Annotated in this window: 175 protein-coding genes, 3 tRNA genes and 14 pseudogenes (1 of these 192 cut by a window edge); 81 read left to right on the top strand and 111 right to left on the bottom strand. The window is 61.2% G+C overall.

Annotated features, from left to right (window positions below):
• The 3 genes and pseudogenes from RS887_RS11170 to RS887_RS11160 all read right to left on the bottom strand — a co-directional run.
• Positions 1 to 283, bottom strand: a pseudogene (locus RS887_RS11170) (acetaldehyde dehydrogenase (acetylating)) (its annotated part extends 617 nt beyond the left edge of the window); the annotation flags it as partial.
• 25 nt (positions 284 to 308) lie between these two features.
• Positions 309 to 1,100 (bottom strand): fumarylacetoacetate hydrolase family protein, encoded by a 792-nt coding sequence (locus RS887_RS11165; RefSeq protein ID WP_322615432.1) that lies wholly within the window; start codon positions 1,098 to 1,100, stop codon positions 309 to 311.
• On the bottom strand, positions 1,097 to 1,939 hold the full coding sequence (locus tag RS887_RS11160; RefSeq protein ID WP_322615431.1) for an alpha/beta fold hydrolase: 843 nt from the start codon (positions 1,937 to 1,939) through the stop codon (positions 1,097 to 1,099). The genes RS887_RS11165 and RS887_RS11160 overlap by 4 nt, the downstream gene beginning before the upstream one ends.
• 274 nt (positions 1,940 to 2,213) lie before the next feature.
• Here RS887_RS11160 and RS887_RS11155 point away from each other — a divergent pair, with 274 nt between their 5' ends.
• Entirely contained in the window at positions 2,214 to 2,984 is a 771-nt protein-coding gene (locus RS887_RS11155) for an SDR family oxidoreductase (RefSeq protein WP_322615430.1), read from the top strand.
• A gap of 106 nt (positions 2,985 to 3,090) precedes the next feature.
• On the top strand, positions 3,091 to 3,570 hold the full coding sequence (locus RS887_RS11150) for an SRPBCC family protein (protein WP_322615429.1): 480 nt from the start codon (positions 3,091 to 3,093) through the stop codon (positions 3,568 to 3,570).
• 303 nt (positions 3,571 to 3,873) lie between these two features.
• On the opposite strand, the gene RS887_RS11145 is transcribed toward RS887_RS11150, so the two are convergent.
• The 10 genes and pseudogenes from RS887_RS11145 to RS887_RS11100 all read right to left on the bottom strand — a co-directional run bounded on the left by RS887_RS11145 (position 3,874) and on the right by RS887_RS11100 (position 12,125).
• Positions 3,874 to 4,308, bottom strand: a complete 435-nt coding sequence (locus RS887_RS11145) for a nuclear transport factor 2 family protein (RefSeq protein ID WP_322615428.1) — start codon at positions 4,306 to 4,308, stop codon at positions 3,874 to 3,876.
• Complete coding sequence (locus RS887_RS11140; RefSeq protein ID WP_322615427.1) at positions 4,305 to 4,694, bottom strand: steroid Delta-isomerase; 390 nt, start codon at positions 4,692 to 4,694, stop codon at positions 4,305 to 4,307. The genes RS887_RS11145 and RS887_RS11140 overlap by 4 nt, the downstream gene beginning before the upstream one ends.
• A complete protein-coding gene (locus tag RS887_RS11135; RefSeq protein ID WP_322615426.1) occupies positions 4,695 to 5,897 on the bottom strand; it encodes an acetyl-CoA C-acyltransferase in 1,203 nt (400 codons plus the stop codon).
• 30 nt (positions 5,898 to 5,927) lie between these two features.
• Positions 5,928 to 6,386, bottom strand: coding sequence for a MaoC family dehydratase (locus tag RS887_RS11130; protein WP_322615425.1), 459 nt, complete (start codon positions 6,384 to 6,386; stop codon positions 5,928 to 5,930).
• Between the two features lie 2 nt (positions 6,387 to 6,388).
• Positions 6,389 to 7,171: an SDR family oxidoreductase gene (locus RS887_RS11125; RefSeq protein ID WP_322615424.1), complete on the bottom strand. Its 783-nt coding sequence runs from the start codon at positions 7,169 to 7,171 to the stop codon at positions 6,389 to 6,391.
• Between the two features lie 13 nt (positions 7,172 to 7,184).
• Positions 7,185 to 8,378 carry an acyl-CoA dehydrogenase family protein gene (locus RS887_RS11120; protein ID WP_322615423.1) on the bottom strand — a complete coding sequence of 398 codons (1,194 nt, stop codon included), beginning with the start codon at positions 8,376 to 8,378 and terminating at the stop codon, positions 7,185 to 7,187.
• Complete coding sequence (locus tag RS887_RS11115) at positions 8,375 to 9,547, bottom strand: acyl-CoA dehydrogenase family protein (protein ID WP_322615422.1); 1,173 nt, start codon at positions 9,545 to 9,547, stop codon at positions 8,375 to 8,377. The genes RS887_RS11120 and RS887_RS11115 overlap by 4 nt, the downstream gene beginning before the upstream one ends.
• A gap of 150 nt (positions 9,548 to 9,697) precedes the next feature.
• Positions 9,698 to 11,107, bottom strand: a complete 1,410-nt coding sequence (locus RS887_RS11110; protein WP_322615421.1) for a glycosyltransferase family 39 protein — start codon at positions 11,105 to 11,107, stop codon at positions 9,698 to 9,700.
• 3 nt (positions 11,108 to 11,110) lie between these two features.
• Positions 11,111 to 11,389 carry a lipid-A-disaccharide synthase N-terminal domain-containing protein gene (locus RS887_RS11105; RefSeq protein WP_322615420.1) on the bottom strand — a complete coding sequence of 93 codons (279 nt, stop codon included), beginning with the start codon at positions 11,387 to 11,389 and terminating at the stop codon, positions 11,111 to 11,113.
• A pseudogene (locus RS887_RS11100) lies at positions 11,386 to 12,125 on the bottom strand (glycosyltransferase family 2 protein). The gene RS887_RS11105 and the pseudogene RS887_RS11100 overlap by 4 nt, the downstream one beginning before the upstream one ends.
• Before the next feature lie 305 nt (positions 12,126 to 12,430).
• On the opposite strand from RS887_RS11100, the gene RS887_RS11095 reads away from it, so the two are divergent.
• Positions 12,431 to 13,075 (top strand): YceH family protein, encoded by a 645-nt coding sequence (locus tag RS887_RS11095; protein ID WP_322615419.1) that lies wholly within the window; start codon positions 12,431 to 12,433, stop codon positions 13,073 to 13,075.
• 460 nt (positions 13,076 to 13,535) lie between these two features.
• On the opposite strand, the gene RS887_RS11090 is transcribed toward RS887_RS11095, so the two are convergent.
• Both RS887_RS11090 and RS887_RS11085 read right to left on the bottom strand, forming a co-directional pair.
• Complete coding sequence (locus RS887_RS11090; RefSeq protein WP_322615418.1) at positions 13,536 to 14,054, bottom strand: cupin domain-containing protein; 519 nt, start codon at positions 14,052 to 14,054, stop codon at positions 13,536 to 13,538.
• An 8-nt stretch (positions 14,055 to 14,062) separates the two neighbouring features.
• Positions 14,063 to 14,881 carry a shikimate 5-dehydrogenase gene (locus RS887_RS11085; RefSeq protein ID WP_322615417.1) on the bottom strand — a complete coding sequence of 273 codons (819 nt, stop codon included), beginning with the start codon at positions 14,879 to 14,881 and terminating at the stop codon, positions 14,063 to 14,065.
• A 245-nt stretch (positions 14,882 to 15,126) separates the two neighbouring features.
• Between RS887_RS11085 and RS887_RS11080 the strand changes: the two genes are divergently transcribed.
• The 3 genes from RS887_RS11080 to RS887_RS11070 all read left to right on the top strand — a co-directional run bounded on the left by RS887_RS11080 (position 15,127) and on the right by RS887_RS11070 (position 16,228).
• Positions 15,127 to 15,492, top strand: a complete 366-nt coding sequence (locus tag RS887_RS11080; protein WP_008022243.1) for a hypothetical protein — start codon at positions 15,127 to 15,129, stop codon at positions 15,490 to 15,492.
• Between the two features lie 234 nt (positions 15,493 to 15,726).
• Positions 15,727 to 15,921, top strand: a complete 195-nt coding sequence (locus RS887_RS11075) for a hypothetical protein (RefSeq protein WP_085718913.1) — start codon at positions 15,727 to 15,729, stop codon at positions 15,919 to 15,921.
• 115 nt (positions 15,922 to 16,036) lie between these two features.
• A complete protein-coding gene (locus RS887_RS11070) occupies positions 16,037 to 16,228 on the top strand; it encodes a hypothetical protein (RefSeq protein ID WP_322615416.1) in 192 nt (63 codons plus the stop codon).
• Here the strand turns inward: RS887_RS11070 and RS887_RS11065 are convergent.
• On the bottom strand, positions 16,225 to 17,286 hold the full coding sequence (locus RS887_RS11065; protein ID WP_322615415.1) for an AI-2E family transporter: 1,062 nt from the start codon (positions 17,284 to 17,286) through the stop codon (positions 16,225 to 16,227). The two genes, RS887_RS11070 and RS887_RS11065, sit on opposite strands and share 4 nt — an antisense overlap.
• A gap of 159 nt (positions 17,287 to 17,445) precedes the next feature.
• Between RS887_RS11065 and yegQ the strand changes: the two genes are divergently transcribed.
• On the top strand, positions 17,446 to 18,771 hold the full coding sequence (yegQ, locus tag RS887_RS11060; protein WP_322615414.1) for a tRNA 5-hydroxyuridine modification protein YegQ: 1,326 nt from the start codon (positions 17,446 to 17,448) through the stop codon (positions 18,769 to 18,771).
• 104 nt (positions 18,772 to 18,875) lie between these two features.
• Here yegQ and RS887_RS11055 read toward each other — a convergent pair whose 3' ends face one another.
• The gene (locus tag RS887_RS11055) at positions 18,876 to 19,739 is read right to left on the bottom strand and encodes a LysR family transcriptional regulator (RefSeq protein ID WP_322615413.1); all 864 of its coding nucleotides are present in this window, start codon (positions 19,737 to 19,739) and stop codon (positions 18,876 to 18,878) included.
• 96 nt (positions 19,740 to 19,835) lie between these two features.
• Between RS887_RS11055 and RS887_RS11050 the strand changes: the two genes are divergently transcribed.
• The gene (locus tag RS887_RS11050; RefSeq protein WP_322615412.1) at positions 19,836 to 20,747 is read left to right on the top strand and encodes a DMT family transporter; all 912 of its coding nucleotides are present in this window, start codon (positions 19,836 to 19,838) and stop codon (positions 20,745 to 20,747) included.
• Positions 20,748 to 20,909: 162 nt separating this feature from the next.
• On the opposite strand, the gene RS887_RS11045 is transcribed toward RS887_RS11050, so the two are convergent.
• A complete protein-coding gene (locus RS887_RS11045) occupies positions 20,910 to 21,620 on the bottom strand; it encodes a FadR/GntR family transcriptional regulator (protein WP_322615411.1) in 711 nt (236 codons plus the stop codon).
• Between the two features lie 280 nt (positions 21,621 to 21,900).
• Between RS887_RS11045 and RS887_RS11040 the strand changes: the two genes are divergently transcribed.
• From RS887_RS11040 to ampC, 3 genes are all read left to right on the top strand, one after another.
• The gene (locus RS887_RS11040; RefSeq protein WP_322615410.1) at positions 21,901 to 23,247 is read left to right on the top strand and encodes an MFS transporter; all 1,347 of its coding nucleotides are present in this window, start codon (positions 21,901 to 21,903) and stop codon (positions 23,245 to 23,247) included.
• 24 nt (positions 23,248 to 23,271) lie between these two features.
• A complete protein-coding gene (gene gudD, locus RS887_RS11035; RefSeq protein WP_322615409.1) occupies positions 23,272 to 24,615 on the top strand; it encodes a glucarate dehydratase in 1,344 nt (447 codons plus the stop codon).
• A gap of 143 nt (positions 24,616 to 24,758) precedes the next feature.
• Complete coding sequence (gene ampC / locus RS887_RS11030; RefSeq protein WP_416339964.1) at positions 24,759 to 25,868, top strand: class C beta-lactamase; 1,110 nt, start codon at positions 24,759 to 24,761, stop codon at positions 25,866 to 25,868.
• Between the two features lie 40 nt (positions 25,869 to 25,908).
• Here ampC and RS887_RS11025 read toward each other — a convergent pair whose 3' ends face one another.
• Entirely contained in the window at positions 25,909 to 26,460 is a 552-nt protein-coding gene (locus tag RS887_RS11025) for a DUF4174 domain-containing protein (protein ID WP_322615407.1), read from the bottom strand.
• A 172-nt stretch (positions 26,461 to 26,632) separates the two neighbouring features.
• Between RS887_RS11025 and RS887_RS11020 the strand changes: the two genes are divergently transcribed.
• Positions 26,633 to 27,001 carry a VOC family protein gene (locus tag RS887_RS11020; RefSeq protein WP_322615913.1) on the top strand — a complete coding sequence of 123 codons (369 nt, stop codon included), beginning with the start codon at positions 26,633 to 26,635 and terminating at the stop codon, positions 26,999 to 27,001.
• A 20-nt stretch (positions 27,002 to 27,021) separates the two neighbouring features.
• Here the strand turns inward: RS887_RS11020 and RS887_RS11015 are convergent, their stop codons facing one another.
• Complete coding sequence (locus tag RS887_RS11015) at positions 27,022 to 27,807, bottom strand: sulfite exporter TauE/SafE family protein (protein WP_056722471.1); 786 nt, start codon at positions 27,805 to 27,807, stop codon at positions 27,022 to 27,024.
• 216 nt (positions 27,808 to 28,023) lie between these two features.
• On the opposite strand from RS887_RS11015, the gene RS887_RS11010 reads away from it, so the two are divergent.
• On the top strand, positions 28,024 to 28,845 hold the full coding sequence (locus RS887_RS11010; RefSeq protein WP_322615406.1) for an aldo/keto reductase: 822 nt from the start codon (positions 28,024 to 28,026) through the stop codon (positions 28,843 to 28,845).
• Positions 28,846 to 28,874: 29 nt separating this feature from the next.
• Entirely contained in the window at positions 28,875 to 29,345 is a 471-nt protein-coding gene (locus tag RS887_RS11005; RefSeq protein ID WP_322615405.1) for a DUF1810 domain-containing protein, read from the top strand.
• Here RS887_RS11005 and RS887_RS11000 read toward each other — a convergent pair.
• Positions 29,310 to 31,670, bottom strand: coding sequence for a DNA polymerase II (locus tag RS887_RS11000; protein WP_322615404.1), 2,361 nt, complete (start codon positions 31,668 to 31,670; stop codon positions 29,310 to 29,312). The genes RS887_RS11005 and RS887_RS11000 overlap by 36 nt on opposite strands.
• Before the next feature lie 349 nt (positions 31,671 to 32,019).
• Between RS887_RS11000 and RS887_RS10995 the strand changes: the two genes are divergently transcribed.
• The gene (locus tag RS887_RS10995) at positions 32,020 to 33,366 is read left to right on the top strand and encodes a hypothetical protein (RefSeq protein ID WP_322615403.1); all 1,347 of its coding nucleotides are present in this window, start codon (positions 32,020 to 32,022) and stop codon (positions 33,364 to 33,366) included.
• A 66-nt stretch (positions 33,367 to 33,432) separates the two neighbouring features.
• Complete coding sequence (locus RS887_RS10990) at positions 33,433 to 34,740, top strand: RHS repeat-associated core domain-containing protein (RefSeq protein ID WP_322615402.1); 1,308 nt, start codon at positions 33,433 to 33,435, stop codon at positions 34,738 to 34,740.
• Between the two features lie 66 nt (positions 34,741 to 34,806).
• Here RS887_RS10990 and RS887_RS10985 read toward each other — a convergent pair whose 3' ends face one another.
• Positions 34,807 to 35,229, bottom strand: a complete 423-nt coding sequence (locus tag RS887_RS10985; RefSeq protein WP_322615401.1) for an NEL-type E3 ubiquitin ligase domain-containing protein — start codon at positions 35,227 to 35,229, stop codon at positions 34,807 to 34,809.
• A gap of 541 nt (positions 35,230 to 35,770) precedes the next feature.
• Between RS887_RS10985 and RS887_RS10980 the strand changes: the two genes are divergently transcribed.
• The gene (locus RS887_RS10980; protein WP_111285825.1) at positions 35,771 to 36,211 is read left to right on the top strand and encodes a CBS domain-containing protein; all 441 of its coding nucleotides are present in this window, start codon (positions 35,771 to 35,773) and stop codon (positions 36,209 to 36,211) included.
• Between the two features lie 73 nt (positions 36,212 to 36,284).
• On the opposite strand, the gene RS887_RS10975 is transcribed toward RS887_RS10980, so the two are convergent.
• Positions 36,285 to 36,908, bottom strand: coding sequence for a glutathione S-transferase (locus RS887_RS10975; RefSeq protein ID WP_322615400.1), 624 nt, complete (start codon positions 36,906 to 36,908; stop codon positions 36,285 to 36,287).
• A 261-nt stretch (positions 36,909 to 37,169) separates the two neighbouring features.
• On the opposite strand from RS887_RS10975, the gene RS887_RS10970 reads away from it, so the two are divergent.
• Positions 37,170 to 37,610: a phage infection protein gene (locus tag RS887_RS10970; RefSeq protein ID WP_322615399.1), complete on the top strand. Its 441-nt coding sequence runs from the start codon at positions 37,170 to 37,172 to the stop codon at positions 37,608 to 37,610.
• A 75-nt stretch (positions 37,611 to 37,685) separates the two neighbouring features.
• Here RS887_RS10970 and RS887_RS10965 read toward each other — a convergent pair whose 3' ends face one another.
• The gene (locus RS887_RS10965; RefSeq protein ID WP_322615398.1) at positions 37,686 to 38,780 is read right to left on the bottom strand and encodes a DUF1615 domain-containing protein; all 1,095 of its coding nucleotides are present in this window, start codon (positions 38,778 to 38,780) and stop codon (positions 37,686 to 37,688) included.
• A gap of 137 nt (positions 38,781 to 38,917) precedes the next feature.
• On the opposite strand from RS887_RS10965, the gene RS887_RS10960 reads away from it, so the two are divergent.
• Positions 38,918 to 40,453: an FAD-dependent oxidoreductase gene (locus RS887_RS10960; protein ID WP_322615397.1), complete on the top strand. Its 1,536-nt coding sequence runs from the start codon at positions 38,918 to 38,920 to the stop codon at positions 40,451 to 40,453.
• Positions 40,454 to 40,597: 144 nt separating this feature from the next.
• On the opposite strand, the gene hemB is transcribed toward RS887_RS10960, so the two are convergent.
• Both hemB and RS887_RS10950 read right to left on the bottom strand, forming a co-directional pair.
• Entirely contained in the window at positions 40,598 to 41,572 is a 975-nt protein-coding gene (hemB, locus tag RS887_RS10955) for a porphobilinogen synthase (RefSeq protein ID WP_008021700.1), read from the bottom strand.
• 138 nt (positions 41,573 to 41,710) lie between these two features.
• A complete protein-coding gene (locus RS887_RS10950; RefSeq protein ID WP_322615396.1) occupies positions 41,711 to 42,421 on the bottom strand; it encodes a glutathione S-transferase family protein in 711 nt (236 codons plus the stop codon).
• Between the two features lie 368 nt (positions 42,422 to 42,789).
• On the opposite strand from RS887_RS10950, the gene RS887_RS10945 reads away from it, so the two are divergent.
• A complete protein-coding gene (locus RS887_RS10945; protein ID WP_322615395.1) occupies positions 42,790 to 43,461 on the top strand; it encodes a histidine phosphatase family protein in 672 nt (223 codons plus the stop codon).
• A gap of 138 nt (positions 43,462 to 43,599) precedes the next feature.
• On the opposite strand, the gene mnmH is transcribed toward RS887_RS10945, so the two are convergent.
• The 5 genes from mnmH to RS887_RS10920 form a co-directional block, all read right to left on the bottom strand.
• Positions 43,600 to 44,703, bottom strand: coding sequence for a tRNA 2-selenouridine(34) synthase MnmH (mnmH, locus tag RS887_RS10940; RefSeq protein WP_322615394.1), 1,104 nt, complete (start codon positions 44,701 to 44,703; stop codon positions 43,600 to 43,602).
• A complete protein-coding gene (gene selD / locus RS887_RS10935; RefSeq protein WP_322615393.1) occupies positions 44,703 to 45,737 on the bottom strand; it encodes a selenide, water dikinase SelD in 1,035 nt (344 codons plus the stop codon). The genes mnmH and selD overlap by 1 nt, the downstream gene beginning before the upstream one ends.
• A 197-nt stretch (positions 45,738 to 45,934) precedes the next feature.
• The gene (locus RS887_RS10930; RefSeq protein WP_322615392.1) at positions 45,935 to 46,891 is read right to left on the bottom strand and encodes a zinc-binding alcohol dehydrogenase family protein; all 957 of its coding nucleotides are present in this window, start codon (positions 46,889 to 46,891) and stop codon (positions 45,935 to 45,937) included.
• A gap of 27 nt (positions 46,892 to 46,918) precedes the next feature.
• Complete coding sequence (locus tag RS887_RS10925; protein ID WP_322615391.1) at positions 46,919 to 47,092, bottom strand: DUF1427 family protein; 174 nt, start codon at positions 47,090 to 47,092, stop codon at positions 46,919 to 46,921.
• 104 nt (positions 47,093 to 47,196) lie between these two features.
• Positions 47,197 to 47,976, bottom strand: a complete 780-nt coding sequence (locus RS887_RS10920) for a helix-turn-helix transcriptional regulator (protein ID WP_322615390.1) — start codon at positions 47,974 to 47,976, stop codon at positions 47,197 to 47,199.
• A gap of 146 nt (positions 47,977 to 48,122) precedes the next feature.
• Between RS887_RS10920 and RS887_RS10915 the strand changes: the two genes are divergently transcribed.
• Positions 48,123 to 48,350: a DUF6555 family protein gene (locus RS887_RS10915; protein WP_057714008.1), complete on the top strand. Its 228-nt coding sequence runs from the start codon at positions 48,123 to 48,125 to the stop codon at positions 48,348 to 48,350.
• A gap of 33 nt (positions 48,351 to 48,383) precedes the next feature.
• Complete coding sequence (locus RS887_RS10910) at positions 48,384 to 48,662, top strand: hypothetical protein (protein ID WP_322615389.1); 279 nt, start codon at positions 48,384 to 48,386, stop codon at positions 48,660 to 48,662.
• Positions 48,663 to 48,689: 27 nt separating this feature from the next.
• Here RS887_RS10910 and RS887_RS10905 read toward each other — a convergent pair whose 3' ends face one another.
• The 4 genes and pseudogenes from RS887_RS10905 to RS887_RS10890 form a co-directional block, all read right to left on the bottom strand.
• Complete coding sequence (locus RS887_RS10905) at positions 48,690 to 48,845, bottom strand: metallothionein (RefSeq protein ID WP_150814244.1); 156 nt, start codon at positions 48,843 to 48,845, stop codon at positions 48,690 to 48,692.
• A 161-nt stretch (positions 48,846 to 49,006) separates the two neighbouring features.
• Positions 49,007 to 49,952, bottom strand: a pseudogene (locus RS887_RS10900) (IS110 family transposase).
• 305 nt (positions 49,953 to 50,257) lie between these two features.
• Complete coding sequence (locus tag RS887_RS10895) at positions 50,258 to 51,940, bottom strand: methyl-accepting chemotaxis protein (protein WP_322615388.1); 1,683 nt, start codon at positions 51,938 to 51,940, stop codon at positions 50,258 to 50,260.
• A gap of 179 nt (positions 51,941 to 52,119) precedes the next feature.
• The gene (locus tag RS887_RS10890) at positions 52,120 to 53,436 is read right to left on the bottom strand and encodes a Na+/H+ antiporter family protein (RefSeq protein WP_322615387.1); all 1,317 of its coding nucleotides are present in this window, start codon (positions 53,434 to 53,436) and stop codon (positions 52,120 to 52,122) included.
• A gap of 393 nt (positions 53,437 to 53,829) precedes the next feature.
• Between RS887_RS10890 and RS887_RS30550 the strand changes: the two are divergent.
• The 3 genes and pseudogenes from RS887_RS30550 to RS887_RS10880 all read left to right on the top strand — a co-directional run.
• Positions 53,830 to 55,119, top strand: a pseudogene (locus tag RS887_RS30550) (HAMP domain-containing protein); the annotation flags it as partial.
• A 102-nt stretch (positions 55,120 to 55,221) separates the two neighbouring features.
• A complete protein-coding gene (locus RS887_RS30545) occupies positions 55,222 to 55,977 on the top strand; it encodes a methyl-accepting chemotaxis protein (protein ID WP_416339963.1) in 756 nt (251 codons plus the stop codon).
• Between the two features lie 304 nt (positions 55,978 to 56,281).
• Entirely contained in the window at positions 56,282 to 57,958 is a 1,677-nt protein-coding gene (locus tag RS887_RS10880) for an MFS transporter (RefSeq protein ID WP_111285851.1), read from the top strand.
• 123 nt (positions 57,959 to 58,081) lie between these two features.
• Here RS887_RS10880 and RS887_RS10875 read toward each other — a convergent pair whose 3' ends face one another.
• The 4 genes and pseudogenes from RS887_RS10875 to RS887_RS10860 all read right to left on the bottom strand — a co-directional run.
• On the bottom strand, positions 58,082 to 59,398 hold the full coding sequence (locus tag RS887_RS10875) for a sensor histidine kinase (protein ID WP_322615385.1): 1,317 nt from the start codon (positions 59,396 to 59,398) through the stop codon (positions 58,082 to 58,084).
• Positions 59,395 to 60,063, bottom strand: coding sequence for a response regulator transcription factor (locus tag RS887_RS10870; RefSeq protein ID WP_322615384.1), 669 nt, complete (start codon positions 60,061 to 60,063; stop codon positions 59,395 to 59,397). Before RS887_RS10870 ends, RS887_RS10875 begins: the two co-directional genes overlap by 4 nt.
• 3 nt (positions 60,064 to 60,066) lie before the next feature.
• On the bottom strand, positions 60,067 to 60,387 hold the full coding sequence (locus RS887_RS10865) for a PepSY domain-containing protein (RefSeq protein WP_322615383.1): 321 nt from the start codon (positions 60,385 to 60,387) through the stop codon (positions 60,067 to 60,069).
• Positions 60,387 to 60,578: pseudogene (locus RS887_RS10860) on the bottom strand (peptidase); the annotation flags it as partial. The gene RS887_RS10865 and the pseudogene RS887_RS10860, both read right to left, overlap by 1 nt.
• A 197-nt stretch (positions 60,579 to 60,775) precedes the next feature.
• Here RS887_RS10860 and RS887_RS10855 point away from each other — a divergent pair.
• The 5 genes from RS887_RS10855 to codA all read left to right on the top strand — a co-directional run bounded on the left by RS887_RS10855 (position 60,776) and on the right by codA (position 66,203).
• Positions 60,776 to 61,855, top strand: a complete 1,080-nt coding sequence (locus RS887_RS10855; protein WP_322615382.1) for a patatin-like phospholipase family protein — start codon at positions 60,776 to 60,778, stop codon at positions 61,853 to 61,855.
• A gap of 75 nt (positions 61,856 to 61,930) precedes the next feature.
• Complete coding sequence (queD, locus tag RS887_RS10850; protein ID WP_046042818.1) at positions 61,931 to 62,287, top strand: 6-carboxytetrahydropterin synthase QueD; 357 nt, start codon at positions 61,931 to 61,933, stop codon at positions 62,285 to 62,287.
• Between the two features lie 233 nt (positions 62,288 to 62,520).
• Positions 62,521 to 63,852 carry an IS4 family transposase gene (locus RS887_RS10845; protein ID WP_322614248.1) on the top strand — a complete coding sequence of 444 codons (1,332 nt, stop codon included), beginning with the start codon at positions 62,521 to 62,523 and terminating at the stop codon, positions 63,850 to 63,852.
• A gap of 76 nt (positions 63,853 to 63,928) precedes the next feature.
• Positions 63,929 to 64,759, top strand: a complete 831-nt coding sequence (locus RS887_RS10840) for an alpha/beta hydrolase (RefSeq protein ID WP_322615381.1) — start codon at positions 63,929 to 63,931, stop codon at positions 64,757 to 64,759.
• 199 nt (positions 64,760 to 64,958) lie between these two features.
• Complete coding sequence (codA, locus tag RS887_RS10835) at positions 64,959 to 66,203, top strand: cytosine deaminase (RefSeq protein ID WP_111285863.1); 1,245 nt, start codon at positions 64,959 to 64,961, stop codon at positions 66,201 to 66,203.
• Between the two features lie 131 nt (positions 66,204 to 66,334).
• Here codA and RS887_RS10830 read toward each other — a convergent pair whose 3' ends face one another.
• On the bottom strand, positions 66,335 to 67,327 hold the full coding sequence (locus RS887_RS10830) for a diaminopimelate epimerase (protein WP_322615380.1): 993 nt from the start codon (positions 67,325 to 67,327) through the stop codon (positions 66,335 to 66,337).
• A gap of 164 nt (positions 67,328 to 67,491) precedes the next feature.
• Between RS887_RS10830 and RS887_RS10825 the strand changes: the two genes are divergently transcribed.
• Positions 67,492 to 68,643: an MFS transporter gene (locus RS887_RS10825; protein ID WP_322615379.1), complete on the top strand. Its 1,152-nt coding sequence runs from the start codon at positions 67,492 to 67,494 to the stop codon at positions 68,641 to 68,643.
• Positions 68,644 to 68,787: 144 nt separating this feature from the next.
• Here RS887_RS10825 and RS887_RS10820 read toward each other — a convergent pair whose 3' ends face one another.
• From RS887_RS10820 to RS887_RS10810, 3 genes and pseudogenes are all read right to left on the bottom strand, one after another.
• Positions 68,788 to 71,211: a TonB-dependent siderophore receptor gene (locus tag RS887_RS10820; RefSeq protein ID WP_322615378.1), complete on the bottom strand. Its 2,424-nt coding sequence runs from the start codon at positions 71,209 to 71,211 to the stop codon at positions 68,788 to 68,790.
• Positions 71,212 to 71,310: 99 nt separating this feature from the next.
• Entirely contained in the window at positions 71,311 to 72,294 is a 984-nt protein-coding gene (locus tag RS887_RS10815; RefSeq protein ID WP_322615377.1) for a FecR family protein, read from the bottom strand.
• 157 nt (positions 72,295 to 72,451) lie between these two features.
• A pseudogene (locus RS887_RS10810) lies at positions 72,452 to 72,951 on the bottom strand (sigma-70 family RNA polymerase sigma factor).
• Positions 72,952 to 73,184: 233 nt separating this feature from the next.
• Here RS887_RS10810 and tynA point away from each other — a divergent pair.
• Positions 73,185 to 75,473 (top strand): primary-amine oxidase, encoded by a 2,289-nt coding sequence (gene tynA / locus RS887_RS10805; protein WP_322615376.1) that lies wholly within the window; start codon positions 73,185 to 73,187, stop codon positions 75,471 to 75,473.
• A gap of 131 nt (positions 75,474 to 75,604) precedes the next feature.
• Here the strand turns inward: tynA and feaR are convergent, their stop codons facing one another.
• From feaR to paaY, 3 genes are all read right to left on the bottom strand, one after another.
• Complete coding sequence (gene feaR, locus RS887_RS10800) at positions 75,605 to 76,519, bottom strand: transcriptional regulator FeaR (RefSeq protein ID WP_322615375.1); 915 nt, start codon at positions 76,517 to 76,519, stop codon at positions 75,605 to 75,607.
• A gap of 101 nt (positions 76,520 to 76,620) precedes the next feature.
• Complete coding sequence (gene paaX / locus RS887_RS10795; protein ID WP_008003007.1) at positions 76,621 to 77,544, bottom strand: phenylacetic acid degradation operon negative regulatory protein PaaX; 924 nt, start codon at positions 77,542 to 77,544, stop codon at positions 76,621 to 76,623.
• A gap of 176 nt (positions 77,545 to 77,720) precedes the next feature.
• Entirely contained in the window at positions 77,721 to 78,317 is a 597-nt protein-coding gene (gene paaY, locus RS887_RS10790; protein ID WP_057396097.1) for a phenylacetic acid degradation protein PaaY, read from the bottom strand.
• Between the two features lie 348 nt (positions 78,318 to 78,665).
• On the opposite strand from paaY, the gene paaF reads away from it, so the two are divergent.
• The 12 genes from paaF (at position 78,666) to paaZ (ending at position 91,524) form a co-directional block, all read left to right on the top strand.
• The gene (paaF, locus tag RS887_RS10785) at positions 78,666 to 79,439 is read left to right on the top strand and encodes a 2,3-dehydroadipyl-CoA hydratase PaaF (RefSeq protein ID WP_322615374.1); all 774 of its coding nucleotides are present in this window, start codon (positions 78,666 to 78,668) and stop codon (positions 79,437 to 79,439) included.
• Between the two features lie 51 nt (positions 79,440 to 79,490).
• Positions 79,491 to 80,282, top strand: coding sequence for a 2-(1,2-epoxy-1,2-dihydrophenyl)acetyl-CoA isomerase PaaG (gene paaG / locus RS887_RS10780; protein ID WP_322615373.1), 792 nt, complete (start codon positions 79,491 to 79,493; stop codon positions 80,280 to 80,282).
• Between the two features lie 3 nt (positions 80,283 to 80,285).
• On the top strand, positions 80,286 to 81,803 hold the full coding sequence (paaH, locus tag RS887_RS10775) for a 3-hydroxyacyl-CoA dehydrogenase PaaH (protein ID WP_322615372.1): 1,518 nt from the start codon (positions 80,286 to 80,288) through the stop codon (positions 81,801 to 81,803).
• Positions 81,796 to 82,245, top strand: a complete 450-nt coding sequence (gene paaI, locus RS887_RS10770; RefSeq protein ID WP_322615371.1) for a hydroxyphenylacetyl-CoA thioesterase PaaI — start codon at positions 81,796 to 81,798, stop codon at positions 82,243 to 82,245. The genes paaH and paaI overlap by 8 nt, the downstream gene beginning before the upstream one ends.
• Positions 82,238 to 83,449 carry a 3-oxoadipyl-CoA thiolase gene (pcaF, locus tag RS887_RS10765; RefSeq protein ID WP_322615370.1) on the top strand — a complete coding sequence of 404 codons (1,212 nt, stop codon included), beginning with the start codon at positions 82,238 to 82,240 and terminating at the stop codon, positions 83,447 to 83,449. Before paaI ends, pcaF begins: the two co-directional genes overlap by 8 nt.
• Before the next feature lie 99 nt (positions 83,450 to 83,548).
• A complete protein-coding gene (gene paaK, locus RS887_RS10760; RefSeq protein ID WP_322615369.1) occupies positions 83,549 to 84,874 on the top strand; it encodes a phenylacetate--CoA ligase PaaK in 1,326 nt (441 codons plus the stop codon).
• A 729-nt stretch (positions 84,875 to 85,603) separates the two neighbouring features.
• Positions 85,604 to 86,593: a 1,2-phenylacetyl-CoA epoxidase subunit PaaA gene (gene paaA, locus RS887_RS10755; RefSeq protein WP_085718506.1), complete on the top strand. Its 990-nt coding sequence runs from the start codon at positions 85,604 to 85,606 to the stop codon at positions 86,591 to 86,593.
• A gap of 28 nt (positions 86,594 to 86,621) precedes the next feature.
• Positions 86,622 to 86,903 carry a 1,2-phenylacetyl-CoA epoxidase subunit PaaB gene (gene paaB, locus RS887_RS10750; protein ID WP_007943393.1) on the top strand — a complete coding sequence of 94 codons (282 nt, stop codon included), beginning with the start codon at positions 86,622 to 86,624 and terminating at the stop codon, positions 86,901 to 86,903.
• Between the two features lie 8 nt (positions 86,904 to 86,911).
• On the top strand, positions 86,912 to 87,673 hold the full coding sequence (gene paaC, locus RS887_RS10745) for a 1,2-phenylacetyl-CoA epoxidase subunit PaaC (RefSeq protein ID WP_322615368.1): 762 nt from the start codon (positions 86,912 to 86,914) through the stop codon (positions 87,671 to 87,673).
• Complete coding sequence (paaD, locus tag RS887_RS10740) at positions 87,660 to 88,193, top strand: 1,2-phenylacetyl-CoA epoxidase subunit PaaD (RefSeq protein WP_322615367.1); 534 nt, start codon at positions 87,660 to 87,662, stop codon at positions 88,191 to 88,193. Before paaC ends, paaD begins: the two co-directional genes overlap by 14 nt.
• A 34-nt stretch (positions 88,194 to 88,227) precedes the next feature.
• A complete protein-coding gene (paaE, locus tag RS887_RS10735; protein ID WP_322615366.1) occupies positions 88,228 to 89,304 on the top strand; it encodes a 1,2-phenylacetyl-CoA epoxidase subunit PaaE in 1,077 nt (358 codons plus the stop codon).
• Between the two features lie 165 nt (positions 89,305 to 89,469).
• Complete coding sequence (gene paaZ / locus RS887_RS10730) at positions 89,470 to 91,524, top strand: phenylacetic acid degradation bifunctional protein PaaZ (RefSeq protein WP_322615365.1); 2,055 nt, start codon at positions 89,470 to 89,472, stop codon at positions 91,522 to 91,524.
• Positions 91,525 to 91,754: 230 nt separating this feature from the next.
• Here paaZ and RS887_RS10725 read toward each other — a convergent pair whose 3' ends face one another.
• Genes RS887_RS10725 through RS887_RS10715 form a run of 3 tightly spaced genes read right to left on the bottom strand, consistent with a single transcriptional unit; the run spans position 91,755 to position 95,224 of the window.
• Complete coding sequence (locus RS887_RS10725) at positions 91,755 to 92,663, bottom strand: helix-turn-helix domain-containing protein (RefSeq protein WP_322615364.1); 909 nt, start codon at positions 92,661 to 92,663, stop codon at positions 91,755 to 91,757.
• Complete coding sequence (locus tag RS887_RS10720; protein WP_322615363.1) at positions 92,660 to 94,078, bottom strand: aminotransferase; 1,419 nt, start codon at positions 94,076 to 94,078, stop codon at positions 92,660 to 92,662. The genes RS887_RS10725 and RS887_RS10720 overlap by 4 nt, the downstream gene beginning before the upstream one ends.
• Before the next feature lie 39 nt (positions 94,079 to 94,117).
• Positions 94,118 to 95,224: a polyamine ABC transporter substrate-binding protein gene (locus RS887_RS10715; RefSeq protein ID WP_322615362.1), complete on the bottom strand. Its 1,107-nt coding sequence runs from the start codon at positions 95,222 to 95,224 to the stop codon at positions 94,118 to 94,120.
• A 214-nt stretch (positions 95,225 to 95,438) separates the two neighbouring features.
• Between RS887_RS10715 and RS887_RS10710 the strand changes: the two are divergent.
• Both RS887_RS10710 and RS887_RS10705 read left to right on the top strand, forming a co-directional pair.
• Positions 95,439 to 96,220, top strand: a pseudogene (locus RS887_RS10710) (enoyl-CoA hydratase-related protein).
• Positions 96,217 to 97,418, top strand: a pseudogene (locus RS887_RS10705) (acetyl-CoA C-acyltransferase family protein). Before RS887_RS10710 ends, RS887_RS10705 begins: the two co-directional pseudogenes overlap by 4 nt.
• Positions 97,419 to 98,279: 861 nt before the next feature.
• Here the strand turns inward: RS887_RS10705 and RS887_RS10700 are convergent.
• Complete coding sequence (locus RS887_RS10700) at positions 98,280 to 98,630, bottom strand: hypothetical protein (protein WP_322615361.1); 351 nt, start codon at positions 98,628 to 98,630, stop codon at positions 98,280 to 98,282.
• A gap of 419 nt (positions 98,631 to 99,049) precedes the next feature.
• On the opposite strand from RS887_RS10700, the gene RS887_RS10695 reads away from it, so the two are divergent.
• Positions 99,050 to 100,171 carry an HlyD family secretion protein gene (locus RS887_RS10695; protein WP_322615360.1) on the top strand — a complete coding sequence of 374 codons (1,122 nt, stop codon included), beginning with the start codon at positions 99,050 to 99,052 and terminating at the stop codon, positions 100,169 to 100,171.
• Positions 100,168 to 101,760, top strand: a complete 1,593-nt coding sequence (locus tag RS887_RS10690) for a DHA2 family efflux MFS transporter permease subunit (RefSeq protein ID WP_322615359.1) — start codon at positions 100,168 to 100,170, stop codon at positions 101,758 to 101,760. The genes RS887_RS10695 and RS887_RS10690 overlap by 4 nt, the downstream gene beginning before the upstream one ends.
• A gap of 12 nt (positions 101,761 to 101,772) precedes the next feature.
• Here the strand turns inward: RS887_RS10690 and RS887_RS10685 are convergent, their stop codons facing one another.
• The 5 genes and pseudogenes from RS887_RS10685 to RS887_RS10665 form a co-directional block, all read right to left on the bottom strand.
• The gene (locus RS887_RS10685; protein WP_322615358.1) at positions 101,773 to 102,213 is read right to left on the bottom strand and encodes a carboxymuconolactone decarboxylase family protein; all 441 of its coding nucleotides are present in this window, start codon (positions 102,211 to 102,213) and stop codon (positions 101,773 to 101,775) included.
• Positions 102,214 to 102,463: 250 nt separating this feature from the next.
• Positions 102,464 to 103,906: a mechanosensitive ion channel domain-containing protein gene (locus RS887_RS10680; RefSeq protein WP_322615357.1), complete on the bottom strand. Its 1,443-nt coding sequence runs from the start codon at positions 103,904 to 103,906 to the stop codon at positions 102,464 to 102,466.
• Positions 103,907 to 104,126: 220 nt separating this feature from the next.
• Positions 104,127 to 104,210, bottom strand: a pseudogene (locus tag RS887_RS10675) (hydrolase); the annotation flags it as partial.
• A gap of 2 nt (positions 104,211 to 104,212) precedes the next feature.
• A complete protein-coding gene (locus tag RS887_RS10670; protein WP_322615356.1) occupies positions 104,213 to 104,896 on the bottom strand; it encodes an isochorismatase family protein in 684 nt (227 codons plus the stop codon).
• A gap of 93 nt (positions 104,897 to 104,989) precedes the next feature.
• A complete protein-coding gene (locus RS887_RS10665; protein WP_322615355.1) occupies positions 104,990 to 105,856 on the bottom strand; it encodes a pirin family protein in 867 nt (288 codons plus the stop codon).
• Between the two features lie 104 nt (positions 105,857 to 105,960).
• On the opposite strand from RS887_RS10665, the gene RS887_RS10660 reads away from it, so the two are divergent.
• Together RS887_RS10660 and dkgB are read left to right on the top strand one after the other, a co-directional pair.
• The gene (locus RS887_RS10660; RefSeq protein WP_322615354.1) at positions 105,961 to 106,869 is read left to right on the top strand and encodes a LysR family transcriptional regulator; all 909 of its coding nucleotides are present in this window, start codon (positions 105,961 to 105,963) and stop codon (positions 106,867 to 106,869) included.
• A gap of 247 nt (positions 106,870 to 107,116) precedes the next feature.
• Entirely contained in the window at positions 107,117 to 107,920 is an 804-nt protein-coding gene (dkgB, locus tag RS887_RS10655) for a 2,5-didehydrogluconate reductase DkgB (protein WP_322615353.1), read from the top strand.
• A gap of 3 nt (positions 107,921 to 107,923) precedes the next feature.
• Here dkgB and RS887_RS10650 read toward each other — a convergent pair whose 3' ends face one another.
• From RS887_RS10650 to RS887_RS10620, 7 genes are all read right to left on the bottom strand, one after another.
• Positions 107,924 to 111,151, bottom strand: coding sequence for a transporter substrate-binding domain-containing protein (locus RS887_RS10650; protein ID WP_322615352.1), 3,228 nt, complete (start codon positions 111,149 to 111,151; stop codon positions 107,924 to 107,926).
• The gene (locus RS887_RS10645) at positions 111,152 to 111,778 is read right to left on the bottom strand and encodes a response regulator transcription factor (protein WP_322615351.1); all 627 of its coding nucleotides are present in this window, start codon (positions 111,776 to 111,778) and stop codon (positions 111,152 to 111,154) included. It lies immediately after the preceding gene.
• Positions 111,779 to 111,886: 108 nt separating this feature from the next.
• The gene (locus tag RS887_RS10640) at positions 111,887 to 112,288 is read right to left on the bottom strand and encodes a chemotaxis protein CheY (protein ID WP_322615350.1); all 402 of its coding nucleotides are present in this window, start codon (positions 112,286 to 112,288) and stop codon (positions 111,887 to 111,889) included.
• 151 nt (positions 112,289 to 112,439) lie between these two features.
• Complete coding sequence (locus tag RS887_RS10635; protein ID WP_322615349.1) at positions 112,440 to 113,156, bottom strand: MgtC/SapB family protein; 717 nt, start codon at positions 113,154 to 113,156, stop codon at positions 112,440 to 112,442.
• A gap of 140 nt (positions 113,157 to 113,296) precedes the next feature.
• Entirely contained in the window at positions 113,297 to 116,011 is a 2,715-nt protein-coding gene (mgtA, locus tag RS887_RS10630; RefSeq protein WP_322615348.1) for a magnesium-translocating P-type ATPase, read from the bottom strand.
• 588 nt (positions 116,012 to 116,599) lie between these two features.
• Positions 116,600 to 117,934 (bottom strand): lysine N(6)-hydroxylase/L-ornithine N(5)-oxygenase family protein, encoded by a 1,335-nt coding sequence (locus RS887_RS10625; RefSeq protein WP_322615347.1) that lies wholly within the window; start codon positions 117,932 to 117,934, stop codon positions 116,600 to 116,602.
• 146 nt (positions 117,935 to 118,080) lie between these two features.
• The gene (locus RS887_RS10620; protein ID WP_322615346.1) at positions 118,081 to 118,563 is read right to left on the bottom strand and encodes a sigma-70 family RNA polymerase sigma factor; all 483 of its coding nucleotides are present in this window, start codon (positions 118,561 to 118,563) and stop codon (positions 118,081 to 118,083) included.
• Between the two features lie 406 nt (positions 118,564 to 118,969).
• On the opposite strand from RS887_RS10620, the gene RS887_RS10615 reads away from it, so the two are divergent.
• The 3 genes from RS887_RS10615 to RS887_RS10605 are packed head-to-tail and all read left to right on the top strand — an operon-like array spanning position 118,970 to position 123,518.
• A complete protein-coding gene (locus tag RS887_RS10615; protein WP_322615345.1) occupies positions 118,970 to 120,142 on the top strand; it encodes an efflux RND transporter periplasmic adaptor subunit in 1,173 nt (390 codons plus the stop codon).
• The gene (locus RS887_RS10610; protein WP_322615344.1) at positions 120,143 to 122,116 is read left to right on the top strand and encodes a MacB family efflux pump subunit; all 1,974 of its coding nucleotides are present in this window, start codon (positions 120,143 to 120,145) and stop codon (positions 122,114 to 122,116) included.
• A 7-nt stretch (positions 122,117 to 122,123) separates the two neighbouring features.
• Positions 122,124 to 123,518, top strand: a complete 1,395-nt coding sequence (locus RS887_RS10605) for an efflux transporter outer membrane subunit (protein WP_322615343.1) — start codon at positions 122,124 to 122,126, stop codon at positions 123,516 to 123,518.
• 123 nt (positions 123,519 to 123,641) lie between these two features.
• Here the strand turns inward: RS887_RS10605 and RS887_RS10600 are convergent, their stop codons facing one another.
• Complete coding sequence (locus tag RS887_RS10600) at positions 123,642 to 125,261, bottom strand: PvdJ/PvdD/PvdP-like protein (RefSeq protein WP_322615342.1); 1,620 nt, start codon at positions 125,259 to 125,261, stop codon at positions 123,642 to 123,644.
• Positions 125,262 to 125,503: 242 nt separating this feature from the next.
• Between RS887_RS10600 and pvdM the strand changes: the two genes are divergently transcribed.
• The 5 genes from pvdM to RS887_RS10575 all read left to right on the top strand — a co-directional run bounded on the left by pvdM (position 125,504) and on the right by RS887_RS10575 (position 133,433).
• On the top strand, positions 125,504 to 126,853 hold the full coding sequence (gene pvdM, locus RS887_RS10595) for a pyoverdine-tailoring dipeptidase-like protein PvdM (RefSeq protein WP_322615341.1): 1,350 nt from the start codon (positions 125,504 to 125,506) through the stop codon (positions 126,851 to 126,853).
• A 30-nt stretch (positions 126,854 to 126,883) separates the two neighbouring features.
• Positions 126,884 to 128,164: an aminotransferase class V-fold PLP-dependent enzyme gene (locus RS887_RS10590; protein ID WP_322615340.1), complete on the top strand. Its 1,281-nt coding sequence runs from the start codon at positions 126,884 to 126,886 to the stop codon at positions 128,162 to 128,164.
• Positions 128,165 to 128,193: 29 nt separating this feature from the next.
• Positions 128,194 to 129,093, top strand: a complete 900-nt coding sequence (locus RS887_RS10585; protein WP_322615339.1) for a formylglycine-generating enzyme family protein — start codon at positions 128,194 to 128,196, stop codon at positions 129,091 to 129,093.
• A 146-nt stretch (positions 129,094 to 129,239) separates the two neighbouring features.
• Entirely contained in the window at positions 129,240 to 130,889 is a 1,650-nt protein-coding gene (locus tag RS887_RS10580; RefSeq protein WP_322615338.1) for a cyclic peptide export ABC transporter, read from the top strand.
• Between the two features lie 126 nt (positions 130,890 to 131,015).
• The gene (locus RS887_RS10575; protein WP_322615337.1) at positions 131,016 to 133,433 is read left to right on the top strand and encodes a TonB-dependent siderophore receptor; all 2,418 of its coding nucleotides are present in this window, start codon (positions 131,016 to 131,018) and stop codon (positions 133,431 to 133,433) included.
• 113 nt (positions 133,434 to 133,546) lie between these two features.
• Here the strand turns inward: RS887_RS10575 and RS887_RS10570 are convergent, their stop codons facing one another.
• The 5 genes from RS887_RS10570 to RS887_RS10550 form a co-directional block, all read right to left on the bottom strand.
• Positions 133,547 to 134,059, bottom strand: coding sequence for a PaaI family thioesterase (locus RS887_RS10570; protein ID WP_322615336.1), 513 nt, complete (start codon positions 134,057 to 134,059; stop codon positions 133,547 to 133,549).
• A 78-nt stretch (positions 134,060 to 134,137) separates the two neighbouring features.
• On the bottom strand, positions 134,138 to 134,674 hold the full coding sequence (locus tag RS887_RS10565) for a glyoxalase superfamily protein (RefSeq protein ID WP_322615335.1): 537 nt from the start codon (positions 134,672 to 134,674) through the stop codon (positions 134,138 to 134,140).
• A gap of 164 nt (positions 134,675 to 134,838) precedes the next feature.
• Positions 134,839 to 135,291 (bottom strand): GNAT family N-acetyltransferase, encoded by a 453-nt coding sequence (locus tag RS887_RS10560; RefSeq protein ID WP_322615912.1) that lies wholly within the window; start codon positions 135,289 to 135,291, stop codon positions 134,839 to 134,841.
• Between the two features lie 50 nt (positions 135,292 to 135,341).
• Entirely contained in the window at positions 135,342 to 135,749 is a 408-nt protein-coding gene (locus RS887_RS10555; RefSeq protein ID WP_322615334.1) for a VOC family protein, read from the bottom strand.
• A gap of 105 nt (positions 135,750 to 135,854) precedes the next feature.
• A complete protein-coding gene (locus RS887_RS10550; protein WP_322615911.1) occupies positions 135,855 to 136,049 on the bottom strand; it encodes an antitoxin in 195 nt (64 codons plus the stop codon).
• On the opposite strand from RS887_RS10550, the pseudogene RS887_RS10545 reads away from it, so the two are divergent.
• Positions 136,010 to 136,198: pseudogene (locus tag RS887_RS10545) on the top strand (DUF6124 family protein); the annotation flags it as partial. The gene RS887_RS10550 and the pseudogene RS887_RS10545 sit on opposite strands and share 40 nt — an antisense overlap.
• A 209-nt stretch (positions 136,199 to 136,407) precedes the next feature.
• Here the strand turns inward: RS887_RS10545 and RS887_RS10540 are convergent.
• The 6 genes from RS887_RS10540 to RS887_RS10515 form a co-directional block, all read right to left on the bottom strand.
• Positions 136,408 to 137,373: an alpha/beta hydrolase gene (locus RS887_RS10540; RefSeq protein ID WP_322615333.1), complete on the bottom strand. Its 966-nt coding sequence runs from the start codon at positions 137,371 to 137,373 to the stop codon at positions 136,408 to 136,410.
• Between the two features lie 239 nt (positions 137,374 to 137,612).
• Positions 137,613 to 149,420: a non-ribosomal peptide synthetase gene (locus tag RS887_RS10535; protein WP_322615332.1), complete on the bottom strand. Its 11,808-nt coding sequence runs from the start codon at positions 149,418 to 149,420 to the stop codon at positions 137,613 to 137,615.
• Positions 149,417 to 152,515 carry an amino acid adenylation domain-containing protein gene (locus tag RS887_RS10530; protein ID WP_322615331.1) on the bottom strand — a complete coding sequence of 1,033 codons (3,099 nt, stop codon included), beginning with the start codon at positions 152,513 to 152,515 and terminating at the stop codon, positions 149,417 to 149,419. Before RS887_RS10530 ends, RS887_RS10535 begins: the two co-directional genes overlap by 4 nt.
• 11 nt (positions 152,516 to 152,526) lie before the next feature.
• Positions 152,527 to 153,585 carry a TauD/TfdA family dioxygenase gene (locus tag RS887_RS10525; RefSeq protein ID WP_322615330.1) on the bottom strand — a complete coding sequence of 353 codons (1,059 nt, stop codon included), beginning with the start codon at positions 153,583 to 153,585 and terminating at the stop codon, positions 152,527 to 152,529.
• Positions 153,586 to 153,637: 52 nt separating this feature from the next.
• A complete protein-coding gene (locus RS887_RS10520) occupies positions 153,638 to 162,871 on the bottom strand; it encodes a non-ribosomal peptide synthetase (protein ID WP_322615329.1) in 9,234 nt (3,077 codons plus the stop codon).
• A gap of 271 nt (positions 162,872 to 163,142) precedes the next feature.
• Positions 163,143 to 163,877, bottom strand: coding sequence for a thioesterase II family protein (locus tag RS887_RS10515; protein WP_322615328.1), 735 nt, complete (start codon positions 163,875 to 163,877; stop codon positions 163,143 to 163,145).
• A 189-nt stretch (positions 163,878 to 164,066) separates the two neighbouring features.
• On the opposite strand from RS887_RS10515, the gene RS887_RS10510 reads away from it, so the two are divergent.
• Together RS887_RS10510 and RS887_RS10505 are read left to right on the top strand one after the other, a co-directional pair.
• Positions 164,067 to 164,456: a hypothetical protein gene (locus tag RS887_RS10510; protein WP_322615327.1), complete on the top strand. Its 390-nt coding sequence runs from the start codon at positions 164,067 to 164,069 to the stop codon at positions 164,454 to 164,456.
• Positions 164,457 to 164,467: 11 nt separating this feature from the next.
• Positions 164,468 to 165,100 (top strand): BRCT domain-containing protein, encoded by a 633-nt coding sequence (locus RS887_RS10505; RefSeq protein WP_322615326.1) that lies wholly within the window; start codon positions 164,468 to 164,470, stop codon positions 165,098 to 165,100.
• 38 nt (positions 165,101 to 165,138) lie between these two features.
• Here the strand turns inward: RS887_RS10505 and RS887_RS10500 are convergent, their stop codons facing one another.
• Entirely contained in the window at positions 165,139 to 166,122 is a 984-nt protein-coding gene (locus tag RS887_RS10500; protein WP_322615325.1) for a GlxA family transcriptional regulator, read from the bottom strand.
• Between the two features lie 88 nt (positions 166,123 to 166,210).
• Here RS887_RS10500 and inhA point away from each other — a divergent pair, with 88 nt between their 5' ends.
• Positions 166,211 to 166,897 carry an isonitrile hydratase gene (gene inhA, locus RS887_RS10495; RefSeq protein ID WP_322615324.1) on the top strand — a complete coding sequence of 229 codons (687 nt, stop codon included), beginning with the start codon at positions 166,211 to 166,213 and terminating at the stop codon, positions 166,895 to 166,897.
• Positions 166,898 to 167,235: 338 nt separating this feature from the next.
• Here the strand turns inward: inhA and RS887_RS10490 are convergent, their stop codons facing one another.
• Entirely contained in the window at positions 167,236 to 167,724 is a 489-nt protein-coding gene (locus RS887_RS10490) for an SRPBCC family protein (protein ID WP_008016085.1), read from the bottom strand.
• 161 nt (positions 167,725 to 167,885) lie between these two features.
• On the opposite strand from RS887_RS10490, the gene RS887_RS10485 reads away from it, so the two are divergent.
• The gene (locus RS887_RS10485) at positions 167,886 to 168,290 is read left to right on the top strand and encodes a lysozyme inhibitor LprI family protein (RefSeq protein ID WP_322615323.1); all 405 of its coding nucleotides are present in this window, start codon (positions 167,886 to 167,888) and stop codon (positions 168,288 to 168,290) included.
• Between the two features lie 140 nt (positions 168,291 to 168,430).
• Here RS887_RS10485 and peaD read toward each other — a convergent pair whose 3' ends face one another.
• From peaD to RS887_RS10420, 13 genes are all read right to left on the bottom strand, one after another.
• The gene (peaD, locus tag RS887_RS10480) at positions 168,431 to 169,549 is read right to left on the bottom strand and encodes a quinohemoprotein amine dehydrogenase subunit beta (protein WP_322615322.1); all 1,119 of its coding nucleotides are present in this window, start codon (positions 169,547 to 169,549) and stop codon (positions 168,431 to 168,433) included.
• A 38-nt stretch (positions 169,550 to 169,587) separates the two neighbouring features.
• Positions 169,588 to 169,911 (bottom strand): quinohemoprotein amine dehydrogenase subunit gamma, encoded by a 324-nt coding sequence (qhpC, locus tag RS887_RS10475; protein ID WP_008016081.1) that lies wholly within the window; start codon positions 169,909 to 169,911, stop codon positions 169,588 to 169,590.
• Between the two features lies 1 nt (position 169,912).
• Positions 169,913 to 171,343, bottom strand: coding sequence for a quinohemoprotein amine dehydrogenase maturation protein (gene peaB, locus RS887_RS10470; protein WP_008016080.1), 1,431 nt, complete (start codon positions 171,341 to 171,343; stop codon positions 169,913 to 169,915).
• 92 nt (positions 171,344 to 171,435) lie between these two features.
• Positions 171,436 to 173,016, bottom strand: a complete 1,581-nt coding sequence (gene peaA / locus RS887_RS10465) for a quinohemoprotein amine dehydrogenase subunit alpha (protein WP_322615321.1) — start codon at positions 173,014 to 173,016, stop codon at positions 171,436 to 171,438.
• 531 nt (positions 173,017 to 173,547) lie between these two features.
• Positions 173,548 to 174,720, bottom strand: coding sequence for an aminotransferase class I/II-fold pyridoxal phosphate-dependent enzyme (locus tag RS887_RS10460; protein ID WP_322615320.1), 1,173 nt, complete (start codon positions 174,718 to 174,720; stop codon positions 173,548 to 173,550).
• Complete coding sequence (locus RS887_RS10455; RefSeq protein WP_322615319.1) at positions 174,695 to 176,575, bottom strand: hypothetical protein; 1,881 nt, start codon at positions 176,573 to 176,575, stop codon at positions 174,695 to 174,697. Before RS887_RS10455 ends, RS887_RS10460 begins: the two co-directional genes overlap by 26 nt.
• A 90-nt stretch (positions 176,576 to 176,665) precedes the next feature.
• The gene (locus RS887_RS10450) at positions 176,666 to 178,048 is read right to left on the bottom strand and encodes an MATE family efflux transporter (protein ID WP_322615318.1); all 1,383 of its coding nucleotides are present in this window, start codon (positions 178,046 to 178,048) and stop codon (positions 176,666 to 176,668) included.
• 107 nt (positions 178,049 to 178,155) lie between these two features.
• Positions 178,156 to 178,228: transfer RNA gene (locus RS887_RS10445), tRNA-Lys, on the bottom strand.
• A gap of 55 nt (positions 178,229 to 178,283) precedes the next feature.
• Positions 178,284 to 178,356 (bottom strand) — tRNA-Lys (locus RS887_RS10440).
• A gap of 55 nt (positions 178,357 to 178,411) precedes the next feature.
• Positions 178,412 to 178,484, bottom strand: a tRNA-Lys gene (locus RS887_RS10435).
• Between the two features lie 32 nt (positions 178,485 to 178,516).
• The gene (locus RS887_RS10430; RefSeq protein ID WP_322615317.1) at positions 178,517 to 179,902 is read right to left on the bottom strand and encodes an FAD-dependent oxidoreductase; all 1,386 of its coding nucleotides are present in this window, start codon (positions 179,900 to 179,902) and stop codon (positions 178,517 to 178,519) included.
• A 6-nt stretch (positions 179,903 to 179,908) separates the two neighbouring features.
• Positions 179,909 to 180,982, bottom strand: coding sequence for a D-isomer specific 2-hydroxyacid dehydrogenase family protein (locus RS887_RS10425; protein WP_322615316.1), 1,074 nt, complete (start codon positions 180,980 to 180,982; stop codon positions 179,909 to 179,911).
• A 950-nt stretch (positions 180,983 to 181,932) separates the two neighbouring features.
• The gene (locus tag RS887_RS10420; RefSeq protein WP_322615315.1) at positions 181,933 to 182,322 is read right to left on the bottom strand and encodes an MliC family protein; all 390 of its coding nucleotides are present in this window, start codon (positions 182,320 to 182,322) and stop codon (positions 181,933 to 181,935) included.
• Between the two features lie 232 nt (positions 182,323 to 182,554).
• On the opposite strand from RS887_RS10420, the gene RS887_RS10415 reads away from it, so the two are divergent.
• Complete coding sequence (locus tag RS887_RS10415; protein WP_322615314.1) at positions 182,555 to 184,045, top strand: aldehyde dehydrogenase family protein; 1,491 nt, start codon at positions 182,555 to 182,557, stop codon at positions 184,043 to 184,045.
• A gap of 46 nt (positions 184,046 to 184,091) precedes the next feature.
• Here RS887_RS10415 and RS887_RS10410 read toward each other — a convergent pair whose 3' ends face one another.
• From RS887_RS10410 to RS887_RS10375, 8 genes are all read right to left on the bottom strand, one after another.
• Positions 184,092 to 185,090 (bottom strand): acyltransferase, encoded by a 999-nt coding sequence (locus RS887_RS10410; protein ID WP_322615313.1) that lies wholly within the window; start codon positions 185,088 to 185,090, stop codon positions 184,092 to 184,094.
• Between the two features lie 95 nt (positions 185,091 to 185,185).
• A complete protein-coding gene (locus RS887_RS10405) occupies positions 185,186 to 186,484 on the bottom strand; it encodes an NAD(P)/FAD-dependent oxidoreductase (protein WP_322615312.1) in 1,299 nt (432 codons plus the stop codon).
• On the bottom strand, positions 186,481 to 187,158 hold the full coding sequence (locus tag RS887_RS10400) for a S8 family serine peptidase (protein ID WP_322615311.1): 678 nt from the start codon (positions 187,156 to 187,158) through the stop codon (positions 186,481 to 186,483). Before RS887_RS10400 ends, RS887_RS10405 begins: the two co-directional genes overlap by 4 nt.
• A complete protein-coding gene (locus RS887_RS10395; RefSeq protein ID WP_322615310.1) occupies positions 187,148 to 188,866 on the bottom strand; it encodes an ABC transporter ATP-binding protein in 1,719 nt (572 codons plus the stop codon). Before RS887_RS10395 ends, RS887_RS10400 begins: the two co-directional genes overlap by 11 nt.
• A complete protein-coding gene (locus RS887_RS10390) occupies positions 188,866 to 190,770 on the bottom strand; it encodes a sigma-54-dependent Fis family transcriptional regulator (protein ID WP_322615309.1) in 1,905 nt (634 codons plus the stop codon). Before RS887_RS10390 ends, RS887_RS10395 begins: the two co-directional genes overlap by 1 nt.
• A 244-nt stretch (positions 190,771 to 191,014) precedes the next feature.
• A complete protein-coding gene (locus RS887_RS10385; protein ID WP_322615308.1) occupies positions 191,015 to 192,040 on the bottom strand; it encodes a histone deacetylase family protein in 1,026 nt (341 codons plus the stop codon).
• Between the two features lie 151 nt (positions 192,041 to 192,191).
• Positions 192,192 to 193,421: a Zn-dependent hydrolase gene (locus tag RS887_RS10380; RefSeq protein WP_322615307.1), complete on the bottom strand. Its 1,230-nt coding sequence runs from the start codon at positions 193,419 to 193,421 to the stop codon at positions 192,192 to 192,194.
• 23 nt (positions 193,422 to 193,444) lie between these two features.
• The gene (locus tag RS887_RS10375) at positions 193,445 to 194,755 is read right to left on the bottom strand and encodes an MFS transporter (protein WP_322615306.1); all 1,311 of its coding nucleotides are present in this window, start codon (positions 194,753 to 194,755) and stop codon (positions 193,445 to 193,447) included.
• 741 nt (positions 194,756 to 195,496) lie between these two features.
• On the opposite strand from RS887_RS10375, the gene phaR reads away from it, so the two are divergent.
• On the top strand, positions 195,497 to 196,030 hold the full coding sequence (gene phaR, locus RS887_RS10370; RefSeq protein WP_322615305.1) for a polyhydroxyalkanoate synthesis repressor PhaR: 534 nt from the start codon (positions 195,497 to 195,499) through the stop codon (positions 196,028 to 196,030).
• A 35-nt stretch (positions 196,031 to 196,065) separates the two neighbouring features.
• Here the strand turns inward: phaR and phaP are convergent, their stop codons facing one another.
• Positions 196,066 to 196,629 (bottom strand): TIGR01841 family phasin, encoded by a 564-nt coding sequence (phaP, locus tag RS887_RS10365; protein ID WP_111286048.1) that lies wholly within the window; start codon positions 196,627 to 196,629, stop codon positions 196,066 to 196,068.
• Positions 196,630 to 196,880: 251 nt separating this feature from the next.
• Here phaP and RS887_RS10360 point away from each other — a divergent pair.
• A pseudogene (locus tag RS887_RS10360) lies at positions 196,881 to 199,318 on the top strand (DUF3141 domain-containing protein).
• A gap of 14 nt (positions 199,319 to 199,332) precedes the next feature.
• On the opposite strand, the gene RS887_RS10355 reads toward RS887_RS10360, so the two are convergent.
• Positions 199,333 to 200,448 carry an AraC family transcriptional regulator gene (locus RS887_RS10355; protein ID WP_322615304.1) on the bottom strand — a complete coding sequence of 372 codons (1,116 nt, stop codon included), beginning with the start codon at positions 200,446 to 200,448 and terminating at the stop codon, positions 199,333 to 199,335.
• Positions 200,449 to 200,715: 267 nt separating this feature from the next.
• Between RS887_RS10355 and phbB the strand changes: the two genes are divergently transcribed.
• The 5 genes and pseudogenes from phbB (at position 200,716) to RS887_RS10330 (ending at position 205,454) form a co-directional block, all read left to right on the top strand.
• Positions 200,716 to 201,462, top strand: a complete 747-nt coding sequence (gene phbB / locus RS887_RS10350) for an acetoacetyl-CoA reductase (RefSeq protein WP_111286054.1) — start codon at positions 200,716 to 200,718, stop codon at positions 201,460 to 201,462.
• A 64-nt stretch (positions 201,463 to 201,526) separates the two neighbouring features.
• Positions 201,527 to 202,705, top strand: a complete 1,179-nt coding sequence (locus RS887_RS10345) for an acetyl-CoA C-acetyltransferase (RefSeq protein WP_322615303.1) — start codon at positions 201,527 to 201,529, stop codon at positions 202,703 to 202,705.
• A 171-nt stretch (positions 202,706 to 202,876) separates the two neighbouring features.
• Positions 202,877 to 204,580, top strand: a complete 1,704-nt coding sequence (gene phaC, locus RS887_RS10340; protein ID WP_322615302.1) for a class I poly(R)-hydroxyalkanoic acid synthase — start codon at positions 202,877 to 202,879, stop codon at positions 204,578 to 204,580.
• Positions 204,581 to 204,687: 107 nt separating this feature from the next.
• Positions 204,688 to 204,807 (top strand): annotated as a pseudogene (locus RS887_RS10335) (AAA family ATPase); the annotation flags it as partial.
• 380 nt (positions 204,808 to 205,187) lie between these two features.
• The gene (locus tag RS887_RS10330; RefSeq protein WP_322615301.1) at positions 205,188 to 205,454 is read left to right on the top strand and encodes a hypothetical protein; all 267 of its coding nucleotides are present in this window, start codon (positions 205,188 to 205,190) and stop codon (positions 205,452 to 205,454) included.
• Positions 205,455 to 205,826: 372 nt separating this feature from the next.
• Here RS887_RS10330 and RS887_RS10325 read toward each other — a convergent pair whose 3' ends face one another.
• The 5 genes from RS887_RS10325 to RS887_RS10305 are packed head-to-tail and all read right to left on the bottom strand — an operon-like array spanning position 205,827 to position 211,555.
• Positions 205,827 to 206,660: a class I SAM-dependent methyltransferase gene (locus RS887_RS10325; RefSeq protein WP_322615300.1), complete on the bottom strand. Its 834-nt coding sequence runs from the start codon at positions 206,658 to 206,660 to the stop codon at positions 205,827 to 205,829.
• Positions 206,654 to 207,811, bottom strand: a complete 1,158-nt coding sequence (locus tag RS887_RS10320; RefSeq protein ID WP_322615299.1) for an acyltransferase — start codon at positions 207,809 to 207,811, stop codon at positions 206,654 to 206,656. The genes RS887_RS10325 and RS887_RS10320 overlap by 7 nt, the downstream gene beginning before the upstream one ends.
• On the bottom strand, positions 207,808 to 208,692 hold the full coding sequence (locus tag RS887_RS10315; RefSeq protein WP_322615298.1) for a class I SAM-dependent methyltransferase: 885 nt from the start codon (positions 208,690 to 208,692) through the stop codon (positions 207,808 to 207,810). The genes RS887_RS10320 and RS887_RS10315 overlap by 4 nt, the downstream gene beginning before the upstream one ends.
• Entirely contained in the window at positions 208,689 to 209,984 is a 1,296-nt protein-coding gene (locus RS887_RS10310; RefSeq protein WP_322615297.1) for a glycosyltransferase, read from the bottom strand. Before RS887_RS10310 ends, RS887_RS10315 begins: the two co-directional genes overlap by 4 nt.
• A complete protein-coding gene (locus RS887_RS10305) occupies positions 209,978 to 211,555 on the bottom strand; it encodes a glycosyltransferase (protein ID WP_322615296.1) in 1,578 nt (525 codons plus the stop codon). The genes RS887_RS10310 and RS887_RS10305 overlap by 7 nt, the downstream gene beginning before the upstream one ends.
• A 423-nt stretch (positions 211,556 to 211,978) precedes the next feature.
• On the opposite strand from RS887_RS10305, the gene RS887_RS10300 reads away from it, so the two are divergent.
• From RS887_RS10300 to RS887_RS10260, 9 genes and pseudogenes are all read left to right on the top strand, one after another.
• A complete protein-coding gene (locus RS887_RS10300; RefSeq protein ID WP_322615295.1) occupies positions 211,979 to 212,893 on the top strand; it encodes a GDP-mannose 4,6-dehydratase in 915 nt (304 codons plus the stop codon).
• Entirely contained in the window at positions 212,890 to 213,861 is a 972-nt protein-coding gene (gmd, locus tag RS887_RS10295) for a GDP-mannose 4,6-dehydratase (protein ID WP_015094126.1), read from the top strand. The genes RS887_RS10300 and gmd overlap by 4 nt, the downstream gene beginning before the upstream one ends.
• A gap of 3 nt (positions 213,862 to 213,864) precedes the next feature.
• The gene (locus RS887_RS10290; protein ID WP_322615294.1) at positions 213,865 to 215,307 is read left to right on the top strand and encodes a mannose-1-phosphate guanylyltransferase/mannose-6-phosphate isomerase; all 1,443 of its coding nucleotides are present in this window, start codon (positions 213,865 to 213,867) and stop codon (positions 215,305 to 215,307) included.
• Complete coding sequence (locus RS887_RS10285) at positions 215,308 to 216,105, top strand: ABC transporter permease (RefSeq protein ID WP_322615293.1); 798 nt, start codon at positions 215,308 to 215,310, stop codon at positions 216,103 to 216,105.
• A complete protein-coding gene (locus RS887_RS10280) occupies positions 216,105 to 217,358 on the top strand; it encodes an ABC transporter ATP-binding protein (protein WP_322615292.1) in 1,254 nt (417 codons plus the stop codon). The genes RS887_RS10285 and RS887_RS10280 overlap by 1 nt, the downstream gene beginning before the upstream one ends.
• Complete coding sequence (locus RS887_RS10275; RefSeq protein WP_322615291.1) at positions 217,355 to 218,722, top strand: glycosyltransferase family 1 protein; 1,368 nt, start codon at positions 217,355 to 217,357, stop codon at positions 218,720 to 218,722. The genes RS887_RS10280 and RS887_RS10275 overlap by 4 nt, the downstream gene beginning before the upstream one ends.
• A pseudogene (locus RS887_RS10270) lies at positions 218,706 to 219,836 on the top strand (glycosyltransferase family 4 protein). Before RS887_RS10275 ends, RS887_RS10270 begins: the two are co-directional and overlap by 17 nt.
• On the top strand, positions 219,837 to 220,967 hold the full coding sequence (locus tag RS887_RS10265) for a glycosyltransferase family 4 protein (protein WP_322615290.1): 1,131 nt from the start codon (positions 219,837 to 219,839) through the stop codon (positions 220,965 to 220,967).
• A 146-nt stretch (positions 220,968 to 221,113) separates the two neighbouring features.
• A pseudogene (locus tag RS887_RS10260) lies at positions 221,114 to 222,030 on the top strand (LysR family transcriptional regulator).
• Here RS887_RS10260 and RS887_RS10255 read toward each other — a convergent pair.
• The 6 genes from RS887_RS10255 to RS887_RS10230 form a co-directional block, all read right to left on the bottom strand.
• Positions 222,027 to 222,638, bottom strand: coding sequence for an RraA family protein (locus RS887_RS10255; protein WP_322615289.1), 612 nt, complete (start codon positions 222,636 to 222,638; stop codon positions 222,027 to 222,029). The pseudogene RS887_RS10260 and the gene RS887_RS10255 sit on opposite strands and share 4 nt — an antisense overlap.
• Entirely contained in the window at positions 222,631 to 223,023 is a 393-nt protein-coding gene (locus RS887_RS10250; protein ID WP_322615288.1) for a RidA family protein, read from the bottom strand. Before RS887_RS10250 ends, RS887_RS10255 begins: the two co-directional genes overlap by 8 nt.
• 18 nt (positions 223,024 to 223,041) lie before the next feature.
• Positions 223,042 to 224,421, bottom strand: a complete 1,380-nt coding sequence (locus RS887_RS10245; protein ID WP_322615287.1) for an MFS transporter — start codon at positions 224,419 to 224,421, stop codon at positions 223,042 to 223,044.
• A gap of 219 nt (positions 224,422 to 224,640) precedes the next feature.
• A complete protein-coding gene (locus RS887_RS10240; RefSeq protein WP_322615286.1) occupies positions 224,641 to 225,582 on the bottom strand; it encodes a glyoxylate/hydroxypyruvate reductase A in 942 nt (313 codons plus the stop codon).
• Positions 225,579 to 226,334 (bottom strand): class II aldolase/adducin family protein, encoded by a 756-nt coding sequence (locus RS887_RS10235; protein WP_007988289.1) that lies wholly within the window; start codon positions 226,332 to 226,334, stop codon positions 225,579 to 225,581. The genes RS887_RS10240 and RS887_RS10235 overlap by 4 nt, the downstream gene beginning before the upstream one ends.
• Entirely contained in the window at positions 226,331 to 227,632 is a 1,302-nt protein-coding gene (locus tag RS887_RS10230) for an MFS transporter (protein ID WP_322615285.1), read from the bottom strand. The genes RS887_RS10235 and RS887_RS10230 overlap by 4 nt, the downstream gene beginning before the upstream one ends.
• A gap of 154 nt (positions 227,633 to 227,786) precedes the next feature.
• On the opposite strand from RS887_RS10230, the gene RS887_RS10225 reads away from it, so the two are divergent.
• The gene (locus RS887_RS10225; protein WP_322615284.1) at positions 227,787 to 228,746 is read left to right on the top strand and encodes a LysR family transcriptional regulator; all 960 of its coding nucleotides are present in this window, start codon (positions 227,787 to 227,789) and stop codon (positions 228,744 to 228,746) included.
• A 12-nt stretch (positions 228,747 to 228,758) separates the two neighbouring features.
• Here RS887_RS10225 and mrdA read toward each other — a convergent pair whose 3' ends face one another.
• A complete protein-coding gene (mrdA, locus tag RS887_RS10220) occupies positions 228,759 to 230,651 on the bottom strand; it encodes a penicillin-binding protein 2 (RefSeq protein WP_322615910.1) in 1,893 nt (630 codons plus the stop codon).
• Positions 230,652 to 230,686 lie beyond the last annotated feature (35 nt).

Raw genomic sequence — 230,686 nt, 5'->3', positions numbered from 1 at the left:
TCATGATCACCCCGAGCGCGTTGAGCTTGCGGCTGTTTTCCGCGTGCACATAAGCCGAAGTGGCATCGAAGGCAATACGAATGTCGTCGTCGAGGACGTGGGGCAGCAGCCCGTCGACGCCATCAGCGGTGGTCTTCACGCCCATTTCGCGAGCGCGCTTGAGGCCCTCCGATTGCGGGTCGACGCCGACCATCCATACGGGCTCGATCCATTCCGACCGGCACATTTTCATCAGCAGATCAGTGCCAATATTGCCCGGGCCGATAATGGCCGCTCTGAGTTTTGCTCATTCGGTCAAACTCCAAAAGTCAGGCGCAGAAAGACACCCGGGCACTGCCCAGGCCGTCGATGGTCAATTCAAAACGGTCGCCGGCACGGGCCGGTTCCAGCGGTACCAGGGAGCCGGACAGGATGATTTCCCCGGCCTTGAACGGAATGCCGAAGGCGCCCAGGGTGTTGGCCAGCCAGGCCACGGCGGTCAGCGGATTGCCCTGCACCGCCGAACCCAGGCCTTCGCTCAGGGGTTGGCCATTCTTGAACACGCGCATGCGCAAGTTGGGCATGTCCAGCTCACGCGGATCGACCTTGCTGTCGCCCAGCACAAAAACGCCGCAGGAGGCGTTGTCGGCCACGGTGTCCTGTATGCGGATGCGCCAGTCGTGAATCCGCGAGTCGACGATCTCGAAGCACGGCATCACGTATTCGGTGGCGGCCAGCACGTCGGCTTCGGTGATGCCGGGGCCGACCAGATCATGTTTGAGCCTGAAGGCGATCTCGCCCTCGGCGCGGGGCTGGATCAGCTTGTTGGCGGCCAGGGAAATCTGCGCGTCATCATCGAACGCCATCTGCCGTGTGATGAAGCCGAAATCCGGCTGATGCACGTTAAGCATCTGCTGCACTGCCGCCGAGGTCACGCCGATCTTCTTGCCGACGATCTGGTCACCGGCCGCCACCCGACGCTCAATGGCGTACAGGGAAATGTGATAGGCGTCTTCAATGCTGATCGACGGCCAGCGCTCGGTCAGCGGCGCCAGGGTGGAGCCGCTGAGCAGCGCCTGATAAAGCTCTTCGCCGAACTCACGGCGCAATTGCACGCTCATCCGCGGGCCTCCTGAAGAAATGCCAGGCACTGGCGGTTGAACAGATCACGATGCTCGACCTGGACCCAATGCCCGCACTCGCTGAGCATCACGAAACGGATTTTGCTGCAGTGTTCAAGCATGGTCCGGGCACCGGAGGATGGGCAGAACTTATCGTTCATGCCCCAGAAACCGAGGATCGGGCACTGCAACTCGCCCAGGCGCGCGGTCATGTTCGGCACCTGCATGGTCGACAGCACACACACCGGTTGCTGTTGCACCACTGCCACCCGCTCGTTGACCGTCTCGTCGCTGATCAGGGTTTCATCGAACAGTTGCAGGGCCAACAGGCGACGCATGCCCGCCGCATCGTTGAGCTCACCCTTGGCGAAGGCCGCGCCCATTTTCTGGATGCCTTCCATTTGCAGGTAATACTGTTCCTTTTCCATCAGGCCACCGGGGGCCATCAGCACCAGACGGCTGACACGCTGCGGTTGGTCGAGGGCCAGTTTGATCGAGATCGCGCCGCCCAGGGAGTTGCCGACCAGCATGCAACGCTGGATATCCAGGGCGTCGAGCAGACCGCTCAGCGCGGCAACGAAGAAGTCCAGGGTGTAGAGGGCGTCAGGTTTGTCCGAAGCGCCGTAGCCCGGCAAATCCGGGACGATCACCCGATAGCCTGCTTCGGCGAACACAGGGTAGTTCTGCTTGAAGTTGCTGTGACCGCTGGCGCCCGGCCCGCTGCCATGAATGAAAATCACGGGTTCGCCGTTGCCGGTGTCTTGCCCGCTCATGTCTAGATAGTGCAGCTGCAAACCATCCGGCAGCGTAACGAAGTGCCCTTGCGCTGAAGCGCCCATAAGGTGTCCTCCCGGCCTGTTGTTGTCGCCGGATTATTCCGAGGGCCCGGGCGATCAACATCGTCCGACAGGACTACGCGCCTGTACTGTAGGAGCGAGCTCGCTCGCGATGGACGCCAACGATGACGCTGGATGCCTGACACCCCGCGGTGTTCTCAGGTCCATCGCGAGCAGGCTCGCTCCTACAGACAATCTCTAGTCTCATTGGACGTTGGCCAACGGGGACGGCAGACCTAGCATCGACAGTATTACCGACCCACAAAACGAGGCCCCCATGCTTGATCCAATGGACTTTCGCGGCAAAGTGGTACTGGTCACCGGCGGCGGCAAAGGCGTCGGGCGCGGCATCAGCCAGCGCTTCCTCGACTGTGGCGCCGATGTGGTGATCTGCGGTCGCGAAGCCCCGCAATCCTTGCCCACCAGCGCCGGGCGCGAGGCGTTGTTCGTGACCTGTGACCTGCGCGACGTCGAGCAATCCGCAGACCTGATCGCGCAGATCGTCGAGCGCTTCGGCCGCCTCGATGTGCTGGTCAACAACGCCGGCGGCTCGCCGAATGCCGATGCCGCAACGGCCTCGCCGCGTTTCAGCGAAGCGATCATCCGCCTGAATCTGATCGCGCCACTGAACCTGTGCCAGCAAGCCAACCAGGTGATGCAGGCCCAGGCCGACGGCGGTGCGATCATCAATATTTGCAGCGTCAGCGCCACCCGCCCTTCCCCCGGCACCGCGGCGTATGGCGCGGCCAAGGCCGGCCTGCTGAACCTGACCACCTCGCTGGCGGTGGAATGGGCGCCGAAGGTGCGGGTCAATGCCGTGACCGCCGGGCTGATTCTCACCGAGCAGGCGGCCATGCATTATGGTGACGACGCGGGCATTGCCCGGGTGGCGGCGACCATTCCGCTGCAACGCCTGGCAAACCCTGAAGATATTGGCGATGCCTGTTTGTACCTGGCATCAAAGCTGGCCCGCTATGTCAGCGGCGCGGACATAGCGGTGCATGGCGCGGGGGAACGTCCGGCGTTTCTCGATGCGGCACAATCCTGAAAGATCGCAGCCTGCGGCAGCTCCTACACAAGGTAAACGCCGTACCTGTAGGAGCTGCCGAAGGCTGCGATCTTTTAACCATTCCATTGAACAAGAGAAATTCGAGATGCCTGCAATCGCCAGCCACAGCGTCCCGCTCGACCTCACGCCACAAGCCGCATGGGCCAAACTGCGTGACCTGAGCCTCGCTCCGCACTATGTGCCGGGGCTCACCGGTTGCCAGTTTCATCCCGGCCCACGGGAAGGCCTAGGCGCCAGTCGCCGGGTATTACGCAAGGGCTGTCAGTATCTGGATGAAAGCGTGGTGCAGTGGCAGGAAGGCACGGGGTTCGTGCTGCGGTTGCACAAGGGCGGCAATGACTCGCCCTTTCCGTTTCGCGAGGCGAGTTTCAGCTATGCCTTGCAAGCCGAAGGCGACGCGACCCGCATCACCCTGCAAATGCGTTACAGCCTGCGCGGTGGCAGGCTGTTTGATGGGTTGCTGGCCAAGGCTTTCAACAAGGTGGTGAAACAGATTGCCGAGAATCTCAAGGCCTACTACGAAACCGGCCGGACGCAGAATACCGATATGGTTCCAGGCAAGTAACCCATCCTTTTTGCAGGCTCTGGTTGGCCCACGATGACGGCTGCACATCCCGCATCAATGTCGTCTGACATGCCGCTTTCGCGAGCAAGCCCGCTCCCACGGAGATTGGGGATACTCGCGATGTCGGCGTCACCACAAAAAACTGTGGGAGCGGGCTTGCTCGCGATGTCGGCGTCACCACAAAAACTGTGGGAGCGAGCTTGCTCGCGATGAGGCCGGCACATTCAACATTGATGTTGCCTGACATGCCGCCATCGCGAGCAGGCTCGCTCCCACTGGGGCCACCTCTGGAGTGAGCTGCCTTCAGGAACGCGCTACCTCCGAGTGGGCGGTAAAACAGGTGGCGACGATCTTCCATTGTCCGGCGATTCGCTGGTATCGGTCCTGATAAAAACCGCCCAACTGCCGCGTCGCCCCGCTCTCGCCATCCAGATTGAAATACCACAGGGCCCAACGGCCCTGGGCTTCATCTTCGCTTAGCACCTCGATTTCCGGGTTGGCGCCGTGATGCAGGTCGATCACCCGATCGTGGCAGGCCAGTTCGCGGTACAGCGCGACAAAACTGTCGCGCTCGCGAAAGATCCCCAAAGGACCGTAATCGATCAGCACTTCACCTTCGGCAAAACAGTCGGCAATCACCCCCACCTGCTTGAGATCGCAGGCATTGAGGTAGCGATGCTTGAGCTGGTGGATGTCCTCCAGCGCTTCCAGGCGGGCGATCCGCTGCTCCAGGCTCACGCGGCACCTCGCGGGGTCACGTTGGCCTCACTCCAGAAGGCTTTCATCGAGCGAATCTTGCCGTCGGCATCGAACTCCATCACGTCGATCACATGCAGCGAGCACGGTTGCCCGCCCCATACCATATCAACCCGGAACGGCATCGCTCCGCAGCCATTGAGGGTCGCCCGGACCGGGCCGGTCAACGTGGCCGAGACTTTCATCGCCCCCAGTCCTTCACGGTAAAAACGCGCGATGGCGTCGATGCCCTGCAACGGCGCCTGGCCTACCGGGTCTTCAACGCTGGCGTCTTTGGCGTAGAGCGCGAGGATGCCATCGATATCGCCGACATCCACCAGCTCCACATAACGCGCCATTGTCACTTGGATTTGTTGTGCGCTGATCATTCAGACCACCTCGAACAAGGCTGCGGCGCCCATGCCGCCACCGATGCACATGCTCACCACCACATAACGCAAACCGCGACGCTGGCCTTCGACCAACGCGTGGCCAACCATCCGCGCCCCGGACATGCCGAACGGGTGGCCGATGGAAATCGCCCCACCGTTGACATTCAACCGCTCGGCGGGAATGCCCAGGGTGTCGCGGCAGTACAGCACCTGACAGGCGAACGCTTCGTTCAACTCCCAGAGGCCGATGTGGTCCATGGTCAGGCCGTGGCGCTTGAGCAGCTTGGGAATGGCGTAGATCGGGCCAATGCCCATCTCGTCGGAATTGCAGCCGGCGACGGCCATGCCGCGATAGATCCCCAGCGGTTCCAGACCGCGCTTCTCGGCCATTTTTGCGCTCATCAGTACCGAAGCCGATGCGCCGTCGGACAGCTGCGAGGCATTGCCAGCGGTAATGAAACGACCCTTTTCACTCCACTGACCACCCGGCCACACCGGCTCCAGCGCTTTCAGGCTTTGCAGGGTGGTGTCGATGCGGTTGCACTCGTCGCGCAGCAAGGTGACGGATTCATGGCGGGTTTCGCCCGTGGCCTTGTCGACGATCATCTGGCGGCTGGTCAGCGGCGCCAGTTCGCGGTCGAATCGCCCGGCGCTCTGCGCCTGGGCGGTACGCAGCTGGCTCTGGTAGCTGTATTCGTCCTGCTCGTCGCGGGAGATGCCATAGCGTGCGGAGACGATCTCGGCGGTTTCGATCATCGGGATGTAGGCGTGCGGATCCAGCTCGATCACCGAACCCGACTGGTTGCGATACAGGTTCTTGTGCTTGTTCTGCACCAGGGAAATCGACTCCAGGCCGCCGGCCACGGCGATGTCGATTTCGTCGCACATGATGCCTTTGGCGGCCATGGCGATACTCATCAGGCCCGACGAGCACTGGCGCTCGACGGCCATCCCGGCAACCGATGCCGGCAAGCCGCCGGCAATCGCGCACAGGCGCCCCAGGTTATAGGACTGCGTACCCTGCTGCGCCGCGGAGCCGATGATCACGTCGTCCACTTCACCCGGCTCTATGCCGGCACGGCGCACGGCTTCGCGCACCACGTGGCCGCCCAGATGCGGCGCTTCGGTGTCATTGAACGCACCGCGAAAGGCTTTGCCGATCGGAGTACGGGCGGTCGAAACGATGACGGCTTCTTTCATGTTCATTTCCTCGAAATTCTGCTGGCCGGTTTACGCCGGGTAATAGCGGCTGATGGTGTCGACCACGCAGCCGGGACGCTCCTCGCCGTCGATCTCGACGCTGACGCGGATGGTCGCCTGTACGCCGCCCTTCACTTCCTCGACCGCGATCAGTTGCGCACTGCCGCGCACCCGCGAGCCGACGCGCACCACCGAGGGGAAACGCACCCGCTCACAGCCGTAATTGACGCCCATGGCCAGGCCACGGACTTCGACGATCTGCGGCAAGAACAGATTGACCAGTGACAGGCTCAGGTAGCCATGGGCAATACAGGCGCCAAACGGGCCGCTGGCGGCCTTGACCGGATCGACGTGAATCCACTGATGATCGCCGGTGGCATCGGCGAACCGGTCGATGCGGTCCTGTTCCAGCAACAGCCAGTCGCTGGCGCCAAGCGATTCGCCCACGGCGTCGAACAAGGCCATCGGCGTGTCGAAAATACGTGGCATGGTCACGCCCTCTGGCTGGACACCGACAACACTTCGCCGGTCATGTAGGAGCTGTAGTCGCTGGCCAGGAACATCATCACGTTGGCCACTTCCCAGACTTCGGCAGCGCGGCCGAAGGCTTCGTTGGCAGCGAGTTGATCGAGCACCGCCTGAGGCGCGGATCTGCGCAGGAAATCGTGCAGGGCAATGCTCGGGCTGACCGCGTTGATGCGGATGCCGTAGTCAGCCGCCTCGACGGCTGCGCAGCGGGTCAATGCCATGACGCCGGCCTTGGCGGCGGCGTAGTGCGACTGTTCTTTCTGCGCGCGCCAGCCCAGCACCGAGGCGTTGTTGACGATGACCCCGGCACGCCGCTCCATCATTTTCGGCAGCATGGCACGGGTCATGCGCATGGTGCCGGTGAGCGTCACATCCAGCACCCGGTTCCACTCCTCGTCGCCCATCTCTACCAGCAAGCGCGAGCCGCCAAGACCGGCATTGTTGATCAACACGTCGACGCCTTGCAGGTCACGTTCGGCGCAGGCAATCAGTTGTTGCACCTGGGCTTCGTCGGCGACGTTGCAGACCTGGCCGAAGACCTGTTGCAACCCGGTGGTTTCACGGATTTTCAGCACCGCCTCGGCCAACCGGCCTTCATGGATATCGCTGATCATCAGCGCGCGGCAACCTTCTTCGGCAGCACGCACAGCGGCGGAAAAACCGATCCCGGCACCCGCCGCCGCGGTGATCAGCACCGACTTGCCGCGCAGCAGGCCGCGACCTTCAACATATTGAGGTACAGACATGAACTCTCTCCTTTCAGGCGCGCGGACGCGGCTCTTTAGGCATGCCCAGGGCACGCTCGGCGATGATGTTGCGCTGGATTTCGTTGCTGCCGCCGTAGAGGGTGTCGGCGCGGCTGAACAGGTACAGCGACTGCAAACGGGTCAGTTGGTAAGGCGCGGCTTCGAGCAATTCCGCCTCGGCGCCGAGGACGTCCATCGCCAACTTGCCGAGGCTGGCGTGCCAGGTCGACCAGAACAGCTTGTAGATGGTCGCCTCTTTGCGCAGCGAGCCGTCCTGGCTGCCCGAGAGCATGCGCAGCGAGTTGTAGCGCATGATCCGCAGCCCGCTCCAGGCCTCGGCCAGGCGCTGACGCAGGATCGGATCGCGGTCTGCGCCATTGGACTTGGCGATGGCGATGATCTCGTTGAGTTCGTTCTGAAACTGCATCTGCTGGCCGAGGGTCGAGACACCCCGCTCGAAGCCGAGCAGCGCCATGGCGATCTTCCAGCCTTCGCCCGGCGCGCCGATGATGTTGGCGGCGTCAGTGCGGGCATCGTCGAAGAACACTTCGTTGAATTCCGAGGTGCCGGTCAGTTGTTCGATGGGCCGTACGGTGATTTCCGCCTGGGCCATCGGTACTAGCAGGAACGACAGGCCACGATGGCCGACGCTGCCCGGTTCGGTGCGGGCGATGACAAAGCACCAATCCGATTCGTGGGCCAGGGAGGTCCAGACTTTTTGCCCGTTGATCAGCCATTGGCCGGTCGCCTCATCCAGCGTTGCGCGGGTCTTGACGTTGGCCAGGTCGGAACCGGCACCCGGCTCTGAATAGCCCTGACACCAGAACGACGTACCGCTGACGATCCCCGGCAAAAAGCGCTGTTGCTGGTCGAGCGTGCCGAACGCGGCAATGGTCGGCCCCGCTAGCCCTTCGCCGATATGGCCCATGCGGCCGGGGCCGCCGGCGCGGGCATATTCCTCGTGGAAAATCACTTGCTGGGTGATCGAAAGGCCACGCCCACCATGCTCCGGCGCCCAGCCGACGCAGGTCCAGCCACCCTCGGCGAGTTTGCGTTCCCAAGCTTTGCGCTCCTCGGGAAACATGTGCTCGTCGCCCGGACCACCGCGAAAACGCAGGGCCTCGAACTCACCGCAAAGGTTGGCGTTCATCCAGTCGGCGACTTCCCGGCGGAAGCGTTCGTCCTGCTCGCTGAAACTGATTTTCATGGCTGCTCTCCCAGAATCACCGAAGCAATGCGCTCGCGATGCCAGGCCGGTAGCCCGAGGAAACTCTCGCTGGCGCGGGCGCGCTTGAAGTAGAGGTGCGGGTCGTATTCCCAGGTGAAACCAACGCCGCCGTGCAACTGGATCGACTCCGATGCGCAGGAGAAATAGGTTTCAGAGCACTGCGCCTTGGCCAGCGCTGCTGCCAGCGGCAATTCTGCCGCGACTTGGGGATCACCCTGGGGATCGAGAACTTCCTGGGCCACGCACGCGGCGTAATAACTGGCCGAACGGGCGCATTCGACTTGCAGCATCATGTCGGCGGCACGGTGTTTGAGGGCCTGGAAACTGGCGATCGGGCGACCGAACTGCTGGCGTTCCTGCATGTAGGCCACGCTGAGATCGAGCACCTGCTGCGCGCCGCCGGTCTGCTCGGCAGCCAAGCCGATGCAGGCCAGTTGCAGGACTCGCTCAAGGTGCGACCAGCCGTTACCGAATTCACCCAGCAGCGCATCAGCCTCAAGGTACAGGCCCTTGAGCTGGACCCGCGCCTGGCGCCGGGTCTGGTCCATGGTCGGCAGCATTTGCCGCTCGATGCCGGCCCGCTCGGCGTTCACGGCAAACAGGCTGATGCCCGCCTCGCCGGTCGAACCGGGTTGTCGTGCGGCAATGACCAGAAGGTCAGCGCCGTGCCCGTCGAGCACATGCTTGAGGGTGCCGTCGAGAACGAACCCATCGCCTTCGGCCACTACCGTGGCCTGGACATCGTCGGCCGACCAGCCGTTGGCACTGCTGAACGCCAGGGTCGCGGTCACGCTGCCGTCGGCAATCGACGGCAACCAGCGCTGCTTCTGTTCATCATTGGCGGCCAGCAACAGCGCAGGCGTGGCCATGCAGGCGGTGGCGAAAAACGGTGAGCACAGCAAACGCCGGCCCATCTGTTCCAGCAGGATCGCCAGTTCGACAAAGCCGAGGCCGAGGCCACCATAGGTTTCGGGGATATGAATGGCTGGCCAGTACATGTCCTGGCACAGACGCTGCCAGAGGGTCTCGTCAAAACCCCGTTCGCTGGCCATTGCCACGCGCACGGCGGCAGAATCCGAGACATCGGCGAGGAAGCCCTCGGCCGATGCGCGGATCATTTCCTGTTCGTCGCTGAATGCAAACTCCATCGCGGCGCCTTCTGCTCGTTTGGCGGGGCGCGCGTTGCGCAACACCCCTTTGAGCCTGAAGTTTGGCGCCGGCCGGACGCGGCAGAATCGTTAGCCCTGCCTAGTCCGAACGGGTGATGTGCTGGCGTGTGTGTTCGGCCGGGAAGCCGATCAGCGGCAGTCGCCCCCCATACGCAGGAGCAGAGCCGAACGGCGCGGGTTCAGGTACGGGCTGATTTCTCCGACCTGGCATGACGCCAGGTTCTGCAATTCCGGTGCGAGGGGTGCCTGCACAAACAGCAGCCCCGCCGGACGGGACTCGGACTGCAACTGCGCCACCGTCAGCGGTGCCACCGGCCGGCCCATGTAATAGACCAGGCGGATATCCGGCTCACCGAGGGTATAGGCCTTCTGACCCGGCTGCCCGCCGGCCAGGGTGGCAACCTGCTCAAGACCGTCGACCCGGTGCGACAACACCCGCGCCTCGACGAACATGTAGAACACCACAAACCCGGCCAGCATCACGTAGGGCACAACGGCCAGGACCGTACGCCAGCGCCCCTTCAGCTCATCGAGCATCGCCGTCCAGTGCATCGCCAGCAGCAGCGCCATCGACGGATAAACCGGCAACAGGTACTTGCCATGCTTTTCGGTGAACAGGGAGAACACCACCAGTGGCAACAGGCTGCAGCACAGCAGCATGCCGGCCTCGCGGCGCGCGCGGATCATTGCCCAGAACTTGCGCGGCTGTACGAACACGATCAGCCAGAACGGAAAGAAATCACCGGCAAGGTACAACAGGTACGCGTACCAGGCTTCGGCGCCCTGCCCGTCGATCTTTCTCACGATGTCTTCGCTGATGATCGACGCCCAGATCCCCCAGCCCTGATTCACCGACACTGCCACGTACCAGGAACCGCCCAGCACAACGGCAATCAGCCAGCCCCAGCCGTCGCACAGATAAGCCTTGGCCCGGGCATCGCGGTAGATCAAGGCATAGGCCAGGATCGGAGCCGTCACCCACAACAGGCACACCGGCCCTTTGGTCAGCAGCGCGCAACCCAGCAGCACGTAACTCAACCGACTCCAGAAAACCCGACCTTGCTGGAAGATGAGCTGCCAGGCCGCCAGCAGTGCGCCGAAGCACAGCAGGGTCAACAGCATCTCGATTTCCGAACGCCGTGCGAACAGGCTGAAGGCACCGTTTGCGGCCAGGAACACCACGGCGAACAAACCGACCTGCCGCCCCGCCTGCCGAACGCCGTACAGATAGGTGCCAACACAGCACAAGGCAGCGGCCAGCGCCGAAGGCAGACGCACGCTCCACTCGGACAAACTGCCCAGCACCGCCGTTGAAACCAGGCCGGCCCAATAGAAAAACGGCGGCTTGGACAAGTACAAGTCGCCGTTCATATAAGGCAGCAGCCAGCTGCCTGCCTCGCGCATTTCGCGCACGGTAACGGCGCGGCGGGCCTCGTTGACACTAAGGAACGGCACGCTGCCCAGCCCCCAGAAAAACAGCAACGCCATCGCGATAGCCACGAGCAACGTAATATTTCGGGTCGATAACGATCCGCGCATGACCTACTCCTTCAGGCTTCTGCTTTTGGCAATCAATTGCAGGTTGCGAAAATAGACGAGGGAGCCAAAGGCTTGCCCGGCGATGAACACCGGATCCTCACGGTAAATGGCATAGGCGAGCAGCAGGGTGCTGCCGACGATGCTCAGGTACCAGAAGCTCACCGGGATCACGCTGCGCTTCTTGCACTCGCTGTACAGCCACTGTAGGACAAAGCGCCCGGTAAAGGCGATCTGGCCGACAAAACCGACGATCAGCCACAAGGCTTCGCGGGAGAGATTCATCCTTCTATCTCCTGGGCAACGGTGTTCAGCCGTGTGCGCTTGATCAGCCACCAGACCCCGAACAAATCGAGAATGCCGACCAACGCGCGGTCGATGTTGCCGTATTTCGACACCCCGGCCGTGCGCGCCGGTGGTTGACCGGGTGCACGATCATACGTCCGTTATGGCGCTGGATCAGCGCCGGAATATAGCGATGCATGTGGTCGAAGTACGGCAGGCGCAGGAACGCCGCGCGCTCGATCAGCTTCAGGCCGCAACCGGTGTCCGGGGTGGCATCCTTGAGCAGGCGCCGACGCAGGTTGTTGGCGAAACGCGAGGCGTAGCGTTTGCTCGCGGTGTCGCGGCGATTGACCCGGTGCCCGGCAACCAGCTGCACATCGACCTGGCCCGGTTCGCCGCGCACCAGCGCCAGCATGCCGGGAATGTCCGCCGGGTCGTTCTGGCCGTCGCCATCGAGGGTCGCCAGCCACTGCCCGCGCGCCTCCCGTGCCGCGTGGTACAGCGAGGTGCTCTGCCCCAGCGACCGCTCGTGATGGAGGATGCGCAAGGTGTCCAGGCCGTCGTGGCGCATTTGCCGCAACTCCTGCAGGGTCGAGTCGGTGCTGCCATCGTCGACCACGATGATTTCATAAGCCTCATCGGCCAGTGCCACGCGGATTTCCTCAAGCAATGGCTTGAGGTTGTTCGCTTCGTTTTTGGCGGGAATCAGTACGGATACAAAAATGTCTTGGCTCATGGAGTCACTCTCGCCTTTATTGAATTTCTTTTATCAGAGGCGAATGAAGGTGTAGTACACCGGCCGACTCGATGCAGGATTCAGCTATTCAGGGCGATGACGCCAACAATACCCCGCCCTATGGACGCGCTCGCGCGCGACCCCGCATACGGTGCCCGGCCAATTGTAAAAATGGCGTTAATATTTCATACACTTTTTGTCATCTTTGCTCTGATGACGCAATGAATTCTGTTGCGCTTGGCGCCTGCCCATCTAAAGTGCACCCACGCAAGTGAAAAACATGAATCGGGTAAGGACGCAGAACCATGAGCGCTGAGCAAGAGACGACTTTCGATGAGCCACGGCTCAATACCACGGAAATCCGCATCCTGGGCTCGTTGATCGAGAAACAGGCCACCAGCCCGGAAACCTATCCCCTGACCCTCAATGCCCTGGTGATTGCCTGCAACCAGAAAACCAGCCGCGAGCCGGTGATGAACCTCACACAAGGCCAGGTCGGCCAGAGCCTGCGCGTCCTCGAAGGACGCGGCTTCGCCAGACTAGTGATGGGCAGCCGCGCCGACCGCTGGGAGCACAAGGTCGACAAGGCTCTGGAACTGGTGCCGGCGCAGGTCATCCTGACCGGGCTGATGTTCCTGCGCGGCCCGCAGACCGTCAATGAACTGCTGACCCGCAGCGGCCGCATGCATGAATTCGAAGATGCCGAACAGGTTCTGCATCAACTCGAACGCCTGATTGCCCGGGGCCTGGCCGTGCTGATTCCGCGTCAGGCCGGCCAGCGCGAAGACCGCTATACCCACGCCTTGGGCGACCCGGCGGATATCGAGGCGATCCTGGCGGCACGGAACAACCCGGCCGAGCGTGGCAGTGGCGGGGTTTCGGTTGAACGGATCGAAGAACTGGAAGCGCGGATTGCGGAGCTGGAAGAGCGTTTGGCGCGGCTCGAATAGCCGGGATGATTGCCTGTACAAAACCTGTAGGAGCAGCCGGTCGACGCTCGACTGCTCGCGATGGACGTCCAGACGACGCGCTCATTCAGACAGCACGCGTTATCGTTGAAGTCCATCGCGAGCAAGCTCGCTCCCACAGTGGGTCGTGAACTGATCGGCATTTGTGATTGACACAAAACCTGTGGGAGCGGGCTTGCTCCGGGCGGCATTCCGACGAAGGCGGACTGCCAGTCACACCAACTCTGGATGTGCCGACGCTTTCGCGGGCAAGCCCGCTCCCACAGTGGGTCGTGGACTGACTGGCATTTGTGATTGGCACGAAACCTGTGGGAGCGAGCTTGCTCGCGAAAAACGTCCAGACGACGCGCTCATTCAGACAGCACGCGTTATCGTTGACGTCCATCGTCGGAACGCCGCCCGGAGCAAGCTCGCTCCTACAGGGATATGACGGTGCCTGAGCCTACTCGCCGTCCCAGTAATCCACCCCATCGATCTGCCGGGCCACCGCAACAAATCCCGAGGCATTACCCTCGGCATCCACCTTGAAGTCATCCATCACGGCATATTTGCCGGAATCGGGGTATTCACAGATCTCCGGCGATTGCTGGGTGCTGACAGCCAGGTAGCGCAACTCGCCGTTGCTGGTATTGATGATCTGGTGCGCCTTTTCAGGCCCGCCCGGTGGGCAGGCGATCACATCACCGGCGCGGATTGGAAAGCGTTCGGCTCCCAGGCGGACTTCCCCTTGCCCGGCGACGACGTAGAACATTTCCTCATTGACCCGATGACTGTGAAACGGGCTGCCGCGCATGCCCGGCTCCAGCACATACAAACGGTAACCCAGCTTTTGCGCCCCCAGTTGCTGACCGACACGGGCCAGGCGCTGTTGATAGCGACCGGCGGTTTCACCCGTCGGCGCAAACGCTTCGGGCAGCGGTTCAAGCTCGACCGAATCCAGATTGAGAATGGGGGGATGCATGGAACCTCCTAGCTGCGGGCAAACGCTACTGCCTTGTGGAATTGCTCGTCTGTCGGCCGTACGCCGGTATAGAGCACAAATTGCTCCAGTGCCTGGATCGCGATCACTTCCAGACCGGTGATGACCCGCTTGCCTTCGGCACGCGCACGCACGATCAACGGTGTTTCCGAGGGAATCGCCACCACATCGAACACAGTTTCCGCTTTTTCGATCACGTCAGGTTCAAAGGCCAGTTGATCGGCCTCCGGTCCTCCCGCCATGCCGATCGGGGTGACGTTGACCAGCATCTGCGGGCGACGATTGCCCAGCTCGGCTTGCCACTCATACCCCAACGACTGCGCCAGCGCCTGCCCGGCGCGCTCGTTGCGGGCCACGATCAGGCCGTGTTCATACCCGCCATCGCGCAAGGCGCTCGCCACGGCCTTGGCCATACCGCCGCTGCCGCGCAAGGCAAAGGTCGAGTCCTTGGGCACCTGGTGTTTTTCCAGCAACTGGGCAACGGCGATGTAATCGGTGTTGTAAGCCTTGAGATGACCGTCGGTGTTGACGATGGTGTTGATCGATTGAATGGCGGCGGCAGATGCGTCGAGTTCATCCACCAGGGCAATGCAAGCTTCCTTGAACGGCATCGACACACCACAGCCACGAATCCGCAGGGCGCGAATGCCGGCAACGGCACCCGAAAGGTCCTGGCTGGCAAAGGCCTTGTAGTAAAAATTCAGGTCCAGCTGCTCATACAGATGATTATGAAAACGCAGACCAAAGTTCCCGGGACGTCCTGAAAGGGACATGCATAGCTGGGTGTCTTTGTTGGGGTTCATCTGCATGGGGAAGCTCCTTCAAATGCACTTTTCGGATGGACGGGATTAGCCCCCATCGGGTTCTGATCGATCATATAAGCCTGTGCGCAAGGGCTTGAACAGGTCGGTAAAAAAGTCGGTACAGACCTTACACAAAATTTACCCAACGGCCGTGCTGTTTTTCAGAAAAACGCTGTCTTAGAAGTATCCCCGCGACAATCCTTGGGTCTATTGCAGACACAAGCGCCGGGCTGAAGAACCGAGGAGCTATCATGATCCGTAAAGTCCCCACAGTAGCCTTGCTGATCGGCGCCCTTGCTATCGCAGGACAGGCGCAAGCCCATGGTGGTGGTAATTACTGGCAAGGCCCGGCGGTGTTTGGCGCGATTGTCGGTACTGCCATTGTCGGTTCGGCCCTGATCAACGCGAACCGACCGGTCTATGTCGCACCGCAACCGGTCTACTACCAGCCCGCGCCGGCTTATTACGCACCACCGCCTCCGGTTTACTACCAGCCGGCTCCGGTCTACGTGCAGCAACCGATCTACTACGGCCCTGCTCCGGTTTATTACGGCCCACCCCGTGGCTACTACGGCCCTCCTCGTGGCTACTACGGCCATCACTACGGCCGCTGGTAACGGACTCGTCAAGCCCCGCTGAAACAGCGGGGCTTTTTTATGCCCGTTTGTCGGTGCAAGTCTGGAAAAATCTCGCCAAGGTCGCTATCGGGACAGTGCGCGTGGTGGAAATTGGCAAGATGGACCGACCCGTTTTCTGCCGTGCGGCGAAAAACGGTCATATTTTTATCATGACAGTTCCGCAAGCTCGGGGCTGTCCGTCGATAACAGGTTGATAACAACAAGGACGACCACATGCCAACGCAAAACCCGCACCGCATCGTCGGTCTGTGCACCTCCAGCAAGGTCTACAACGCACTGACCGAACTCAAGCACCTGGAAGGTCATCGCAGCGCCAAGTTTCTCTCGCTGCTGACGCAAAACCTGGTGCGCAAGGGCCTGCTCAACGAGCAGGAAGTGGTTCATATGCTCGATCAGGTGGTCAACTGACCGACCGACGGTCGTTTGCCCCCGCTGGCATCAATGACCACTATCGAAAGCGTTGATTACCCCTCGAGGCACCCGGACCTTAAAGTAACTCCACAGATTGATGGAGGTACTTATCATGTCCAAGGTTCAGATCATGTCCGTTATCGGCAGCGCCGTCCCCGCACAGCTCAGAGAGCTGGGCATGCTCGCCTGCTGGTATCTGGTGCAGGACGGCGTGCAGATCAGCGGCCCGCTCACTTCGCTGCCCGCCGCCCAGGAGCTGTCACAACGCATCGGCAGCGGCCAGTCCGGCAGGCTCAGCGCCTAAGGCAACTGCACCCGCGGTTTGGTCTCGATGAAAATGTCCCAGCTCGACATGAACAGGGCCGCAATCAACGGGCCGATGACAAAGCCGTTCAGCCCGAAAATCGCCAGGCCGCCGAGGGTCGAGATCAGGACCATGTAATCCGGCATCCTGGTGTCCTTGCCCACCAGAATCGGTCGAAGCACGTTATCCACCAGCCCGATCACGAAGATCCCGAACAGCCCCAGCACCACGCCCTGCCAGATCGCCCCGGTGAGCAGGAAAAACGCCGCCACCGGCGCCCAGACTATTCCCGCCCCCACCGCCGGCAGCAGTGACAGAAACGCCATCAACACTGCCCAGAGCAATACGCTGGGAATATCCAGAAACCAGAAAATCAGACCGCCCAGTGCGCCTTGCGTGATGGCCACCAACAGGTTGCCCTTCACCGTGGCCCGCACCACACGATTGAACTTGAGCTGCAAACGGCGTTTCTGCTGTTCCTGCAATGGCACCGCCGCACGCACTTTGCGCGCCAGTTCCGCACCGTCGCGCAGGAAGAAGAACAGTAGATACAGCATGATGAAAAAACTGACGACGAACTCGAACGTGCCCTGGCCGAAATTGAACACCTGAGAGGCCAGCACCTGCCCGCCGGTCATCGCGCTCTTGACGATTTTCTCTCGCAGCCCGTTCAACTCGCCCACGCCGAAACGATCCAGCAGATGCTGGAAATACGGCGGCAGGCTGTGCTTGAACTGCAATACGTGCCCGGCAATGTCGAGTTCGCCGCTCTCGACGCTTTTGTAGAGTGACGCCCCCTCCTGAACCAGCAAGGCGCTGGTGATGATCACCGGCAGAATCGCAATCACCAGGCAAATGCTCAATGTGCACAGCGCCGTGAGGTTGCGTTGCCAGCCGAACTTCAGTTGCAGCCGCCGCTGCAGAGGAGCAAAGACGATGCCGAGGATCACCGCCCAGAACACCGCCCCGTAAAACGGCAGCAGGATCCAGATGAAGGCAGCGCTCACCAGCACCAGCAAAACCGTCAGCGATTTGTCTTGCGGGGTTGTTTCGTTCATGTCCGTTCCGTGCCAGCCAGGACGAAAAACTTCCGCCCTGATGTTTAGTCCGCTGCGGCTCGCGCGAGTGCCGTCGTTTTGTTGAGCAAGCATAGATCCAGGTCAATAAACCCCTGGCACGGTGCATTTACCCTAGCCGGCTTTGCGACCGACACCGCCATGAACCTCACTGCGCCAGAACTGCTCGCCCCCGCCGGCACCCTGAAAAACATGCGTTACGCCTTCGCTTACGGCGCCGATGCCGTGTACGCCGGCCAACCGCGCTACAGCCTGCGGGTGCGTAACAACGAATTCGACCACGCCAACCTGGCCCTTGGCATTCGCGAAGCACAGGCTCAGGGCAAGCGCTTCTACGTGGTGGTGAACATCGCGCCGCACAACGCCAAGCTCAAGACCTTCCTCAAGGACCTTGAACCGGTGATCGCCATGGCCCCGGATGCGCTGATCATGTCCGACCCCGGCCTGATCATGCTGGTGCGCCGGCACTATCCGCTGATGCCGATCCACCTTTCGGTGCAGGCCAATACGGTGAACTGGGCCAGTGTCGAGTTCTGGCAGCAGCAAGGCTTGAGCCGGATCATCCTGTCGCGGGAGCTGTCGCTGGAGGAAATCGCCGAGATTCGCCAGCAAGTACCTGCCATGGAACTGGAAGTGTTCGTGCACGGTGCATTGTGCATGGCCTATTCCGGGCGTTGCCTGCTGTCGGGCTACATGAACCGGCGCGATGCCAATCAGGGCACCTGCACCAACGCCTGTCGCTGGAAATACTCGGCGCAGCCGGCCACGGAAAACCAGCTCGGCGAGATCGTCCAGACATTCGAACCCGCACCGACCCTGGGCATCGGCGCGCCCACCGATCAGGTGTTCCTGCTGCAGGAAGCCAATCGTCCCGGCGAACAGATGCCCGCCTTCGAGGACGAGCACGGCACTTACATCATGAACGCCAAGGACCTGCGCGCCGTGCAGCACGTCGAACGCCTGACGCACATGGGCGTGCATTCCCTGAAAATCGAAGGCCGGACCAAATCCCACTTTTACTGCGCGCGCACCACCCAGGTTTATCGCCGGGCCATCGACGATGCGGTGGCAGGCCGGGTCTTCGACCGAGGCCTGATGACCGACCTGGAATCCCTCGCCCAGCGCGGCTACACCGAAGGTTTTCTGCGCCGACACGTGCATGACGAGTACCAGAACTACCAGAACGGCAGTTCAGTGTCGGAGCGGCAGCAGTTTGTCGGTGAATTGACCGGGCGACGGCAGGATCGACTGGCCGAGGTCAAGGTGAAGAACCGCTTCGGCCTGGGCGACCACATGGAACTGATGACGCCCAAAGGCAACTTCCACTTCGATCTGCATCAGTTGCAAAACGCCAGGGGTGAAGCGATCGACGTTGCACCGGGCGACGGGCACACGGTGTATTTGCCGATACCGGATGCGGTGGATTTGAATTTTGGCCTGCTAATGAGAGATATCAGCATGCCGTAATCCCTGTGGGAGCGTGCTTGCTCGCGAAGGCGGTGTGTCAGGCAACATTGACTTTGAATGTGCCGCCCCCCTTCGCGACCAAGCCCGCTCCCACAGGTACCGCGTTACGCGAACTCCTCGCGGAGCATCGCCACAAACGCCTCACGCGCCGGGTGAACCCCGGCGTTTTCATGCCAGTAAAACAGGCTCTCGATTGCCGTCAATTCGGGAAACTCAAACGCCACGCACCCGGCGCCCTTGGCGTATTGATCGAATACCCCCTTTGTCACCAGCGCCACACCAGCACCGGCGCTGACACAACCGACAATCGCGCCATAGCTGGCCAGGCTGACAATCGGCAACGACAACCCGTTGCGCAATAACCAATGCTCCATCGCCGCCCGGTACGGACAACCCTGGGGCCAAAGGAACATGGTCTTGTCATGCAGGTCCGTCACGTCGCGCAGCGGCCCCAGGGATGTCGAGGCGATCAGCAGCAAATCTTCGCGGTACATCGGTGTGCGTTTGAGGTGCGAACGCTCGACATCCACCGCCACGATTGCGCCGTCGAGCTTGTGATTGAGCGTGTCGTCGAGCAACTGGGCCCAAGTGCCGGTGGTCAGCTCCAGCGCTACCTGCGGGAAACGCTTGTGAAATTTCGCCAGCAGACGCGGCAGACGCCCGGTGGCCGACGACTCGATGGCCCCGATGCGCAACGGTCCAGAGGGTTCGGCCGAAGGGTCGACCGCGCGTTTGGCCTCGGCGGTGAGGGCGAGAATTTTCAGGGCGTAGGCCAGGAAGGTCTGCCCCGATGGGCTGATGCGCAGCCCTCGCCCCTCGCGCAGAAACAGCGCGACACCCAGTTCGGCCTCAAGGGCCTTGATCCGTGCCGTGATGTTCGACGGCACGCAATGCAACAGCTCGGCTGCACGGGCGATGCTGCCGACCTCGGCCACGGTCTTGAACATGCGAATCTGTGCCAGCTCCATACATCACCAAAAGTGAACGGTTTGCGCAGTATAAGTCAGTTGTGGCGAACGATGCGCTTTCTGATACTCGGTGCATCCGCCAACAGGTGCACGACCATGACGCCGCTCAAACCCTCCCCCGTTTCACCCTGGAAAATCATCCTGGCCATGGCGTTTGTCGTGGCGTGCTGGGGCTACTCCCCGACCGGCATTCATATCGGCTTGCAAGCCTACGACCCCGTGCACCTGGCGCTCCTGCGTTTCCTGCTGGCCTCCGTATTCATGGCCGTGGTCGCGATCTTCAAGGGCATCCGCCTGCCCAGCCTGCGAGACCTGCCGCTGATGTTCGGCCTGGGATTCTTTGCCGTGAGCCTGCACCACGTGGCGATCAACTTCGGGCAACAGGGTGTCAGCGCTGGCGCTTCGAGCGTCCTGGCCCAGACCACGCCGCTGTTCAGCACGCTGATCGCGCGCTTCGTGTTCAAGGATCAGGTAAGCCTGTGGCGCTGGGGCTGTGTGCTGCTCGGGTTGTTGGGCGTGGTGATTGTGGTGACGGGCGATCATGGCCTGGGCAGCCTCGATGCCCACGGCTTGCTGATCCTGCTGGCGGCGGTGTCCTGGAGCCTCTACTTTGCCCTGCAAAAACATCACACCGGGCGTTACGACGGGCTGACGCTGGTGTGTTACACGGTGTGGTCCGGGACGGTGCTGTTGTTGATCTATCTGCCCGGTCTTGTGGATCAGATCGCCTCGGCGCCGCTGCACGTGCAGTTCGCCGTGTTCACCCTGGGGATTTTCCCCAGTGCCCTGGCGTACCTGGCCTGGGCCTATGTACTGGCGCATGTCGATTTGAGTCGGGCGACGATGACGCTGTATCTGACGCCGCCGACGGCAATGGTGATTGCGTCCTATGCGCTTGGAGAACGACCGACGCTGATGATCGTGGTTGGCGGGTTGGTGGTGTTGGCGAGTGTGCTGGCGTTGAATCTGGAGCGGCGGCCTGTCGCTGTTCAGGTTGCTCGGGTCTGATCATGCTTTTTGCTGTCTGGGCCGGCGCCTTCGCGAGCAAGCCCGCTCCCACAGGTTCTGAGGTGTACTCAAGAACTGCGGCAAAACTAAAACCCTGTGGGAGCGGGCTTGCTCGCGAAGAACGATGACTGGGTGTCACTGAAAAAAACACCCAAATAGCAGTCAGCTGGGCGAAAACCGGTCGCGACTGTTGGTCAGGTGCAGCCACATGGCCGCCCGCGCCGCGTCCGGGTCCTGGCGTTTGATGGCATTGAGGATCGCCTCGTGCTCAAGGTTGGCCAACTCGCCGAGCTTGCTCAAGTCCACCGCACCACGCTCGGCGGCATTGACCCGGGTGCGCGGGATCATGGCACTGCCCAGGTGCTGCATGATTTCGGTGAAGCACAGGTTGCCGGTGGCTTCGGCGATCAGTAGATGAAAACGCCGGTCCGCTTCGACACAACTGTCGTTGTTGGCCAGCAGGTTTTGATAGTCATCCAGCGCTTCACGCATCTGCGCCAGTTGCAGATCGGTACGGCGAGTCGCCGCCAGTGCGGCCGCCTGGGTTTCCAGGCCCATGCGCAACTCCAGGATGCTGCGCACCCCCAACGCCGTATCGACATTCAGCCGCAGCCCCTGCTCCGGTGCGCGCTCGATCACAAAGGTGCCAATGCCGTGCCGGGTTTCCACCAGCCCCGAGGCCTGCAACTTGGAGATCGCCTCACGCACCACCGTACGACTGACCCCGTGTTCCTGAACGATGGTGTTCTCCGATGGCAACTTGTCGCCGGGCAACATCTGGCCGAGCAGGATGCGCTGGGTCAGTTTCTCCACCAGGTCATGGGCCAGGTTGTGGCTGCGTTTGCGGGCGGGTACTTCGAGGTCTTCTTGCATGAGGGCGTCCGGAAATCAGGGCTATCGAATCGTAGCACCGCGCCGGGCGGGAATCCTGAGAAATCTCGCTCAACTTGTATGACAACACTCAACACAAAGCCCGTATTGAGAGACTTCAAAGGCAAACCAGCACCGCCAATGGAATAACAACCCTCCAACGCGGCGCTATTTCATTGAATAAACAGGGTTGCACGAAGAAAAAATCTAGTTGTATGATGTCTAGCAACATCGCAGCACCCAGCCCTACCCCGCATAAAAATAACGAGTGGGAGAAAACGCAGTGAATACATCCATCTCCGGGATGCACGACGACGCCAATTCAGTGCTGAAGTCCGCCATCGCCAAAGTCAAACGTCACGTCTTGCCGCTGTTCGTCATCATGTTCATCGTCAATTACATTGACCGCGTGAACATCGGCTTCGTCCGCGCCCACATGGAACACGACCTGGGCATTGGCGCTGCCGCCTATGGCCTCGGTGCCGGCCTGTTCTTCATCGGTTATGCGCTGTTCGAAGTGCCCTCCAACATCCTTCTGCAAAAAGTCGGCGCGCGTATCTGGCTGACCCGCATCATGCTGACCTGGGGCCTGGTCGCCGCGGGCATGGCGTTCATCCAGAACGAAACCCACTTCTACATCCTGCGTTTTCTGCTGGGCGTGGCCGAAGCCGGGTTCTTTCCCGGGGTGATCTACTACTTCACCCGCTGGTTGCCCGGCGCGGAGCGTGGCAAGGCGATTGCCATTTTCCTCAGTGGCTCGGCGGTCGCCTCGCTGATCTCCGGCCCGCTGTCCGGTTTGCTCCTGCAAATCGAAGGACTGGGCCTGCACGGTTGGCAATGGATGTATTTCATCGAAGGCATGTTCTCGGTGGGGTTGTGCGTATTCGTCTGGTTCTGGCTGGACTCCAAACCTCACGATGCCAAATGGCTGAGCCGTGAGGAGCAGGACGCGCTGGTCAAGGCCATCGACGACGAACAGCTGGCCCGCGAAGCCGCTACGCCGATCAAGCCGTCACTGGGCAAATTACTCAAAGATCGCCAGATCATCCTGTTCTGCCTGATCTACTTCTTTATCCAGCTGACCATCTACGCCGCGACCTTCTGGCTGCCGAGCATCATCAAGAAAATGGGCGACCTGAGCGACATCCAGGTCGGACTGTTCAACTCGATTCCGTGGCTGCTGTCGATTGTCGGCATGTACGCCTTCGCTTCGCTGTCGGCCAAATGGAAACACCAGCAAGCCTGGGTCGCCGTTGCCCTGCTGATCGCCGCTGCCGGGATGTTCATGTCCACCACCGGCGGGCCGATCTTCGCTTTCGTGGCAATCTGCTTTGCCGCCCTGGGTTTCAAATCGGCGTCATCGTGTTTCTGGCCGATTCCCCAGGCCTACCTGGATGCGCGTATCGCCGCTGGCGTCATCGCGCTGATCAACTCGGTGGGCAACCTCGGTGGCTTCGTTGCGCCGACCACCTTCGGCCTGCTCGAAGAGCACACCGGCTCCATCCAGGGCGGGCTGTACGGCCTGGCCGCGACCTCGATCATCGCCGCCATCATCGTGTTTGCTGCCCGTAACACACCGAAATCCGCACCTGCCGTGACGCTGAGCAAACCCACGCCCAACCACGCCTGAATTCTGCTTTTCAAGGACTGCAAAATGAACGCACAAGACACCGCAAAAGCCCCGGTCATCACCAGCATGCAAGTGGTTCCGGTGGCCGGCCATGATGGCATGCTGCTCAACCTGAGCGGCGCCCACGGCCCGTTTTTCACCCGCAATATCGTGATCCTCAAGGACAATGCCGGCCACACCGGCGTCGGCGAAGTGCCGGGGGGCGAGCGCATTCGCCAGACCCTCGAAGACGCGCGCAGCCTGGTGGTCGGCAGCCCGATCGGCACCTGGCAGAAGATTCTCAATCAGGTACGCCAGACTTTCGCCGACCGCGATGCCGGTGGCCGTGGTCTACAGACCTTCGACCTGCGCATCACCATCCATGCGGTCACCGGCCTGGAAGCCGCACTGCTCGATCTGCTCGGTCAGCACCTTGACGTGCCGGTGGCCGCCCTGCTTGGCGAAGGTCAACAGCGCGATGAAGTGAAGATGCTGGGCTATCTGTTTTATGTCGGTGATCGTAACGAAACGGACCTCGCCTACCGCAGCGAGCCAGACGCCGACAACGACTGGTTCCGCGTGCGTCACGAAAAAGCCATGACCGCCGATGCCGTGGTGCGGCTGGCCGAAGCGGCCCATGCCCGTTACGGCTTCAAGGATTTCAAACTCAAGGGCGGCGTACTCGGCGGCGATGCCGAAATCGAAGCGGTCACGGCCCTCGCTGAACGCTTCCCCGAGGCGCGTATCACCCTTGATCCAAATGGTGCCTGGTCACTGAAAGAAGCCATCCGCCTGTGCCGCGATCAGCATCGCGTTCTGGCCTATGCCGAAGACCCGTGCGGGACGGAAAACGGTTACTCGGGACGCGAAGTCATGGCGGAATTCCGCCGGGCCACCGGCCTGAAAACCGCGACCAACATGATCGCCACCGACTGGCGGGAGATGGGCCACGCGATCCAGTTGCAGTCAGTCGACATTCCCCTGGCCGACCCGCACTTCTGGACCATGCAAGGTTCGGTGCGCGTGGCGCAGATGTGCCACGAATGGGGCCTGACCTGGGGTTCGCACTCTAACAACCACTTCGACATTTCCTTGGCGATGTTCACTCATGTCGCGGCGGCCGCGCCGGGCGAGATCACCGCCATTGACACTCACTGGATCTGGCAAGACGGTCAGCGTCTGACCAAGGCCCCGCTGCAAATCGTCGACGGCTGCGTGCAGGTACCGCAGAAACCGGGGCTGGGGGTCGAACTGGACATGGATCAGGTCGCCAAGGCTCACGAGCTGTACAAAGGCATGGGCCTGGGCGCCCGGGATGACAGCGTGGCGATGCAGTTCCTGATTCCCGGCTGGAAGTTCGACAACAAGCGGCCGTGCCTGGTGCGTTGAAACGGCAGTTGCGCGTGGCCGCCTGTTGGCGGTTGGTTTAAAAAAGCGCTCGGAGCATAGCGCTTAACCCCCTAAAATGGCGCGCAACTGAATCAACGACGGATGAAACCAACATGGACAGGCTGAAAACGATCGCGGCTTGCATGGTACTGCTCGCCTCGGGCCAGTGCGCTGCACAGGATCAAATCGAGACGGTGGTGAACGCGGCTGTACAACCGGTGATGCAAACCGAGGGTATTCAGGGCATGGCCGTGGCGGTCACCGTCAACGGCCAGGCGCATTACTTCAACTATGGCGTCGCCTCGAAAGAAACCGGCACCCCCGTCACGCGAGACACCCTGTTCGAAATCGGCTCCGTCAGCAAAACCTTCACCGCCACCCTCGCCGCTTACGCCCAGGCCACGGGCAAGCTGTCGCTGTCGGACAAGGCCAGCCAGATCCTGCCAGCCCTGCGCGGCAGTGCGTTCGACCACATCAGCGTGCTGCAACTGGGTACCTACAGCGCTGGTGGCTTGCCGCTGCAATTTCCTGCTGAATCTGATTCGGCCGACAAGATGCTCGACTACTACAAACAATGGAAACCGCTCTACGCCCCCGGCAGCCACCGACTGTATTCGAACCCCAGCCTGGGCCTGTTCGGCTACCTCGCCGCCCACAGCATGGGCCAGCCGTTTGATGAGCTGATGGAGAAAACCCTGCTGCCGAAACTCGGCTTGCAGCACACCTATGTGCATGTGCCGCAGGATCAGATGGCGCTATACGCCCAGGGCTACAACAAGGACGGCAAGCCTGTGCGGGTCAGTCCGGGCGCGCTGGATTCCGAGGCGTATGGGGTCAAAACCAGCGCCGCAGACTTGCTGGCCTATGTTGGCGCCAACATGAAACCGGCGTCTCTGGAAAAGCCATTGCAGCAAGCCATCGCCTTGACTCACAGCGGTTACTACACCGTAGGCAATATGACCCAGGGACTGGCTTGGGAGATGTATCGCTACCCGATCACACTGGATGGTTTGCTGAAAGGCAACTCCACACCGATGGCCATGGAGGCGCATACAGTCCAGTGGCTGAATCCGCCACAAACGCAGCCGGAGAACGTGCTGATCAACAAGACAGGTTCAACCGGCGGCTTCGGGGCTTATGTGGCGTTCGTGCCATCGAAGGACATCGGCATTGTGATTCTGGCCAACAAGAATTATCCCAATGCAGAGCGGGTCAGGATCGCGCATCGGATATTGAGCGCCCTTCCCCAATAGGTCCTGATCCGTCTGCTCACCACCAGCATTCAGTGCCGGATCAATCATCCGGCATTTCAGGCGGTTTGGCGGGCTTCGCCGGTTTGCTGTTTTTCCCGGCCTTGGTGCCTTTGGCCGGCGGCTCGGCTTCAGCGACGGGAGCGGCCACGGTCGCGGTAAATTCTTTCTCGGCCGCCGGCAACTGATCGACGGCGCTGAAGATTTCATCCAGCTTGATGGCGTCCGATTGTTCAAGTTTCTTTTCGCCGTCCTTGCCGACCAGAATGACCCTGGTCCTGGCGCCGACACCCAGCTTGAGCGAGCGAATCAGCGCCGCCGTGTCTTGTGACCCGAGGTCTTTGCCGTCGCGCTGGCCCATCAGGTTGAGCACGGTGTAGAGCACCAGGTTGCGGTCGGTGAATCCCTTGCGATTGGCCGGCTCATCCAGCGACTTTTTCAGGCTGACCCAGGTCGGATCAACAGTGCTCGGAGCAATGACAATCAGTGGCCGGGCCCTGCCCTTGTCCATGTCCAGCGGTGAGTCGCCATCGGTGGCGAACAAGGGGCCGGCAATCGCCAGCAAAGTAGCCAGGGTCAGTGACCTGATGAGCATGCGCATCTCCTTTTTGATATCCACGCTCTAATGATTGCGCATTGCGGCGATCGACGTACCGCAAATGTTTTTCGCCATGTCCCAAGCTTAGGTCAGGGCGGTCATAGCGCAACAGGCTGAGCTAATCTGAAGACTCATGACAACCCGCCTGATCCGTCGTGAGGACCTGCCCATGAGCGCCCAGTTGAACCACACCATCGTCTGGTGCCGGGACAAGCAGGTTTCGGCGAATTTCCTGACTGGCCTCCTTGGCCTGCCCGCCCCGCAGCCCTTCGGGCCGATGCTGATCGTCAAATTCGATAACGGCGTGTCACTGGACTTCTACGACAACGACCCGCCGATAACGTCACAGCACTACGCATTCCTGATTGGCGACGAGGATTTCGATGCGGCCTTCGCACGCCTGCAAGCCAAGGGTCAGCCATGGTGGGCCGACCCGTGCAAGCAGCGACTGAGGGAGATCAATGATTACGCGGGAGGGCGGCGGGTGTATTTCGATGACCCGGACGGGCATCTGCTGGAAATATTCACCCGCGAATGAAACTGGCGTGGCGGCTTGAATCAGAACGCCAGTTTGTAACCGATCAACAACAGCATGGTCGCCAGGCAAGGGCGCAGCAGTTCGTCGGAGATGCGCCCGGTCAGGTGGCTGCCCAGGTAAATCCCCGGCAACGACCCCACCAGCAAGTAACCCAGGACGTGCCAATCCATGTTGCCCATGCTGGCGTGGCCAAGGCCCGCGACCAGGGTCAGCGGCACGGCGTGAGCGATTTCAGTCCCCACCAGGCGGCGGGTTGGTAGCATCGGATAGAGAATGAACAGCGCCACGGTGCCCAGCGCACCGGCGCCGATGGACGTCAGCGCGACCATGGTGCCGAGGACCAGCCCGGTGATGACCGTCATCACATTGAGGCGCAATCCGCTGGGGTTGTAGTTGCCGCCCGCACGTTTGTGGGCGAAGTCGAGCAGGCGCTTCTTGAACAGGATCGCCAGTGCCGTGGCGAACAACACAAAACCGAGGGCCTGCTTGATGATCGCGTTCATCGCCTCGGGGGCGCTGTGCAGGGTGCTGAGAAACCACAGGGTCAACGCCACCGCAGGCACGCTGCCCAGGGTCAGCCAGCCGGTAATCGCCCAGTCGATGTTGTTGTTCTTTCGGTGAACCAGCACACCGCTGGATTTGGTGATGGCGGCGTACAGCAGATCGGTACCGACCGCAGTCGCCGGATTGATGCCGAACCATAGCAGGATCGGCGTCATGAGCGACCCGCCACCCACGCCCGTCATGCCGACGATGAAGCCGACGACCAGCCCGGCGACGACCAACCCGATGTTCACTAAATCCATGAATACTTCCACAAAGATCGCAAGGGAAATCTGGTCCGCAGCATAGCGATATTTCTTATAACCAGTTATATCGATGCGATCTATCTTTATGCCCTGAACTCAATTTCCCGTAGGAGCTGCCGCAGGCTGCGATCTTTGATCTTGAACAATCAAAATCAAAGATCGCAGCCTGCGGCAGCTCCTACAATATTCACCGAACACACACAGGAGGTTTGCATGCGCACGCTTGAACTGGCTGGCGCCAGGGTCCCGGTTATCGGCCAGGGGACCTGGCAGTTGGGCGAAGATCGCTCACGGCACAAGGAAGAGGTAGCGGCACTGCGCCTGGGCATCGAACTGGGCATGACCCTGATCGACACCGCTGAAATGTACGCCGAAGGCGGCGCCGAGGAAGTGGTCCGCGATGCCATCGCCGGCCGGCGCGATAGCGTCTTTCTGGTCAGCAAGGTGTACCCGCACAACGCCAGCCGCCAGGGCATTCCCCAAGCGTGCGAGCGAAGCCTGCGCAGGCTCGGCACCGACTGCATCGATCTGTATTTGTTGCATTGGCGCGGTCAGTATCCGCTGGAGGAAACGGTCGAAGCCTTCGAGCGCCTGCGCAAAGCTGGCAAGATCGGTCGTTGGGGCGTGTCCAATTTCGACCTCGATGACATGCGGGAACTGGACGCCCCAGCCTGTGCCACCAATCAGGTGCTCTACAATCTGGAACAGCGTGGCATAGAATTTGACTTGTTACCCTGGAGCCAGCAGCAGCGGCTGCCGGTCATGGCTTATTGCCCGATCGGTCAGGGTGGAAAAATGCTCGCCAACGCCACCCTCAAACAGGTGGCAGCCCGACACGAAATGACGCCAGCACAAGTGGCGCTGGCATGGATTCTGCGTCAGGACGACGTGATCGCCATCCCCAAAGCGGTCCGCCCCGAGCATGTGCAGCTCAATGCCCAAGCCGCCCGATTGCAGCTTGAACCCGGGGATCTGGAGGCGCTGGACCAAGCGTTTCACGCGCCACAACGCAAACAGCGGCTGGCCATGGTCTGAACCACCGCAGTCAGTCAGAGAGCTTCACCATGAGAAGCACCGACCACCTGGACCCGTTCAATCTGCAACGCTTTCTCCAGGCTCAGGACCCGGTATTCGACCGGGTTCAAACCGAGCTGAACAACGGGCACAAGCGCAGTCACTGGATGTGGTTCATCTTTCCGCAGTTTGCCGGGCTCGGCGACAGCGAGATGTCGCGCCGCTATGCCATCCGCTCGCAGGAGGAAGCACTGGCCTACCTTGAGCATCCGTTGCTGGGCGCCCGGCTACGCACCTGCACCCAGGAAGTGCTGAACATCCGGGAGCGTTCGGTGGCCGGGATTTTCGGTCATCCCGACGACCTGAAGTTTCATTCCTCGATGACCCTGTTTGCCCAGGTCGCCGCCGACGACAGCCTTTTCCAGCAAGCCTTGAATCAGTACTTCCACGGCATCCTGGATGACTGGACCTTGTCGCTGATGGACTCAAAACAGGCCCAGTTGCCCCCCCACCAGGGTTGAGAAGTCGTCATCGACAAACGGCAGTATCGCATCCGCCACCGGTTGCAGTTGCCGGGTGATGTAGTGATCGTAATCGATGGGCGCGCTGCGCACTTCCAGCGGTTCAGGGCCGGCGACGGTGATCACGTAGCTGATCCAGCCGCCGTTCTGGTATTGCCGCGGGCGACCCTGCCGGTCGTTGTACTCGTCGGCCAGGCGCGCCGCGCGCACATGGGGCGGTACGTTACGCTGATAGTCGTCGAGGCTGCGGCGCAGGCGTTTGCGGTAGATCAGCCGGTCATCGAAATCACCGGCCAAGGTCTTGCGCACGTAGTCACGCACATAATCCTGATAGGGCTTGCGCAGGAAGATCAGCGAATAGAGCTCTTGCTGGAACTGCCGGGCCAGCAGCGACCAGTCGGTGCGCACGGTTTCCAGGCCTTTGTAGACCATTTCGTCGCTGCCATCGGCACGGGTCACCAGTCCGGCGTAGCGCTTTTTACTGCCTTCTTCGGCGCCGCGGATGGTCGGCATCAGGAAACGCTTGTAGTGGGTTTCGAACTGCAGTTCGAGAACGCTTTGCAAGCCGTACTCCTGCTGCACATGCTCGCGCCACCACTGATTGACGTGCGTCACCAGCGCCTGGCCGATCTGCGCCGCCTCCTGCTGGCCATGGGCGCGACGCAGCCAGACGAACGTCGAATCGGTGTCGCCGTAAATCACAGCATGCCCCTGGGCCTCGATCAACTGGCGGGTGCGCAGCATGATCTCGTGCCCGCGCAAGGTGATGGACGAAGCCAGGCGCGTGTCGAAGAAGCGACAACCGCTGGAGCCGAGCACGCCGTAGAAGGCGTTCATGATGATTTTCAGCGCCTGGGACAGCGGTGCGTTGTGTTCGCGCTTGGCGGTTTCCCGACCTTCGGCCACCCGGGCGACGATGGATGGCAGGCAATGCCGGGTGCGAGAAAAGCGTGCACCACGAAAACCCGGCACCGACTCGCTATCGTCCGGGTGTTTGAGCCCATCAATCAGCCCCACGGGGTCAATCAGGAAGGTTCGGATGATCGACGGATAAAGGCTTTTGTAGTCGAGCACCAACACCGATTCGTACAGCCCCGGTTGCGAATCCATGACAAAACCGCCAGGGCTGGCTTCGGGAGGCTTGCCACCGAGGTTCGGCGCAACGAACCCCTGACGGTGCATCAAGGGCATATACAGGTGAGTGAACGCCGCCACCGAACCGCCCATGCGATCGGCCGGCAAACCGGTGACGCTGGCCCGCTCCAGCAGGAAGGTCAGCAACTCGGTCCTGGCGAAAATCCGCGTGACCAGTTCGCAATCCTTGAGGTTGTATTTGGCCAGCGCCGGTTTGTCCTCGGCGAACATGCGATTGATTTCGTCCATGCGCTGGTACGGGTTGTCGATGGACTTGCCCTCGCCGAGCAAGGTTTGCGCGACGTTTTCCAGGCTGAACGAGGGGAAACTCCAGGTCGCCGAACGCAGGGCCTCGATACCGTCGATGATCAGGCGGCCAGCCGCAGAGGCGAAGTAGTGATTGCCGCTGCCGTGTTCGCGCCACTGCATTTCCTCGCCGCCACGCCCCAGTTTCAACGGCACCGCCAGGCGCCGGGCGTGTTCGTGAAGCACCCGCAGGTCGAACTGCACGACGTTCCAGCCGATGATCGCGTCGGGGTCGAACCGGGCAAACCATTCGTTGAGTTTTTTCAGCAACAGGGTCCGCGAATCGCAGTATTCGAGCTGGAAGTCCACCTGACTATCGTCGCCATTGGGCGGACCGAGCATGTACACCTGACGCTCGCCGCAACCTTCCAGGGCGATGGAATACAACTCGCCCTGGGCCGTGGTCTCGATATCCAGGGACACCAGTTTGAGGCTCGGCCGGTAGCCGGGATCAGGTTTCATCTGTGCGTCGAGCAGCAGGCCCTCGGCATCCGGTGTGCCACTGAAGAGCACCGGCGCGGTGATGAAGCGCTCCATCATGTAGCGCTCGGGCGGGCGCACGTCGGCTTCGAACACCTCGACACCGGCCCGGCGCAGCGCGGTTTCCAGGCGGATCAACTGGCCATGTTGCTGGCAGTAAAGTCCGAGGACCGGGCGATGTTCGAAATCCTGCAGGGCCAGGGGCCTGAGTTCGACGTTCTTCTCGTCATGCAAAACGCTTTCGGCTGGCTGACGCTGCTCGGCAGGGATGAACGCCACCGACGGTTGATGCGGCAGGCGGATACGCCGGGGACCGCTATCGGTCGCCAGCCAGAACTCGACTTCCGTACCGGCCGGGGTATCGCGCCAATGCCGGGTCAGGACAAAGCCCTGCTGTAGATCCACCACTGCAACCTCAAAATTGATACAGAGGCGCAATTCTACGCGCCATTGGGCAACCGTGCGGATGCGCTGAGACAGGTACGGCCCCACCCCGCCAAACCTCTAATATATGACAGGTAACCCGCCTCCCGCATCTAGATAACTTTGAGACTTAGAGAAGCTCAAAATTGATACATAGGCGTAATTCTACACACCATTTTGCAACCGTTTGGATGCGCTGTGACAGGTACTGCCCCACCACGCCTCACCACTCATATATGACAGGTTACATGCCTCTCGTACGTAGATAGCTTCGATGCCTGGAGAAACACCTTTGCCATGACCCATGCAATGCATCGAAGGAGGTTGAGATATGGATCTCACCGTACACCGGAACACCCCATCAGTGACTGCCTATGAAGGCCGCGGCCTGACGGTTCGCCAGGTAGCCTGCCTGCGCAAGAGCACTGGCGCGCCCCTGGAAACAGTCATCACCCGACAGCGTCATGACGTCGCAGGCAGAGCAGTGGAGCACTGGGATCCACGCCTGTACGGCTCGAGGCCTAACCTGACGACGGTCCATGGGCTGGCCGGTCAAGCGCTGAAGGTCGACAGCGTCGATTCCGGCTGGCGTCTGAGCCTGTTCGGAGTGGCCGGCGAAGCCCTCTGTCGCTGGGATGAACGCGGTAATCAATGGCGAAATACCTACGACAATCAATTGCGCATGTTGGCGATTGACGTCAATGCTCAACCGAACGTCGAGGTCTTGACCTATGGGCAGGCCGATGCGGATCCAGGGCGAAACCTGCGTGGTCAGTTGATCAGGAAAGTCGATCCTTCGGGCTCGATGGCATTCGGTTCCTTTAGCCTGCATGCCTTGCCTTTTGAAGAAACCCGCACCTTATTCGATGGCCACGCCTACACCACAGGATGGCGCTACGGTGCAGACGGCAAGGCGCTGAGCCAGACGGATGCCGGCAACCATCAGCAACACTCACGCCATGATATTGCCGGGCAACTCCGGCAGGTAACGCTGCAAATCAATGCCAGCAATACCACTCAGGACATCCTCAAGGACGCTCAGTACAACGCCGACGGCCAGGTCATCGAACAACGACTCGGCAACGGCGTGAGCAAAATCTGGATCTACGACCAGGCGGATGGTCGGTTGACACGCATGAATGCCGGTGTGCCTGGCCAGGTCCTGCGGCAAGATCTGGAATATGGCTATGACAACGTCGGTAATGTGCTGTGCATTGAAGATCACACCTTCAATCCGGTGTTCTTCGCCAACCAGTACATTGATGGAACCCGTCTATTCACCTATGACTCGCTGTACCGGTTGGTCAGCGCCACCGGCCATGACACCACTCCGCCCTCCAGCATGCCGGGGCGTCCGTTGCCGAACGACCCCAACAATGTCCTGAACTACACACAAACCTACGAGTACGACACGGGTGGCAATCTGATCAAGTTGACTCATGGCCGTGCGGTGGGCGGCTACACCCATAACATGTACATTGACCCATCCAGTAACCGTGGCGTGCGCTGGAAAGAGGGAGACCCTGTACCCGATTTTCCCAAGCTGTTTGACCGTCATGGCAATCTCCAGGCCTTGCAACCGGGCCAGGCGTTGCAATGGAACAGCCGTGATGAGCTGGCCTCCGTCACACTGATCAAGCGCGAGACAGGTCTCGACGATAAAGAAAGCTATCACTAAGGCAAAGGCGAACGTGTCTATAAACGCCACGAAACCCATACGTCATCGACCAGCCATTTTCACGAAGTGCGCTACCTTCCCGGCCTTGAAATACGCACCCGTGAAACGGGTGAGGAGTTGCATGTCATCACCTTGCCGGGCGTGATCGGCAACGTACGTTGCCTGCATTGGCTCAGCGGTCAGCCGGGTGACATCGATGCCGACCAGGTGCGCTACTGCCTCGACGACAGCCTGGGTTCCAGCCTTATCGAACTCGATCAAAGGGCCCGTCTGATCAGTCACGAGGTCTATTATCCCTTCGGCGGCACGGCCTCGCTGACAGCGGATTCGGTGCGGGAAGTCAGTTATAAAACCATCCGTTATTCGGGCAAGGAGATGGATGACAGCGGACTTTACTACTATGGACGGCGTTATTACGCCCCCTGGTTGCAACGCTGGATCAGTGCCGACCCGGCGGGGGCTGTGGACGGGTGGAATCTGTATGCGATGGTGGGTAATAATCCGATGAGTATTGTCGATAGGTTTGGGCTTAATGGAGAAAGACTCAATCAGTTGGTAGGTGATCGAACTACCAAAATGATGACGGCGGGCAAGAATCCGCCAACAGGTTCAACTGCAAAACAAAAAAAACGACTCCAAGAAGAACCGGATTCGCGGTTTTCAAAAGCATTCAGAAACAAGGTTGTTGTCGCGCACGCGGGCGCTTCGATTCCAGGTGAAACATCCGAAAAAACCCTTTATCTCACCGACTTTTTCAACATCCCCCTGGAAGAAAATTTAACGCTTACAGCAACCAAACATGGTATAGAACAGTTTAGAGCAGCTGATGACAGTCTCGGCAAGGACCATCTGGCCTCAGGTGGAGTCTACAGGGTCACCGACTTTGGTAAACTGCGAGAATATATGAAGGAACGATACATTTCGCGGTTAGCAGATAAAAGTCTTGCTGTAAAAATCTACCAAGGGTCATCGTCAGAAGTTAAAGACCTGTCCGGAATGCAGTACGAAGTACCAGCTATGCACGAGCAGATACAGGAACGTATGTTTCTTCATATAAATGAAAGCGGCAATTACTTGCCTCAAAGCCGTGGCCTTCCTGCCGCGCATGCAGAAGTTCAAGCGGCCAGTGCTGCACTTTACATTCAGCAAGCATTAACAGGATCAACCGCCCCGAATACAATTGAGCTCGTGACGCAACGACTTCAAAACATCGAATCTGCGCAAGCATTTGAAGCCTGTTTCAGCTGCACCGGTCATTTGGTTGCAACTTACGATAACGCCGTTAAGCCTTTCGGGGTCTTGACGGGCTCTACGAACGTGACTCATGAACACTGGAGGGAAATGCTTCAGCCATTCATACCTCGCCAGCAATAAGCAGCATTGAAAACCTGAAAACTGGCCTGTTCGCAAGAACAGGCCGGCCACTTGTTTCAGCGCAAGCTATTGCACCTTTTTCAACGCCTCCAGCGTCAAGGCCTTCAACAACACCTTACGCCCCTCGGCCAACTCAAGAAGTTCGCGCTCATACACCCGCTGTGAAACAGCACCCACCAAATGCCGATTGAGCAGCTCTTCCGAGCGAGTATTAAACACCGTCGAATTCTGCGCGAACGCCTGGGCATGACGCCCCTTCAGGTACTTGCGCCAGAACCGCTGTTCAATGATCCGGTTCAGCCCCCTCTCACCCGCCTCGAGCGTCAAAACCGATTCATACGCCTGGTCTATCCACGCATCACTGACCTCGGCCATCTCCCGGAACAACATCCCCCGCGATTGCCATGGCAGAACAAGCCGATCCGCCAAACCGGCCTGAAACGCCAGATACACTTCCACTTCGTCGATGTGTCGTTTTGTGATACCCAACTGTCCTCAAACGCCCTATTCATCTCACCACGTAATTGCGCCGAGCCAGGGCATGGCAGGCCCGACAATCTGTTTTAAAGCGGAGCGATTTTCTGCACGGGTGTTCAATAGCCCGTCTGGAATAGACTTGGCAATAAAAGGTGTGTGCGGACTCTGAGTCATAGACTCAGGAAGTGAACGCTGCGTAGATTTAGCAGCCGTTAGAGCATCAAACATAATGACGAGTCATCCGTGACTTATTGGAGGTGCGAGCCTACCCGAGCTTCTTTATTCGATTCCCCTCTCTCTATTTCAGGGTATTGACCAAAAAATCCATCATCCCCCATTACCTGGGCTCCCGGATCGACACGCGATAAAACTGAACGCCCTCCAGGCCTCAGTCTATCCGGCCAACAGACGCTCTCTCTCGACGGATCGGGAGGTTTACGAAAGAAAAACCGCCAAATGACGTTTTTTGCGTGTTATCTGCCGCTTTCGCCCTTGCCCTGAACGCTTGCGTCTACGATTCTTCAAGAACAACGACAACACCCGAGTAACCACCATGAAAACCGTCGCCCAACTGCTCAAGCTCAAAGATCAGAAGAATCAGGAAGTGCACCAGATCAAACCCGATCACATGGTGCTTGAAGCGCTGATGAAGATGGCCGAGAAAAACGTCGGCGCCTTGCTGGTGGTGGACAATGATGAAGTGCTGGGCATCATCAGCGAACGGGACTATGCGCGCAAACTGGTACTGCACGGCCGCTCTTCGGTGGGCACGCCGGTACGCGACATCATGGTGTCGCCGGTGATTACCGTCGACACCCATCAAACCGTGGATACCTGCCTGGGCATCATGTCCGATAGGCGCCTGCGTCACTTGCCGGTGGTGGAAAATGGCAAATTGATCGGCCTGCTGTCGATTGGTGACCTGGTGAAGGAAGCCATTGCCGAACAGGCTGAACTGATTCGCCAGCTGGAACAGTACATTCGCGGGGAGTGAGACCCAGACACAACATTCACCCAAAAAACCTGTGGGAGCGAGCTTGCTCGCTCCCACAGGGTAAGTGGTGTTCTCAGGCCGGCCAATGCCGGGCGAACACCGGTGCCAGTGCCGGGTGGCGGTCGATGCGTTCCAGCCAGGCGAAAAAACCCGGTCGGGCATTGCGCAAATGCTCCCGAGTGCCCGCCCATCGCGAGATCACCGCCGCCAGCACATCCAGGGCCCCTGGCTTCTCGCTGCCCAGATACAACTCGCCCGAGAACTGATCGGCAAACACCTCCCAACTCCAGTGCAGGCGCCGGCGAGCCCCCTCTATGAGGTTCTGCCTGGACGACTCATCCGCCTCGGCCAGCCAGCGTTCGGGGTAATCAATGATGCCGATGGCCGCGTAGCAATTGCTGACGATGTAGGTCAGGCCACGAATGGCCTGGTCCCGCTCGGCCGGGTCTTGCGGCAATAATCCCGACGCGGGGAAAGTCAGCCCGAGGTGGATCAGGATCGCCGCGCTCTCGGTCAGGACACAGCCATCGGGTAGCAGCAAGGTCGGAATCTGTTTGAGCGGATTGAGTTTCTCCAGCGCTTGGGCCGCCTCTGCGGACGTCTCGACATCGATGAAGCGATAAGGTACATCACAGAGTTCAAGGGCGGCCTCGATGGCCGCCGCCCCGGAGTTCCGATAACCGTAGAGCTGGTACATGAACGTCTCCTTGTACACCGCGATCTCTGTGGCGCCACATCAACCGTCCCGGCAAACGAACACGCCAGCTATCCAGTGTAGAAGCCACCACCCGCCACACAGCGACCGTCCGACGATCGCACCATCACGCTCACAAGAGGTATGGCGTCGCACCTATCATTGCCGTCGATGTTCACCATCACCTCAATGAAGTTCTCATAAATAATCCACGGCGTAACATCTGCTCCATACCAACCCATCAGCACCCCGGAGCACACCATCATGAAACGCCAAACCCTTCTCAGCATCGCTTTCTCGGTTTTCGCAGTTAACGCTTTCGCCGCAAACCCTGCTCAACCTGTGGTCGCTGAAGGCGGTTCGGATCGTCTGATTGAAAGCCGAGTGGCCGAGGGTGGTTCCGATCGCCTGATCGAGAATCGTGTGGCTGAAGGTGGTTCGGATCGTCTGCTGGAAAAACGTGTTGCCGAAGGCGGTTCCGACAAGCTCCTGCAAAACCGTGTCGTTGAAGGCGGCTCCGACAAACTGCTGCAAAACCGCGTCGCCGAAGGCGGTTCCGACAAGCTGCTGCAAAACCGCGTCGCTGAAGGCGGATCCGACAAACTGCTGCAGAACCGTGTCGCCGAAGGCGGTTCCGACAAGCTGCTGCAGAACCGCGTCGCCGAAGGCGGTTCGGATCGTCTGATCGAAAGCCGCGCTGTCTGAATGCAGTGCTTTACCGCAGGACTCAAAGAAAACCCGGCCTCACCCGCCGGGTTTTTTATGTTTTTTACGCCGCGATTACTTCCCTGCCCGCGCCATGCAGCGCTGGTAACGCTCATCGACCCGCTTGGCGAACCACGCGGTGGTGAGTTTGCGGGTGATTTTCGGGCTTTGCAGCACGATCCCGGGCAACACTTCACGGGGTAACGGCCGCCCCTCGGCCCGTTCCGCCAGCTCGAAAACCCGCCGATAGAGTTTGCTGTCTTCGAACGCCAGGGTTTTCCCCTCTTCCAGTTGCTCCCGGATCGTCGGATTGCGTATGTCCAATTGCTTGCCAAGGGTACGCACGGCCAGTTCCGTGGTGCCGGGCATGATCGAACCGTAGTTCACCAGATCGCCATCCAGCGCCAACGGGATACCGGACGCCCGGCTCACTGCGTTCTGAAACGCGGCGTTGCGGCTGGCGTACCAACCCGCGTTGAAGTCCGCAAAACGGTACAGTGGCTGTGGATAGCTCACCGGATAGCCAAGCAGATGCGCGATGCCGAAATACATGCCGCCGCGCCGGGTAAACACTTCATGGCGAATCGAGCCCTTCACCGGGTACGGATAGCCCTTGGCCTGCTGCTCGGCAAAATCAATCGCGACCTGCATCGGCCCGCCGGTATGCACTGGGTTGAAGCCACCGAACAGTTTTTTGCCCATCGGTACCATGCCGATGAAGTCGTCAAAAATGGCGCTCAGCTCCTTTTCGCTGCGCGCGGCATTCAGGCGGTCGCTGTAGCTTTTGCCAGTGGGCGAATCGAGCTTTAACGCTCCGCTCACCAGCAGGCCTGGAATGTGCGCCTTGGCGGCGCGGCGGTCGATCTCGTCGCGGGCGATCTTGCCCAGCCCCGGTACGCTCGGATCGACCTGAAAAGTCGACTCCTGTTCGGTCACGGCCAGTACCGAGCACAGGTTTTGCGTGGTCGGCGAGATGTCTTGCGCGGTAAACGCCACCTGGATATCCGTGGCCCACCCCTGGGGATCGGCAGCTTTCGCCGGCAGCAAACGCACAATCTCAGCCTTCACTTCGGCCGGACTGCGCGTCGCCGGCTCCTGGGTTCGCTGGCTGCCGCAACCGGCCAGTACCAGCAAGGCGGCGATGCTTGAGATCAATCGATTGGCTTGCATGTCGTTCCATCTAATCCGTTGGTCGGGGCCAACCATACGACCAATGGCATGCCAGCGGCTACGGCCGCGGTAGTCCGATGGTTGCCGCCCTCCCCGACTGGACCATACTTTATCCACGTAGCGAGGAGGACAGGCTCATGCACCGCAGCGACGTGTTGATCATTGGCGCCGGCCCGACCGGGCTGGTCCTGGCGTTGTGGCTGAGCAAACTGGGCGTGCGCGTGCGGATTGTCGACAAAACCTCCGCCCCCGGCACCACGTCCCGGGCGCTGGCCGTCCAGGCACGGACGCTGGAGTTGTACCGCCAGCTCGGACTGGACGACGCCGTGGTGCAAAACGGCCATCAAGTAACGGCAGGCAACTTCTGGGTCAAGGGTGAGCCCGTGGCGCGCCTGCCCCTGTCTCAGATTGGTGAGGGCCTGACCCCCTACTCGTTTCTCGAGATTTTCCCGCAGGACGAACACGAACGGATGCTGATCGAGCGCCTGGAAGTCTTCGGCATCGTGGTGGAACGCAACACCGAACTGGCAGGCTTCGAGCAAACCGCAGACGGCATCACGGCCACGCTGCACCTGCCCGACGGTCAGCAGGAAATCTGCCAGGCCTGTTACCTGGCCGGATGCGACGGGGCGCGGTCGATTGTGCGCAAGACCCTGGACACCGGGTTTCCCGGCGGCACTTACCAGCAGATTTTCTACGTCGCCGACGTGCAGGCCAGCGGCCCGACATTCAACGGCGAACTGCATGTGGACCTCGACGAGGCGGACTTCCTCGCCGTGTTCCCACTGGGAGACAGTGGTCGTGCCCGTCTGATCGGCACGGTGCGCGACGAGCGCGCCGAACACGCCGAGACCCTGCGCTTCGAGGATGTCAGCAGCCGGGCCATCGAGAATATGAAGGTGAAGATCGAGCAACTGAACTGGTTTTCGACCTACCGTGTGCATCATCGGGTGGCGGATCACTTCCGCAAAGACCGGGCGTTTTTGCTGGGGGATGCCGCCCATGTGCACAGTCCGGCGGGCGGCCAGGGCATGAACACCGGGATTGGTGATGCCATCAACCTGGCCTGGAAACTGGCGGCCGTGTTGAGCGGTGGTGCCGAGGCCAGATTGCTCGACACCTATGAAACAGAGCGTATCGCCTTCGCCCGCAGACTGGTGGCCACCACTGACCGGGTATTCAACTTCATCACCGCCGAGGGGCGGATGGCCGATTTGCTGCGCACACGCCTGGCACCGCTTTTGATACCGAAAATAACCTCGTTCGAAACCTCCCGCGAGTTCCTGTTCCGCACGGTGTCGCAGATCACCCTGAGTTATCGGGGCATGCCATTGAGTGCAGGCGTTGCCGGGCACGTGCATGGCGGTGATCGCCTGCCCTGGGCCCATGACGGTGAGGGGGATAATTTCGAGTCGCTCAAGTGCCTGACCTGGCAGGTGCATGTCTATGGCGACACCAGCGACGAAATGATTGCCTGGTGTCACGAGCACCATCTGCCGCTGCACGTGTTCGACTGGCGACCGGCGTTCGAAGCGGCGGGACTGGGGCGCAACGGGTTTTATCTGTTACGGCCCGATACCTACGTGGCGATCGCCGAAACGTGCTCGGACCCGAAAGTGATCGAACGGTACTTCCGGGATCACGGGATCCGGCCGTTTTTTGGCGCGCCCTGAGAACACCACACCACCCCTTGTAGGAGCGAGCTTGCTCGCGATGGTCGTTAACGGTGACGCGTGTTTACTGACTAAACGCGGCGCTCTTGAGTCCATCGCGAGCAAGCTCGCTCCTACAGGTACAGGGAGGATATGCGCTGGTGCCTAGATCCCGGCCAGCGCCAGATCCATCGCAAAGTAAGTAAAGATCAGGTCGGCCCCGGCACGCTTGATCGCCCCCAGGCTCTCGCGCACCACGCGGTCTTCATCGATGGCCCCGGCCTGGGCGGCAAACTTGATCATCGCGTACTCACCACTCACCTGATACGCCGACAGCGGCAGGCGCGAGGCTTCGCGAATGTCGCGGATGATGTCCAGGTACGCACCGGCCGGCTTGACCATCAATGCATCGGCGCCTTCCTGTTCGTCGAGCAACGATTCGCGCACCGCTTCGCGGCGGTTCATGGGGTTCATCTGGTAGCTTTTACGGTCGCCCTTGAGCGCACTGCCACCCGCCTCGCGGAACGGACCATAGAGTGCCGAGGCGAATTTGGTCGAATAGGCCATGATTGCCGTCTGGGTAAAACCGGCGTCATCGAGGGCCCGGCGAATCGCCTGGACCTGCCCGTCCATCGCCGCCGAGGGGGCGATCACATCGGCACCGGCACGGGCCGCCGCCACCGCTTGCCTGCCGAGGTTGATCAGGGTCTGGTCATTGTCGACCTCATGGTTGTGCAACACGCCACAATGGCCATGGTCGGTGTATTCGCAAAAACAGGTGTCGGACATCACGATCATTTCCGGCACCGCGTCCTTGGCAATGCGCGACATGCGCGAGACCAGGCCGTCATCGCGCCAGGTGTCGCTGCCGCTGCTGTCCAAGTGATGGGACACGCCGAAGGTCATCACCGACTTGATCCCGGCACGGGCGTAGCGCTCGATCTCGCCGGCCAGTTTCGACTCGGGAATGCGCATCACGCCGGGCATGCTCTTGATCGGCACGAAGTCGTCGATTTCTTCTTCGACGAAAATCGGCAACACCAGATCGTTCAGGCTGAACTCGGTTTCCTGGAACAGACTGCGCAGGCTCGCATTGCGGCGCAGACGGCGTGGGCGTGCTTCGGGGAACTGACTGGACATGGGTATTCCTGAATTTCAGAGGACGAGATGTAGGAGCAAGCTTGCTTGCGATGGTCGTAAACGATAACGCGCATTGTCTGAATGATCGCGTTGCCCCTACGATTTTCGCGAGCAAGCTCGCTCCTACAGGCAAGAGGTTTAAATCGAGACGGGTTTCGGGATTTCCAACCCGCGCACCACCGCCGGCCGCGCCAGGAAGCGTTCCAGCACCCGCGTGACGTTAGGGAAGTTCTGGATGCCCACCAGGTCGCCAGCCTCATAGAAACCGATGAGGTTGCGCACCCACGGAAAGGTCGCGATGTCAGCAATGGTGTAGCGTTCGCCCATGATCCAGTCGCGCCCTTCAAGGCGGCCATTGAGCACACTGAGCAGGCGTTTGCTTTCCTCGACGTAGCGGTCACGGGGACGCTTGTCTTCGTAGTCCTTGCCGGCGAATTTGTTGAAAAACCCGAGTTGGCCGAACATCGGACCAATGCCGCCCATCTGGAACATCAGCCACTGAATCGTCTCGTAGCGCGCTGCCGATTCCTGGGCCAGCAGTTGTCCGCTCTTGTCGGCCAGGTAGATCAGGATCGCTCCCGACTCGAACAGCGCCAGTGGTTTGTCGTCCGGACCGTGGGGGTCGAGGATCGCCGGGATCTTGTTGTTGGGATTGAGGGAAAGAAATTCCGGGGACATCTGGTCGTTGGTGTCGAAGCCTACCCGGTGAGGTTCATACGGCAGGCCGATCTCTTCGAGCATGATCGAGACCTTGACGCCGTTGGGGGTCGGCAAGGAGTACAGCTGAATCCACTCCGGGTATTGGGCAGGCCATTTGCGGGTGATGGGGAATGCGGACAAATCGGTCATGGGCGGGATCCACGAAGACATTGAGAGCGACGATCATAATGGAGATAGCGGCTCAGTGAGCCCTTACAGCCATTAATCTCGCTGATAGAAGAGATCAAAAGAGATCACGACTGTTTCAACGCCATCAGGTGTAGCGTGTCCGTAACTCTGCAACATCCTGTCGATAACCATCACTGCAAACCGTTGAAGGTGACCGGTACATCGCTGCGCGCTCGGCCGGAATCGAACCAAACGGGTTCAGGGGACTCTGAGCACCACCCCTTTGAAAACGGACCGGTTTCAATGACATGGAAAACACTCGACGCAGGAAAATCATTGTGTAAAGGTTTGTCAGCCTTAACCGAATTGCGCTGAAGATCCCTTTATTCATGAACCTGTTCAATATTGCCAACCGCTTCAAACATCGCGCCTACCTGCTGCTGCCCATTTTGTTGGCGGTCGGCGCGGTGTTTCTGTCGCTGGAGGCCAGCCAAAGCCGCGCCCAACCGATGGATGGCACCCAGACGCTGGTTTTCCTGCGCCACGGGGAAAAACCCGCCGCAGGCCTGGGCCAACTCAATTGCCAAGGGCTGAACCGCGCCATCGACCTGGCCACGCTGCTGCCGGAAAAGTTTGGCAAGGCCAACTATGTGTTTGCGGCGAACCCGACCCGTAACGTCGAGGAAGGCGAGTTCGACAATTCCTACAGTTACATCCGTCCCCTGATGACCATCAGCCCCAGCGCCATCAAGCTCGGCCTGCCGGTGAACATCAATTTTTCCGCGAATGACACCAGTGACCTGGCCGAAGAACTGCTCCACGACAAGTATCACAACTCGGTCATCTACACCGCCTGGTCACACGGCTATCTGCCGGAGCTGATCAACACGGTGGCCGGCGAAGCCACCGGCAAGAAAATGACCCTCACGCAAGACTGGGAATCCAGCGATTATGACTCGCTGTATGTGCTCACCCTGACCTGGCACAACGGCAAGGCCAGTGTGCAGAGTAATGTCTACAAGCAAGGCCTGAACAATGGCTCGGAGACTTGCCCGACCTGAGGTTACTCATTGCTTGGTCGGGCCTCTTCGCGAGCAAGCCCGCTCCCACACTCGATCTCCAGCGAATACAAACTTTGTGACCGCTGCTGATTAAATGTGGGAGCGGGCTTGCTCGCGAAGGGGCCAGTAAAACCGACATCACTTTCGTTGATTCACTCGCTCGCGCAGATACTCGAGCACCACCCCCCGCTCCCCGGCAAACTCGATCCGCGCGTCTTTCTTCTCCCGCTGAAACGCATACATCGGATCGTAATACTCGCGCAGCAACCCTTCGATCCAGCCGCGGTGCAGATCCACCGCGCCACTACGAGCCTGCTCCGCCAGCGCCTCCTCCATCAAAACCAGCATGCGCCAATGACGTTCGCCGCCCAGGCGTTTCTGCACATTGTTCAGGCTCGCCAACAACCGTTCGGAAAACAGCGCAAAGCCCTCCTCGCCATGCACGTCGATGAATTCTGCGCATAAATCCACCACGTAATCGCGCAGGATCCGCTCGACCCGACCTTCCAGGCTGTCTTCCAGCCACACCATCGGAAACTGCTGCATGCCCTGGTACAGCGGCAATGGCAACGCACAACTGCCGACTGCGCGGCTTTCGTCTTCCAATACGAACTGCTCGATGCCTTTGGCGCGTTTTTTCAGCACATCCACGGCCAAACGGTTTTCGAAGTCGATATTCGATGGCTGACCCGTGGCGCGCTTGCCGAAACTGGAGCCGCGATGGTTGGCATGACCTTCAAGGTCCACGCTGTTGCCCAATTGCTTGAGCACCTCGGTCTTGCCAGTGCCGGTCATGCCGCCCAACAGGACGAAATCGCACTGGGTCACGGCTTGATCGAGGGTGTCCAGCAAGAAGGTACGCATGGCCTTGTAGCCACCGCCCACCCGTGGGTAGTCGATGCCCGCTTCGTCCTTGAGCCATTGCTGGACTATCTGCGAGCGCAGGCCACCGCGAAAGCAGTACAGCAGGCCATCGGGATGCGCCCGGGCAAAATCGGCCCAGGCCTGGATGCGTTCGGCCTTGACCGCGCCCGACACCAGTTGATGCCCCAGCACGATGGCCGCTTGCTGGCCATGCTGCTTGTAGCACGTGCCGACCCGCTGGCGTTCAAGGTCATTCATCAACGGCAGGTTGATCACACCGGGAAATGCGCCCTTGTTGAATTCGACCGGCGCGCGGGTGTCCATCATGGGCCGGTCGTTGAGGAAAATGTCGCGGTAATCGGTGCAGTCGACAGACATCAAATCACCTCGACCGAGTTGCTCTGTCGCTCGACCAGTTCACCGATCGGCTCCAGGCTCAGGCCCAGTTCGGCGGCCACCGAGAGAAACTGCTCGTTGCCTTGCGGCGTTACGGCAATCAGCAGGCCACCGCTGGTCTGCGGATCGCAGAGCACACGCTTGTGCAGTTCCTGGAGCCGCCCGAGCTTGTTGGCGTAGCTGTCGAAATTGCGCAGCGTACCGCCCGGTACGCAGCCCTGTTCGAGGTAATACTCGACACCCGGCAAGCGCGGTACGCGGTCATATTCGATACGCGCCGTGAGCTGGCTGCCGTCGGCCATTTCCACCAGGTGCCCGAGCAGGCCGAAACCGGTGACATCGCTCATCGCGGTTACACCGTCGAGCTTGCCGAAACGGCTGCCGGGTTTGTTCAGGGTGCACATCCAGTCCCGGGCCAGGCCGATGTCGGCATGGCGCAACTTGCCCTTTTTCTCGGCCGTCGTAAGGATGCCGATGCCCAGGGGCTTGGTGAGATAGAGCAGGCAACCGGCCGTGGCGGTGTCGTTGCGCTTCATGTGGCGCTTTTCCACCAGACCGGTGACGGCCAGGCCAAAGATCGGTTCTGGCGCGTCGATGGAGTGCCCACCTGCCAGCGGTATGCCCGCCTCGTCACACACCGAACGGCCGCCGCGTATCACTTCCCGGGCAATTTCCGGGGCCAGCACGTTCACCGGCCAGCCCAGAATCGCAATCGCCATCAACGGATCGCCGCCCATCGCATAGATGTCGCTGATGGCATTAGTGGCGGCAATTCGACCGAAATCGAAGGGATCGTCGACGATCGGCATGAAAAAATCCGTGGTCGAGACCACTCCGCGCTCTTCGTCGATGGCATACACCGCCGCATCGTCGCGTGAGGCGTTACCGACCCAGAGTTTCGGGTCGAGGTTCTGCGCCCCGCTGCCGGCCAGGATCACTTCCAGTACCTGGGGGGAAATCTTGCAACCGCATCCAGCGCCGTGGCTGTATTGGGTCAGGCGAATCGGCTCGCTCATGGGGGTACCTCATTGGGTCAATGAGGCCGATTCTAGCAGAGCGAGGCATGGGCAAGGCGTTGCGCGGCCCCTAATGAAATGGCTCCCCTCCACACCCTGTGGGAGCGAGCCTGCTCGCGAAGAGGCCGTCACAGCCAACACCCCTGCCGCCTGACACTCCGCCTTCGCGAGCAAGCCCGCTCCCACATTGATCGCGGTTATGGCAACAGGATCACCTTGTCACCGCTGCCCTGATTCACTTCGGCATAACGCTCCAGGCCTTCGGCCAATGGCGACTCGAACAGGCCCTGTGGCAACGGCAACAGGTCCTGATCGAAGAACCTGCCAAACTGGTCGAGCATCGCCGCACACGCCTGTACCCCGTACAGCAACGAGTTGATTCCCACCACTGAACCGCCCTTGCGATACAACGCCAGGGACGGCAACTGCACGTGACCGTCCACGGGTGCGGCAATGATCGCGATGCGGCCGAACGCGGCCAGGGCTGGCACCGAGGCCGGCAGCCAGAATCCGGTGGTGTCGAAAATCACGTCGGCGCCACCGACATAGACCGCGTTGACCTGGGCCCCGAGGTCTTCGGGTTTATCCAGTTGCAGGGTCTGGTAGCCCTGGTCCTGCAAGTCCTTGACCTGCTCGGGACGCCGCGCGGCCGCCAGCACCCGGGCACCGCGCACCTTGGCCAAGGCCAGCGCGGCACTGCCGACCGCCCCGCCACCGATGACCAGCAATCGGGTTTCGGCGGTCACCAGGCTGCGCTCCAGCGCATCCCACGCCGTGGTGTACGGCACGCCGAGGCTGGCGGCCTGGGCGAAACTCAGGTGCGTGGGTTTGAGCGCCACGCCATTGGCCGGCAGCTTGACGAACTGGGCGTGGGAACCGTCAGCGAAAAAGCCCAGTTCCCGGCCCGTGCCCCAGACTTCCTGACCGATCAGCGCCTGTGGGCCGGCCACGACCACACCGGCAAAATCACGACCGGGAATCCGCGGCAGGGTGGTGTAGGGAAAACGCCCCAGCACGTTCTTCACATCGCTGGGGTTGAGACCCGCAGCCTTGATCTCGACCAGCACTTCGTCGGGGCCGGGAACGGGGGTAGGCACCTCGACGTAGCACAGGGCCGAGAGATCACCGGTTTTATCGAATTGCAGGGCTTTCATGGGCGTATCCATCAAGTCAAAGAGGGTTCAGGAAATCCAGCCAGCCACCAGCTCTCGCCCAATCGGCCAAAGCTTTTCGCCGGCCAGCATGCCGAGCAGGCCTACCAGCGCGATGGCCGGGGGTGCGGGGGAACGAAAATCCAGGGCGCCGTAGAGCAGACCGACGCCCAGACCGATGGCCAGTGACATGAGGTAGTTCACGGCAGACTCCGGGGCAATTGAGGTAGGCGCTGAGTCTAGAGGGCGACGCCTTTGATCATCGGCCAAGTGCTTCTGAATTTCGGCCAAAGCATGGCCCGGCGAATTCAGCCCTGGTGTTGCGCCGCCGGGAACTGTGAAGGGGCAACACCCAGTTCACGACGAAACATGTCACTGAAGCTGCTCGGCGAATAGCCCAGCTCCCGGGCAATCGCGCTGACCGGTACGCCCTGGATCAACCCGGCCACCGCCGTCGCCAGTTGCACCTGACGCCGCCATTCGGCGAAGCCCATGCCCAAACCGTCCTTGAACAGCCGCGCCAGGGTTCGCACGCTGGCACCGGCGGTTGCCGCATGCTGTTCGAACGGAATATCCAGCGAAGGCGCGGACATGACCGCCTGGCACAGGTTCATCAGCCGTCGATCGGAATCGTCCGGCAGCGGGATTTTCAGCAGCGAACGCCTGGCGCGCTTGAGTTCCAGCAACGCCAGGCCCACCAGCGCGTCGTAATACTCGGGCGGCCCGTCGTTGCCCTGCTCCACCAGGCCGACGATCAGCTCGCGCAGCAAGCCGCCGACTTCAATGACCTGCACGCTGTCATCCAGGGTCGCCGCCAGGGACGGGCGCAAGTAGATATTGCGCATTTGCAGGTCGGACACCACGCGAATCCCGTGGGGCACGCCGGGCGGCAACCACACCGCCCGCTGCGGCGGCACTACCAGCGCCTCGTGCGGCGTCTCGACCCACATCACCCCGCTCATCGCATACAGCAACTGGCCCCAGACGTGCTCATGGGGCTCGATGTACAAACCGCGCGGATAGGTGCGAGCCAGCGGCTGCACGGGCACATCGGTGTCACTCAGGTCAGGTGGTGCGGCGAGGGCCATGGTCTATGTTCATTAGGGTACGGGAAAGCTCCATGGTAACGAGGCGCCGGACGTGTCGCCAGCAACCGCCGGCGTCCGACAATCCGAATGAATTTTCCTGACGGAGCGCGATCCCTTTATGTACAACAGGGAGGAACCGGGGCTATATGAACAGTGCAAAATTATTCGTCATCGAATACACCCTCCATGGTGCTCCAAAATCTTTCATTATCCGACTGGAAAAAATGGATAACGCAGAAGCCTGGCATTGGGCGAGCTGTGACGCGGGGGTGGGGCGAATCCCCCGGTTTGGACGCGAGAAGGTGCAAAAGACCAGCAAGCCGATGGCTGAAAAATTCGGCGTGGAAAACGTCAAGTGGCGGCCGGCGAACTGATCTCCGGCAACCATCAGGTTCGGGGGAAGGGACATGAGCGCAACACCCATCTACAGCCCTGCACAGCTGGACTACGGTCTGGATACCTCGTTCGGCCGCATCACCAGGAGCGCCGAGTGCCGGATCGGACTGGAACAGGTCGAAAATGACGCCTTTTGCTTCGCCATACGCATTCCGGCACCACTGCCGGAAGATCTGGAGCAAGCCAGGACCCTGGTGCTGCGAGTCGAAGGGCGGCGCTTGCAGGGCACCGTCCGCCACAGCGAACGCCTCGAAGATGACAGCCTCAGGCTGGAAGTGGAGCCGGACTAGGCTCCACTTTTGCGTGTACCGTGGTTTTCAGTGGGCGCACTTGCAGCCTTGGGAAGCGCACTCCTCGCCATGCTCGTGATGCTTGGCGCAGGCTTCGCAGCAATAGTGCTTGCCGTGACGCACGATCGGATGTTCACCGAGCTTGCAGGAACACTTCGGACAATCGCATTTACGGTCGGTCATGGATTTGACTCCTTCGGTGCTGATCTTCGGGGAGATTGAGGTACAACCCGTGTTGTCAGTGTAGGAGTTGGCCTGAAAGGTGCGGAAAATCCGGCCAGACGGGTCGCCTGGCCGACTCCAGCCACAATCCCTGTGGGAGATTCTATGGTTGAGGGAAGCCCTCAACCGACTTTTAACTGGTATTCGCTTTGCCCCTTGAGCAAGGCGAATACGACCCGAGCAAGTTTGCGAGCCAGTATCACCAGTGCCTGAGTGGTGCTGAACCCTCGAGCTCTTTGTGCCGCGTAAAAATCTTTCCAGGCTGGTGTACGACTGGCCGACATGGCTGCGTTGTGCAGAAGTCGGCGAGCTTCCGGATCACCTCGTTTGGTCAAGCTTCGGCGACCGTCTTTTGTCCTGACTTCGCCACCCGCAAATCCATTCCCAGAAAGGCGATGAAGGCATCTGCGTTTCTGAAATCGCCTCGCTGGAATGCTGCGATCAAGCGGGCTCCGGTCAAAAATCCGATGCCTTCAACTTTCAGACAGCGCTTCAACTGACCGAGCAAACCGGCTTCTTTCAGATAATCCTTAATCGTCTTTTCGACCAGCGCCTCAAGCTGTTGCATGGATTTCACTTGCTCGGCGAAAGCGGTCTTCAACAGCGGTTCATTCGCCCAGCTTTGCACCAGGCCCACTCGTGCCTGAACCAGAGCCGCCCGGCGGCGAAAAAGGCTCAAGAGCTGACGGTACAGCGGTGATGGCGGGGTCAGGGATGAAGATCGTCACCTTCGTTCTTCAGGTAGCGAGCGAGCAGCCTGGCATCCAGCGCGTCGGTTTTGGCGCGGACACTCACCCCTTTGCGGTAATGGCTCAGCTCATAGCCACCCACCATGTAAATCACGCAGCCGGCCTCGTAGGCCAGATCGGCGAACTCCAGGTGATAGATATTGGTCGACTCAATGGCGATGGCCACTGTCCTCGGCAAGTCCTTCAGCCACTGCTTGATGGCTGCCTTGTTGTTGGGAATCGTTTCAAGCAGGTCAAGTTCGGCGTGATAAATCACCAGTTCATTCTTGGCGACATCCACGCCTGCGATCGGCTTTGAGACAGAAACCGGCATTGCCATTAAATTTCCTCCGGGATATGGTTTTGAGCACTTGAAGGGCTCACCCAGAGGCGCAGGCTTGTTCCTATCGTCGGTCTAGCCAGATGCATTCTTTATCGGCGCTTGGGTGAAAGGAGGAGGGCGAAATCTCCCACGGATCTGTACTGCGTCAACAGTCAGAATCGGGCTTTGTCCCTCCTCCTCCCTTCAAGTCCTACCATACAAGCGGGCTTGCCCGCGAAAGCAGCGTGTCAGACAACATGAATGTTGAATGTGCCGCCGTCTTCGCGGGCAAGCCCGCTCCCACAGGTCTTGTCTCTGTTCCGTCAGATACGGAACTGCCCGACCAGAGTGCCCAGGCGCTGCCCCAGGTCGGCCAGGCTACGGGAGGTTTGCGCGCCGAGCTGGGTTTCGTCGGCGACGTTATCCACCGCCACGGCAATCTGGTGCACGCTGCGATTGATCTCTTCTGCCACGGCGGTCTGTTCTTCGGCGGCACTGGCGATCTGCGCGTTCATCGAATTGATGGTCGCGATCAGCTGGGCCATGGTGTCCAGCGAAGCCCCCGCTTCGTTGGCCTGGGCCGAGGTGCCGTCGCCAGCCTCGCTGGAGCGACGCATCGCCTCCACCGCCGACCGGGTGCCGGCCTGCAAGCGGTCGATCATGCCCTGGATTTCCTGGGTGCTGATTTGCGTGCGGCTGGCCAGCGCCCGCACTTCATCGGCCACCACCGCAAAACCGCGCCCGGCCTCGCCGGCACGGGCGGCTTCGATGGCCGCGTTGAGTGCCAGCAGGTTGGTCTGCTCGGCGATCGAGCGGATCACCCCGAGCACGCTGACAATCGACGACACGTCTTTTTGCAGGCTGTCGAGGGACACGCCGCTGGTACGGATGTCGTCCACCAGCGCATGGATCTTCTCGATGCTGCCAGCCACCACCCGCTTGGCCGCCTGCCCTTCTTCGTCGGTCTGCTGGGCTGCCACGGCGGCGTTCTGCGCGCTCTTGGCCACTTCCTGGGCCGCCGCCGACATTTCATTGATCGCCGTGGCCACCTGATCGGTCTCATGGCGCTGACGCTCCATGGCCTGGTCCGAGCGATGGGCCTGGTCGGACACCTGACTCACCAGCCCGGTCAGTTGCGAGGTCATTTCGGTGATCTGCCGTACCAGCCCATGAATCTTGTCGACGAAACGGTTGAACGAGCCGGCCAGCTCGCCGAGCTCATCCTGACTGGTGAGCGTCAGGCGACGGGTCAGATCGCCCTCGCCTGCGGCGATGTCGTCGAGGTTGGCTTTCATCAGATGCAGCGGACGCAGAATGGTGTTGGCCAGCAACATCCCGGCAACGGCAATCACCAGCAGCACCACGACCGCCACGCCGACGATGCTCAGCACCATGCCTTGCATGCGCTCCTGGACCTTGGCTTCGACCACCGCCACTTGCGCTTCTATGCCGTCGAGGTTGACCGAGGTACCGACCGCCATGTCCCACTTCGGCAGGTATTCGGTGTAACCGAGCTTGGGCACCAGCACCTGGGTGTTGCCGGGTAATGGCGAGCTGTATTGCAGGTAGTGCGTACCGTCCCTGGCGACTTTCACCAGGTCGCGGTTGACGTAGACACCGTTCGGATCGCGGTTGTCCTTGAAGCTCTGGCCCACGCCTTCGGGGCTGCCGGCCTTGAACAGGCGCACGGTGTTGGAGTCGTAGCCGAAGAAGTAGCCGTCCTTGCCATAGGTGATACTCGACAGCAGCTTGATCACCTGGGCCCGCGCCGCCTGATCGCCGGGGGCGGCCGCGTCGTAAAGCGGTTTGATCGTGGTCATGGCCACGGCTACGTAGCTTTGCAAGGTCGCCTTGGCATCGCTGAGCAGGCGTTCGCGGGTCTGCTCGACTTCCTTGCGGGCCTGATCCTGAAGAATGAACAGCGTGGTCAGGCTGATGACCAGCGCAAACAGCAACACCGGGAGGACGGCAAGGGACAGGACTTTTGCCTTGAGGCTCATGCGCATGACGTTCACTCTTTTGATTTTGTTGGCGTGGTTAACAGCTTTAACGGCACGCCCGGTCAAAAGTTGAACGCGATCAATGTGGGAGCGGGCTTGCTCGCGAAGGCGGTGTGTCAGACACATCGATGCTGGATGTGCCGCCGTCTTCGCGGGCAAGCCCGCTCCCACAGGGTTATTGGTGTTTAAAGGACCATCGCGGCCACCCAGCCGAACGCCAGCAGCGGCAGGTTGTAGTGCAGGAAGGTCGGGACCACGGTGTCCCAGATGTGATGGTGCTGGCCGTCGATGTTCAGGCCGGAGGTCGGGCCGAGGGTCGAGTCCGAAGCCGGCGAACCGGCGTCGCCCAAGGCACCGGCCGTGCCGACAATGCACACGATCGCCAGCGGGCTGAAGCCCAGTTGCACGCACAGTGGCACGAAGATCGCCGCCAGAATCGGCACGGTGGAGAACGACGAGCCGATGCCCATGGTCACCAGCAGCCCCACCAGCAGCATCAGCAAGGCACCGATGCCCTTGCTGTGATCGATGTACGACGCCGACGACTCGACCAGCGTCTGCACCTCACCGGTGGCCTTCATCACTTCGGCAAACCCCGAGGCGGCGATCATGATGAAACCGATCATCGCCATCATTTTCATGCCTTCGGTGAACAGGTCATCGGTGTCGCGCCATTTGACGATGCCCGACACCGAGAAAATCAGGAAGCCGACCAGTGCCCCGATAATCATAGAATCGAGCAACAACTGAATGATGAACGCCGCCGCGATCGCCACGCCGGCCACCATCAGGCTCAGCGGGTTGTATTGCACCGCCACTTGCTCGACTTGCTCGATCTTTGCCAGGTCGTAGACACGCTTCCTGCGATAGCTGACAAACGCTATCAGCAGGCCCGCCACCATGCCCAGGGCCGGAATGCCCATGGCGTGGGTGACATTGATGCCACTGATGTCCACACCGCTGCGGGCGACGTTGGCCAGCAGGATTTCATTGAGGAAGATGTTGCCGAAGCCCACCGGCAGGAACATGTAGGGTGTGATCAAACCGAAGGTCATGACACAGGCGATCAGTCGACGGTCCAGTTGCAGCCTGGTCAGCACATACAGAAGCGGCGGCACCAGCAACGGAATGAACGCGATATGGATCGGCAGGATGTTCTGCGAGGCGATGGCCACGACCCAGAGCAGGCCGATCAGCAGCCATTTGACCTGGCCACCGCCGCTGGCGTGCTGGCGATCGACCAGCGCCAGCGCCTTGTCGGCCAGCGCATGGGCCATGCCGGACTTGGCAATGGCCACGGCGAAAGCACCCAGCAAGGCGTAGGACAATGCCACCGTCGCCCCACCGCCGAGGCCACTGTTGAAGGCCTTGAGTGTCGCCTCGATCCCCAGGCCACCGGTCAGGCCACCGACCAGCGCACCGACGATCAGGGCGATCACCACATGCACGCGGGACAGGCTGAGTACCAGCATGATGCCGACCGCGGCAATGACTGCATTCATTTCTTTACCTCGAGACAAACGAAAAGACTCCGTCCGGCAGTCTGCGAAGAGCCGCCAGCGGATGAAGGAATGGGTTTTATTAGAGGGCGCGCACTTTGCCGCAGCGTCACCTCCTTGTCAAAGCACCTCGGCGCTGTCGATATGTAACGGCATGTGATGACCTGTGGCGAGGGAGCTTGCTCCCGATTGATTGCGCAGCAATCGCAGACCCAACCTACGTGCTGATTCTGACGGACCGCATCCATAGGGTTGGGGGTGCTTCGTTCCCCAGCGGGAGCAAGCTCCCTCGCCACAAAAGCCATTCATCCAAAATCCGGCTTACGGCATAAAGAAAGCCGGATCGCGGCCGCTACAGTGCAAAGTCTCAGATATTTATCGAATAAGGACGTCTCCATGTCGCTCAGACAACTTTCCATTCAATGGAAAATCACCCTGCTGGCCGGGCTGTGCCTGGCGGGCATCGTGACCCTGCTGGTGGGTCTTTCCCTGTACCGCATGGAGCACAGCTCCGGGATGGTGAAAGCCTCGAGCATGGAGATGCTGACCGAAGCGGCCCAGGCCCGGATCGAGTCCCAGGGCGAAAACCAGGCGCTGGGGATTCGCCAGCAGTTCATGGACGCCTATCAATACGGCCACGGCTTCTCCCGGCAGGTACTGTTCCTGCGGGAGCAGGCCGAAAAGCGCTTTCTCGATGCCTTCGACCTGCGCGAAGACCTGACCCGCCAGGTCAAGTCGGCCCTGCAGGCCAACCCGGACCTGCTCGGCCTGTCCCTGGTGTTCGAACCCAACGGGCTGGATGGCAAGGACGACCTGTTCACCGGTCAAGCCGAACTGGGCAGCAACGACAAGGGCCGTTTCGCCCTCTACTGGTCGCAGCCGACGCCGGGCAAGGTGACGTCCATGGCCTTGCCGGAAAAGGACATGGCCGACACCAGCACCGGCCCCAGCGGCGAAGCGGCGAACGCCTGGTTCACCTGCCCGCGCACCACGCTCAAGCCGTGCGTGATCGAACCCTACTTCTATGAGATCGACGGCCAGAACGTGCTGATGACCAGCATCGTTTTCCCGCTGATGGTCAACGGCAAGGTCATCGCCTCGCTGTCAGTGGACATCAACCTCAACAGCCTGCAAGCGGTCAGCCTGGGCGCAAGCAAGAAGCTCTACGACGGCCAGACCAGTGTCAGCATCATCAGCCCGGCCGGCCTGCTCGCCGGCTACAGCCCGGACGCCAGCAAACTCAGCCAGCGCCTGGAGGCCGTGGACAAGGCCAGCGGTGCCGAACTGCTGCGCATGCTTGCCGCCAGCAGCAAGACCGGCAGCCTGCACAGCAATCAGCAACTGAAAGTGCTGGCACCGTTCCAGCCGATTCCCGACGGTAAATCCTGGGGCGTGCTGCTCGACGTGCCGGAGAAAGTCCTGGTCGGCCCCGCCGAAGCCCTGAAAAAGCAACTGGACGACAGCAACACCGCCGGTACGCTGGTCGAGCTCGGCCTGGGGGTACTCGCCGCGCTGCTGGGCCTGGTGCTGGTGTGGCTGATGGCCCGCAGCGTCACCAAACCGATCCTCGGCGTGGCGCACATGCTCGAAGACATCGCCAGCGGCGAAGGTGACCTGACCCGTCGACTGGCTTACGACAAGCAGGATGAGCTGGGCCAACTGGCCGGCTGGTTCAACCGTTTCCTCGACAAGCTGCAACCGATCATCGCCGAAGTGAAACGCTCGGTGCAGGACGCCCGCAGCACCGCAGACCAGTCGTCCGCCATCGCTACCCAAACCAGCGCCGGTATGGAACAGCAATACCGTCAGGTGGATCAGGTGGCGACGGCGTCCCATGAAATGAGCGCCACCGCCCAGGATGTCGCCCGCAGCGCCGCGCAAGCGGCACACGCCGCCCGCGATGCCGATCAGGCGACCCGTCAGGGCTTGACCGTGATCGACCGTACCACCGCCAGCATTGACAACCTCGCCGCCGACATGAGCGCGGCCATGGTTCAGGTCGAAGGCCTGGCAGCCAACAGCGAGAAGATCGGCACGGTACTGGAAGTGATCCGTGCGATCGCCGAGCAGACCAACCTGCTGGCCCTCAACGCCGCCATCGAAGCGGCCCGTGCCGGTGAGGCCGGACGCGGTTTTGCCGTGGTCGCCGATGAGGTGCGCAACCTGGCGCGACGGACCCAGGAGTCTGTGGAAGAAACCCGCCTGGTGATCGAACAACTGCAAAGCGGCACCCAGGATGTAGTGAGTTCGATGAACAACAGCCATCGTCAGGCCCAGGGCAGCGTCGAGCAGGTTGGCCAGGCCGTGACGGCGCTGCGCCAGATCGGCGATGCGGTGACCGTGATCAACGACATGAACATGCAGATCGCCAGCGCCGCCGAAGAGCAAAGCGCGGTGGCCGAGGAGATCAACAATAACGTGGCGACCATTCGCGACGTGACCGAATCGCTGTCGGGCCAGGCCAATGAATCGGCAAGGGTCAGCCAGTCGCTCAACAGCCTGGCGAACCAGCAGCAGAGCCTGATGGATCAGTTCCGCGTCTAAACCTTGCACCATCCCCTGTGGGAGCGGGCTTGCTCGCGAAAGCGGTATATCAGACACATTGATGTTGAATGTGTCGCCGCATTCGCGAGCAAGCCCGCTCCCACATTTGTTTCTGCGCGCGGCTCAATCAAATGATGGCGAGTGGATATCTGCCGCAAGGTGATTATGCTTCAAGGATCCTTGCAGCACTTTCAGGCATCAACCTGAATGCAAGACTCGTAATCCAAAGATCAGCCCCAGGGCCTGGGTAGGGTAAATGTTGGTGGGAACTCCGGCCTAAACAAGTGCAAGACGGAGAATACTCATGGCAGTAATCGACAGCACATCCACGGACCATACACCCCATCACGGAATCACCCGGGAGGAGCGCAAGGTCATCTTCGCGTCGTCCCTGGGCACCGTGTTCGAATGGTATGACTTCTACCTGTACGGCTCCCTCGCGGCGATCATCGCCAAGCACTTCTTCGCCGGTGTCAACGAAACGACTTCCTTCATCTTCGCCCTGCTCGCCTTCGCCGCCGGCTTCGCCGTCCGGCCCTTCGGCGCCATCGTGTTCGGCCGACTGGGTGACATGATCGGACGCAAACACACCTTTCTCATCACCATCGTGATCATGGGTGTCTCCACGGCCGTGGTGGGTCTACTGCCTGGCTACGCAACCATCGGCGTAGCCGCGCCGATCATCCTGATAAGCCTGCGCCTGCTGCAGGGCCTGGCGCTGGGTGGAGAGTACGGCGGCGCAGCCACCTACGTGGCCGAACATGCCCCCAAGGGCAAACGCGGCTACTTCACCTCGTGGATTCAGACCACGGCCACCCTCGGCCTGTTTCTTTCGCTGCTGGTGATCCTCGCCTGCCGCACCGTCCTGGGCACGGAAGCCTTCGAGGCCTGGGGCTGGCGGATTCCGTTCCTGCTGTCGATCCTGTTGTTGATTGTCTCGGTGTACATCCGCCTGCAGCTCAGCGAGTCACCGGTGTTCATGAAAATGAAGGCTGAAGGCAAGTCCTCCAAGGCACCGTTGACCGAATCCTTCGCCCGTTGGGACAACCTCAAGATCGTGATCATGGCCCTGCTCGGTGGCACCGCCGGCCAGGCCGTGGTCTGGTACACCGGGCAGTTCTATGCGCTGTTCTTCCTGTTGCAGACGCTGAAGATCGACCCGCAGACCGCCAACTTGCTGATTGCCGGCTCGCTGCTGATCGGCACACCGTTCTTCGTCATATTCGGCAGCCTGTCCGACCGCATCGGCCGCAAGGGCATCATCATGGCCGGCTGCATCATCGCGGCACTGACTTACTTCCCGATCTTCCATGCGTTGACCCAATACGGTAACCCCGACGTGTTCGTCGCCCAGGAGAAGAATCCGGTCACGGTCATCGCCAATCCCGACCAGTGCTCGTTCCAGTTCGACCCGGTGGGCAAGGCCAAATTCACCAGTTCCTGCGACCTGGCCAAGACCGTACTGGCAAAACGGGCCATCCCCTATGCGAACGTGAAGGCCGAGCCGGGCGCCGTTGCGCAGGTGCGCATTGGCGAGAAAGTGATCGAGAGCTTCGAGGGCACCGGCATGCCGGGCGCCGACTTCAAGGCCAAAAACGACGCCTTTACCGCCACCCTCGCCACCGCCCTCAAGGACGCCGGTTACCCCGAGAAAGCCGACCCGGCCAAGACCAATTACCCAATGGTGCTGCTGCTCCTGACCATCCTGGTGATCTACGTGACCATGGTCTACGGGCCGATTGCCGCCTGGCTGGTGGAACTGTTCCCGGCGCGTATCCGCTACACCTCGATGTCGCTGCCCTATCACATCGGCAATGGCTGGTTCGGTGGCTTCCTGCCGACGGTGGCGTTCGCCATGGTGGCGGCCACGGGGGATATCTACTACGGGCTGTGGTATCCGATCGTCATCGCGGTGATGACGGCGGTGCTGGGTATTTTCTTCATGCCGGAAACCAAGGATCGGGAGATTCGTCACACCTGAACCTGGTGCGCCACTCACTTGTGGGAGCGGGCTTGCTCGCGAATGCGGTGGGTCAGTCAATGAACATGTTGTCTGGCACACCGCATTCGCGAGCAAGCCCGCTCCCACAGGTTCCCGGTCTGTTCAGACGTGTCCGGGCAACTCGATCAGCACCTTCAGCCCGCCCCACTCGCTTTGCAGTAACGACAGTTTCCCGCCCCAGCTATCGACAATGTCGCGCACGATGCCCAGCCCCAGGCCATGTCCATGGGTTTGCTCATCCAGCCGCGTACCTCGGCCAAACACATGACCGCGACGTTCTTCGGGGATGCCCGGACCGTCATCTTCGACACTGAGTTCAAACCCGCCCGCCGTCTCGGCCACACTCACACGAACCTCTGCATCTGCCCATTTACAGGCGTTATCCAGCAGGTTGCCCAACAGCTCCAGCAGGTCTTCACGATCCCATGGCAATTGCAGGTCGGGCAGTGCGCGGTAGCTCAGCGCCAGGTGTTCGCCATGGATCTTGTTCAGGGTTGCCAGCAATACGGGGAGTTCAGCAGCGCAATCAAACAATGCGCCCGGCAACGCATCGCCGGACAACCGCGCACGATTGAGCTCCCGATTGAGCCGTTGCTCGACCTGTTGCAGTTGTTCCTTGAGGGTCTTGCGCAGTTGCGGGTGCGCATCGAGCTGTTCGCTCGAGGCCAGGCTCAACAACACCGCCAGCGGCGTTTTCAGCGCGTGACCGAGGTTGCCCAAGGCATTGCGTGAGCGCTTGAGGCTGTCCTCGGTGTGGGCCAGCAAGTGGTTGATCTGCGCCACCAGCGGCTCCAGCTCCACCGGCACCTGATCATCGAGTTGCGAGCGCTGACCCTGTTGCAACTGCGCAATCTGCTCGCGCGCCTGCTCCAGCGGTCGCAAGGCGCGGCGCACGGTCATCCGTTGCAGCAGCAGAATCAGCAGCAGCCCTGTCAAACCGAGGCCCAGCCCGAGCTGTTGCATGCGCCGGAAGCTTTCGCGTATTGGCGTGTAATCCTCGGCGACGCTGATGGAGATCGGCACTCCCGAACGTCGATAGTCCGTACGCAGCACCAGCAACTGCTGTCCTTCCGGCCCCAGTTGCAGGTTGTCGTGCAGGCCGGGTTGATCGAGTCCCGGCAGTTCCTGATCCCATAAAGAACGGGAACGCCAATGGCCCTCGGCGAAATCGATGCGGAAATAATGCCCGGAAAACGGCCGCTGATAGGCCGGTGACAGACGTCGTTCATCCAGTTGCAAGCCTTGCGGCCCTCGCACGAGGGCTGCCAGCAGGTTCTCGCTGTCATTGCGCAACCCGGCTTCGAGATAGCGCTGCAAACCCATTTCGAACAGCCACAGGCTGGTTTGCGCCAGCACCAGGCCAACGACCACCATCACGCTGATCAGGCCCAGGCTCAAGCGGCGCTGGATCGATCTCACCGGGCTTGCCCGCCGAGCAGATACCCCTGGCCGCGACGGGTTTCAATCACGCTTTTGCCGAGCTTGCGGCGCAAATGGTTGACGTGAACCTCCAGCACATTGGAATCGCGCTCGGTTTCACCGTCGTAGAGATGTTCGGCGAGGTGGCTTTTGGAGAGGATCTGCTCGGGGTGCAGCATGAAATAGCGCAACAGGCGAAACTCCGCGGCCGTCAGTTGAATGTCCGCACCGTCGCGGACAACGCACTGGCGACTTTCGTCCAGATGCAGCCCGGCAGCCTGGAGCGCTGGCTGGTTGACCTGGCCATGGGAGCGGCGCAATAACGCCTGGATGCGCAAGAATAGCTCTTCGGGATGAAAGGGTTTGGTCAGGTAATCGTCGGCGCCAGCCTTGAGGCCTTCGATGCGCTCGGCCCAGGAATCACGGGCCGTCAGGATCAGCACCGGCGTGGTCAGCCCCGCCCTGCGCCATTGCGCCAGCACCTCAAGCCCCGGTACGCCCGGTAAACCGAGGTCGAGGATGATCAGGTCGTAAGGTTCGGTACTGCCCTGATGCACCGCGTCGCGACCATCGGCCAGCCAGTCCACCGCATAACCCTGGCGGTTGAGACCGGCCAGCAGTTCGTCGGCCAGGGGCACATGGTCTTCCACCAGAAGCAAACGCATGGATCAGTCTTCCTTGTCTTTCAATAAGCGGCCAGTGGTGGCATCGATGCCCAGTTCGCGGACCACGCCCGCAGGGGTCAGCAGCTCGACTTCATAAATGTAGACGTCATGTTTTTCTTCGAGCTCGGCTTCCAGCAGTTTCGCGCCGGGGTAGCGATCCATTGCCTGCTGCAGCAGTTGCTCCAGCGGCAGGATCACGCCCTGTTGACGCAGGCGCAGGGCTTCATCCTGATCCAGGTCGCGGGCCATCACCGCCGAGCAAAATGCCAGAAGCAGCAGCGCCATCCGGCTGCCGGTGCATCGATTGAAGAAAAACAGCTTCATTACCAATCCTGATGATCCTTGAGAACCTGCCCGCTGACAGCGTCTAATTCCAGATCCCGGTCGATACCCGGCAGCCGATCACCGGGATACCTGGCCGGCGCGAGTGGTGTGAGCTTCTCGAAAGCCACAATGGTACCAGCGTCGCGCAATCTCAGCGCTTGATCCGGGCCAGGTTCCCGGGCATGGGCGACACCTTAGCCGGATGAACTTAATTGAAGCTGAATGGCCACTATTGGATGCAGCAATTCAAATCCTGTGGGAGCGGGCTTGCTCGCGAAGGCGGTATCTCCGGCGACATCGATGCTGACTGATGCACCGCCTTCGCGAGCAAGCCCACTCCCACAGTGTTCGTGTTTATAATTTCTGCTTGCCACACATCGAGACCGTAATGACCGCCATCCACATCAAGTTCCCTTCCCTGACCCTCAAGGCCGGTCCGCGCGCTTTTGCGCACATTCGCGCCAACGGCCTGAACGCGGCCGACGTCGGCACCTTGCCCGGCGCGGCCGGCGGTCCGAAGGCGCTGGGGATTCAGGGGCTGGACCTGGCGCTGTTCGGCCAGTGGCTACCGGCGGCACCGCGGGAACGCTCGCTGATTGGCGCATCGGTGGGTTCCTGGCGCTTCGCCAGCGCCTGTCTGCCGGACGCCGCCGAAGGCATCCGGCGTCTCGGGCAGCTGTACACCGAGCAGAATTTCGCCAAGGGCGTGACCATGGCGCAGATCAGCCAGAGCTCGCAGCGCATGCTCAATGACCTGCTCGACGGCCGCGATGCCTCGATCCTCAACAACAGCGATTACCGCCTGAACATCATGGTGGTCAAAAGCCACGGCCTGCTCGCCGACGATCATCGCGGTCGCCTCGGGCTGGGCCTGTCGTCGGTGATCGCCGACAACCTGCGCGGCCGGGCGCGGCTGGCCCGGCACTTCGAGCGCCTGATCATCCATGACCCGCGCCTGGCGCCGCCGGTCGACGCCTTGAACGACTTCCCGTCGCGCTTCGTCGCCCTCAACTCCGGCAATTTGCGCCAGGCCCTGCTGGCTTCGGGCTCGATCCCGATGGTGATGGAAGGTGTGCGCGACCTGCCGGGCGCTGGCATCGGCACCTTCCGCGACGGCGGCTTGCTGGACTACCACCTGGACCTGCCTTACAGCGGCAACGACATCGTGCTCTACCCGCATTTCACCGACCGGGTGATTCCCGGCTGGTTCGACAAGACCCTGCCGTGGCGCCGCGCCTGCCCGGCTCGTTTGCAAAACGTGTTGTTGCTGGCGCCGTCGAAGGACTACCTGGCGCGACTGCCCTACGGCAAACTGCCAGACCGTAACGACTTCAAGCGCTTCATGGGCGACGCCTCGAGCCGGCAGAAATACTGGCGCGCGACCATGGATGAAAGCCGCCGCATGGGCGACGAATTCCTCGAACTGGCCGCCAACGGTCGCCTGGGCGAGCGCTTGCTGACCCTTTAGTCAGGACAAACTGGTAAACTCGCCACCTGCCCGAATCGCTGCGGCGAACGCCACCTGAACAGAGCTGAAGATACTGTGGAAATTTTCAAAGAATTTACCTTCGAATCCGCCCACCGCCTGCCCCACGTACCGGACGGCCACAAGTGCGGCCGCCTGCACGGTCACTCGTTCAAAGTGGCAATCCACCTGAGCGGCGACCTGGACCCGCACACCGGCTGGATCCGCGATTTCTCGGAAATCAAGGCGATCTTCAAGCCGCTGTACGAGCGTCTGGACCACAACTACCTGAACGATATTCCTGGCTTGGAAAACCCGACCAGCGAAGTGTTGGCCAAGTTTATCTGGCAGGAATTGAAGCCTCTGCTGCCGGAACTCAGCGCGATCCGCATCCACGAAACCTGCACCAGCGGTTGCATCTATCGCGGCGAATAAAAATACAACCCCCTGTAGGAGCGAGCTCGCTCGCGATGGACGCCTGAGCCCCGCGGGCTGCCAGATGCCCCGCGTTATCGTTGACGCCCATCGCGAGCAAGCTCGCTCCTACAGTTAGTCAGAGAAATAAAGAACAGCCTTCATCGGCTAATGCCGATCAGTTAAGCCTCGTCGCTTGACCTTTGGCCGCAAGAAATCAAAATCCGATGCCTGAATAGGCATCGGATTTTTTTATGCGTCTGGCTCGGGCACTGGAACTAACCCACAACTTCGTCTCGACTCCCAATTCCATTGAGGGATTGGACTCGTTGCTTGATCCCTCTCTGGTCGAGCAAGCGTTGGAACAGGCCGGCGTAGCCACCCTTCGCAAGCGGCGTCTGCCCTTGGAAATGATGCTCTGGTGCGTCATCTCCATGGCGTTTTTCCGGCGCATGTCGGCGTGGGATGTGGTCAGTCGCATGAACATCATGCTGCCCGGGCAACGCCCACTGGTCGCACCCAGCGCCGTAGTCCAGGCCCGTCAACGATTGGGTAGCGAGGCCGTACGACAAGTCTTCGATCTGACGCAGAAAAGCTGGCATGAAGCGGCCGGCCATCCGACCTGGGCCGGATTGCGTTTACTGGGGGTCGACGGTGTCGTCTGGCGAACGCCCGATACACCCGAAAACCGTGCGCGTTACGACTCCGCCAGCAACCAGCATGGCGATACCGGTTTTCCTCAGGTGCGCATGGTTTGCCAAATGGAGTTGACCAGCCATTTGCTGATCGGCAGTGCTTTTGATGGCTATCGCAGTAACGAAATGAAACTGGCAGAGCAACTGATCGACACCACGCCAGATCACTCGCTGACGCTGTTTGATCGCGGTTTCTACTCCTTGGGGTTGCTGCACCAATGGCAGCAGGCCGGCACTGAGCGGCATTGGCTGATGCCGCTGCGTAAAGGTGCGCAGTACGAAGTGATTCAGCGCTTGGGGCGTCAGGATGCGGTGGTCTCGCTCAGCACTTCGCCGCAGGCCCGCAAGCAGTGGCCAGGCTTGCCAGAGCGCCTAACCGCAAGGCTCCTAAGCAAGACCGTAAAGGGCAAGGTCTGTCAGATTTTGACGTCGATGGTCGATCCGCTGCGTTTCCCATCCGATGAAATCGTCGACCTATACAGCCATCGCTGGGAAATCGAATTAGGATTCAGGGAAATGAAACAGACACTGCTCAACAGCAGCTACACGTTGCGTAGCAAGACGCCCGAGATGATCGAGCAAGAGTTGTGGGGCGTGTTGCTGGGCTACAACCTGTTGCGTTATCAGATGGTGGAAATGAGCCGCCATTGTCCGGGCATCCATCCGTGCGAGCTAAGCTTCACCGCGTGTACTTGGGCGATCCTGGGTTTTATCAATGGCGTTTCTGCGGATCGCTCAGGGAACATCCCCAAATACCTCGCCGAATTGCATGCCTCGGCCCCGCACTATGTACTGCCGCATCGCCGGGAAGAGCGGGTTTATCCGCGAGCTATCAGGCTGAAATCCCCGAAGTATCCGATCAAAAATAAAAATGCCAGTCAGCTTAACTGACTGGCATTAGCCTTCATCGGCTGTTTTTTTATGCCTATGCTTTTTGCCTCGCCCCCCCTGCCAAGAGGACAAGCCCATGACTGACTGGCCGCTGGATCAGGTCTTCGACTTCGAAGGACATCAGGTGCGCTACGCCATACAGGGCGACGGCCCGCCGCTGGTGTTCGTGCATGGCACACCCTTTTCTTCTTATGTCTGGCACCGGATTGCACCGTATTTCATTACCACGCACCGGGTGCATTACTTCGATCTGTTGGGTTACGGCCAGTCCGCGCAACCCGACGCCGATGTCTCGCTCGGCGTGCAAAACCGGCTGTTGGCGCAACTGCTGGAGCATTGGGGCGTGGATCGCCCCGACGTAGTGGCCCACGACTTCGGCGGCGCCACCGCCCTGCGCACGCATCTGCTCAACGGCAAGGATTACCGCAGCCTGACGCTCATCGATCCAGTGGCGCTGACGCCCTGGGGTTCACCGTTCGTGCAGCATGTACGACAGCATGAAGCGGCATTCAGCGGACTGCCCGATTACATTCAGCGCGCCATCGTGCCGGCCTATATTCGCGGGGCCATCCAGCGCGACATTCCCGACGCCGAACTCGCCCCCTACGTACAGCCATGGCTGGGAGAGCCGGGGCAAGCGGCGTTTTATCGGCAGATCGCGCAGATGGACGAGCGTTACACCCTCGAGGCCCAGGGGTTGTACCCGACGATTCGCTGCCCGGTGCAGATTCTCTGGGGTGAGGACGATCAGTGGATTCCCGTCGAACGCGGGCGGGCCTTGCACCAGATGATTTCAGGGTCGCAGTTTTATCCTGTCCCCGATGCGGGTCACCTGGTTCAGGAGGACGCGCCTGAAGCCATTGTCGCTGCGCTGCTGCGTTTTTTGTCTCTGCAACCATCTTCCTGAACAAACCCAATCCCCTGTGGGAGCGAGCCTGCTCGCGAAGACGACGTCACATCCGACATCGAGTGGGCTGGCACACCGCCTTCGCAAGCAGGCTCGCTCCCACATTGGATCTACAGTGATCAATGTCACTGGCGGGGACCGCCGCTGGCGAGCTAACGTAGGGAAATCGTCTACACGGTTTTCTACAAGGATCCGCCCAATGCACATCATCAATGCCCGTCTGCGCAACCAGGAAGGCCTGCATGAGTTGTACCTGGAAAATGGCCGGATCAGCAGCATCTCCCGCCAGACCGAAGCCCCGACCCTGGGCCCTGACGATCTGGATGCCGGCGGCAATCTGGTGGTGCCGCCCTTTGTCGAGCCGCACATCCACCTCGACGCGACCCTGACCGCCGGCGAGCCGCGCTGGAACATGAGCGGCACGCTGTTCGAAGGCATCGAGTGCTGGGGCGAGCGCAAAGCGACCATCACCCTGGAAGACACCAGGACCCGTGCCCGGAAAACCATCCAGGCCCTCGCCGCCCACGGCATCCAGCATGTGCGTACCCACGTCGACGTCACCGACCCGCAACTGACTGCGCTCAAGGCGATGCTCGAAGTGCGCGAGGAGAGCCGGCACCTGGTCGACCTGCAAATCGTCGCGTTCCCCCAGGAAGGCATCGAGTCCTACCGCAATGGCCGCGAGCTGATGGAAGAAGCCATCCGCATGGGTGCGGATGTGGTGGGTGGCATTCCGCATTTCGAATACACCCGCGATCAGGGCGTCAGTTCGGTGAAGTTCCTCATGGACCTGGCCGAGCGCACGGGTTGCCTGGTGGACGTGCACTGCGACGAAACCGACGACCCGCATTCACGCTTTCTCGAAGTGCTCGCCGAAGAAGCCCGCAGCCGCGACATGGGCTCGCGGGTCACGGCCAGCCACACCACGGCCATGGGCTCCTACGACAACGCCTACTGCGCCAAGCTGTTTCGCTTGCTCGGGCATTCGGGGATCAGCTTTGTCTCCTGCCCCACTGAAAGCATCCACCTGCAAGGCCGCTTCGATAACTTCCCGAAACGCCGGGGCGTGACCCGGGTCAACGAGTTGCTGGAAGCGGGCATGAACGTGTGCTTCGGCCAGGACTCCATCGTCGATCCGTGGTATCCGCTGGGCAATGGCAACATTTTGCGGGTGCTCGAAGCCGGTCTGCACATCTGCCACATGCTCGGCTATCGCAACCTGCAAAGTGCGCTGGACCTGGTGACGGACAATAGCGCCAGAGCCATGAACCTCGGCGAGCGCTATGGCCTGGAGCGCGGACGACCGGCGAATCTGCTGATCCTGTCGGCGGAGAGTGACTACGAGGTGATCCGCAGCCAGGGCTTGCCACTGTACTCGGTGCGCGAGGGCAAGGTGTTGATGAAGCGGACGATGCCGGTGGTGGAGTTCAGTGGGCTGAGCTGAAATTTGCATTGCCTGGGCTGGCCCCATCGCGAGCAAGCTCGCTCCCACAGTGGATCTTTGTCGTACACAGACTCTGTGTTCACTGAAGATCAACTGTGGGAGCGGGCTTGTTCGCGAAGGCGATCTAACAATCAATCGATCATTCGAGCCGTACCAAACAGGCTGACCCGACTCAACTCCCCCTGCTCTTCCTCCAGCAAGATCGGCGCCGTGCCACCCGGCATCGTCACCTTGACCTCCCCGGCACTGACCCAACCCACGCGCCACGCCGCACAGGCCACTGCACTGGCGCTGGTCCCCGACGACGCCGTCGGCCCCTCTCCCCGCTCGAACACCCGTGCAGCGATGTGCCCTGCGGACAAGCGCATCGCCCATTGCAGATTGATCCCCGCCGGGCAGGGCTTGCCCGCGCCGCTCGGCATGGCATAGGCGATTCGCGTCAGCCCTTCGCCCAACGCCGGTTCGCGCATCTGCTCGTTGCTCGGCAAGGCATCGGCGCTATCGACCAACGTCACGCAATGCGGATTACCGACCCGCACAAACTGGCTGCGCGACCATGCATCATTGAGTGCTGACAGCTGTCTGACGTGGCTGAGTTCGCGGCCATTCAACAGCGCCCTTTCAACGCCCACTGCACTGACCGCAGACGGCCCGAATCCAGGCTGGCCAAGGTCAAGCCAGAAACCCTTCACGCCCTCGACTTGAGCGGTTTTCACCGAAGTCTGCCCCGGTGAAGGCGTGTCGGTTTTATCGTGATGCACCCTGAGCTCACAGGTTTGGCCCTGGGCAAAAAGCCCCTGGTCGCTCAGCGCCTGAGCAAAGATCGTCAGTCCGTTGCCGCTGCGCTCGGCCAGCGTGCCATCGGTGTTGACGATCAGCAGATCGAAGGGAGACGACGACTGAAAGGGTCCGACCAGCAATCCGTCGCTGCGATGATCCTTGCCGCCGACCGGCTGCGTGCCGGGTGCCCAGCTACAGCAAGCCTCGATGGCCGCCCCGGCCCATGCCTGACGGGTTTGTGCGGCGTGCTCGGCGTGATGGGGCAAGTCGATACCCTGGCGGCGCAGTTCTTCGGGCGCTATCACGATGTAAATATTGCCCCGTGCATCGTACCTCTGCGCCATGGCGCCCTCCGTGTGTCATTGGAATGCCTCAACATATCGCGAAACACACCGGCGCTGTGCAACGATGTCGCCCTGTTTGACCGCAAACTTTCCGGGCACTGATCGAACCCTCGCCGGCCGATCACTGTCCGTTGAGGACGTGACGTTTTTTGCCAGGGATTGATATGACCAGCCTCAACCACCAAACCACCTTCGTTCCCGGCCGCCTGGAACAGATGTCCACGCGCATCGCTTTTTTCATCGCCGGGTTCGGCATCGCCGCGTGGGCGCCACTGGTGCCCTATGCCAAGGCCCGGGCCGGGCTGGATGAAGGCACACTGGGCCTGTTGCTGCTGAGCCTGGGCGTGGGTTCGATTCTGGCGATGCCGCTGGCCGGGATGCTCGCCTCGCGTTTTGGCTGTCGCAAGGTGGCGACCGGCGGCACCTTGCTGATCTGCCTGGCCTTGCCCCTGCTGGCGACGGTGACGTCGATTCCGGCCCTGATCGCTGCCTTGTTCATGTTCGGCGCGGGTCTGGGCACGGTGGATTCGACGGTCAACCTGCAGGCGGTGATCGTCGAGCGCGCCAGCGGCAAGCACATGATGTCGGGGTTCCATGGGTTGTTCAGCCTCGGCGGGATTGTCGGCGCGGCAGGCGTCAGTGCGTTGCTGGGTCTCGGACTTTCACCGCTGGGCGCGATGCTTGCAGTGATCGTGGTGCTGCTGATCGCCTTGGCCAGGGCCGTACCGCACATGCTGCCTTATGGAAGCGAAAGCACGGGGCCGGCGTTTGCCGTTCCCCATGGCATCGTCCTGTTCATCGGCAGCATGTGCTTCATCGTGTTCCTCGCCGAAGGCGCGGCGCTGGACTGGAGCGCGGTGTTCCTGGCGCAGGAACGTGGCATTGACACGGCGTATGCGGGCCTCGGGTATGCGGCGTTTGCCTTGACCATGACCGTGGGACGCCTGACCGGTGACAAAATCGTACGGCGGCTGGGCGCGACACGGGTGATTGTGTTCGGCGGGCTGACAGCCGCCGCAGGCTTGTTGCTGGCGACATTCGCGCCGGGTTGGGAAGCGGCACTGGTGGGTTACGCAATGCTGGGCGCCGGTTGCTCAAACATTGTGCCGGTGTTGTACACCGCCGTGGGCAAACAGACGGTCATGCCCGAAAGCATCGCCGTGCCGGCCATTACCACCCTGGGTTACGCGGGCATCCTCGCGGGGCCGGCCGTGATCGGCTTCATCGCCCATGGCAGCAGCCTGAGTTTTGCCTTTGCCCTGATGGCGTTGTTGCTGGTGGCGGTGGCCGTTGGCGGGAAGGTGTTGAGGGTTTGAAAAATTCCATCGGTAAGCCCCCGAACCCAATGTGGGAGCGGGCTTGCTCGCGAAGGCATAGTGTCAGCCAACATCAATGCTGAATGACACACCGCTTTCGCGAGCAAGCCCGCTCCCACAGGGTTCCTGGGACACCTCGGTCTATCAGAAGCCGACACTGGCCTGCACAAAGAACGTGCGCGGCGCGCCGACGTACATGCCCGAGTTGTTGTCGCTTGAGCGGGTGAAGTACTGCTTGTCGAAGATGTTTTTCACCCCTGCCCCCAGTTTCAGGTTCGACACCTGCGGCCCGAAGTCATAGCCGCCACGCATGTTCCAGGTCACATAACCCGGAATGTCACCGAACTGGCCGTCGGCGGTGCCCTCGGTGATGTAGTTGCCGTTGAAGCTGCCGTCGGCATTCACGCCAGTGCCCGGCGAGCGTTGTTTGGATTGGGCGAACGCGTCGAGGTTCCAGGTCCAGCGGTTGATGTCGTAACGCAGGCCGGCAGTGGCCACCTGACGGGAGTAGAACGGCAAGTCACGGCCCTTGAAGCCCGGGATGTCACCTTCGCTGGTGGCGCGGGTGTAGGTGAAACCGGCGTTGGCGGTCAGGCCGTCGAGGCGTGGGTCCAGCGCGGCCAGATCGTAATGCACCGACGTTTCGATGCCCTGGTGCCTGGTCGCACCGAGGTTGGTCCAGCCCACATCGTTGCTGATGTATTGCAGTTCGTCGTCGAAGTCGATGTAGAACAGCGTCACCTCGCCGCCCCACACGTCATCGTTGTAGCGCGTACCGATTTCGTAGGTCTTGGCCTTTTCCGGCTCCAGGCCGTTGGCGGTGTTGTCGCCGATACCGCCCTGACCCAGCTGGAGGTACTGCAGCGCGCCGAACGAGGTTTCATAGTTGGCGAACAGTTTCCAGGCATCGGACACGTGATACATCACGCTCAGGGCCGGCAGCGGCTCGTTGCTTTCGATGCTGCGGTTTTTCTCCGGCACCCGTTTACCGGCGTTATCGAGCACCGGGCGGTCGTGCCAGTCGGTGCTGATGTGCTCGAAGCGAATACCGGGGGTGACGGTCCAGTTGCCAACGTCGATCTTGTTGTCGACGTAGACCGAATTGGCCTCGGTTCCACCGGTGCGGTCCTGATAGACATGGCCGTCCGCCCCGGGACGTACGACCGGCTCGTTGTTGACCAGCGCCACGCGGCTGGCCTCTTCGTGCATGGCTTCTTTCAGGTAACGATAACCGACGCTGACTTCCTGGGTGGTCGGGCCGACATCGAAGACGTGGGACACCCGTGGTTCGATACCGAAGGTGTAGTAGCTGCGCGGATAGGAGTTGAGTGTGCTCAGGTCACGGGAGGCGATGGTGCTGCCACGAAAACTGTCGGTGTAGTAGGTCAGCACTTCGGCCTGGGTGCGATCGTCGATCTGCCGCACCCACTTGAACGACACATCCTTGCGGCGGCCGCTGAAGTTGTCGTGGTCGCGCACGGACTGGAACGGGTCGGCGTCGTACTGCGCCTGGTTCAGGCCGCCGGGCATGTCGGCCTTGGCGTCGTAGTAATGGAAGTTGAGGCTGAAATCGTCGACATCGGTCGGCGCCCAATGGGTCTTGAGGATCACGTCGTCGATGTCGTTGCCGTTGTTGCTTTCACGGTAACCGTTGCCGTTCACCCCGGAGTACAACAGCGCCACGCCCATGCCGTTGTCGGCGGTGCCGCCCATGAACGCGGTGTCGATGTGCTTCCAGCCACCGTGCTGCGAGGTTTCCAGGGTGGTGCCGATTTCAGCCGAGGCATTTTCCGGGATCGCGCGGGTCACGAAGTTGATCACACCGCCCACGTTTTGTGGTCCGTAGCGCACGGAGCCAGCACCGCGCACCACATCGATGCTGTCGAGGTTGCCAGAGGAAATCGGCGCCATGGACAGTTGCGGCTGACCGTAAGGTGCGAACGCCGCCGGGATGCCGTCGATCAGCACCGTGGAGCGTGGCGACAGGCGCGAAGTCAGGCCGCGCACGCCGACGTTGAGGGAAATATCGCTGCCACCGGTGCCGTTGGCATCCTGCACTTGCACACCAGGAACGCGCTTCAACACGTCGCCGACGTTCATCGCGCCCTGCTCGACCATGGCTTCGCGACGGATCACGGTTCGTGCGCCGGGGTGGTTCTGCACCACGGCGGCATCGGCATCGCCGAGCCAGTCACCGACGACCTTGATGTCAGTCACGCCCAGTTCCAGTGGACCGCTGGCCGCCGACGCTGGCGCCGGCATCAGCGTCACCGAGCCTTCATCGATCTGGTATTGCAGGCCGCTGCCTTGCAGCAACTGGCGCAGCGCGTCTTCCGGGGAAAGGTTGCCATCCACCGCCGGAGCCTGCTTGCCGGCGACCAGTTCAGGGCTGAAGAACACCTGAAGCGAGGTTTGCTGGCCCAACTGGCTCAGGGCTTGTCCCAAAGGTTGCGCCGGGATGTGGATGCCGTCGGCCGCAAAGGCCTGGGGCAGCGCAACGTTGACCGCCAGCGCGAGGGCCAGCGGCAACCAGGGGAGTTTGTTGTTTTTAGCGGTGGAGATTTTCACGTCGAACGTAGTCCTGTGGATCGCAAGAGTGTGCGCATTGTTAATGCAAACCAGTTGCAGTTGAACAGGAAGACGATGAACTCGAAAAAAACCTGAATTTTATTTTGAAATTATTTCCTGGCTGCCGTCGCCAAGGGTGCGCACGGCCACCGGCAGGATGCTCGGCAAGGCCTTGAGCAGCGCGTCGGTGTTGTCGGACTTGAACACGCTGGTCAGGCGCAGATTGCCCACCGCCGCGTTGCCGACCTTCAGCGGTTTCTCCCGATAACGCGAGACCTGCTCGGCGACGTCGGCCAGGCTGGCGTTGTTGAACACCAGTTTGCCGCTGCGCCAGGCGGTCATTTCCGCCGGGTTGACCGCATAGGCGGCGGCAACCTTACCCCGGGCATCGATGTGGGTACCAAGCCCTGCCGTCAGATTGATGAACTCGCTGTCGGCGGCGTCGCGCCCTTGAACCTTGACAGTGCCCTGCTCCACCACCACCCGGGTTTCGCTGGCGCCGCGACGCACATCGAAACGGGTGCCGGTGACCGTGACCTTGCCGCTGCCCGCCGCGACCACGAAAGGCCGGCGGGTGTCATGCTCGACGCTGAACATCGCTTCGCCTTCGGTCAGCTCAATGTTGCGTTGCCCTTTTTCAAAGCGCACTTGAATCCGGCTGCGGCTGTCCAGATCGACCACCGAGCCATCCGGCAGCGCCACATGGCGTCGCTCATTCAGGGCCGTTGAAAACTCGGCGGTGTAAGCCGCCGGATGATTCAGGCCGTTGAACAGGCCCAGGCCGAGCGCTACCGCCAGCACGCTGGCGGCCACCGCGTAACGCAGCACGGGGCGACGTTTCTTCAGGGTTGGCGGGGTTTCACACAAGGCACGCAAACGCGCCGCCGGCACCAGGTCGGCGGCGCTCCACAAACCCTGGAGCACTTCGAATTCGTTGCGGTGTTGGGAGTGTTCGTCCAGCCAGGCCTGAAACCGGCGACGCTCTTCGACATCGACGACAGGCTCCTGTAAACGCACAAACCACTGCGCCGCGTCATCGCGAACCGTTGTTTGCCCGCACGCACAATCACGAGTATCCATCATGGAAGTTCCTGTTTGGCCGGGGATAAAAAGGTGCGGAAAATCTGCCTCATGCAGGAGCTGCCGAAGGCTGCGATCGTTTGATCCTCTGCAACTCCAAGGCCGCCAAAAGATCGCAGCCTGCGGCAACTCCTACAGGTATTTTCATGGCCACCGCACATCATGACTGCAACCCGTCCAGGCGATCACGCAGGTGCCGAAGCGTGCGGATCATATACTTTTCACCATGTTCCTGGACAGGCCCAGGCGTTCGGCGATTTCGGCCTGGGTCAGGCCCTCGATTTTCTGCCAGACAAACACCTTGCGGCAGTTGACCGGCAGCTCGGTGAGCGCCCGCTCGATGGAATCCGCCAACTGGATCGCGTGCATGAAATGCTCCGGGTCGCCGGTCGGCGACTCACTGAGATCAATCGCCTCTGACTCCATGGCCCCCCGCCGGTCCTCACGCCGATAACCATCCACGGCGATGTTGCGCGCGGTCTGGTGCAAATACGCCCGGGGCTGTTCCACCGCCGCCGAATCGGACTCAAGCACCCGCACGAAGGTATCGTGGGCCAGGTCCTCGGCCAGCTGACGGTTTCTCAGGCGACGGGTCCAGGTGCCAACCAACTCTTCGTAATGCTCGAAAAAGCCGTGTCTGCGGGGCAGCTTGAGGGTCATTGCGGTGTGCTGTGGAGACGGGACGTGAATAGTAATGCTTCCTATTAACTCGAAGCAATGCTTTGCGGCCCCCACACCGGGCACTTTGTCCGCTTGCCAGGGTGCATTTCGTCAGGAAAGCTGGATGGCGGCACGGAACCAAAGAAATCTGGCAGGCATTCAAATGCAACCGTTGACGGGTTGTAACACAGTGCAGAAATGCCCGTACCCGGCTTTTCCCCAGGAATTCACACATGTTCAGCCCCAAAGCATTGCCTAAAAGAACACCGCTTGCCCGCCTGGCCCTGGCCATCACCCTGAGCACCCTCGGCCTGCCTTTCTGGGCGAACACTGCCCAGGCTCACGGCGGACATGCCGACATGGTGCCGCTGCAAGCGGGTCTGGAGGCCTTTGGTGCCACGGTGAAATGGGACGATTACGCCAACCTGTTCACCATTGCCAAGGACGGGGTCTATCTCAAGGTCAAGCCCGACAGCAAAGTGGCCATGCTCAACGGCAAGCGCATCGAACTGACAGTGCCAGTGGTGTTCAAGGACCATACGGCGTTCATGTCCACGGACTTCATCAACCAGGTGTTCCAGTCCGGACTGGACAAGACCTTCGTCGTCGAGACCCGCCCCAACCCGCTCAATCCCCTGAGCGCAGCCGAAATCACCACGGCCGTGGACATCCTCAAGAAATCGGAAAACTACAAACCCGGTTTCCGCTTTACCGAAGTCTCGGTCAAGGAGCCGCCCAAGGATCAGGTGTGGAACTTCGCTCTGACCGGGCAGAACGTCGCCCAGCCGCGCCAGGCCTCAATCGTGGTGCTCGACGGCAAGCACGTGATCGAGGCGCTGGTCGATCTCGACACTAAAGAACTCAAGTCCTGGAAGCCGATCGAAGGCGCCCACGGCATGGTGCTGCTGGACGATTTCGCAACGGTGCAATCGGCCGTCGAGACCAGCCCGGAATACGCCCAGGCCTTGGCCAAGCGCGGCATCAACGATGTGAAAAAGGTCGTGGCCACGCCGCTGACCGTCGGTTACTTCGATGGCAAGGACGGCCTGGCGCAGGACAAGCGCCTGCTGAAAATCGTCAGCTACCTCAACACCGATGACGGCAACTACTGGGCGCACCCGATTGAAGGCCTGGTGGCGATTGTCGATCTGGAACAGAAGAAGCTGATCAAGATCGAAGACGAAGCGCTGATCCCGGTGCCGATGAAGCCGACGCCCTATGACGGGCGCGGACGCAAAGGCGTTGAAGTCAAACCGCTGGAAATCACCGAGCCCGAGGGCAAGAACTACACCATCAGCGGCAACAGCATTCACTGGCAGAACTGGGACTTCCACGTTCGTCTCGATTCGCGGGTCGGCCCGATCCTGTCCACCGTCACCTACGACGACAAGGGCAAGAAACGCAAAATCATGTACGAGGGCTCGCTGGGCGGCATGATCGTGCCTTACGGCGACCCGGATGTCGGCTGGTACTTCAAGGCCTACCTCGACTCCGGCGACTACGGCATGGGCACCCTGACTTCACCGATTGCCCGTGGCAAAGACGCCCCGGAAAACGCCGTGCTGCTGGACGCCACCATCGCCGACTACACCGGCGCACCGACCGCGATCCCGCGCGCCATGGCGGTGTTCGAGCGCTACGCCGGCCCGGAGTACAAACACCAGGAAATGGGCCAGCCCAACCTCAGTACCGAGCGTCGTGAACTGGTGGTGCGCTGGATCAGCACCGTGGGCAACTACGACTACATCTTCGACTGGGTCTTCCAGCAGAACGGCACCCTCGGCATCGACGCCGGCGCCACCGGTATCGAAGCGGTCAAGGGCGTGAAATCGAAAACCATGCACGAAGACACCGCCAGGGAAGACACCCGCTACGGCACTCTGCTCGATCACAACATCGTCGGCACCACGCACCAGCACCTCTACAACTTCCGCCTCGACATGGACGTGGACGGCGAGCAGAACTCACTGGTGGAAGTGAACCCGGTGGTGCTGCCGAACGACCGTGGCGGCCCACGCACCAGCACCATGCAGACCGAAACCAGAGTAGTCGGCAACGAGCAGCAGGCGGCGCAGAAATTCGACCCGTCGACCGTGCGCCTGCTGACCAACTTCAGCAAGGAAAACAAGGTCGGCAACCCGGTTTCCTATCAGTTGATTCCGTACGCCGGCGGCACACACCCGGTGGCCAAGGGTGCCAACTTCGGCAAGGACGAGTGGCTGTACCACCGCCTGAGCTTCATGGACAAGCAGCTGTGGGTGACGCAATACAACCCCGAGGAAAAATACCCGGAAGGCAAGTACCCGAACCGCTCGGACAAGGATTCGGGCCTGGGGCAATTCACCCAGGACAACCACGCCATCGAGAACACCGATGATGTGGTCTGGCTGACCACCGGCACCACCCACATCGCCCGCGCCGAAGAATGGCCGATCATGCCGACCGAATGGGTGCATGTGCTGTTGAAACCGTGGAACTTCTTCGATGAAACGCCGACCCTGAACCTCAACTCACCGAAGTAAGGCACACACAAAACCCTGTAGGAGCGAGCTTGCTCGCGAAAAACGTCAGGACAACGCGGGTAATCAGACAGCCCGCGTCATCGTTGACGTTCATCGCGAGCAAGCTCGCTCCTACAGGTACAGACAAAATATCAAGCATGCCGCTTGCGATACTCCCCCGGCGCAATGCCGAAGCGCGATTTGAACGCAGTGGAGAAGTAGCTCGAATCGGAAAAGCCCCACGAGTACCCCAGCACCGACAACTTCTGTTCCTTGCCCGATTGGCGCAGGGATTCGGCGCACAGGTCCAGGCGACGGTTCTTGATGTAGCGCGCCACCACCAGGCCTTTCTTGGCAAACATCCGGTACAGGCCACGGGTGGACATGCCGACTTCCCGCGCCAGCCATTCCGGGCACAGGTCTTCGGAGCGAATGTTTTCGTCAATGCAGGTGAGCGTCTTGCGGAAGATCCGTTCATGGGCATCGGTGCAGTCGTCGGCCTGGCTGATCGCCGGGCGCAGCAGGCTGACAATCGCCTCCAGGGTCGCTTCGCTTTCCTGCCGGGTCAGGTGCTGCTGGCGGGTCGCATCGAGGATCAACCGGTGCGACAGCATCGCGATGGGCGAGGTGGCGGCAATCCGGTGGCCGCACCTGACCTGATTGAAGCGCAGGGTTTGCTCGACCAGTTGATACGGCAGGATCAATGACAACTGCCGGGAGTTTTCGCTGTAGGTGAAGTCGCTGGGCCGCGAGGCATCGATCAGCGTGATGTCACCGGGGGACAGCAGGACCTTGTCTTCGCCCTGGGCCATGCCCGCCGTGCCGTCGAGCTGGAACACCGCAAAATACTTGCCGCCCTCGCCCGCCGCGACCTCCTGGGGCGTACGGTACAAACGCGCCTGGCACACGTCGACGAAACTGAGTTTGAGCGCATCGCTCTGGTATTCACGGATGCGCCCGGCAAACTCGCTGCCCAGGGGTTGTGCGTTGAAGGCGCCACAGATCTGGTTGATCTGATGGATCCACTGGTCGAACCCATCATGGCGCTGTGCTGTTGTAGAAATCATGTCAGGCCTCACGCAGGCTTATTTTTATTGTCTACGTCAATCCACACGACATCGGATGCTTCAAGTCTCCTGAACAGCACCACTCCCTGAACAATGACGTGCTATTTCAGTCCGCCAAAACGCCGATAGAAGCTTTCACCCACATCCGGCAACGGGCCGTCGGCCGTTTCCAGTGCAGCGTTCAGCCATTCTTCGGCCTTGGCGTAGATCAAACGGTAAATGTTGCGGCACAACTGCCGGGCGGCGCGGCCTTCCCAATCGCCGGGCAACAACTCGTCCGGCAGTTGCGGGTCGCGCAGCAGCAGCTTGCGGTACTCGTGGATCAACAGGACCCGCGCCAGGAAGCAGTCGGCCGGTTGCAGGTTTTCCTGCTCGCGCAGCGCTTGCCACAGCGGTCGGAACAACTGGATGAACTCGCTGTAGTGCGCGGCCAGCTCCTCGATGTTCCAGCTCTCGCGCACTTGCAGGCGCAGCGCCTTGGAGGCCAGTACATCCTGGGCGGTGGTTTCGAAGACGATGGTGTCCTCCTGCACGCCGAGGTCGAGCAGGGTCGCGTTGACGTCGGAACGGTCACTGCGCGGACAGGCCAGCACCACCGGCGAAATCGCACCGAAGCCTTGCCACTCCAGCTCCTCGCGCACCTGTTTGCGTTTGTCCTGGGTCAGTTGCGAGAGCATCACCAGGCACCAGGAACCATCCCAGGCCGGCATCGTGGTGCTGTAGACGCGCTTGAAGGCCTTGTCGAAACGCCGGCGACCGGTGCCGGTCAGGCTGTAATAGCTACGACGACCGACTTTCTCGGCGGTCAGCCAGCCTTCCTTGGTCAGGCGAAAAATCGACGTACGGATCAGCCGCTCATTGATGCCGATGGGCTCGAGCAATTGAATCAGGCTGCCCAGCCACACGGTGCCGCCATGGGGTTCGATGGCATCCCCATACAACGTGATGATCAAGGAACTGGCGCGGATCGGCGTCTGCTCCTGGAAGCGTGTAATCAGATGGTTCAAGGGGGTCAGGGACGACATGGGCGTTCCGTGTAAAAAAAGAAAAGGAATATACCGAAAACCTGCCTGTTAATCGCACCCACCTGTAGGAGCGAGCTTGCTCGCGAAAAACGCCCGGGCAATACGTGTGTTCAGACAGCCCGCGTCATCGTTGACGTCCATCGCGAGCAAGCTCGCTCCTACAGGGGGGACCGTGTTCACAAAGTACTGCCTTTCGGCCGCAACCCCCTGTCGCTGATGCGCGGGCGATCAGCCTCCGGCTCGCTCAGAGGTTCGCACACCTGCATCTGCGTGAGGCAGCGCTTGGCCAATTCCTGGTACTCGCGTGTGCCCGCCTGTTTCCACGCCACTTCCTGATCGCTGAGGGTGCGCTTGATGCTGGCCGGTGCGCCCATGACCAGCGACTGCTCCGGGCATTCGAAGCCGGCCTTGACGAACGCCGCCGCCGAAACGAATGAACGCGGGCCGATCCGGGCGTTGTCCATCACCACCGCATTCATGCCCACCAAGGCGTCGGCGCCGATCCGGCAACCGTGCAGCACCGCGCCGTGGCCAATGTGGCCGTTGCGCTCGACCACGGTGTCGCTGTCGGGGAAACCGTGCATCACGCAGGTGTCCTGCAGGTTGGCGCCCTCCTCCAGCACGATCCGCCCGAAGTCCCCGCGCAGGCTGGCCAGCGGACCGACATAGCAATGCGGGCCGATGATCACGTCACCGATCAATACGGCGGACGGGTGCACATAAGCGCTCGGGTCAACCACCGGGGTCAGGCCATCAAGGCTGTAGCAGGTCATGAAAGCGTCCTTCACAAAGCGATGCAAATAATAGCTTATTTTGTATCACATCACTTTTACAAGCACAAAGACTAAAAAGCGTATCACTTGAAATACCGCTTTCCGACGAATGCGAGCAGGCCGTTTAAATCGGCCTTAACCCCAATATATTCAGGGCTAAACCCGCCGCCAGCGTCCCTGCCCCTGCAAGAAAACCAATCGAAACTCTCACCAATAAGACACATTAAATATATTTTCGTATTGCATTTACGTATCATGTTATAGCTATACTTGGGCAAAACCGGCCCCCGCGGCCGATCCAACAACAAGCCGGCACCACGCCGAGCGTGCACCGTGAGGGCATCCGCCATGCCTCTAACCCTTGCCGTCGAACTGATCGAGCCTGGCGTCCGCCTGATTACCCTGCAGCGCCCGCAAGCCCTGAACGCCTTGACCACCGAGTTGCTGGGCGAACTGGCCGATGAACTGAATGCCGCGCAAGCCGACCCCGACACCCGCGCCGTGGTCCTCACCGGCAGCCGCAAGGCCTTCGCCGCCGGTGCCGACATCAAGGAAATGGCCGAGCGCAACCTGGTCGGCATCCTCGACGACCCGCGCCAGGCGTCGTGGCAAACCATCACCCGCTTCAGCAAACCGCTGATCGCCGCAGTCAACGGCTTCGCCCTCGGCGGTGGCTGCGAACTGGCCATGCATGCCGACATCATCATTGCCGGCGAAGACGCCCGCTTCGGCCAACCGGAAATCAACCTCGGGATCATGCCCGGCGCCGGTGGCACCCAACGCTTGCTGCGTGCCGTCGGCAAATCCATGGCCATGCAGATGGTGCTGACCGGCGAACCGATTGACGCCCGCCAGGCCCAGCGCGCCGGCCTGGTCAGTGAAGTGACCCAGCCGGAGTTCACCGTCGACCGCGCCCTGCACATCGCCCGCAGCATTGCGGCCAAGGCACCACTGGCCGTGCGCATGGCCAAGGAAGCGCTGCTCAAGGCCATGGACACCGACCTGGCCAGCGGCCTGCGCTTCGAGCGCCACGCCTTCACCGTGCTGGCCGGCACCCGCGACCGTGATGAAGGCATTGCCGCCTTCCAGGAAAAGCGCAGCCCGACTTTCATCGGGCAATAAAGCGGCCACAAAAATCCGAACTCGAATGACCTCCAAGAGAGCGCCAAGACCATGAACTTCGAACACATCCTGTTTTCCATCGAGGCCGGCGTCGCCCTGCTCAGCCTCAACCGGCCGGATCAGCTCAACAGCTTCAACACCCAGATGCATGGCGAAGTGAAGGAAGCACTCAAGCAAGTGCGGCAGAACCCGGACGTGCGCGTACTGCTGCTGACCGGCGAAGGTCGCGGCTTCTGCGCAGGGCAAGACCTGAGCGACCGTAATGTCGCGCCGGGCAGTGCCGTGCCGGACTTGGGCGAGTCCATCGAGAAGTTCTACAACCCGCTGATCCGCCAGTTGCGCGACCTGCCGCTGCCGGTCATCTGCGCGGTCAACGGCGTGGCGGCCGGTGCCGGCGCCAACATCCCGCTGGCCTGCGACCTGGTATTGGCCGCGCGTTCGACCAGTTTCATCCAGGCGTTCTGCAAGATCGGCCTGATCCCCGATTCCGGTGGCACCTGGACCCTGCCGCGCCTGGTCGGCATGGCCCGCGCCAAGGCCCTGGCCTTGCTCGGCAATCGCCTGAGCGCTGAACAGGCCGAGCAATGGGGCCTGATCTACCGCTGCGTGGAAGATGCCGAGCTGCGCGACGAAGCGCTGAAACTGGCCCGCCACCTCGCCACGCAACCGACCTACGGTCTGGCGCTGATCAAACGCAGCCTGAACGCCAGCCTGAGCAACAGCTTTGACGAACAGTTGGACCTGGAACGTGACCTGCAGCGCCTGGCCGGGCGCAGCGAGGATTACCGCGAAGGCGTCGGCGCCTTCATGGAAAAACGCACCCCAAGCTTCAAGGGACGCTGAGACATGACCGCACTGAATACGACTGCACGCGTTGCGGTGATCGGCGCCGGGGCCATGGGCGCCGGTATCGCCCAGGTCGCGGCCCAGGCCGGTCATCCGGTATTGCTGCTGGACAACCGCCCCGGCGCGGCGGCGCAGGCCATCGAAAACATCGACCGGCAACTGGGCAAACGGGTCGAAAGCGGCAAGCTGTCCGCCGAAGCGCGCAGCGCCACCCTCACCCGCCTGCAAGCGGTGGAAGCCATCGAAGCCCTGGCCGACTGCGACCTGATCATCGAAGCCATCGTCGAGAACCTTGAGGTCAAGCGCGCACTGTTTCGCCAGCTCGAAGGCATCTGCGGCGAGCACTGCATCCTGGCCAGCAACACCTCATCGCTGTCGATCACCAGCATCGCCGCGCAGCTTGAGCGTCCAGAACGCCTGCTCGGCCTGCACTTCTTCAACCCGGCGCCAGTCATGGCACTGGTGGAAATCGTCTCCGGCCTGGCCAGCGATCCGGCACTCGCCGAATGCCTGTACGACACCGCCAAGGCCTGGGGCAAGAAACCGGTGCACACCCGCTCCACGCCGGGCTTCATCGTCAACCGCGTGGCCCGGCCGTTCTACGCCGAGAGCCTGCGAATGCTTCAGGAAGGCGCTGCCGATTGCCCGACGCTGGATGCACTGATGCGCGAAGCCGGCGGGTTTGCCATGGGCGCGTTCGAACTGACTGACCTGATCGGCCACGACGTCAACTACGCCGTGACCTGTTCGGTGTTCGACGCCTATTACCAGGACACCCGCTTCCTGCCATCGCTGATCCAGAAAGAACTGGTGGACGGCGGACGTCTGGGGCGCAAAAGCGGTCAGGGTTTCTACAGCTACGCCCAAGGCGCCGAGCGTCCGCAAGCCGCTGAAATCAGCGGCAGCGCGAGCGTCGAAACTTGTATCGCCGAAGGTGACCTTGGCATCGCCCAGGGTTTGCTGGCGCGCTTGAGCGAGCAAGGCATTAAAGTTATCCGGCGCGATGGTCGCGGCTTACTGCGGGTCGGCGACGCGGTGCTGGCCCTGAGTGACGGCCGCATGGCCTGCCAGCGCGCCCGGGAAGACGGGCTGCGTAACCTGATTCTGCTGGATCTGGCCCACGATTATGCCAAGGCCCAGCGCATCGCCATCAGCTACTCGAACGGCATTGATCCACTGGCACTCGAACAGGGCGTGGCCCTGCTGCAACGCGCCGACCTCAAGGTCAGCCTGCTCAGCGACAGCCCGGCCCTCGCCGTCCTGCGCACTGTCGCCATGCTCGCCAACGAAGCCGCCGACGCCCTGCTGCAAGGCGTGGCCTCGGCCGCCGACATCGATCTGGCCATGCGCGCCGGGGTCAATTATCCCCAGGGCCCGCTGGCCTGGGCCGACACCATCGGCCTTCCCCACATCCTGACCGTGCTGGACAACCTGCAAGCCACCTACGGCGAAGAACGCTACCGGCCATCGCTGTTGTTGCGCCGCCGGGTCGCCGAAGGGAGAACCTTCCATGACTAACCACGAAGCGATGAACCTGGCCAGCGACTGCGCGCAAGCGTTGTTCCAGCGCGACACCGCCAGCCAGGCCATGGGCATGCGTTTGCTGTCCGCCGGCCCCGGTTGCGCCCGGGTCGGCATGACCGTGCGGGCCGACATGGTCCAGGGCCACGGCACGTGCCACGGCGGCTACCTGTTCGCTCTCGCCGACTCGGCGTTTGCCTTTGCCTGCAACAGCTACAACGAGGCCACGGTGGCCATCGGTTGCAGCATCGACTACATCGCCCCGGCACGCCTGGGCGACACGCTGAATGCCGACTGCATCGAGCAAAGCCGCTCCGGCCGCACCGGCAACTACGACGTACGTATCGAAAACCAGCAGGGCCAGTTGATCGCCCTGTTCCATGGCAAATCCTACAAAGTGCGCGGCCCGGTGCTGACGCAGGAGACCCCGAATGAATGACGCCCTGATCATCGACGCGGTACGCACCCCCATCGGCCGTTACGCTGGCGTCCTGAGCAGCGTGCGCGCCGACGACCTCGGCGCGGTGCCGTTGCGCGAACTGCTGCGCCGCCACCCGCAAGTCGACTGGAGCACGGTCGACGACGTGATCTACGGCTGCGCCAACCAGGCCGGCGAAGACAACCGCAACGTCGCGCGCATGTCGGCGTTGCTGGCCGGCTTGCCGGTCAGCGTGCCGGGCACCACCCTCAATCGCCTGTGCGGCTCCGGGCTCGATGCCATCGGCACCGCCGCCCGGGCGATTCGCAGCGGCGAAACCGGGTTGATGCTGGTCGGCGGCGTTGAATCCATGTCCCGCGCGCCACTGGTGATGGGCAAGGCCGAGCAGGCGTTTTCCCGTGCGGCCGAAATCTTCGATACCACCATCGGCTGGCGCTTCGTCAATCCGTTGATGAAAAAGGCCTACGGAATCGACTCCATGCCGGAAACGGCAGAGAACGTCGCCGAACAGTTCAACATCTCCCGGGCCGACCAGGACGCCTTCGCCCTGCGCAGCCAGCAACGCGCTGCCGCAGCCCAGGCCAGCGGACGCCTGGCCAAGGAAATCGTTGCGGTGCAAATCCCCCAGCGCAAAGGCCCGGCCAAGGTGGTCGAGCACGACGAACACCCACGCGGCGACACCACCCTTGAACAGCTCGCCAAACTGGGTACGCCGTTCCGCGAAGGCGGCAGCATCACCGCCGGTAACGCCTCCGGGGTCAACGACGGTGCCTGCGCCCTGTTGCTGGCCAGCCCGGAAGTCGCCAAACGCCACGGCCTGACCGCCCGTGGCCGGGTCGTGGCCATGGCCACTGCCGGCGTCGAACCCCGGATCATGGGCATCGGCCCGGTGCCGGCGACGCGTAAGGTGCTGGAACTGGCCAACCTGAGCCTGGCGGACATGGACGTGATCGAGCTCAACGAAGCCTTCGCCGCACAAGGTCTGGCGGTGTTGCGCGAACTGGGCTTGAGCGACACCGATCCGCGGGTCAACCCCAACGGCGGCGCCATCGCCCTTGGCCATCCGCTGGGCATGAGCGGCGCACGACTGGTCACCACCGCCCTGCATGAGCTGGAAGAAAGTAACGGCCGCTACGCCCTGTGCACCATGTGCATCGGCGTCGGCCAGGGGATCGCGCTGATCATCGAGCGTCTATCCCACTAAAGAATCGCGATTCCCGAGGAGCCGAGAGGTATCCTTGGGGCATGCACTCAAAGCCCCTGCGCGCAGGGGCTGGAACACAAAAACAATTCGAGTGAACACATGAACATGCCAATTGCCCAAGCCGTGCTGAATCCTGTGCTGGACCCGCTGGAAACCGCCAGCATCGACGAGCTGCGCCAGCATCAGCTGGAGCGCCTGCGCTGGAGCCTGAACCACGCCTACAACAACGTGCCGCTGTACCGTCAGCGCTTCGATGCGCTGGGCGTGCACCCCGACGACCTCAAGTCCCTCGACGACCTGGCGAAATTCCCTTTCACCACCAAGTCCGACCTGCGGGACAACTACCCCTACGGCATGTTTGCCGTGCCGATGAGCGACGTGGTGCGCCTGCATGCGTCCAGCGGCACCACCGGCAAACCGACCGTGGTCGGCTACACCCAGAACGACATCGACACCTGGGCCAATGTGGTGGCCCGCTCGATCCGCGCCGCTGGCGGCCATCGTGGCGACAAAGTGCACATCTCCTATGGCTACGGCCTGTTCACCGGCGGCCTCGGCGCGCATTACGGTGCCGAACGCCTGGGCTGCACGGTGATCCCGATGTCCGGCGGCCAGACCGAAAAACAAGTGCAACTGATCAAGGATTTCCAGCCGGACATCATCATGGTCACGCCGTCCTACATGCTCAACATCGCCGACGAAATCGAGCGCCAGGGCATCGACCCGCACAAACTGGCCCTGCGCCTGGGCATCTTCGGTGCCGAGCCGTGGACCGCCGAACTGCGCAGCGCCATCGAGGCCCGCATGGGCATCACCGCCCTGGACATCTACGGCCTGTCGGAAATCATGGGCCCGGGCGTGGCCATGGAATGCGCCGAAACCAAGGACGGCCCGACCATCTGGGAAGACCACTTCTACCCGGAAATCATCGACCCGGTCACCGGCGAAGTACTGCCGGACGGGCAGATGGGCGAACTGGTGTTCACCTCCCTGAGCAAAGAAGCCCTGCCGATGATCCGCTACCGCACCCGCGACCTGACGCGCCTGCTGCCGGGCACCGCACGGCCGATGCGACGCATCGACAAGATCACTGGGCGCAGCGATGACATGCTGATCATCCGCGGGGTCAACGTGTTTCCGACGCAAATCGAGGAGCAGGTCCTCAAAGTCAAACAGCTTGCCGAGTGCTACGAGATCCATCTGTATCGCAATGGCAACCTGGACAGCGTTGACGTGCACGTCGAACTCAAGGCCGAGCATCAGCACCTGAGCGACGAACAGCAGAAGGCTGTTTGTGGCGAATTGAGCAAGCACATCAAGACGTATATCGGAATCAGTTCGCGGATCGTTTTGCAGCCGTTCCATTCGATCAAGCGATCGGAGGGCAAAGCTTGCCACGTGGTGGATAAACGCCCTAAAGCATGACTGCTGCACCCCTTTGAGCCCCGCTGATGCGGGGCTTTTTTTTGCCCACTTCACCGCCCTGCCTGCCCTGTGGGAGCGAGCCTGCTCGCGATGGATGTCAACCATGACACGGGCTGCCTGATACCCAGCGGCGATCTCAGGCTCATCGCGAGCAGGCTCGCTCCCACATTTGGATTGGGTACATCCGCGCAAATCAGGTCGGCTGTTAGGCCGCCATCGCTGGCAAGCCAGCTCCCACAGGTACGCGCGTTCGCAGGGGACGGCGTACACCCTGCAAACAGGTCGAGTGTCAGCTCGCCTCGGCTGTTTTTGATCTGCCCGCCCCTTCGGGAGGCTGAGTGGAGGCGTTCATCCGGGGAATGGCGCGCAGCGCCGTTCGACGCAGTCGAACACATTGCATGTAGGTGCAGCGAAGCCAACCGGAGGGCAATGCCCCCGGATGAATGCCGGAGCGAAGGAACGCCGAGCCTTAGCGAGGGACCGGACGCTCGGGGCGAGCCTTTTTTTGCTTACTTTTTTTTGGCGCTTGAAAAAAAAGTGAGTCGCCGTAAGGGCGAAACCGCCAGTGGCCGTTACCGAAGAAATGGATATGTACGCCGACCTCCCCCCATTCATCCCAAAGCGATACAAAAAACAAATACGACACGTCATTTTTTGTTTGATATTAATTTATGTATCGCTTATAAAGTTCTCCATGCCTCAGAACAGATTCAAGGCGGGAGACCAAAAATGTACGCACAGCTCGTAGAAACCGGCGTCAAGCGCATAAAAGACCTCTCGGAAATGTCCGAAGAGGAACGCGCCTTCCAGGAAAAAATCGATTCAGAAATCAAGATCGAAGCGAAGAACTGGATGCCAGATGCCTACCGCCAGACCCTGATCCGGCAGATTTCCCAGCACGCCCACTCCGAAATCGTCGGCATGCTGCCCGAAGGCAACTGGGTCACCCGCGCCCCGTCGCTCAAACGCAAACTGCAACTGATGGCCAAGATCCAGGACGAAGCCGGCCACGGCCTCTACCTGTACAGCGCCATGGAAACCCTGGGCGCCGACCGCGATGAAGAAATCGCCAAGCTGCACAGCGGCAAGGCCAAGTACTCGAGCATCTTCAACTACCCGACGCTGAACTGGGCCGACATGGGTGCAGTGGGCTGGCTGGTGGATGGTGCGGCGATCGTCAACCAGGTGGTGCTGCAGCGCACCTCCTACGGCCCGTATTCGCGGGCGATGATCCGCATCTGCAAGGAAGAGAGCTTCCACCAGCGCCAGGGCTACGAAATCCTCCTGACCATGATGCGTCACGGTACCCAGGCGCAAAAAGACATGGTCCAGGACGCGATCAACCGCCTGTGGTGGCCGTCGCTGATGATGTTTGGCCCGAGCGACGAACACTCGCCGAACAGCGCCCAGTCCATGGCCTGGAAAATCAAGCGTCAGAGCAACGACGAGCTGCGCCAGCGCTTCATCGACCAGACCATCCCGCAGCTGGAGTTGCTGGGCTGCACCTGCCCCGACCCGGACCTGAAGTGGAACGCCGAGCGCGGCCACTACGACTTCGGCGAAATCCAGTGGAACGAATTCTACGAAGTGCTCAAGGGCAACGGCCCATGCAACCAGGAACGCGTCGCCACCCGCCGCAAGGCGATTGAAGACGGTGCCTGGGTTCGTGAAGCCGCCGTCGCCCACGCCCGCAAAAAACAAAACAAGAACGCCGCCTGATCCGGCCACCAGATGTGGAGTAACTGAAATGTCCGAGTGGACCCTCTTCGAAGTCTTCGTGCGCAGCAAGCACGGCCTCAACCACAAGCACGTCGGCAGCGTGCATGCCGCCGACACCACCATGGCCATCGAAAACGCGCGAGAGCTCTATACCCGTCGCAGCGAAGGCGTGAGCCTGTGGGTGGTGCCTTCGGCATTGATCACCGCTTCGTCGCCGGATGAAAAGGACCCGCTGTTCGATCCGTCGGACGACAAGGTCTACCGCCACGCCAGCTTCTACGAGCTGCCGGCCGAAGTCGGACACATGTGAGGTCGACCATGGACAACAAGACTGATCTGATCGAATACCTGCTGCGTCTCGGCGACAGCGCCCTGATCCAGGGCCAGCGCCTGTGCCAGTGGTGCGGCAAGGCACCGGCACTGGAAGAAGAGCTGGCGCTGATGAACGTCGGCCTCGACCTGGTGGGCCAGGCGCGCAACTGGCTGGAGTACGCCGCCGAACTGCTGGACGACGGCCGCGATGCCGATCACCTGGCGTTCCGACGCGACGAACGTGCCTATCGCAATCTGCTGCTGGTGGAACAACCCAACGGCGATTACGCGGTGACCATCCTCAAGCAGTTCCTGTATGACGCCTGGCACCTGCCGGTGTTGCAGGGCCTGAGCCAGTCCAGCGATGAACGCATCGCCGGGATCGCCGCCAAAGCGCTGAAGGAAGTGACCTATCACCTGCGCCGCTCCGGCGAGTGGGTCGAGCGCCTGGGGGACGGCACCGAGGAAAGCCACAAGCGCATGCTCGCGGCCATTCCCGAGGTCTGGCGTTTCACCGTGGAACTGATCGCCGCCGATGACAGCGAACAGCGCCTGTGCGCAGCCGGCATCACTCCGGACATCGCCAGCGTCGCCGCGCAGTGGCAAGCCAAAGTCGAGCAGATCTTCACCAGCGCTACCCTGCCCGTGCCCGCCGCACCGAGCTATTTCTACCTGAATGCGCGCAAGGGCCTGCACACCGAACACCTGGGGATTCTGCTGGCCGAAATGCAGTTCCTGCCACGAGCGTACCCCGATGCAACCTGGTGAGCTGATCGCCAGTGACCTCGGTGCCCGGCCGGCTCAACCGACCGACCTGGCCGCCGCGTGGGCGACCCTGGCGCAGGTCATGGACCCGGAAGTGCCGGTGGTCAGCGTGGTCGACCTGGGGATTGTCCGCGATCTGGACTGGCAGGCCGGTCACTTGCACGTGGTGGTCACGCCGACTTACTCCGGTTGCCCCGCCACCGAAGTGATCGAGAGCGATATCCGCGATGCGCTGGAACTCGCCGGATTCAAGGCGCCGCAATTGGAGCGCAAGTTGACCCCGGCCTGGACCACCGACTGGATCAGCGACAGCGGCCGCGAACGCCTGCGCGCCTACGGCATCGCGCCGCCCGAGGGCAGCACCAGCAAGCGCAGCCTGCTCGGCGAAAGCCCGCAGGTTGTGTGCCCGCAATGCGGCAGCGCCCACACCGAGGTGCTCAGCGAGTTCGGTTCCACTGCCTGCAAGGCCCTGTACCGCTGCGTCGATTGCCGGGAACCGTTCGACTATTTCAAGTGCATCTGAGCGGCGAATCGGCCGTCCCAGCTGGAGAACAACAATGAGCAAATTTCACAGCCTGACCATCAAGGACGTGCGCGCCGAGACCCGTGACGCGGTGTCCATCGCCTTCGAGATTCCCCAGGACCTGCAAGACAGCTTCCACTTCACCCAGGGCCAGCACCTGGTGATGCGCACCCAACTGGACGGCGAAGAAGTACGCCGCTCGTACTCGATCTGCACCGGGGTCAACGACGGTGAGCTGCGCGTGGCGATCAAGCGCGTGGCCGGCGGGCGTTTTTCTGCCTTCGCCAACGAGCAATTAAAGGCCGGGCACAGCCTGGAAGTCATGCCGCCCGCCGGGCATTTCTGCGTCGAACTCGACCCGACGCGCCATGGCAACTACCTGGCGGTTGCGGCGGGCAGCGGGATCACACCGATCCTGTCGATCATCAAGACCACCCTGGAAACCGAGCCCCACAGCCGCGTGACCCTGCTGTATGGCAACCGCTCCAGCTCCGGAGCGCTGTTCCGCGAACAGCTTGAGGACTTGAAGAACCGCTACCTGCAACGCCTGAATCTGATCTTCGTGTTCAGCCGCGAGCAGCAGGATGTCGACCTGTACAACGGCCGGATCAACGCCGAGAAATGCGAGCAGCTGTTCAGCCGCTGGCTCGACGTCAAGGCCCTCGACGCCGCGTTCATCTGCGGCCCGCAGGAAATGACCGAGACCGTGCGCGACAGCCTCAAGGCCAAGGGCATGCAGCCTGAGCGCATCCATTTCGAACTGTTCGCCGCCGCCGGCAGCGAGCAAAAGCGTGCCGCCCGCGAAGCCGCCCGCCAGGTCGATGCGGCGGTCAGCCAGATCACCGTGATCAGCGACGGCCGCGCCCTCGCCTTCGACCTGCCGCGCAACAGCCAGAGCATCCTCGATGCGGGTAACGAGCAAGGTGCGGAGCTGCCCTACTCGTGCAAGGCCGGCGTGTGCTCGACCTGCAAGTGCAAGGTCATCGAAGGCGAAGTGGAAATGGACAGCAACCACGCCCTGGAAGACTACGAAGTGGCCGCCGGCTATGTGCTGTCGTGCCAGGCCTTCCCGATCAGCGACAAGGTGGTGCTGGATTTCGACCAGCTCTGAAACACCGCTCCCGCAGAAATTTGCATCGATCCCTGTGGGAGCGGGCTTGCCCGCGATGAGGCCATCAAATTCACCATTGATGTCGCCTGAAATTAAGCCTTCGCGGGCAAGCCCGCTCCCACAGGGTCCTGCGGCGACCCAACCCTTTTGATTCCAGGAGCCAACATGTCCCACGCCCCTACCCTGCAAAGCTTCATCGCCGGTCGCTGGATCGGCCAACACGGTGCGCAAATCCTGCGCAGCGCCATCGACGGCCATGAAATCGCCCGTACCCACGAAGAACGCCCGGACTTCGCCGAGGCCATCGAACACGGTCGCCGCCAAGGTATCAGCGGCCTGATGGCCCTGGACTTCCAGCAACGCGCCCAGCGTCTCAAGGCCCTGGCTCTGTACCTGAGCGAGCGCAAGGAACAGCTCTACGCGATCTCCCATCACAGCGGTGCAACCCGTGCCGACAGCTGGATCGATATCGAAGGCGGCAACAGCACGCTGTTCACCTACGCCAGCCTCGGCTCGCGGGAACTGCCATCGGGCAACGTCGTCCACGAAGGCCCGGCGCTGCAATTGAGCAAGCTCGGCACCTTCGCCGGCACCCACATCCTGGTGCCTCGTGGTGGCGTGGCGGTGCACATCAACGCGTTCAACTTCCCGATCTGGGGCATGCTGGAAAAGTTCGCGCCGAGCTTCCTCGCCGGCATGCCGTGCATCGTCAAGCCAGCCAGCGCCACCAGCTACCTGACCGAAGCGGTGGTGCGCCTGATGGACGAATCCGGCCTGCTGCCAGCGGGCAGCCTGCAACTGATCATCGGCGGCACCGGCGACCTGCTCGACCGTCTGCAAGGCCAGGACGTGGTGACCTTCACCGGTTCCGCCGACACCGCAGCCAAGCTGCGGGTCAACCCGAACCTGATCCGCAACTCGGTACCGTTCACCGCCGAAGCCGACTCGCTGAACTGCGCGATCCTCGCCCCGGACGTGACCCCGGACGACGAAGAATTCGAGCTATTCATCAAGGAAATCGCCCGGGAAATGACCACCAAGGCCGGGCAGAAATGCACCGCCATCCGCCGCGCCATCGTGCCGGCCAAACACATCGATGCAGTGGCCACGCGCCTGCGTGATCGCCTGGCCAAAGTGGTGGTTGGCGACCCGTCGGTGGAAGGCGTACGCATGGGTGCGCTGGCGTCCCACGACCAGCAGAAGGACGTGGCCGAGCGTCTGGAAAGCCTGTTGCAGAGCAGCGACATGTTGTTCGGTGCTCGCGATGGTTTCGAACCACGGGGCGAAAATGTCAGCCAGGGCGCGTTCTTCGCCCCGACCCTGTTGCAGGCCCGGGACCCGCACGCTGAAGGTGGTGCACACGACATCGAAGCGTTCGGCCCGGTCAGCACCTTGATGGCCTACGACGATCTCGACGAAGCATTGGCCCTGGCCGCTCGCGGCAAAGGCAGCCTGGTGGCCAGCCTGGTAACCAAGGATCCGCAGATTGCCGCCAAAGCCATTCCGGTGGCCGCTGCATTGCACGGTCGCCTGCTGGTGCTGGACCGCAACTGCGCCGGCGAATCCACCGGCCACGGTTCGCCGCTGCCACAACTCAAGCACGGCGGCCCGGGTCGTGCCGGTGGTGGTGAAGAACTCGGTGGCCTGCGCGCAGTGAAACACTACCTGCAACGCGCGGCGGTGCAAGGTTCGCCGACCATGCTGGCAGCGGTCACCGGCGAGTACGTGCGCGGCGCCAAGGTCATCGAAACCGACGTGCATCCGTTCCGTCGCTACTTCCAGGACCTGCAGATCGGCGAGTCGTTGCTGACCCACCGTCGCACCGTCACCGAAGCCGACTTGGTGAACTTCGGCTGCCTGTCGGGCGACCACTTCTACATGCACTTCGACGAGATCGCGGCCAAGGAATCGCAATTCGGCAAGCGTATCGCCCACGGTTACTTCGTGCTGTCGGCGGCGGCCGGCCTGTTCGTGTCGCCGGCTCCTGGCCCGGTACTGGCCAACTATGGCCTGGACACCTTGCGCTTCATCAACCCGGTGGGCATCGGCGACACCATCCAGGCGCGCCTGACCTGCAAGCGCAAGATCGACCAGGGCAAGAAGAGCCCGCAAGGCATCCCGCAAGGGGTGGTGGCGTGGGATGTGGAAGTCACCAACCAGCTGGGTGAGCTGGTGGCCAGTTATGACATTTTGACCTTGGTGGTCAAACGCGAGGATTGATTCTCGTCCGGAATCTCTGTGGGCTGTGTTGGCCTCTTCGCGGGCAAGTCGAATCGTCGCACCGCCGCTCCCACAGGGTTCTCGGTTGAGTACAAAATCTGCGGCATCCACTAATCACTGTGGGAGCGGGCTTGCCCGCGATAGCGGTTTGTCAGTCAACATCAATGGCGTCTGACACTCCGCCATCGCGAGCAAGCTCGCTCCCACAGGTTATTGGTAAACCTGAAAAGTCAGTGCTTGCGCAACCACTCGATAAACAACGCAAACAACTCCGACTGCGACCCCACTTCCAGCTTCAGGTACAGATTCTTGCGGTGCATGCGCACGGTTTCCGGCGAGATGTTCATCTGGCTGGCGGTGGACTTCACCGAATGCCCGCGCAGGACCATGTGCGCCACTTCCCGCTCACGCTCGGTGAGCACCTCGCTGCCGAAATGCTCGAAAGCCGACTGCACCCGGTGCTTGAGATCATCGCGCAGGCCCTGGTCTTTATCGCACTGGATCCGGCAACTGCGCAGCATTCCGCGTTGACTGAATTCGCTGATGAATTCACGCACCAGCGGTTCGACGGCGCGCAGCAGGTTCAGTTGTTCCGCGCACAGGCACTCACCGCCAAAACCTTGAAAGAGGCTGACCGAAATCTTCGTGTCATTAGCGGTATCGACGATGTAGTAGCTGTCTTCCGAACAGCCTGCATTCAGGTAATAGGTCTTGTAGTAGTCACTGTCGAAGAAGTTGTCCGGCGCAATCTCCTCCAGGTGATAGAACCCTTGCGCCAACCCCTGCTCCACCGCCAGGCAAAACGGGTCGAGCAGATAGCCCCCGGAAAAATAGCGTTCAAGAATCGAGACCTGATACTCCTGCGCAATCCCGCGCTGATGCAGCAACTGTGGCGCGCGGTCCTTGCGCTCCAGGCTGATCATCATCGACTCGACGGACACCAGCTGCGCCAACGCTGACGCCAGGTATTGCAGGGCGTCAGGCTCATCGATATGGGCGAATGCCTCGCGCATGCCCCCATGCCATTTGTGCAATGCCCCAAAGGGCATTGCGATCAGCGTATCGTCGTTTGGTTTGCTCATGCCCCGCAGTCTAGCGGGTGAGCATGCCCTTGGTAACAGTCTGACGGATGAAATCATTGGCCGAAATACTGGCCGCTCTGCTCAAGCTCGGCCGCCACTTCAAGGATGCACACCCGCAAGGTCTCGACGATTTCATCGACCTGGGCAAACGTCAGGATCAACGGTGGCGACATCACGTTGAGGTGCATGATCGGCCGCACCAGCAAGCCCCGGGCCTGGGCCCGCGAGTGGATTTTCTCGCCGATGTTGATCTCGTCAGGGAACAGCGCCTTGGTGCGTTTATCGGCGACGAATTCCACGCAGGCCATGAGTTTCTGGCAGCGCACATCGCCCACCAGCGGCAAGTCGCGCAGGGTTGCCAGGCGCTCCTCCAGATACGCCCCCACCGTGTCGACATGGGCCAGCAGGTTTTCCCGCTCGATGATTTCGATGTTCTTCAGCGCCGCCGTGCAGCACACCGGGTGGCCGCTGTAGGTGAAGCCGTGGGTGAAACAGCGGCCCTTGCCCGGCTCGGCGATGACTTTCCAGATGCGCTCGGAAAAGATGCACGCGCCCAGCGGCAGGTAAGCCGATGTCAGGCCCTTGGCGGTGGTGATGATGTCCGGCTGCACGTCAAACACATCATGGGAGGCGAAGAACTTGCCCAGCCGCCCGAACGAGGTCACTACTTCATCGGCCACGAACAGGATGTCGTAGCGCTGGCAGACGTTCCACATGCGCTTGAGATAGCCCCGGGGCGGAATGATCACCCCACCCGAGCCCATGATCGGCTCGGCGAAGAACGCAGCCACTTTGTCCGCACCAATCGACAGGATCCTGTCTTCAAACTCCTTGACCAGGAACTCGAGGAACTGCGCCTCGTCCATGCCGTCGGGCGCGCGGTACGGGTTCGGGTTGGAAACGTGGTGGATCAGCGGGTTGGCGTAATCGAACTCCGGCACGCGGTCGGCGGCCTTGTTGCCGATCGACATGGTCAGGGTGGTGGAGCCGTGATAGGCGTTGAACCGGGCGATGACGTGCTTCTTCTCGGGTTTGCCCCGGCAGTTCTGGTAGTACTGGATCAGCCGGTACGCGGTGTCCACGGCGGTGGAGCCGCCGGTGGTCAGGAACACATGGTCGAGGTCGCCGGGAGCCAGGCTGGCGAGCTTTTCGCACAACTGGATGGCGACGTTGTTCGACATGTCGGAAAACGGGTTCGAATAGGCCAGTTGGCGCACCTGGTCGGCGATGGCCTCGGCCATTTCCTCGCGACCCAGGCCGATATTGGTGCACCACATGCCACCCACCGCATCGAGGAAGCGGTTGCCCTGGGTGTCGTAGATGTAGGCCCCGTCGCCTGCGACGATGTTCAACGAACCTTGTTCGGCGTGCTCGTCGAACATGTGGTAGCCGTGCATGTGATGGGCCTTGTCGGCCTTGACCAGTCTGGACTCATCCGCCGGCGAAAGTACGGTGCGTGTTGGAGTCGCCATAAGTAAACCTCTAACCGAATTGACTAACGATCGAACAAATCAGATGCCGCTTTTCACGGTGCTCCAGACCCGGGTAATCGCCCGCATGTCCTTGGCGTCCTGGGTCTTCTGCGGGAACAGACGCTCGCGGGTCTGCGCATCGGGGTAGATGGCCGGGTTGTTGCGCACCTCGGCGCTCAACAACGGCGTGGCCGCGGCGTTACTGTTGGCGTAATTGATGAAATCGCTCACATCCGCCATGACCTGCGGCTGCATCAGGTACTCAAGAAACTTGTGGGCATTGGCGACGTGGGGCGCGTCCGCCGGGATGTACAGGTTGTCGAACCAGATCAGCGAGCCTTCCTTGGGGATGAAGTACGCCAGGTCGATCTTCTTCTTGGCTTCTGCGGCGCGGGCCATGGCCGTGGCGTAGTCGCCGGACCAGGTCATAGCCATGCACACATCGCCGTTGGGCAGGCTGGTCAGGTAATTGACCGAGTCGAATTTGCGGATGTACGGCCGCACCGACAGCAGCAAGTCCTGCGCGGCTTTCAGATCCTCCGGTGCGGCGCTGCGTGGATCACGTCCCAGGTACTTCAAGGCCATGGGGATGACTTCGGTCGGGGCGTCGAGCAGGGTCACGCCGCAATCGGCGAAGCGCGAGACGATCTTCGGATCAAAGATCATTGCCAGCGAACCGATCGGCGCGTCCGGCATGCGTTCCCTGATCTTGTCGACGTTGTAGGTAACGCCATTGCTGCCCCAGGTGTAGGGCGCCGAGTAGGTGGTGCCCGGATCGTACCCCTGAAGGTCCTGCAAGACTTTCGGGTCGAGATTGTTCCAGCTCGGCAGCAGCTTTTTATCCAGCGGCTGGAACACCCTGGCCTTGATCAGCGGTGGCGCGAGGGACGCGTTCAACACGATCAGGTCGTAACCGGAGTGGCCGGTGAGCAATTTGGCCTGCACCGTTTCGTAGGCATCGAAGGTGTCGTAGATGACTTTGATGCCGGTGGCCTTTTCGAAGTCGGCCACGGTTTTTTCACCGATGTAATCCGCCCAGTTGTACAACCGCAGCGTATTGCTGTCGTCCACTTGAGCGGCGTAGGCATTCAATGCCAGCGGTACAACAAACAGACTGGAAATCACCTTAAGCAGCGTCTTGCCCATAGCAAATGCACCTTATAGCGAGTTCGGCTCTGGATGAGCGGATGCCCTCACTATTGGCGGATTCGCCGGGCGGAACCATACCCCGAATGGGTGTGTGTCGTTTTGGCTCACCGGCATGGCAAAAAGCGGCAGCGCAGTTGACCCGTTTTGCCATAGATCCGGGGTTTGTCCGGCGCTTAAAGTGGCAGCCTGAACCGACCCTGCGGAGCCTGGGATGACCCATCTGATCAAACACGAGCAACGCGACGGCGTGTTGACGCTGACCATCGACCGCCCGGACAAGCTCAACGCGCTGAATAACGCCATGTACACGCAACTGGCCGACCTGTTGCTGGCTGCAGACGAAGACGCGCAGACCGGCGTGATCATCCTCACCGGCGGCCCGGCCTGCTTTACCAGCGGCAATGACCTGGTGGATTTCCTCCAGCATCCGCCGACGCATCTGGACGCCCCGGCGTTCCGCCTGATGAAAGTCGTCACGCGCCTGCAAAAGCCGCTGATTGCGGCAGTCTGCGGGCCGCCATCGGCATCGGCACCACGTTGCTGTTGCATTGCGACCAGGTGCTGGTCACCCGCAACGCCAAGTTGCGCATGCCGTTCGTCAACATCGGCCTGTGCCCCGAATTTGGCGCCAGCCTGTTGCTGCCACGCCGGCTCGGCCATGCCCGTGCCGCGAGCCTGCTCCTGTTGGGCAATGGCCTGGACGGCAATGAAGCGGTGGCCTGGGGCCTGGCCAACGAAGCCTTCGATGACGGCGAACAATGCCTGGCGGCGGCCACAACAATCGCCCGGCGCTTTCTGGCCATGCCCCAGCAAGCCTTGCGCCAATCGCGGCAACTGATGAAACAGGCTTCCCTGGCCGAACTGGAAGCCACCCTGCGCGAAGAAAACACCCTGTTCATTCAGCGCTTGAACACCGACGAGGCGAAAACCGCCTTGAACGCCCTGCTCAATCGCAGTACAGATAAGAATCCACCGAAAGGAAACCAGCCATGAACACTCCGGAAATCTACGTCGTCAGTGCCGCCCGTACCGCCATCGGTACCTTCGGCGGTTCGCTCAAGGACGTGCCACTGGCCGACCTGGCGACCACGGCCGTAAAAGCGGCCCTGCAACGGGCCGCCGTGGACCCGGCGCTCGTTGGCCATCTGGTGATGGGCAACGTGATCCCGACCGAAACCCGCGACGCCTACATCTCCCGCGTCGCGGCGATGAATGCCGGCATCCCCAAGGAAACCCCTGCCTACAACGTCAACCGCCTGTGCGGTTCGGGCCTGCAAGCCATCATCAACGCTGCGCAGACACTGCTGCTGGGCGATGCTGAAATCGTCGTGGTGCCGGTGCCGAATCCATGAGCCGCGGTCCCTACCTGATGCCTTCGGCCCGTTGGGGTTCGCGCATGGGCAACGCCCAGGTCATCGACTACATGCTCGGGATCCTGCATGACCCCTTCCATGGCATCCACATGGGCATCACCGCCGAGAACGTCGCCGAGCGCAATGGCATCACCCGCCAGATGCAGGACGCCCTGGCCCTGGAAGACCAGAAACGCGCCGCCCATGCGATTGCCAACGGCTACTTCGGCGAGCAGATCGCGACCGTGGAAATCCAGGATCGCAAGGGCACCAAACTGTTCAGCGTCGACGAGCATCCGCGCGCCACGTCCCTGGAACAGCTGGCGGCGATGAAGCCGGCGTTCAAGAAGGACGGCTCGGTCACCGCCGGCAACGCCTCGGGCCTCAACGACGGCGCCGCCGCACTGGTCATGGCCACCGGCAACGCGGTCCAGGCCAATAACCTGAAACCCCTTGCCCGCCTGGTCAGCTACGCCCATGCCGGCGTCGAACCGGAATTCATGGGCCTGGGCCCGATCCCGGCCACGCGCCTGGCGCTCAAGCGCGCCGGCCTGACCATCGCCGACCTGGACGTGATCGAAGCCAACATCGCCTTCGCCGCCCAGGCCTGCGCCGTCAGCCAGGAACTGGACCTCGACCCAGCCAAGGTCAACCCGAACGGTTCCGGCATCGCCCTGGGCCACCCGGTAGGCGCAACCGGCGCAATCATCGCCACCAAGGCCATCCACGAACTGCACCGCACCGGTGGCCGTTACGCGCTGGTGACCATGTGCATTGGTGGTGGTCAGGGGATTGCGGCGATTTTGAGCGGGTTTGAAAGGGCTGACTTGGGGCTTTAACCGCGTACATATCCATTGCTGCGGTTACGGCCACTTATGGTTTCGCCCTCTTACGGCGAGTTACTTTGGAAAAGCGCCAAAGTAACCAAAACGCTTTGCCCCTGACGTTCGGTGCCTCGCTTAGGCTCGGCATGCCCTCCTTCCGGTCCTGCTCCGTGGGCCCGCCGCCATCGGCCATCCATGGCCGGCGGCGGCTAAACCGGCATCCATGCCGGTTTGCCCACTGCGCAGAACCTCCACTCGGCCTCTCGAGGGGCAAGAAGATCAAAAGCCAAAGCCAAAGCGAGGCGGCCTGACAGCCGACCTGGCTTTGGCTGGCGTCCCCGATTCCCTGTAGGGCGAGCCTGCTCGCGATGGACGTCAACGATGACGCGGGGTGTCTGGATGAACACGTTGTCTGGGCATTTTTCGCGAGCAAGCTCGCTCCTACAGAAAATTGAGTACAGCCACGATAGCCAGGTCGGCCCGCAGCAGGCCGCCTCGCTTTTGCTTTTGCTTTTGCTTTTGCTTTTGATCTGCCCTGCCCCGTCGAGAGGCCGAGCGCAGGTTCTGCGCAGTGGGCAACCCGGCATGGATGCCGGGTTAGCCGCGTACGGCCATGGATGGCCGATCGCGGCGGGCCCACGGAGCAGGACGAGCGAGGGAACCCTGAGCCTAAGCGAAGGGCCGTACGTCAGGGGATAAAGCGCTTGGTTACTTGGCGCTCTTCCAAGTAACCCGCCGTCAGGGCGGAACCATCAGTGGCCGTTACCGAAGAAATGGATATGTACACATTCGCTGCCCCCATAAAAAAACGGGCAGACGAGGTGCGGCTCGTCTGCCCGCCAAAACGGGAACCCCCTGAAAAGGTGGTGTGAGGCGTCAGCTGCCCTGCGGCACCAGACGCAGCCCCTTGCGTGCCACCTGCTGACCCGGTTCGAAGCGGGCATTGGGTGAGCGTACGGTGCTGATTTCGCCTCGGGCGTCCTTCACTTCATACGCGGTTTCCGTGAGACCAGCGGCTTGCTGAATCGAACCGCCGGCAAAGAATCCGGCGCCAGCACCGACCAATGCGCCAACAGGCCCACCCACTGCGCCCACCATCAATCCGGTCAGGGCACCATAACCTTTGCCGGCGGTGGTATCGGGCACTTCGCGCACGACCTGATCGGCCATGCACGGGGGGGAAAGCAACAGGCAGAGCGTGAATCCGAGGGGAATGGAGTGAGACATGGCAAATTCCTTCTTCGAGTCAATGCCATATCAAAATCACAAAGCATGCCATTTAAAGAATCGTTTTATATCAATAAGTTAATTTTACGAGCGTCATACTGACCACAGAAAAATAGAGTCAGTATGACTACGTCGAGTTCACAATGACTTGCTCCAGGTCAAAAGATTGCAGCCTCGGAGTGCCTTGATGTTTTCCCCCGTAACTGGTCGCCTTCCATCAATCCACCCGCCTCTCTGCCCCCTGGTCAAGACACAAGCGGGCTTGCCCGCGAAAGCGGACTGTCCTGCAACGCTTCGCCATCTGATCCTCCCGGAACAAACCACCTGACGACCGGCAGCAAAAACCATTTGCCACAAAATATTACATACGTCATATTACAGCCATCATAATTATCCACCGCTCCAACAGGTAATCCTCCATGACCAGCATGCCCACCGTTGAACCCGACCTGGCTGCCCCGGTGACTGCCGCCAAACCTCCCCTGCTCAAACGCCTGCTGTTGCCCACCATGGGAATCGCTGCGTTGGTGTTGGCCGGTGTGTATGGCGCGCATTGGTGGAGCGCCGGGCGTTTCATCGAGGAAACCGACGACGCTTACATCGGCGGCGACGTAACGGTGATCGGACCGAAAGTGGCGGGTTATATCGACGAAGTGCTGGTGACCGACAATCAGAAGGTCAAGGCAGGCGATGTGCTGATCCGTCTCGATTCGCGCGACTACCGCGCCAACCTGGCCAAGGCCGAAGGCGCAGTGGCCGCCCAGGAAGCCTTGCTGGCCAACCTCGACGCCACCGAACAACTGCAGCAGGCCGTCATCGGCCAGGCCCGCGCCGGCATCGACGCCGCCGGTGCCGAAGCCGCCCGTTCGCGGGATGACGATGCCCGCTACAAAAAACTGGTGATCACCAACGCCGTCTCGGTGGAAAGCGCCCAGCGCGCCAATACCACGTTCAAGACGGCCCAGGCCCAAAGCAACCGCGCCCAGGCTGAATTGCTGGCCGCACAACGCCAGTTGAATGTGATCGATACCCAGAAACAACAGGCCCGGGCCGCCCTGATCCAGGCCAAGGCCGAGCGCGATCTGGCGCAATTGAATGTCGGCTACACCGAACTGAAGGCACCGGTTGACGGTGTGATCGGCAATCGTCGGGCACGGGTTGGCGCCTATGCCCAGGCCGGCTCGCAATTGCTCTCGGTGGTGCCGACCAGCGGTCTGTGGGTCGATGCCAACTTCAAGGAAGACCAACTGGCACGCATGGTGCCGGGGCAACGGGTGGTGATTCATGCCGACGTGCTTTCCGGGCAGGAATTTCATGGTCACCTGGACAGCCTCGCACCGGCCAGCGGCTCGCAATTCAGTGTGTTGCCGCCGGAAAACGCCACCGGCAACTTCACCAAGATCGTGCAGCGAGTGCCGGTGCGGATTCACCTCGATCCGGCTGACAGTGTGCTCGGTCACCTGCGTCCGGGGTTGTCGGTCACCGCCGAAGTCGACACGCGCAAGGAGCCTGAAGCGCCAACCGTGGCCAGCGCGCCATGAGCCGCGCCCTCACCGCCCCGGCGCAGCCATTCAATGCCGCGAACATGGCAACGGCGACCAAGGTCTTCGCCTTTGCCAGCATGTGCATCGGCATGTTCATTGCGCTGCTGGATATCCAGATTGTCTCGGCTTCGTTGCGTGACATCGGCGGCGGGCTCTCCGCCGGCACCGATGAAACCGCGTGGGTACAGACCAGTTACCTGATCGCCGAAATCATCGTGATCCCGCTGTCGGGCTGGCTCTCCCGGGTGTTTTCCACGCGCTGGCTGTTTTGTGCGTCGGCGGTGGGTTTCACCCTGACCAGCCTGCTGTGCGGCGTGGCCTGGAACATCCAGAGCATGATCGCCTTCCGCGCCCTGCAAGGCTTTCTGGGCGGTTCGATGATCCCGATGGTGTTCACCACGGCCTTCGTATTCTTCAGCGGCAAGCAACGGGTCATCGCCGCCGCGACCATCGGCGCGGTGGCCTCATTGGCACCGACCCTGGGACCGGTGATCGGGGGCTGGATCACCGACATCTCGTCCTGGCACTGGCTGTTCTACATCAACCTGGTCCCCGGCATCTTTGTCGCCGTGGCCGTACCGATGCTGGTGAAAATCGACCAGCCGGAACTGTCGCTGCTCAAGGGCGCGGATTATCTGAGCATGGTGTTTCTGGCGCTGTTCCTCGGCTGCCTGGAATACACCCTCGAAGAAGGCCCGCGCTGGAACTGGTTCAGCGACCGCACGATCCTGACCACGGCGTGGATCAGCGGCCTTGCCGGGCTGGCTTTTATCGGCCGCACCTTGCATGTGGCCAATCCGATTGTCGATTTGCGCGCCTTGAAGGATCGCAACTTTGCCCTCGGCTGTTTCTTCTCGTTTGTCACCGGCATCGGCCTGTTCGCCACGATTTACCTGACGCCACTGTTCCTCGGCCGGGTGCGTGGCTACGGTGCGCTGGACATTGGTCTGGCGGTTTTCTCCACCGGGGTGTTCCAGATCATGGCGATTCCGCTGTACGCCTTTCTCGCCAACCGCGTCGACCTGCGCTGGATCATGATGACCGGCCTGGGGCTGTTCGCCTTGTCGATGTGGGATTTCAGCCCGATCACCCATGACTGGGGGGCCAAGGAATTGATGCTGCCGCAAGCCTTTCGCGGAATTGCCCAGCAACTGGCGGTACCGCCCGCGGTGACTTTGACCCTCGGCGGCCTGGCGCCGGCAAGGCTTAAGCATGCGTCGGGGTTGTTTAATCTGATGCGCAACCTGGGTGGGGCTATCGGCATCGCCGCGTGCGCGACCATTCTCAATGATCGCACCAACCTGCATTTCACCCGGTTGGCGGAGAACCTCAACAGCACCAACGAGGCGCTCAACCAATGGCTGTCCCAGGTCGGCAACAACTTCGCCGCCCTCGGCCAGAGCGGTGACGCCGGGGTCACCGCCAGCCTGCATCAGCTATGGTTGTTGACCTACCGCGAAGCCCAGACCCAAACCTACGGCGACGCGTTCTTGATGATCATGGTCTGTTTCATCATCGCCACGGCGATGGTGCCCTTGATGCGCAAGGTGCAACCACCGGCCGCGCCGAGTGCCGATGCGCATTGATGCTTGTGCCGGTCAGGCCTGAGGCATTTTGCGGAAGCCTACGGCCAGACGGTTCCAGCTGTTGATGGTGCTGATGGCCACTGTCAGGTCGACCATTTCCTTGGGCGAGAACTGGGCACTGACTACTTCGTAGTCTTCATCAGGAGCGTGGGTCAGGCTGAGCTGGGTCAGGGATTCGGTCCAGAGCAGCGCAGCGCGTTCGCGCTCGGTGAAGAACGGTGCTTCGCGCCAGGCTGTCACGGCGAACAGGCGGCGCGGGGTTTCACCGCCCTTGATCGCATCGGCGGTGTGCATGTCGATGCAGAAGGCGCAGCCGTTGATTTGCGAGGCACGCAGCTTGACCAGTTCGACCAGGTTTTTTTCCAGCGGCAATTTCGAAACCGCTGTTTCCAACGCGATCATCGCTTTGAGGGCGTCAGGCGAAGCGGTATAGAAATCGATACGGGGTTTCATGGCGTGCTCCAGGGCAAGTGGGTGTGTGACTACGTTAGTCCCGCGCCCGGTTTACACAAATAGCCAATTTTTCAAAAGTCGAGGAGGCCATTGGCGGTGCCTTCCTGGTTGTCGGTGGAGGCGCGGGTGTGATGGGTTTCACTCTTCACTTTTGGTGAGTTCACTGCCGTCATCGCGAGCAGGCTCGCTCCCACATTTGATCGCATTCCCCTGTGGGAGCGAGCCTGCTCGCGATCCGCGCAGCGGCCATTCACACCCGATTGCGCAACCATCGCAGGAAGCCCTTTTTCTCCGCCACCACCGGCAGGTCCTGGGTCAGGATTTTCGCTTTTTGCAGCCGGTAATCGAGCAAGGCTTTCATTGCTTCGTTGATATCGTGACGGGCATCCAGGCACGGTTTGAGGTATGACTTTTCGATGCGGTACAGGCCACAGAATGTCTTGGCGGTAAACTGCGCAGGCAGCGCGCTGTCGGTGAGAATACCCGCCTCGCCGAACACCTCCCCCGGCCCCATGCGTCCGGATTCGTATGGCGCTCCGTGACGCATCAAGGTCACCGAGATCACGCCGGATTCGATAATGAACAAGTGATCGCTGACCTCCCCCGCTTCCAGGATCATCTCCCCGGCGCGAAAGGTTTGCAGGGTCATGTTCTGGCTGAACGTGTCTTTCTCTTCCTGGCGCAGGGTGGAGAAAATCGGCGAGCTATCCAGCAACGCCCGTTTCCGAGTCGAGTTGATCGGCGGGCTGGGCTCCACGCTCGACAACAAATTGACCCCGGATGCCTGCAAGTGCCGATAGGCCAGGTCGTACAGCTGGTTGCGCACTGAACGTTTCTCGTCCATCGACGCGACAAAGCCGCTGATTTCGTAGACCGCGCCGGTGTTGCTGGCGGTTTTCAGGCCGACACTTGGCGACGGTGTATCGAGCAATGCACGACAACCTTGAATGGCCCGTTCCAGAGCATCGATCACCGTGTTCGGCCTCGCGTGGGGACTCACTTCCAGCGAGACGGAAATGCCGAACATATCGCTCGGCCGACTGAAATTGATGATCTTGGCCTTGGCTGCCAGGGAGTTTGGTATGACCGCCATGCAACCCTGGGAGGTCTGCAGGCGCGTGGCACGCCAGTCGATGTCGGTCACCTTGCCCTCCATGCCATCGATGGAGATGTAGTCATCCAGTTGGTAGGGTTTGGTGGTATTGAGGACGATCCCGGAAAACACGTCACTGAGGGTACTTTGCAAGGCCAGACCGACAATGATCGCCAACGCACCGGACGTCGCCAGCACGCCCTTGACCGGCAGATCGAGTACATAGGCCAGGGCGGCAATGATCGCGATCAGGAAAATCACCGCGCCGAGCAAATCCTGGAGCAACCGCCCGGTATGCCCGACCCGCTGCATCATCACCGCGCCGATCAGCACGGTCAGGGTCCGCGCGCCGAACAACCACCAGCCGATCTGCAAACCGGTGGCCGCCAGGTGCAAGGGTACGTTGTCGGCCCAGGGCGGCGGCTCCATCGGGTTCAGGCCTTCGTTGAACAGCAGGAGGCTGAACAGCGAAAAAATCACCACCCGCACCAACAGTTTCCAGGCACTGCCAACGGCGCTGAGCAAGTACCACAACCCAAGATCGATCAGGATCAGCGCCATTGCGCAGATCAGCGGGTGTTCAGTGAGCAATGACAGCATCAAGCAACTCCAGCCAGGGTCAATAACGCGAAGATCGCATGGATTGGCCTCAGTGTAGGAGCATTTGATTTGGCGGGATGAACACCCTCCCAAAAACACCACAAAACCAATGTGAGAGCGAGCTTGCTCGCGATAGCGGCCTGACAGTCAGTACATCAGTGACTGTTTTGCCGCCATCACGAGCAAGCTCGCTCCCACAGGGGTATGAGTGATGCCGAAGTTATTTGCTGTTGGCCAGCGTGCTGTAGCTGGCCATCAGGTTACGGTAATCCGGAATATGGTTGGAGAACAGTGTGGGGTAACCGCTTAGCGCCGGGAGTCCAGCACTTCGTGTTCGTTCGCCACTTGCTGGGCCTTGAGGTAACTCTCGATCAGCAATTGATAATGCGGCATGGCCTGGGCGTAGACAGCGGCCCACTGCTCGGCATCCGGGCGGTTCCACGAGCCTTGCAGCTCGGAGAGCGTAGCCATGATGTCGATCGGCACCACCCCGGCCTGGGCCAAACGGGCAACGGTCAGCTCTGTGGCCAGTTTCGAGTGGTTGCCCGAAGCATCGACCACCGCAAACACCTTGTAGCCTTCATGCACGGCGGCGATGGACGGAAACGCCAGGCATACGCTGGTCAAAGTGCCGGCGATCACCAGGGTTTTCTTGCCGGTGGCTTTGACCGCCGCGTGAAACTCCGGGTTGTCCCAGGCGTTGATTTCACCTTTGCGCGCCACGTATTGCGCATGGGGCGCGGCCTCGTGGATTTCCGGAATCAACGGCCCGTTCGGCCCTTGTGGAACGGAAGCCGTGGTGATCACCGGCATCTTCAGCAGTGTCGCGGCCTTGGCCAGGGCAATGGCGTTGGCGCGCAGTTGTGGCACGTCCATGTCCTTGACGATCTGGAACAGTCCGCTCTGGTGGTCGATCAACAACATGGCGGCATCGTTGGGGTCGATGGTGGGTTTCTGGCCATTGAAATTGGCCGCATTGACGGTGTTCATGAGCGTTTCCTCTTTTCGATAGGCAACAGCCATCCCTGGCCCTGAAACCGGCCTACGCGTCCCGTGTAGAGCGGATTGTTGAAACGAAGCGGGTTAAGCGTGCATCCGGCCGAAGCGACCGGACTGAAAGTCGGCGAAGGCCTGGTGAATTTCCTGCTCGGTGTTCATCACGAACGGCCCGTGACCGACGATCGGTTCATCGATCGGCTCGCCGCTGAGCAACAGCACCACCGCGTCTTCGCTGGCTTCGAGGGTCATCTGATTGCCCTTGCGATCGAACAGGGCCAACTGCCCCTGGCGAACCGACTCCAGGCCATTGACCTGAACCGTGCCACGCAAAACCACCAGTGCGGTGTTGCGCCCTTCGTGCAGATCCAGGGTGAGCAATTTGCCGGCATTCAAACGAATGTCCCACACGTCGACCGGAGTGAAGGTGTGCGCCGGGCCTTGGTGACCGTCGAACTCACCGGCGATCAGGCGCAGGCTGCCGGCGTTGTCCTGCAAGGCGATGCTCGGGATGTCGCGGTCGAGGATCGTCTGGTAGCCGGGGTCGGCCATTTTGTCCCTGGCCGGCAGGTTGACCCACAGTTGCACCATCTCCAGGGTGCCACCGCTCCTGGCGAATCCTTCTGAGTGGAATTCTTCATGCAGGATGCCCGAGGCGGCGGTCATCCATTGCACATCGCCGGGGCCGATCTTGCCGCCACTGCCGGTGGAGTCCCGATGCTCCAGTTCGCCCTTGTAAACGATAGTCACGGTTTCGAAGCCACGATGAGGATGCTGACCAACGCCACGCCGTTCGGTGGTCGGGGTGAATTCAGCGGGGCCGGCGTGATCCAGCATCAGGAACGGGCTGATGTGTTTGCCCAGGTTGTCGTAGGAAAACAGCGTGCGAACCGGAAAACCGTCGCCAACCCAATGGGTCCGTGGGCTGGTGTAGATACCGATGATGTTTTTCATGGTGCCTCCTGATGAGGTGAGTGAAGCCATGGACAAAGCTTAAAAGCGTGACCTTTGCTGCGCTAGACTGCAAAAATCGGCTTTAGCGTTCTATTTGGAGAACGATGGTGGAAGACCTCAACACCCTCTACTACTTCACCCAGGTGGTGGAACATCAGGGTTTCGCGGCGGCGGGCCGGGCACTGGACATGCCCAAGTCCAAGCTCAGCCGACGCATTGCCGAACTCGAAGAGCGACTGGGTGTGCGCCTGCTGCATCGCACCAGCCGGCATTGCTCTTTGACGGAAATCGGCCAGGCCTACTACCAGCGCTGTCTGGCCATGCGGGTTGAGGCGGAAAGCGCCGCCGAACTGATCGAGCGCAACCGCTCCGAGCCTCAGGGCCTGGTGCGTGTCAGTTGCCCGACGGCGCTGCTCAACTCCTGGGTCGGGCCGATGCTGACCCGCTACATGCTCAAATACCCGCTGGTGGAGTTGTTCATCGAGAGCACCAACCGCCGGGTCGACCTGATTCACGAGGGCTTCGATATTGCGTTGCGGGTACGCTTTCCGCCGCTGGAAAACACCGACATGGTGATGAAGGTACTGGGCAACAGCACCCAGAGCGTGGTTGGCAGTCCGGCCTTTTTATCGCGCCTGTCGACACCGGCCTCCCCGGCCGACCTCAGCGGTTTGCCGAGCCTGCACTGGGGCGCTGCGCAGCGCGAATATCAGTGGGAACTGTTCGGCGCCGATGGCAGCACGGCGATGATTCGTCACGCACCGAGAATGGTTACCGATGATCTGTTGGCCTTGCGCCATGCGGCAGTTTCCGGGATCGGCATCGTGCACCTGCCCAGCGTGGTGGTGCGCGACGAAATTGCCGCCGGTCAGCTGGTGGAACTGGTACCGGGCTGGGCACCGAAAAGCGGTGTCATCCATGCGATCTTTCCCTCACGTCGGGGGTTGCTGCCATCGGTGCGCACGTTGATCGATTTTCTTGGGGAAGAATTCAGCCGCAGTGATATTGCATAGGGGCCGGGGGTAAGGCTTTAGGCCGAGTCGCCGCCTTCGCGAGCAAGCCCGCTCCCACATTTGGAATGCATTGCCCCTGTGGGAGCGGGCTTGCTCGCGAAGGGGCCGGCACAAACATCATCAATGCCGAATACTGCAGGTGATTCTTGATTTGCGGTAAACATTGCTTTGCCGCTCCAGCGGTTTTTCTCACGGATGCAGGCGCGGATACTGCCGCCCATTCCCACTGCAACCTCTGGAGTCATCAATGTCTGTTCCTGCCTTCGGCCTGGGTACGTTTCGCTTGCAAGGCCAGGTGGTCATCGATTCGGTGAGCACCGGCCTGGCGCTCGGCTACCGGGTGATCGATACCGCACAAATCTACGAGAACGAAGCCGACGTCGGCGAGGCTATCGCTGCCAGCGGCATCGCCCGTGAAGAACTGTTCATCACCAGCAAGATCTGGGTCGCCAACCTGGCCGGTGATCGTCTGATCGACAGCCTGAAGGAAAGCCTGCGCAAACTGCAGACCGACTACCTGGACCTGACCCTGATCCACTGGCCGTCGCCGGAAGATCAAGTGCCGGTCGACGTGTTCATGGGCGCCCTGCTCGAAGCCAAGCGCCTGGGCCTGACCCGACAGATCGGCGTGTCCAACTTCACCATCGACCTGATGCAGCAAGCGATAGCGGCCATCGGTGCCGAGCACATCGCTACCAACCAGATCGAACTGCACCCGTACCTGCAAAACCGCAACGTCGTCGCGTTCGCGCAGAGCCAGGGCATCGGCATCACGTCATACATGACCCTGGCCTACGGTGAAGCCCTCGACGACCCGCTCATCCAGCAGATCGCCGAACGCCTGCAAGCGACGCCGGCTCAGGTCACCCTGGCCTGGGCCATGCAATCGGGTTACGCAGTGATCCCCTCTTCCACGCGTCGGGCCAACCTCGAAAGCAACTTGAAGGCGCGCGAGCTGGCCTTGAGCGAGGCCGACATGGCGTTGATCGCAACGCTGGATCGCGGCCACCGGTTGACCAGCCCCAAAGGCATCGCACCGAACTGGGATTGAGCCTCAACCCTGCCCGAGACGCTGGTCCAGGCGGGTCATGGCTTGCTGCAACTGGTCGACGGCTTCGTCGACCAGTGCCGCACGGCCGTCATGACACGCCTGCTCCAGTCGTTCGCAACACTCGACCAGGCCAAGCGCTCGCACCATCAGCGCCCCACCCTTGATCCGGTGTGCCAGTTCCTGCAATCCGGGACGATTGCCGCCGGTGTGCAATGCCAGCAAATGCACGCGGTCCTCGCGATTGGTCAGCGCCAGATCGTGCATCAGTTGATCGATCAGCTCACGGTCCGAATCGGCATAGCGCTCCAGCCCACTCAAGTCGAACTCGGCAAAGCCATGGTCGTCAGTTGCCGCTGAGGGTGCGCTGGAAAACCGCTGGGCCAGCCACGCCTGCAAATCCACCAGGCGAATGGGTTTGAACAGGCAATCATCCATGCCCGCCGCCTGACACCGGGCCTTCTCCTCGGCCTGCGCATTGGCGGTAAAGCCCAGTATCAGCGTCGACGCCAGCCCCTGCACCTGCTCTTGTTCACGTATCGCGCCCGCCAATTCATAACCACTGAGCACCGGCATGTTGCAGTCGGTAATGACCAGATCGAACCCAACTGTGCGCCACTGTTCAAGCCCTTGGGCCCCGTCCTCGGCCAACACCACATGATGGCCCAGGTAGCTCAGCTGCCGCGAGAGCAGCAGGCGATTGGCCGGATAATCGTCGACCACCAGGATCGACAACGCCCGGGTCGTGAGCTGCGCCGGATCCTGGGGCATCCCCGCCGCGGGTAATGCTTGCAGGGCGGGCAGCACCAGGCTGATGTCCACCCGCGTCCCGCGCCCAGGCTCACTGTCGAGCTGCAACTGGCCACCCATGGTTTCGCACAGGGTGCGACTGATCACCAGGCCCAGGCCGGAACCCTGCCGGGCGGTCTGCTGACTGTTGCCCGCCTGCACGAAAGGGCTGAACAGGCGTTGCTGGTCGAAAGCGCTGATACCGATGCCGCTGTCCTCGATCTGTACACTGACGGCGAGATGCGCCGGGGCTTGAGGCTGCACGCGCAGTACCAGGCTCACCTGGCCTTCACGGGTGAACTTGATCGCATTGCTCAGCAGATTGGACAGCACTTGTTTGAAGCGCGTGGGATCGAGCATCACGTCGCGGTCACTGTGTTCGTCGAGTTCGACTCGCCACTGCAGATTCTTCTGCATCGCCAACCCTTCGAAAACCCGGCAGACCGACATCACCAGCGCATGCAGATTGACCCGCTCCGGCGCCAGCGACAAATGCCCGGATTCGATCCGGGCGACGTCCAGAATGTCGCCGATCAAATCCAGCAATTGCTGCCCGGCGTTGGACGCGACCTCGATGGCGGCGCGGTCGGTCACCCCTTCATCGGCCCGTTTCAACGCCAGTTCGAGCATGCCGATCAACGCGTTCATCGGCGTACGGATTTCATGGCTCATGGTGGCCAGGAACGTGGTCTTGGCACGGTTGGCGTCGTCCGCCGCGTCCTTGGCTTCCTGCAATTGCCCGAGCAATTGCTGACGCTGGCGGATCTGACGCCGCTGCCAGACGATCCCGGCCAACGCGAGCAACAGCAAGACACCCGCCACCGCAAACGCCTGCACGATCGCCTGCCGGTGTCGCAGCCAGTAGCTCTGTTCGACCATCGAGTCATAGCGCCAGGGTTGGGTCAGCTCGTCGATTTCTTCGGGAGGGATGCTCAACAGCGCCTTGTCCAGAATCGAATGCAGTTCGGTGGCCTCGCGACTGGTTGCCAGGGTGCTTCGGGCGGGGTGGGTGCCCACGGTGCTGGTCACTTGCAGGCGATCGCGATACTGCCGGGAAATCAGGTAACGGGCGCTGATCAGCGAGTTGATGCCGCCCTGGACCTTGCCCTGGGCGACCATTTCCATGGCTTCCGTCGACAGTGGTGCATCCACCTGCCGGATCAGCGGGTAATGCTGGCGAATGTACTCGCCGACAACGTTGCCCCGGGTCAGCGCCAGGTTTTTTCCCGCCATGTCATCCAGTGTCCTGGGGCTGCCCGCGGCTGCGCGGGTCACCAGCACCGAAGGGCTGCTCAGAAACGCCCGGGTGAACAGCAGTTCGTCGTCACGCAGGGAACTGAGGCCGATACCGGCCAGCACATCGATCTGTCCGCTGGAAATGCCGGCCATCATTTCGGCCACCGACTTCACGCCCTGGATGTCAAATTGCAGCCCGGTACGCGAACTGATTTTCGTCAGCACATCGACGCCAATACCGCGAAATTTGCCTTCGCTGTCGATGAATGTAATGGGTGGAATGTTTTCGTTGATCGCCACCTTCACCCGCGGGTGGCGTTCGAGCCAATTCTGCTCGGCCACGCTCAATTGCAATGACTCGGTGCCCGGGATAGATACCCCGTTTGCCCCCCAACGACGCAGGATATTCATTTGTTCATGGGTGGTGATGGCCTCCAGTGCCTTATTGACGATGCGCAATAGCGAAACGTTGTCGCCGGCCATCGCAAAGGCAAAACGCCCGGATTCCATGGGCGAGAAGTCCGTCAGGCGCACGTTGTTCAGGTTGTTCCTGCTGATCAGATAATGGGCATTGATCGCATCGCCCAGATAGATATCGGCCTGGCCGAATGCCACGGCGCCCATCGCCGCCAGCGTCGAAGGAAAAAGCTGGACCTGCGCCTTGGAATAGAACTGTTGCACGCTGTATTCGGGCAAGTAGTGATACTGCATCGCCAGCCGCTTGCCGGCCAGTGTCGGGTCGAGCACCGGAGGGAAATCGGTACGCGTGACCAGCACCGGCTGATCGACCGCGTAGGCGCTGGACAACTGCAACTGTGGATCTTCGGCTTCAAATCGATTGGCCGTTCCCAGCAGGTCTGCCCGCCCCTCCTTGATGGCCTGCACGGCGTCGGCCCGCGACGGATAACATTCGACCTCAATGACGACGTTCAACATTTGTTCGAGCAACCCGGCGTAATCGGCTGTCACGCCTTCGAACACCTTGCCCGCCGTATTGAACTCGAAAGGGGGATAGTCCGGCGCCGAGACAGCCAGCACCAATCGACCTTTTTGCTGTAGCCAGCGCAACTCGGCGTCCGACAACCTGACGCTCAGACCTTCGGCACTCGAGCGTCCCAACAGGGTCAACGACTGTTGCGCACAGGCTGTCGATGCCCATAAAAGAAGGCCAGTCAGTACCCAACCTGCCAGTCGCCCTGGAACGTTCATTCAGATCAAATGATTGCGCAAGGCGAAATCCCTCAAGTGCACCGACGAACTCACATTGAGCTTGAGAATGAGTCGGGTCTTGTAGGTACTGACGGTCTTGTAGCTCAGGTGCATGATCTCGGCGATTTCCAGGTTTTTCGAGCCCCGGGCCAGGTACTGAAGAATGGTCAACTCACGATTGGAGAGTTTGTCGATCAACTGTTTTTCACTGCGTTGCAAATCCCCTATCAACACGGAACTCGAAGAGATCTGGGCGAAATAGGTGTAGCCGGCCATCACCGAATTCACCGCAGCCCTCAAGTCGTCCAGGTCCTTGCTCTTGGAAACATAGGCAACAGCCCCGGCCCGAATGCAGCGCTCCTGATAAAACTCGGCCTCCAGCGAGGTGAACACCACGACGCGACATCGCGTGTTCTCGGCCTTGATACGGTCCATCACCTCAAGCCCCGCCACGCCAGGAAGGCCCAGATCAAGCAACAGGACATCCGGTTGATGCGCCCGGATCAACGACAGGACCTCATCGCCCCGGGAGGCCTCGTAAATCTGCGTGAATCCTTCACCCTTGAGTACGAGTTTGATCATGGAGCGTACCACCGGATGATCTTCCACAATCAGTGCTGACTTCATGACAACTCCCGTGCAAAACAACACGATCGGGCAAGAAATGCCCTCCAGGCACCGCTGCGGTTGGGCACAACGCTGCGCATAGACTCTGGCATGGTGGGCTGGAAGGGACTACCTGACAGAAATGACAGTTCCGACGAACGGTCGCGTACGATCGATGGCGCTCATCAACTGCGTGATTGACGCCAGGTCAGGCAGAGCAGCCTGGCTGACCTGGACTTTGCCTGAGACTGGCGGCAATGGCACCTGCTGTTCATTGAAGATAAACCCGCGATGAACCTGCGGGTTGTCGGCAAGGAAATTGAACAGGTCCAGCACTCCGTTGGCCATCGCCCCATTGACGAGCACCAGATCCAGAGGCGCGCAACCGTACTCCACCAGTGGAAGGAGCTCGTCGAGGCTCTGCACCGGCGCCACCCGGAAGTAACCGAGCTGATTGAACAGCCGCTCGATCCGCAGGCGGTTGAAGTGCTGCGCATCGGCAATCAGGATGCGCAAGGATTTGTTCGCCAAGGTGACCTCCAAAAGGATGTCGGTTTCAAGAGGTCGCAAAGCCTACGGAAGACCTCCCTAGGTTTATGTAGGAATATTCCTAAATCCATGTGGGTTAATCTGACTCTTGCTTGGGAAACGCAAGCGCGCCTCGCCCCGGAAACCTTGGCCTTTACTCCGTGGTACTCGGACTCCAGAACGCCTGCACCACCAGGGTCGACATCGAAATCCGCGCTACGAGCGCATCCAGTTCATCACCATCGACCGAGGTGGTCGCCAGGGTGGCTTCGATTTCAATTTCATCCGTGCCAAAGGCATGCACATCGACATCGCTGGCCGGATAGTTGCTGCGCTCCAGTTCGGCTTCGAGCAAGGCCAGCACGGTTTTTTGCTGCGTGCGCCGGGCGATGACATAGACGATGTTGGTGACTTCCGCCGAAATCACATCCAGCGGCTGACGGTTGATGTTGTTGACGATCGGCCGCAGCAAGGTATTGGCCGCGAGCACGAACAGCGTGCCGAGCAACGCTTCGGCCAGCAGGTCGGCACCGGCGCAGGCACCGACTGCCGCCGAGGTCCAGAGGGTCGCGGCGGTATTGAGGCCGCGCACATTGCCCTCTTCACGCATGATCACCCCGGCACCGAGAAAGCCGATACCGGAGACCACATACGCCACGACCCGCACAGCGCCTTCAGCCCCGCCGAGACGGTTGGCCATGTCGACGAAAATCGCCGCGCCCACCGCCACCAGCACGTTGGTGCGCAGGCCGGCGGTGCGCTGCCGGTACTGACGCTCGAAACCGATCAGGCCACCGAGGATGAAGGCCGCGCTAAGGCTGACCAGGGTGTCGATCAGCGAAGTCAGGTTGAGGTTGTTGATGGCTTGCATTTAAAGCTCCTTGAAAAACACACGACCCCCTGTAGGAGCGAGCTTGCTCGCGATGGACTCAAGAGCGCCGCGTTTAGCCAGTAAACACGCGTTATCGTTAACGACCATCGCGAGCAGGCTCGCTCCTACATCTGGCAGCCTTATTGCCAGCCAAACCGCCGGATGTAGAACCCTTTCACCGCCTGGGTGAGCGCCATGTACGCCAGCAGGATCACCGGCAGGAACACGAAATACAGTGACGGCAATGCCTGCAACTTGAAGTAATGCGCCAGCGGTCCCATCGGCAGGAAAATCCCCACGGCCATGATCAGTCCGGTCATCACCAGCAACGGCATGGCTGCGCGGCTCTGCAGGAACGGGACCTTCGGCGTGCGGATCATGTGCACGATCAGTGTCTGGGTCAGCAGCCCGACCACGAACCAGCCAGACTGGAACAGGGTCTGGTGATCCGGCGTATTGGCATCGAACACGTACCACATCAAGGCGAACGTCGTGATGTCGAAGATCGAACTGATCGGCCCGAAAAACAGCATGAAGCGCCCGACATCCGCCGGCTGCCAGCGCTGCGGTTGCTTGAGCATTTCGTCATCGACGTTATCGAACGGGATGGCGATCTGCGAAATGTCATAGAGCAGGTTCTGCACCAGCAGGTGCATCGGCAGCATCGGCAGGAATGGAATGAACGCACTGGCCACCAGCACCGAGAACACGTTGCCGAAGTTCGAGCTGGCGGTCATCTTGATGTACTTGAGCATGTTGGCGAAGGTCCGGCGGCCTTCCAGCACGCCCTCCTCCAGCACCATCAGGCTTTTTTCCAGGAGGATGATGTCGGCTGCTTCCTTGGCGATATCCACGGCACTGTCCACGGAAATACCGATGTCGGCGGTGCGCAGGGCCGGGGCATCGTTGATGCCGTCGCCCATGAAACCGACCACATGGCCGTTTCCCTTGAGCAGACGGACGATGCGTTCCTTGTGCGATGGCGTCAGTTTGGCGAAGACGTTGGTGGTCTCCACGGCTTTCGCCAGTTCGGCATCCGTCATGCGTTCGATGTCGTTGCCCATCAGCAGGCCTTGCTGCTCCAGGCCGACTTCGCGGCAGATCTTCGCCGTCACCAGTTCGTTGTCGCCGGTCAGCACTTTCACCGCCACGCCGTGGGCTGCCAACGCCTTGAGTGCCGGCGCAGTGCTTTCCTTGGGCGGGTCGAGGAACGCCACGTAACCGATCAGCGTCAGTGCCTGCTCATCGGCCAGGCTGTAGGTGTCGCGTCCTTCGCTCATCGGCCGTGCCGCTACCGCCACGACACGCAAGCCCTCGGCATTGAACGTGGCCGTGACCTGACGAATGCGTGCCAGCAATTGTTCGGTCAGGGCTTCATCGACTTCGCCGTGACGCACCCGCGAGCAGACCGCCAGCACCTCTTCCACCGCCCCCTTGCAGATCAGCAAGTGCGGTTGATCGCGCTCGGCGACCACCACCGACATGCGCCGACGGGTGAAGTCGAACGGAATCTCGTCGACCTTGCGAAACGCCGTGCCGACTTTCAATTGACGATGGATTTCGACGTGTTCGAGCACCGCCACATCCAGCAGATTTTTCAGGCCGGTCTGGTAGTAGCTGTTGAGGTAGGCCATCTCCAGCACGTCATCGGAGTCATGGCCCCAGACATCGACGTTGCGCGCCAGGAAGATCCTGTCCTGGGTCAGGGTGCCGGTCTTGTCGGTGCACAACACATCCATGGCGCCGAAGTTCTGGATGGCGTCGAGGCGTTTGACGATGACTTTTTTGCGTGACAGGAATACAGCGCCCTTGGCCAGGGTCGAGGTGACGATCATCGGCAGCATTTCCGGGGTCAGGCCCACGGCAATCGACAGCGCGAACAGCAGCGCTTCGGTCCAGTCGCCCTTGGTGAATCCGTTGATGAACAACACCAGCGGCGCCATCACGAACATGAAGCGGATCAGCAGCCAGCTGACTTTGTTGACCCCGGTCTGGAACGAGGTCGGTGCCCGGTCAGTGGCGCCGACCCGCTGGGCCAGAGCGCCGAAATAGGTGCTGTTACCGGTGGTGAGAATCACCGCCATGGCCGTGCCGGACACCACGTTGGTGCCCATGAACAGGATGTTGTCCAGGTCCAGGGGGTTGAGTGTGTCGCGGTCCTGTTGACGGGGAAATTTTTCCACCGGCATCGATTCACCGGTCATCGCCGCCTGGCTGACGAACAGGTCCTTGGCGCTGAGCACCCGGCAATCGGCGGGAATCATGTCACCGGCAGACAGCACGATCAGATCGCCCGGCACCAGTTGCCTGATCGGCAATTCGATGCGCTGCGCGCTGCGGTCCTCGAGGTCCCGGCGCATCACAGTGGCAGTGTTGCTGACCATGGCCTTGAGGGCATCGGCGGCCTGGTTGGATTTGGTTTCCTGCCAGAAGCGCAGCAAGGTCGAGAGCACCACCATGGAGAAAATCACGATGGCGGCTTTCATGTCTTCGGTCAGCCACGAGATGACCGCCAGCAGGGTCAGCAGCAGGTTGAACGGGTTTTTGTAGCAGTGCCACAGGTGCGTCCACCAGGGCAGCGGTTGTTCGTGCTCGACTTCATTGAGGCCGAATTGCTCGCGCAGGGTATCGGCTTCAAGCTCGCTCAAGCCATCGGTGTGACTGCCAAGATTGTTGAGCAGTTGACCCGTATCACTACCGGCAGCGACCACCAGGGTTTGCGCCAGGGTCGGTGGGACTTCACGGCTGACCGTGGTGTCGGTGAAGGTTTCCAGCAACGCCAGGCGACGGAAGTGCCGGGCGATGTGGCGGTTACGCAGGAAACCTGCGAAGAATTCCTTGAGGGTAAGTTTCATGGCTGGTGCCCCTTTGGTCAGCCGGGAAACCGTCGAGCAGGCAAGTCCACGCCTGTGCCGCCGGAACAACCGGCAAAGCAAGGCCTGGCGCGCCGGTCACAAATGACAGGCGTGTCGATAGGGCGGCGGCCACGACAAAAAAGTCGAAACCACGCTCTGTTCAGCGTCGATGAGAAGGGACGTCGGGACACGGCCAGGACTGGCCATGATCAGGATGCCGCTGCTCGCTTGTCGGCGAGACAACGGCACAGGAGACTGCGCGTTATCTTGCCGAGAAAATGCCGGTTACCGAGACCGGCCGACAACTGTCACTCGAACAAGTACCCACTGTGGGTCTCCGTAATGGATGAAAACGCGCGAAGCTTACGCCCCGATGTTTGGAGAGTAAACCCGTTACAAAAGCTTGCCGGGGGAAATGCGGGGTTCTTCAGGAAGGGTTCAGGATTCGGCATTTGTGGTGCCTGATAGGCCGTCATCGCGGGCAAGCCCGCTCCCACAGGTATCGCACCGTACACAAGATTTGTGGCAGACGCGGTCATTGTGGGAGCGGGCTTGCCCGCGATGACGACCTATCAGTCGCCGAATATTTTAGCTGGCAGTCGCCAACAACAAATCCGCCATCGAACGATGCCCACGGTGCTTGCCATGGTCATACAACGACCCGGCAATCTCATCGGCGCGAATCGGCAGGATCGACAGCAAGGTGTCGCTCAAGCCGTGACTGGCCTGACAGAAGCCCTGCATGTAGAGGCCAGCCTTGCAGCGTTCGTCGGTGATCAGTTTGTAGTTGCGATCGACCTCGAAATCGCCCAGGTACTCTGCCAGCGGTGCCAGCAGTTTGCGGTGCATCTGCCGCTCGTAACCGGTGGCCAGGACCACGGCGTCGTAGTGACGCACCGCGACTTCACCGGTGGCGTTGTTGCGCAGCACCAGATCGATGCCACGTTCGTTGGCTGTGGCTATTTCGATAGTGGTCAGGGTATGGAACGCATGGCGGGCGATGCCCGAGACTTTCTGCCGGTAGAAAATGCCGTAGATGCGCTCGATCAGATCGATGTCCACCACCGAGTAGTTGGTGTTGTGGTACTCGTTCACCAAACGCTCGCGTTCGCTGTCGGGCTGCTGGAACACCAGGTCAGTGAACTGCGGCGAGAACACTTCGTTGACGAAGGGGCTGTCGTCGGCCGGCTTCAATGCCGAGCCGCGCAGGATCATGTCCACCTGCACCGACGGGAAGCTGTCGTTCAAATCGATGAAGGCCTCTGCCGCGCTCTGCCCGCCACCGATGATTGCGATGCTCATCGGCCGGTTGTCCACGCACGGCTGCTTGGCCATCTGCGCCAGGTACTGGGAATGGTGGAACACCCGGCCGTCATCCTTGAGCGCCTTGAACACCTCGGGAATACGCGGCGTGCCACCGGCGCTGATCACCACCGAACGGGTGGTGCGTACCTGCTGATGCCCGGTCGCATCGCGGGAGATCACCTGCAACGCCTCGACCTGATGGTTGTGCAGCACCGGCTCGATGGCCAGCACTTCTTCGCCGTAACGGCTTTGCGCAGTGAACTGCCCGGCGACCCAGCGCAGGTAGTCGTTGTACTCCATACGGCACGGATAGAAGGTGCCCAGGTTGATGAAGTCCACCAGACGCCCGTGGGCCTTGAGGTAATTGACGAACGAGTAAGGGCTGGTCGGATTGCGCAGGGTCACCAGGTCCTTGAGGAAGGAAATCTGCAATTCGCTCTGGGTCACCAGGGTGTTGCCATGCCAGCGGTAGTCAGCCTGCTTGTCGAGAAACAGCACATCCAGGTCGCCCTGGCTCGCCCCGCGCTCTTGCAGCGCGATGGCCAGTGCCAGGTTCGACGGGCCGAATCCGACGCCGATCAGGTCGTGAACGAGGGGCGATGCAATTGCCTGTGTCATTTCCAGTGTCCTCTGGATGTTCCCCGCAAAAGCGCGGCATTGAACCTGAGTGACCTGACCGGCCTTGGGCAGGACGACAGGTCGTCTGTTGAGTAGGAACGAGGACAATGAAACAAAATTTAACGAGGCTCGATGAACCCGGGGGATCAGAGGCCTTCCCACTGGCGCATCCGCACACGGCAATGCTTCATGGCATTGACGATGTGCTTTTCAACCAGTGCACGGGAAATGCCCAGTTGCTCGGCGATCTGCGGATGGGACAGACCCTCGATCTTGCGCAACAGAAAGCTCTCGCGGCACAGTCGTGGCAACTCCGCCAAGGCTCGCTGGAGCATCTCCAGGCGCTGGCCGTGATCGAGGACCTTGTGCGGTGAAGGCGTGAAGTAGCGTTCTTCGCTGTCGAGCACGTCCAGCGGCTCGGCGCGACGCAAGGCGTTACGGCGGTGGTCATCGATGACCAGGTTCAATGCGGTGCGATAAAGGAAGGCGCGGGGTTGCTCGATCGGCGCGTCGCTGGTCCGTTCCAGCACGCGCAGATAAGCGTCATGAACCACATCTTCGGCCACCTGGCGGTTGCCCAGCCTGGCGTTCAGGAAACACACCAGCTCGCGATAGTAGTTTTCCAACATGACTCCCGTCCGCACGGGCGTGCGGTTTCATTCCTTGAGCCCTTTGTACAACCGCTGAAACAAGCAGTGGCACGATAGTGGCAGTTCGAGTCGCGTAATTTATAGTAATTCTCATATAGATTTAAAGTACTGGTTCAATTTGCCCGTCATTTAGTCACGCCCCCTGTAGGAGCGAGCTTGCTCGCGATGGACTCAAGCGCAACGCGTTTATCCAGACAGCACGCGTTATCGTTGACGTCCATCGCGAGCAAGCTCGCTCCTACAAGGGTTTGTGTCACCGCCTAAATTCCCCGGCGCTTTCTACGTTAACAGGACAGCTCCCCGTCCCTGTCCGGCCCTGCCGGCAGCGTTCAGCCATCGACCCGCCGCTGAACGACGGGCCGATTTTCCCAGGCCGGAACCCTGCATGAAACGTCCCCGACAGACCCGACACGCCCTGCTTGCCGCACTTTGTCTGATCCCCGTAGTTGCCGTCGCCGCCTGGCAGTTCATCCCGCCGGGCCGCGACCGGTTCGCCACCGTCCAGGTCAGCCGCGCCGACATCGAAAGCAGCGTCACGGCATTGGGCACCCTGCAACCGCGGCGCTATGTCGACGTCGGCGCCCAGGCTTCCGGGCAAATCCACAAGATCCACGTGGAAGTCGGCGACCTGGTCAAGGAAGGCCAGTTGCTGGTGGAAATCGACCCGTCCACGCAACAGGCCAAACTCGACGCCGGGCGGTTCTCCATCGAAAACCTCAAGGCGCAGCTGCAGGAACAACGGGCGCAACACGAACTGGCCCGGCAGAAATACCAGCGCCAACAGAACCTCGCCGCCGCCGGGGCCACCCGTGAAGAAGACGTGCAGACCGCCCAGGCCGAATTGCGCGTGACCCAGGCGCGCATCGACATGTTCCAGGCGCAGATCCGCCAGGCCGAAGCCAGCCTGCGCAGCGATCAGGCGGAGCTCGGCTACACGCGGATTTATGCGCCGATGGCCGGCACCGTGGTGGCGCTGGATGCCCGGGTCGGCCAGACCCTCAACGCCCAGCAGCAGACGCCGCTGATCCTGCGCATCGCCAAACTGTCGCCGATGACCGTGTGGGCAGAGGTCTCGGAGGCCGACATCGGTCGCGTCAAACCCGGCATGCACGCCTGGTTCACCACCCTGAGCGGTGGCACCCGGCGCTGGACCAGCACCGTGCGGCAAATCCTCCCCGTCCCGCCCAAACCACTGGACCAGACCAGCCAGGGTGGCGGCAGCCCCGCCAGCACCAGTAAAAGCGGGAGTGCCCGCGTGGTGCTGTACACCGTGTTGCTGGACGTCGACAACGCCGACAACGCCTTGATGGCGGAAATGACCACCCAGGTATTTTTCGTCGCCAATCAGGCGCAGAACGTACTCACCGCGCCCATCGCCGCCCTGCAAGCCGGCGCGCAGGCAGACCTGCAGACCGCACAAGTGGTCGCCAGCAATGGCCGTATCGAGCAGCGCAACGTGCGTACTGGCATCAGTGACCGCCTGCGGGTGCAGATCCTCGATGGCCTGCAGGAAGGTGATCACCTGTTGATCGGCCCGGTCGACGGGAGTGGCGGCTGAATGCACACGCCCCTGATCGAGCTGCACGACATCCGTAAAGCCTACGGCGGTGGCGATGCCCCTGAAGTTCACGTATTGCGCGGCATTGACCTGTCGATCCATGCCGGTGAGTTCGTGGCGATTGTCGGCGCCTCCGGTTCCGGCAAGTCGACGCTGATGAACATCCTTGGCTGCCTCGACCGCCCGACCTCGGGCGAATACCGCTTCGCCGGGGATAACGTCGCGGCCCTGGACAGTGACGAACTGGCTTGGCTGCGTCGTGAAGCCTTCGGTTTCGTGTTCCAGGGCTACCACCTGATTGCGTCCGGTTCGGCCCAGGAAAACGTCGAGATGCCGGCCATCTATGCAGGCACCCCGGCCGCCGAACGCCACGCCCGCGCCGCCGCCCTGCTCGACCGCCTCGGCCTGGCTTCGCGCACCGGCAACCGTCCGCACCAACTCTCCGGCGGTCAGCAGCAACGGGTGTCGATTGCCCGCGCCCTGATGAACGGCGGCCACATCATCCTTGCCGACGAACCCACCGGCGCCCTCGACAGCCACAGCGGCGCCGAGGTCATGACCCTGCTCGACGAGCTGGCCAGCCAGGGTCACGTGGTCATCCTCATCACCCACGATCGCGAAGTGGCAGCCCGGGCCAAACGCATCATCGAGATCCGCGACGGCCTGATCATCAGCGACAGCGCCGACGAAAATCCGACCGCACAAAATTCCGCCACACCCGGTGCCCTGCAAGCCATCGACCTGCGCAAGCGCCTGAGCGAAGGCGCCGAAGCCACCGGCGCCTGGAAAGGCGAATTGGTCGATGCCGTGCATGCGGCATGGCGGGTGATGTGGATCAACAGGTTTCGCACCGCGCTGACCTTGCTCGGGATCATTATCGGCGTCGCCTCGGTGGTGGTGATGCTGGCCGTGGGCGAAGGCAGCAAGCGCCAGGTGATGGCGCAGATGGGCGCCTTCGGTTCCAACATCATTTTCCTCAGCGGCTCGGCACCCAACCCGCGCACGCCGATGGGCATCGTCACCCTCGATGAAGTCGCGGCGATTGCCAGCCTGCCCCAGGTGATGCGGATCATGCCCGTCAACGGCCAGGAGGCCGGGGTGCGCTTTGGCAACCTTGATCACTTGAGCTACGTCGGTGGCAACGACACCAACTTCCCGGCCATTTTCAACTGGCCGGTGGTCGAAGGCAGCTACTTTACCCACGCCGATGAGCAGAACGCCGCCGCCGTCGCGGTGATCGGGCACAAGGTGCGGACCAAACTGCTCAAGGACGTGGCCAACCCGATCGGCCAGTACATCCTGATCGAAAACGTACCCTTCCAGGTGGTCGGCGTGCTCGCGGAAAAAGGCGCCAGCTCCGGCGACTCCGACAGCGACGACCGCATCGCCATCCCCTACTCCGCCGCGAGCGTACGCCTGTTCGGCAGCCACAATCCCGAGTACATCGCCATTGCCGCCGCCGACGCGCGCAAGGTCAAGGAGACTGAAAAAGCCATCGAGCAACTGATGCTGCGCCTGCACGACGGCAAGCACGATTTCGAGCTGACCAACAACGCAGCGATGATCCAGGCCGAGGCACGCACGCAAAACACCCTGTCGCTGATGCTCGGATCGATTGCGGCGATTTCGCTGCTGGTGGGCGGGATCGGTGTGATGAACATCATGCTCATGACCGTGCGCGAGCGTACCCGGGAGATCGGTATCCGCATGGCCACCGGTGCCCGCCAGCGCGACATCCTGCGCCAGTTCCTCACCGAAGCGGTGATGCTCTCGGTGGTGGGCGGCCTCACCGGGATTGCCCTGGCGCTGATCGTCGGTGGCGTGCTGATTTTCAGCGAAGTCGCTGTCGCCTTTTCCCTGATAGCGGTGCTGGGTGCCTTCGGCTGCGCCCTGGTCACCGGTGTTGTCTTCGGCTACATGCCGGCCCGCAAAGCCGCCCGACTCGACCCGGTCACGGCCCTTACCAGTGAATGATCGATTTATGAAGCCGCCACTCAGTGTGTTAACCCTGTGCCTGTTGCTCGGCGCCTGCAGCAGCCCGGCCCAGCGCTCCGAGAGCGGCATCCAGCCTCCGGCCACCTGGCAATCGCCGCACACCGCAGGCGTTACCGATGCCGACCAACAATGGTGGACCCGCTTCGGCAGCCCGCAACTGGGTCGCCTGATCGAACAGGCGCGGCTCGGCAGTTACGATTTGGCCGCGGCCATCGCGAGAGTGCGCCAGGCCCAGGCCGATACGGTGATTGCCGGCGGCTCGCAACTGCCCGAGGTCAAGGCCGCGGCCAATGCCAACCGCCAGAAATTGCTGCGCGGCAGCGGCTACAGTCAGCTCGATGCCGACAGCGATAACGACGCCGTCGATTACTTCACTGCGAACCTGACTGCCAGCTACGAAATCGATTTCTGGGGTGGCCAACGGGCCAGCCGCGACAGCACGCAATTCAGTTTGCAAGCCAGCGAGTTCGACCAGGCTACCGTGGAACTGACGCTGCTCAGCGGTGTGGCCAACGGCTACGCGCAAGCCTTGTCATTGCAGGAGCAGAGCCGCATCGCCGGGTTGAACCTGGCCAATGCCCAAAGCGTGTTGAAACTGGTGCAGACCCGTTTCGACTCGGGTTCGGCCACGGCCCTTGAACTGGCACAGCAAAAAAGCCTGGTGGCGACGCAGCAACGCCAGTTGCCGCTGGTGCAGCAACAGGCCGAGGATGCGCGAATCAGCCTCGCCGTCCTGCTCGGCCGCCCGGTCCAGGCGCTGTCGTTGGGGCAGGAACGCTTCGATCAACTGTCCTGGCCCGCCATCGATGCCGGGGTGCCCAGCCAGTTGCTCAGTCGCCGTCCGGACATTGCCCGGGCCGAGGCGCAACTGGCCGCCGCCCAAGCCGACGTCAGCGTCGCCCGGGCCGCAATGCTGCCGACCGTGACGCTCACCGCCGAAATCGGCTCCGGCGCCGACCGGGCCGACGATATTCTGCGTAGCCCCTTCTACAACCTCACCGCCGGGCTGCTCGCGCCGGTGTTCAACAACGGCCGCCTCGGTGCCCAGCGCGACAAGGCCACGGCGCGCCAGGAAGAACTGCTGCAGACCTATCGCGGCGCGATCATCAACGGCTTCGCCGACGTCGAAAAAGCCCTCAACAGCATTCGCGGACTGGATGAACAGCGCCAGTGGCAGAGTGAGGAACTGAGCCAGGCGCAGATCGCTTTCAACATCGCGCAAAGCCGTTATCAGGCCGGGGCCGAGGACTTGCTGACAGTCCTGGAAACCCAGCGCACGCTGTACGCGGCGCAGGATTTGAACGTGCAACTGCGGTTGTCGCGGATGCAGGCCAGCATTGCGCTGTACAAGGCGTTGGGTGGGGGGTGGCAGATTTTGTAGGTGTCCGGGAAACCGCCATCGCGGGCAAACCCGCTCCCACAAGGATGGTGTCTACCGCACGCTCCGGGCACGACACACAACCTGTGGGAGCTGGCTTGCCAGCGATTGAACGATAACGCGGTATCAGGCCCGACTCTGTTTAACCTTCAAATGCCGCGCATACCACGGCCGTTGCGGCACCTTGCGGAACAGCCCCGTCAGTTTTTTCTCGTCCTCGCCGAAGGTAATGCGCAACGCCAGCTTCATGGTTTCCGGATCCATTTCCACTGACTTGCCGGCCCGCAACCCCGGCGTGGTGCTACAACCGTGGGTGATCGGGCCGAGCCAGGGGTCATCGATCTCGACCCAGCGCCCAGGCGCAAACCATTGCACACCATTGACCTGAAGCCGGCTGACCTGCCCCGGATGGAAGCGCTCGTGGGCGCGGAACCAGTCCTCCAGGCGGTCGTCGATCCAGCCGTGGAAATGCCAGAAAACCGGGTTCACATGGGAGGAAAACGGGTCACCGAGGAAGTCGTTTTCCGCGGCGAACCAGCGTGCGGAAAAATCCGCCGGATCACGGGCAAACGGCACCGGCTGACCGTTCGACGGATCACGCGGCACTGAAGCCCAGCGCATGTGCAGCCAGTCGTGCAGGCCCAGTTCGACCTCCGAGCCGAACTGGCCGAGTGTCAGCGTCGACAGGTAGCGTGGATCACGGTAGCGCGATTCCCAGACCTGGAAATTACTGTGATACGTCTCAGCGGTCTTGATGTCGCTGACCCACTGCGTGTACTCGTCATCGTCCTCGGCCAGCCAGGTCAGCGGCAGCGCGGTGCCATCGTGGTTGTCGAAGTAACGTGCAAAGCCGGGCCGGTCCCGCGCCAGCTGCGGTTGCGGCAACGGAAAATGCGTCCAGGAAGGCAAGTCCTGCATCGAACGTGCAGTGCCGAGCATGTGCCGGTGCATGAAGAAAAAGTCCACGCCCGAACCGTTGCGATCCTTGCGCGCCCCTCGGGCGTCGCGCTCCTTGTCCCGTGGGCCGGGTTGCCAGCCGAGCCCGCGCAAGGCACCGCGCTGGTCTGCGGACAGCTTGTGCCATTTGTCCCGGGAGGCATGCCAGAGCTGGTGGAACAATCGGTGCTCCGGCGATACCAGCCAGGCCAGCAGGGCCGGATTGAGGCCGGTGCGCTCGCGGGCTTCAGGGAATACCCGTTTGACGGCAATGAATCGATTGTCCTGGGCAGGCAGCATCAGTGGACGCTTCAGGTCCAGCACGCGCCCACTGAGGCTGCCGCTGCCGGCATTGCCGAAACCGGCCCAGACCTCGTCCAGGGTCATGTCGAACTCGTACTCGCAGCAGCCGCTGCCCCCCAGCAGTCGCCAGCCCAGTTGCTTCGGGTTGGCCCCGGACAGGTCGCCCAACACCCGGTAACGGGGCTCTTGCGTGGCGCGCAAACGCTCGGCAGTGTCGAGATAACCACTGAAACCGCGCCCCTTGTGCCCGATATCGAGGAACACTTCCAGCCCCTCCAGCGGCAAGCCTTCGATACCGGCGTCACGACCTTCGAATCGAATCTGCCAGACCCCACGCAAGGTATCCGCCAACCGCTGGCCGGAAACATCCGCCACATCGAACGAGGCTTCGCCGGGAGTGATCGTCGGGTCCGGCCTTGTCAGTTCACGATGCCCGTAATACGTCGCCGGCACGGCGGCACCGGTCAGCGCCAGACCCGCGAGGAACCATCGTCGAGAAATCGTCATTGCCCTACCTGTGTCAGCCATGGAGCAGGCTTTATCCAAGCTAGAACGGTCAGTACTGCTGAAAATTTAAGAGCTTCGCTGGCAAGCCAGCTCCTACAGGGATTGTGCGATCCCCTGTAGGAGCTGGCTTGCCAGCGAAGAGGCCCGCACAAACACCTAAATTATCCGACCAGCCACTCGTTCCCCCAGATAGCAAAGGCCCCCGCGCCTGATCCTCGACGGCGAACCTGACTGAGACGGCAATGACAAAACCACGTTCGAAAAAGGCTCTTTTCATCGGCCTGCCGCTGGCCCTGGCGATCAGCGCGGGTGCAGGCTTTGCCGCCTGGGATTACGGGTTCAGGGACAACCCCGGCTACCCGGTCAAGGTGATGAAACAGGCCGATCAATTGCAGGAGCGCATCCTCTCGTTCGACAGCCACATCACCGTGCCCATGGACTTCGGCACCGCCGGCAACGAAGTCGACAAGGACGGCGAAGGCCAGTTCGACCTGGTCAAGACCGGCCGCGGGCGCCTGTCCGGTGCGGCGCTGACGATCTTCGGCTGGCCGGAAATATGGAACGGCGCCAACGCCCCCCATCGCCCTACTGCCGGCTTCGTCGACGAGGCCCGCTTTGAGCAGGAAACCCGCTACAAGATCATCAGCGCTATGGTGCGTGACTTCCCCAATCAGGTGGCCATCGCCTACACCCCCGACGACTTCCGGCGCCTGCATGGCGAAGGCAAGTTCGCGATCTTCATCAGCATGCTCAACGCCTACCCGCTGGGCAACGACCTCAACGCCCTGGACAAGTGGGCAGCGCGAGGCATGCGCATGTTCGGCTTCAGTTACGTGGGCAACAACGCCTGGGCCGATTCGTCGCGGCCGCTGCCGTTCTTCAATGACTCGCGGGATGCCCTCGGCGGGCTGTCGGACATTGGCAAGCAAGCCGTGCATCGCCTCAACGACCTGGGCGTGATCATCGATGTGTCGCAGATGTCGACCAAGGCCCTGGAGCAAGTCGCGCAACTGAGCCGTACGCCGATGGTCGCCTCCCACTCGGCACCCCGAGCGCTGGTGGACATCCCGCGCAACCTCAGTGACGCGGAAATGCAGTTGATCAAGAACAGCGGCGGCGTGGTGCAGATCGTCGGCTTCCCGACCTACATCCGCCCGCTGAGCCAGGCCACCCTGGACAAGCTCAACGCCCTGCGCGCGCGCTTCGACCTGCAACCGCTGCAAGGCCTGGAGATGGCCCTGATGCCCGGCGATCCGGTGATCACCGTCTGGCCCGAGCAGCGTTTCGGCGAATACGCCAGCCAGCTCTACTCGATCCTCGACGAAGAACCCAAGGCCTCCCTCAAGGACTACGGCGATGCGATCGATTACGCCGTGAAGAAAATCGGCATCGACCACGTTGGCATCAGTTCCGACTTCAATGACGGCGGCGGCCTCGAGGGCTGGAAAGACGTCAGCGAGGCCCGCAACGTGACCGCCGAACTGATCAGCCGCGGCTACAGCGAAGCCGACATCGCCAAACTCTGGGGCGGCAACTTCCTGCGGGTCTGGGACCAGGTACAGAAATCTTCCCGGCCTGTGGTGCAGAACTGATTTTTCCTTTTGCCAAAGCGAACCGAACCCATGACCAACCGTCGTTCATTCCTCAAGCAGGCCGGCATTCTGGCGGCCGGCATTCCCCTGGCCTCGGCCGTCAACCTGCCCGCACTGGCCGCAAGCCCCGCGCCGTTGCCCAGGGACAAATGGGACCAGCTGCGCCAACTGTTCACGCAGGACCCGGACTACCTGCACTTCGCCAACTTCCTGGTGACCTCGCACCCGCGCCCGGTACGTGAAGCCATCGAGATGCACCGCGCCAACCTCGATCGCAACCCCGGCCTGGCCATGGACTGGCATCGCGGCGAAACCGAACGCCGCGAAGAAGACGTGCGCGTGTGGGCCGGTCGCTACCTGAAAGCCAAGCCGTCGCAGATCGCCCTGACCGGCAGCACCACCGAAGGCCTGGCGATGATCTACGCCGGCATCCACGTGCGCCCGGACCAGGAAATCCTCACCAGCGAACACGAGCACTACGCTGCCAACAGCGTGTTCGAATACCGCACCCAGAAAGACGGTACCCAGGTTCGCAAGATCAAATTGTTCGAAGACCCGTACAAGGTCTCGACCGCCGAAGTGCTGGCCGCGATTGAACGTAACATTCGCCCCGAGACCCGCGTACTCGGCATGACCTGGGTACATTCCGGCAGCGGCGTGAAGCTGCCCATCGGCGAAATCGGCAAACTGGTGGAAGAGAAAAACCGTGGCCGCGCAGACAAGGACCGCATCCTCTACGTGATCGATGGCGTACACGGATTCGGTGTGGAGAACGTCGATTTCCCGGACATGCACTGCGACTTCTTCATCGCCGGTACCCACAAATGGATGTTCGGCCCACGGGGCACCGGAATCATCTGCGCCCGCTCCGATGAGCTAAAGGACGTGACCCCGACCATCCCGACCTTCTCCGAAGCCACCCAATTTTCCACGGTGATGACCTACGGCGGCTACCACTCGTTCGAACACCGCTGGGCGCTGACCGAAGCCTTCAAGCTGCATCTGGAGCTGGGCAAGGCCGAGGTCGCGACACGCATTCACGAGATCAACAGCTACCTGAAAAAACGCTTGCAGGCACACCCGTCGGTGGAACTGGTCACACCGCTGTCACCGGAGCATTCCGCCGGTTTCACCTTCTTCCGCATCAAGCACCAGGACTGCGAGGAAGTCGCCAACTTCCTGATGGATCGCCGCGTGGTGTGCGATGCCGTGGACCGTGATGTCGGGCCGATCATTCGTGTTTCTCCGGGGTTGCTCAATACCGAAGCCCACATCGACCAGTTGATGGAGCTGATGGCCAGCAAGCTCTGAACCGTCGATTCCCTTTAGCGAGAACCCTTATGAAAAACATTCTGTACCGGCAGCCGCTTCAACGCCTGGGTGCCCTGATGCTGCTGGGCTTGCTCGGCAATGCCGTACCGAGCCTCGCCCACGCATACACGGCACCGCTGCCGGGCAAGGTCTTCAAGGATTGCCGCCACTGTCCGGAAATGGTGGTGCTGCCCGCCGGCACCTTCACCATGGGCACCCCGGAAAGCGAAGTCGGCCGCGAGCCGGATGAAGGTCCGATGCATGAGGTGATATTCGATAAACCCTTCGCCATGAGCCGTTACCAGATCACTGCCGGCGAATGGGCCCAATACATGAAGGAAACCGGGGTCACCCTGCCCGATGGCGATACCCGTCCCGGCCGGGCCTGCACCAATGGCAAACCGAGTTACCCCCAAGGCCCGCGCCAGCCGGCGGTGTGCATGAACTTCGCCGAAGTCACGGCGTATGTCGCCTGGTTGTCGCGCAAAACCGGCCAGCATTACCACATCGTCAGCGAAGCCCAACGCGAGTACGCGGCCCGTGCCGGGTCAACGGGACCCTTCCCCTTCCCGTTCGACCCCGGCACCGAGTACAGCATCGCCACCCACGCCAACACCTACGGCCCCACCGACGGCTACAGCCATTCCTCCCCGGTCGGCAGCTATCCGCCGAATGCCTTTGGCATGTACGACATGCATGGCAACGTCTACGAATGGATCGCCGACTGCTACCACCCGGACTATGTCGGCGCGCCCACCGACGGCAGCGCCTGGACCGAACCCGATTGCGACACCCTGCGCATCCGTGGCAACGACTGGGGCGAAGCACCGGTGTTTTCCCGCTCGGGCAACCGCAATGACATCGACCCGCAAACCCGTGGCGACTGGATCGGGTTCCGTGTAGTACGCGACCTGACACCCAACCTCTGACCCCATCCCAAATCCTTGTGGGAGCCGTCTTCGCGAGCAAGCTCGCTCCCACAGGTTTGGCGCCACCCGTCTCCCACCGTTTAAATTAAGCCCCCCATCAGACGTTCTACTGGGTATCTGCCTTACGACCCAAGGAATTGTCTGCCATGACCCAGCCTACCCGAGGCGCCATCGGCGAATTACTGGCCCTGTTGAAACCGTTTCGACTGATCGTCGCCGTGTCCATTGTCCTGGGCATGGTGGGCGGCCTGAGCGTGACGGTCCTGCTGGCGACCATCAACAATGCGCTGCACTCGCCGGACGGCCTGACCCAAGGCGTGGTTGCCCTGTTCGGCGGTCTGTGCCTGCTGGCCCTGGGCAGTTCGATCTGCTCGGACATCGGCACCAACCATGTCGGCCAGCACATCATTGCCAGGCTGCGCAAAGAGCTGGGGGAGAAAGTCCTTTCCGCGCCCATCGAGCAGATCGAGCGCTACCGCAGCCATCGGCTGATCCCGGTGCTGACCCACGACGTCGACACCATCAGCGACTTCGCCTTCGCCTTCGCGCCGTTGGCGATTTCCCTGACCGTGACCCTCGGCTGCATGGGTTATCTGGCGCTGTTGTCGTGGCCGATGTTCCTGATGATGGTGCTGGCGATTGCCATCGGCACCGGCATCCAGTTCTACGCGCAGGGCCAGGGCATCCAGGGTTTCATGGCCGCCCGCGATGCCGAAGACGATTTGCAAAAGCACTACAACGCCATTGCCGGCGGCGCCAAGGAATTGCGCATCCACCGCCCGCGCCGCCAGCGCATGTTCGTCAAGGGCATCCAGGGCACCGCCGATTTCATCTGCGACACCCAGGTGCGTTCGATCAACACCTTCGTGATCGCCAAGACCCTGGGCTCGATGTTGTTCTTCGTGGTCATCGGCCTGGCACTGGCCCTGCAATCCTTCTGGCCCAGCGCCGACCAAGCGGTGATGAGCGGCTTCGTGCTGGTGCTGCTATACATGAAAGGCCCGATCGAGCATCTGGTCAGCACCTTGCCGATCGTGAGTCGTGCGCGGATTGCGTTCCGCCGTATCGCCGAGCTGTCGAGCCAGTTCTCCTCGCCCGAGCCGCACCTGCTGCTCAACGACAACGGTACCCGGCCGACCGTGGTCGACAGCCTGCAACTGAACAACGTCAGCTACGCCTTCCCCGCCGCACCCGGCAGCGACGCCTTTCGCCTGGGCCCGGTGAACCTGAGCATCGAGCAAGGCGACATCGTGTTCATCGTCGGCGAAAACGGCTGCGGCAAGACCACGCTGATCAAGTTGCTGCTGGGGCTCTACGCGCCACAACAGGGTTCGATCCTGCTCAACGGCCAAGGCATCGATGCGCAGAATCGCGACGACTACCGCCAGTTGTTCACCACGATTTTTGCCGACTACTACCTGTTCGATGACGTGATCCAGGGCGACCGGCACATCCCCGAAAATGCCAACGCCTACCTGCAACGGCTGGAGATCGCGCACAAGGTCAGCGTCAGGGACGGCAGTTTCACCACCACCGACCTGTCCACCGGCCAGCGCAAGCGCCTGGCGCTGGTCAATGCCTGGCTGGAAGAACGCCCGGTGCTGGTGTTCGACGAATGGGCCGCCGACCAGGACCCGACCTTCCGCCGCATCTTCTACACCGAGCTGCTGCCGGACCTCAAACGCCTGGGCAAGACCATCATCGTCATCTCCCACGATGACCGCTATTTCGACATGGCCGATCAACTGGTGCGCATGGAATCGGGCCGGGTCGTCACCGAGCGCGCAACGGCCTGACGGTCATTGCCGCGCGCAGATCATTGTTTTTTGAAGTTTGTTTTCCGGTTTAGCCAAAGTGGTCCGTCTAATAATAATTATCATTAACTAAAAAACTGCACACACCATTCTGGAGCGATTCGAGCAATGCAAAGTCCTACCCTGTCCCGCGCACCGTTGGCATTAGCCATCGAACGGCAAAAGAAATTCCGAACGGTCGTGCCGGGCGCGCTGTTGACCCTGTTGCTGCTGGGAACGTCCCAGGTCGAGGCGGCTCCGGTGAACGTCAATGTGCCGTCCCAGTCGCTGGCCAGTGCATTGCGCCAGCTGGGCCAGCAGACCAACCTGCAGATTCTCTACAGCCAGGACCTGGTCAACGGCATCAAGTCCACGGCGGTGTCCGGCAACATGGAGCCGGAACAGGCACTGAAAACCTTGCTGCTGGGGAGCGGCATCAATTTTCAGTTGAATGGCAACACCGTGTCGCTGGTGCCATCGGCCGCTGACTCCAGTGCATTGCAGTTGGGTGCGACGTCCATTACCGGCCTGGCGCTGGGGCCGACCACCGAAGGCTCGCACTCCTATACCACCAATGAAGTCACCATCGGCAAGGGCAACATCAAGCTCAAGGACATCCCGCAGTCGGTGTCCGTCGTCACGCGCCAGCGCATGGACGACCAGAACCTGAACAGCCTGCAGGACGCCATGCGCCAAGTCACCGGCGTGACCATCAAGACCTACAACTCCGGCTCCAGCCTCAACGACATCTACATGCGCGGCTTCCTCGTCGATCAGGTGCAGGTCGACGGCGTCTCGCAACCCACCGCCCAGGGCGACATGGCCACCAGTTTCGACCTGGCGATGTACGACCGCATCGAAGTGCTGCGCGGCCCATCGGGCCTGTACCAGGGCGCAGGCGAACCTGGCGGCACGATCAACGTGGTACGCAAGCGCGCCCTGAGCCAATTCGCCCTCGGTGGTGAACTGGCCGCCGGCTCCTATGATCGCTACCGTTCTTCGGTGGACGTCACCGGCCCGTTGAACGACGAGGGCACCGTGCGCGGTCGCTTCATCACCGCCTACGAGAACAACAAGTCCTTCGTCGACTACGCGAAAAACGAACGCCCGATGGTCTACGGCCGCCTGGAATTCGACCTCGACCCGGCCACCACCCTGTCGATCGGTGGCGCCTACCAGAAGAACAACTCCACCCCTGCCTTCGGCTTGCCGGCCTACGCCGACGGCTCATTGCTCGACGTACCTCGCTCGACCTTCCTCGATGCCAAGTGGAACACCCTCAACGAAAAAGTCTGGGAAACCTTCGCCGAACTCGACCACGAACTGGACAACGGTGGCCAGTTCAAGACCACCCTGACCTACCGTGACGCCGAAACCCCGGAGCGTAATTTCACCTGGGTCGACGGCGCGGTCGACCCGGCCACCGGTGACAGCTCGGCCGTGGCCTACGACTACTACACCCACATCAAGACCATCGGTGTCGACAGCTTCGTGACTACGCCGTTCGAGTTCGCCAATCGCCGGCACGAGTTCACCCTGGGTGCCGAGTACCAGCACCTGGACAAGGACTTCACCTACGGCGGCGGCGAGTACTTCCCGATCAACGTGTTCGATCCGGGCAGCATCGACATTCCCCGCAAAGACTATGCGCACGTCAACGGCAACTGGTCCAAGTCCGATCAGTACGGCGTCTACACCCGTGCCAAGTTCGACGTCACCGACTGGCTCGATGTCATCGGCGGCAGCCGTGTGACCTGGTACGAAAGCGACGCAAGGAACGCCAACGCCTTCTTCAACAACTTCGGCCAGGCCCACACCAGCATCAACCGCAAGGTCGTGCCGTACGGCGCCGTCATCGGCAAGATCACCCCGGAACTGTCGACCTACTTCAGCTACACCGGCGTGTTCAAACCGCAGAGCGAAATCGGAACGAACGGCGAGCCGGTCGGCCCGCGCGAAGGCAAGCAGTACGAGATCGGCCTCAAGCGCGAATTCTACGACGGCCGCCTGAACGCCAGCGTCGCCGCCTTCCGCATCTACGATGAAAACCGCGCCGAATACGACAACAACTCCGGTGCCTACATGACCGAAGGCAAGGCACGCAGCCAGGGCTGGGAAACCGAGCTGAGCGGCAACCTGAGCGATAACTGGAGCATCGTCACCGGTTACGCCTACACCTCCACCAAGTTCCTGGACGGCGACCAGGCCAACAAAGGCAAGACCTTCAGCACCATCACGCCCAAGCACAACTACAACCTGTGGACCAAGTACGAGTTCACCGACGGCCCGCTCAAGGACTTCAGCGTCGGCGGTGGCGTGCGTGTGGTCAGCGAAACCTACTTCCAGCGTGACGTGAAGTTCCAACAAGGCGGGTTTGCCGTCACCACGGCGCAGGTCGGCTACAAGTTCAACGAACACCTGTCGTCGACACTGACTGCTAACAACCTGTTCGACCGCAAGTACTACGACCGCGTCGATGCCTCCTGGGGCACCAACTTCTACGGCGACCCGCGCACCGTGACCCTGAGCCTGCGCGCGCAGTATTGATGGCTTGCTGCTTCCACCTGTAGGAGCGGGCCTGCTCGCGATGGTCGTTAACGATAACGCGTGTTTACTGGTTGAACGCTGCGCCTATGAGTCCATCGCGAGCGAGCTCGCTCCTACAGTGGCCCGGTTCCGTTTTCTGCTTGCGCGGCGGCCCTGAGTTGCTCGGTATCGACGCGGACAAAAACGGAGTCCCCGACAGCGGTCAGGACATCCCCGGCGAAGACCTCGCAAATGACCCGGCTTTTGCGCCCGACTTCGCCCTCGACTTTTGCACGCAACGTCAGGCGTACCCCCATCGGGGTGGGCTTGATGAACTTGATGCCCAGGTTACCGGTGACGCAGGTGATGTGGGGCAAGCTCCCTGCCTCGCGCTGTTCTGCCCGGTAGTGATAAGCCATCGCCGCCCAGTTGGAATGACAATCCACCAGCATCGCGATCAAACCACCGTAAACCAGATCCGGCCAGCCGCAATACTTGTCATCGGGCATATGCTCCGCCATGACATGCACCCCGTCTTCATGCCAGAAGCTCTTGATATGCAGCCCGTGCGGATTTTGGCTGCCACAGCCATAACAAACGCCCTCTGGCGCGGCGATGTCTTGTAGCGAAGTATTCTGCGTGGTCATAGCGTGTCCATCCTTAATACTGGCGGCGAATCATCGTGGTTCAAAGCGGACCGGGTCGCCCCGGTCCGCACCGCCTGATCAATATTGGCAGAAGCGAATCCGGTTCCCGAACGGGTCGTAGACTTGCAGCTCCTTGCCCCAGTCCTGTTGAACAATATCAGGGCGTCCATATCCGTAGCGCTTGCCCTGCAATTCGTCCCTGAGCAGTTCGATGTTGTGCATGGGCACGAATACCGTCGAGCCTGGGCTGGCATCGCCGTGATGCTCGGAAAGATGCAATTGCAGACCGTCGCGACTGATGCCCAGGTACAGTGGCAGATCAGCCTCGAAGCGGTGCTCGAACTCGACGCCAAAGCCCAGGAAATCCAGATAGAACTCCCGCGCCTTGGCTTCGTCGAACATCCGCAGGATCGGAATGGATTTGTCGAAAGTCACAACAGGCGTGGACGGTGTATTGGCCTGGGCAAGCATCGCTGACGCGGTGTTCCAGTCCTTGTAACCCAATTGCTGCGCGACCAGTTCCAGCGCGGTGGAATGGGTCACTGCCTGGTTGCGTTGCTCCAGCGAGGCGCGCAACTGCCTGGCCATTTGCTTGGCTTGTTCGATTGAAAACATGACAGCTCCTGTAGCCGAGATGCTTTGGTGCTCGCATTGCCAAACCTCGACCGTCAAGAGAGGCGACAGGGTTTGTAGAAGGAGGAGACGCTTTCACCTTTCCCAGCGGGAGCGAGCGGCGGGCAGCATCGGACCGAAGCCGATAATACATAGCCGATGCCGAGTTATGAAGTGGGCTTCACATGTGTCGCAAAATCATCCTGTATCGGCCGGAACCCGCAGCGCAGGTAAAAGGCAGCGCCCTCGGGTGTGTCCGTGGACAGTCGCACAACGCGGAAATGCTCAGACGCCAATTCCAGCAGGTGCTGCACCAACGCTTTACCCACGTTCTGGCCCCTTGATGCACGTGCGACGTAGACCCGCCGTAATCGCCCTGCATCCGGTTCGGCAAATGGGTCTGACGAAAGACCTCCTACGGCAATCAGTCGCCCGTTCCGGAACGCTCCGAATAAACACTCACCCTGCTGATCGAATCGATTGGCACCGCTTTCCCATTCCTCGATCAACCGGGAGAGGAACCTGAAGCCTTCGGCAACGGCCTGCATTTCCAGCTCCCGGATTTGCGGCGTAATCCCTGAGATTTCAAGTATCGCCAATGGGTCCGTTGACGTGACCACTTGCAGGTTACTGCCAGACTTGTCTGCGTGGTCCGCTTCGCGCCCGGCTTTCAAGACTCACTCTCGGTAGCGTTTACGGGTGTGCACAGCTCAACCAGCGTTCCGTCAGGGCATCGAACGTAAGACACTGTTTGCCCCCAGGGCTTGGTAGTCGGGGCAGCGATTTCGCTGGCGCCTGCTTGAATCGCTTTGGCATGGGCCGCGGGGACATCCTCGGTCACCAGCCCGACTTCGATGCCTAACGGTTTGAGGGATGAGTGCGCCGGGACATGACCGGTGTTGAAGTTCGATGCGGCCAGTTCATCGGCGGCGAATGCCAGCGCGGTTTCGCCGGTTGCCAGTTCGCCATAGGTGCCGGACTCATGGATGAACCGAACGCTGAGCCCGAAGGCCGATGAGAAGAACTTGAGAGAGGCCTCTACATCCTTGACGTAGATGATCAGGTAGCCAAATTTCATGAACGAACATTCCTTGTCGTGCCAATCGAGCGGTGAATCTAGCAGTGTTGGGCCAAGTATCGAAGAAGTAATAGTTAGACAGTTGGACCGCGCAGCGATCACAACTCAAGCACTACCGTGTCCATTAGACTTTGATTCGAGAAGAGCTCGCATATCAGCCATTACCTGATCATGCGGGACATTCGGGGACGGTCTGTTAAGCGAGGCTTGCACCTTGGTGCGGAACCAGCGGTCATGGCTGGCGGAATGTTCGTCAGTCTCAAACCAGTACCGAAATCCTGCTGGTGCATGCCAGTGAATCGCAGGCGTCGGCCAATGTAATGGCCAACGATCTGGTGGATCATCTGCAGGGGACGAGTCGCAATGCGCTGCTCGGGATTGCGCAGGTGATCATGATGGGGGAACTGGCGGTGAACCGGGCGCTGGATCGGCTTGATCCGCCTGAGTAGCCACCGCACTTGTGTTGAAGCCGCTCACCTGTGGCGAGGGAGCTTGCTCCCGCTGGGCTGCGAAGCAGCCCCAAAATCGGCTATCGCGGTGACTCAGACACACCGCGTTGTTCGGGTTCACGGCTGCTGTGCAGCCGAGCGGGAGCAAGCTCCCTCGCCACAAGAGCCCCCTCGCCACAGATTAAGCAGTGCCCACAATAGTGTGTCTGTCAGCTCAGGCTTTCGCCGATCTGTGCCGCCAGTTGCACCAGCATCCCCGGCACTTCCTGGACCATCTCGCCCATGCGCGCAAAGTCGTGAGTCATGCCGGCTTTCACATCCAGCACCAAGGGTTGCCCCGTGGTACGCAGTTTCTCGGCCCAGGCCAGGCCTTCATCGAGCAGCCGGTCGTACTCGGCCAGCCACAGGACGGTGGGTGTCAGACTGTGCAAACGCTCGGCGTACAGCGGTGAAAAACGCCAGTCGCTGCGGTCGGCTTCGCTGCGTTGGTATTGCTGGTAGAACCATTCCAGGGTGGTGGCCTCCAGCAGATAGCCTTCGGCGAACCGCTCCAGTGACGGGCGTTTTTTTACCGCGTCGATCACCGGGTACAGCAACACTTGCAGACGCGGCACAAGCGGCCATCCCAATGGGTCCCGGGCGATGGCGATGCACAGCGATGCCACCAGGCTGCCGCCGACGCTGTCCCCGGCCAGTGCGATCCGCCTCGCGTCCAGGCCCAATGCTTTGGCACCGGTAATGGCCAGCCAACGCGTGATGTCTTCGGCGTCATTGTAAGCAGTGGGAAAACGGTGCTCAGGTGCCAAGCGATAGTCCGCCGACAACACGGCAAATTCCCCTGCCAGCGCCAGACGCCGGCACAGGGTGTCGTGGGAATCGAGGCTGCCCACCACGTACCCTCCGCCATGGAAATACAACAACACCGGGCGCGGCTCGCTGTCCGCTTGCGGTCTGGCGTACAGCCGCGCGTTGAGCACATGCCCGTCCCGCGCCGTAATGCTGAGCGCAGACACTGTCAACGCACCTGTCGGCGCCGCATCGAGCAGTTGCGATGCCTGTTCGAATTGCTGCCGCGCTTCGCTCGGGCTCAACTCATGCATGGCTTGGCTTTTGCCGCTGAGGCGGCCGAACTCGGCCAGCTCTAGAAATCCCTCGATGTCCGGGTGCAGTGCCATGGGCGGTAGTCTCCAAAAATAAACAGGCTCGCCCAATAAACGAACCGTGAGGACCGTTCATTAGGGCTTAATGAAGACCCTCCCAAGCCGAACGAAAAACCTGTGGCAAGGGAGCTTGCTCCCGTTCGGCTGCGAAGCAGTCGTAAACCCGAACAATGCGGTATTCCTGAATAACCGCAGTGGCCGGTTTTGGGGCCGCTTCGCGACCCAGCGGGAGCAAGCTCCCTCGCCACAGATGATCAGCTTTGCGGCACCACCTCCCGCGCCAACAACGCCACCACGGCATCCAGGCATTCATCCTGCTGCAGGATGTCGAAGTGGCCGGCCGCCACCGTTTGAACCCTGCGCAACCGTGGTTGCTGACGCTCCAGGGTCGCGCGTTCGGCCGTCGGGTTGCCCTCGGCCCACCAGCAATGCAGCTCGGCCTGCGGAATCGGCAAGGTCTCGACCCGCCGCGACAGCGCCTTCAACTGCGTGCTGACCATGAACGTCCGGGCCAACTCATCGGCACCGAGCAGCGCGTACCCGCTGGCCTGATCGCGTTCGCTGTCGATCACCGCGCGAATGATCCGCGCCACCGCGTCGTGGTCTCCCGCCGACTCGCTACTCAACGCCCGGTCAATCACCTCGCCATCCATGCCCAACGTTGCGCCGAGGAACCCGGCCAGATCCACACGCCACTCATCCGGGCTGGCGACGGCATTGGCCTGGGTCGGTACAAAACTGTCCACCAGGCCGACGAATGCCACAGGCTGGCCTTGCTGTTCGAACAGGTCGCTCACCAGCAACGCCAACGCCCCGCCCAACGACCAGCCCAGCACGTGGTACGGGCCCTGAGGTTGTCTGGCGCGGATTGCCTCGACGTAGTCGGCGGCCATCTGCGCAAGCGAGGTGTCGTGCCACTGCCGGTCGAGCAGCATCCGGCATTGCACGCCGTACACCGTGCGCTCGCCCTCCAGGCGCCGGGCCAATGGCTCGTAATCGAACGCCGTGCCGAAACCGGCGTGCAGGCAGAACAGCGGCGGCTGATCATCCACCACCTGATTGAGCAGCAACAGCGGTTGCGGGCGCTGCCGCAGCGGCTGCTCATCGACACCGGACAACCCGGCAATCGTCGGCCTGGCCATCATGTCCCGCAGCTTGAGCTGGAAGCCCGGCTCATTGAGGGCGCGCACTTTCGAGATCACCTTGAGGGTGCGCAGCGAATCGCCGCCCAACTCGAAGAAATTGTCGGTGATGCCGACCTTCTCGATACCCAGCACCTGTTGCCAGATGTCCGCCAACGCCCACTCCAGCGGCGTACGCGGTGCCACGTAATCGCCGCCACTGAAGGCAGGGTCCGGCAAGGCCTTGCGGTCGAGCTTGCCGTTGGGGGTCAGCGGGAAGCGCGGCAGCACCACGACCTGGGTCGGCACCATGTAGTCGGGCAGGCTCTCGCGTAATGCCGCCTGGCAGCGCGGGCCGAGGCCCTCGTCCTCAGCCGCCACCACATAGCCCACCAGCTGCGGCCCCAGGCCGTTGTCACGCATCACCGCCAGCGCATCGTTGACCCCGACCTGCTCGCGCAAGCGGGCTTCGATTTCGCCCAGCTCGATGCGGAAACCGCGCACCTTGACCTGATGGTCGATACGCCCGACGTAATCGAACACGCCATCCTCACGACGGCGCACCAGGTCGCCGGTACGGTACAGGCGCCCACCTTCAGTGCTGAACGGATCGGCGACGAAGCGTTCGGCGCTCTGCCACGGGTGGCGATGGTAGCCGCGTGCGACACCCCGTCCGCCAATGTACAGCTCACCGACCATGCCCACCGGCAGCGGGTTGAGGTCCATGTCCAGCACGTGCAGGCTGCGGCTGCCGACGCGTTGGCCTATCGGCGCATACATTGCCTGGCAATGGCCGTCGGCGGCGATTTTCCACAGCAGCGGCGTAACCACGGTTTCCGTCGGCCCGTAGCCGTTGACCAGGTATTGCGGCTTGAGCCTGTGTTTGACCCGTTCGAACGTCGCGTCCGGCACCGCATCGCCACCGAAGCAATAGATACGCACTGGCGGCGGATCACCGCCCTGCAACTCGGCGTGCTCGGCCAATTGCAGCAGGTAAGCCGGCGGGAAGCAGGCGACGCTGATGCGCTGGCGGTGCAACACCGCCAGGGTCTGCTCGGCAGTCCACAACGTATTATCGCGGATCACCAGGGTCGAGCCGCTGATCAGCGCGGTGATCCATCGTTCATGGGCGCCATCGAAGGCGAACGACATGAAATGCAGTTCGCGATTGTCCGGGTCCATTTCGTACAGCTCGGCGATGGCTTGCACGTGCATGCTCAAAGGCCCGTGGGCCACGGCGACGCTTTTCGGTTTGCCGGTCGAACCGGAGGTGTAGATCAGGTAGGCCAGTTGCTCGGCGTGCACGGCGCGTTGCGGCGTCGGCACGTCGATGTCGAGGTCCAGGCGGTCCACCGCGACCATGACCGTGCCGGGATCAAGCTGCGCCGAATCGCGCAGCCGTTCCTGGGTCAACAGCAAGCGCATGTCGCTGTCGGCCATCATGTAGCGCAGGCGTTCCTGCGGGTATTGCGGGTCCAGCGGCACGTAGGCGGCAGCGCATTTCATCACTGCCAACAGCGACACCACCAGCTCCAGCGAACGCTCCATGAACACGCCGATCACGTCTTCGGCCTGCACACCCTGTTCCAGCAGATGCACCGCCAAAGCATCGGAGCGCCGGTCCAGCTCGGCGTAGCTCAAGTGTTCGGCGTCGCGGTCGGCATGGCTCAGGACCAGCGCCGTGTGATCCGGTTGCCGGTGCGCACGCTGACGGATCAGCTCGTGCACCGGCGTCTCGTCACCGTCAGCCACCACCGGCCGTTCGCCGTCCAGCGCCCGGCCTTCGTCCAGGGTCAACAGGCCCAGCTCACCGACGGCGCGTCCGGCGTTGTCGCACAGGCGCTGCATCAGGCTTTCCATATGGCTGCGCAGGGTTTCGACTGTCGCCAGATCGAACTGATCGCGCTGGTGCATGTACTCGATGCGCAGCCCCTCGTCGAGGCTGACCATCAGGTCCATGGCAAAGCTGGTCAGGCCGAAGTCGCTGACATCTTCGAAGCGCAGCGAATCGCCGTTCCATTCGCGCAGGGTGCGGTCCACTGGCTGGTTTTCGAACACGATGATGCTGTCGAACAACGCCTGCCCGCCCTGCCCGGCCCAGCGCTGGATATCGCTGAGCGGGGTTTGCTGGAAGTCGCGGATGTCGAGGTTGCAGGCCTGGAGTTCACGCAGCCAGTCACCGACGTTCATGTCGGTCGGCACCCTGTTGACCACCGGCAAGGTGTTGATGAACAACCCGAGCATGTTCTCCGAGCCGTTGAGGGTTTCCGGACGCCCGGACACGGTGGCGCCGAACGTCACCGTGCGCTGGCCGGTGTAGCGCTGCAACAGCAACAGCCACGCGGCTTGCACCAGGGTGTTGAGCGTCACTTGCTGTTGCTGGGCAAAGGCCTGCAAACCCGCGGTCTGCCCGGCACTCAGGTGCGTATGGATCGCGTGGTAACCCGCCTGCGGCGCCTTGACCGGCAAGGCGCGGGCCAGATGCGTGGCGCCTTCGAGGTTACTGAGTTTGCTTTTCCAGAACGCCTCGCTGGCCTCGGCGGCTTGCTGGCCGAGCCAGTCGATGTAGTCGCGATAGGCGGCCACCGGCTCGTGCTCATCACCACGGTAATGGCGCAGCACTTCACCGATCAGGCGCGATACGCTCCAGCCGTCCATGAGGATGTGGTGGTAGGTCCAGATCAGGCGATAGCGGTCGTCCTCCAGACGCACCAGCAACAGGCGCAACAAGGGTGCGCGGTTCAGCGAGAAGCCGCGCTCGCGCTCCTCCAGGGCCAGTTGGCGGACGCGTTCAGACTGATTATCCAGCCCGCGCCAATCCAGTTCGGTCAGCAGCGAAGGCGCATCGTGCCGCACCACTTGCAGCGGCTCCTTGTCGCCTTCCCAGAGGAACGCGGTGCGCAGAATGGCGTGACGCCGGGCGGCATCGGCCCAGGCCTCACGGAAGCGCGTACCGTCAAGGCCGCGCACGCCCACTTCGATCTGGTTGACGTACAGCCCCGAATCGCCGTCCTGCACCGAGTGGAACAGCATGCCCTGCTGCATGGGCGATAGGGGATAGACGTCTTCGACCTCGTCGGCACTCAACGCCAGTGCCGTGTATTGCGCCGGGCTCAGCTCGATCTTCGCTACCGGTGCCAACGTCGCCGACACAGACTCTTCCAGCGCGACGGGCCGGGCCACCGTGGCCAGTTCGGCCAGGGTCGGATGGCTGAACACGTCCTTGGGCGAGATGTTCAAACCGGCCTTGCGCGCCCGGGTGACTGCCTGGATCGAGACGATGGAATCGCCGCCCAGTTCAAAGAAATTGTCGTGCATGCCCACCTGCGGCACTTCGAACAACGCCTGCCACACTGCTTGCAACGTCGATTCCACGGCATTGCGCGGCGCCACGTACTCGCGCACTTGCTGATCCGGCTGCGGCAGCGCGCGGCGGTCGAGTTTGCCGTTGGGCGTGACCGGCAACTGATCGAGCAGCAGCACGTGGCTCGGCTGCATGTGCTCGGGCAGCGCATTGCGCAGGTGTTGCTTGAGTGGATCAAGGGCGGCATGACCGACGACGTAAGCCACCAACTGTTTGGATTTGCCGATATCGAGGGCGATCACCACCGCTTCGCGCACCGACGGATGCTCCAGCAGACAGGCTTCGATTTCCCCCAGCTCGATGCGCAAGCCGCGGATCTTCACTTGATGGTCGATGCGCCCGACATATTCGATCACGCCGTCTTCGCGGTAACGCGCCAGGTCGCCGGTGCGGTACAGGCGCTCACCCTGCTCGCCAAACGGGCTGGCGACGAAACGCTCGGCCGTCAGGTCCGGACGGTTGTGATAACCACGAGCCAGGCCAATGCCGCCCAGGTACAGCTCACCGACGCAACCCGCCACTTGCGGTTGCAGGCTGTCGTCGAGGATGTAGGTCATCAGGTTGGCAATCGGCTGACCGATCGGCACGCTGATGCCGCCATCGTCGACGCAGGTCCAATGGGTCACGTCGATGGCCGCTTCAGTCGGGCCATACAGGTTGTACAGGCCGACGTTCGGCAGAACGCGGAACAGGCTGTGCTGCAAATCCGCCGACAACGCTTCGCCGCTGCACAGGATCTGCCGCAGGCTGGCGCACCGTTCGAAGCCTTCGCCCTGGACAAACGCCTGCAACATCGACGGCACGAAATGCAGGGTGCTGACCCGGTACTGCTCGATCAGGCTGACCAGTTGCGCCGGATCGCGGTGGGCACCCGGTTCGGCCACGGCCAGGCGTGCGCCGGTCATCAATGGCCAGAAAAACTCCCAGACCGACACATCGAAACTGAACGGGGTTTTCTGCAACAGGGTGTCGCGACCGTCCAGCGGATAGGCGCCCTGCATCCACGCCAGACGGTTGTACAAGGCATCGTGACGGTTGGCCGCGCCCTTGGGTTTCCCCGTGGAACCGGAGGTGTAGATCATGTAGGCCAGCGATTGCAACTCGACCACGCAGGGCAGGTTGTCTTCGCTCAGGCCTTCGAGCAACGGCGCCATGTCGTCCAGGCAGATTGCCGTGGTGGCGGCCGGAATCGGCAACTGCGCAAGCAGATGACGCTGGGTCAACAGCAGGTGTACGCCGCTGTCTTCGAACATGTGTTCCAGGCGTTCGCGCGGGTAGTCCGGGTCCAGCGGCACGTAGGCGCCACCGGCCTTCATGATTGCCAGCAGACCGATCACCAGCTCCAACGAACGCTCGGCGGCAATGCCGACCAACACCTCGGCGCCGACGCCCTGGCTGCGCAGGTAGTGCGCCAGGCGGTTGGCCCGTTGGTTGAGCTCGCGATAGCTGAGGGTCTGGCCGGCAAACACCAGGGCCGGGGCCTCCGGGGTTTGCAACGCCTGGGCTTCGAAGCACTGGTAGACCGGGCACATCTCTGGCCAGACCTGCGCGGTGCGGTTGAAACCTTCGACCTGCTGCGCCGTTTGTGCGGCGTTGAGCAGGCTCAAGCGCCCCAATGGCTGTTGCGGCGCACTGACCATGGCATCGAGCAACGCCAGCAAACGTGTGCTCAGACCTTCGATGGCCTCGGCGCTGAACAGCGCCGTGTCGTAGTTGAAACGCAGGTCCAGGCAGTCGCCCAGTTCGGCGGCAATGGCCAACGGGAAACTGGTCTGGTCGTGGTGACTGATGCCGGAGAACTTGAGCGCGCTGCTGTTGCCCTGCTCCAGCGCTTGCGCCACCGGGTAGTTTTCGAACACCAGCAAGGTGTCGAACAGCGCCTCGCCGGCATGACCGGCCCAACGCTGCACATCCGCCAGCGGTGTGTATTCGACTTCGCGCAACCTGAGGTTGAGCGCCTGGACTTCATCGATCCATTGGCTGACCGTGCGCTCGGGGTGCGGTGTGGCGATCACCGGCAAGGTGTTGATGAACAGCCCGATCTGCTGCTCGATGCCTTGCAGTTCGCTCGGACGCCCCGACACCGTGGCGCCGAACGCCACCGTTTGCTGTCCGGTGTGCCGCTGCAATATCAACAGCCATGCCGCTTGCAGCAGGGTGTTGGGCGTGACGCGGGCCTGACGGGCAAACCCGTTCAGACGCTCGGTGGCCGCGCGATCCAGGCTCAGGTGCAGGGTGCGATGACCCTCGCCCTGCCCTGCAACCGGCCCTGGCAAGGCACCGGCCAATCGCGTCGGTTCAGTGAACGCCTGCAATTGCTCCAGCCAGAACGTTTCGCACGCGGCGCGATCGCGAGCGCCCAGCCAGCTCATGTAGTCGCGGTAACGGCCAACGCCCAGCGCGGGCATGACGCCGGAATAGCGCTGCAGCACTTCGCCGAACAACTGCGAGGTGCTCCAGCCGTCCAGCAGGATGTGGTGGTTGGTGAAAATCAGGTGATGGCTGTCACCGGTGGTCTGCACCAGGGTCAGGCGCAGCAACGGCGCCGCCGTCAGATCGAAACCGCGCAGGCGGTCGGCCTCGGCCAGACGCTCCAGCGCCTGCGGCAGATCAGCAAGGTCGCGCCAGTCGAGCACGGTCAGTGGCAACGTGGCAACGGCCAGGATCACTTGCAGCGGCCGCGAGCCGTTGCTCTCGCTGAAGAACGCCGCGCGCAGCACTTCATGGCGCTCCAGCGCCTGCTGCCAGGCATTGCGGAAGGCCTTGACGTCCAGCCCCTGCACATCCACGCGCATCTGCGGGACGTAGGCACCGGCATCCGGGGCGAACAGGCTGTGGAACAACATGCCCTGTTGCATCGGTGACAACGGCAGGATGTCTTCGATCTGGCTGGCCGCCAGCGGCAAGGCATCCAGTTGCGCCTGATCGACACTCACCAGCGGCACATCGCTCGGGGTCAACCCGCCGGCGCCGCTCAGGCAATGTTCGATCAGCTGTTGCAGTTCGGTGGCGTAGGCATCGGCCAGGCGCTGCACCGTTTGCGGTTTGAACACTTCGCGGCTGAAGGTCCAACTCAGACGCAGTTGCCCGGCATACACCTGGCCGTTGATGCTCAGGCCCCGGTCCAGTTCGGCCGACGCGCCCTGCTCGGCGCCACCGTTTTCCCTGGCCGGACGCCACGGTGCCTGCTCGTCGAAGCTGGCGTCGAACTGGCCCATGTAGTTGAAGGTGACCTGCGGTGACGGCAGATCCTCAAGGCCGGCCTCGGCCAGATAGCGCAGGATCCCGAAACCGATGCCTTTGTCGGGCACGGCGCGCAGTTGTTCCTTGACGGCCTTGATGCTGCCGGCCAGATCGCCGGCCGGGGTGAGTTTCACCGGGAAAATCGAGGTGAACCAGCCCAGGGTGCGGGTCAGGTCGATGTCGTCGAACAGGTCTTCGCGGCCGTGGCCTTCCAGCTTCACCAGCGTCGACGACTGGCCGGTCCATTGGCCCAGCACCCGCGCCAGGGCGGTCAGCAACAGGTCGTTGACCTGGGTGCGGTAAGCCGCCGGAGCGTCTTGCAGCAGTTGGCGGGTGAAGGTGCTGTCGAGCACCGTTTCCACACTCACCGCGTGCTGGCTGGCCAGGCTGCCGTGGGGGTTGTCGGCGGGCAGCTCCAGCGCGACTTCATGGTGTTGGGCTTGCCAGTAAGCGGCTTGCGTCGCCAGTTCCGGGCTGCGGGCATGCCGTTGCAAACGCGCGGCCCAGGCCTGATAGGCACTGGTCTTGGCCGGCAGGCGCAGCGGCTCGGCCTGACGTGCTTGAGCGTAAGCGCTTTGCAGGTCTTCAAGCAGCAGACGCCAGGACACGCCGTCCACCGCCAGGTGATGCACCACCAGCAGCAGGCGTTGGCCTGCGGCGCCCATGTCCACCAGCAAGGCACGCAACAGCGGACCGTCCTGCAAGTTCAGGCTGGCCTGTGCGGCGTTGCACTGATCAAGCAGTTCATCGGCATTGGCGGCTTGACGCTGCCACAGCACCTCGGCGCTGCTCCACTGTTCGGCCTGCGCCTGATGCCACACGCCGCTCACCTTATGCCAGCGCAAACGCAGGGCATCGTGATGTTCCAGCAACGCCGCGAGCGCTTGTTGCAGGCAGCCGCTGTCCAGTGGCTCGCGCAGTTCCAGCAATACCGACTGGTTCCAGTGATGACGAGCCTCGATGGCTTGCCCGAAGAACCAGTGCTGGATCGGCGTCAGCAGCACCTCGCCTCGCACCGGCCCCTGATCGATGACCAGCCCGGCACTGCGTACCGCAACCTTCGCCAGGCTCTGCACGGTCTGGTGCTGGAACAGGTCGCGCGGGGTGATGCGAATCCCGGCCTGACGGGCGCGGCTGACCACCTGGATCGAGATGATCGAGTCGCCGCCCAGTTCGAAGAAGTTGTCGTCGATGCCGACGCGCTCGAGCTTGAGCACCTCTTGCCAGATCGCCGCCAACCCGGTTTGCAGCTCATCCATCGGCGCCGTGTAAGCTTGCTGCACCAGCGCCGCATCGGGCTTGGGCAATGCACCGCGATCGAGTTTGCCATTGCTGGTCAGCGGCCAGTGATCGAGTTTGATCAGGTGCGCCGGCACCATGTAATCCGGCAAACCGGCCTGCAAATGTTCACGCAGGGACTGGCGCAGATCGCTGTCGTTGCCGCTGGCGGTGAACCACGCGACCAGTTGCGGGCTACCATTGACCTCGGGGGCCAACACCAGCGCTTGCTCGATGGCCGGATGGCTTTGCAGGCGATCCTGGATTTCCCCCGGTTCGATGCGAAAGCCACGGATCTTCACCTGATGGTCAATACGCCCGGCGTACTCGATGCTGCCATCGGTGCAGTAACGCGCCAGATCGCCGGTGCGATACAGGCGCGCGCCCGACTCGACGGCGAACAGGTCCGGGACGAACCGCGTGGCGGTCAGGTCAGCACGCTGGTGATAACCGCGGGCAAGGCCGGCACCGCCGACGTAAAGCTCACCGACGCAGCCCTTGGCCACCGGGTTCAGGCGCGGGTCGAGCACGTACCAGCGCAGGTCGCCGATCGGCGCCCCCAGCGGCGAGCTGTTGGCGCCATCGAGGTCGGCGCGAGACAGCGGTCGCCAGGTCACGTGCACCGTGGTTTCGGTAATGCCGTACATGTTGATCAGCAACGGCTGCCGGTCGTCGAAGGCGTCGTACCACGGACGCAGGCTGGCCACGTCCAGCGCCTCGCCACCAAACACCACATACCGCAGGGCCATGCCTGGCGCGTTGGCGCAGGCGAACGGCATCAACTGGCGGAAAGCCGAGGGGGTCTGGTTGAGTACCGTGACACCCTCCTCACTGAGCAAACGAGCGAAGTCTTCCGGGGAGCGGCTGACCGCGTGCGGCACCACCACCAGCTTGCCGCCGTAGAACAACGCACCAAAGATTTCCCATACGGAAAAGTCGAAGGCATAGGAGTGGAACAGGCTCCAGACGTCGTCCGCGTTGAAGCCAAACCAGTGCTCGGTGGCGCTGAACAGGCGCGTCAGGTTGCTGTGGGGCAGCAGCGTGCCTTTGGGTTTGCCGGTGGAACCGGAGGTGTAGATGACGTAGGCCAGATTCGCGGGAGTGGTCAGGTTCGGCAGGTTGTCGGCGCTGGCCTCGAACAGCCAGTCGCTGGCGTGATCGAGGCAGATCACTTCAATGCCCGGGTTCAACGGCAGGCGCGGCATCAGTGCCGAATCGGTCAGCAACAGGCGCGTGCCGCTGTCGGCGAGCATCCAGGCCAGGCGATCCTGCGGGTATTGCGGGTCCAGCGGCACATAGGCGCCACCGGCCTTGAGGATCGCCACCAGGCTGACGATCATCTCCAGCGAACGCTCCAGGGCGATGCCCACCAACACATCCGGGCCGACACCGCGCTCGCGCAGACGATGGGCGATGCGGTTGGCGCGGCTGTTCAGTTCGGCGTAAGTGAGGGTGATGCCGTCGCAGGTCACGGCAATGTTGTGCGGGTGCGCGGCGGCCTGGGCTTCGATCAGTTGATGGGCACACAGGGTGTTCGCAATTTCTACTGCGTTCATTTCGGCACTGCGATTCCACTCCAGCAACGTGGCCTGCCACTCGCTGGCCTCGAGCATGCTCAAGTCAGCCAGGGCGACACTCGGGTCGCTGCAGATCGCCTGCAACAGGTTCAGCCAGTGCCGGCCGAGGCGCTCGATGGTCGTGGCGTCGAACAGTTCGGTGGCGTAGACGAACGACGCGTGGATGCCCTCGTCGCCTTCTACGGTGTCGAGCATCAGGTCGAACTTGGTGGTTTTCTCATCCCAGATCAGCGGTTCGACGCTCAGCCCCGGCAGGTCCCAGCGTTGCGCCCCGCCACTGTCACGCTGGTGGTTGAACATCACCTGGAACAGCGGCGTGTGGCTCAGGCTGCGTTCGACGCCCAGGCCATCGACCAGTTGCTCGAACGGCAGGTCCTGATGAGCCTGCGCCCCGAGTGCCGCGGCCTTGATGTCGGCCAGCAATTGCACGAATGGCTGGTCGGCCCGGGGCTGGCTGCGCAGCACCTGGGTGTTGACGAAAAAGCCCAGCAGGTTTTCCACGTCCTGGCGGGTGCGGTTGGCAATCGGCACGCCGACGCGAATGTCCTGTTCACCGCTGTAGCGATGCAACAACGTCTGCAACGCGGCCATCAGCACCATGAACAGGGTGCAGCCTTCACGACGGGCAAGCTCACGCAGTTGAGCGGTCAGTGCTGCGGTGATTTTCAGCTCGATGCGGGCACCCTGCTGGCTCGGGATCGCCGGACGACGACGGTCGGTCGGCAGGTTCAGTGGCGGATGTTCGCTACCCAGCTGCCCGCGCCAATAGTCAAGCTGGCGCTCAGCCTCGCCCGCCTCCAGCCACAGGCGCTGCCAGCGGGCAAAATCGGCGTATTGAATCGCCAGCTCCGGTAGCTGCGCGCCCTGCCCGGCACTCAATTGCCCGTAGAGTTGGGTGAATTCCTGCAGCAGGATCGGCAGCGAACCGCCATCGGTGACAATGTGGTGCAAGGTCAGCACCAGCACATGGTGCTGCGCATCGAGGCGGATCAAGCGGCAACGCATCAACGGGCCGTGTTGCAGGTCGAACGGCTGCTCGGCGTTGAGGCCGATCTGCCGTTGCAGGTCGATGTCGTCGGCAGCAGTGACCTCGACCAGCGGGGTGTCCATCTGCGGGTGGATGTGCTGCAGCACTTGCTGCTCGTCGAAGGCGAAAGTGGTGCGCAACACCTCATGACGTTGCACCAGTGTCACCAGGGTTTGCCCCAGTGCATCGCGGTCCAGTTCACCGCTCAGGCGGAAGGCACCGGTCAGGTTGTAGGCGGTGGCCCGGGGCTGCATCTGCCAGAGGAACCACAAGCGCTGCTGCGCGTAGGACGCCGGCAGCGTGTCGACGGCGCGGTCCCGTGGCGGAATCGGCAGCAACTCAAGGGTCAGTCCCTGAGTGTGCATCTTTTGTTGCAACGCACGCCGGGCGTCCGCGCTCAAGCCGCAGAATCGCTGGGCCAGGGTCATCATTCTGTCCGGTGCAGCACTCATTGCGCGTGTTCCTCATCCACTTCGTCGAACAACGCTTCGAGGGCGTCTACATCGTTTTCCTGGTGTTCGCTTTGCTGACGGAACTGCTCGATCTGCGCCGCCAGACGTTCCAGGGTGTCACCGTCGAAAAACAGCTTGAGCGGGATCGCCAGGTTCAGTTCTTCCTGAATCCGCGCACGAATGCGCGTGGCCAACAGCGAGTGCCCGCCGAGTTCGAAGAAGTTGTCGTGCACGCCGACGCGCTCGACGTGCAGCGCTTCGGCCCAGATCGCCGCGAGGCTTTTTTCCAGTTCGTTGCGCGGCGCGACGAAGGCACTGCGGCGCACATCAAGATCGAGCAAGGCCTGGCGATTGAGTTTGCCGTTGGGCATCAGCGGGAAACGCTCCAGCACCTGCAAGCGTGCCGGTTGCATGTGCTCGGGCAGCGCCTCGGCCAGGTGGCTGCGCAACTCGTTGAGGCGGATGTCGGCGGTGTCGGCCGGGGACACCGCGAAGCCCAGCAGTTGCGGGCCTGTCGGGGTTTCCCGGGCAATCACCGCGGCATCCTCGATGCCTGGCGCGCTGCGCATGGCCGCTTCGATTTCGCCCAGCTCGATGCGGAAGCCACGGATTTTCACTTGATGGTCGACCCGGCCCAGATACTCCAGTACGCCATCGGCGCGATAGCGCGCCAGGTCACCGGTGCGGTACAGGCGTTGGCCCGCCGCCTTCGCGAACAGGTCGGGGACAAAGCGTTCGGCCGTCAGCGGGGCACCCTGCAGATAGCCCCGGGCAATGCCGGCACCACCGACATACAGCTCGCCCTCGACACCCACGGCCACCGGTTGCAGGTCCGGGCCGAGCACATGGATGCGCATGCCGGCAATCGGCTGGCCGATGGGAATGCTGTCGTCATCTTCGCCGAGGGGCAGCTCCCAGGCCGAACACCACACGGTGCCTTCGGTCGGGCCGTATTCGTTGACCAGCGCCACCCCCGGCAATGCCTCGCGATGTCGCTTGACCAGCGTCTGGCTGCACGCTTCGCCGGCGACGATGACGCAGGCCAGCGCCTGTTGGTCGAGGTGTTCGAGAATCTGCGCGTGGTAAGACGGCAACGTCAGGTAGTGGGAAATCTCTTCCTGCTGGATCAGCACGGCCAGTCTGGCCGGATCCTTGTAGCTATCTTCGTCCGGCAGGCACAGGGTCGCGCCCTGCCCCAGCGCCCAGAAAACCCCGGCCACCGAACTGTCGAAAGAGAACGACGAGAGCATCAGGAATGCGCGCAATGGCTGGTGATAAAAAGCATTGCGCGCCAAGGTCGAGGCCACGGCATTGGCATGGCTGATCATCACCCCCTTGGGTTTGCCGGTGGAACCGGAGGTGTAGATGACATAGGCCAGATTTACACTGTCGCCTTGTGGCTCAGGCCGGGTTTGCGCGGCAGACCAGACCTCGGCCCCCGGCATCAGTGAAATGATCTGCTCACGACCCAGTGCGTCCGGCAGCGGTTGGCAGGCCAGCACATGGCGTGCAGCAGTGTCGGCCAGCATGAACGCCAGACGCTCGATCGGGTAGTTCGGGTCCAGCGGCAAGTACGCTGCACCGGTCTTGAGCGTGCCCAACATCGCAATGACGATTTCCAGCGAGCGCTGACCATAGACCGCCACGATCTGGTCCGGCGCCACGCCTTGGGCGCGCAAGGCATTGGCCACCTGGTTGGAACGTGCATCCAGCTCGGCATAGGTCAGGCGCTGGCCGTTGACGCTCAGGGCGATGCGCTGTGGATGCAGCCGCGCCTGTTCGCTGAACAACTCGTGCAGGAAGCGGCACGGCAATGCCTGCCCGGTGGCGTTCGGATTGAAGCCATCGATCAATCGGGTTCGTTGCGCAGTACTCACCCGATCAGCCTGACCCAGGGTCAGTTCAGGTGATGCCAGCAGCTGGCGGCTGAACTCGACGAACTGCTCCAGCCATTCGGCCAGCATCGACCTGGGCAGCGCACCATCGAGGCACGACAACTGCAACTGATCGCCCTGCACACGCAGGCGCAGGATTTCGGGGTTGCCGTCGTCCACCTCGACAGCGCTTTCAATGGCGGCCTGATAGACGAAGCCGTAACGCAATGGCGCAGCACCTTCACTACTCAGTTCGAACTCGTTGAGGCAATCGAGCCACGACAACGACTGTTCGACGCTGGCGGCAAAGGCTGCCATTGCTTGCGCCAGCGTCTGCTGGCTGCGGTGCTCGAAAGCCACCGGCAAACGCCGGGCGAAACGGCCAAGGGTGGTGGCAGTTTGCTCGTTGCGACCGTCCACCTGCCAGCCCATCAGGAGTCTTTCCTGTTGGCCGATGCGGGCGACAAATGCACTCCACAGCAGCAATGCCAGTTGCTGCGCCTCGACGTTCAGGTCAGCCGCCAGCCGTTGCACCTCGGCGAACCAATGGGCGTCGGTGTGTATGGCCAGACGGCGGGCCAGGGAAACCTCGACGGTCTTTTCGAACGGCAAGCGATGGGCCACGGCGAACTGCTGTTGCAGGTTGCGCCAGAAGGCCGTGCCCTGGTGGCCAATGTCTTCCTCGCGCAGTTCTTCCTGCCACGCGGTGTAGTCCAGGTATTGCAGCGCGTCCTCGTCGTCGGCCAGGGTTTCGCCGCGCAACAGGCTGGCCAGTTCGGCCGACAGCACGCGCAACGAGACCTCGTCGAAGCTGCATGCCGGGGTCAGCAGAGTGATGAAATGCTGCCCTGCTTCACCTTCGACCTGCGCCACCACCAGCGCTCGATTCGGGTCTTCGAACATTGCTTCACGGCTGCGGCTCAAGGCCTCGGCTACCGAAGGCTGGTTATCCAGCAAAGTGAGCGGCAGCGCATCGCACAGGCTTTGCACCGGCCACTTCATGCCCGGCAAGCGGCGGTACACCGTGCGCAGGATTTCATGGCGCTGGCCCAGTGTTGCCAGTGCCGTTTGCAACGCCTGAGTCTCCACTGGCCTGGCGACCGGTAACGTCAGAGCGGCAAACAGCGGCCGTGCGCCCAGCTCCTGGGCACGCAAATAAAAGGCCTGCTGGGCCGATGTCTGGAATACGTCTACCGAAAGTTCGAGGGCGGTGGTGTTCATGTCGGGTGTCCTTATTCCTGATCCAGGTCGGCGCTTTTCTGCGCGATGGCCATGGCCGTGAGGATTTTTCTGTAGCCGGTGAATTCGTTGCGCGCATGCACGCTGAGGATGTTGTCGAGCAGGACCACGTCGCCCTTCTCCCAGGCGAACTCCACCATCACGTCGCGGTAGATGCCTTGCAGGTGGCGAATCACCTCGTCGGGAATCGGCGAGCCATCGCCGAAGAAGGTGTTTTGCGGCAGGTCTTGCGGGCCGAATTCACGCAGCAGGTTGTCGCGGATGCTGTCCGGCAGGGTCAGTGCGTTGAAGAAGGTGCCGTGGTTGAACCAGATGCGCTCGCCGGTCAGTGGATGGCGCACGATCGCCGGACCGTTCTGCCGGGTGCGCAGGCGGTTACCGGATTTCCACTCGGCCTGGATGCCGATTTTGGCGCAGTAGGCCTCGACCTCGGCGCGATCCTCGCTCTGGAACACGGTCTGCCACGGCAGGCCCATGCCGTCGCCGTAGTTGCGCACGTACATGATGCGTTTACGGGCAAACTCTTCGCGTACCGCCGGGTCGATCCGCGCGAGGATCTGCCGGGTGTCGCCGAACGGCGTTTCACCGCCGGTGGTCGACGGCGTGTCGCAGAAGAAATACAGGTGACGCGGGAAGACCGGAGAATACGAATGTTCGTTGTGCGGGAAGATTTTCTCCGGCGCCGGGTAATCGGTGGAGCTGTAGATCTTGAACTGGCCAGTGATCTGGGTCCGTGGCGAGGCGCGGAACAGGTACTCCAGGGCACCGCCGGAAATCGCATCGACGCAGCGGTTGAACGCGCCGATATCGGCCACCTGGAAGCCACGGAACAGGATCACCGCGTGTTCCAGCAGCTTGTTTTCGATCAGCCCACGATTCTGGACCGCCCATTCCACCAGACTCACGCCGGACACGGCCGGACGGCACACCAGCGGCATGCTGTGGCCTTCGAACATCGGCGCAAAACTCACCAGCCGCGTCGGATCGGTGGACAGGCTTTTGCGGGCACCACGACCCATCTTGGGAATGGACTTGGTCGTTGAAACGGTCATAAACCCCTCCAGAAAATGATGACGGCGGCGCTCAAGGGCGCCGCCGACTGAATCAGTCCGCTGCGATCCGTGGTGTCGGCGCACCGCGGTTCGCCGAGCGCCGCTTGATCGCCATGGCGCCACCGAGCAAGGCCTTGCGTTGCTCGCTCAAGCGCGCATCGGCACGGCGCTGAACATCGCTGGCCAGGTTCAGCAACTCGCCAACCTGCAACCCGTCACCGCATATCAGCGCTTCGAGCACCGCCTGAATCTGTTCGAACAAACACGCCAGCGTGCTTGGCGGGTACTGGCCGGCCGGTGTCTCGAAGCTCAAGTGGATGTGCTGTGCATCGTTGTAGAACGCAGCGACCATGCCGATCTCGGCGGCCTGGCGCCCGGACGGGAAGTCCTCGACCTGCAGGCCCTCCATCGACGGCAAGCGAGCGACGCCTTCCTGGTAAATCAGCTTGATGTCGAACAGCGGCGAACGTCCGGCCCGGCGCGGCAGGCGCAAGGCCTCCACCAGACGCTCGAACGGCAGGTCCTGATGGTCCGAAGCGTCCAGCACCGCCCGGCGACAGGCCTCCAGCAATTGCACCGCCGACTGCGCGGCATCGACCTCCACTTGCAGTACTAGTTGGTTAACGAAGAAACCGACCATTTCTTCAAGCTCGGCTTGATTTCGATTGGCGATATCGGTGCCGATGCGCACACGACTGACCTCGGTGCGCTGGCGCAGGACCAGGGTGAAACCGGCCAGCAACAGCATGAACAGCGACAGATCACGTTGCTGGGCAAAGTCGCGCAGTTGCTGGCTGAGTTCGCCGCTGAAGGTGAAATGAGCGCTGACACCTTCTTGCGCGGTGCGCCGGTCGCCATCGGCGGGCAACTCCAGCACCGCCTGTGGTTCAACTAGGCGCTGCTGCCAGTAATCGAGCTGGCGTTGCAACTCGCCGCCCTGCTCCAGCCACTGGCGCTGCCATTTGGCGAAGTCGGCGTACTGCACGCCGTGCACTGGCAGTTGCGGGGTCTGGCGACGGTTGAGGGTTGGATACAGGGTGACGAATTCATCGATCAGGACGCGGAACGACCCGTCATCGGCGACGATGTGATGCACCGTCAGCAGCAGCACATGCTCGTCGTCCGCGACCCGCAGCACCCGCACCCGCAGCAACGGGCCGTGGCGCAAGTCGAATGGCCGGGCGACTTCCTCGCGGGCCAGTTGTTGCGCTTCGACGTCCGGCGCCAACAGGTGCCGCAGGTCGCTGGCCTCGAAGCTCAACGGCAATTGCCCGTGCACACGCTGCCAGGTCTGGCCGTCTTCCTCGTAGAACGTGGTGCGCAACACGGCATGACGCTGCACCAGCGTATCGAAGGTCTGGCGCAAGGCCTCAAGATTCAACTTGCCACGCAGGCGCAAGGCACCCGGCATGTTGTACATCGAACTGTCCGGCTCCAGGTTCCACAGGAACCACAAGCGCTGCTGGGCAAAGGACAACGGCAGGCGTTCGCCGGAGGTGTCCGCCACCAGCGCCGGGCGTTCACAGGTGCGTTGCAGCGCCTGCACTTGAGCGGCGAAATCCTCAAGGCGCGGATGTTCGAACAGGCTGCGCAGGCTCACCGAAAGGCCCAGGCGCTGGCGGATCTGCGAGACGATTTGGGTCGCCAACAACGAGTGCCCGCCCAATTCGAAGAAGCTGTTTTCGCGGTCCACGCGATTGACCTGCAACACCTGCTGCCAGATCTGCGCCAGTTCGATTTCCAGGGCCCCTTGTGGTGCGCTGCCGACTTCGACCTCCCAGACCTGCGGGGCCGGTAACGCGGCGCGGTCGAGTTTGCCGTTGCGGTTGAGCGGCAACGCAGCCAGCAACACCAGTTGCGCCGGGAGCATGTAGTCCGGCAGGCGCTCGCCCAAGGCGCGGCGCACGGTGTCGGTGAGTTGACGCGCATCAGCGTCCAGCAGTTCATCTGAAGCCGGCACCACATAGCCGATCAATTGCTTGCCACCAACGCCTTCATGCACCAGCACCGCGGCTTCGCTGATCATCGGCAAGCCTTGCAGGTGCGCTTGCAACTCACCCAACTCGACCCGGAAACCGCGAATCTTCACCTGATGATCGATGCGTCCCAGGTACTCCAGCGCACCGTCCTCGCGATAGCGCGCCAGGTCGCCGCTGCGGTACAGCCGCGCACCCGGTGTGCCGGAAAACGGATCGGCGATAAAGCGCTCGGCGCTCAGGCCCGGTCGCTGGTGATAGCGCTGGGCAAGGCCGGCGTCACCGCCGATGCACAACTCGCCGACGCAACCCGTCGGCAACAGGTGCCCTTCGCTGTCCAGCACATACAACGCGCGACCGGGCAGCGCCTTGCCGATGGGCACACCAATCTGATTGCGGGTATCGGCCAGTGTGCATTCGTGGGTGCTGGAAACGACGGTGGCTTCGGTCGGGCCATAGGTATTGAGCAGGCGCACATCGCCCAGACCGGCCGCGTGCCACAGCTTCAAGCCTTCCAGCGACATGGCCTCGCCACCGACGTGGACCTGGCGCAGACGCCCCTTGTCTCGTTGAGGCTGGGCGGCCCACTCCTGAGCCAGCAGGAACCAGTAGGCCGCCGGCAAATCCGCCAGGGTCACATCGTGCTCGATGATCTGGCGGTACAGGGTATCGGTGTCCCACAACTCATCGCCGCGCATCACCAGCGCCGCGCCCACGCACAGCGGCGGGTAGCATTGCTCGACAAAGCCGTCGAAGCTGAACGTGGCGAATTGCAGCACGCGGTCTTGCGCAGTGAGTTGCGAATAGCCCGCCGCGATCACGCAAAACTCGCGCAGTGCGGCATGGGCCAGGCACACGCCTTTCGGGCGACCGGTGGAGCCGGAGGTGTAGATCAGGTACGCGAGGTCTTCGGCGCTGGCGAGGTTTTCTAGGTTTTCAGTGGAGTAACCGTCGGCGCTCACCTCCAGCGCCAGGCGTGGCAACCCCTGCGGCAGCGCTACATCGGTCAGCAAGCCCGGTGGCGCCAGCAGCAGGTCCATGCCGCTGTCTTCGATCATGTAGGCCAGGCGCTCGGCCGGGTAATCCGGATCCAGTGGCACATAACCGGCGCCGGCCTTGAGGATGGCCATCAGGCTGACGATCATCTGCGCATTGCGCCGCACCGACAGGCCCACCCGCTGCCCCGGTGCCACACCGTGGGCGCGCAGGCGATGGGCGAGCTGGTTGGCTTGCACGTTGAGTTGGGCGTAGGTCAGGCGCTCGTCACCCACCATCACCGCCAGTGCATCGGGCGTGCGTGCCGCTTGTTGTTCGAAACGCTGATGGACCAGCAACGGACTGTCGATTGGCGGCGCAGGCGGACGGGAACACGCCAGCACCTTTGCCTGTGCCTCAGGGTCGAGCAGGCTGATCGCGCCCAGCGCCTGTTGTGGCTGCACGACGAATTGCTCCAGCACCTGCAACAGGCTGGCGCCCAACTGGCTGATCTGCGCGGCACTGAACCTGGCCCGGTCGAAACTGAAATCCAGACGCAAATTGGCACCGACTTCGATGCCGAGGGTCAGCGGATAACTGGTGATTTCGTGATTGTGCAACACGCCGAAGGTCAGGCCCGCCGGTGCCCCTTGCTTGAGGGCCTCGGCCACCGGGAAGTTCTCGAACACCAGCAGGCTGTCGAACAGCGCCCCCTGCTGCCCGGCCCAGCCCTGAATGTCGTACAGCGGCACGTGTTCGAACTCGCGCAGGCTCAGGTTCTGGGCTTGCAGGTCGTTGAGCCACCGGGCCACCGACTGCCCCGCTTGAGGCGCGGCGATGATCGGCAAGGTGTTGATGAACAGCCCCAACTGCTGCTCGATGCCCGGCAGCGGCGCGGAGCGTCCGGCAATCGTTGCACCGAACGCCACACAGGACTGGCCGGTATAGCGCTGCAGCAACAGGCCCCAGGCGCCTTGCAGCAAGGTGTTGAGGGTGATTTTCTGCTGGCGGGCAAAATCGCTCAGGCGCTTTAGTGCGGCACTCTCAAGGGTCAATTGATGTTCGCCCATGCCGCGTCCATCGGCAGGCGTCGGCAAGGCTTGCGCCAGCAGCGTCGGCGTTTCCAGCGCTGCCAGCGCCTGTTTCCAGAACTGCTCAGTGGCCAGCAACGGCTGCTGTTGAATCCAGCCCAGATAGTCGCGGTACTGCCCCAACGGCTTGGCCAACGTCTGGCCGGCATAGTGCTGGATCACTTCGCCGAGCAATTGCGCGTTGCTCCAGCCGTCCATGAGGATGTGATGGCTGGTGTAGATCAGGTGCCAGTCTTGCACTCCCTGGCGCACCAGCATCAGGCGGAACAACGGCGCGACGCCGAGTTCGAAGCCGCGGCTGCGCTCCTCGACGGCCAACGCATTGAGGTCAATGTCGGCCGCTTCGATCACTTGCAGTTGCAGATCGACCTGGCGATGAATCACCTGGTGCGCCGACTCCAGTCCCTGCCAGTGGAAGCTGCTGCGCAGGATGTCGTGACGGTTGATCGCCGCCTGCCAGGCCCGGCCGAATGCCGCCAGTTCCAGCCCCTGGATATCCAGGCGCAATTGATTGATGTAGGCCTCGGCCTGGGGTTCGTACAGGGTGTGGAACAGCATGCCCTGTTGCATCGGCGTCAGCGGGTAAACGTCCTCGATGGCCGGTGCCGGGACAGGCAAGGCATCGAGCTGTGCCTGAGAGATGCGCGCCAGCGGGAAGTCCGACGGTGTGACCTGACCTGCCACTGTCGCGCAGCAATGTTCGATCAACACCTTGAGTTCTTCGGCGTAGGCATCGGCCAGTTGCTGCACCGTGGACTCGGCAAACATGTCGCGGCTGAAGCCCCATTGCAGCGAGAGTTGCCCGCCATACACCTGGCCTTCCACGCTCAGCCAGTTGGCCAACGGCGCATCGCCGCCCTGAGCCTGGCCGCCGCTTTCCGCGGCCGGGACGAACAGCGCGGCGTCATCGAACTGGCGGTCGAACTGCCCCAGGTAGTTGAAGGTGATGCGCGGTGCCGGTAACTGTTGCAGGGCTTCGCGCTGCGCCGGTTCACCAAGATAGCGCAGCACGCCGTACCCCAGGCCTTTGCCGGGAATGGCGCGCAGTTGCTCCTTGATCGACTTGATCGAACTGGTCGCCCCGGCCTCGGGTTGCAGGCGCACCGGAAACAGGCTGGTGAACCAACCGACGGTACGGCTCAGGTCGAGGTCGTCGGACAGGTCTTCGCGACCGTGGCCTTCAAGCTGGATCAGCGTCGAGCCCTGCCCGCTCCAGCGGCAGACGACCCGTGCCAAGGCCGTGAGCAACAGATCATTGACCTGGGTGCGATAAGCCGCAGGCGCCTGTTGCAGCAACTGCCGGGTCAGTTCGGCGTCCAGTTTCGATTCGATTTTGTGCCCGTGGTGATGCTGCAGACTGCCCTGCGGGTTATCACACGGCAGGTCCCCGGCATCCGCCAATTGCGCCTGCCAGTACGGCATTTGCACACTGACTGTGCCGGCATGCTGTTTCAGATATGCGGCCCAGGCTTGATAGGCGCTGGTTTTTTCGGGCAATGCCACTTGCCGGTAAGCCTGTTGCAAGTCTTCGAGCAACACCCGCCACGACACGCCGTCCACCACCAGGTGATGGACCACCAGCAGCAGGCGCTGGCTGCCATCGTCGAGGCTGACCAGCAAGGCCCGCAGCAGCGGCCCGTTTGCCAGATCGAGGCTGCGTTGCGCTTCATCGAACAGGGCGGTCAAGGCTTCGGTCGAAGATGCCCGACGCTGCCACAATCCAGCGCACTCGACCGGCGCTACATGGCCCTGCTGCCAGCCCTCGGCACCGTCGATGAAACGCAGACGCAAGGCGTCGTGGTGGTTGATGACAGCGACCAACGCCCGTTCCAGCGCTTGCGGATTCAGCACTTGCCGGGGCGTCAGCAGCAGCGACTGGTTCCAGTGCTGACGCTGGGCGATGGCCTGCTCGAAGAAATAGTGCTGTGCCGGGGTCAGGATCACCTCGCCACTGACCGGGCCTTGATCGATGGTGCTGCGGCTGTCGAACGCCGCGACCAGCGCCAGGCTGCGCACGGTCTGGTACTGGAACAGGTCACGCGGACTGAGGCGAATGCCAGCCTGACGGGCGCGGCTGACCACCTGGATGGAAATGATCGAGTCGCCACCGAGTTCGAAGAAATTGTCTTCAAGGCCCACAGGTTCTACGCCCAACACGTCCTGCCAGATCTGCGCCAGTGCGGTCTGCATCGCATCTTGCGGCGCGACGAATACCTGTTGCGGCGCGGCGTCGGGTTGCGGCAAAGCCTTGCGGTCGAGCTTGCCGTTGGCGGTCACCGGCAAGGCGTCCAGCGGCACCAGGTAGGTGGGTACCATGTATTCCGGCAGGCTGCCGAGCAGCCAGGCCTTGAGGATCTGCGGCCACTGCGGGTCGATATCGGCGTTGTCCAGCACCAGATAGGCCACTAGATGCTTGCCGCCCTGCACCAGCACCACGGCCTCGCGCACCAGCGCATGCTGCATCAGCCGAGTCTCGATTTCCCCCAGCTCGATGCGCAGGCCGCGCAATTTGACTTGATGGTCGAGGCGACCGAGGTATTCGATCACCCCATCGGCGCGCTGCCGCACGCGGTCGCCGGTGCGGTACAAGCGCGCGCCGTCATGGAACGGGCATGGCACGAAGCGCTGGGCGGTGAGCGCCGGACGCCGGTGATAACTGCGCGCCAGCCCGGCGCCGCCAAGGTACAACTCCCCCGCCACGCCGGCCGGAACCGGCAGCAGCTGCGCATCCAGTACATGGGTGCGCAGGTTGGCGATGGGCCGGCCGATGGGCACGCTGTCGGCACCCTCGTCGATGCAGGTCCAGTGGGTGACGTCGATGGCCGCCTCGGTCGGGCCGTACAGGTTGTACAACCCGGCGCCCGGCAGTTTTTTGAAGACCTGCAATTGGGCATCCAGCGGCAAGGCTTCACCGCTGCACACGATGCGCTTGAGGCGGGTGCAAGCCTCGACACCCGGCTCGTGGATGAACGCCTGGAGCATCGACGGCACAAAGTGCAGCGTACTGATGCCGTAGTCACCGATGAGGCGGATCAACTGCGCCGGTTCACGGTGCGCCCCCGGTGGCGCCACCACCAGGCACGCGCCGGTCATCAGCGGCCAGAAAAACTCCCAGACCGACACGTCGAAACTGAACGGGGTTTTCTGCAACACCGAGTCGCTGCCATCCAGCCCGTAAGCCTGTTGCATCCAGCACAAACGGTTGACCAGCGCCGCGTGACTGTTGCCGGCACCTTTGGGCTTACCGGTGGAACCGGAGGTGTAGATCACATAGGCCAGGTTCAATGGATGCACGTCAACCGGCGGGCAGGTCTCGCTGTAGCCATCAAGCCAGTCTTGCGCCTGATCCAGGGCGATAACCTTGACGCCATCGGTGGGCAGTGCACCGAGCAAGGTACTTTGGGTGAGCAGCAGGCCAATCGCGCTATCGTCGATCATGTAGGCCAGGCGTTCGGCCGGGTACTCCGGATCCAGCGGTACGTAAGCGCCACCGGCCTTGTGAATCGCCAACAGGCCGATAACCATGTCCAGCGAACGCTCGACACAGATGCCCACCAACACATCCGGGCCGACGCCCTGTTCGCGCAGGCAGTGAGCCAGTTGATTGGTGCGGGCATCGAGCTGCGCGTAGTTGAGCTGACGTTCGCCAAACACCAGCGCCGGCGCGTCCGGGGTGCGTTGGGCCTGGGCCTGGATCAACTGATGCAGGCACTGCTCGACCGGATACACCTCGGCGGTGCGGTTCCAGTCCTGCACCAGCACCTTTTGCTCCTCTGCCGTCAGCATCGGCAACTCGCCGATTTTTTGCGTCGAGTCGTCGACTATCGCCTGCAACAGGCGCGTCCAGTGCCGGGCCATGTGCGCGATCGTCTCGGCCTCGAACAGGTCGCTGGCATACGTCAGCGCAGCGTGCAGCTTGCCGCCCTTCTCCCAGGTGTCGAGGGTCAGGTCGAACTGGGTGGTACGGCTTTGCCAGTCGATGCTGCCCAGCACCAGGCCGGACGCGGTGCTGACCGAAGCCATGTCGGCCACGTGTGGTTGGTGGTTGTACATCACCTGGAATAAAGGCGTGTGGCTGAGGCTGCGCTCCAGTTTCAGTGCTTCGACCAGACGCTCGAACGGCAAGTCCTGATGGGCCTGGGCGCCGAGGGCGGTTTCCTTGACGGCACGCAGCAAGTCGTTGACCCGGGTCTGCCCGTCCACCTGGGTACGCAACACCTGGGTGTTGACGAAGAAGCCGATCAGGCCTTCGATTTCCGCGCGGTTGCGGTTGGCGATGGGCACGCCGACACGGATGTCGGTTTGCCCGGTGTAGCGATGCAACAACGCGTTGAAGGCGCCGAGCAACAGCATGAACAGGGTGATGTTGTGCTTCTGTGCGGTGCTGCGCAGTTGCTCGGCCAGTTGCGCCTCGACCGCGAATTCGTAACGGCTGCCGCGATAACTCGGCATCGCCGGGCGCGAATGGTCCAGGGGCAACTCCAGCACCGGATGTTCATCGCCCAATTGCGCCTGCCAATACGCCAGTTGCCGCGCCTGCTCGCCCGCCTCCAGCCAACGGCGCTGCCACAGGGCGTAGTCGCTGTACTGGATCGGCAACGGCGCCAGTTGCGGTTGAGTGCCCGCATCGAAGGCGTCGTAACAGCGAATGAATTCGTCGATCAGCACGTTCATCGACCAACCGTCGGACACGATGTGGTGCAGGGTCAGCAACAGGACGTGTTCTTGCCCCGCGAGTTTGAGCAAGGTGACCCGCAGCAGCGGACCGGTCGACAGATCGAACGGCAGCAGCGATTGCTGTTCGGCGGTTTGCGCCACGGCCCGTTCGCGCTCCTCGGCAGGCAGTGCGCTGAAATCCACTTGTTCGATCTGCAGCGGTGCCGTGGTGGGGACTTGCAGCAAGCTGCCATCGGCCTGACGCTGGAACACCGTGCGCAGGGTTTCATGCCGCGCCACCAGGCTGGCGAACGCCTGTTCCAGCGCCGGCAGGTTCAGGCGCCCGGTCAGCCGCACCGCGCCCGGCAGGTTGTAGGCGCCGCTGTGCGGGTCCAGTTGCCAGAGGAACCACATGCGTTGCTGGGCATACGACAGCGCCTGGCGATCCTCGGCCTCAATGCCGGCCGGAATCGGAAAACGGGCGAAATCCACGCCCTCCTTGTGCAAGGCCGCAAGGAACATCTGGCGCTTTTCCAGGGGCAACCCGATAAACCGGCGAGCAAGTTTCAAGGAGTCTTCAGCATTCATCTATCAGCATCCGCATCAGTAGGCAGGAAGCGCAAAGGCGCGTCGTCCCTTTAAAACGAATGCAGGCGGGAAAAATTAGCGGAGGGGAACAAGTATCATGAGGGGGGTGAAACGCGGAAAAACCGGTTGATGAATACCACTGTGGGAGCGGGCTTGCCCGCGATGACGTAGTGTCAGTCGATATCAATAGCGCCTGACACGCCGCCATCGCGGGCAAGTCGGATCGCCGCACCACCGCTCCCACAGGGATTGAGTGGTGCCGAAGTTCCGGTCAGCCCACCGCCATCAATCCATGCCGCCGATGATGCACCTCCAGCTGATCCTTGATCACCCGCAGCACCTTCGCTTCCTGCTCATGGATGAAGAAGTGCCCGCCAGCCAGCATGTCCACCGAAAAACTGCCACGGGTTTCCTGGCTCCAGCCGATCAATTGCTCGGTGGTGGCGCGGTCGGCCTTGCCGCCAAGCACGTGCACCGGGCACTTGAGCACCGGGCGCCGGACCGGTTCGAAACGTCCGCACAACAGGAAATCCGCACGCAATACCGGCAGGGTCAGGCTCATCAACTCCGCATTGGCCAAGATCTCTTCGCTGGTGCCGTTGAGGGTGCGCAATTGCTCGATCAGTTCGGCGTCGGTCCTGGGCTGGGCAAAGCCCCGGTCGTATTCGGCACGCATCGTCGGTGCGGCGGTGCCCGAGGCGAACAGCGCTACCGGTTCCGGGCAACCCAGCGAGCGGAAAGCGTGGGCCATCTCGCAGGCCAGCAACGCCCCCATGCTGTGCCCGAACAACGCGTACGGCGCCTTGAGCGTGGCTTTCTGTTCATGGGCCAATTGCAGCGCCAGACGGCGCATGTCGGTGTGCAAGGGCTCGCCGTACCGCGCACCACGCCCCGGAAGCTCCACGGGTTGCAACGTGAGCCACTCCGGCAGCTTGCGTCGCCAACGGCTATAGACCATGGCACTTGCTCCCGAATAGGGCAGGCACAGCAATGTCAGCGGGGTCACCGGGCTTTCCTCGAAAATTGTCTGCCTGGAAAACGGATGAGGTGCGTCGGGAATTAGTCATGCAGAGATCCCTTGCAGGAGCGAGCCGAACGGAAATACCTTTTTGCCAATCATTACATCCCCACCTAACATCCTTGTTGAACGGGTACAGCGGAGCTGTGCAGAACCACCCGAATTCAAGGAACCAGAATGATTCAACGCATCCATCGCAGCATCGACTCCCCGCTCCGGACCGGTTTGAACCGCGAAGAACTCTGGGAGGCCGACGACAAGGGCCTGATCAAATGCTGGGAGGTCGGCCGCCAGCGCGCCGCTCGCTTCCCCGACCTCGCCCGACAGTGCCTCGCCGGCGAGTTGCCGGTACTGGGCTGGAAAGGTGGCGTCAGCCGCAGCCTGAAGAAACTCGAAAAGTACGGTTCCCTCAAATACCTCGCACAGTGGCAAGGGTTGCGCGGGGAAGACCTGGACGTTGATTTGAACCAGGAGCGGGCGCTGACTTGCTCGCATACCGGCATGGTGGTGACGTTTACCCCCGATCGGGCGAAGTATTTCAATCAAACAGCGGAAGTTGAATCCTAGGAGCAGGGACGATGGTCGATTTGCATCAGGAATTTCAAAACAGTGGATTCTTCCACGAAGCACGCATTGATAGACGTTCCGCCGACGCGTTGGCAGGCATAACGGCTGGACTCGCTGCCGATGGCCAGATCAACCAGCAGGAAGCCGAGTTTCTCAAGAGCTGGATCGAAGTTCATTTGTGTCATCTGGGTGATCCGGTCGTGAACATCCTCTATAAACGCCTCTCCGACATGCTGAGTGATGGCGTACTGGACTCCGAAGAATCAACTGAGCTACTGGATATGCTGCACCAGTTTGCAGGCCTGCCGGTTGGCTCTGACCAGATTTTCACAACGCCTTGCAGTCTTCCACTCGACAACCCTGCACCCACACTGAACTGGGTTGATCGGGTTTTCCTGTTCACCGGAGTCATGGCTTACGGTCCGCGCAAGGAATGTGAATCGCTGATTGTCGAACGTGGCGGTCAGATCGGTGGTTCGGTCAGCAGAAAAATCAACTATCTCGTGGTGGGCAGCATCGGAAACGATCAGTGGCTTCATAGCACTTATGGAACCAAGATCAAAAAAGCGGTTGAGCTAAGAGAGAGCGGTGTCCCTATCGCGATCATCAGTGAAGAACACTGGCAAAGGGTACTGTTCGGGTGACCGTAGGGTAACTGCATCAGGCTCAGGCTAAAAGATGCTCAACGCTCCACTGGATCTGCACCAACACTGACCGAAAACCGCTCCCGATAAGCCTGCGGTGTCACGCCCATGGCCCGCAGGAAACTGCGGCGCAGGGTTTCTTCGCTGCCGAAGCCGCATTGCACCGCCACCCGTTTGATCGGCACGCCGGTATCGCTGAGCAGACGCCGCGCGGTTTCGACGCGGATCAGTTCGATGGCCCGGGCCGGGGTCTGGCCGGTGTCGGCGCGGTAGTGGCGCACGAAGCTGCGTTCGCTCATGCCGGCCTGCAAGGCCAGGGTCGGGATGCCAAGGTCCTGGGTCAGGTTTTCGCTGATCCAGGCATGAAGTTCGTCGAAACGGTTGCCTTCCTGTTGCAGTGACAGGGTTACGCTGAATTGCGACTGGCCACCCGGACGCTTGAGAAACACCACCAGTTGCCGGGCGACTTCGAGGGCCATGGTGCGCCCGAGGTCTTCTTCGACCATGGCCAACGCCAGGTCGATGCCGGCCGTCACCCCGGCCGAGGTCCAGACCGGGCCGTCATTGATGAAGATCGGGTTGGGCTCGACGTGCAGTTGCGGATGCTGCTGCGCCAATTGCTCGCAGCGGGTCCAGTGGGTGACCACGCGCCGGCCATCGAGCCAGCCGCTGGCCGCCAGCAGAAACGCACCGGTGCATACCGAGGAAACCCGCCGGCAGCCACGGGCATGCTCGCGCACCCAGGTGACCAACGGCGCATCTTGCGCCGCTGCGTAGACACCCCAGCCACCGGCGATGATCAGGGTATCGGTGCCCTCATCCGGCAACGGTTCGGCCAACAGCGCCAACCCCGCCGACGACATCACCGCCCCGCCGCCGCAGGCAATCACCGTCGGTGCGTAGGGTGGCGGCAGGCCTTGCTGACGGGCTATGTCGTTGGCCGACGCGAACACCTGCAACGGCCCGGTGACGTCGAGTATTTGCACGTTGGCGAAAGCGAGTACGTGGATGGTTTTCGACATTTGGCGTAATTCGTGGGCAGATTGGCGAATACGCCAAAGCCTACGGGCCTACAGTCAAACCGTCCACCCACTTCACGAGAAAAACACCATGACGTTGCAGATCGGTTTTCTGTTGTTTCCACAGGTTCAGCAACTGGACCTGACCGGCCCTTATGACGTACTGGCCTCTCTGCCGGATGTAAAAGTGCATCTGATCTGGAAAGACCTGATGCCGGTCACCGCCAGCACCGGCCTGCTGTTGAAGCCGACCACCACCTTTGAAGACTGCCCGGCGCTGGACGTGATCTGCGTGCCCGGCGGCAGCGGCGTCGGGCCGTTGATGGAAGATGACCAGACCCTGGATTTTCTCAAGACCCAGGCCGCCAACGCCCGATACATCACTTCGGTGTGCACCGGCGCACTGGTGCTGGGCGCGGCGGGATTGCTCAAAGGCAAACGCGCCACCACTCACTGGGCGTATCACCCATTGCTCAAGCCGCTGGGCGCAATCGCGGTGAACGATCGGGTGGTTCGTGACGGCAATCTGTTGACCGGAGGCGGCATCACCGCCGGTATCGACTTCGCCCTGACCCTGGCCGCCGAGCTGTTCGACCAGGCCACCGCCGAGCTGGTGCAGCTTCAACTGGAATACGCCCCGGCCCCGCCGTTTACCGCGGGCAGCCCCGAGACAGCCCCGGCCAGTGTGCTGGAAGAGGCTCGCCAGAGGGCTGCCGGCTCGTTGAAACTGCGGGCGGAAATCACCGAGCGCGCGGCGGCGAAACTCGACCGACAGTGAAAAAATGGCGGCAGGAACCGGGTTCCTGCCGCCACGACTTTCCTGCGCCCACAAAAAAACCCGCCGAAGCGGGTTTTTCCAAGACCATGACGACTCCTTGTCGCTGCGTTCCTTGCATATGGTCGATCATCCATGATCCTGAGCACATCCTGTGCTTCAGTGGGTGAGGCCAGAATACGCATCGGATCCAATTTGTAACAGGCGATATCACTACCATCGCGTGTAAGACATTCGCTATAAACCACCTTCCGAAAACCCTTAGACGCCTCAGGCTACGGGCCTGGAGGCCGCGATTTTCGCGACTTCCAGCTGACTTTTGGCCACCAGGGTCTCAGATTTCAGCCTCCCTCGTGCTCACGGGCCTTGTCACTCTCGACGAGAAAATGTTCGAGTCTGCTCAATTGCTCTTCCCAGCCACGACTATCCATGTAGTAAGCCTCCTTCTGACGTATGTCGGGAATGTGAGCGAAACCTGACTCGGACACCTTGAGCAGCGTGCCGTCTTCGTAGTCTGCCAGCTCGAATTTCACCAGCGTGGTGGGCTCCTGGGAGTAGTCGATCTTCGGATTCACCGCGTAAGGGTGCCAGCGAAACGAAAACAACTGCTGTGGTTCGACCCGCTCGACCAGCACATTCCACAACACATGTTCATAACCGGGATACGTGACCTGCCCCTGCGTCCACTCACCGGCAATAAAACGCCGGCCTTCGAGCGCAACGCCAAACCATTGACCGAACGCCTCTGCATCGACCAATGCACGCCATACATGGGAGCGCGGCGATTTGAGTATTATTTTGCGTTCAAAACTATTGGGTACTGGTTTCATACGTCACCTCCTGTTCTGAACAACAGTAGGCCTCTAAGACCACATGTCCAGTCCGAAAGTTGTATGCATCGGGTGCCAGTGGTCGTAATCACGGTATGGATGTCGACATTTGTCTGGCTACACTGCTCCCCAAACTTCCCCTGTCACAGCGAGTTTCTGCCATGCACGCACGTTTTCTCTTGGCGCTGACGCCTTTGCTGTTCACCTCCATGGCCCATGCTGCCGTGAACTGCGACAACGCCACCGACCAGGCCACGATGAACCAGTGCGCGGCGCAACAGCATGCGGCGGCGGACAAGGAGTTGAATGCGCTTTACCAGCAAATCACTTCGCGCCTGAAGGGCAATCCCGACAGCAAGAAGTTGCTGGTGGGGGCGCAGCGGTCGTGGATTGCGTTTCGCGATGCCGAGTGCAAGTTCTCGGCGTCCGGGGTAGAGGGCGGGAGTGTGTATCCGCTGATCTACGGCAATTGCGTGACTGAATTGACCAAGGCGCGGGTGGAGACGCTCAAGACTTACCTGAAGTGTCAGGAGGGGGATCTGGGGTGTCCGGTGCCGGGGGTTTGATTCTCTAGCGCCTGTCAGGGCCTCTTCGCGAGCAAGCCCGCTCCCACAGGGTTCAGTGGTATTCACACAATAGTGACCACACCAAAAATCCACTGTGGGAGCGGGCTTGCTCGCGAAGGCGTCAGTTCAGACCCCGCAATTTACCGGACAAACACCTGCGCCGTGGTAATCGCCATGTCCCCGCCCGGCATCTTGATGCTACCGATCTGCTTGAGGCTGTCGGCATCGAAGATCGCCACGTCGTTGAACGTCCCGGCCAGGTAGATCTTGCTGCCGTCCTTGTTGAAGGAAATGCAGTAGTAGGAATGATCGAGCGTGGCCGACTGAAGCATTTTCTTCTGCTTGATGTCGTACTTGGCCAGTCGGTTGAGCACGCCAAACATCAGGTTCGGGTCCTTGGGCGAGCGCATGCCGCTGAAGTAGATCTCCGTCAAAGGGCCGAAATCGGTGGTTTCGGTCTTGCCGGTCTTCAGGTCGACGCTGAACAGGCCATACAGGTATTCAGCGGTGGCCGGGTCCTGTTTCTTGTCCTTGAACTTCGCCGCGGTGTACAGCAGCGAGAAGTCATGCCGGTACGTCTGCTGGTTCCACACGTAGAGCACGTCCGGCGCGCTGTAGTTCGGGCGTTTCCAGTGCCGGCTGGGGATCAGCACGTCGAACTTGCCGGTCTGCACGTTGACCTTGTAGACATCCGCCCCCGCCACGTACAGCGTGCCGTCGTCACCGCTCTGCATGATGGTCAGTTGCCGCGGCGCCGGGAAACTGCGCACGGGCTTGGCGTCCATGCCACCGTCGGTCTTGTACACATCGAGCCGAGGTTGCTGCACCTCGTAGTGATCGTTGAGCATCAAGGTCGGGTTGGCGATGGTGAACAGCTCCCTGCCGTCGTGACTGAGGGTGAAGGCGAACATGGACCGCGCTTTCTCACCGGGCTTCTGGGTGATGCTGGCATGGAACACCTGCTTGCAGTTGTCCAGTTCGACACCATAGACATCCGCATAGTGATTGTTCAGCACATAGGCAGTCTTGCGGTCCGGCGACAGTTGCACGGTACCGGGGCCGAAGGCATCGGGCATCTTGCAGGTCTTGAACAGCGTGTCGGTGGCCAGGTCGATCACGTGCAGGTTGTTCGGGTAATTGGTGGTCAACATGTATTCGTGACCGTCTTGCAGTGCGCTGTTTTCATCGGCCAGGACACTGACCGAACAGCTGCTCAGGACGGCGAAAGCGGCCAGGCCGCAGGCTTTGATGCTGTGCATGCTGGAATCCTTCTTCTTGTACGCTGCTTTCAAGGGCATCACTTGTCCTTCGGGAAGACAGTGCCGAGGTTGCGCCAGTTGTCGTTGGAGGCTTGCGCATCCTTGTTCCAGTCCGGGTAGGTGCTCATCATGTCGGGCACCTGGGCCGGCCACCAGCACGGGTCGGAGCAACCGTAGAGGTCAGCCTCCATCGGCTGGCACAGCGACGACACACCGCCAAACGCATCGATTTCCCAGCCCGGGTCGGTGGTCGAGGCACAGCCCGCCACGGAGCTCATGGCCACCACTTCTTCGATGCGGTTCTCGTCTGCGGCCTGATCCAGCTTCAACGCTTTGTTATTGATTGCCTTGAGATGTTTCATATCAGTGAGCCTTGCGCGGAGTGATGTAACTGCTGATGAACGCAGGGTTATTGGCCATGATCCGGGTGTAGACCTCGATGCCGAAGTCGACCCAGTCACGCATCAGTTCGCAGTAGTGATAGGTCGGGTGCGTCGGATCGCCGTAGCGGGCGTAGCTCTCGTGGTAACAGCCACCGGAGCACAGGTTGCGGATCTGGCAGTCTTCGCAGCCGGTGTTGGTGCGGTCCAGGCGCTGGGACAGGAAGTCGTTCAACTCCACCTGTTTCACACCGCTGTGCACGTTGCCGAAGGTCGGCAGGCTCGAACCGGTAAAGCGGTGGCACAGGTTCAGCTCGCCCTTGTGATCCACCGCCAGCATTTTCAGGCCAGCGCCGCACGGCAGGGCTTTCTTGTGGCCCTCGTGGATGTCGGTGATCAACTGGTGCAGGTTGGAGAAGCCGATGTTGCGGTGCTCCAGCGCCGCTTCCAGGTAACGCTTGCCGAGTTTTTTCATGTTGGCGAACACCTGCACCAGTTCATCACTGGTGAGGTTGAAGCTGCTGATGTCGCCGGAGGTCACCGGGGCAAAGCCGACTTCGGCGAAACCCAGTTCGTTGAACAGGTGATCCCAGATGGTTTCGACGTCGGTCACGCCGGTGGTCAGGGTCACCCGCGCCCCCACCGGACGGCTGTTGTAGCGCGACAGCAGCATCTCGGCCTTGCGCCGCACCACGTCATAGGTGCCCTGCCCGCCCACGGTGATGCGGTTGCGGTCGTGCACGGTTTTCGGACCGTCGATGCTCACTGACAAGCCAAAGCGGTGGGCGTTGAGGTAGTCCACGGTTTCTTCGGTGAGCAGCGTGGCGTTGGTGGTCATCACGAACTCGACGAACTTGCCGGCCTCGCGAAAACGCTTCTCACAGTAATCGACCATGTACTCGATCAGCTTGCGGTTGCTCAGCGGTTCGCCGCCGAAGAACACCACGGTGAAACGCTCTTCGTCCGGGGATTCGCGCAGCAGCATTTCCACCGAGGCGATCGCCGTTTCGACGTCCATCTTCTTGCCCGCCGACGGCTTGTCGAGGTCTTCCTTGTAGCAGTAGGTGCAGCTCAGGTTGCAACCGGTGTTGACGTTCAGCACCACGGTATTGATTGCCGTGCGCTCGACCCGTTTGGTGGCGATGTCCGGGCTCAGCGGCGAACCGTCGCTGACCAGTTCCAGGGCCATCAGCTCGCGCAGGGTTTCGGTGATTTCCTCGCCGTTGAAACGCGCGGCCAAGCGCTGGATCAGGTCGTCCGAGGAGCAGCCGGGGCCGCGCAGGGTATCGATGATGGTGCCCGTCAGTTCATCGCTGGCGAACAGCGAACTGCTGGGGATGTGAAACAGCATGCGGTCGGCATCGACCTGCACTTCGTGCAGGTTGCGTTCGACCAGATTCAAGATAGCGCCCATTGCCAACCTCCTGTGCAAGCCCCGGTTGGCGGGGCTTGCGGTCATTCCGAAAAGTGTCTGAAAGCGTTGTCAGCCAAGCTCAGGTTTCAACATCACGGAATGGGTGGATTGTTCCAGCGTTGCACGGTGACGATCATGTGGCCTTCGCCGGTCAGGGACTTTCCTGCGTCGTCGACGGCGGCGATCACCTTGAGGTTGCCGGCATTGTTGGTGGACATCTTGCGGGCCGGGTTCGGCCCGGCATCGCCCGGGGTGAACACGCCGGCGTCGGCCTGCATGGTGCCGGCGAACTTGACGTCCTCGTCTTCCTTGGCGCGGTCGTCGAAGGCCTCGACCTTCCACTGCGCGGGGAACACGCCGATGCGGTACGGCTTGCCATCGGCGCCCTTGCCCCAGGCTTCCGCATCAAAACGGCCCTGGACTTTCGGTGTCGAGCCGCCGCCCTCGCCAATCCGCGCCACCGAGAACTCAGGCACGACCTTGACCGCGTCGATCTTGCTGTAGACCGAGAGCTGCGGGCCTTTCAGCGTGCCGACAGTGACCGCGCGCGCGCCCGGTTGAGCATTGGCCGCAGCCTTGAGTTTGACTTTGATCCGCTCCGGGCTCTGCGAGACGACTTCGACCACTTCCACGCCTTTGCCGAAGTTCGGTTTGCCGGTCAGGCCACTGCCGATCAGAGTCACTTCGGTTTCGCTGCCGGCCTTCACGTAGCCCGGTTGCACCGCCAGCAAACGCTGGGAGCCCTGTTTGGCGGCGACGAAGTCCAGGCCGCGCTCGTCGTGCTCGGCCTCGAACATCCGGCCCTGCATCGCATTGCCCTGGGCGGCGAACACCTGGCGCATGGTCACACCATCGACGGTCACATTGCCGCGCCACTCGTAGCCGGTATAGAGAATCGCGCTGCCGTCGCCATTGAACGGGCTGCCGTCGGCGTACTGGCCTTTGACGCTGACCTTGAAGGTGTCGCTGCCATCGGCACTCACGGTCATGACACCGGCCAGTTCACCCTTGCCCGGCAAGTGACCGCTGAAGCTCCAGTCGCCCACCAGCGCATCGGCTTTGGGCGCCACACTCTGCCATTTTTTCCAGGCCGGGTTGTCCAGCGGATAACGCTTGGCCAGCAGCGGCACCATGTCTTTGCGGGCGATGTCGAACCAGTCGCGGTCCCGGGCCAGCGCCTGATACTCCAGGGACGGCCACTGCCCGAGGTGGAAGTTCACCAGGCGTTCCCACTCCTGCGCCGGACGACGTTGCAGGGCCACCCGCGCACCGGAGTGGCAGCGGCCGCACATCTGGCTGTGCTGGTCGTCGAATTTCTCGACCGTGTTGAGCCGCCGTTCCAGCGCATAGCGTACGCCGTCGGTTTCGCTCGGCGCCAGGCCCTGGGTATCGGCCAGGTATTTGACCAGCGTGCGCCGGTCGTCGTCGCTGATCTGCAAACCGTGCATGGTCTGCATCCGCGCAATGCTCATCAGCCAGCCTTCCGGCGTTTTGCGCTGGTGGCTGATGCGGCTGAGGGCGTTATCGGCTTCGGGGGTGTGACAGCCCTGACAGGTTTCCTTGAGGATGGTCTGGGCGTCGCGGGCTGCCAGGCTATGAGGCGAATGCAGCGCTACACAAGCGGCTACGGCCAGCAGGCTGGCGCTCATGCCTGATCGGAGTTTTCTCTTCATCAACGTCGAACCTCGCACGGTGCGTTCTTATTGTTGTGGCTTATCGTTTTTATGGTTTCTGCCGTCGGCGGTGAACCGCTGACGGAGGCAAGAGAAACGTCTGAGATGTGCAATACACAGAGCGTGCCAGCTTATAAATGATGTTTTTTATCAAGGGCTTGCTAGAGTTCAAGGACGCACCTCCCAGGCAATCGCCGGCCGGCCGCGTTTAATTTCGCGACAACTGTTCCACTCTGAGACGAGACCGGTTCACGCCCCGCGAGCGCAGCAGGATCCTGAAAGCTAAGCACAGGAATGAGGCCCACGGGAGCCTGGCCGAACCAGCGGCGTACAGTCGCCGGAGGTCGTCGAAGGGTGTGACGTCCGGGAGGTTACTGGCTTGGGAATGGAGGGTTCTGGACCCCGACAAGGAGGGGCCAGAAATCATCTTTTTTGTGAAGCCGTCGGTCGGGACTCACAAAAAAGATGAGAAAGGCCTGCCGGGCTCTGCGGACGAATGGGCAGCCACCAGCAGGAACGCAGGGGGATGACTCAACCGTTCACGGCCAGCCTGGCCAGGTTAGATTCATTGCAGATGTTACGCAGCAGCGCCAGGCCGTTTTCGAAGACGTGCGCGGGACGGGCGAGCGAGAGGCGGATGAAGCGGGAACTCTGGATACCGCGTTCGTAATAGGCGTGCCAGAAAAAGTGGCTGCCTGGCAGGCAATGGAACCCGTGGCGGAGAAACTGCTTGATCAGCTCCGCGTCGGTTTTCCCGGTGCGCGAGACATCGATCCACTCCACCGGCATCGCCGTCGCCCGGCTGTCGGTAATGCAACGCAAATCGGTACCGGCCAGCAATGCCCTGACCTTGCCACTGCGCAGCCCGATCTCATGCACCAGCGCCTGCTCCAGGCCCACCGCCGCCGTGCGCCGGAACAGGTCGACGAACACGCCCATGACAAAACGCGAATGGCACAGGTAGATCTCCTCATAGATCTTTTCCAGCCCCGGAGCCAGGTCCTCGGAATAGACGATCATGCTCGACTTCATGTCCTGGGTCGGCCAGGTCTTGCCGGTGTCCTCGATGACCACGAACGAGCCGCCCGCCTTCAACAGCGCGGCATAGTCATTGAAGGGTTGCCTGGTATAGAAACGAAAGGTCGAGTCCACCACCAGCACCTTGCTTTGCCGCTGGCAGTATTCGGCGATGGCCTTGAATTGTTTCTCGCGGATCAGATACCCGGTGGGGTTGTTCGGGTTGACCAGGAACAGGGTATCGAACGCATGCCCCTCCAGCAGCCCGGCCACCTTATCCTGGTCGATGGCGTCGATCATCGACTGCTCGTTCAGCGGTGACACTTCGCAGCCGCGGCGCTTGAGCATCAAGTACAAGTTGTCGAACGTCGGTTCGATCAGCAGCACCCTCGGGGCTCGCTCGGCCAGGAGTGTCGCGACGATATCGATGGAGTTCGACGCAGTCGGGGAAACCCGGAAGTGCTCGTGGCGCAACAACTCGCTGGAATCGAGCAGGTTGGCCCACTCACATTTGAAAGACTTCTCCATGTCTCGAACCCTGGTTTGATTGCAGTCATACCAAATGCTCGGCAGTTGCTCGACGACACCCGCCAGCCCGCGGGGCAACTCGTGATAGGCATGCCCGTCAGCAAAGCTGCAGGCTGAATTCAGGGCCAGGTACTCATGATCGGTCAATGTAGTCAACATAACACCTCCTTGTGAACGTTGACCCCTGGGGCAACGTGATTTTCAGGCCACTCACGATCCCGGACAAGTTGTTCCCGAAGGATTCGAAGAACGGTATGAGTCCGTGGGGCATCGCCTGATAGATTTCCATTCCTTGGTAATAGCGACGTAGATAACCATGCGTCACCGGTAGCCCGACATGACGAATCGCCTGGGCTATGAACTGTTTGGGCACATTGTTGTAGGTGGCCTTGCAGTTGATGTAATAGGCACTCAGGCCACAGCGTTTGGCGAACTCGGCGACGCTGCCGAGGATGTCCAGTACCCGCTCTTGCGATTGCAACAGGCGACCGCCCCCCTCGACGCCATCGAGCAACAACCCCGGTGTCCCCTCGACGTCCGCCACGGCAATCAGGTTGAGCCGGCCGATGCGGCGTCCCTGGTACCAGACATACAGCCGGCACAGGTTCGGTTCGACCAGGTAACCCGGGGCATTGTTGACCGCGTAATCGCCAATGCCGGTGCAGGAGTAAAATTCGTCGGAGCGGCTGTAGTCCTGCCAGGGGTTCCTGTTCCAGGTGCTGATGAACACCCGCTGCCTCGACTGCCGATCTCGCAACCCCTGCCGGTCGTGGTCGTCGAGATAGGTCCTGATACTGGCGATATCCTCGGGCACCGGCGATCCGTCACCGCCCTGGGGAAACGCCGCATCGATCATCAGTCGCAGGCGGCTTTCGCTGTACTCGGCATGGCGGTCGAACAGCGCCTTGTTCTGGTAGACCAGGGTTTGCCGGGCCTGCTTGTCGTAGTTCGCCTCGATCGCCTGGCCTATCAGCGCCCTGAAGCGGGCGATGCCCATCTCGCCGCCCCAGTAGTCGAACGGCGAGAACCAGGCACCGGCATAGGCATCGGCGATCTGCATGCGCGCGTTGGTAAACGCGGGTTGTTGTTCGAACCAGCGCTTGAAGTCATCGATCGACAACTGATGACGCATGTTCTCCAGGGTCTTCGGATCCATGAAGTTCATGTTGGAAATGATCGCGGAGACCAGCCCGCCATCGAACACCCCAGGGGCATCGATATGCGAGGTCAGACTCGCGCCCTCCAATTGCCCGACCGAAGCCGTGTCGGCGCGCACTGTGCCGACCTGCGGCAGGCCATTGGCAAGCAGGTAATGGAAATAGTCGACACTGGCCTCCGCCAGTTCACCCTGGCGTTCACGCACCGCCTGGACACTGTGCCGGGCAAATACCCCATCGGCGTTTTCCAGCAGGGCCACCGCGCCAAAACTGCCGTAGCGGGCGTGCACTTCACAGACCAGGGCCGCCAGCGCGTCCAGGTCGGTGGCAGGCAGGTGCCGGCTGTAGTTCTTGATGTGGATAAGCAAGGGCGCGCAACACGCGCCGAGTTCGTCCTTATGACGCAGCACGCAGTCCATGGCGGCCTGATAGTAGGCAGTGCCTACCGCCTCCAGGATCGACTCCAGGTCGTCACACAGCGCCGAATCGGAAGTCCCTATCAGGTAGGACAGGCCGCGCGCCGAATGATCCTTGATGGCAAGCAGGAACTCGACGAAGGCCCGCATGTCCAGCTGTTGCTTGAGCAGCGGGATCTTCTCGATCAGGTAGGCCGCCACAAAGGCGCTGTTGCGCTCCAGTTCGAGAATGCCGGGCAGGAACCACGCCCATTCCTCGCTGTTCAGTTCAAGTACATGACGATGGTGCTTGAGCACGTTGTTGACCAGCACATCGTCACAGGCCGCGATCCGCGACAACAATTGACCGACGGCCGTCGCCAGCTCGGCACCATGCAAACGTTCGAGACAATCGATCGCGACGTCATATGCCTCTATGTAAGTAGCCAGTACTTCACGCATGCGCACTCCCCCGTACAGACCGGCGATCTTCCGAAAACCTTGATGATGGGTTGCCAGGCCGGGTTCGACCGGCCTGGCGATGGGTGACGGTCAGTCGTGCACCGAGGTCGCGCACAGCAGAGGGCTGTTGGGCCTGGTGACCAGCAGCAGCCGGGCCGCCAACAGCACCAGCGACACGAGATGGCTGAGAATCAGCGCCACCCAAAGGCCAACGACCCCCTGGTCCAGGTTGAACGTCAGGTGATACCCCCCGGCCACGCCGATCACCCAGGCGGTGGTGGTATTGATCAGGAATGGCACCCTGGTGTCTTCCAGGCCCTTCAGCGCGCCGAGCACGATGACCTGTACACACTCGACGACGATGCTCAGGGCGGCCAGGCCGATGATCAGGTTGAACTGGGTCAGCAGGCCAGTGTTCACCAACTCGTTGACGTTAAAGAACATCGAGGCGACCAGCGTGGAATCGAAAAAGACCACAAAGGCGAAAGGAAACAGAAACAGCATACTGACCAGGCAAGCCACCACCGTCAGTTTGCGCACCTTGTGCACATTACCCAACGCATGCTCCTGAGCCACACGAATGGCGATGGCTTCCCGCACCCCTTCAACCAGCATGAAGACCGGATAGATATAGGAAAACACCAGTTGCGCCGCGGCTAGCTCCAAGGTCCCGACTTTCTCGGTAAAGAGCATCAGCACGATGAACATCAACGAAATGACCAGGCTGTTCGCCGAGAGGGGCAGGCCCATCGCCAGGTACTTTTTGACCAGCGCCCAACGCAGGCTCACCCAGCCGCTGAAGATCGCGTACGTCTTGCCGGACCGGCGATTGCTCAGGGAATAGAGCAGGATCTCCGCGCCCAGCATTCCCCAGCTGACCAGGGACGTCGAAAGGCCCGCGCCGTACGCCCCCAGCCGTGGAAAACCAAACTCGCCGAGGATCAGCACGTAGGAAATCAGCGCTTTGAAAACGCTGGCGAAGAGCGTGATGTAGAAAATCGACGAGAAGTCGGAAACCGCCGCCGAGTGGTCTCGCAAGACGCAGAACAAAGCCAGCGGCAAGATCGAGTACACCGCGCCTTGCGCATACTGATCCGCCTGCAGGGCCACCGCCGCGTCGACATTGAAGGCCACCAGCAGGCTGCCAAGGTTCAAGGTCACCAGGACCACCGGCAGGCTGAGCAGAAGGCACATATAGAAGCCGTGCTGCACATGTGCTTCCACAGCCCGCTTGTCTTTGAGCGCGTCGTACTTGGCGGAGAAAACCGCGACCATGCCGATGACGCACAGGCAGATGACATTGGTCGCGTCGAAAACGATACGCGCCCCCAGCCCATAACCGGCGATTTCATCGGCACGAAAACGCCCCATGAACACGGAGTCAACGAAGGCCATCATACTTTCAATCAAATAAACGATCGAAAGTGGCACCGCCACTTTGATAATGCGCCGACCTTCCGCAATCCACTGCATACCTGCATCCTTCATTTAATTCAGTGCACACAAGAAATAGAGTGAAACCACCAGCCGCTCGATCGATCTCTCGTCGAAATGAACAAGCCGGCCTTCCGATAATTGGTGGAAGAGAGTGAGACTCGAACTCACGACTACCAACTTAAATAGTTGGCGCCCAAGCCACCGGGCATTCTCCCCCATGTATCTGCCTCGCTTCCCGGACGTGAAACTGCCACGCCCGGGTGAAAATGGTGGAAGAGAGTGAGACTCGAACTCACGACTACCAACTTAAGTAGTTGGCGCCCAAGCCACCGGGCATTCTCCCCCATCTATCTGCCTCGCTTCCCGGACGTGAAATCGCCACGCCCGGGTGAAAATGGTGGAAGAGAGTGAGACTCGAACTCACGACTACCAACTTAAGTAGTTGGCGCCCAAGCCACCGGGCGTTCTCCCCCATGTATCGGTCCTACTCCCCTCCCCCCTCAATCAACCGAGTGAGGAGGTACCCTCTTTGCTCTCGCGAATATTGTGGTTGCGCCTGAACAGGTTCCCCGCGTCGTACCGCTTCTTGACCTTGAGCAGGCGCTCGTTATCGCTGCCGAGCAGCACCGTACGTGACGAGTTGTCGGCTAACGAGTAGTTGGAATACGCAGCGGCGCCATCGTTACCCGCGGTTCCCAGCGCGGCCGCCTTGACCCAGTTGATAAAGGTCTGGTCGTCCCCGGCTTCGCTCCAACGGGCGGAAAACAGGATGCCGTAGCCTCTCGCCTGGAGCGGGAAGGCCGAATCGCCTGGCGTTGCCGAACGTCGTGCCTTGTTCAGATGCTCGATGGTGATACTGCAGCGCTTGCCTGGCATGCTGGACGCCACGGTCAACAAGGCATCCATGGTGTCGCGGGTAAAATCATCCAGGCAAATCGATTTCCAGTACCCGCGCATCGGCGGCTGGAACCTGTCGTCGAACCAGGCCTGCCAGGCCCTGAAGTCATCCGTGACGTACTGGTGGCTGCCCGCAAGATCCAGCGCCTCTTCCAACGCCCTGATGGCGCCGATGTCCTGATAGTCGCTGAGGCAGAAATCGATCGATAACACACAGCGGTCACTATCCACACCAGGGGCAAAGACAGGCGCCAGCACCAGATTCGCCGGGCAGTCCTGCTCCATATGCTTCCCCAGTTGCATAAGCACCCGCGGCACATCCTGGGGAGCCACCGTGATCGAGCCACAGTAGACCTTGGGCAGCTTCGACAAGCGAAAACGAAACTCCAGCACCACGCCAAAATTGCCGCCACCGCCACGAAGGGCCCAGAGCAGATCCTGGTGCTGCGGGTCCTCGGCCCTGACGACCTCGCCACTGGCGAGCATCACATCGGCGCCGACCAGGTTGTCGCAGGTAAACCCCAGGGTGCCGACAAACCAGCCGATCCCACCACCCAGCGTCAGCCCGGCAATCCCGGTATCGCTGACCGTCCCGGTCGGCACCACATACCCCAGGGGGCACAAGGCCGCGTCCATATCTCGCAAGCGAGCCCCCGGCTGCACACGAGCAATGCCCTGAAGCGCATCGATCTGGACGCCGTTGAAGCCAGAGAAATCGAGTAGCACGCCGCCTTCGGTCGAACCAAAACCGGCAATGTGATGCCCACCACCACGGATGGCGAGTTCGAGCTGGTTATCGGCAACCAGCCCAAGCACCGCTCCAATGGCTGCGCGATTCCGGGTACGCACGATGAGCAACGGATGCAGGTCGTGAATCCGGTTATAGACCTGACGCCTTTCCTCGTAACCAGGCTCTCCGGGAAAAAGCAGTTCGACCGCCTCGTAACCCTGCAGCGCCTGCCGCAGAGGTGTTTGCGTTGTAACCTCGTTCATCCTGGCTCAGCCTTCCAGTTCTGCGACAAGCGGCGAACCGGAGCCCATGCGCCGGGCGTGGCAGCTCGTGTCCAGGTTGCGGTTATAAAGATTCCTGTCGGTGCCGTGCTGCATGAAGTGCAGGATCGAACCCACGGCCACACTCGCCATCTCGTCCCACACCGCTGAAGTCATGGCGCCCACATAAGGCGTACAGATGAAACGATCATCCGGCAGGTTGAGCATCTCGATCGGCATGTTGATGGTCTTGCCATCCTTGATCAGCGGCGGAGCAGCCCAATTCTTGTCGTCGAACGCCGCGCCGGCGATCTTCTCCTCGACCAGGGCCTTGTAGACCGCCTGGCCATCGACCAGGGACGACTCCGAGGTATTGATCAGGATCGCGGTGGGTTTCATCAGGGACAACTCATGTTCCCCGATGAAGCCCAGGGTCGAATCGTTGTACGGACACGCCAGGATCACCACGTCGCTGGTTTCCAGCAGCGCTTCCAGCGACAGCCGTTGCGCCTGGGTATCGCGCTCTACATCGGGTTTTTGCGAGTTGGCGGTGTAGACGATCCTGGAGTTGAACGCATCGTGCATCATCCTCGCCACCCGAGAGCCGACCTTGCCCATACCGATGATGCCGATCACCGCATCCTTGAGCAGCGGGGTGTCCGTTTCGTGCAGGCGGCCATTTTTCTGCTCAGTGTGGAAGTAGATCAGCTTGCGGCGCAAGGCAATGACCAGCCCCACCAGGAACTCGCCCATGGCTTCGTACATCACTTTCAAGCCCGGGGTGTTGGTCACCGCGATACCCAGGCGGTCAGCCGCCTCGATATCGACCAGGTGCTCGGCGCCAGACGCCAGGCAGGCCACCAGCTTTAACTTCCCGGCCTGTTGCAGGATCTCTTCGGTGAGGATCTCTTCACCGGCATGCATATAGATGTGGGCGTCACTGATAGCGGAAATAACGCGCGCCTGATGGGGAAACGACTCGGAAATCAATGCCACCTCATACTGCGAGGGATTCAACTCAGAGATATAGCGTCGAGCTAAACGATCAGCCCCGGAAATAACTACTTTAATTCGTTCAGACACAGTGACACCCCAATGAATTTTAATGGAATATTAAATTTCAAACGCCCGAATATGACGCGCTGAAAACAACAGTGATAATTGACGAACCCTGCCAGCGATCAAGCAAGGCCACACAACATCCAATAAGACAAGATGCTGAAAGTCAGGCAGGATCGGGCATAAAACCAATGACAAACTTAGGAACTTGTTACGAGTACCGATTCGGGATAACAGTAAATAGCGGAGACTAAGAGGATCAAGAACATACACATATCCTTATGAGTACGGTGCAATGCAGCACCATTCAATAACAATGCATCCTTTGCATCGCTGAACTTTCAATCCACGCAAAAGCTCAGGCCCACATAAAAAATCAATATACCTTCCGTGTCAAGAGTTTTCCCCAGACACAGAAAGAAAATTATTCTTCAACTACATCTCAACAATTGGCACGATGCAGGGACAGCCCCGGCATTTTCCAAAAAAACTAATTAACCACCCCGTAAACTCCAGAGTCTGATATTCACAAGGAAAGTTCCTACATTTAATTATCCATATTCGTACAGATTCGCTGTTGACAACATCCAGACACCTCCTGTCTATTAAAAAATAAACACAGCATCGACAAGGAAGTCTGCGAATGAATGCCCTTATTGCGCCCATAACAGTAATCTTTGTCGTTTTTTGCTCTATAGCAGAGTCGTTCGTTGCACTACTTGGTAAAACTCACGACCTGGATAGTATCGAGCTCGTCGCCATCGATCCGTTGCGCCCGTAGCTCTCACGCAGGGCTTCGAACATGTTCACAGTTCACAGGGAAATCTCCACAGCGGGATCGATACAGGCATGTCTTGACTGGACACTGGCCGTTCGACGGCCATTCAACCGCAGATAGCGGGGCCGGAAATACCCCTGGGATCGCGAGAGAGAGGAGCAGCAAGCCAGCTGGTGGCTGCCGCTCCTGAGGGGGATTACTGCTCCTCGGCCTTCTGCTCCTGGCAGTCCTTGAGCAGTTGCTGTTCCTTGGCGGTATGGTCGGCCTCCAGGAAGCTCAACAGGCCGGTGTCGCCCTTGGTGTGCCAGCGGTAGCTGTTCTGCTCGTCGTCGGCGACATACCGCGCACCGGAACCGGAGCGCGCGATATGCATCGGTATCAGTTGGCCCTTGTAATACAGGGTGGCGAACGAGGCGCCGTTATCGATGTTCAGGTACGCCGCCTGCACCTCTACCCCACCCTCGCAGCGGTAGCTGGCCACGCTGCTCTGGTACGCCGGCTGCTCCGGCTCGGCCGGGGTCGCCGCGGCTTGGGCGAACAACGGCGCCAGCAGCAAGGTGGTTCCCAGAATCATTGAAATCCTCACTGCACATCTCCTTGTTCAATACGCCTTTTTTAACGAGTCCCTTTACGACGAATTCGGGGCTCGCAAGTTCAGGCCTGGCTGTCTCAAAGCAATCGCAATTTGCGACAGCCTGCATCCGGCGCCCTTCCGCCACCGAAAATAAACCCTTTTTAAATCATCTACTTAAGCCTCAGTCAAAACTGGCACAGGGGTTGCGAAAGCCCTTGCCTCACGCATAACAAGAGGTTCTGTCATGACTATTGCAACCCTGCTCCCCGCCACCACCGCGTTTATCCAGCGCGCCCCGCGCATGCTGATCGGCGCCGAATGGGTCGAGGCCGCCGACGGCCAGACCATGCCCCTGCACAACCCGGCCACCGGTGAGGTGTTGTGCGTGGTGCCACGGGCAACGCCAGAAGATGTCGACCGCGCGGTACTCGCCGCCCGCCAGGCGTTCGACGATTCGGCCTGGACCCGCACCCGCCCCCGGGAGCGGCAGAACCTGCTGTGGAAACTCGCCGACCTGATGCAGCGTGACGCCGAACTGCTGGCGCAACTCGAATGCCTGAACAACGGTAAAAGCGCGGCGGTGGCCCAGGTGATGGACGTGCAACTGGCCATCGACTTCCTGCGCTACATGGCCGGTTGGGCGACCAAGATCGAAGGTTCCACGGTTGACGTGTCGGCACCGCTGATGCCCAACGACCAGTTCCACAGTTTCATCCGCCGCGAAGCGGTGGGCGTGGTCGGCGCCATCGTCGCCTGGAACTTCCCGCTGTTGCTGGCCTGCTGGAAACTCGGTCCGGCCCTGGCCACCGGTTGTACCGTGGTGCTCAAACCTGCCGACGAAACCCCGCTGACCGCACTGAAACTCGCCGAGCTGGTGCTGGAGGCCGGGTATCCCGAAGGCGTGTTCAACGTGGTCACCGGCACCGGCATTACCGCAGGTTCCGCGCTGACTCACAACCCGCTGGTGGACAAGCTGACCTTCACCGGCTCCACCGCCGTGGGCAAGCAGATCGGCAAGATCGCCATGGACTCCATGACCCGGGTCACCCTGGAACTGGGCGGCAAATCGCCGACCATCGTCATGGCCGACGCCGACCTGAAAACCGCCGCGGCCGGGGCTGCCAGCGCGATTTTCTTCAATCAGGGCCAGGTCTGCTGCGCGGGCTCGCGGCTGTATGTGCAGCGCAAGCATTTCGACAATGTGGTGGCGGACATCAGCGATATCGCCAACGCCATGAAACTCGGCAACGGCCTGGACCCGAGCGTCGAAATGGGGCCATTGATCTCGGCACGGCAGCAGGAGCGCGTCTACGGGTACATCGAAAAGGGCCGGGAAAGCGGTGCGACCATCGCCTGCGGCGGCGAGCAGTTTGGCCCGGGGTTCTTCGTCAAGCCGACAGTGATTGTCGACGTCGATCAGAAGCACTCTCTGGTGCAGGAAGAGATCTTCGGCCCGGTGCTGGTGGCTATTTCGTTCGACGACGAAGCCGATGCCTTGCGCATGGCCAACGACAGCCCCTACGGCCTGGGGGCGAGCATCTGGTCCAATGACCTGGCGGCGGTGCACCGGATGATTCCGCGCATCAAGTCAGGCTCGGTGTGGGTCAACTGCCACAGCGCCCTGGACCCGGCACTGCCGTTCGGCGGCTACAAGATGTCCGGCGTCGGGCGAGAGATGGGGTATGCGGCGATCGAGCATTACACGGAGCTTAAGTCGGTGTTGATCAAGTTGTGATTCGTAGCGTCCTTCAGGCCGCCTTCACGGGCGGCCATTCCAGCCACTACGCCGCTGTTTCGCGGCCCTGCGGTTGACCCAACCCATATTTTGCGCCGGCCCGAAGCGCGTGACGAAGTTTCAGGGCCGGCCGCTCAACGCAGTAGTACGAAACGCCGCTCAAAAGGAATGACAGGGCCAGCACTGTTGCAACGATGTGCCCGTCGTAGGCAACCGGCCAAAAAGCGCGCAGGAAGTACATCACCACAAAGTGATTCAGGAACACGCCGTAGCTGATGTTCCCGAGGAACTCGTCTACCCGGTGAAACTTGAGCTTTGTCAGCAGGTACACGGCGGGGACGCCCAACGCTATGCCAGCGGTCACCTCAGCGTTGAACGGCCGGCGCTCAATCAATCCCGCCATGATCGCCGCGAACATCAGCGTTGCAACCACGGCGGTTCCGGCAGCGATCGCTAAACCCTTCGGCTGCGCTTTGTACAGGTAGCTGCCGCACAGGAACATGAACAGCACGCCCGGCAATAGACGGTAGCCGTACAGGTCGGTGTTGATGAAACCCAGGCACGCGGCCATGAAGACGACGACGGATAGAGCAAACGCAACGCCCCGCGCCCTGTAGATGATCAGCAAAGGGATCACCAGGTAGAAGCACATCTCAAGCCCCAGAGACCAGGCCGGCGGCAAGATCCACGATCCCGCCGCTCCGAACATGTAGAAGCCGAGTGGCACAATAGCCAGGCTTGCGGCGATGTTGCGCAGCGTCAGCTCGGCGGCTTGAGGCGTGCCGGGCAACAGGAAATAGATCACCGCACAGGAAACCACGAAGTAGAACAGGAATTGAGGATAGAGCCGCAGAGCGCGGTCCAGGTAGAACAGGCCGACTTTCTCCGGCGCCTTGTAGTTGCGTTCGATCAGCGAGGTCATCACGAAACCGCTGATGATCAGGAAGGAAATCACGGCAATCACGCCGGGGTTTAGCCCCATGAACGTCTTGCCCATATGAGAAACGGCCACCAGAACGGCCAATAGCAGACGATAGGCTCCCACTTACACCCCAAAAATTCCTTGTCGTTATGGCGCGTAAACTACGATGCTTTGCGCTGGGAGAACAGGCTTTTTCGCCGGGTCCGGACGTTCTTCATTCAAGGTTTGAAACCCTGACCCAGCAACCAGCCGCGAACCATCCGCCCCTGCTCCACCGTCAACCCGGCCAATACCTGATCCGCCGGCTCTCCCTGCTTTAACCTCTGCACCAACGGCGCCACCTCAACCCCCTGCACATGCCAGATGCCCAACGACTGATCCGCCGTGATCACCACCTCGGCCTCATCGACCAGCCCATCACGCAGCACCGGCGCCCGCTCAATCCTCAGCACATTGAAATCCGCCTCGGCATGGGCCACCTCGGCATCCGGCCAGTTCCGTCGTGCATGCCAGAACGGCTTGTTCGGCCAGCGCTGCTCATCGGCATAGAAATCCCGGCCGATCCGCGCAAAACGCAAAAACAACTGTTCCACCCGCTGCTGGTGAAAACGCTGGGCCAGGGCCGCTCGTTCAGGCTTGCACAGCAGCGTGTTGATCACCACCGGCGCCTGCAATGCCGAAGACAAAGACTGAAAAATGCCATTGCCTGACAGCGGGTCGACGGCCATTGCCGCATCGCCGACCCGAATCCAGTTTTCGCCACACACCTGCGGGCTCAGAATCGCCGTGCTGCTGCGGGCGTGCAGCTGTAGATCACTTTCCGTTTCGCCAGCAAAAAATGCCGTGGCCAGCCGCGAACCCTGGCGCCGCTGCCGGCAGTAATCGAGCAACATGGCCTTGCCCGGCAACCCGGCACTGGCCACATCCACCGTCCATTGCCAGTAACACTGGCCGTCGGCGCGCCGTGCCATCCACGCCCAGCCGTCCTCGAGACTTTCCACGGCGCTGGCGGTGCTGCCCGGCGAACCCTGCCAGCGATTGAGCAAGCTGACGGTCTCGTGCCCACGCAAGCCTTTGCCGATAGTGGGGGCCTGACGTCCCCGGGCTTCCACGAGAAACGGCGCGAGCAGCGGTTCGCGGCCGTCGATTTCGATTCGATGACCATGGGCCGATGACTGAACCGTCAGCACCCGGCCTTCGATCAGCTCAACCCCCGCCAGGCGCAAATCCTCGCGCAGGCCCCGGTCAAACAGCGGACGGTCGAGCAAGTATTCGATGTTCTGCGCATGCTGCTGACCATTCCACGAGACCTGGCGCTGGGACGGCAACGTCGCATCCGCCAGCGCGTGCTGCAGGCCCGCGCTGCGCAAGGCATCCAGCACCCGCACGGACACGCCTTCGAGCGCTGCAAACCGGCGCCATTCGCTGATCAGCGTGACGCCATGGCCCAGCCGCCGCAGCCCCAGCGCGACCGCGGCCCCTGCCGGCCCGGCCCCCAGAATGACGATGTCGGTCATGGCCCGATTCGCCGTTCAGGGCCACGGTAACGGGCATGTTCACGCAACCACTGGATGACTTGTTCATTGCTGGCGCCGGGCTGTTCGGCGAGGAACCCGGCAATGTGCCCGGTCAACGCGGCACAACCGAGGCTCGCCCCGGATTGACCCGGATAGGTGCCCTGCACACACGCGGCGAAATCCGCCTGGGCGCTGTCGAGCCACGACCATTCCTGCTCGGCGCAACGTGCATCACCAGTCACCCGCAACACCTGCGGATAGTTGGCCGGAAACACCCCTTCGCCCTGGGCCGGACTCGACGCACACAGCAGCACGCCCCGTGCCACCGCCGCCGCGCAAGCCGCGCGCAACAGGCTGCGATCCTGACGCAGGCCAAGGCTCAAATTGATCAGGCGTACGTCCTGGGTCAGCAGCCAGTCAATCGCCGTGGCGATCTGCAAGGCGCTGGTGACGCCCCGCTGGTCGAACACCTGGGCCACGCAAAACAGCGCCGAGGGTGCACGCCGGCCGATGGCCTCGATCACCGCACTGCCATGCCCCAGCGGATCGTCGCGCAAGTCGCCTTCGGCCAGGCCGTCTTCGAGCAATGAAAAGCGCCGACCGGCGATCACTTGCCCCCGTTGGGCCGCCGAGTGGCCGCTGTCCACCACACCAATGCGCAACTCAGATTTCATGCAGCACCGTTTTCGAGGTCAGTACGCCGTCGAGCAACTCGAAACGCAGATCGGCATTGGCCAGGGTTGAAGGGCGATGGCTGATCAGGATGCGCGTGCGTCCGGCAAACAAACGGTCGATGGCGTCGATGACTTCGCGCTCGGTGGCTTCATCCACCGCGGACGTGGCTTCATCGAGTACCAGGATCAAAGGGTCCTGCAATAACGCCCGGGCAATCGCGATGCGCTGCTTCTGCCCACCTGACAACTGCTGACCGCGCTCGCCCAGCGGACTGTCGAGGCCTTCGGGCAAGGACTCGATCAGGCTGTCGAGTTGCGCCAGCCGTGCCACCTCGGCAATCTCCTCGCGGCTGGCGTCCGGCACCGCATAGGCCAGGTTGTCGGCGAGGCTGCCGCGAAACAGCACGATGTCCTGGCTGACGATGGCAATGCGTCGACGCAACTGGAACAGATCCAGTTCGCGCACATCGACGTCACCCAGCAGCACCCGGCCCGATTGCGGATCGTGATGACGCTGCAGCAGGTCGATCAGGGTGGATTTTCCCACGCCAGAACCACCGCTGAGGGCCACTTTCAAACCGTAGGGGATCCGCGCTTCGATGCCGCGCAGGGTCGATTGGCGACCGGGATGGGCGAAGTGCACGTTGTCGAACCAGAGATCGCCGCCAGTTGGCATCGGGCGTGGCCTGGCGGGCGTCAAGACGGTCGGTTGTTCGCCGCGCAATTCCATGACCCGGCCGAGGCTGACGGTCATCCGCTGAATCGCGACGTAGAGCCCGAGCAGGCTCTGTACCGGCCCCACGGCCATGCCCAGGTAGGTGGAAAACGCAATCAGGGCACCGAGTTGCCAGGTGCCCTGCACCACCCAGTAACCGCCAATCAAAAATGCGCAAGCCCGGGACAGCGAGGTCAGCGTACCGGGCACGGCCTGGGTGAAAAACTCGGTGACTTGCAGGCGCAGCAACTGGCTCATGTAGCCCTGCCCCAGCGTCTCGAGGCGCCGTGCTTCGCGCTGTTGCTGGCCGGCGGACTGGATGAACTTCATGACCGGCAATGTCTCGACCATGAACGACGACATGTCCGCCGAACGCTCGCGCAACTGCCGCACATCGCGCTCGACCTTGCGCCGCATCCAGCGCAGCCAGAGGACATCGAGGGGAATCAGCACCAGGGCCAGCAATGAGAGTTTCCAGGACAACGTCAACAGCATCGCAATGGCAACCACCAGGCCGATCACGCTCGACACCGCCGAGAACAGCGAGTCCACGGCAAAGCGCTGGATTTCCGCGACGTCGCCATCGAGGCGGGACATCAGGTCGCCGATGCGCCGCTGGCCGTAAAAGCCCGGCGACAGCGTTTGCAAATGCCGATACAGGTCATCGCGCAGGGCAAACAGCATGCGCCCGGAGAGGCGCGTGTGCAGGTAGCGGTTGATGCCCGAAAGCGCCGTGCCCAGCAACCCCGCGACGATCATCAGCCCGGCGATCATGACCAGCATCGGGAAGTTGCGCGCCAGCAGGCCGTCGTCGATCAACAGTTTGGTCAGCCAGGGTTGCACCAGCACCAGCAGCGAGGCGCACACCGACAGGCCCAGCAGCCCGGCAATCGCCAGACGATGGGGCCGCACAAAGCTGTACAGCCAGCGCAGCGACACTTGCAGCGCCTCGGGGTTCTGGCTGTCGATCAGCCGAACGATCAGGCGCAGCATCACGAGCGCAACTGTTTGAGCTTGCGATACAGGGTCGCGCGGCTGATGCCCAGGGCGTCGGCGGCGGCCGAGACGTTGCCCTGATGGGTGTCCAGGGACTGGCGAATCAGCTCCAGTTCGTTTTCGCGGATGCTGCCGGCCTGGGGCCGTTCGCCGGCGGTCAACTCGTCGAGCATGCTGTCGGGCAAGTGGTCGAGGGTCAGCGCGGTTTCACCCGGTTCGCGCATGGCCAGTGCGGTGCGCAGGACCATCTCCAGTTGGCGGATGTTACCCGGCCAGTGATAGCCGCTGAGCAAGCGATCCAGATCGTGGTGCAGGACCACGGTGGGTGCGCCCAGTGTCGTCAGCATGCGACTGACCAGCGCACCGAAATCTTCGCGTTCGCGCAGGGCCGGGAGCATCACGCTGATGCCATTGACCCGGTAGAACAGGTCCTCGCGAAAGTGTTTTTCTTCCACCAGACGCTTGAGGTCACGGTGGGTGGCGCAGATCAGCGCGACGTCGATGTCCTGCTCTTCGCCAGCGCCCAGAGGCGCGACCTTACGATCCTGCAACACCCGCAACAACCGGGCCTGCAAAGCCAATGGCATGTCGCCGATTTCATCGAGGAACAAGGTGCCGCCGTGGGCCTGCTGCAAGCGCCCGACCATGCCGCCCCGGCGTGAACCGGTGAACGCGCCTTCGCGATAACCGAACAGTTCGGACTCGATCAGGCCTTCGGGAATGGCCGCGCAGTTCACCGCCACGAAGGGTTTTTCGCAGCGCGCTCCGGCCATGTGCAGGGCGCGGGCGATCACCTCTTTACCGGTGCCGGTTTCGCCCAAAAGCAAAACCGGCAGTTCATTGGCCAGGCCTTGACGGGCCATGCGCAAGGCACGGGCGTAGCGCGTATTGCTGCCGGCAAGCGCTTCCAGGTCCGGTTGCGCCTTGGCCGGTTTCGCGACAATGCGCGGCGGGGTGCCGACGTTGATCGAGCGTTGCGGTGCGCGCAGGGTTTTGTAGAAGAATTCGCCCTTGGCGGTTTGCAGGCTGCCGGCCCCACCCTGATGCAGGCGCGCCAGCAGCTGCAGGCCATCGACTCCGAGAAACTCCTCGCAGCGCCGGCCGACCAGGGCCGAGCGCTCGGCGTGGAGCAACTGGCAGGCCTGGGCACTGACCGCCAGGATCTGTCCGCCGAGGCTCACCGCAAGCAAACCTTGCCACGGAGATTCCAGATATTGCCGGCGGCTGTGGAAGGCCAGGACAATCTCGTCCGGATAACTGGCATTGAACACCCGGCTTTCGATCTGGCTGACCGCCATCGCCAGCAGCGCAGTGCTGTCGTGGGCGCGGCCGAGCGGGCCTTCGCGGGTCAGGTCGAGGACGCCAAGAATGTCGCCCTGGGGGCAATGGATCGGCACCGAGGTGCAGGAAAAATCACTGAGGCGATCCAGGTAATGTTCGCCACAATCGATCAGGGTCGGCCGGGCTTCCACCAGTGCCGTACCGAGGGCGTTGGTGCCGCGTACGGCTTCGCTCCAGCAGGCGCCGAGGGTGATGTCCTGCAAGCCGCTGCCCTTGAGGCGGTCGGCGCGGCCTTCGACGGCGAGGATGGTGGCATCGGAGTTGGCCAGGATGATCAGCCCTTCCTTGCCCTGACGCTCGGCCAGGTAATCGATCGCCGGCAACGCGGCGTCGATCAGCAAGCGGTTGCTGGCCAGCAGCACGTCGAGGCTGGCACTCGATTCCAGCGCCAGCTCGTGCTTGGCATTGAAATGCACGCCATGGCTCAGGCTGCGTCGCCACGAGGCATCGATTTCCGCACGCAGGACGCCATCCGGCACTTCGCCTTCCAGGTGCAGCTTTTCCCGGGCCAGCCGGGCTTCGCGATGCAGTTTGGGGGAGTTTGTTTTTATTAGCGTCATCAAGCGCTCCGGGTCATCCGCCCTGCGCCTTCATACGTCGGCGCCCTGCCGCAATCTTTACGTTAACGTAAGGGCTATGGCAAGTGCCTTACGGCGCTTGTGTTCCGTCAGGTGGACCGGGTTATCGTTCATCGCGGGCAAGCCCGCTCCCACAGTGTCCGAGTAGAACCGCAGATTTGTGGACGACGCGAAACCTGTGGGAGCGGGCTTGCCCGCGAAAGCGATCTTCCAGACACCCAGGATCTCAGAGCTGCCACACCTCAGGGCTCACAAAAAACGCCTTGGCATTATCCTCCAGACTCTCCAGGTGATAGCCCCCCTCCTGCACGATCAGGCACGGCATCCCGAGGCTGCGAATCCGCTCACCAAGCACGGCAAACCCTTCGCGGGTCACCGCCACTTTGCTTTGCGGGTCCAGTTCGAAAATATCGAAGCCCAGGGACAGCACCAGCACCTCGGCACCGAAGTCCGTCACCGCCTTCAGTGCCAGATCCAATTGTTCCAGGAAATCCGCCTCGCTGGCGCCATGGGCCATCGGCAGGTTGAGGTTGAAACCCTCGCCCGCGCCGACACCGCGCTCGTCAGCAAAACCTGCGACACCCGGATAGAAGTTGGTCGGATCGCCGTGCACCGAAACGTACAGCACGTCATTACGGTCGTAGAAGATCTCTTGAATCCCTTGCCCATGGTGCATGTCGGTATCCAGCACCGCCACCCGCGAAAAACCAGCGCGCAACACCTGGGCCGCCACCGCCGCGTTGTTCACATAACAGAAACCGCCCGCCGCTTCGGCCCGGGCATGGTGACCCGGTGGACGACACAAGGCATAGGCTGCCGGCTCACCCTCGAGCAAGGCCTGGGCACCGGCGATGGCGCTTTGCGCCGACCAGTAGGCAGAACGCCAGGTTTGCTCGCCCACCGGGCAACTGCCATCGGCGAGATAGCGCGCCGCCTGGGCGAGAATCCCGCGCAGGGCATTGGGCTCGCGCACGAAGATGTTCGACATCACCTCGTCGCCCCAATCCTCGGGAATCTCTTTCCAGCGCTGATGGGCTTCCTGCAGGAACGCCAGGTACGGTGCGCCATGCACCGCCAACAGCGGAGCAAGACCGGCATCGGCCGGTTGCTCGACGGTAAAACCCAACGCACCGGACGCCTGCACCAGGCGCTGTGCACGCTCCGGCACTTCCTGCGGCGTACGCATCTGGCCACGGGAGTAGTAGCTGCGTGGATGGTGGAGCAATTGTTCGGGGTGGAAAAAACTGCGCATGGAGTGAGTACCTGTCAGTTAACTTGGATCTTGAACCCGGCCGTGTCCTACTGTGGGAGCGGGCTTGCTCGCGAAGAGGGAGTGTCAGTCGACATCAATGTTGTTTGACACGACGCCTTCGCGAGCAAGCCCGCTCCCACATTGGCTGCGTTTATTCAGTTTTTACCGCGCGAGACAGCACCGCATTGAGCAACACATCCGTACCCTGGCGCACATCTTCGGGCAGCACGTCTTCAGCCTCGTTGTGGCTCAGGCCGCCCACGCACGGGATGAACACCATGGCTGTCGGGCAGAACCGCGCCAGATGGATCGCGTCATGCCCGGCACCGCTGACGATCGACTGCTGAGCGTAGCCCAGGGCATCCACGGCCTGCTGCACCGCCGCCACGCAGTCAGCGTCGAACGGCGTCGCCAGGCTGATCCAGTGCGGGGTGATCGTCAGTTGCAAACCGCGATCGTCGGCTATCGCCTGAAGCCGTGCACGGACCTGTTGCTCCATCGCCTCGATGGTTTCATCACGGTGATGACGCAGGTCGACGGTGAAGTTCACAAGACCCGGAATGGTATTGCGCGACGATTTGTTGATGCTCAATTCACCGACGGTGGTCAGGCCTTCCGGGGCAAAGTCCGACGCCAGGCCTTCGATGGCCTGGATCATCTGCGCCACGCCGTACAAGGCATCCTTGCGCAGCGGCATCGGCGTGGTGCCAGCATGGGCCGCCATGCCTTCGACCCGCACGTCGAGCCAGCGAATCGCCTGACCGCCGCTGACCACGCCGATGCTCTTGGCGTTGTCTTCAAGGATCGGCCCTTGCTCGATGTGGGCTTCAAAATACGCATCCACCGCGCCGCCCAGCGGGCGCTCGCCGGCATAGCCGGTACGCTGCAGCGCCTCGGCGACACTGATGCCATCGATGTCGCGCACTGCCAGCGCAGCGTCCAGCGCCATGGTGCCGGTGAACACCGCCGAGCCGAACATGGCCGGGGTGAAGCGTGCGCCTTCTTCGTTGGTCCAAACAGCTACCTCCAGCGGCTTGCGGGTCTGGATACCCAGATCGTTCAGGCAGCGCACCACTTCCAGGCCGGCGAGCACGCCGTACACGCCATCGAACCGCCCGCCTTCGGGCTGGGTGTCGAGGTGGCTGCCCATCATCACCGGCGCGGTATCCGGATCAGTACCGGCGCGGCGGGCAAACAGGTTGCCAATAGCATCCACGCTCAGGGTCATACCGGCTTCGCGGCACCAGTGGGCAAAGAGTTCGCGCCCGGCGTTGTCCTCGTCGCTCAGGGCCAGGCGGCAGCTGCCGCCACGGGCGGTGGCGCCGATTTCGGCCATCGCCATCAGACTCGCCCAGAGGCGTTCGCCATTAATCTTCAACATGAGTCACTCCAGGAAAATCAGGATTAAGCGCGGGCCAGTTCGACGCGTTCAGCGCTGGCATGGCGGCGGGCAAGGGACAGGACACACAGCAGCGAAGTCGCGGCGATCAGGCTGTAGAACACCGCCATCGGCCACCACTGGCCGGCGAACCTGTGCGCCAGCAATGTGCCGATCAACGGCGTCAGGCCACCGGCCACCGCACCGCAAATCTGGTACGCCAGGGAAATCGCGGTGTAGCGCACACGGGTCTCGAACATGCCGCTGACATAACCGGCGATCACTGCATAGAACGACGCCATGCACACCACCGCCAACGCAATGCCAAGGATGATCAGCGGCGCCTGGGCCGAACTGACCAGCACGAACATCGGGTATGGCGACGCCATGGCCAGCAACGACACCAGGCACAGGAAGCGGGTCGCGCCGATCTTCTCGGCGACCCAGGCCGCCAGTGGCTGAATGCAGAACTGGATGATCGCGACGAAGAACAGGCACTCCAGAATCAGGGAGCGTGGAAGTTCGAGTTGCTGGGTGGTGTAGGCGATCATGAAGGTGTTGGTGAAATACACCCCGGCGATCCCCAGCGTGTTGGCGCCGATGCACAACAGCAACGGACGCCACGCGGTACGCAGCACCTCCATGACCGGCGCCTGCTCCTTGCGCTGGCTTTTGCTGGCCTGCTCGCGGCTGGCAAGAAACTCCGGCGACTCATTGACCCCCAGGCGAATCGCCAGGCCCACCAGCAGCAACAACGAACTGGCGAGGAACGGCAAGCGCCAGCCCCAGCTCATCAGGTCTTCTTCCGGTAAACGGGTGACCGCACTGAAGGCCAGCAGTGACAGGATCAAACCCGCCGGGCTGCCCAGTTGCGCAAACGAGGCGAAGAAATTGCGTCGGCCTTTCGGCGCATGCTCGCCGGCCATCAACACCGCCCCGCCCCACTCGCCACCCACGGCGATGCCCTGGACGATGCGCAGCAGAATCAGCAGTACCGGCGCCGTGGCGCCGATTTGCGCGTAGGTCGGCAGTAAGCCGATGCACACCGTGACCACCCCCATCATCAACAAGGTGATGATCAGCGACTTCTTGCGGCCGATGCGGTCACCGATATGGCCGAAGACAATCCCGCCCAACGGCCGCGCAAAGAAACCCACGGCGAAGGTGCCGAACGCGGCCATGGTGCTGAACAGCTTGTCGTCGGAGGGGAAGAACAGCGCGCCGAACACCAGCGCGGCGGCGGTGGCGTAAATGTAAAAGTCGTACCACTCGATCATCGTGCCAATAAAGGCAGCGGCTGCCGCACGGCGCGGCTGGGACGAAGCGGGAGGCTTCATGGGGGGACTCCTTTGGTTATTTTTCTGGCAGGAGAGAAACGGCAAATCCGCGGCGCTCTGGCGGCACCGGTCTGGGGATGATTTTTCGTTTCCGGACCATGATTAGTCAATTTTCTATTTATTATTTGAGGTATTACTACAACTTATAATCGAGAGCAGCCGAAGCCGAACGCGACGTGGAACGCGTAGGCGTTCAGCAGAAAAAAAACGAATTCACCAGAAATTGAAATGAGCTGTCGCCACCTAAACTGCAACCCGTCCGGGTTTACAGCGGAAGGCCTCTATACCAGCGAGATGGCACGGGCCGAGGCTAACCATCGGCTCGCTCATAAATCAGATGCCTGATTCCCAAAGAGCACATGCGATTAAAATGCATGACTCCCGCTTGCCCCCGAGGCTAACGACTTTTCTATTCGATAAGACTGTATGAGCCACAGTCGTCCAAGCAATCAATTGGAAGGCATGGAAATTGGTTGGGCGCGGTTACCCGCAGATGGCTGCGAAACAGAGGCCTTGGTAGCGGCTTCGCCATACATTGCCTGATCTGGATCGACAAACGACTACGCACCATCGCAATCGCTCAACGTCCCGCACCAAGCCTCGCAAGCTCAGCACCCAAAAGATGAAGAAAGTTCTTACGCTGACCACCCAGCGCGTGCCGCGTGAGGCGACGCATTGGAGTGGCAGTGATCAGAGTAGGATAAGATGCCTGCAAATCAGGCTTGCTGTGAGTAGCCCCGCATGACAGATAACAGTCGGAACACCACCCGTCTGATCAAGAAGTACCCGAATCGCCGTCTGTATGACACGCACACCAGCAGTCATTTGACCCTTGCGGATATACGCCAATTGGTCGTCGATAGAATCCCGTTCGAGGTGGTCGACGCCAAGACTGGCGAAGATCTGACCCGAAGTATTTTGCTGCAGGTCATTCTGGAAGCCGAAAGTGGCGGTGAGCCGATATTCTCCAGTGAGATGCTCATGGGGATTATCCAGTTCTACGGTCCCTACCAGAGCGTCCTCGGCAGCTACCTGGATAAAAGCATCCAGACGGTCATCGACATCCAGTCCCAGACCGGCGCTCAGTCCTCTGAAGCCTGGAGCGCATTCATGCACCAGCAAGCACCGGTCATGCAGGATTTGATGCGCCAGTATGTCGACCAGTCAAAAGCCCTCTACATGAACACTCAGAACCTCTTCGGCCTGTTCGGCGGCATGCCACCAGGCAAGCCAGGTGCCAGTGGCGGGCCGAAAAAAAATGGCGATGGGGAGTAAACCCATCGCCATCAGTGTAACCGCTCTAATGTGACTTACTTGTTACCGCTTGTAGCCTTGGCACCAGGAGCGGTTTTGCCGGCTGCGGCGGTCGCTGCGTCAAAACCGCTCTGGGCAACGTCAGCAGCCTGTTTTACGGCTTTCTGTGCGCTTTCAAAAACGGTACCGGCATTCGCCAGCGACGACTTGAACGCGGCCACAACAGGCTCGGAGCCAGCCGGTGCATTCTTGCTGATCACTTCAACGAACTCTTGCACCTGCTGGGTGCCCGCCTCGACCTGACGCGAGGTCAGTTGGGCAATTTCCGATTGGGTGCCAACAATCAGCGCCTGTACTTGACGATTGAACTCAGCCAGGCGTTCGGCTTGCACATTAGGCTGGGTGAAAGAAGTCTGGAGCTCAGCGAGCCCTTGTAGATCACGGACTGCCAGCAGCTTGCGAAAGCCGTCGAACTGCTCCTCGGTGGAGGCCTGCAATGTCTTGAATTGCAATTGGCTGAACTGTTCAACACTGGAGAAGATTTTGCCGCTGATTTGCTGCAGGAGGTCTAGGTTGGCTTTCTGAGCGTCTTGCAATTTTTCCGAGTTGAAAAAAGACATGCTTGAATCTCCTGATTCTGAAAGGCCGACGTGGGCCTGAGGACGCGATAGCGATCCTGCCGGTCATCGCGCTAGCCTTGATATTGCAGCGCACAACTTCGTTTGGCAATGATTTTTTGTGCACCGCACAAAAATTTTTCACCTCCCGCCGCTATTCGCTATAGACTCCTGAAAGGCAACGGCCGGCCAAGCTCTCTTTGATGATGAGATGCAGGCGAGCTGCTTCTCATGCATAAAACCAGGAGATCTCCATGGGCCAGGAAGATATTATTGCATCGCAATATGAAAAAGCCTCCTCTCAACGCGGCCTGTTCGAACACCTGAGTCATCTGCAGCACCTCAATACCCTGAACGTCCTTGATGCTTTGCACCAGCGCCAGGAAAAAACCCTCGCGCCTCTGAAGCGAGGTCAACTCAGACAACCTACGCCCGCTGAATGGCAGGAATATGTCACGGACCTCGGCCAACGCTGCCTGCTGTTTTGGGACACCCTGCGCCAGCGCGGCGACAATACGCTGGCCCATGAACGCGCCGGGTATCCGCTGCTGCTCAAGTTCGATCATGAAACCCTGATCGCCGGCTCCGAGCTCCCACGCCCGGTCAACTATTCACTGCTGCGAATCCTCCCCGGACCAGAGCAAAGAATCGACAGCAACACCCGGCCGGTGGTCATCATTGACCCACGCGGCGGCCACGGCTCGGGAATCGGCGGCTTCAAACAGGATTCGGTATTAGGTGAAAGCCTCAGAGCCGGCCACCCCACCTATTTCATCTCTTTCAGTCACTCGCCACAGCCTGGACAAACCCTGGCCGATATCGTCGAAGCCCAGGCCCGGTTCATCGAAATCGTCAGCGCCCTTCACCCGACCAGCAGCAAGCCGATCATCATCGGTAACTGCCAGGCCGGTTGGGCCTTGATGGGACTGGCGGCAAAACGACCGGAACTGCCGGGATTGATCATTATCAATGGTGCCCCCTTGTCATACTGGGCCGGTGTCAATGGACGCAATCCGATGCGCTATACCGGTGGCCTGCTGGGTGGCGGCTGGTTGGCTCGCCTGGGCAGCGACTTGGGCAATGGCCGTTTTGACGGTAGCTGGCTGGTCAGCAATTTCGAAAACCTGGACCCGGCCAACACCTATTGGGGCAAGTACTACCAGTTGTTCAGCCAGGTCGACAGCGAGGCTGCGCGCTTCCTCGACTTCGAACGCTGGTGGGGCAGCCCGACTCTGCTCAATGGCGAAGAGATCGAGATGATTGTCGATGATCTTTTCATCGGCAACCAATTGTCCGGCGGGCTCGACCGCAAGAGCAGCGGTATTGACCTGAAACGGATCGAAGTACCGGTGGTGGTGTTCTGCTCCTACGGCGACAACATCACCCCTCCCCAGCAGGCATTGAACTGGATCGCCGATGTCTATCCCAGCGATCTCGCTTTGCATGAGGCAGGACGTACCATCGTCTACCTTCGGCACGCGAGCATCGGCCATTTAGGCATTTTTGTCTCCGGCAAGGTGGCGCGGCGTGAACACCGGGGTTGCTCGGCGCGGTCGAAGCCATCAGTGCGCTGCCGGCAGGGCTGTATGAAATGCTGATTGACGATCTGCCGGCCCCTTCAGGCAGCAATGATGTGCAATACCGAGTGCGCTTCGAATCAAGGCGAATCGCCGATCTCCATGATGACATCCAGCCGTCCCGCGATGACGATCGCGAATTCTCTCTGGTAGAACGCATCTCTGAAATCAACAGCGCGTTTTACGACGGGTTCATACGTCCGTGGCTGCGTCCGATGGTCAACGAGCCCATTGCCGAATTGATGCGCAGGACGCACCCCTTCCATCAGCAGCAATTGCTATGGAGCAGCCTGAATCCGGCGCTGTGGTGGTTAGCCGGGAGCCTATCCAATGTCAGCAGTGATCGTCGTCCCGCACGCAAAGACAACCCGTTGCTGGCCTGGCAGGAACTGTTCTCCAACCAGATGCAAGACACCCTGAATGCGTACCGTGATGCGCGTGATGCCATTCAGGAGCTGTGTTTTTACGGTATTTACGGCGCACTGAGTACCCTCACCAACAACAAGCCTGCGCGAAATCTCCAGGCTCATGCTGACCAGCAGGACCAGGCCCTGATCGAACGCCTGCAGGATTCGCTACCCCATGGCGGCCCCCTGGAAGCGTTGGTGAGGATTCTGTTTTTGCTGGGCCGCGACAACGACAAGTCGGGCAAGGAGAGCATCGAAAAACTGATCCAGCAGGTGCATCGGCTGGTCCAGGACTATAGTGATGAGCCCACGGCCCTGCGCGAAGCCATCCGCTTGCAGAACCTGCTGGTTTTTACCCTCCCGCAGGAAAGCTTGCGCAGCCTACCCTTGTTGCTACCAGAGGCAAAGGAACGCCAACAGGTCCTGACAGCCGTTGGACAAATGATGCCTGAACTGCTGGCGACAACTGGAGCAAAAGGCGAATTCTGGCGTGAACTCCACGCGCTGCTCGAAGTCCCCCTGCCGGGCGTCAGCCTGCCCCAACCACCCAGTGAAACAGTTGCCATCCCGCAGGAGCCCCCTTCGGAGCCATCTCCGCTTGCAGCAACGCTGCCGCCACAGATCACATCGACGCCCACTCCCGCCATCGTAGGTAAAGCCCCGAAGCGCAAAGCGAGCAGAAAGACAAAAGGCCCCAAACCTCAATAAACCTTCACAAGGGATTAGCGGTGTATCCGTTCGGCGAAGCCTGCGACCTTATGATCTCTGTACAGACCGACGGGGTTCATGGGTCGGACCGGCGCGACTTCTTCGACCACAGGCGACAATTCGTCGGTTCGATACTGACCGGGGGTCATACCGAACCAACGGATGCATGCCTTATGGAAGCTGCTGTGATCATGGAAGCCGAGCAGGCAAGTCACATGCTTCATGTTGAAATGAGAATGGCGCAAATAGAAGTCAGCCATCTGCCGGCGCACATCGTTCAGGACGTCCTTGAATTGCGCGCCATCCTTCTCAAGGCCTCGTTGAAGCGTTCGCTTGCTGATGTTCAGTGCCGCCGCAATCGATTCCATATCACACTGCCCCTGGCCTTGCCCCAGGCTCAAGCGCTCGGTGATCAGCGCGCGAATCCTGCCAATGATAGAGTAACCGGACAACAGGTCCAATTGAGCCACGGCAAAACTGTCATGGAGTGTGGCCAACGCCTCGTTGGCCATGCTCAAAGGACTCAGAAGCTCCTGGCCATCGAACAAGATGCTGTCATACGCCGCCCCGAAACTCAGCGGACAGCCAAAAAGCCGCTGATGCTCCGACGTGTCTTCGGGTTCTGGATAAGTGAACTCCACACTCAAAGGTTGCGGTGACTTGCCACCGGCCAGCCAACGGCAGAAACCCAGCAGCGAAGCCAAGGCTGCATCCGTATATTGCCGGGGTTTGACCGAGCCAGGTTGCTGATGATCGAGGCTGGCCAGTCGGTAATGCTGCTGCTCCTGCACAAAGAAAAGGCTGAATCCGGTACCGATCAACGGGCTGAAACGTACCAGACGCTCAAGTGCCCTTTTCAGGTTCGAACTGGACATCATCGTGTAGCCCACGATCTGAAAACTACTGGGATGGAATTCCCCATAGGCTTTCAAACCGATATTCAGATCATCCGAAGCCTGAGCAGCCAGGTCCCAAAGACGATAGATAACGCTTCGCTCGCAGAATGCTCCTGGTTTATTCACGAACTCGACATCCAGTCCAGCCTCCTGGCACAGACCGGCAAGGTCCAGTCCTTGGGCCAAAAACGTATTCGCCAGCATGCTGGCATAACCTGAACTCATTCTATACATGGCGTCCTCAATGACCGATGGAACCGAACGTCCTGTCCGGAGCCGATACTGACATGCGTTGAACATATTTCAACTACGTTGCAGAAATATTAACTATCCATTCAGTTTTAAACATTGACCCCAGTATCGGTACTCCTCATTTTTTGCCAGCGGGCACCTCCCCGCGTGGCACCGAAGGACAGGAGAACGTCACCTTCAAACACTTCCCCTCGGCCCGTCGATAACCAACAATCTTCTCTCCTGCAGCGCAAAAAATGGAGTAGATGTATGGAATCTCGTAGTCGTATTGCTGTGGTAACGGGTGGTATGGGCGGTATCGGTACGGCAATCAGCCAACGTCTATACAAGGAAGGATTCAAGGTAATCGTCGGCTGCAGCTCTGATTCCAGCCGCAAGAACGACTGGGCTGCCAGCCAGCGTGAGGCGGGTTATGAGTTCGAGTTCATCTATGGCGACGTCACCGATTGGGAGACCACCCGCAAGGCTTTCGAGATGGCTCGTGAACAATTCGGCCCGATCGATGTGCTGGTCAACAACGCCGGCATCACTCGCGACGCCTCTTTTCGCAAGCTCACCCCGGAAGACTGGAACAGCGTGATCGGGACCAACCTGACGGGCTTGTTCAACACCACCAAGCAGGTCATTGAAGGCATGTTGGCCAAGGGTTGGGGGCGGATCATCAATATCTCCTCGATCAACGGTCAGCGTGGCCAGTTCGGTCAGACCAACTACTCCGCCGCCAAGGCTGGCATCCATGGTTTCACCATGGCATTGGCCCGGGAAGTCTCCGGCAAGGGTGTGACCGTCAATACCGTTTCCCCGGGCTACATCCAGACCTCCATGACTGCGGCAATTCGCCCGGACATTCTCGAAGGCATGATCGCGGGAATACCGGTTGGTCGCCTTGGCCAACCCGAAGAGATCGCCTCGATCGTGGCCTGGCTGGCTTCCGATGAATCCGCCTACAGCACCGGTGCCGACTTCTCCTTAAACGGCGGCATGAACATGCAATAACCCTGATCAGGGCAGGAATGCCCTGGTTTGCTCGACGAATTTTGTCTTTTCCATGAGGTCACGCATGAACGAAGTCGTAATCGTTGCCGCTACTCGTACCGCCATTGGCAGTTTCCAGGGTGCTTTGTCTGCAATTCCCGCGACCGAACTGGGTGCCGCAGTGATTCGCAACTTGCTGGAGCAGACGGGTCTCGATGCTGCTCAGATTGATGAAGTGATCCTGGGCCAGGTACTCACTGCCGGCGCTGGACAAAACCCGGCACGCCAGACAGCGATCAAGGCCGGCTTGCCAAACACCACACCTGCCCTGACCTTGAACAAGGTCTGCGGCTCCGGTCTCAAGGCAGTACATCTCGCCGTCCAGGCAATCCGTTGCGGCGACGCGGAACTGGTGATCGCTGGCGGTCAGGAAAACATGAGTCTGGCACCCTATGTTCTGCCCAAGGTACGCACCGGCCTGCGTATGGGCCATGCGCAACTGCAAGACAGCATGATCCAGGATGGCCTGTGGGACGCCTTCAACGACTACCACATGGGTATCACCGCCGAGAATCTGGCGCAGAAGTACGAGATCTCTCGTGAAGCACAGGATGCCTTCGCTGCCGCCTCGCAACAGAAGGCCGCCGCAGCCATTGAGGGCGGGCGTTTCCAGAGCGAAATCACCCCGATCCTGATTCCTCAGCGCAAGGGCGAACCGCTGGTCTTCGATACCGACGAACAGCCGCGTATCGACAGCACTGCGCAAGCCTTGGCGAAACTCAAACCTGCATTCCAGAAAGACGGCAGCGTGACCGCCGGCAACTCTTCGACCCTCAACGATGGTGCGGCCGTGCTGTTGCTGGCCAGCGCCGCTAAAGCACAAGCGCTCGGCCTTCCGATACTGGCACGGATCAAAGCCTATGCCAGCGCCGGTGTGGACCCGTCGATCATGGGCATCGGCCCGGTCCCGGCTACACGCCTGACCCTGCAAAAAGCCGGCTGGAGCGTCGAGGACCTCGACCTGATCGAAGCCAATGAAGCCTTTGCCGCCCAGTCGCTGGCGGTTGGCAAAGAGTTGGGTTGGGACACCAGCAAGGTCAACGTCAACGGCGGCGCGATCGCCCTTGGCCATCCGATCGGCGCGTCTGGGGCACGGATTCTGGTGTCGCTGGTGCACGAACTGATCCGTCGCGACGGCAAGAAGGGGCTGGCCACTTTGTGCATCGGCGGCGGACAAGGCGTCGGCCTGGCTATCGAGCGCTAACCAACAGCATCTGAGTAGCCCATGCGCGGACTTGGGACTCTTGTTCCGCGCATCAGGTTGGCGTCAGGTTGGCGTCAGACAACGCTGCCCGCATTCCTGCCGTCGCTACCCCGGACTCCGGCAAAGCGCGGCTTTTTTCTGCCCGGCTCATCTGTACGGGCAAGGAACTTTATGGACAACAACGCGCATACATTCAAAACCTATTGGTCAGGCCAGGTTCCGTTCATCGCTTCCTTTGCAGTGCAACAATTACGCCTATGGGTCAGCACTAATCCCTGGTTTTCCGGGCATGAGCACGGCGCGTGGTTCGAGTTGCCTCGCGAAACCCTGGACAGCCTTCAAGCGGACTATCAGGTTCAATGGTGCCAACTCGGCCAAAAACTGCTGACCGGCCAACCCTTCAGCTTCGATGATCGACGCTTCTCCAGCGGCAACTGGAGCGACCCACTGTTCGGCTCCCTGGCTGCGTTTTACCTGCTCAACTCCAGCTTTCTCCTGAAACTGCTCGACAAGCTGCTGATCGACGAAAAAAAGCCGCGCCAACGCCTGCGCTATCTGGTGGAGCAAGCCATTGCCGCCAGTGCGCCAAGCAATTTCCTGGTCAGTAACCCTGATGCGCTCCAGCGTGTGGTTGAGACTCAAGGTGCCAGCCTGCTCACAGGTATGCAGCATCTGGCTAGCGACATGAACGAAGGCAAAATGCGCCAGTGTGATAGCGGTGCCTTCAAGGTTGGCGTCGATCTGGCCAACACCCCTGGCGAAATCGTCTTTGAGAATCACCTGTTCCAGCTAATTCAGTACTACCCGCAAAGCGAAACCCAGTACCGACACCCGGTATTCGTCGTACCTCCGTCGATCAACAAGTACTACATCCTTGATCTGCGTCCGGACAACTCGATGGTCCGCCACCTGCTGGAACAGGGACATCCCGTATTCCTGATGTCCTGGCGCAACTTTGACGAAGAACACGCTGGCACCACCTGGGATGACCTGATTGAGCACGGGGTAATCAACGCCTTGCAGGTGACCCGCAATATCAGTGGCGAGCAGCGACTCAATTGCGTGGGTTTCTGCATCGGCGGCACCCTGCTGAGCACGGCGCTGGCAGTACTTGCTGCACGCGGCGACCGGGAGATCGCCAGCGTGAGCCTGTTCACCACGTTCCTTGATTACCTGGATACCGGTCCCATCGACATATTCGTCGACGAAGAACTGGTGGCCTATCGAGAGCGCACCATCGGCGGCATGAATGGTCCCATCGGTCTGTTTCGTGGTGAGGACATGGGCAATACCTTTTCCCTACTGCGACCCAACGAGCTGTGGTGGAACTACAACGTCGACAAATACCTCAAGGGGCAGAAGCCGATCCCGCTTGATCTGCTGTTCTGGAACAACGACAGCACCAACCTTCCGGGACCGATGTACTGCTGGTATCTGCGCCACACCTATCTGCAGAACGATTTGAAATCAGGCGAGCTGGAGTGCTGTGGGGTCAAGCTGGATTTGCGTGCAATTGACGCTCCCGCTTACATCCTCGCCACCCATGACGATCACATCGTGCCCTGGAAAAGCGCCTACGCCAGCACCAACCTGCTCTCCGGGGCCAAGCGTTTTGTATTGGGAGCTTCTGGGCATATCGCCGGCGTCATCAATCCACCGGCCAAGCAGAAGCGCCATTACTGGACCAATAATCGGGTCACGAAAAACCCGGAGACCTGGTTCAAGAATGCTGAGCAGCAACCCGGTAGCTGGTGGAATGATTGGTTCAACTGGCTGGCGGGACACTCCGGCGAGCGCCAACCAGCGGTTGCGCACATAGGGAATGACAAATTCCCGCCTCTGGAGCCGGCGCCAGGCAGCTATGTAAAGCAATGAAAGATTGCTGTGGGCCAGAGCGCGACACTTTCTGGTACGTGACGCTCGACTTCCTGGATGACGGCAGCATCGAGATATTGTGGGTTGTGCCGAAGCAGGATTGATCGGAATCGGGCAACGAGTCATACCGCCTGCAACACCGCAGTTTGATTGCACAGACGAAGATCAAATCACGCAAACGTAAGCGCAAGAACGAGGTTGGTACGGAGGAAGACCAGCAATTTTGACTGTTGTTGTGGAAATGCCCTGCTGCATGACTGCATGCAGCAGGTCTTCCGCGGCTCATGTGATCGGCACGCTGCTGAGTTTATCCGAAATTGCTGCTGCGAAATCAGCAATCCGCCCTGGGTCAAATTTCAATCGGCAGGGTGTGTGAGTTTTCAATCAGCGCCAATAACTTCACCAAATCTGGGAGTCTTTTTCAGAGCTTCCCTAACGAATGACTACCGTCCATTCAACTTTCACAATCGCGGGTTAATTTTTGTGAATGAAATAAAGTTTAAACAAAATTATTACTACCTGTGACCCGCCCCCCGACTAATAAACAGCCAACCGGTAAGCCCACCCGACGGCACATCATTTGTTTGGGTACAAGGAGAGACGCCCCATGAGCACCCCGCTCCGTATCAACGAGGCACTTTTGATTGCAGGCCACGCATTCGAACCTTTTCAATGCGTCGCCTGGGCTCCGCAAGACGGTAATGGCGAACTGAGCCTGACCGTCATCGACCGGGCCAACACTCGTATTTGTCGCAAACAGATTCCAAGCAGTGCCTATTCCGACCCGGCGCAGCTGGAAAGCCTGCTGGAAGAGGTACGCGCCGAGTTGAGCCAGGAGGGCTTCAAGCTACAATCCTGGACAATGCCAGAGTAAGCATTCTCGCGGATCGCTACCTGTGATCAGCCTAATACTCCACTCTCACGACAATACAGATGAAATTAGATTTTATTGAGCCCCCGTTCGGCCATCGTAAGGTGTTGTTTTTCTGTACCTCCCCCGTTTTAGTTTCTGGAGAACGCTTATGCAACGCGTAGGCGTTCAGCAGAAAGTCATACGGGATCAGCCGGCTCTGAGAACGAGCCGGCTACAGCGTGCTGGAATGGTATCCAGGCGGGCAATACGGTTCGGGTTCACGGGCTCGCCCAAGCGGGCATTGCTGATCAGGCTTGATGGGATGCTACGGGACGTCACCGAATGACGGTGACAGACGGCCCGTTGCAGACCGTCGCTCCCACAGCAAGGTGATCAGGGTTTACGCGCAATGATCACCTGACTTTTCGCCACCACGGCATCCAGCGCCTGCTTGATCTGTGTGCCCCGTGGCGAAGCCAGGATCGCCTGCCAGGTATCCGCCCAGTGGTTCAGCAACGGATGGTCCGGGTTGCTGAAGTCGACCTTGGCTTCCCAGAACAACAGCATCCACATCGACCAGTAGAATCCGTACTGGCTGTGGCTGATCACTTCCAGACCGGCATCGCTGACCATGGCCTTGAACTGCTCTTCGCTGATGATGCGAATGTGGTTGGGCTTCTGGAAATATTCGGCCGCGGCGATATCTTTCTGCAGGTCTTCGGAGCTGGGGTGCGGGACGCTCAGCAGGTACAGCGCGCCCGGTTTGCCAACGCGCACCAGTTCAGCGAGGAACTGGGCCGGATCGTCCACGTGCTCGATGACCTCGGTCGACACCACCCGTGTGGCGGTCGCATCGGCAATCGGCAGCGGGTTGCAGTCGGTGACGTGGCATTCGACGTCGCGGGCCGGTGTATCGCTCAGGCGCTGGCGGGTTGCCTCGACCTTGGCCGCATCGATATCGGCAATGATGATCTTTGCCCCGCGCATCCCGCAGAAATGCACGTTGCCGCCGTCACCACAACCCACATCCAGCAGCGTGTCCTCGGGGGTCACCGGGAATCCGCTGAACAGTTCGCCGGTTTGCTGATTGAACCAGCCGCTGAGCATCGCGTCGTGCAGGCCGAGCATATAGGGGTCGACTTTCTCCGCCACGGGTGGCGCAGGCGGTGTCTCTGGCTGCACAGGCGCGGGCGTGCCCGCCGTGAGTTTCTTCAATAGGCTCAGCATGAGGTGGCTCCAGAGGATGGGACGGCTGTTCGGGAGGTGCCCAGGTGTTTGACCAGCGAGGCGCCGCGGTTGCGCATGGGCATTTCGATGTAGCGATAGTTGAGTTCGCTCAGCAGCACGATCAGGCCGCCAGCCATCAGCAACATCAGAATCGGATGGCTCGCCGGGCTGGGCAGCCCGGCAGCCTGTAAACGGAAAATGAATTCACGAACCAGCAAGTAGGCCGGGATATGGATCAAGTAAATCCCGTAGGAACGGCTGCCGACCCACGTCATCAGGTTCTTGAACACGCCGCGAGGCAGCAGGTAATCGTGGTTGTAGGACGCGATCCAGACCAGCACCGCGCACAGCACCGCAATCACGCCGATCCGGTAAGAAGTGAAGGTGAAACGATCCGTCGCCATGAAACTGAGCAGCAGCGACACCGCAATCAGTGCGGTAACACCCGCCCATGGACGACGCAAGAATGTTGGCTCCCAGCGCAGGTACGACGATTGCGTACTCCACATCGCCAACAGCACGCCAAGGGCCAGCGCGTCGGTGCGCACCACCATCAGGATCGGCGTGCGCAAGGTCAACAACTGCACGGCAACCAGCGCCAGCAAAGCCCACACCAGGTGTTTGCGAAACAGCACGATCAGCAACGGAAACAGCAGGTAGAACTGCTCTTCCAGCGACAGGCTCCAGTACACGAAACTGGTGCCGTACTCGTAGTGATAGAAGCTGTCGGCAAAGCGGAAATTGGCGTACTGCGCGACGCCGGCCAGGGTCGCCTGAATGTTCGCGTGCAGCGTGCCGAACGCGCCGGAGCTGTTGAGAAAAAGGCACGCCAGCAACATCAGCGCCAGCCATAACCAGGCCGACGGCAGCAAACGAAAGGCCCGGCGCAACCAGAAATTGCGCGTCTGTTGCCAATACTCCCGACGCGTTGTACAGCGGCGCAAGGCCGGGATCAGGCTGCGGGCAATGACGAAGCCCGAGATCGCGAAAAACAGATCCACACCCCACCACGGCTGGCTGTACAGCGTGATGCTCTGCAGCAATGGCACAGCCGCCGCGAACAGGCTGTCCTGCAGGTGATGAAACAGCACGCCAAGCACCGCAATGCCGCGCAGCAACTCGATGTCCATGATCCGTTTTTCGTTATTCATTCGCTCTCCTGGACATGAGGTTTGCGAGCAATGATCACCTGGCTCTTGGGCATGAACTGGTCCAGCATCCGCTTGATCGCCAACCCGTCGGGCTGGGCCAGCAAGTCCTGCCAGGTTTTCGCCCAGCTCTCCATCAGCGGCGGGTACGGCGCCTGAATCCGGTCGCGAACCGCACCACCCAGGTCTCGCCCGGCAGCCCGTTCACTGGCCCAGAAGAAAATCATGCCCATGACCCAGAAAAACCCGGATGCCTGACGATGCTCGATGACCAGGCCCGCGTCCTCCACCAGCGCGGCGAATCGCTCGGGGCTGAAAATCTGCACGTGGTTGGGCGATTGAAAGTAGCTGGCCGGGGCAATGCCTTTCTGCAAATGCTCGCCCACCGGAGATGGCACGCTCAGCAGGTACAGCGCACCGGGGCGGCCCATGCGCACCAGTTCGGCCATGAAGGGCTCTGGCTGATCGATGTGCTCGAGCACTTCCATGCACACGACTTTGCTGGCGCAGCCCTCGGCCAATGGCAGCGGCAAACTGTTGCTGACCAGCCCCAGGTTCGGTTTGTCCGATTGTGCGGCCACTTGCCGGGCAAGATCGCGCACCTTGTCGTGTTCACTGTCGGTGAAGATCACCGAAGCGCCCTGGCGGACTGCGAACAACGTCGCCACGCCTTCGCCGCAACCGACATCCAGCAGGGTGTCGTCGGCGGTGATGGCAAACCCCTTGAGCAATTCGCCGCTGTCCCCCGAAAACCAGCCGTCATGCATCGCATCGTGCAAGCCCACATCTCTTGGCGACACACGGGATTGCTCGACCGGCACAGGCGCAGGCTGGGGCTCGGGTTTCGTCTCAGCAAAGAAACGTCTGACCAATGCGCGAATCATGCCTCGGGGGTTTCCACGGCATGGTTCTCGAACAGGTGCTGGAAAAATACGCCGAGCCGCTGCTCGGCAGTGGCCTGGCTGCAGAACTTCCTGAGGCTGGCCACTGCATGCACGGACATCCGTGCATAACGCTCGGGATCACCCTTGGCCACGTCATAACTTGATTGGTAAGCCCTGCACAACGACGCCCAGTTGGTGACGTAGCGCAAGGTCCGAAACGCCCTGCGCGGGTCATGTGGCCAGGCCGTCAGCTCATCGGTGGAGTCGATCAGGAATGCATTATCGGCATCCAGATAATCGATCATCGCCGTGGTCCGTGGCGCCACGGCCGGTTTGCCACAGGACATGAACTCCATCAGCGGAAGACACTGGCCTTCGCCGTAGGAAGTGTTGACCACGTAACTCGTCGCTTGTACCAGCTGCTCATAGTCCGCGTCAGCCAGATAACCGTAAATCAACACGACCCGGCAGCGGTAGGACTGGTTTTTGTACAAGTGGTGAAGGATGTCGGTCAGCGCTGCTTCGGCATCGTGGTGCGTCAACTTGAGCACCAGCGTTGCGTCGTCCACCTCGCGAAACGTCACGCAAAAGGCACTGAGCATGTCTTCCCAATTCTTGCGCCCATCACCGGGGTTGAACACCGAGGTGTAGATCACACCATCGAGGACCAACTCGTGTTCACTCGGCAGGGCCTGGAAATCAATACCCACACCTTCGCGAGTTGCCACGGGGCCAAAGGCTCGCAAGTCGAGCTCGCGGCTGTCTGCCAGCAACCCCTTGAGCGTCAACCGCACCTGACTGGCCAGGGGCTGGCGTTGCAGGTGGGCGCCGCGCTCGGAAAACCGGTCCCATACCGGGGCCGGTACCGCGATGATCGGATAGTCGGCACCCATCGCCTCGCGCACCGCATTTACGGTGTAGCTGGAATGTGTAATCGCCGCACCCGCGGCCCGCAACACCGTGCGCCAGTCATTGAGCGGGTCACCGGCAAAGGGTTCGTTGGGGATGGTGCTGAATTCCCAGGCGAACACCGGCAGCGTCGGGCAGCTGAAATTGACCGGCGTGCGATGAGGCGGTGAGAACGACAGGAACACGCACGCTTCGCCACGGGACAAGCAGTCCAGGTACAAGGCATCGACTTCGGTCTGCGGGTCGCTGACTTCCACCACTCGCCCCAACCGTTCCAGTACGGGTCGGTACTCCTTGAGCACGAAGTAATAGCTGTACTCCGAGCGACCAAGGTTCTGGGCAATGGTGTGCTGGTTGGTTTCCGAATGAATGATGATCAGCATGAGGCGTTATCCGTCACGGTTGCTGTCGGTAAAGCCTGTGGCGCCAGCCCGAAGAAATCCGCCATGCGTTTCTGCACCGGGGCGAAAGCGCAGTAATCGTGCATGCGCTCGACGGCGGCGCGGGACATGCGCTGATACTCCAGCGGTTGTTCCTTGGCCAGACGGTAGCTGTCTTCGTAAGCGGTTTTCAGCGAGCCCCAATCCGGCCGGTAACGCAGGGTGCGGTAGATGATGCGAGTGTCCTGCGGCCAGATGGTCAGCTCTTCGCTGGACTTGACCACAAACGCCACGCGCTCATCGATGTAGTCTTCCATGGCCGTGTGATCCGGGGCAATCACCGGTTTACCGCTGGCCATGAACTCCATCAGCGGCAGGCACAGCCCTTCGCAGCGCGAGGCATTGACGTAGTAACTGGCGGCTTCGTACAGCCGGGCGTATTGCGGCTCGTCCAGGTAGCCGTGCATGACCACCACCCGACAGGCGAACGGAGAAAGCTGCGCGAGCAACGTCATCAGTTCGTCGTGGTAGGACGACAGATCGCTTTGGGTAATCTTCAGCACCAGCGTCGCGTCAGACATTTCGCGCAATGCCCAGCAGAATGCGCTGATCAGTTGATGCCAGTTCTTGCGACCGTCACGCGGGTTGAACACGGTGACGTAGACCACACCCTCAACCTGCGTTTCGACCCGGGTGGTGGTGTCTGGCCACTGCCGCGGTTCTGGCTCGGGTACGGCAATCGTCTGCGGGCCGGCGATGGCCGGCAGCCAGTCGGCGAGACGCTCATGGGCGGCTTGCGACAACAAGTCGCGAATCCCTTCCCAATACCACTGGCTTAGAAAATGCGTGCGATGCACCGGGACCGGCAGCGATTTACCTTTGTCCAGGCGCCACATATGCAGGTAATGGCGAGCAATCACAAAACGCCGCTTGAGCGTCAGCGGCGGTGGTTTCAATGCCTCCAGCTCGGCCTCGAGCGCCGCCAGTTCCTCGGCGGTCGGCACGACGGGAATCAGTGCTTCGGCGCTCAGCCCGAGTGTGCGTGTATCAAAGATGCAACCCTTGATGTCCAGGGTCGAGCCGGCGCTGATCGGGACGCTGGTATGGCGACTACGAATGTCGGCGAAGTTTTCCCACAACGGCGTCGGCAATACCAGTACCGGAAAGTCTTTGCCCATGCTCCGACGAATGGCCCGGGCGGTATGGCTGGAGAGTGTGATCACCCGGCCCTGCCGCGCCAGCATTTGCGTCCAGTCCTGGCGCGGATCGTTATCCCATTGTTCATCGGGAATCGAATCAAACTCCCAGGCCACCACGCAGATCGTCGGGCACTCAAGGTCGTTCGGGGTTTTCTGCGGCGGCGTAAAAGACAGGAACAGGCTGTCTTCGCCGGCGGCCAATAATTGTCTGTAGAGCGGATCGACCTCGGCGGTGGAGGACACCACATGCACTCGGCCAAGGCTTTCGAGTACTGGGCGATACGCCTTGAGCACGAAGTAGTAACTGTACTCGGGACGGCCGAGACTCTGGCTGATGGAGCTGTCGTTGACGTCGGAGTAAAGAATGAAATTCATGGTATCCCACGGTGACGCCGCCATCCCGGCGGCCTCACGCCATGACGGGGAGGACAGGGTTATAGCCAATGTTTACTGGCGCTCGTCCATCGTCTTCCTGCCCGTCGTCGTTCTTGTTTTAGTGGTCAGTTTCTCGCCGTTTCGAAGCGTCGCTGCCGAACCCCGGATAATCGTGACGAGGGGCATTCTAACCACATCCGTTGAGGATTCGTGAACCGCCCGGCGAGAATAAATCAGGCTACGCTGACGAGAACTGACCGGTCACGATGGGACCTGTTGAAATTGCCGGGCAAATGGCACAGATTGGCTACCAAACAACTACAACAAACATCTCATCCGTCTTTCGAGCGATCATATCGGCTCGCAAACCTTTCCATAAAGCCTGTGGAAACTGGATGAAATGCATGCCCAAGGGGTCGCTGTTTGAAAAAACGTCTGTTTGTCACGGGTCTGAGCGGATTCGTCGGACAACACATCCAATCGCGTTTACAGGCTGATGCCTCGGAATGGGAGCTTCTGCCTGTTCCTTGCCGCTACGATCTCGCTGCGCCGGACAGTCTCGAAGGCTTGTGGCCGCAAATGCCCGATGCGGTGATTCACCTGGCCGGCCAGACTTTCGTTCCGCAAGCCTTTCGTGATCCGGCGGGCACCCTGAATATCAATCTGCTGGGCACCCTGAACCTGCTGCAAGCCCTCAAGGCGCGCGGATTCAGCGGCACGTTTCTGTACGTCAGCTCCGGTGATGTCTATGGCCAGGTCACTGAAGCCGATCTGCCCATCACTGAATTGCAGCCACCCTGCCCGCGCAATCCCTATGCCGTCAGCAAACTGTCGGCAGAGTTCCTGAGTTTGCAATGGGGCCTGAGCGAAGGCTGGCCCGTACTGGTCGCCCGCCCGTTCAACCACATCGGCAGCGGGCAGAAAGACAGCTTCGTCATTGCCAGCGCCGCCCGTCAGATTTGCCGGATCAAACAAGGCCTGCAAGCGCCACGACTGGAAGTCGGGGACATCGACGTCACGCGCGATTTCCTCGATGTCGGGGACGTGGTCTCGGCCTACCTGGCCTTGCTGGAAAAAGGTACGCCGGGGCAGGTCTACAACATTTGCTCGGGGCGCGAGCAGAGCATTCGCAGTTTGATCGAGCAACTGGCAGATCTTGCCGAGGTCGACCTGCAACTGGTCCAGGACCCTGCGCGACTTCGCCGCGCCGATCAGCGTCGGGTGTGTGGCAGCCCTGCCAGGCTGACCCAGGCCACCGGATGGAAGTCTGAAATCACAACACAACAATCCCTGCGGGCGATCCTGTCCGACTGGGAGAAGCGAGTACGACAAGAATGACTAAAAGTGCATTGATCACGGGGATTACCGGCCAGGATGGCGCGTATCTGGCCAAACTGCTGCTCGACAAGGGTTACAAGGTCCACGGTCTGGTCGCGCGTCGCAGCAGCGATTCGCGCTGGCGTCTGCGTGAGATGGGGGTCGAAGCGGACATCGTCTACCTGGACGGCGACATGGCCGATGCCTGTTCAGTGCAGCGCGCGGTGATCAAGTCGGCGCCGGACGAGGTCTACAACCTCGCCGCGCAAAGCTTTGTCGCGGCCTCCTGGGATCAACCGGTGACCACCGGCATCGTCGATGGTCTGGGCGTTACCCACCTGCTCGAAGCGATCCGTCAGTTCAGTCCGCACACGCGTTTCTACCAGGCGTCCACCAGCGAAATGTTCGGCCTGATCCAGGCCGAGCAGCAGGACGAGAACACACCGTTCTATCCGCGCAGCCCTTATGGCGTGGCCAAGTTGTATGGCCACTGGATCACCGTGAACTACCGCGAAAGCTTCAACCTGCACGCCAGCAGCGGGATTCTGTTCAACCATGAATCACCGCTGCGCGGCATCGAGTTCGTGACGCGCAAAGTCACCGACGCCGCCGCCCGGATCAAGCAGGGCAAACAGCAGGAACTGCGCCTGGGCAACATCGACGCCAAGCGCGACTGGGGCTTTGCCGGGGACTACGTCGAGGCCATGTGGCTGATGCTGCAGCAGGACAAACCCGACGACTTCGTGGTGGCCACCGGCGTGACCACCACCGTGCGCGAGATGTGTCGGATCGCCTTCGATCATGTGGGCCTGAACTACCGCGACTACGTGAAGATCGACCCGGCGTTCTTCCGCCCGGCCGAAGTGGAAGTGTTGCTCGGCAACCCGGCCAAGGCCCAGCGTGTGCTGGGCTGGAAGCCAAAAACCGATCTGGATGCCTTGATCCGCATGATGATGGATGCGGACATGAAACGCGTTGCCAAGGAGTAGGCCATGCTGATTCCCGTGATTCTCTCCGGCGGTGCCGGGACAAGGTTGTGGCCGGTGTCGCGTGAAGGCCATCCCAAACCGTTCATGGTATTGCCTGACGGCCAGTCGTTGCTGGGCAAGACCTATCGGCGTGCCGCAGACCTGCTTGACGGCTGGGGTGATATCGTCACGGTGACCAACCGCGAGTACTACTTCCAGAGCAAGGATCACTTTCGGGACGCGCACCTTGGCCGCCATCGCGGGCACTTTCTGCTGGAGCCGACCGGCCGCAATACGGCGCCGGCCATTGCCGCTGCCGCCCTCTCCCTCCAGGCCCTGCATGGCGATGACGCGATCATGCTGGTCATGCCCGCCGACCATCTGATCGTCAATGTCGATGCGCTGAAGGACGCGGTCGAGCATGCCGTGACATTGGCCAGGGGCGGTCACCTGGTGACCTTCGGTGTGGTGCCGACCGCGCCGGAAACCGGTTTTGGCTACATTGAAGCCGGCACATCACTGGACGATAAAGGCGCTGCCAGCGTGCGGCGTTTCGTCGAAAAGCCCGACCTGCAAACCGCGACGCATTACCTGGAAAGCGGCAACTTCCTGTGGAACTCCGGGATGTTCTGCTTCTCGGTCGCCACCCTGCTGGCCGAACTGCAAACCCATTCGCCCGCTTTGCTGGAGCAGACAAAAACCTGCATGGCCGCCAGCGCCCCCGTGGAAAACGCCGGGAGCGTGCAACAGGAGCTGTCACCGGCGCTGTTTGGCGAAATCATGGACATTTCCATCGACTACGCATTGATGGAGCGCTCCGACAAGGTGGTTGTCGTGCCCGCCCGTTTCGACTGGAGCGACATCGGCTCCTGGGGTGCGGTAGCCGCACTGGTACCAGCGGATGCACAGAACAATCGCGCCGTCGGCGAGTCGATTTTCATCGACAGCCACAACAATTTCGTCCAGAGCGATAACCGTCTGGTCGCGACCGTGGGCGTGGATAACCTGATCATCGTCGACACCGCCGACGCGGTGCTGGTGGCCCACGCCGACCGCGCCCAGGATGTGCGCCGGGTGGCCCGGCAACTCAAGGATAAAGAGCACGAAGCCTATCGCCTGCACCGGACGGTCAGCCGCCCATGGGGCACCTACACCGTGCTGGAGGAAGGCCCGCGTTTCAAGATCAAGCGCATCGTGGTCAAGCCCGGCGCCAAGTTGTCGTTGCAGATGCACCACCATCGCAATGAACACTGGGTGGTGGTCGAAGGCATGGCCAAGGTCACCAACAATGGCACCGGCACTCACCTGGTGGCCAAGAACGAATCGACCTTCATTGCTGCCGGTCACAAGCATCGCCTGGAGAATCCCGGCGTGATCGACCTGGTGATCATCGAAGTGCAAAGCGGCGAATATCTGGGAGAGGACGACATCGTCCGCTTCGAAGATCAATACGGCAGGACGGTTTGAATGCTGCTTTCCCTTTACCGCACGCTGGGCAGCTATCGAGGGTTCATCCTCGGTAGCGTCCAGCGAGAGTTTCAGGCGCGTTATCGCAATTCGTTGTTCGGTGCCCTGTGGACCGTGCTCAATCCGCTGTCGATGATCATTGTCTACACCGTGATTTTTTCCCAGATCATGCGCGCGCGTTTGCCTGGGGTAGATGACGGCATGGCCTACAGCATCTACCTCTGCGCCGGGTTACTGACCTGGGGCCTGTTCGCAGAAATCACGGTGCGCAGCCAGAACATGTTTCTGGATAACGCCAACCTGCTGAAAAAAATCAGCTTTCCACGGATCTGCCTGCCGGTGATCGTGCTGTTGAATGCCGGTATCAACTTCGCGATCATCATCGGCCTGTTCCTCGGCTTCCTGTTGATCACCGGTCGCCTGCCGGGCCTGGCGCTGTTGGCGCTCATTCCGCTGCTGGCGTTACAGGTGATGTTCTGTGCCGGGCTGGGGATTATTCTTGGCGTATTGAATGTATTTTTTCGCGATGTCGGGCAATTTTTCGCCATCTGCCTGCAATTCTGGTTCTGGCTGACGCCAATCGTTTACCCGATGAGCATCCTGCCCGACTGGGTGCAGCGCCTGCTGCAACTCAACCCCCTGACCAACCTGATCACCAGCTACCAGAACATCTTCCTGTACGGCCAATGGCCCGTCTGGAGTTCGCTGCTGCCGATCATGATCGCCAGCGTGTTGCTCCTGGTCATCGGGCTGCGGCTGTTTCGGCAGAGGGTCGGTGAAATGGTGGATGAACTCTGATGGGGCACATACGCGTCACCGGCCTGGGCAAGGCCTATAAACAATACCCTACCCGCTGGAGTCGACTGGCTGAATGGCTGGTCCCGTTCTCGCCGATCCGCCATCGTCAGCATTGGGTGCTACAGGACGTGTCCTTCCAGATTGCCCCCGGAGAGTCGGTGGGTATCGTCGGGGTCAACGGCGCCGGCAAAAGCACCTTGTTGAAGATGATCACCGGCACCACCCAACCCACCTGCGGTTCCATTGAGCTCGAAGGCCGCGTCGCCGCCCTGCTGGAATTGGGCATGGGTTTTCATGCGGACTTTACGGGTCGGCAGAATGCAGTCATGGCCGGGCAGTTGCTGGGCATGCAGGTCGAAGAGATAGAAGCGTTGATGCCGGAAATCGAACGTTTCGCGGAAATTGGCGAGGCCATCGACCACCCGGTGCGCACCTATTCCAGCGGCATGCAAATGCGCCTGGCGTTCAGCGTGGCCACTGCACGACGCCCGGACATTCTGATCGTCGACGAAGCCCTGTCAGTGGGCGACGCCTACTTCCAGCACAAAAGTTTCGACCGTATCCGCAGCTTTCGCAAAGCCGGTACCACGCTGCTGATTGTCTCCCATGACCGCTCGGCGATTCAGTCGATCTGCGACTCGGCGATCCTCCTGGAAAACGGCCACATGGCCATGCACGACACCCCCGAAGCGGTCATGGATTACTACAACGCCCTGCTCGCCGCGCGTGAAGGACAGACCGTGCGCCAGGAAATGCTCTCCGGCGGCCAGGTCAGTACCATTTCGGGAACGGGTGAAGCCAGGATTCTGAACGTGCGTCTGCTCGACAAACATGAGCGGTCCATCGACGCCGCCGAAGTCGGCCAACCGGTCGTGCTGGAGGTGAATGTCGAAGTTCGCCAGGACATCGAGCGGCTGGTGCTGGGCTTCATGATCAAGGATCGCCTGGGCCAGGCCATGTATGGCATCAACACCCATCGCCAGGATCAGGCGCTGACCGATTTGCAGGCTGGCGAGCGCGTGACCTATCGCTTCGCTTTCGTCATGGGATTGGGCAAGGGTAACTATTCCGTGGCATTGAGCCTGTCACGCCTGGATTCGCACCTGGACCGCAACTTCGAGTGGCGCGATTACGGGTTGGTGTTCCATGTGATCAACAACCGTCAGGAAGATTTTGTCGGTTGCTCGTGGCTGGCCGCGAAGACCACCGTCACGCGCTCGAGCGCGCCGGTCACCTCGGGGAGTACGCCATGACGCGTCTTTTAGTGGAATGCACCCACGTATTCCAGCACCCCAAGGTCAATTCGGGCATTCAGCGGGTGGTGCGCAACGTCGTCAACCAGCTACCAGAATCGGTCGACGGTGTTCAATGCATACCGGTGGTGATGCTCAAGGGCAAACTCTATCGGGTGCTGATGCTCGGCGCGCTGAACATCCCGTTTTTCGATGCCATGATGATCTTTGGTGGACGACTTGGGCGCTTGGCTCACCGCTTCTGGCAACTGCATCAGCGCTTGCACAACCGAAGCAACTCGCGGGTGATCAAGCGTTTGCTGCACGTGGCCTACCGGGTGACAGCGGTCACCTGTTTCAGCCTTCCGCTGCGTGTGATCGAGGGCATCAACCAGTATCAACTGCCCAAACGCTGCGCACCGTTGCAGCATCAACCGGGGGATCAACTGGTGTTGCTGGATTCGTCCTGGCACACCGACTTTTTCCCGTTTGCCGAACAGCTCAAACGTGAAGGCGTGGGCATCGTTTCAGTGATCTACGACCTGATTCCCCTGACTCACCCGCAGTTCTACGACGCACGGCTGGTGCAGGTGTTCAACGAGTGGTTCGACTGGATCACGCAAACCGCCGATGGCTACGTGGCTATTTCCGCCACGGTGCGCGACCAGGTGCGAGAGGAGGTTCAGCGCCGCCTGGGCTCGGCCAAGGCCAATGCATTGTGGTTCGATTATTTCCACCTGGGCTCAGAACTCGATCTGAGCGAAGTCAGCGCCGCCGTGGAGCCGCGTCTTGCCCGGCTGTTCGCGACGCCGGAGCCGGTGTTCTTGATGGTCAGTACCATCGAGCCGCGCAAGAACCACGCCTACCTGCTGGACGCCTTCGAACGGGCCTGGGCGGCGGGCTCCAAGGCCCGGCTGTGCATTGCCGGGCGGGTAGGTTGGAAGTGCGATGCACTGCTGGCCCGGGTACGTAATCACCCGCAACTGAACCAACGACTGTTCATGTTCAACGACCTGAGCGACACCAGCCTCGAACATGCCTACACCCACGCCAGCTCACTGGTGTTTCCGTCTTTTGTGGAAGGCTTCGGCCTGCCGCTGGTAGAAGCCATGCAGCGTGGACTGCCGGCCATGGGCAGCGACATTGCGGTCTTTCGCGAAATCGGCGGCGAGTTCATGGCGTACTTCGATCTGGCCGAGCCACAAAGCCTGGCTGATCTGGTCATGGGGTTCGAGCGCAGCGGCCAGTTCCCGGCCACTCGCGACATCGCGGACTGGCGCTGGATCGGCTGGCGTGAAGCCAGTGCGCAATTGGCCGAACGCACCCTGCGCAATCTCCCGGATGTGCCGCTCGTACAAGAGAGGCAACATGCGCATTGCCCTTAACGCCCGGATTCTCCAGGCGCCGCGCACCGGCATCGGCCACTACGTCGCCGAACTGGCAAACGCCCTGGCGGGTGAACCGGATATTGAACTGGCACTGTTTCATGGCTGGGGCTGGAGCACTGTGCTGCCAGAAGCGGCCATGCCCGGTTATTCCCGGCTGACACCCTTGTTGCGGAAGATTCCCGGGGCCTATCAGGCCCGACGGTGGCTGGAACAGAAACGCTTCGATCAAGGCCGCGCGCAAGCCATCGACCTCTACCACGAACCGAGTCTGTGGCCGCTGTCGTTCGACGGCCCGACCGTCATCACCCTGCATGACCTGACACACCTGCACTATCCGGAAACACAGCCACCGGCGCGCTTGCGGGAAATCGAACGGCGCGTGGCCGACGGCGTGCAACAGGCCAGCCTGATTCTTACCGACTCGCAATTCATTGCCGACGAAGCCCGGGCACATTTCGGGCTACCGGCGCAGCGTTTCGTTGTCGCACCACTGGGTGTAGCCGCGCGTTTTCACCCGCGCCCACCCGAGGCTATCGACGCCGTACTCAAGACCCATGGCGTCGAAGCGCGGGAATACTTCCTCTGTGTCGGCACCCTGGAACCGCGCAAGAATCTGTCCTCGCCCTGCGCGCCCACGCCCGATTGCCGGAATCGGTCCGTCAGCGTTTTCCATTGCTGATCGTCGGCAATGGCCGGCTGGCAGCGCGAGCAGTTCAGCGAAGAATTGCACCAGGCCCTGGCCAGCGGGCATGTCTGTTTGCTGGGCTATCTGCCTGACGAGCACGTTGCGCAGTTGTTGGCCGGCGCCCGGGCATTGATTTTTCCGTCGCTATACGAAGGTTTTGGCCTGCCGGTGCTGGAGGCCATGGCCTGCGGCACCCCGGTCATTCTGACCCGACGCTCGGCCATGCCTGAAGTGGCAGGCTCTGCGGGCAACTATATTGAACCTGATGATCCCGACGGCTTGCGCAATGCAATGAGCCGTCTGATCGAGGATCCAGCGCATTGGCAGGCATGCCGGGAAGCCGGATTGCTACAGGCAAGGCTTTTTACCTGGGAACGCTGCGCGCAAGTCACGGCCAGCGCTTACCGCCAGGCTATGGGAGGTTGAATGCGAGTTCTTCATTTTTTCAAGACGTACCTGCCTGACTCGGTCGGCGGGATCGAACAGGTTATTTTCCAGTTGTGTGAAAGCGGTGCCCTGCACGGCGTTGAAGGCAAGGTGCTGACACTCAGTGCCGATCCGACACCGGCGGCGATGCAGATCGCTCACCATGAAGTCCATCGCGCCAGACTCGACATTCAGTTCGCCTCCACAGGGTTTTCCTGGAGCGTCTTCAAACAGTTTCGCGAGCTGGCGGCCGAGGCCGATGTGGTCAATTACCATTTTCCATGGCCGTTCATGGACCTGGTGCACTTCGCCAGCAACCTGAAAAAACCCAGCGTGGTGACATACCACTCGGACATTATCCGCCAGAAACACCTGCTCAGACTTTACCGGCCGCTGATGAACCGCTTTCTGCACAGTGCCGACCGGATCGTCGCTGCATCGCCCAATTACCTGCACACCAGCGATGTGTTGCAACAGTTTCAGCACAAGACCCAAGTGATTCCCTATGGATTGAACAAGGCAGGCTACCCACAGCCGGACAGCGATCGAATGGCTCACTGGCGGCAAAAGCTTGGCGACAAGTTCTTTCTGTTTGTGGGGGTGATGCGCTACTACAAAGGGTTGCACATCCTGCTCGACGCCCTGAAGGACCTGGATTACCCGACAGTGATTGTCGGTGCCGGCCCACTGGAAGCAGAGCTGCATGCCCAGGCGGCCGCCTTGGGCTTACGCAATGTTCACTTCCTCGGACGCCTGGGGGAGGAGGACAAGGTAGCGCTGCTGCAACTGAGCTATGCCATCGTGTTCCCGTCGCACCTGCGCTCCGAAGCCTTCGGCATTTCGCTGCTTGAAGGCGCGATGTATGGCAAACCGATGATCTCCAGTGAAATTGGCACTGGCACCAGTTACATCAACATCCATGACGAGACCGGGCTGGTGGCGCCGCCGAGCAATCCATCGGCGTTTCGCGAGGCGATGCGCACGCTTTGGGAAAACCCGGTGCTTGCTGCGCAAATGGGCGAGAAAGCGCAGGCCCGTTATCAAACCCTGTTTACAGCGGATGAAATGGGTCGCAAATGGACGACGCTGTACGAGGAACTGCTGGAAGAAAAAGCCCTCGCCTACGCATGACGCTTTTTCTTGCAGGAGCCGACTTGCCTCTGCTGCTGCTTTCCAACAGTGTTACGATCCCGCGACTGTAGATTTCCATGGCTTGCGCACTGCGTGTGCAAGCCGTCGACTCTCCCCATTGGCCCCTGACTTGCTGCTGAACGCCTATGCAACGCCTGCTCAATGACCGCCTGGACTGGAACCTGCTGCGCACCTTCGGGTGATTGGCCAGGAGCTGAGCATCAGCCGCGCCGCCGCGCGCCTGCACCTGACGCAACCGGCAGTGAGCCAGGCCCTCAAGCGTCTGGAAGAACAACTGGGCCGCCAACTGATTGCCCGTCGCGGGCCACGCTTTGCCCTGACCGAAGTCGGCGAGCAGATCTTCGCCCTGGCCGGGGAAATCTATGGGCAAATGTCCCAGGTCAGCAGCGTGCTGGAACAACCGGCCGACGAAGTGATCGGCAAAGTGCGGTTGCTGATCATCAGCCGGATCTTCTCCGAGCGCTTCGATGACTTCCTCGCCGACTTCCATCGCCAATACCCGCGAGTGGATCTGGAAGTCGATGTGATGCGCAGTTCCGACATCGTCAGTGCACTCCAGGAAAAAACCGCGACCCTCGGCCTGAGCCTCAATCGGCGCCCGCAGCCACGCCTGGAGCAGCGCTTGTTCCTGCGTCAGCGCTATGCGTTTTTCTGCGGCAAGCACCATGGGATGTTCGGCCAACAGGACGTCGCCGAAGGGGATTTGCAGCGGGAGAATTTTGTCAGTTTCACCAGCGACCAGATCGGCGGCATGCTGTCGCCGCTGACGATTTTTCGCGATCAGCAGGGCTTCAGCGGACGCATCGTTGCGTCATCGCCGAGCCTGGAAGAAGTCCGGCGACTGGTCATCGCCGGCTTCGGTATCGGCTGTTTGCCCGAGCACGTGGTGGCGGCCGACGTCGACGCCGGATTGCTCTGGCGCCTGCCGCCCCACGAGGGAATTGCCGATGTGGACATTCATTTGCTGTGGAACCGCGAACAGCGCATGAGCCGGGCCGAGACGATCTTTCTCGAAAGCCTGCAGCAACGGCTGACGGACTAAACGCGCAAGACTTGCGCCACCGGCTCACCGGCCTGCAAGCGTTCGAGCAAACGTGGCTCGGCGCGATCCGAGGCCAGCGCCTGCTCGATCACGGCCACCGCCGTTGCCGTGTCAAGAAACAACACGCCGTTGTCGTCCGCCAGCACCCAATCCCCCGGCTGCACCATCACGCCAGCGCAGTGGATGGGCTGATTGATGGCGCTGTCGCCGCGACCGTGCAGCTTGGTGGTCAACAGGCTGGTGCCTCGGGCGAATACCGGCAAACCGGCCTCGCGCAACTCCAGCAAATCGGTCACTGCGCCGTCCACCACAATAGCCACCGCCCCGGCACAGCGCGCCGCGCAACTGGTCACCGCACCGACCGGCGCGTGCCGATGATTGCCAGCGGTGTCGATCACCAGCACGTCGCCGGGCCTGATTTGCGCCAGGGCCTGGTTGACGGCGATGGCATCGGCGCCCACCAGTTTCAGGGTCAAGGCTCGGCCAACGACTTTCACATTGGGCACCATGGCCCGCAGTTGCGGATCGGCAAAACCCTCTTCGAGAAAATGCCCGAGGGTCGGAAAGCTCACGACCTTGAGCTGTTCGATCAGTAGCGACTCATCCATGTTGCGGCTCCCCGGCAATCAGTTCGGCAACGCAGTCGATCTCCAGCGACACGCCCCACAGGGCCACGCACACCGTGGTGCGCGCCGGTGGCGCATGGCCGAGGAACTCGCGGTACACGGCGTTGAACGGTTCCAGTTGCGCGGGATCGGTCAGGTAGGCATTGACCTTGATCACATGGCTGAAACCGGAGCCCGCCTCGATCAGGATCGCCTCCAGATTGCGCAAGGTTTGCCGCACCTGCTCGAGGAAATCAGCGGGCTGTTCGTTCAGACTGCCTTGGGCCGGAATCTGCCCGGCGGTGAACACCAGGTGGCCGCTGACCACGGCCTGGGAGTAAGGCCCGACCGGGCCGATGTAGCCAGGGGCTGATTGAATTCTGCGCATGTAGTAGAACTCCTGACGTCAGGCCGTAGCCGAATTGAAGGGTTTGCCGGAAGCCGGGGCGTCTGTCGGGACGATGCTCGGGATTTCGCTGATGTCTTTCTTGAAGGTTTCGGTCAGGAGCAACAGCGCCACCAGCGAAATCAACGCTGCGCCGATCATGTACCAGGCCACCGAAGAGCCTTTGCCCGTCGCGGCCAGCAAGGCCGTGGTGACAATCGGTGTTGCCGCGCTACCGAGCAGGCCGGACAACATGTAGCTGATGGACAACCCGGAATAACGCACCCGGGTGCCGAACAGTTCGGCGAGGAAGGTCGCGATCGGTCCGTAGTTGGCGGCGAACGCCGTCATCAGCAACAGATAACCGAAGACCACCATCGACAGCTCTTTGGTGTCCATCAGCCAGAACATCGGGAACGCCACCAGCGCTTCGGCGATGATGCCGCCGACAATGATCGGCTTGCGTCCGACACGGTCCGAGAGCGCGCCGAATACCGGCAGCATGACGATGCACCAGGCGCAGGACAGCAGCACCACACCAAGCATCACGCTGCGGCTGAAGCCGAGATTCTGTGTGCCATAAGTCAAACCGAACGCCACGATAATGTTGAACGAAGCGCCCGTGGACATGGTGGCAATACCGCCCAGCACCACTTGCTTCCAGTACTTGCGGAACACTTCCGCCAGCGGCATTTTCACTTGCACCTCAGCCTCCTTGACCTTGTTGAAGGCCGGGGTTTCCGAGATATTCAGGCGGATGTACAAGCCGACGGCGATCAGCAACACGCTGGCCAGGAATGGAATACGCCAGCCCCAGGCCAGCAGATCCTCAGGGGACAGCCACGCCGCGATCAACAGGAATGCCAGGTTGGCAATCATGGTCCCGGCCGGCACACCGATCTGCACCCAGGAACCGTACAAGCCACGCTTGTTGGCCGGTGCATGCTCCACCGCCATCAACACCGCCCCGCCCCATTCGCCACCCAATGCCAGGCCTTGCACGACCCTGAGCAGCAACAACAGGATCGGCGCCCAGATACCGATGGTGGCAAAGTCAGGCAACAAGCCAATGGCGAAGGTCGCCGCGCCCATGGTCAACAGCGAAATCAACAGCATCGATTTGCGCCCCAGGCGATCACCGAAATGCCCGAACAATGCTGCACCGACAATCCGCGCCAGATACGCCGAAGCGAAGGTGCCGAAAGCCAGCAGCGTTCCAATCAGCGGCACGAAATCCGGAAAGAACACTTTGTTGAACACCAGCGCCGATGCGGTGGCAAACACGAACAAGTCGTACCATTCCACGGTGGTGCCAATCACACTGGCCACTGCGACTTTTTTCATGCTGATTGCAACTTCCGGTGGTGCGCCGGTCTTTTCTGCGGACGATAGATCGCTCATCACTGTCTCCAGGAATTCATCAAGAACTCGTTATTTAATTGTTTTGACTGGCAGTAAAACGGTTGAGGCGAAGGTTGTTGTTATGGCTTACGGGAAGCTGGTTCCTGTAGGAGCGAGCCTGCTCGCGATGAACTCAAGAACACCGCGTTTAACCGGCAAACACGCGAAATCGTTAACGACCATCGCGAGCGGGCTCGCTCCTACAGGGGGTGTGTCAGTTCAATATCCCAATACTCGGTCGGCACAGTTGAGTAACGGCTCGCCAGCATTCAGACGACGGAAGTTCTCCGCCACTTGTTCGGCAATACAGTCATGGGAAGCCGCCGAAGCCATGTGCGGCGTAATGGTGACACCGGGCATGGTCCAGAGCCGGTGATCGACCGGCAGCGGTTCCTGTTCGAAGACATCCAGCAGCGCACCGCGCAATTGTCCTCTCGCCAATGCCTGTTCGAGATCGTCGATGTTCAGATGACCGCCCCGGCCACAGTTGACCAGTGCTGCGCCGTTGGCGAGTTGGTCGAAAGTGGCCCGGCCGAGGATGCCGCGGGTTTCGCTGGTGAGTGGTAACAGGTTGATCAGCAACTCGAGGCCGTCGAGAAACGGATTTAACGCATCAGCCCCGGCGAACGTACGCACACCCGGCAAGTCCTTGCTGCGCCGCGCCCAGCCGCGCACGTCATAACCGGCTGCGGCCAGGTCCAGCGCAATCGCGCTGCCCAGCGAGCCGAGCCCCATCATACCGACCTTGAACTGCCCCGCCGTCCGTTGCAGCGGCCGTTCCCAGCGTTGCTCCCGTTGTTGCGACAACACCTGATCGAAACCGCGGTGATAGTGGATCACCGCCCAGCGTACGTACTCGGTCATGCCCTGGCGGTGACCCGGATCGACCACGCGGCAGGTCGGCAGATCCGGGCATGAAGGATCGTGATCGAGGTGATCGATACCGGCGGCCACCGAATGAATCACCTGCAGGTTCGGCAAGGCGCCGAGACTGCCCGGCAAGGGAAACCAGCATGCCGCTATCTGTGCATTGGCTGCCCGCGAATCATCGGCCAGCACGGCAGTGAGCTGCGGCGCACTGCGGGCAAAGGCCGCCTGCAATTGCTTGAGCAGCAAGGTATCGCGGGACAACAGGACCACGGTATTGATGACGGCGCTCATGACAAGTAAGACTCGCGCTGGGATTCGATCAGGGTCAGGGCAGCCTCCCAGGCCAGGTCGATGATGTTGTCCTGCTCATCACGGTCAAACTGCTCGGCGGTGTGCGCGCAGACTTCCGGCGATGGGTAATGCAGTGCCGAACCACCGGCCAGCGCCTGCACCTGGGCCTGGCAGGCACGCTCCAGAAAATGGATCTCCTGGAACGCCTGGGCCACGCCCGAGCCACCCACCAGCAAACCGTGGTTGCGCAGGATCATCGCCCGGTGCGGACCGAGGTCGGCAATCAACCGCTCGCGCTCATCCAGCGACAGCGCGATCCCCTCATAGGTGTGATAGGCCAGCTTGCCGTAGAACTTCAGCGCGTGCTGACTGATCGGCAGCAAGCCTTGCTTCTGCGCCGCGACCGCCATGCCGGCTGCCGTGTGGGTGTGGATCACACAGTTCAGGTCCGGACGCGCCATGTGGATCGCCGAGTGAATCACGAAGCCGGCGGCATTGACCCGATGGCCTGCGTACTCCGGATCGACCACCCGCCCTTCCTGATCGATGCGCACCAGGTCGGAGGCGCGCATGCGGTCGAAGATCACCCCGTAGCGGTTGATCAGGAAGTGGTGCTCGGGTCCCGGAATCCGCAGGGTGATGTGGGTGTCGATCAGGTCGGTCATGCGAAAGTGCGCGACCAGTCGATACAGTGCAGCCAGTTCGCAACGGGCTTGCCATTCAACCGGGTCGATGTGTGCAGGTTTACTCACGAATACACCTCTTTGGCAGCGTGGGAGACGACCGGGTTGGCGCGCAGGCGGGCCAGGCCGCAAACACCGATCAGGGACAGGGCCGAGAGCAAGGTGAAGAACACCGCCAGCGGCAACCATTGTCCGGAGAACTTGCTGGCCAGCAGAGTGCCGATCAGCGGCGTGGTGCCTCCGGCCACAGCGCAAGCCAGTTGATAGGCGATGGAAATGCCCGAGTAGCGCAGGTGCACCGGGAAAGCCTGGGTCATGTAGCCGGCGATCACCGCGTACAGGGCCGAAAGAATCACCACGGCCAACGCGATACCGAGCGTCATCAACAGAATGTTCTGCGTGCCCACCAGCAGGAACATCGGGTACGGCGTGAGCATGCACAGCAGCGCGACCCATTTGAGAAAACGCCCTTCGCCGATACGTTCAGCCAGCAACGCCGAGACCGGTTGCGAGAGCAACTGGATGAGGGTCACCAGAAACAGGCAATCAAGAATCGTCGAACGGGCAATGCCCTGATATTGGGTGACGTAGGTGATCATGAAAGTGTTGGTGAAAAAGAACCCTGCCGAGCCGATGGTCACTGCCGCAGCAGCGAACAGGATCTGCCGCCAGCAGGTGCGAATCACGTCCATCACCGGGTATTTGGCGGTCTCGTTGTTGTCCTGGACCTTGGCGAATTCCGGCGACTCGTGAACCCCGGAACGGATCAACAGGCCGACCATCATCAACACGCCACTGGCGAGGAACGGCAGGCGCCATCCCCAGGCGAGGAACTCCTCTGGCTCAAGGGACGTCACCAGGCGGAAAGCGATCAGTGCCAGCAACAAGCCGGCGGGGCTGCCGAGTTGGGCGAACGAGGCGTAGAACGTCTTGCGCCTGGCCGGCGCATGTTCGCTCGCCATCAACACCGCCCCACCCCACTCGCCACCGACCGAAATGCCCTGGATCAACCGCAGCACGATCAGACCGATCGGCGCCCAGATACCGACGCTGGCATAGCTCGGCAACAGGCCGATGCCCGCGGTGGCGATGCCCATCAAGGCCATGGTCACCAAGAGCATTTTCTTGCGCCCGAGACGATCGCCCAGATGCCCGAAGACCATCCCGGCCATGGGCCGCGCAATAAAGCCGACAGCGAAACTGCCGAAAGCCGCGAGGGTACTCATGACCGGGTCGCTGCTGGGGAAGAACACCTGCCCGAGGACCAGCGCCGCCGCGGTGGCGTAGATGTAAAAGTCGTAGAACTCGATGGTCGTGCCAATGAAGGCAGCGGCCGCGGCTCGGCGCGGTTGGGGAGTAGTGTGCATGCAAGGACCCTGTGTACTTATAGTTTTGGGCAGGTGTTAAGGCTGGTGACGGTTGCACTCTATGGCGCTTGTGGGCTTTATCGCTTCCGTGCCAGGATTAGTCAATTTTCAAATCCTTATCTTTACTATTAGCACTGCTACTGCATGAGGTTTTATGCCCTCCACTTCCAACCCGTGGGTCGGCCGACGCTTTCTCAATGACCGCCTCGACTGGAACCTGCTGCGCACCTATCTGGTCATCGGCCAGGAAGGCAGCATGAGCCGCGCTGCCGCGCGCCTGCACATCACCCAGTCGGCGGTCAGCCAGGCGTTGAAACGGCTGGAGGAACAACTGGAATGCGTGTTGATTGCCCGCAGTGGACGACGCTTTGACCTGACAGAAACCGGGGAAGAAGTCCTGCGCATAGCGGCGGATATCTATGGTGATATTTCACGTCTGGGAACAGTGGTGGAGAGCCGTCACGACGACGTGGTGGGCAAGATCCGCATCCTTACCGTCAGCGGTGTGCAGGCGCGGCATTACGATGATTTCCTCGCTGACTTCCATGAGACTCACCCGAAAATCGAGTTGGAAGTCGAGGTGATGGGCAGTTCGAACATCATCAGTTCGCTGCTGCAAAAGACTGCGACCATCGGCGTCGGCCTGTGCCGTTTGCCACAGCCACGGCTGGAACAGCGGGTGCTGTTTCGCGAGACCTACGCTTACTTTTGTGGCCAGCGTCACCGATTGTTCGGTCAAGAGAACCTGGCCCTGGAACAACTGGCGGCGGAAAACTTCGTCAGCTTCACCAGCGATCAATTGGGCGGCAATCTTTCACCCCTGACGCTGTTCCGCGATCAGCAGGGCTTCACCGGCAAGATCGTCGCCTCATCCACCAGTTTCGAAGAAATTCATCGCCTGATCTGCGCGGGTTACGGCATCGGCGCCTTGCCCACGCATCTGGTGCGCCGGGATGTCGAGCAAGGCCTGCTCTGGCGCTTGCCGCCGGAAGACGGCGTGGTGGATTTCGATATCCAGTTGCTGTGGAATCGCGAACAGAAAATGAGCCAGGCCGAAACGGTGTTCCTCGAGAGCTTCCAGCACATGCTCAGCATCCGTGAGCCGGAGCTGTGAAGCTTTGATGAATCAGACGTGAGGATCGCCCGGCGCCTTGCTCGGCACGGCGTACTGCGGCTTCAGGTGCCCGTCCTGATCGAGTAGCCAGGCGTCCATGATCTGCCGTACGACCGGTCCGGCGACACGACCACCCGCCTCGCCGTTTTCGATCATCACCGAAATCACGATCTTCGGGTGCTCGGCAGGGGCGAATCCGACGAACAAGGCATTGTCGCGGTTACGCTCACGGGTTTTCTCCCGGTTGTAGCGCTCGCCCTGCTTGATCGCCACCACTTGCGCGGTACCACTCTTGCCGGCAATACGGTATTGCGCGCCCGCGGCGGCGGCGCGGGCAATCCCGCGGGCGTCGTGCATCACCATCTGCATGCCATGGTTGACCTGCTCCCAGTCACGCGGATCCTTGAGCAGAATGTTCGGCATCGGATGCTCATCCACCGGCGCGATACCGTCCACGGTCTTGGCCAGGTGCGGGCGATTCCACACGCCTTTGTTGGCAATCAGCGCCGTGGCCTGGGCCAATTGCAGCGGCGTGACCTGCATGTAGCCTTGGCCGATACCAAGAATCACCGTCTCGCCAGGAAACCACGCCTGACGACGCGTGGCGCGCTTCCAGGCCTGGGATGGCATCAGGCCGGGGGATTCTTCATTCATGTCCAGGGAGACTTTCTCACCCAGTCCGAACATCGCCATGTAGTCGTGCAGGCGATCGATCCCCAGCTTGTGTGCGAGGTCATAGAAATAGGTGTCGTTGGAACGCATGATCGCGGCATCCATATCCACCCAGCCATCGCCGCTGTGGTTCCAGTTGCGGTACTTGTGATCGAAATCCGGCAGTTGGTAATAACCGGGGTCGAACACACGGGTCTGTGGCGTGACGACACCCGCGTCGAGGCCGGCGATTGCCACTTCCGGCTTGATGGTCGAACCCGGCGCGTAGAGCCCGCGCAGCACACGGTTGAACAGCGGTCGGTCGACGGAGTCGCGTAGCGTGGAGTATTCCTTGGAGCTGATACCGGTGACGAACAGATTGGGATCGAAACTCGGGTTGCTGACCATGGCCAGCACTTCACCGGTCGACGGATCGAGTGCGACCACCGAGCCGCGACGATCGCCCAGGGCCTGTTCGGCGGCTTCCTGCAGCTTGACGTCGAGACTCAGGACAATGTTTTCACCCGGCACCGGATCAGTGTGCTTGAGCACTCGCAGCACGCGGCCCTGAGCATTGGTTTCGACCTCCTCATAACCGACATGGCCGTGCAGCTGCGCCTCGTAGAATTTCTCGATCCCGGTCTTGCCGATGGATTGGGTACCTCGATACTCGACCGTATCCAGAGCCTTTGACTCTTTCTCGTTGATACGTCCGACGTAGCCGACCGAATGAGCGAAGTGCTCGCCCAACGGATAGTGTCGAACGAATTGCGGCTCGACTTCGAGGCCCGGCAAGCGGAACTCGTTGACGGCGAGTACGGCAATCTGTTCTTCGCTCAGCTCATAGAACAGCGTCACGGGTACGAAGGGGTGACGTGCCTGCTTCATCACCTTATCAAACTGCGAGCGGTCTTCAGCGGGCAAGTGCAGGAGATTGACCACTTCGTCCAGCTCCGCGTTCACATCGGTGGCGCGCTCGCGGGTGATGGTCAGATTGAAGCTGGGACGGTTGTCAGCGAGGAGTACGCCGTTGCGGTCATAGATCAATCCGCGGGTAGGCGTAATCGGCAGGACATGCACGCGATTGTTTTCGGAGATGGTCGAGTGATAGTCGAACTCGACCACCTGCAGGACGTACAGGCGAACCACTAGAGCACAGGTAATGGCGGCAACGAACAAGGCGCAGGCCATCAGCCTTTTGTTGACCAGGCGTGTTTCTTTCTCGTGGTCCTTGATCGGTATCGGCTCAGGCACTTGTGCAGCAACTCTTTGAAAAGAATGCCGATCCG

Source organism: Pseudomonas sp. BIC9C, assembly GCF_034541995.1.
GTDB classification, from domain to species: Bacteria; Pseudomonadota; Gammaproteobacteria; order Pseudomonadales; family Pseudomonadaceae; genus Aquipseudomonas; species Aquipseudomonas fluorescens_CC.
This window is presented reverse-complemented; position numbering and strand designations above follow the sequence as displayed.

Excerpts from the sequence above, each read along its gene's own strand:
- RS887_RS11150 (WP_322615429.1), top strand. The coding sequence starts at position 3,091 with ATGCCTGCAATCGCCAGCCACAGCGTCCCGCTCGACCTCACGCCACAA.
- RS887_RS10510 (WP_322615327.1), top strand. The coding sequence starts at position 164,067 with ATGATTCAACGCATCCATCGCAGCATCGACTCCCCGCTCCGGACCGGT.
- RS887_RS11075 (WP_085718913.1), top strand. The coding sequence starts at position 15,727 with ATGCCAACGCAAAACCCGCACCGCATCGTCGGTCTGTGCACCTCCAGC.
- RS887_RS10520 (WP_322615329.1), bottom strand. The coding sequence starts at position 162,871 with ATGAATGCTGAAGACTCCTTGAAACTTGCTCGCCGGTTTATCGGGTTG.
- RS887_RS10355 (WP_322615304.1), bottom strand. The coding sequence starts at position 200,448 with ATGTATAGAATGAGTTCAGGTTATGCCAGCATGCTGGCGAATACGTTT.
- RS887_RS10685 (WP_322615358.1), bottom strand. The coding sequence starts at position 102,213 with ATGAAACCCCGTATCGATTTCTATACCGCTTCGCCTGACGCCCTCAAA.
- RS887_RS10500 (WP_322615325.1), bottom strand. The coding sequence starts at position 166,122 with ATGTCGAAAACCATCCACGTACTCGCTTTCGCCAACGTGCAAATACTC.
- RS887_RS10255 (WP_322615289.1), bottom strand. The coding sequence starts at position 222,638 with ATGGATGAGTCGCTACTGATCGAACAGCTCAAGGTCGTGAGCTTTCCG.
- RS887_RS10275 (WP_322615291.1), top strand. The coding sequence starts at position 217,355 with ATGACGCGTCTTTTAGTGGAATGCACCCACGTATTCCAGCACCCCAAG.
- RS887_RS10665 (WP_322615355.1), bottom strand. The coding sequence starts at position 105,856 with ATGAAAAACATCATCGGTATCTACACCAGCCCACGGACCCATTGGGTT.
- inhA (WP_322615324.1), top strand. The coding sequence starts at position 166,211 with ATGACGTTGCAGATCGGTTTTCTGTTGTTTCCACAGGTTCAGCAACTG.
- RS887_RS10535 (WP_322615332.1), bottom strand. The coding sequence starts at position 149,420 with ATGAGTGCTGCACCGGACAGAATGATGACCCTGGCCCAGCGATTCTGC.
- qhpC (WP_008016081.1), bottom strand. The coding sequence starts at position 169,911 with ATGAAACATCTCAAGGCAATCAATAACAAAGCGTTGAAGCTGGATCAG.
- RS887_RS11015 (WP_056722471.1), bottom strand. The coding sequence starts at position 27,807 with ATGGATTTAGTGAACATCGGGTTGGTCGTCGCCGGGCTGGTCGTCGGC.
- RS887_RS10460 (WP_322615320.1), bottom strand. The coding sequence starts at position 174,720 with ATGTTGACTACATTGACCGATCATGAGTACCTGGCCCTGAATTCAGCC.
- paaF (WP_322615374.1), top strand. The coding sequence starts at position 78,666 with ATGCCTCTAACCCTTGCCGTCGAACTGATCGAGCCTGGCGTCCGCCTG.
- RS887_RS10680 (WP_322615357.1), bottom strand. The coding sequence starts at position 103,906 with ATGCTGTCATTGCTCACTGAACACCCGCTGATCTGCGCAATGGCGCTG.
- RS887_RS11065 (WP_322615415.1), bottom strand. The coding sequence starts at position 17,286 with ATGAACGAAACAACCCCGCAAGACAAATCGCTGACGGTTTTGCTGGTG.
- RS887_RS10345 (WP_322615303.1), top strand. The coding sequence starts at position 201,527 with ATGAACGAAGTCGTAATCGTTGCCGCTACTCGTACCGCCATTGGCAGT.
- RS887_RS10250 (WP_322615288.1), bottom strand. The coding sequence starts at position 223,023 with ATGCGCAGAATTCAATCAGCCCCTGGCTACATCGGCCCGGTCGGGCCT.
- RS887_RS10690 (WP_322615359.1), top strand. The coding sequence starts at position 100,168 with ATGAGCCGCGCCCTCACCGCCCCGGCGCAGCCATTCAATGCCGCGAAC.
- RS887_RS10625 (WP_322615347.1), bottom strand. The coding sequence starts at position 117,934 with ATGACACAGGCAATTGCATCGCCCCTCGTTCACGACCTGATCGGCGTC.
- RS887_RS11045 (WP_322615411.1), bottom strand. The coding sequence starts at position 21,620 with ATGCAAGAAGACCTCGAAGTACCCGCCCGCAAACGCAGCCACAACCTG.
- RS887_RS10840 (WP_322615381.1), top strand. The coding sequence starts at position 63,929 with ATGACTGACTGGCCGCTGGATCAGGTCTTCGACTTCGAAGGACATCAG.
- RS887_RS10280 (WP_322615292.1), top strand. The coding sequence starts at position 216,105 with ATGGGGCACATACGCGTCACCGGCCTGGGCAAGGCCTATAAACAATAC.
- RS887_RS10555 (WP_322615334.1), bottom strand. The coding sequence starts at position 135,749 with ATGAAATTTGGCTACCTGATCATCTACGTCAAGGATGTAGAGGCCTCT.
- RS887_RS10975 (WP_322615400.1), bottom strand. The coding sequence starts at position 36,908 with ATGTACCAGCTCTACGGTTATCGGAACTCCGGGGCGGCGGCCATCGAG.
- RS887_RS10910 (WP_322615389.1), top strand. The coding sequence starts at position 48,384 with ATGAGCGCAACACCCATCTACAGCCCTGCACAGCTGGACTACGGTCTG.
- RS887_RS10635 (WP_322615349.1), bottom strand. The coding sequence starts at position 113,156 with ATGCAAGCCATCAACAACCTCAACCTGACTTCGCTGATCGACACCCTG.
- RS887_RS10890 (WP_322615387.1), bottom strand. The coding sequence starts at position 53,436 with ATGAATGCAGTCATTGCCGCGGTCGGCATCATGCTGGTACTCAGCCTG.
- paaC (WP_322615368.1), top strand. The coding sequence starts at position 86,912 with ATGGACAACAAGACTGATCTGATCGAATACCTGCTGCGTCTCGGCGAC.
- RS887_RS10915 (WP_057714008.1), top strand. The coding sequence starts at position 48,123 with ATGAACAGTGCAAAATTATTCGTCATCGAATACACCCTCCATGGTGCT.
- peaA (WP_322615321.1), bottom strand. The coding sequence starts at position 173,016 with ATGAAGAGAAAACTCCGATCAGGCATGAGCGCCAGCCTGCTGGCCGTA.
- RS887_RS10565 (WP_322615335.1), bottom strand. The coding sequence starts at position 134,674 with ATGTTTTCAATCGAACAAGCCAAGCAAATGGCCAGGCAGTTGCGCGCC.
- RS887_RS10305 (WP_322615296.1), bottom strand. The coding sequence starts at position 211,555 with ATGAATTTCATTCTTTACTCCGACGTCAACGACAGCTCCATCAGCCAG.
- RS887_RS10960 (WP_322615397.1), top strand. The coding sequence starts at position 38,918 with ATGCACCGCAGCGACGTGTTGATCATTGGCGCCGGCCCGACCGGGCTG.
- RS887_RS10290 (WP_322615294.1), top strand. The coding sequence starts at position 213,865 with ATGCTGATTCCCGTGATTCTCTCCGGCGGTGCCGGGACAAGGTTGTGG.
- RS887_RS11125 (WP_322615424.1), bottom strand. The coding sequence starts at position 7,171 with ATGTCTGTACCTCAATATGTTGAAGGTCGCGGCCTGCTGCGCGGCAAG.
- paaY (WP_057396097.1), bottom strand. The coding sequence starts at position 78,317 with ATGACCTGCTACAGCCTTGATGGCCTGACCCCGGTGGTTGACCCGAGC.
- RS887_RS10580 (WP_322615338.1), top strand. The coding sequence starts at position 129,240 with ATGACCCAGCCTACCCGAGGCGCCATCGGCGAATTACTGGCCCTGTTG.
- RS887_RS11080 (WP_008022243.1), top strand. The coding sequence starts at position 15,127 with ATGATCCGTAAAGTCCCCACAGTAGCCTTGCTGATCGGCGCCCTTGCT.
- RS887_RS10950 (WP_322615396.1), bottom strand. The coding sequence starts at position 42,421 with ATGACCGATTTGTCCGCATTCCCCATCACCCGCAAATGGCCTGCCCAA.
- codA (WP_111285863.1), top strand. The coding sequence starts at position 64,959 with ATGCACATCATCAATGCCCGTCTGCGCAACCAGGAAGGCCTGCATGAG.
- paaB (WP_007943393.1), top strand. The coding sequence starts at position 86,622 with ATGTCCGAGTGGACCCTCTTCGAAGTCTTCGTGCGCAGCAAGCACGGC.
- RS887_RS10700 (WP_322615361.1), bottom strand. The coding sequence starts at position 98,630 with ATGTCTCACTCCATTCCCCTCGGATTCACGCTCTGCCTGTTGCTTTCC.
- RS887_RS10245 (WP_322615287.1), bottom strand. The coding sequence starts at position 224,421 with ATGAGCGATCTATCGTCCGCAGAAAAGACCGGCGCACCACCGGAAGTT.
- tynA (WP_322615376.1), top strand. The coding sequence starts at position 73,185 with ATGTTCAGCCCCAAAGCATTGCCTAAAAGAACACCGCTTGCCCGCCTG.
- peaB (WP_008016080.1), bottom strand. The coding sequence starts at position 171,343 with ATGGGCGCTATCTTGAATCTGGTCGAACGCAACCTGCACGAAGTGCAG.
- phbB (WP_111286054.1), top strand. The coding sequence starts at position 200,716 with ATGGAATCTCGTAGTCGTATTGCTGTGGTAACGGGTGGTATGGGCGGT.
- RS887_RS11105 (WP_322615420.1), bottom strand. The coding sequence starts at position 11,389 with ATGAATCTCTCCCGCGAAGCCTTGTGGCTGATCGTCGGTTTTGTCGGC.
- RS887_RS10375 (WP_322615306.1), bottom strand. The coding sequence starts at position 194,755 with ATGAAGCCTCCCGCTTCGTCCCAGCCGCGCCGTGCGGCAGCCGCTGCC.
- RS887_RS11135 (WP_322615426.1), bottom strand. The coding sequence starts at position 5,897 with ATGAAAGAAGCCGTCATCGTTTCGACCGCCCGTACTCCGATCGGCAAA.
- RS887_RS10980 (WP_111285825.1), top strand. The coding sequence starts at position 35,771 with ATGAAAACCGTCGCCCAACTGCTCAAGCTCAAAGATCAGAAGAATCAG.
- RS887_RS10430 (WP_322615317.1), bottom strand. The coding sequence starts at position 179,902 with ATGAACGAGGTTACAACGCAAACACCTCTGCGGCAGGCGCTGCAGGGT.
- RS887_RS10380 (WP_322615307.1), bottom strand. The coding sequence starts at position 193,421 with ATGTTGAAGATTAATGGCGAACGCCTCTGGGCGAGTCTGATGGCGATG.
- RS887_RS10330 (WP_322615301.1), top strand. The coding sequence starts at position 205,188 with ATGAGCACCCCGCTCCGTATCAACGAGGCACTTTTGATTGCAGGCCAC.
- RS887_RS10320 (WP_322615299.1), bottom strand. The coding sequence starts at position 207,811 with ATGAATAACGAAAAACGGATCATGGACATCGAGTTGCTGCGCGGCATT.
- RS887_RS10225 (WP_322615284.1), top strand. The coding sequence starts at position 227,787 with ATGCCCTCCACTTCCAACCCGTGGGTCGGCCGACGCTTTCTCAATGAC.
- RS887_RS11155 (WP_322615430.1), top strand. The coding sequence starts at position 2,214 with ATGCTTGATCCAATGGACTTTCGCGGCAAAGTGGTACTGGTCACCGGC.
- RS887_RS11160 (WP_322615431.1), bottom strand. The coding sequence starts at position 1,939 with ATGGGCGCTTCAGCGCAAGGGCACTTCGTTACGCTGCCGGATGGTTTG.
- RS887_RS11115 (WP_322615422.1), bottom strand. The coding sequence starts at position 9,547 with ATGGAGTTTGCATTCAGCGACGAACAGGAAATGATCCGCGCATCGGCC.
- RS887_RS10725 (WP_322615364.1), bottom strand. The coding sequence starts at position 92,663 with ATGATTTCATCCGTCAGACTGTTACCAAGGGCATGCTCACCCGCTAGA.
- ampC (WP_416339964.1), top strand. The coding sequence starts at position 24,759 with ATGGTACTGCTCGCCTCGGGCCAGTGCGCTGCACAGGATCAAATCGAG.
- RS887_RS10930 (WP_322615392.1), bottom strand. The coding sequence starts at position 46,891 with ATGAAAGCCCTGCAATTCGATAAAACCGGTGATCTCTCGGCCCTGTGC.
- RS887_RS10965 (WP_322615398.1), bottom strand. The coding sequence starts at position 38,780 with ATGCAAGCCAATCGATTGATCTCAAGCATCGCCGCCTTGCTGGTACTG.
- RS887_RS10530 (WP_322615331.1), bottom strand. The coding sequence starts at position 152,515 with ATGAACACCACCGCCCTCGAACTTTCGGTAGACGTATTCCAGACATCG.
- RS887_RS10865 (WP_322615383.1), bottom strand. The coding sequence starts at position 60,387 with ATGAAGCTGTTTTTCTTCAATCGATGCACCGGCAGCCGGATGGCGCTG.
- RS887_RS10230 (WP_322615285.1), bottom strand. The coding sequence starts at position 227,632 with ATGCACACTACTCCCCAACCGCGCCGAGCCGCGGCCGCTGCCTTCATT.
- RS887_RS10265 (WP_322615290.1), top strand. The coding sequence starts at position 219,837 with ATGCGAGTTCTTCATTTTTTCAAGACGTACCTGCCTGACTCGGTCGGC.
- RS887_RS10695 (WP_322615360.1), top strand. The coding sequence starts at position 99,050 with ATGACCAGCATGCCCACCGTTGAACCCGACCTGGCTGCCCCGGTGACT.
- RS887_RS10570 (WP_322615336.1), bottom strand. The coding sequence starts at position 134,059 with ATGACCACGCAGAATACTTCGCTACAAGACATCGCCGCGCCAGAGGGC.
- RS887_RS10870 (WP_322615384.1), bottom strand. The coding sequence starts at position 60,063 with ATGCGTTTGCTTCTGGTGGAAGACCATGTGCCCCTGGCCGACGAACTG.
- RS887_RS11055 (WP_322615413.1), bottom strand. The coding sequence starts at position 19,739 with ATGGAGCTGGCACAGATTCGCATGTTCAAGACCGTGGCCGAGGTCGGC.
- RS887_RS10880 (WP_111285851.1), top strand. The coding sequence starts at position 56,282 with ATGGCAGTAATCGACAGCACATCCACGGACCATACACCCCATCACGGA.
- pvdM (WP_322615341.1), top strand. The coding sequence starts at position 125,504 with ATGACAAAACCACGTTCGAAAAAGGCTCTTTTCATCGGCCTGCCGCTG.
- phaC (WP_322615302.1), top strand. The coding sequence starts at position 202,877 with ATGGACAACAACGCGCATACATTCAAAACCTATTGGTCAGGCCAGGTT.
- RS887_RS10815 (WP_322615377.1), bottom strand. The coding sequence starts at position 72,294 with ATGATGGATACTCGTGATTGTGCGTGCGGGCAAACAACGGTTCGCGAT.
- RS887_RS10505 (WP_322615326.1), top strand. The coding sequence starts at position 164,468 with ATGGTCGATTTGCATCAGGAATTTCAAAACAGTGGATTCTTCCACGAA.
- RS887_RS10670 (WP_322615356.1), bottom strand. The coding sequence starts at position 104,896 with ATGAACACCGTCAATGCGGCCAATTTCAATGGCCAGAAACCCACCATC.
- RS887_RS10995 (WP_322615403.1), top strand. The coding sequence starts at position 32,020 with ATGGATCTCACCGTACACCGGAACACCCCATCAGTGACTGCCTATGAA.
- RS887_RS10285 (WP_322615293.1), top strand. The coding sequence starts at position 215,308 with ATGCTGCTTTCCCTTTACCGCACGCTGGGCAGCTATCGAGGGTTCATC.
- RS887_RS11010 (WP_322615406.1), top strand. The coding sequence starts at position 28,024 with ATGCGCACGCTTGAACTGGCTGGCGCCAGGGTCCCGGTTATCGGCCAG.
- dkgB (WP_322615353.1), top strand. The coding sequence starts at position 107,117 with ATGTCTGTTCCTGCCTTCGGCCTGGGTACGTTTCGCTTGCAAGGCCAG.
- RS887_RS10650 (WP_322615352.1), bottom strand. The coding sequence starts at position 111,151 with ATGAACGTTCCAGGGCGACTGGCAGGTTGGGTACTGACTGGCCTTCTT.
- RS887_RS10315 (WP_322615298.1), bottom strand. The coding sequence starts at position 208,692 with ATGATTCGCGCATTGGTCAGACGTTTCTTTGCTGAGACGAAACCCGAG.
- RS887_RS11070 (WP_322615416.1), top strand. The coding sequence starts at position 16,037 with ATGTCCAAGGTTCAGATCATGTCCGTTATCGGCAGCGCCGTCCCCGCA.
- RS887_RS11120 (WP_322615423.1), bottom strand. The coding sequence starts at position 8,378 with ATGAAAATCAGTTTCAGCGAGCAGGACGAACGCTTCCGCCGGGAAGTC.
- paaI (WP_322615371.1), top strand. The coding sequence starts at position 81,796 with ATGACTAACCACGAAGCGATGAACCTGGCCAGCGACTGCGCGCAAGCG.
- RS887_RS10390 (WP_322615309.1), bottom strand. The coding sequence starts at position 190,770 with ATGACGCTAATAAAAACAAACTCCCCCAAACTGCATCGCGAAGCCCGG.
- RS887_RS10585 (WP_322615339.1), top strand. The coding sequence starts at position 128,194 with ATGAAAAACATTCTGTACCGGCAGCCGCTTCAACGCCTGGGTGCCCTG.
- RS887_RS11085 (WP_322615417.1), bottom strand. The coding sequence starts at position 14,881 with ATGCAGATGAACCCCAACAAAGACACCCAGCTATGCATGTCCCTTTCA.
- RS887_RS10395 (WP_322615310.1), bottom strand. The coding sequence starts at position 188,866 with ATGCTGCGCCTGATCGTTCGGCTGATCGACAGCCAGAACCCCGAGGCG.
- RS887_RS11140 (WP_322615427.1), bottom strand. The coding sequence starts at position 4,694 with ATGATCAGCGCACAACAAATCCAAGTGACAATGGCGCGTTATGTGGAG.
- paaH (WP_322615372.1), top strand. The coding sequence starts at position 80,286 with ATGACCGCACTGAATACGACTGCACGCGTTGCGGTGATCGGCGCCGGG.
- RS887_RS11110 (WP_322615421.1), bottom strand. The coding sequence starts at position 11,107 with ATGCGCGGATCGTTATCGACCCGAAATATTACGTTGCTCGTGGCTATC.
- RS887_RS10715 (WP_322615362.1), bottom strand. The coding sequence starts at position 95,224 with ATGGGCAAGACGCTGCTTAAGGTGATTTCCAGTCTGTTTGTTGTACCG.
- RS887_RS10895 (WP_322615388.1), bottom strand. The coding sequence starts at position 51,940 with ATGCGCATGAGCCTCAAGGCAAAAGTCCTGTCCCTTGCCGTCCTCCCG.
- RS887_RS10660 (WP_322615354.1), top strand. The coding sequence starts at position 105,961 with ATGGTGGAAGACCTCAACACCCTCTACTACTTCACCCAGGTGGTGGAA.
- phaR (WP_322615305.1), top strand. The coding sequence starts at position 195,497 with ATGACAGATAACAGTCGGAACACCACCCGTCTGATCAAGAAGTACCCG.
- RS887_RS10405 (WP_322615312.1), bottom strand. The coding sequence starts at position 186,484 with ATGACCGACATCGTCATTCTGGGGGCCGGGCCGGCAGGGGCCGCGGTC.
- RS887_RS30545 (WP_416339963.1), top strand. The coding sequence starts at position 55,222 with ATGGAACAGCAATACCGTCAGGTGGATCAGGTGGCGACGGCGTCCCAT.
- gmd (WP_015094126.1), top strand. The coding sequence starts at position 212,890 with ATGACTAAAAGTGCATTGATCACGGGGATTACCGGCCAGGATGGCGCG.
- RS887_RS10525 (WP_322615330.1), bottom strand. The coding sequence starts at position 153,585 with ATGACCGTTTCAACGACCAAGTCCATTCCCAAGATGGGTCGTGGTGCC.
- hemB (WP_008021700.1), bottom strand. The coding sequence starts at position 41,572 with ATGTCCAGTCAGTTCCCCGAAGCACGCCCACGCCGTCTGCGCCGCAAT.
- RS887_RS10240 (WP_322615286.1), bottom strand. The coding sequence starts at position 225,582 with ATGAGCGCCGTCATCAATACCGTGGTCCTGTTGTCCCGCGATACCTTG.
- RS887_RS10615 (WP_322615345.1), top strand. The coding sequence starts at position 118,970 with ATGAAACGTCCCCGACAGACCCGACACGCCCTGCTTGCCGCACTTTGT.
- RS887_RS11165 (WP_322615432.1), bottom strand. The coding sequence starts at position 1,100 with ATGAGCGTGCAATTGCGCCGTGAGTTCGGCGAAGAGCTTTATCAGGCG.
- feaR (WP_322615375.1), bottom strand. The coding sequence starts at position 76,519 with ATGATTTCTACAACAGCACAGCGCCATGATGGGTTCGACCAGTGGATC.
- paaX (WP_008003007.1), bottom strand. The coding sequence starts at position 77,544 with ATGTCGTCCCTGACCCCCTTGAACCATCTGATTACACGCTTCCAGGAG.
- RS887_RS10970 (WP_322615399.1), top strand. The coding sequence starts at position 37,170 with ATGAAACGCCAAACCCTTCTCAGCATCGCTTTCTCGGTTTTCGCAGTT.
- RS887_RS10600 (WP_322615342.1), bottom strand. The coding sequence starts at position 125,261 with ATGACGATTTCTCGACGATGGTTCCTCGCGGGTCTGGCGCTGACCGGT.
- phaP (WP_111286048.1), bottom strand. The coding sequence starts at position 196,629 with ATGTCTTTTTTCAACTCGGAAAAATTGCAAGACGCTCAGAAAGCCAAC.
- RS887_RS10400 (WP_322615311.1), bottom strand. The coding sequence starts at position 187,158 with ATGAAATCTGAGTTGCGCATTGGTGTGGTGGACAGCGGCCACTCGGCG.
- RS887_RS10485 (WP_322615323.1), top strand. The coding sequence starts at position 167,886 with ATGCACGCACGTTTTCTCTTGGCGCTGACGCCTTTGCTGTTCACCTCC.
- RS887_RS10825 (WP_322615379.1), top strand. The coding sequence starts at position 67,492 with ATGACCAGCCTCAACCACCAAACCACCTTCGTTCCCGGCCGCCTGGAA.
- pcaF (WP_322615370.1), top strand. The coding sequence starts at position 82,238 with ATGAATGACGCCCTGATCATCGACGCGGTACGCACCCCCATCGGCCGT.
- RS887_RS10720 (WP_322615363.1), bottom strand. The coding sequence starts at position 94,078 with ATGGCGACTCCAACACGCACCGTACTTTCGCCGGCGGATGAGTCCAGA.
- paaZ (WP_322615365.1), top strand. The coding sequence starts at position 89,470 with ATGTCCCACGCCCCTACCCTGCAAAGCTTCATCGCCGGTCGCTGGATC.
- RS887_RS10310 (WP_322615297.1), bottom strand. The coding sequence starts at position 209,984 with ATGCTGATCATCATTCATTCGGAAACCAACCAGCACACCATTGCCCAG.
- RS887_RS10415 (WP_322615314.1), top strand. The coding sequence starts at position 182,555 with ATGACTATTGCAACCCTGCTCCCCGCCACCACCGCGTTTATCCAGCGC.
- RS887_RS10325 (WP_322615300.1), bottom strand. The coding sequence starts at position 206,660 with ATGCTGAGCCTATTGAAGAAACTCACGGCGGGCACGCCCGCGCCTGTG.
- paaD (WP_322615367.1), top strand. The coding sequence starts at position 87,660 with ATGCAACCTGGTGAGCTGATCGCCAGTGACCTCGGTGCCCGGCCGGCT.
- mnmH (WP_322615394.1), bottom strand. The coding sequence starts at position 44,703 with ATGTCTGTCGACTGCACCGATTACCGCGACATTTTCCTCAACGACCGG.
- RS887_RS10490 (WP_008016085.1), bottom strand. The coding sequence starts at position 167,724 with ATGAAACCAGTACCCAATAGTTTTGAACGCAAAATAATACTCAAATCG.
- gudD (WP_322615409.1), top strand. The coding sequence starts at position 23,272 with ATGAACGCACAAGACACCGCAAAAGCCCCGGTCATCACCAGCATGCAA.
- paaE (WP_322615366.1), top strand. The coding sequence starts at position 88,228 with ATGAGCAAATTTCACAGCCTGACCATCAAGGACGTGCGCGCCGAGACC.
- RS887_RS11025 (WP_322615407.1), bottom strand. The coding sequence starts at position 26,460 with ATGCTCATCAGGTCACTGACCCTGGCTACTTTGCTGGCGATTGCCGGC.
- RS887_RS10455 (WP_322615319.1), bottom strand. The coding sequence starts at position 176,575 with ATGCGTGAAGTACTGGCTACTTACATAGAGGCATATGACGTCGCGATC.
- mgtA (WP_322615348.1), bottom strand. The coding sequence starts at position 116,011 with ATGAAACTTACCCTCAAGGAATTCTTCGCAGGTTTCCTGCGTAACCGC.
- yegQ (WP_322615414.1), top strand. The coding sequence starts at position 17,446 with ATGAACCTCACTGCGCCAGAACTGCTCGCCCCCGCCGGCACCCTGAAA.
- RS887_RS10610 (WP_322615344.1), top strand. The coding sequence starts at position 120,143 with ATGCACACGCCCCTGATCGAGCTGCACGACATCCGTAAAGCCTACGGC.
- RS887_RS10540 (WP_322615333.1), bottom strand. The coding sequence starts at position 137,373 with ATGGCACTGCACCCGGACATCGAGGGATTTCTAGAGCTGGCCGAGTTC.
- RS887_RS11095 (WP_322615419.1), top strand. The coding sequence starts at position 12,431 with ATGAGCGCTGAGCAAGAGACGACTTTCGATGAGCCACGGCTCAATACC.
- RS887_RS11020 (WP_322615913.1), top strand. The coding sequence starts at position 26,633 with ATGAGCGCCCAGTTGAACCACACCATCGTCTGGTGCCGGGACAAGCAG.
- RS887_RS10605 (WP_322615343.1), top strand. The coding sequence starts at position 122,124 with ATGAAGCCGCCACTCAGTGTGTTAACCCTGTGCCTGTTGCTCGGCGCC.
- RS887_RS10945 (WP_322615395.1), top strand. The coding sequence starts at position 42,790 with ATGAACCTGTTCAATATTGCCAACCGCTTCAAACATCGCGCCTACCTG.
- RS887_RS10620 (WP_322615346.1), bottom strand. The coding sequence starts at position 118,563 with ATGTTGGAAAACTACTATCGCGAGCTGGTGTGTTTCCTGAACGCCAGG.
- RS887_RS10855 (WP_322615382.1), top strand. The coding sequence starts at position 60,776 with ATGACCGCCATCCACATCAAGTTCCCTTCCCTGACCCTCAAGGCCGGT.
- RS887_RS10450 (WP_322615318.1), bottom strand. The coding sequence starts at position 178,048 with ATGCAGTGGATTGCGGAAGGTCGGCGCATTATCAAAGTGGCGGTGCCA.
- RS887_RS10575 (WP_322615337.1), top strand. The coding sequence starts at position 131,016 with ATGCAAAGTCCTACCCTGTCCCGCGCACCGTTGGCATTAGCCATCGAA.
- RS887_RS10830 (WP_322615380.1), bottom strand. The coding sequence starts at position 67,327 with ATGGCGCAGAGGTACGATGCACGGGGCAATATTTACATCGTGATAGCG.
- RS887_RS10385 (WP_322615308.1), bottom strand. The coding sequence starts at position 192,040 with ATGCGCAGTTTTTTCCACCCCGAACAATTGCTCCACCATCCACGCAGC.
- RS887_RS11050 (WP_322615412.1), top strand. The coding sequence starts at position 19,836 with ATGACGCCGCTCAAACCCTCCCCCGTTTCACCCTGGAAAATCATCCTG.
- paaA (WP_085718506.1), top strand. The coding sequence starts at position 85,604 with ATGTACGCACAGCTCGTAGAAACCGGCGTCAAGCGCATAAAAGACCTC.
- paaG (WP_322615373.1), top strand. The coding sequence starts at position 79,491 with ATGAACTTCGAACACATCCTGTTTTCCATCGAGGCCGGCGTCGCCCTG.
- RS887_RS10845 (WP_322614248.1), top strand. The coding sequence starts at position 62,521 with ATGCGTCTGGCTCGGGCACTGGAACTAACCCACAACTTCGTCTCGACT.
- peaD (WP_322615322.1), bottom strand. The coding sequence starts at position 169,549 with ATGCACAGCATCAAAGCCTGCGGCCTGGCCGCTTTCGCCGTCCTGAGC.
- RS887_RS11090 (WP_322615418.1), bottom strand. The coding sequence starts at position 14,054 with ATGCATCCCCCCATTCTCAATCTGGATTCGGTCGAGCTTGAACCGCTG.
- paaK (WP_322615369.1), top strand. The coding sequence starts at position 83,549 with ATGAACATGCCAATTGCCCAAGCCGTGCTGAATCCTGTGCTGGACCCG.
- selD (WP_322615393.1), bottom strand. The coding sequence starts at position 45,737 with ATGAGCGAGCCGATTCGCCTGACCCAATACAGCCACGGCGCTGGATGC.
- RS887_RS11005 (WP_322615405.1), top strand. The coding sequence starts at position 28,875 with ATGAGAAGCACCGACCACCTGGACCCGTTCAATCTGCAACGCTTTCTC.
- RS887_RS10905 (WP_150814244.1), bottom strand. The coding sequence starts at position 48,845 with ATGACCGACCGTAAATGCGATTGTCCGAAGTGTTCCTGCAAGCTCGGT.
- RS887_RS10920 (WP_322615390.1), bottom strand. The coding sequence starts at position 47,976 with ATGGCCCTCGCCGCACCACCTGACCTGAGTGACACCGATGTGCCCGTG.
- RS887_RS10590 (WP_322615340.1), top strand. The coding sequence starts at position 126,884 with ATGACCAACCGTCGTTCATTCCTCAAGCAGGCCGGCATTCTGGCGGCC.
- RS887_RS10645 (WP_322615351.1), bottom strand. The coding sequence starts at position 111,778 with ATGAAGTCAGCACTGATTGTGGAAGATCATCCGGTGGTACGCTCCATG.
- RS887_RS11130 (WP_322615425.1), bottom strand. The coding sequence starts at position 6,386 with ATGCCACGTATTTTCGACACGCCGATGGCCTTGTTCGACGCCGTGGGC.